The following is a 220,809-nucleotide window of genomic DNA, read 5'->3' on the forward strand; positions in this document are numbered from 1 at the left end:
TACTGCAGGGGGGACCCTGTGGGAGAGTAGGACGCCGCCGAACAATTATTCCGGGAAAGCCCCGTGCCCTTGTGGCACGGGGCTTTTCTGCGTTCTGAGCGTCTAGTGTCGAACCATGCGCTACGAACTGGTCATCTTCGACAACGACGGCGTGCTCGTCGACAGTGAGCCGATCTCCAACACCATCCTGGCCGGCTACCTCACGGAGCTCGGTCACCCCACCTCGTACGACGAGTCGCTCCGCGACTACATGGGGGCAGCCATCCACCGGGTCCACGACCTGGTGGAGGAGCGGACAGGCCAGAAGCTGCCCGCGGACTTCGACGAGGAGCTGCACAGGCGGACCCTCGGAGCGTTCCAGCAGGAGCAGCTGGCCGTCGTGGACGGGGTCGAGGAACTGCTCGGTGAGCTGGTCGCCGACGGGGTGGCGTACTGCGTCGCCTCGTCCGGAAGCCACCAGAAGATCGCGGCCGGACACCGCAACGCCGGCCTCGACCAGTGGTTCGAGGAGGAGTGGATCTTCAGCTCGGAGGACGTGGGGAGAGGGAAGCCGGCCCCGGACCTGTTCCTCCACGCCGCCGAACGGATGGGCGTCGCCCCCGAGCGGTGTGTCGTGATCGAGGACAGCCCGCTCGGCGTCGAAGCGGCCCGGGCCGCCGGGATGGACGTGTACGGCTTCACCTCGATGATGCCGGCGGACCGGCTCGTCGGGGTCACCGCGCACTTCTCCGACATGTCGCAGCTCCCCAAACTTCTCGCCTGACCGATCTACCCAGCGGTAGATCCGGGCTCTACGCTCGCGGCCATGACGGATGCGCGGCTGCGGTACGGCAGAGCTTCTCTCGCCCTCAGCTTCCTGGTGCAGGGGGTGACCTTCGCTCTGCTCGTGACGCGCATCCCGGCCATCCAGGACCGGTACGGGATATCCGACGGGCTGCTGCCCGTCTTCCTGGCCGCGGTGCCCGTCCTGGCAGGAGTCGCCAGTGTGGCCACCGAGAAGGTGGTCACGCGGGTACGGCCCGGTGTCGTGCTCCGGTGGGCGCAGCCCGTCGTGATGCTGGCCCTGCTCGCGGTGGGGGCCGGCAGCGAGGTGTGGCAGGTGGCTGTCGCGCTCGGTGCCTTCGGCCTGGCGGTAGGCGCACTGGACGCCTCGATGAACATGATGGGCGTCAGCCTGCAGCGCGCGTACGGGCGCAGCATCATGCTGGGCTTCCACGCCGCGTACAGCCTGGGTGGGATCGCCGGGGCGTCGATGGCCTGGGCCGGGGCGCACTGGGACCTTTCGCTGCTGGTGTCCTATCTGCCGGCGGTGGTCGTCCTGCTGCCCGCGGCGCTGGTCGGGAGCCGTTGGTACGCGGAGGGGAAGGCCGTCGGCGGGAGTCCGGTGGCCGAGCCGGGCCAGGGCGCGTCCGTGCCGTTCAGGATGCTGCTGCCGCTCTGCCTGGTGATGGCGTTCGCGTACATAGGGGACTCGACGGTCTCCAACTGGAGCGCGAAGTATCTGCAGGACGTGCTGGGCGGGTCCGAGCAGCTGGCGACCGTCCCGTACAACGTCTACATGGTGACCACGCTGCTCGGGCGGGCCGTCGGTGACCTCGGGGTGCGGCGGTTCGGGGCGGTGGCCGTGGTGCGGGGCGGGAGTGTGCTGGCGGCCGTGGGGTTCGCGGTGGTGGCGGTCGCGCCGGGGGCCTGGTGGGGGATGCTCGGTTTCACGCTGCTGGGGCTGGGGCTCTGTGTGATCGTGCCGCAGACCTTCGCGGCCGCGGGCCGGATGTTCCCCAGGGCGAGCGACGCGGCGGTGGCCCGGCTGAACGTCTTCAACTACGTGGGCTTCCTGGTGGGGTCCCCGCTCGTGGGGGCGCTCGGGGACGCGTGGAGTTACCGCGGAGCCATGCTCGTGCCCATGGTGCTGGTCCTCGCGACGCTCGTGTATGCCCGGTCGTTCGGTGCGGAGCCCGCCCGATACGGTGTCGGGCATGAGCGGGCGCGCGCGGCTGATGTGGGATGAGGCAGTAACGGGATACGACTTCGGGTCCAGCCATCCCATGGACCCGGTGAGACTCGCCCTGACGATGGGGCTGGTGCGGGCGTTCGGGCTGGACGGCGAGGTGGACGTCCGGTCGGCGAAGCCCGCCGGGGACTCCACGCTGAGGCTGGTGCACCGCGAGGACTACGTGGCCGCCGTGCGGGCCGCGTCCGCCGACCCCGGCTACGCCGATCAGGCGTACGGGCTCGGGACCGTCGACGACCCCGCCTTCGCCGGGATGCACGAGGCGTCCGCGCTCATCGCGGGACTCTCGGTGGGGGCCGCGGAGGCGGTGTGGCGCGGGGAGAGTGCGCACGCCGTGAACTTCACCGGTGGGCTGCACCACGCGATGCCCGGAGCCGCCTCGGGCTTCTGTGTGTACAACGACCCGGCGCTCGCCATCGCCCGGCTGCTGGAGCTGGGCGCGGAGCGGGTGGCGTACGTCGACGTGGACGTCCACCACGGGGACGGGGTCCAGGCGGCGTTCTGGGAGGATCCCCGGGTGCTGACGGTGTCGCTGCACGAGCACCCGCGCACCTTGTTCCCGCAGACCGGCTGGCCCGAGGAGACCGGTGCCGGTGCGGGCGAGGGCGGTGCGGTGAACGTGGCGCTGCCCGCGGGGACGGGGGACGCGGGCTGGCTGCGGGCGTTCCACGCGGTGGTGCCCGAGCTCCTGGCGGACTTCCGGCCGCAGGTGCTCGTGACCCAGCACGGTGCCGACACGCACTTCGAGGATCCGCTGGCCCATCTCGCGGTGTCGCTGGACGCGCAGCGCGCGGTGATGACGGCCTGTCACGAGCTGGCCCACTCCTGTACGGAGGAGGGGCGCTGGGTGGCGCTCGGTGGGGGCGGCTACGCGGTGGTGGACGTCGTGCCGAGGTCCTGGACCCATCTCGTCGGGATCGCCGCGCACGCCCCCGTGGACCCGGAGTCGGTGATCCCGTCGTCGTGGCGGGACGAGGTCTACGCCCGTACGCGGCAGTTGGGGCCGGCGCGGATGACGGACGGCCGTACACCGTCGTGGAAGCCGTGGGAGGACGGCTACGACCCGGCCGACCGGCTGGACCAGGCCGTGCTGGCGACGAGGCGGTCCGCGTTCCCGCTGCGGGGACTGCTCACCTGAGTTGGTTTACGCCAACGGTGGTGCCCTCGCCGGTTTCCCGCCCGGGGAAGTCCCCGGTACGGGAGCATCGGGAGGGTGTTGAGCACCGGAGCGCTGCGCGCTCATCTGCTGGCGGCCCGTCTGGCCGGGCCCGTGGCCACGCCCCGCGAGACCAGTCTGCGGAGTTATCGGCTCTTCGCGGCGAGAGACCCCCGGGTCCTGCTCGGACTCGATCCGGAACGGGCGTGGGGGGAGCGTGACCTGCTGCGGTTGATGGCCGACAAGTGCGGGGTCTCGGCCGATCCTGAGCATGTGTCAGGCCCGGACGTGATCGATCCCGAGCGGACGCTGGCGGCGCTCGACGCGTTCGCCCGGCGCCTCGCGTGGGCTGCGGAGAGGCGCGCTCCTGTGCTGTTGGGGACCGGGCACCCGCACAGGCTGCTGGGGTTCTACGCCGGGCTGGCAGACGCTTTGTCGGCGGCCGGGTGCGCGGTGCTCACCCCTGCGCAGGGGCGATGTGTCGACATAACGACCCGGTTCGGCGTACGCACGTACAACCTCGACTACGTACAGGGCGTCGCGCTGGTGCGCGAACCGGGCGTGCGGGTCCCCGGTGGTGCCACCGGCGCACACACCCATTCGCCGCTGCCGGTTCGGGCCGTGCTGGAGGGTGTCGTGGAGAGCGGCGGAGTGCTGCCGGAGCTCGTGGTGGGGGACCACGGCTGGGTCTGCGGGGCAGGTCAGCTGGGCATCGAGGCCATCGGGCTGGCGGACACGGATGACCCCGCGCTGTTCGTGGGGGAGGCGGAGGGACGGGTGTCCGTGGCCGTTCCGCTTGATGACGCCGTGCGGTCCGACCACTACCGCCCTCTTGCTCGGTATGTACTCAATCGGGCGCGTCTGTCACAGTAGGCGCCCGATCGGCTCACCTCTTCCCCACTCGCACCACCCGCCCCTAATCTGGGGAGTGAGCGCACAGCGACGAAGAGTCACCGGAGGGGAAGCCGGTGCGCGTCTCGTGCGGAAGGTACAGGTGGGTCATGGCTGCTGGCAGCGAGAGGCCTCTCAACGAGGTCAAGTTTCTGACCGTGGCGGAAGTCGCCTCGGTCATGAGGGTGTCGAAGATGACGGTGTACCGCCTGGTACACAGCGGTCATCTGCCGGCGATCAGGGTGGGAAGGTCCTTCCGGGTCCCGGAGCAAGCGGTTCACGAGTATCTCCGAGAGTCCTTCGTGGGGGTGGAGTCAGCCTGAGGTTGCCCTCGGATTACGTCCCTCACGCGGTGGCGGGTAGGCTAGGCCGACGTAGGTCGTGTGGGCCCAGACGCCCCGCACCAGTGAAGAAGAAGTGAGCGAGGGTAGTCGTGGGCTCTGTTATCAAGAAGCGGCGCAAGCGGATGGCCAAGAAGAAGCACCGCAAGCTGCTCAAGCGCACGCGCGTTCAGCGTCGCAACAAGAAGTAAGCGAACGCAGTTCGTGAGTCCGAGGCCTTCCCGCCGTTCCGGTGGGAGGGCCTCGGTGCGTTTCCGGGGCCGGTTCTCCGGGCCCGTGCCAAGAGGTCATGAGGTGTGCGTTCGGTGGTATTCCCGCCATCGGTTCGGTAAAGCCCGCCTGGGGTCATCACAGGGCAACATCCACCGACTACCGTGACGGCAGGGGAAGACCCCGTTCGGTGATCGATCGACGGAAGGCGCTGATCTTGGGGAAGATCGTGCTCGTCACAGGCGCGGCCCGGCAGCTCGGAGGCCGCTTCGTGCGGCGTGTCCAGCGCGATCCCGCGGTGGAACGGGTGATCGCCGTGGACGCGGTGGCGCCCGGTCATCAGCTGGGTGACGCCGAATTCGTCCTGGCGGACATCCGGCAGTCGGCGATCACCAGGGTCCTCGCCGAGCACTCCGTGGACACGGTCGTCCATCTGGACGTCTCGGCGAAGCCGAGCGGCGCGGGCGGCCGGACGACGGTCAAGGAGACCAACGTCATCGGCACGATGCAGCTGCTCGGTGCCTGCCAGAAGTCCCCGACGGTGCAGCGGCTCGTGGTCAAGTCCAGCACGAACGTGTACGGCTCGGCCCCTCGTGACCCCGCGGTCTTCACCGAGACGACGACGCCGAAGGCCCTGCCCAGCGGCGGTTTCGCCAAGGACGCGGTCGAGGTCGAGGGGTACGTACGCGGATTCGCGCGCCGCAGGCCGGACGTGGCCGTGTGCGTGCTGAGGTTCGCCAACATCCTGGGCCCGTCACCGGACTCGCCGCTGGCCGACTACCTGGCGCTGCCGGTCCTGCCGACGGTCCTGGGCTACGACCCCCGGCTGCAGTTCGTCCACGAGGACGACGTCGTCGACGTACTGGAGATCGCCGCCCGCGAGCCCCGGCGTGGCACGCTGAACAGCGGCACGTTCAACATCGCCGGCGACGGGGTGCTGCTGCTCTCCCAATGTGCGCGGAGGCTGGGGCGGCCGACCGTGCCGGTGCTGCTGCCGGCCGTCACCTGGGTGGGTTCGGCGCTCCGCACGATCGGCATGACCGACTTCTCGCCGGAGCAGATCCGGCTGCTCACCCACGGCCGGGTGGTCTCGACGGTGCAGATGCGCGAGACCCTGGGGTTCCGGCCGAAGTTCACCACCGCCCAGACGTTCGCGGAGTTCGCGCGGAGCCGGGGTCCGGGGCTGCTGCCTCCCGAGCGGGTGAGCAGGGCGGTCGGCAGACTGGCCGAGCTGCCGCTCGGCGTGGAGCGGACCGGTACGACACATTCGACGCACGGCGCCAGGTAGAGGAGCGCGACCGACGATGGCGGACGCCAAGGTCATTCCCTTCGACGACGACCGTTCGCGCGCAGGCGCGGGGCGGCGCAGAGGTGTGCTGCCCGGCGCCGGCCGGGTCCAGACGCCCTCGGGAGCCGGCCCGGCGCCCGTGAGCGCCCTGCCGGGCGGTCAGGTGCCGGACGGGACGGCCGAGGACCCCTCACCCGGGCTCCAGGGCGGCCAGGAGGGCCAGGAGGGCCAGGAGGCCGCGAGGAGCAGCTGGGACCGGCGCGTCGCGGGCGGGCTCGCGTTCCTGCGGCGGCGGCTCACGGGCGACTACGAGGTCGACGAGTTCGGCTACGACGAGGAGCTGACCGACCAGGTCCTCATGTCGGTGCTGAGGCCGCTCGCCGACAAGTACTTCCGGGTCGAGGTGAAGGGCATCGAGAACATCCCGTCCGACGGCGGGGCCCTCGTCGTGGCCAACCACTCCGGGACGCTTCCGCTGGACGGGCTGATGCTCCAGGTCGCGGTGCACGACAACCACCCGGCGGACCGGCATCTGCGGCTGCTCGCGGCCGATCTGGTGTTCATGCTCCCGGTGGTCAACGAGCTGGCCAGGAAGGCCGGTCACACGCTGGCGTGCGCCGAGGACGCGGAGCGCCTGCTGCTGGCCGGTGAGGTCGTGGGAGTGATGCCGGAGGGCTTCAAGGGCCTCGGGAAGCCGTTCGGCGAGAGGTACAAGCTGCAGCGCTTCGGGCGGGGCGGCTTCGTGTCGACGGCGTTGCGGGCGGGGGTGCCGATCGTGCCGTGCTCGATCGTGGGCGCCGAGGAGATCTACCCGATGATCGGCAACTCCAGGACGCTGGCGCGGATCCTGGGGGTGCCGTACTTCCCGGTCACGCCGACGTTCCCCTGGCTCGGGCCGCTGGGTGTGCTGCCGCTGCCGACGAAGTGGACCATCCAGTTCGGGGAGCCGATCCCCACGGACGGTTATCCGCCGGAGGCGGCCGAGGACCCGATGCTCATGTTCAACCTGACGGACCAGGTGCGGGAGCAGATCCAGCACACGCTCTACAAGCTGCTGGTGCAGCGCCGGTCGGTCTTCTTCTGACGGCGTGGGCGAGGACGCGGCGGCACGGGTGAGGGGCGGCCCCGCACCGGGCCGCCCCTCGCGTACGCGCGTACTTACTCCTCGATGTCCTCGCCCTCGATGCCCAGGCCGGGCAGCAGGCCCGGGAGCAGCGGCGGCAGGGTGACGTCGGGTGCCGGGGACGAGCCCGACGTGCCACTCGGGGACGACGGGGTGGTGCCGTCCGTCGGGATGTCGTCCAGCAGACCGTCCGAACCGCCGAGCAGGCCGTCGGGGGAACTGCTGCCGGAGGCGGAGGGCTTGGGCGCGGAGCTGGTGGACGCGCTGCCCTCGGGGGCCGTGGAGGCCGACGGCGTGGTGCGGCCGGGGGCCGAGAAGCCGTCTTCGTCCTGCGGGGAGCGGGACGTGGGTGTGTCCCGCCCGGTGCCCGGCGTGCGGGGCAGCAGGGACTTCAGGGGGGCGACTTCCTGGTCCATGGCGTCGAAGACGGAGCTGACCTTCTCGCCGACGTCGGCGAGCTGGACGGGCAGCCGGTCGCGGAGGCTGCTCCAGGTCGCGCGGTGGGAGCGCGAGAAGGAGTCCAGTGTCTGGATGGGGCCGAGGGAGCCGTCGCGCTGGTAGGCGCTGTGGAGCAGGCGGTGGCCCTCGGTGGCGTCGTGCGTCATGCCGTTCAGCGTGCGCCTGACCTCGCCGATCGACTCGTGGTCGAGCTCGCCCGAGCGGGCGCGCTCCATCAGCCGACGGGCCTCGCCGAGGCGGGTCGACGCGTGGTCGAGGTAGGCCTCGCCCCGGGCGGCGTCGCCGTCGGCCATGGTGAGGCTGATGTCCTCCATGCCGCGCTTGAGCGGGTAGAGGGAGTCACCCGGCAGGGCGTCGGAACTGGCGGCGGCCACACCGCCGAATGCTCCCGCGGCCACACCGACCGTGAGCCCGCCCGCGGTGAGGCCCTTCGCCCAGCGGGAGCGTGGGCGCAGCCTCCGGATCGGGGAGGCGCGGTGCGCTCCCCTGCTCCGCTGTTCGGGCACCGTAGGGCCCGTGGACGCACCGCCTTCGGCGAACATGGTCTCCATGGCCGCGAGGAGCTGAGCTCGCTGCACCACTTTGACCTCGGGATCGAATTCCGGCTCGGGTAGCGCACCGAGGCCGTTCGCCAGGGCCAACAGCTCTCCGTGGTCGGCCGGTTGGGCCGGTTCCTCGGGCTGTACGGCCGCCGCACCCTGGGGGGACTGCTCCTCCAGGGCCTGGGCGAAGGCGTTCGCCCGCCGGTGTGCCGAAACGTTTGCGATCACTGGCGGCACCTCCTCTCGTCATGACGGTCGACTCCCCTGAGGGTTCGGAAGGTTGCCCACCGGAGACGTTTCCACACGATCGAGCGAGTGGAAACGGTCAGGTGTGGCGACAGGGGGCCTGCATCCGGCACAACGAGTGGCGCGGCAGTTGGGTTACGGACGAAAGATGATCCGATCGGTGTGTCACGAACACGTCACGGATGGTGACGTCAGCGGGCGTCGTCGGGCAGAAGTCGTGCGAGTGTCCGCACGGCTCGGTACTGCAAGGTTTTGATCGCGCCCTCGTTCTTCCCCATGACGCGGGCGGTCTCGGCGACCGAGAGGCCCTGGAGGAACCGGAGGGTGACGCACTCCTGCTGTTGCGGGTTGAGGCGGCGTACGGCTTGCAGCAGAGCGGCGTTGGAGAGGGACTCCAGGACGGAGTCCTCCGGGCTCCGCGCGACCTCGTTGGCGTCGAGCATTTCGCCGGTGGTCACTTCCAGTCGGAACCGACTGGATTTGAAGTGGTCGGCGACCAGATTCCGAGCGATCGTGACCAGCCAGGCACCGAAGTCGCGGCCCTGCCAGGTGAAGGTGGAGATGCGGCGGAGTGCGCGCAGGAACGTCTCGCTGGTGAGGTCCTCCGCTGTCGCCTTGCCTCCCACGCGGTAGTAGATGTACCGGTACACGGTGTCGCTGTACTGGTCGTACAGGCGGCCGAAGGCCTCGGCCTCACCGGCCTGCGCGCGCTCGACGAGATCCATCATGCGCGCGCTGTCGCTGTCGGCCGTGGGCCGGCGGACGGGAGCCGACGACGCGGCGGTCGCGGCACCGCGGGCGCTGCGTCTTCCGACGGCCGCGCTGCGTTCGGCCAGCGCATAGCAAGGGCCGGCAGGTACAGGGGTGGCGAATTGGGGGACGGCGTACGCGGTGGGGACGAAGCCGCGCAAGTGGTCGAGGACCGTTGCGCGCAGCGTAGCCAGGCCCGAGGTGTCAACCCCGACGTGTGGGTACACGGGACTCCCAGAGGCAGAGCTTCCATCACGTGCAGTTCGAAAACCATCACTCGTGGTAGCGAGTGGCGGGCTCCTTGTGCGTCTGAGGAGAATAACGCTTCGTACAGGCCGGGCTACACCCAGTTGCTCAAATCATCGATTACGTCGCTTCCGTAACCTCTAAGTGACGGTTCGGGCGACACATCGTGACCGGTTATTGATCGAATCGCTTCGGGATCTGCCTGCGGCGACGACGGGTTGTGGTCGGCCGCACGCAACGCGACTGGCCGGAGCGATGGGGGTGCGCACTCGCCAACGGCTCCCGATTGGCCGTACGACTCCGGGCGCGCCGCGCGGCTCCTCGCCCCCCGGGGCCTTGGCCGACGGGTGCGGGGGCGCCAGGAAGCGCGGGAGGGCGCGCGGGAGGTGGGGTGGATTCAGCGGCGGCGGCGGTGGAGCGCCACGGCGGCGGCGGTGCCACCGGCCAGGGCGCCGACGCCCGCGGCGGCCGGGATGCCGACCTTCGCCGCCTTGCGGCCGGTGCGGTAGTCGCGCAGCCGCCAGTCCCGTGCGCGGGCGTACTTGCGCAGCTTGGTGTCCGGGTTGATCGCGTACGGGTGGCCGACCAGGGACAGCATCGGGATGTCGTTGTGCGAGTCGCTGTACGCGGCGCAGCGCTCCAGGTCGAGGCCCTCGGCCGACGCGAGCGCGCGGACCGCCTCGGCCTTCGCGGGCCCGTGCAGGGGCTCGCCGACCAGCCGGCCGGTGTAGACGCCGTCGACGGATTCGGCGACCGTGCCCAGGGCGCCGGTGAGTCCCAGGCGGCGCGCGATGATCGTGGCGGTCTCCACCGGGGCCGCGGTGACCAGCCAGACCTTCTGTCCCGCGTCGAGATGCGCCTGGGCGAGGGCGCGGGTGCCGGGCCAGATGCGGTCGGCCATGTACTCGTCGTAGATCTCCTCGCCGATGGACATCAGCTCGGAGACGCGGTGGCCCTTGACGATGGACAGGGCGCTGTCGCGGGCGTCCTGCATGTGTTCGGGGTCCTCGACGCCGGCCAGCCTGAACCAGGCCTGCTGCCAGGCGAACCGGGTGAGTTCGCGGCGCTGGAAGAACTTCCGCTTGTACAGGCCCCGGCCGAAGTGGAAGATCGCGGCGCCCTGCATGACGGTGTTGTCGAGGTCGAAGAAGGCGGCCGCCCGCTCGTCCCCGGCCACCGGGAAGGCGGGTTCCCGCTCCTCCTCGAGGGCGGCGGGAACATCCTCGGGCCCGGCGGCGAGTGCCGACTTCCGCGCTGCCTCGGCTGCGGCCTCGCCTGCGAGCACGCTGCGTGCCGTGGCGGGGCGCCTGCGGGGTGTGAGCCATCCAAGAGCGGCCATGTCGTGAGCATAGCCATTCTGTTCTGCAGTTCCCGACCCGGCGGGATGCGGCGGTGTGAACTCTCCGGGGCCGGGGTGTTAATCGGGTGAAGCGGCGTCCTCCCGGGGGCTCTGCGGAGGGGCGGCCGAGGCGCAGAATGAGGGTATGAGTCCTCTGCTGCGCCGAACGAAGAAGAAGCCCGCGGACCGGGTGGTGACCCTCGTGGGAAAGCCCGGGTGTCACCTCTGCGACGACGCGCGGCAGGTGGTGAGCGCGGTCTGCGAGGAGACCGGCGCGGCCTGGGTGGAGCGGGACATCACGCGGGACGAGGAGCTGTACAAGGAGTACTGGGAGCAGATCCCGGTGGTTCTGATCGACGGCGAACAGCACACCTTCTGGAAGGTCGACCCGGCGCGGCTGCGCACGGCGCTGGGAACGTGAGGGGGCTCGGTGGGTGAAAAGACGGATACCATCATGGGCGTTTTGAGTGGTCTCGGGGGCATGGACATGAGGAGTGTGTACCGTCTTGCCCCCTTCGGGCCTGCAACGGGCTGATGTCGTCCCTGGTTCCGGGATCGCGCGGGGAATATGCGTGACCCCGGTCACTTTGACCAGACAAAACGGACACAATCTTTGTGCACGCGTTCACAAAGACATAGCCTGCTGTCGACGGGGCGGTCATAGGACATACGGCCGCCTGCAGCCCCGCTCATCCCGCAGGAGCACCGTGGCAACTGGCCGAACTCACCGACCGGCGACCCGTAGCCGAGGAATTCCCGAGGCCACCGTCGCCCGGCTTCCGCTGTATCTCCGCGCACTGACGGCGCTCTCCGAGCGCTCGGTTCCCACGGTCTCGTCCGAGGAACTCGCCGCGGCGGCGGGGGTCAACTCCGCCAAGCTGCGCAAGGACTTCAGCTATCTGGGGTCCTACGGCACGCGTGGTGTCGGGTACGACGTCGAGTACCTCGTCTACCAGATCTCCCGTGAGCTCGGGCTCACCCAGGACTGGCCCGTCGCGATCGTCGGCATCGGTAACCTCGGCGCCGCGCTCGCCAACTACGGCGGGTTCGCCTCCCGTGGCTTCCGGGTCGCCGCGCTGATCGACGCCGACCCCTCCATGGCGGGTACGCCCGTGGCCGGGATCGCCGTCCAGCACACCGATGACCTGGACCGGATCATCAGCGAGAACGGTGTGTCCATCGGCGTCATCACCACCCCGCCCGGCGCGGCCCAGCAGGTCTGCGACCGGCTCGTCGCGGCCGGTGTGACCTCCATCCTGAACTTCGCGCCGACGGTGCTCTCCGTGCCCGACGGTGTCGACGTGCGCAAGGTCGATCTCTCGATCGAGCTGCAGATCCTCGCCTTCCACGAGCAGCGCAAGGCCGGCGAGGAGGCCGCCGCCGACGGCAGGGCCGTCGTCGAGGCCGACGAGGAAGAGGCGCCGCCGATGCGCGCCACCCCCGCCGGCCGGAAGGGACCTGACGGGGACATGCCCGCCGTGATGCCGGCATGAGCCTTCTCGTCGTAGGACTGAGCCACCGCAGCGCCCCCGTCTCCGTCCTGGAGCGGGCGTCGCTGGCTGCCGAGGCCCAGGTCAAGCTGCTCCAGGACACCCTCGCCGCGGAGCCCGCGACCGAGGCCGCCGTCCTGGCCACCTGCAACCGCATCGAGCTGTACGCGGACGTGGACAAGTTCCACGCGGGTGTCGCCGAGCTGTCCACCCTTCTCGCGCAGCACAGCGGCGTGGGTCTGGACGAGCTCACTCCTTATCTTTATGTGCACTACGAGGACCGCGCCGTCCACCACCTCTTCTCGGTGGCGTGCGGGCTGGACTCGATGGTCGTGGGCGAGGGCCAGATCCTCGGCCAGATCAAGGACGCGCTCGCGCGGGGCCAGGAGCTCCACACCGCGGGCCGCCTCCTGAACGACCTCTTCCAGCAGGCCCTGCGGGTCGGTAAGCGTGCCCACAGCGAGACGGGGATCGATCGCGCCGGGCAGTCGCTCGTCACGTTCGGTCTGGAGCAGCTCGCGGACGGCACCGAGGTCACCGAGTGGGCGGCCGGCAAGCGCGCCCTGGTGATAGGGGCGGGCTCGATGTCCTCGCTCGCCGCGGCCACCCTGGCCCGCGCGGGCGTCGAGGAGATCGTCGTCGCCAACCGGACCCGGGCCCGTGCCGACCGGCTCGTGGAGATCCTCGGCCAGGCCGGGGTTCCGGCCGCCCGTGCCGTGGAGATGGCCGAGGTCCCGGACGAACTGACACGTGCCGACGTGGTCGTCTCGTGTACCGGGGCGACGGGTCTCGTCCTGACGGCCGCGGCCGTCGCCGAAGCGCTCGGAGCCGCGTACGACAGCGCGGCCCAGGCCCCCGAGGCCCCGGCCGCGCCGGCCGCCGACGAGCTGGACCAGCACGCCGCCTGGGTGGAGAACGGTTCCGCCGCCGCGCAGGACCGGGCAGTGCGCCCGGTGCCGCCGCGCCCGGCCGCCGCAGGCCCCGTCCGGCTGTACCTGCTGGACCTCGCGATGCCGCGCGACATCGACGGAGCGGCCCACCGCGTCGCCGGTGTGCGCCTCGTCGACATCGAGTCGCTCGCCGAGGCGTCCGCGGACGCCCCGATGGCCGCCGATGTGGACCAGGTGCGCACCATGGTGGCCGAGGAGGTCGCGGCCTTCGGGGCCGCCCAGCGCGCCGCCCACATCACCCCGACCGTCGTCGCCCTGCGCACCATGGCCGCCGATGTGGTGGCCGGCGAGATCGCGCGGCTCGACGGGCGACTCCCCGACCTGGACGAGAAGCAGCGCGCCGAGATCACGCAGACCGTGCGCCGCGTCGTCGACAAGCTCCTGCACGCGCCCACCGTGCGGGTCAAGCAGCTCGCGAGCGAGCCCGGCGGCGCCGGGTACGCCGATGCGCTGCGTGAACTCTTCGACCTCGACCCGCAGACGGTGGCCGCCGTCTCACGGGCAGACCTGAACGACCCGAATAGAGGGCGGTCATGACCGACAACTCACCCCTGGGCGGGGAGACCACCACACCCCTCCGGCTAGGCACCCGGCGCAGCAAGCTCGCCATGGCGCAGTCCGGCATGGTCGCTGATGCGGTCCGTGAGGTGACCGGGCGTGCCGTCGAGCTCGTCGAGATCACCACGTACGGAGACATCTCCCGGGAGCACCTGGCGCAGATCGGCGGGACCGGCGTGTTCGTCGCGGCCCTGCGCGAGGCGCTGCTGAGCGGTGAGGTGGACTTCGCCGTCCACTCGCTCAAGGACCTGCCGACCACGCAGCCGGAGGGACTCGTCCTGGCCGCGGTGCCGGTGCGCGAGGATCCGCGCGACGCGCTGGTGGCGAGGGACGGGCTGACCTTCGAGCAGCTGCCGCCCGGTGCCCGCATCGGCACGGGTTCACCGCGCCGCATGGCGCAGCTCAACGCGTACGCCCGCTCGCACGGCCTCGAGATAGAGACCGTCGCCATCCGCGGCAACGTCGATACGCGTATCGGATTTGTACGAAGCGGGGAGCTGGACGCGGTGGTTCTCGCCGCCGCCGGGCTCAGCCGCCTCGGACGCACGGACGAGGTCACCGGCTTCCTGCCGGTCGACACCGTCCTGCCCGCTCCCGGCCAGGGAGCACTGGCGATCGAATGCGCTGAAAGCAGCGCGGACCTTGCCGCAGCTCTCGCCGAGCTCGACGACCCGTACACCCGGGTCGCCGTGACCGCCGAGCGCGCCCTGCTCAACGCCCTGGAGGCCGGCTGTTCCGCACCTGTGGGTGCGCTGGCCGATCTCCTGGCCGACGGGCAGATTGTCAACGAACTGCGCCTGCGCGGTGTCGTCGGTTCCACCGACGGCACTTCCCTGGTGCAGCTGTCCATCACCGGTCCCGTCCCCACGTCGCACGACGACGCGGCGGCCCTCGGTCGCGAGCTCGCGGCCGAGATGCTCGCCAAGGGTGCGGCCGGTCTTATGGGGGAGCGAGCACTTTGAGCCCCACCGGCCCTGTCGTATCCGACTTCCCTGTCCTGTCCTCAGGGCATGTCACCTTCCTCGGCGCCGGTCCCGGCGACCCGGGGCTGCTGACACTCCGCGCCGTCGAGGCGCTTGCGAGCGCGGACGTCCTTGTCGCGGAACCCGAGGTTCTCGACGTCGTCCGCTGCCATGCGCGGGCAGGGGTAAGCACGCCTGAGCTGGCGGTTGTTGACATGGCGTCAACGCCCGCCGGAGTACCCGTTCTCAGGGACGCCGCCAATCTTGTCATGGAGGCAGCGAAGGGCGGCAGGCGGGTCGTCCGTGCCGTCACCGGGGACCCCGGTCTGGACGGCAACACGGGCGCCGAGATGCTGGCCTGCGCCGCCGCGGGCGTGCCTTTCGAGGTCGTGCCCGGCATCGCGAACGCCGTCGGCGTGCCCGCGTACGCCGGTGTGCCGCTGCGCGACGCGCAGGGGGCGGACGTGCGGTTCGTCGACGCGCGCACCGCTTCGGACCGCTGCTGGTCCGAGGTCGGGGCGAGTGACGCGACGGCCGTGGTGTCGGCGTCGCTCGACTCGGTGGCCGCTGCGGCCGGCGAGCTGGTCTCGGCGGGCCGCAAGCCCGACACCCCGCTCACCGTCACGCTCGCGGGGACGACGACCCGCCAGCGCACCTGGACGGCGACGCTCGGGACGATCGCCCAGGTCCTGAAGCAGGCGAAGGTCCTCCCCTCGCCCGAGGGGCACCTGCCCGTCATAGCCGTGGTCGGGGAGCGCAGCTCCGCCGCCCAGCGCGACCAGCTCGCGTGGTTCGAGTCCAAGCCGCTGTTCGGCTGGAAGGTGCTCGTGCCGCGTACGAAGGAGCAGGCGGCGTCGCTCTCCGACCAACTGCGTTCCTACGGTGCCGTGCCGCACGAGGTCCCGACGATCGCCGTCGAGCCGCCGCGTACGCCCCAGCAGATGGAGCGGGCGGTCAAGGGCCTGGTCACCGGGCGGTACGAGTGGATCGCGTTCACCTCGGTGAACGCGGTGAAGGCCGTACGGGAGAAGTTCGAGGAGTACGGGCTGGACGCCCGTGCCTTCGCCGGGATCAAGGTCGCGGCCGTCGGCGAGCAGACCGCCGCCGCGCTCGTCGACTTCGGTGTGAAGCCGGACCTGGTGCCCTCGGGTGAGCAGTCGGCCGCGGGTCTGCTGGAGGACTGGCCGCCGTACGACCCGGTCTTCGACCCGATCGACCGGGTGTTCCTGCCGCGCGCCGACATCGCCACGGAGACGCTGGTGGCCGGGCTCATCGAGCTGGGCTGGGAGGTCGACGACGTCACCGCCTACCGCACGGTGCGCGCTTCGCCGCCGCCGGCGGACACCCGTGAGGCGATCAAGGGCGGCGGCTTCGACGCGGTGCTCTTCACGTCGTCCTCGACCGTCCGCAACCTGGTCGGTATCGCGGGCAAGCCGCACAACGTGACCGTGATCGCGTGCATCGGTCCCGCGACGGCGAAGACGGCGGAGGAGCACGGCCTGCGGGTCGACGTCCTCTCCCCGGAGCCGTCGGTCCACAAGCTGGCGCAGGCGTTGGCGGACTTCGGCGCGCAGCGCCGGGACGCGGCCAAGGAGGCCGGTGACCCGGTGACCCGGCCGAGCGAGCGGCGCCCGGGCGCGCGGCGTCGCAGGTCGACGACCTGATCCGGCGGGCAGCGGATTCGTGGGCCCGGTCGCTTCCTCGGGGGAAGCGGCCGGGCCCTTCGCGTACCCGCGCGCGGGCGGTCCCGGGGCTCTCCGGCCTCAGACCGGCTTGCGCCACACGGAGATGTGTCCGCCGGAGTCCTGCGTGAACGGTGTCCCCTCCCAGTCGGCGACCCGGCGTTCCAGCTGGAGCCCGGCGATCCTCGCCATGAGGTCGAGTTCCGCCGGCCAGGCGTACCGCTGGCGGCAGCTGCCACGGCGGTAGCGGCCGTCTTCCTCGCGGGTGAAGTGGTGCGAGACGAGGAGCTGGCCGACCAGGTCGAAGGTGTCGAAGCCGAGGTGCCGCTCGGATACGTCGAACGGAACCGCGGTCTGCGTCGGGGGCAGGAGCCGCAGCGGTGGCACACCGAGCTCGACGACGAACCGGCCGCCGGGTTCCAGGTGGCGCGCGGCGTTGCGGAAGCACTCGACCTGCTCGTCCTGGGTGAGCAGGTTCGAGATGGTGTTGTAGACGACGTAGACCAGCGAGAACGTGCCGGGGACGACGGTGGTGGCCATGTCCCCGACGGTGACCGGGAGCCGGTCCTCGTCGATCTTGCGTCGTAGTACGGCTGCCATGTGCTCGGAGAGTTCGATGCCGGTCACGGGTACGCCGCGTTCACGGAGCGGGATGCCGACGCGGCCGGTCCCGATGGCGAACTCCAGGGCCCGCCCGTCGCCGGCGAGTTCGGAGAGGAAGTCGAGTGTCGGTCCGAGAAAGGCGGCGGTGGATCTCGGCGCCTCTTCGGTGTCGTAGCGGTCGGCGGTCGCGTGGTCCCACAGTTCGCTGCTCGTCACGGGCGGGCACTCTGCCGGGTTCCCGGGGTTCTGTCGACGTGATTTCCGTCCGGTGCCGTGTCAGGGCGGTCGGGTCCGGCCTTGTTTTTCCGGCTGGGCTGTCGGTAAACCGGTGATGTGTGCGGGTCTAGGCTCGAAGGATGACCGACTACGGAAACTTCCCCGGCTCGCGGCCCCGCCGGCTGCGGACGACCCCCGTCATGCGGCGCATGGTCGCCGAGACCCGGCTCGACCCTGCGAACCTGATCCTGCCCGCGTTCGTGCGCGAGGGCATCGACGCCCCGGTCGCGATCTCGGCCATGCCGGGTGTCCAGCAGCACACCCTGGACACGCTGCGGAAGGCCGCCGTCGACGCCGTCGCGGCGGGTGTCTCGGGGATCATGCTCTTCGGCGTCCCGCTGGACGAGAAGAAGGACGCCCGGGGCACGGCGGGGACCGACCCGGACGGCATCCTCCAGGTCGGCCTGCGGGCGGTGCGGGAAGAGGTCGGCGACGACCTGGTGATCATGTCCGACCTCTGTCTGGACGAGTACACCGACCACGGCCACTGCGGGGTGCTGACCGAGGACGGCCGCGTCGACAACGACGCCACGCTGGAGCGGTACGCCGAGATGGCCCAGGTCCAGGCGGACGCGGGTGCGCACGTGGTGGGCCCCAGCGGCATGATGGACGGCCAGGTCGGAGTGATCCGCGACGCGCTGGACCAGACGGGCCACGAGGACGTGTCGATCCTCGCCTACACCGCGAAGTACTCCTCGGCCTTCTACGGTCCGTTCCGCGAGGCGGTCGGCTCCTCGCTCCAGGGCGACCGCAAGACCTACCAGCAGGACCCGGCGAACATCCGGGAGTCGCTGCGCGAGCTGGCGCTGGACCTGGAGGAGGGCGCCGACATGGTCATGGTCAAGCCCGCCGGGCCCTACCTGGACATCCTCGCCAAGGTCGCCGACGCCGTGGACGTGCCGGTCGCGGCGTACCAGATCAGCGGTGAGTACGCCATGATCGAGGCCGCCGCCGAGAAGGGCTGGATCGACCGGGACGCGGCGATCCTGGAGAGCCTGACGGGCATCCGGCGCGCGGGTGCGCGGATGATCCTGACGTACTGGGCGACGGAGGTCGCGCAGAAGCTCGGGCGCTGACGGCCCGGCACGGAGTCTCGGAGGCGGGTCACGACAGGTCGTGGCCCGCTTCCGGCTGTCACGGACGCGGCGGCGTGAACCCGGTGCTCGAAGCTCGGACTCCGAGCGCCGGGATTCGGGGGCCGAGCTTCGGGAGGGGTGTGTTCACCCTCCCGGGGGACGTTTCCGGTGGCGCGGGCCCGATGCTTGAGCTTCGGGACCCGGGCGGCGAGATGCGGGCTTCGGGATTCGAGCGCCTTCTTTACCCGGTAGGGAGAAGAAGGTTCGGGTAAACCTCCCCTACCTCCCCGCCCCGTCACGGCCAGCAAGTATGACTAATCGTGACCGACTTGCAGCGGAGCGTGGCGACTGCTTACGGTGCGGAAACAGAACGACCCCGACGCGGTGCTGACAACACCAGGCCGGGGTCTCACCGCAAGATCGAAAGAGCGATCCCGTGGCTATCCAGCACCTTAGCTCCGCCCCGAGCGCCCCCGCCTCCTCGCGCCCGTACCCGATGGCCAGTCCCGGCTACGGCAAGCGATCCGCGCCGGACCAACAGCCGCGCTGCGCCGATGACTTCATGCTGCTGCCGCTGCGGGAGCGGAACATCGCCGGGTTCATCGACCAGCTTCCCGAGGGCGCGGCGATGGACGTCAAGGGGCTGGCCAAGCAACTGCCGCTCTACGGGCAGCAGGCGGTCGGCTCGGCCCTCAAAGCCCTGTCCGTCGCCGGGTATCTGCGCCGTGTGCGCTGCCTGGTGACCGGTGAGGGCGGACAAGTGCGCTGGGTCTTCCGCACGTTCTGGTCCCGAACGGCCCGCGACAACGAGTGGTGGGGCGCGCTGATGGCTGCCGAGGTCCAGCGGGCGGCCGCGCCCGAGCCTGTGGCGGTCGTTGCCCCTGTTGCCCCTGCCGCAGCCCCGGTCGTGCCCGAGCAGAGGGCGCAGGAACCGGAGCCGGTCACAGAAGGGCACTCACCCGCTTACGCGGCCTTGGCGCAGCTCGGCCGCGTTGATGCCCGGCTGGCGCTCTCCGCCGCCGACTGCGCGGTCCTGGAGCCGCTGGCCGCCGAGTGGTTCACGCGCGGAGTGGACGCCGACTACCTCGTCCGGGCCCTCGTCGCCGGGCTCCCCGCCGGGGTCGACTCACCGGTCGGCCTCGTCCGCCGCCGCCTCACGGACAAGATCCCGCCCCAGGTGCCCACCGCGCCGGTGTCGCCCGCGCCCGGTACGCCGGTCCGACGGGTGATGATGGAGTGCACCAAGTGCGGTGTGCCCGGCCGCGCGGAGGCCCTTCCCGATGGCCTCTGCCGCGCCTGTCGGGAGCCGGACGAGGGGGCACCGGAGGTCCCCGTCGAACTGCCCGCCGAACGGGACGTGCGTACCTACGTCGCTGAGCTTCGCGGCCTGCTCAAGGCCCCCTGAACGCCTGCCCGTCCGGTCAGCTGCGGGCCGCGAACGCGGCGAAGGCCGACCAGGCGGTGGGAGCGACGGTGAAGGTGGGGCCCTCGGGGGCCTTGGAGTCGCGGACGTGGACGGCGGTGGGGTGCGTGGCGACTTCGAGGCACGCCCCGCCTTCGCTGCCGCTGTAGCTCGACTTGCGCCAGTCGTAGGCGACTTCCAAGCAAGCCCCGCCCTCGTCGCCGCTGTAGCTGGACTTGAACCACTCAAGTGCGGTGCTCATAGCTCTCCTAGCAGCCGGTCCAGCAGGCCTTTCGTGTCCTCGATGTTCAGAGCCTGCGTTCGCAGCATCGCATATTTCTGCGCCAGGATGCTGACCTCATCCGGGTCGGCCACGAGTTGGCTGCCACGCTGGGTTTCCGTGTAGCCGAGATGTTGGTAGTCCGGCGTCTCGAGCAGGATGAACGGGCCGTTCAGTCCGGCGTGTGTCCGTCGTCCGAGAGGCATGACTTGCAGCGTGATGCCAGGAAGGTCTGCGCATACGCGGAGGTGGTGGAGCGTTTCTGAGTACACATCGTCGCCGCCGAGGCGGTCTCGGAGGACGGCTTCCGAAACCACGAAACTTGTGGTGGGAGGTACAGGCCGACGCAAGATGACCTGGCGTGCCAGGCGCGCCGATACCTGCACGTCGATCTCTTCCGCGCTCAGTACCGGAACCTTGCTGCGGAACACGGCCCGCGCGTAGCTCTCCGTCTGGAGCAGCCCCGGCAGTACCTGGTTCTCGAACCAGGACAGCGCCAACGCTTCCCGCTCCAGATCCATGTACTGCTCCGCCCAAGCCGGGATCAGGTCCACCTCCGGCATGTTGTCCACGGCCGTCTCCAGCGCCCCCTTCGTGTCCAGCAGGGCGTCCAGGCGCCGGGCCAGGTCGGGGAGCAGCGCGCGGCGGCCCTGTTCGATGGAGGCGATCGTCTCCACCTGTACGGCTGCCCGGTCCGCGAGCTGGGCCTGGGTCAGCTCCGCCGTGACGCGGAACAGGCCGACCAGCTTGCCGACGAGCTTCATGGCGGACGCGTTCCTGCGCTGCCGGTTCCTGGGGTGCATACGGTGCGGCCTCCCCGCCCTGGTGCGTACTTCACACGTCGGCGACCCGTACAAGAGATCTGTACGTGCTCACCTACTGCTGAACAGTAGGCACAGAGAGTGACACTCGTCCCATGAACGAGACGATGCAACTCTCGCTGCTCCGTGAGTGCTTCTGCCGGCGTGAACGCCGCTCGGTCGCTGCGGTACGGGAGTTCACGCGCGAGGCCGTGACCGACTGGGGGTTCGGGGCGCGGCTCGACGACGTGCTGGTGTGCGTGAGTGAGCTGGCGACCAACGCGCTGCTGCACGGGGTGCCGCCGGGGCGCGGGTACCTGGTCCGGCTGAGGCTGGAGGCTGAGGGATGCGCGCTGTCCGTGGAGGTGCACGACAGCGGGGGCGGGGTGCCTGCGGTGCGGCGGCCGGACGGTGAGTCGGGGCGTGGGCTGCTGCTCGTCGACGCGCTCGCCGATCGGTGGGGCGTGGGAGAGCGGGACCCGGGGAAGCTCGTGTGGTGCGCGTTCACGAAGGCCTGACGGGGTCAGGACACCAGGCCGTGGCGGTAGGCGTAGACGACCGCTTGGACCCGGTCGCGCAGTCCGAGTTTGGTGAGGATGCGTGAGACGAAGGTCTTGACCGTCTCCCGGCTGATCACGAGGGACGCGGCGATCTCGTTGTTGGAGAGGCCGTCCGCGATGAGGCGCAGGACCTCCAGTTCGCGCGGTGTCAGGGGGATGTCGGGGCCCTTGCCGTCCGTGGGCCGGATCCGGGCGGCGTACCGGCCCACGAGCTGGCGTGTCACCTCGGGGTCCAGCAGCGCGGCGCCCGCTGCCACGGTCCGGATGCCGTGGAGCAGCCGGTCCGGCGGGGCGTCCTTGAGGAGGAATCCGCTCGCGCCGGCGCGCAGCGCCTCGTAGACGTACTCGTCCAGGTTGAACGTCGTCACCACGAGCACCTTGACGGGGTGGGGCACTCCGGCGCCGGCCAGCAGGCGGGTGGCCGCGATGCCGTCGAGCACCGGCATGCGGATGTCCATGACCACGACGTCCGGGCACAGTCTCTCCGCGAGGTCGACGGCGGTGCGCCCGTCCCCGCATTCTCCGGCGACCTCCAGGTCGGGCTGTGCGTCGATGATCGTCGCCAGCCCGGTGCGGATCAGTACCTGGTCGTCGCAGATCAGGACGCGGATCGGCTCGGTCACGAGGGGCTCCCGGCGGGTATGCGGGCCCGGACGAGGAAGCCGCCGTCCGGCTGCCGGCCCGCGCTGAAGTCGCCGCCCAGCACGCCGACGCGCTCGCGGAGACCGGCCAGGCCCCGCCCGCTTCCGCCGGTGGGCGCGGCCTTCGAGCTGGAGCCGTCCGTGCCGACCTCCACGGAGATCTCCTTCTCGCTGTGGCGCACCCTGACCGAAGTGGCGCTGCCATGAGCGTACTTGAGGGCGTTCGTCAGGGACTCCTGCACGACCCGGTAGGCGACCAGGTCGGCGCTGCCGGTCGACGCGGCGGGTGCGCCCTCCTCCGTGAACTGCACCGGCTGCCCCGCCCGCCGCGTCTGTTCGACGAGGCTGAGGAGCCCGCCGACGGGCGGCGGTGCGGCCTGGGTTCCGTGGTCGGGGTTGAGCAGGTCGAGCAGGTGCCGCAGGTCGGTGATGGCTCGCCGGCCAGTGTCGGTGACGGCCGTCAGGCTCTGGTCGAGGCGGTCGGGTGCGGCGGTGAGATAGCGCGCCGCCTCGGCCTGTACGACCATCGCCGTCACGTGGTGGGTCACGACGTCGTGGAGTTCGCGGGCGATGCGCGCCCGTTCGGCGGTGCGGGTGTCCTCGGCGACGCGGCGGCGGCGTTCGGCCTCCAGGGCCCGGGTGTTGCGCAGCCACACCCCGACGCCCCAGGCGAGTGCCACGGCCAGGTAGAACGTCACGAACTCGCTGGGCGGCTCCCCCGGGCCGAGCCGGTGGAGCGCGACCGCGAGCGGGACGTACGCGGCGGTGAAGACGATCGCGGCGGCCCGCCGGTGGTGTTCCACGAGTGACGCCACGCTGATCAGCGCGATGGGCAGCGCGGTGCCCGCGAGGGTGTGGTAGCCGCGGAGCTGGTCGAGGGCGAAGCCGAGCGACACCACGGCGAAGCAGATGACGGGCCATCGCCTGCGTCCGGCGAGCGGGAGGGACTGGAGGGCGATCGCCACGACGGCCAGGGTGTCGAAGGGGCGGTCCGGCAGACCGCCGAGCTCCGTACCGTTGTTGCGGAACCCCGGCAGGAACGACGCGGCGAGGAGCAGCAGTGCCAGCGGGGTGTACCAGAGTGCGGCGTCCGGCCGGCGCCACCGTTCCAGGATCCGCGGGAGTCCGGTCATCGGGGGAGTGTAGTGGCGGCGGCGGCCTTGTCGGCGCGGCTGCGGCGGGGCACCAGGTTGCCGCGCCGGTGGGCCAGCCACAGGAACGCGGCGGTGATCAGGGCTCCGAACACCACCGAGTACACGCTTCCTTCCGGGCCGAAGGCTCCGCCGGTGACCCATTCCGGGCCCGACGTGACGGTGTCCAGCAGTCCCTGCGGGGTGTCGTTTCCGGAGACCTCGGTGCTGAAGATGCCGGCCGCCGCGAAGTTCCAGCCGAAGTGCAGGCCGATCGGCAGCCACAGGGTGCGGGTCGCGGCGTAGGCGGCGGCGAGCATCCCGCCGGCCTCGATCGCGATGGCGACGGCGCCCCAGAGGTCGGCGTTCGGGTTCAGCAGGTGCGCGGCGCCGAACAGCACCGCGGTGAGGACCAGGGCTGTCCAGGTGCCGACGCGTTCCTCGATGATCCGGAACAGGACGCCACGGAACAGCACTTCCTCGGTCACGGCCGCGGCGGCCATGAAGCCGGCCAGCCCGACGGCGCCGGCGGGGGAGCCCAGTCCGTTGATCTCGTAGTGGGCGTTGACGTAGATGTTCGTGATGACGGCGCCGAACATGGCGAGGCCGATCAGCAGTCCCCGGCCGAACGCCGCTTCGGCACCCGTGCGGGCCACCTCGGTGGGCGGGCGGTGTTCCGTCCTGCGCACCACCCATCCGTAGACGAGCACGGCGGCCACGGAGGTCAGGAGGCCCAGGACGAGCTGGAGCCACGGGCTGTCCTCGACGGCGCCGACGGCCTGACCGCCGGTCATGGAGACGATCCCGACGGCCAGCAGTTGCCATACGAATCTCACGAGCACTCCTTCACCGGATCCGCGGCGGGGTGCCGCGGCGCCTCGAACGCTACGGATCCGGCGGTCCGCGATCGTCACCTCACGGTGGACACCTGCGCGTAGCTCGCGTGGGGGACAGGCATCCGGGAGTGATCAATTCGGTTGAGGGCGTTCCCGGCTGCGGGGAAGATCGGCCGCATGTTCTCGCGCAGGAATCGCCGCCCCACGTCCCCCGAACTGGTCGCTGCCCGGGAGTGCCTCGACCGAGGTGACGTCCCGGGCGCCTTGCGCGAGCTGAGGCAGGTTTCCTCGGCGCCGCTGGGGGAGGTCGCGGACGTGGTCGGACGGGCGGCCGGGGCGGCGGGGTTCGACGACCTGCGGAAGGCCGCGACGGCGCTGGCCGCACACCCCGACCGGGCGCGTCAGCTCTACGACTACGGATACGCGTGCGTGGAGCGCGGTGTCTCCTACCTGGCGATACCCGCGCTACGGGAGGCGCTGCGCCTGGCGCCGGGGTCCGCCGGCCTGCTGCGTGAACTGGCCTCGGCGTACGAGGACGAGGGCCGGCACCGGGACGCCGTCGACGCCCTGCTCGCACACGAGGACGGGCTCGCCGACTGGCCCGACCGCTATCTCCTGGTCTTCAACGCCGTCCTGGCCGGTGACCTGGAACTGGCCCGCCGTCAGCATGCCCGCCTGCCCGCTCCCGCCGACGACACCTGGCTCGGTGCGCGGGAGCGGCAGAACCGTGTGCTGGAGCGTTCCTCGGTCGTGGGGCGGGTGAGCCCGCTGGACCACTCCGATCTCCGCGGCTGGCAGTACGTCATGGGAGGCACCGTGCTCGGCACGCTGTCCCCGTTCGGCTTCGACGCGGGCATGGCGGGCCGGTACGCCTATCTCCAGGACTCCCACGAGCTCTGCCTGCACGGGCTGTTGCGGCTGAAGTCGGTGGTCGCCGCCGCCGGGGTGCGTCCTCGGTCGGTGTCCCTGCTGCCGGACCGTGGGAGCAGGATCCTGGGCCTTGCCGCCGCCGAGGTGCTGGGTCTTCCGGCGGAACCCTTCGAGGCCGGCCGGGAGAACACCGTCGTGATCGCCTACGACCTCGACGAGACGGCACGCGCCGACGGCGGGCCCGAGGCGATCGGGCAGCTCTTCGAACGCGCGCCGGGTCAGATCCTGCACGAGCACGCCTCCTGCTGGACCGACCCGCCCGCCGTCACCGCGGACAGCGTCACGCTGCTCCACCAGTCGGCCGTGGCGCCGTGGGGGGCCGGCCTTCGCCAGGGCGCCGACGGTGAGGTGGAGCGCGGGGAGCCGGACCGGCGGCCGGAGGCGGCGGTCGCCGCCGAGATCGTGGGAGCCGATCCGGCACCGGAGGCGGGGGACGGGGAAACGCCCGCCGACCCTGCCGAGAAGCTCACGGACTTCGTCTCCGCCGTGGCCGGTACCTGGCTCAGGGGTGACCGGGCCCGGCTGCGTTCCTCCGGACCGGTGACCAGCTCACGATTCCTCTGACGGACGCCGTGGGGGCCGGTCAGTCCCACCAGAACGTCCACACCTCCTGTCCCAGCAGGTGTGTCTCGGCGTAGACGCGCAGCCCGTGCGGCGGCTCACGGTCGATGTTGTCCGGGCAGAAGGCGAAGTGCTCGGCGGCCAGGGCGTAGGCCTCCGTCCCGGTGGTCGGCGGCCGTCCCACGGACACCTTCATGGTGTCGAAGCCGAGCGCGACGACCCTGATGTCGTACCGGTCCTCCCAGGAGCGCAGGACCGCGCAGAGCCGGGCCACGTCGTTCTCGTGGTTGAGCGGCCCCGACCAGCCGATCGACGCGGGGATGTTGGCGCTGCGCCGGGCGGGGACGAGCGCGGGCCGTGCGGTCTCCGCGATCATGTCGGCTATCGCGGCGGCCAGTTCGTCCGGGGTCTCGGAGGTGCTCCCGGCCGGGGCCGGGGCCAGTCCGGGCCACTCGGCGTGCTCGCTCCCCAACTCGTCGCAGGCGTAGGCCTCCCAGGCCTCGGCGAGTACGTCCTCGGCGTCGTGGTCACCTGGGTAGGTGGTGTCTGCGGGGCTGAGCTCCCAGTGCTGGGGGCCCTCGTCACGCGCGCCGCCTTCGAGCAGGACCGGGAGCAGGCCGAGCGGGCGGCCCGTGGCCCGCAGCCGGGACCAGTCGCCCGGCCGGGAGGGCTCGTCGGCGTACCAGAGGAGGGGTTCGTGCCACGGCCCGTCCGCCGTGGTGGTCAGGAGTGTGCCCGACGGGAGTTCGAGCCGGGGCAGCTGGTTCGGAAGGGAGGCCATGAAGACCAGCCTAGGATCCGGCACCGACAACGCGGGTCCGGCGGCGGTGCGTTGCCGCTCCCGCTCAAGGGGGCCGTTCCGCAGGTGCGGGCCCTCAGGCCTGCTCGGCGAGGCGCTTGAGGGTGACCAGGTCGGCTGCCACCGCGGCCTCGTCGCGCCGGAAGTCGTCGGCGCTCATGTCCGGCCGGCGGCGCAGGGTGAACACGACCTCGCACCCGTCTCCGTCGGCGATCACCCGCAGCGGGTTGTAGACGGTTTCGCCCGAAGGGAGGGTGACGTGGTGGTCGAGCACGCCGAGGTCGTTCCTGGGCGCGAAATCGACCACGACCCGCCCCATGGGCGAGTCGGCGATCCACCGTCCGTCGGTCTCCTCGATCGACTTCCCGAGACCCGCGGCCCATTCGGGCAGGTGGGACGGGTCCGAGGCGTAGGCGTAGACCTCCTCGGCGGGGCGCTCGATGTGGATGCTGATGTGGCGGGATTCGCCGGCGTAAGTGGTCATGGAGCTGACGCTACCGAGTCGCCGGTGCGCCGTCTTGGACGGATCGGACGCGGAGCCCGTGCGGCCCCTGTTCGTGGTCAGGGCCAGTCGACGAGTGCCATGAACGCGATGAACGAGACCACGACGACAGCGGGCGCGGCCACGGCCAGGAAGGCCCGTGTCGCGTTCTGCCGGCGTTGCCAGGGCACGGCCCAGCTCGCCACGAGGACGATCAGGGACAGCACGAGACCGGTGCTGAGCACGGTCCAGGCCGTGTTCCACGAGTCGGTGAAGCGGTCTGCCCGCGGACCGTTGCAGGAGTCACAGGCCATGGGGGACAGGCCCCCGTACAGCAGGGCGAGACCCGCCGCGGGCAGCGTGAGGAGGGTGGAGACCAGGGGCGCGACCCAGGCGTGCGGGGCGCGGGGGCTGAGCGGGGCGTTCGTCATGTGTACGAGTCAACTCGGGCGGACGGCGGCGCACATGAGCGGTCGTACTCAGTCCCGGCCCGGTTCCCCGCTGTCGTGGGGTGACCCGCCGCGTGTCCGGCAGACCGAAGGGCGGCGCACGGCCGGCTCGGTGCCGGTGTACGCCGCCCTGGGGGAGCGGGTGGGACGGTCGGGCGGGGGGTGGCCCGCGCGGTCATGCCGGTTACTTCGGATCGCTGTTGAACTGTGCCTTGGACCAGCGATGGCCGAGAAGGGTGAGGCCGAGGCACCAGACGAGGGCGATCCACCAGTTGTTGCCGATCTCCGTGCCGAGGAGCAGGCCGCGGAGGGTTTCGATGGCGGGGGTGAAGGGCTGGTACTCGGCGATCGGCTGGAACCAGCCCGGCATGGAGTCCAGCGGCACGAAGGCGCTGGAGATGAGGGGCAGCAGGATCAGCGGCATGGCGTTGTTGCTGGCGGCTTCGGCGTTGGGGCTGGCGAGGCCCATGCCGACCGCGATCCAGGTGAAGGCCAGCGCGAAGAGGGCGAGGAGGCCGAAGGCCGCCAGCCACTCCAGGACGCTGGCGTCGGTGGAGCGGAAGCCCATGGCGACACCGACGGCGCCGACGAGGACCACGCTGACGATCGTCTGCAGCACGCTGCCGACGACGTGTCCGAAGAGGATGGAGCTCCGGTGGATGGCCATGGTGCGGAAGCGGGCGATGATGCCTTCGCTCATGTCGGTGGAGACCGAGACGGCGGTGCCGATCGTCGTGGAGCCGATGGTCATCAGCAGGATGCCGGGGACGATGTAGGCGACGTACTCGTCGCGGCCCGCGCCGCCGCTCATGGTGTCGCCGAAGATGTAGACGAAGAGCAGCAGGAGCATGACGGGGGTGAGCAGCAGGTTCAGGGTGAGGGAGGGGTAGCGCCGGGCGTGCAGGAGGTTACGGCGCAGCATGGTGGTGGAGTCGCGGACGGCGAGGGTGAGGTTGCTCATCGGGCTGTCTCCTTGGACTGGGCGGGGACGGTGGTGGAGCCGGTGAGGGCGAAGAAGACGTCGTCGAGGTCGGGGGTGTGGACGGTGAGTTCGTCGGCCTCGATGGCGGCGGTGTCGAGGCGGTCGAGGATGGTGCGCAGGTCGCGCTGGCTTCCGTCGCTGAGGATCTGGAGCGAGAGGGCTTCGTCGTCCTGGGTGGCGTCGTGCAGGGCGTGTGCCGCGGTGCGGTAGGCGGTGGGGTCGGTGAAGCGCAGGCGTACGTGGCCGCCGGGGATGAGGCGCTTGAGTTCGTCGGCGGTGCCTTCGGCGGCGATCCTGCCGTCGTTGAGTACGGCGATGCGGTCGGCGAGTTCGTCGGCCTCTTCGAGGTACTGGGTGGTGAGGAAGACGGTGACGCCGCCGGCGACGAGTTCGCGGATGATCTTCCACATGGTGTGGCGCGAGCGGGGGTCGAGGCCGGTGGTGGGCTCGTCGAGGAAGATGATCCTCGGGTCGCCGACCAGGGTCATGGCGATGTCCAGGCGGCGCTTCATGCCGCCGGAGTAGGTGGAGGCGGGCTTCTTCGCGGCCTCGGTGAGGTCGAAGCGCTCCAGCAGCTCCGCGGTGACCCGACGGCCCTCCGTTTTGGAGAGGTGGTGCAGGTCGGCCATGAGGAGCATGTTCTCCTCACCGGTGATCAGCCCGTCCACGGCGGAGAACTGCCCGGTGACACCGATCGCGGCACGCACCGCCTGGGGTTCGGTGGCGAGGTCGTGGCCGGCGACACGGATGTCGCCGGAACCGGGGTCCGGGGTGATGAGGGTGGAGAGCAGTTTGACGGCGGTGGTCTTTCCGGCGCCGTTGGGGCCGAGCAGGGAGAAGACCGTTCCCTGCGGGACCGTCAGATCGATGCCGTCCAGGACGGTCCTGCCGTCGTAGGACTTGCGCAGCCCGTTCGCCGCGATGGCCGGGTTCGTCATGCCGGGTGCTCCTTCGGATGTCGTGGTCAGAGGCTGCGGGCGGTGATGTCGCCCTGGGAGGTGGTCGCCTTGATGGTCAGACCGGGTGCGCCGCCGGTGTTCTTCAGCGCGTTGTCGATCCGGCCGTAGGCGGTGCCGGCGTCCAGGGACGCGGAGACCTCGCGGGCGGCGCCGACGGTGATGTCGCCCTGCTGGGTGGTCAGGGTGAGGTGTCCGCGCACCGCCTCGACGACGTGCACGTCGCCTCGCTGGGTGCTGATCTCGCCGGGGCCGTTCAGCCGGCCGACGGTGATGTGGGCGTCGAGGCCGGTGAGGCGGGCGCTCGCGGCCTCGTCCACCTTGACCGAGCCGTGGCCGCCGTCGAAGTCGACGTCACCGAGGCGTCCCACACCACGGAACTCGGCGGCGTCTGCCTTCGCCTCGACCCGCGAGCCGGCGGGCAGCTGGACGGTGACCTCCACGGAGCCGGAGTTGCCGAGGATCCGGTTCTTCGCCGCCGGTGCCTGGATGCGCAGGACGCCGTCCCTGTAGGTGACTTCGGTCTGTTCGGCCGCCTTCACGTCGCGGCTCTTGGAGGGGTCGGCGGGGCGGACCTCGACGGTGGTGTCGGTGCGGTCCGCGGCGATGACCTGGAGTCGCCCTGCGGGGATGCCGAGGTGGGCGGAGACGGGGGCGGGGGTGTCGAACTTCTGCATCGTGCGCTCCTTGTTTCCTTGCTTCCTTGTTTCTGATGATGGAAACGCTACGTTGCGTTCGAGGAACCGGCAACAAGCTTGCTGTGTCAAATCCCTGTAATTGCAGGCAGTAGCCCGGTTTTCGTTGCAATGCTTGCGCGGTCAATGCAACGGGAGGCTCCGGGGTCGTTGCAATGAATGGTGAGTGAACGCTATGCGGCGGACATGACGGACCCCCGCACGGCACGTCGCCGCCCTCGACGTCGGTACGGATGACGTCGAGGGCGGCGAAGGCGGCTGCCGTCAGGGACGGGGGGCGGGGAGAACGCGACCGGGCCCGGCACCCGTCCAGGGGTGCCGGGCCCGGTACGCGGGCGGGGCTCAGTACATGAGCGCGTCGTCCATCTCGGTCTGCCAGTACGTGACGGCCAGGGTGCTGTCGACGTACACGGGCTTGCTGAGCGGCACGTTCGCCGAGCGGCCGACGGAGCCGGAGCCCGAGGCGCCCTGGAAGCTGACCGTCAGGTCCTTGGTGGAGTAGCCGCCGGTGCCGCTCCCGTCGGCGGAGGAGGTCCTGACGCCGGCGTAGGCGGACTCGCCGGGGCTGAGTGTGACCACGGCCTGCGGCTTGCTCTCCTCGAACGCCTGCGGGGCGGACTGGGCCTCACCGAACCGCAGGAACGGGTAGTAGTAGGCGTTGCAGGCCTTCGAGCCGGTGTTGGTGACCGTGAGCAGCATGTGGTTGACGGGCCGCGGCACGGCGGTGATGGTCACCTTGGAGTTCCGCCCGTCACACGCGAGGGTGACGGGGGCGGTGTCACCGTTGCCCTGCGGCTGCTTCGCGCCGGACTGCCCGCCGGTGGAACCGGAATCCTTGGCGGTACCCGAACCGGAATCGGCTGCGCCCGATCCTCCGGCCGTCGCCTTGCCCGTCCCCGTGGTCGTGCCCCGGTCCGTACCGGTGTCCGAGCCCTTGTCCGACACCGGGGCCGCGGAGGCGCCGTCGGCAGGCTGCTGGGACGACGTGCCGGCGGCGTCGTCGGCGGGGGCGGGGCTGTCGCTCTGGCAGGCGGTGAGGGACAGGGCGGCGACGAGGGCGGCGGCGCCCAGGACGGAGGTGCGGGCGGCGCGGCGGAAGCGGATGGTGCGCATGAGTGGTTCTCCCCGTTCGTTGGTGAGGTCTGCCCGGGGCGCCGTTTGGCGCCTTGAGGTGCGGGCGGGTGTACTGGGTGGTGACGCGTGATCAGAGGCGTTACAGGAGTGAGATGACGACCGCGATGCAGGCGATCAGGACTCCGGTGGCGACCGCGTCGGTCAGGCTGAGTTCAGGTCGAGTACGCACGGCGGCTCCCGGGACGGGTGAGGGTGGGATGTGCTGGTCGCGGGGAACGCCGCGGTGTGTCCACATCTTGTCCAGGCTCGGATTTCCGCCGCAACGGTTGGCGGGCCATGCGGGACGCTGGAACGTTCGCACACACTCTGACCTGCGCGAACAGCACTTCCCTGGGACGCCGTTCCGGGAAGGAACAGAAGGGGAACGGTCGGGGTGGACACAGAGATCCAGGACTTCGCGGCGCTCTTGAGGGGGTTGAAGGAGCGGTCGGGACTCAGCTACGGGGCCTTGGCCCAGAAGCTGCACATGAGTACGTCGACCGTGCACCGCTACTGCAACGGCGACGCCGTTCCCCACGAGTACGCGCCCGTCGAGCGGTTCGCGCGGGCGTGCCGGGCCTCGTCCGAGGAACTGGTCGCCCTGCACCGGAAGTGGATCCTGGCCGACGAGGCCAAGCGGCGGGGCGCGCGGAAGCCGGCGCCGGCTCCGGCCGCCGTTCCCGAGGCCGGAACCGGGGAGCCCGGCGCCGGGGAACCCAGGGTCGAGGACGCCGTCGCCGAGGGCGCCCCGGCCGGGGGATCCACGGCCGGGGAAGCGAAGCCCGAGGCCCGAACGGAAGCTGTTCCTCAGCCGGAAACGGAATCCCCCGCGCAGGACGTGACGCCCGAGGCTCCCCGCCCCGGCGACCGTACGCCCGAGCGGCGGCGGCCCACACGGCGGCTGCGTGTGCTGCTCACCGCGGTGGCCGTCGTGGCGCTCACCGTGCCCGCCGCTTTCGCCGTCCGCAGCCTCACGGGTGACGAGCCGTCCGACGACGGGCGTACGCAGGCGGAGCCCAGCCTCGCGCAGGTCGTGCCCTCCGGCCGTGTCAGCGGCAGCGCCAAGCCGGGCAAGGGGGCGGGCACGTCGGCGAAGCCCGGCGAGGACGCCACCCCGGCCGGCGGGCGCAGCTCGTCCGCGGCCCCTCCGGCGGCCTCCGGCGCCCCGGACGAGAGCGGCGGCGTACCCGTGAACGCCACGATCAGCTCGTACAACTGGGAGTCACCCTGCGGGCAGTACTACCTCCTCGACCAGGAGCCCGATGACGTGCCGCCGAACCCCCCGCCCCAGGACTCCCGCAGCTGGGCGCGGGCTCTCGGAGGTGTGGACGGCGGCGACATGAAGCTCGAACTCACGCTCCAGGGGACGTCGGGGGAGGCGGTCGTGCTGAACGCCCTGCACGTGCGGGTGCTGGGGCGCGAGGCGGCGCTCCCCTGGAACGCGTACTCCATGGGGAACGGCTGCGGGGGCGGCATCACACCACAGACGTTCGACATCGACCTGGACGACAGCCGGCCCCGGTCCGCCCCCGTCGCCGGGGAGGACGCGGGCAAGGTCGTCCCCGCGAAGGACTTCCCCTACCGGGTGAGTTCCACGGACGTCGAGGTGTTCCACCTCGACGCCCATGTGGAGGGGCACGACGTGACCTGGTACCTGGAGCTGGACTGGACCAGCGGCGGCCGGAGCGGGACCCTGCGGATCGACGACCGGGGCGAGCCGTTCCGTACGAGCGCCCTCGCGGCCCGGCCGCACTTCTCCTACCGCGCGGACACGGACCAGTGGGTCCCGGAGGAGGAGTACTGAGGGTGGTGCCGGGGCGGGCGTCGCGCGCCCCGGCACCCCTGCCTCCGCTCGTCCCGTCACGGGTCAGCGGCGCAGGGACGTCTCCTGCCGCATGTGGGAGAGCTTGTGGGGGTTGCGCACGGCGTAGAGCCCCGTGATGAGGCCGTCGTCGATGCGCACCGCCACGACGGTGTCGAGTTCGCCCCCGAGCCGGACGACCAGGGCCGGGGCGGCGTTGACGTGAGCGGGCCGCAACGTCGGTCCGGAGGTCCTTCCCAGTCCGGCGATCAGCAGCCTGGCGACCTTGTCGGCTCCCACGATCGGCCGCAGGACGGCCTGCTTGACCCCGCCCCCGTCACCCAGGAGGACGACGTCCGGCGCGAGGACGTCGAGCAGGGTCTGCAGATCGCCCGTCTCCACCGCGCCCCGGAACGCGTCGAGCGCCTCGCGGGTCTCGTCCGGGGAGACGCTCCCGCGCGGCCGTCGCGCCGCGACGTGGGCGCGTGCCCGGTGGGCGATCTGCCGGACCGCTGCCGGGCTCTTGTCGACGGCCTCGGCGATCTCCTCGTAGTCGAGGGCGAACACCTCGCGCAGCACGAACACCGCACGCTCACTGGGGGCGAGGGTCTCCATCACCAGCAGCATCGCCATCGAGACGCTGTCCGCCAGTTCGACGTCCTCGGCCACGTCGGGCGTGGTGAGCAGCGGCTCGGGGAGCCAGGTGCCGACGTAGGACTCCTTGCGGCGGCCGAGCGTGCGCAGCCGGGTCAGGGCCTGCCGCGTGGTGATCCGGACCAGGTAGGCGCGCCGGTCCCGTACCGCGTCGAGATCGACGTCCGCCCACCGCAGCCAGGTCTCCTGCAGGACGTCCTCCGCGTCCGCGGCCGAGCCGAGCATCTCGTAGGCGACGGTGAAGAGCAGGTTGCGATGGGTCACGAACGTCTCGGTGGCGGGATCGGCACGCCCGGCCTCGACAGGACGTCCGGACGGGTTCTCCGCGTGCGCTGGTCCGCTCTGCTCGCTCTTCACGCGCTGCTCCTGCCTGTTGGCTCCCGACGGTGTCACGCGCACAAGACGCCGGACCCCGCCTTTCTGTGACACCCGCCGACGGTGGCGTACGTCACGTCGGCGTCCTGTCACACGCGGCGGGTGGCCGGCATCTCGTGTTCGTCCGGTGCGACGGAGGCACCGATCCGGCAGAGGCACCACGAGTGAGGACGACATCATGAGTGACGCACGGTTCGACATCTTCGGGAACGACCTCGGCTCCAGGTTCGCCAAGCGGTTCGCGGGCGCCGGCCTGGTGATCCAGCAGTCGGCACTGCCGAAGTCCACACAGGAGCTGGTGTCGCTGCGCGCCAGCCAGATCAACGGCTGCGGGCACTGCATCGACATGCACGTCAAGGAGGCTGCGGCCGCGGGCGAGAGCGCGGTACGGCTCCACCTCGTGGCCGCCTGGCGGGAGTCCACCGTGTTCACCGAGGCCGAGCAGGCCGCGCTGGCACTCGCCGAGGAGGGCACCCGGCTCGCCGACGCCCACCAGGGGGTGTCCGACGAGACCTGGGCCCTGGTGCGCAAGCACTACGACGACGACCAGATCGCCGCGCTGGTCTCGCTGGTCGCCCTGATCAACGCCGCCAACCGGCTCGCCGTCATCCTGCACCAGCGGGGAGGCTCCTACGAGCCCGGCATGTTCGCCGCCGCCTTCGACTGAGCCACCGCCTGGGGGCGGGTACGAGATCGCCCGTGCGGGACCATGTCCCGCACGGGCGATCCGTGCTGTCCGGGGCCCGGCGCCGTGCGGCGCCGGACGCAGGGTCAGAGGCGCTCGGGCGTCCTGATGCCGAGCAGCTTCATGCCCTGGTGCAGGGTCCGGGCGGTGAGCTCGACGAGGAACAGCCGGTTCTCGACGACCTCGGGCGGGTTCTCCTCGCTCAGGACCTGGCACTGGTCGTAGAACGTGGTGAGGTGCGAGGCCAGCTGGTACAGATACGCGGCCAGCTTGTGCGGCTCGTAACCCTCGGCGACCTCCTCCAGGACGGCGCCGAACTGGTCCAGGTGCAGGCCGAGCGCGCGCTCGGCCCGGGCCAGCTCCAGCTCCGGGTGCGCGGCCGGCTTCGCGTCGCCCGCCTTGCGCAGGATGGAGCGGATCCGGGCGTAGGCGTACTGGAGGTACACCGAGGTGTCGCCGTTCAGCGACACCATCTGGTCCAGGTCGAACTTGTAGTCCCGTACGGCGGAGGTCGACAGGTCCGCGTACTTCACGGCGCCGACGCCGACGTACCGGCCGTTCTCGATGATCTCGTCCTCGGACAGGCCCACCTTCTCGGCCTTCTCCCGGACCACGGCGGTGGCCCGCTCGACGGCCTCGTCCAGCAGGTCCTCCAGCCGGACGGTCGTGCCCTCACGGGTCTTGAACGGCTTGCCGTCCTTGCCGAGGACGGTGCCGAAGGCCAGCTGGTGCGCCTTGACGTCCTCGTTCAGCCAGCCGGCGCGGCGGGCCGTCTCGAAGACCATCTTGAAGTGCAGGGACTGCCGGGCGTCGACGACGTAGACCAGGGAGTCTGCCTTGAGGTTCTGCACCCGGTCGCGGATCGCGGAGAGGTCGGTGGCGGCGTAGCCGTAGCCGCCGTTGGTCTTCTTGACGATCAGCGGGACCGGGTTGCCGTCCGGGCCCTTCACGTCGTCGAAGAACACGCACAGGGCGCCCTCGGAGCGGACGGCGACGCCCGTCTCCTCCAGGATCCGGCAGGTCTCCTCGAGCATGTCGTTGTAGCCGGACTCACCGACGATGTCGGGGTCGGCGATCTCCATGTCGAGCTTGTTGAAGACGGAGTAGAAGTAGATCTTCGACTCGTCGACGAAGCGCTGCCAGTGCGCCAGCGTCTCCGGGTCTCCGGCCTGGAGGGCCACCACCCGGTCGCGCGAGCGGGCCTTGAACTCCTCGTCGGAGTCGAAGAGGACCCTCGACGCCTTGTAGACACGGTTCAGCGAGGACATCGCCGCTTCGCCGTCGGCCTTGTCGTCCGCGTGCGTCAGCTCGTCCGGGTGCTCGAAGAGGTACTGGATGAGCATGCCGAACTGGGTGCCCCAGTCGCCGATGTGGTGGCGCCGGACGACGTTCTCGCCGGTGAACTCCAGGATCTGGACCATGGCGTCGCCGATGACCGCCGACCGCAGGTGGCCGACGTGCATCTCCTTGGCCACGTTCGGCTGTGCGTAGTCGATCACGGTCGTGCCGGGATCGGCCTTCGGCGGGACGCCGAGCCGGTCACCGTCGGCGGCGCGCGCGGCGAGCGTGCGGATGATCGCCCCGTCGGTGAGCGTGACGTTCAGGAAGCCGGGGCCGGACACCTCGATGTCCTTGATCAGCTCGCCCGCCGGAAGGGCCGCGGTGACCTCGGCGGCCAGCTCGCGCGGGTTGCCCTTGAGCTTCTTGGCGAGCGCCAGGATGCCGTTGGCCTGGAAGTCGGCCCGGTCGCTTCGGCGCAGCAGCGGGTCCGCGGTGCCGGCTTCCGGCAGTGCTGCCGTCAGGGCGTCCGCGAGCTGCTGCTGGAGCGTGGAAGCGAGGGAGGGGACCGAAGCCATGAGCCGGCTGCCGTTTCGGTAGAGGACAAGGGATCACCCCAGTATCCCACGGGGCGTAAAGCCGTTTTCGCGCTGCGGTCGGTACCTGGGAGAATGGGGGTGCCCTTCGTGGGCGTCCCCTACGAGTCCTACACGAGAGAAGGACGTGCCGACCGTGGCTTCGAGTCAGAGCAGCACCGAGACCGACTGGGTCTCCCGCTTCGCGGACGATGTCATCGCCGAATCGGAGCGACGTGCGCCTGGCAAACCGGTCGTCGTCGCCTCCGGCCTCTCCCCTTCGGGCCCGATCCACCTGGGCAACCTCCGCGAGGTCATGACCCCGCACCTGGTCGCCGACGAGATCCGCCGCCGCGGGCACACCGTGCGCCACCTGATCTCGTGGGACGACTACGACCGCTACCGCAAGGTGCCGAACGGCGTCGAGGGCGTCGACGACTCCTGGCAGGCCCACATCGGCAAGCCGCTGACGTCGGTGCCCGCCCCGGCCGGGTCGGCGTACCCGAACTGGGCCGAGCACTTCAAGGCCGCCATGACCGAGGCGCTGGACGAGCTGGGCGTCGAGTACGACGGGATCAGCCAGACCGAGCAGTACCTCGCGGGCACCTACCGCGAGCAGATCCTGCACGCGATGAGGCACCGCGCCGACATCGACGCGGTCCTGGACCGCTACCGGACCAAGAAGGACGGCGCGGCGGGCGGCAAGAAGCCGCAGCAGAAGAAGGTCGACGAGGCCGAGCTGGAGGCCGCCGAGGGCTCCGGCGCGGCGAGCGAGGACGACGGCAGCTCCAACGCGGCCGGCTACTTCCCGTACAAGCCGTACTGCGGCAACTGCGAGAAGGACCTCACCGTCGTCACCTCCTACGACGACGACACGACCGAGCTGAACTACACCTGCTCGGCCTGCGGCTTCGCCGAGACGGTCCGGCTGAACGAGTTCAACCGCGGCAAGCTGGTCTGGAAGGTCGACTGGCCGATGCGCTGGGCCTACGAGGGCGTGATCTTCGAGCCCAGCGGCGTGGACCACTCCTCGCCGGGCTCCTCGTTCGTCGTCGGCGGCCAGATCGTGCGCGAGGTCTTCGACGGCGTCCAGCCGATCGGCCCGATGTACGCGTTCGTCGGGATCTCCGGCATGGCGAAGATGTCCTCCAGCAAGGGCGGCGTGCCGACCCCGGCCGACGCGCTGAAGATCATGGAGGCGCCGCTGCTGCGCTGGCTGTACGCCCGCCGCAAGCCGAACCAGTCGTTCAAGATCGCGTTCGACCAGGAGATCCAGCGCCTGTACGACGAGTGGGACTCGCTGGCCCGCAAGGTGGCCGACGGCACGGTGCTCCCCGCCGACGCCGCCGCCTACTCCCGGGCCGTCGGCACGGCCGCGGGGGAGCTGCCCCGCACCGCCCGCCCGCTGCCGTACCGCACGCTGGCCTCGGTCGCCGACATCACGGCGGGCGCCGAGGACCAGACGCTGCGCATCCTCAGCGAGCTCGACCCGGAGAACCCGCTGACCTCGCTCGACGAGGCGAGGCCCCGGCTCGACCGTGCCGAGAACTGGATCACCACCCAGGTCCCGGCCGAGGCCCGCACCGTCGTCCGTGACGAGCCCGACAAGGAGCTCCTGGGCTCCCTGGACGAGCAGGGCCGTGAGTCGCTGCGGCTGCTGCTCGAAGGACTCGACTCGCACTGGTCGCTGGACGGGCTGACGACGCTCGTCTACGGCGTTCCGAAGGTGCTGGAGGGCCTGGAGCCCGACGCCAAGCCCACGCCCGAACTGAAGGTCGCCCAGCGCTCCTTCTTCGCGCTGCTGTACCGGCTGCTCGTCGGCCGGGACACCGGGCCGCGCCTGCCCACGCTGCTGCTCGCGGTCGGGGCGGACCGGGTGCGGACGCTGCTCGGGGCGTGACGACACCGCGGAGGTGAGAACGGGCGGGCCGCTCAGCGGCCCGCCCGTTCTCTTCTGCCCGCTTCCGCGGCTACGCGATGTGGTCCGCGGCCATCTCGTTGTCGAAGCGCTGCTTGAAGCCCGGCAGCAGCCTGCGGAGCAGGGCGGCGCTGCGCGGGTGGCGGACGTTGTGGCCGTCCGACAGGTGTATGTCGAGCACCTCGGCGCTCGGGTAGTCCTGGTGCTGGTGCGTGTACGCGGTGAACACCTCGTACGCGATCTCGCTGAACTCGACCTCGGCCTCGGCCCATTCGGCCGGGTCGTCCTGCTGGACCTGGTCCTGCTGCTCCGGGTCCTGCTCCTCGGGTGCCTGCCGCGCGAGCTGGTGGCCGGGCTCGGGTTCCGCGGCGCGGGGGTGCGGGAACGCGCCGATGGTGCCCACGTTGCCGAGCGGACGGGTCCGGCCGCCCGGACCGGAGGGGACCATCACCGGAGTGGGCTCCAGGCCCTCGACGTACGTCGGGTTGTACGCGCTCTCGTACGCGTCCTCCGGCACCTGCGGCGCCGCGAACCACGGGCTGTCGTGCGAGCCGGGGCCCTCCTGCGGGTACTGCTGCTGCGGCTGGGCCTGCTGGTGCGCCGGGTCCTCGTGCTGTGCCTCCCGCTGTTCCTTCCGGGGCCCCTGTGCCTGCGGTGCGTACGGGAGCTGGGGCTGCTGCTCGGCTTCCACCGCGACCGGGGCCGGGGGCAGCAGGGCCGGTTCGATGCCCGCGGCGGCGAGGCCCGCCGGGGCGGTCTCGGCGAGCGGGACGCCGTACTTCGCCAGGCGCAGCGGCATCATCGACTCGACGGGTGCCTTGCGGCGCCAGTTGCGGCCGAAGCGGGCCTGGAGGCGGGCCTGGTAGATCAGCCGGTCCTGTTCGAGCTTGATGACCTGTTCGTAGCTGCGCAGCTCCCACAGCTTCATCCGGCGCCACAGCTTGAAGGTGGGGACGGGGGAGAGCAGCCAGCGGGTGAGGCGGACGCCCTCCATGTGCTTGTCCGCCGTGATGTCCGCGATCCGGCCGACCGCGTGCCGCGCCGCTTCGACGGCGACGACGAACAGGATCGGGATCACCGCGTGCATGCCGGTGCCCAGCGGGTCCGGCCAGGCGGCGGCGCCGTTGAAGGCGATCGTCGCCGCGGTCAGGAGCCATGCCGTCTGGCGCAGCAGGGGGAACGGGATGCGCATCCACGTCAGCAGCAGGTCCAGTGCCAGCAGGACGCAGATGCCCGCGTCGATGCCGATCGGGAAGACGAGCGAGAACTGGCCGAAGCCCTTCTCCTCCGCGAGTTCACGGACGGCTGCGTACGAGCCCGCGAAACCGATCGCGGCGATGAGCACGGCGCCGGCGACGACGACCCCGATGAGTACGCGGTGCGTGCGTGTCAGCTGCATTGCGGCCACCCGCGATCCCCTCCCGACTTGAACGAACCGGGTCCGCTTTCGGTATCCGGCGCGGGCACAGCCTGGCACATGCCGGCCGGTCGTGTTGCGCGGGGAGGGGGCGAAGCCCGGTACTCACGGGAGCACCGGGCCACGTAAGGAGCCCTCTGGTCAGGGGAGTTCGTGCCCCTGCCGGGCGCCGGTCACGACTTGGCGGTCGCCTTCGACGTCGTCTTCGCGGGGGCCTTCGCGGTCGTCTTCGCGGTCGCCTTCGACGTCGCCTTCGCGGAGGACGAGGCCTTGGCGGAAGCGGAGGGCTTGGCGGAGGACGAGGCCTTGGCGGACGGGGAGGCCGCGGGCTTCTCGACCGCGGCGACGGCCTCGGTGGCGGCCTTCCGGGCGCCCTTGAGGATGTCGGCGGCGGTCGGCGTCTTGGCGCCCGCGAACCCGGCGCCGTTGTAGGTGACGCTGACGACGACGTTTCCGGTGCGGGCCACGACCGTCGCGTACTCGAAGTCTTCCTTCGACTTGGTCAGGCTGTACGTGACCGCGGTGGCCTGCTCACCGATGTCCTCGGCGGGCTTGGCCGAGGCCTTCTTCGCGCCCTCCGTCGCCTGCGCCTTGGAGACCTGCTTGGTGTACTCCTCCGTGGCGCGCTTCGCGCCGCTGCCCAGGGACTGGTCGGAGTCGAAGCGCGTGAAGCCGACGTCGAGCCAGCGGTACTGCGAGCCCTTGACGCCGTTGTCGTCCAGGCCGTTCCAGGAGCAGCCGCCGCGGGTGGCGGCGTCGCTGGACTTGCCCGGGGTGCCGCTCTTGGTCTTGGTCTTGGGGACCAGGTCCTCGATCGTCTTCTTGCCGATCGACGCGCAGGCGTCGGGCAGGGTCGAGAACTTGGCGGGCTCGACGGCCGGCTCCGTCTTCTTCGCGCTGGGCGAGGCCGAGGAGCTCGACTCCTTCGCGTCGCCGGAGTCCGACGAGCAGCCGGCGACGACGAGCATCACCGGAACGGCGGCGCAGGCGAGTATGCGGGACAGTCGCGGGGCTGATCGGTGCATGGTTCCTTCACTCGGACGGCACGGCGGTCACGGTCGTGCGGGCGGTCGGGCTGTACGGAGGCCGGTCTTCGCGGCGGTCGGTCGTCGGTCGCCACGGCGGGCGATTGTCCTGGCGGTCGGTCGTCCTGGCGGTCGGTCGGCATGGCGGTCGGGGGCCACGGTACGACGGACCGCGACCGGATGCCGCCCCCGCCCGGAGGTCACGGGGCGTGCGGGAGAGCACGGCGGGCGACCTCCGGAGGCAGGTCAGTCGCTGAGGGTCTCGTCCAGTTTCCGGGCCAGGGCCTGGGCCTTCTCCTGCAGTTCCCGGCTGTCGGGCACCCCGGTGACGTCGGCGGGCTGCTCGGTGTACTGGACGGTCACGATGACGTTCGATGTGCGGAACACCACGCTCACGGTGCGGTGCTGCGCGGTGGAACCCGCCCGGGTGAGCACATCGTCCAGGAACGCGGCGTCCCCGAGCTCGTCGAGCAGACGCGGCCGGAGATCCTCGTCGGGGTCCACCCCGGTGGTGCCGGGGGACGGTTCGCCGGAGGGGGACGTGGAGGACGAGCCGCCCGGGGAGCCGGAGGGAGTGGTGCCGGGGGAGCCCGAGGCCGATTTCGCGGGCTTCTCGCTGGGGGTGGCGCCGTTCGGCGCCGGAAGGGCCGCGGCGTCCTGCTTCTTCCCGTACACCTCGCGGGCGCGGTCGTCGTCGCTCACGGCCGGGTCGTACGACACGACGCGTTCGAAATCGATGGAGAGGTTCCGGGAGGCGTCGGGGGCGTCCGACTTCCAGCGGCAGCCGACCTTGCGGTCGGTGTCGTAGGTCACGGTGGCCGTGCCCTCGTACACCTTCTCCTGCTGCTGCTCCGAGAGGCCGGCGGCGCCCGGGAGCAGGTCCTGCAGGGTGGAACGCGGTACGGCACGGCAGGATTCGGGCAGCGTCCGGTACTTGCCGGGAGGCGCGGCCGTCACCGTCGGGCTGCCGGGCTTGCTGTCGGCGTCGGAATCGTCGGCGTCGGAGCCGGCGCTGCAGCCGGCGACGAGCGCTGCGAGGAGCGCGACGCCGGGTACGTACGCCATGTGTCGCACGGTCCCAGGCTCCCTTCGGTACGAAAACGGGTTGCCGCTCGTCGGCGGCCGATGGACACAATGTGTATCGCACGCGCCGCTGTGAATGCCGGTCGGCCAACCGCTATGCCGACCTTTGGCACCGGTTTTGCGCTATCAGTCTTTTTCGGGGGAATCGAGGGGTCATGTCGTATGTAGAGGTACCGGGTGCGAAGGTTCCCATCCGCATGTGGGCGGACCCGGCGTCGGTCGAGGACGTCGCGATGCAGCAGCTGCGGAACGTGTCCACGCTGCCCTGGATCAAGGGCCTCGCCGTCATGCCGGACGTCCACTTCGGCAAGGGGGCGACGGTCGGTTCCGTGATCGCGATGCACGGTGCGGTCTGTCCGGCCGCGGTCGGCGTGGACATCGGCTGCGGCATGTCCGCGGTGAAGACGTCGCTCACCGCCAACGACCTGCCGGGAGACCTTTCGCGGCTCCGGTCGAAGATCGAGCAGGCGATTCCCGTGGGCCGTGGGATGCACGACCACATGGTCGAGCCCGGCAAGCTGCACGGCTTCCCGACGGCGGGCTGGGACGACTTCTGGTCGCGTTTCGACGGGATCGCCGACTCCGTCAAATTCCGGCAGGACCGTGCCACGAAGCAGATGGGCACGCTCGGCTCGGGTAACCACATGATCGAGTTCTGTCTCGATGAGGCTGGAGTCGTCTGGTTGATGCTGCACTCCGGCTCCCGGAACATCGGCAAGGAGCTGGCCGAGCATCACATTGGTATTGCCCAAGGGCTGGCGCACAACCAGGGCCTGGTCGATCGGGATCTGGCGGTCTTCATTTCAGATACTCCGCAGATGACCGACTACCGAAACGACCTCTACTGGGCCCAGGAGTACGCCAAGTACAACCGCGCGATCATGATGGCGCTCTTCAAGGACGTGGTTCGCAAGGAGTTCAAGAAGGCGAAGCCGGTCTTCGAGCGCGAGATCTCCTGCCACCACAACTACGTCGCGGAAGAGCGGTACGAGGGCATGGACCTGCTTGTCACCCGCAAGGGCGCGATCCGCGCGGGCACGGGCGAGTACGGAATCATCCCCGGCTCCATGGGGACGAGCTCCTACATCGTGAAGGGCCTCGGCAACGAGAAGGCGTTCAACTCCGCTGCCCACGGAGCCGGGCGGAGGATGAGCCGGAACGCGGCCAAGCGCCGTTTCACGACGCGTGACCTGGAGGAGCAGACACGGGGAGTGGAGTGCCGCAAGGACTCCGGAGTCCTGGACGAGATCCCGGCCGCTTACAAGCCGATCGAGCAGGTCATCGACCAGCAGCGTGACCTCGTCGAGGTGGTCGCGAAGATCAAGCAGGTCGTGTGCGTGAAGGGCTGAGGAGGGCAGGGGGCCGGCCTACCGTGCGGCGCCACCTGCCCCGGCCGCTGGTTCAAAGGCTGTTCGGGTTGTGCGGAGAGAATTCGACCTGGCCGGTTTTCAGCCGCCAGAGACGTATCGAGCAACTGGCCTCGCTGCGGCCCAGTTCGATGGCTGAGGCGGAGACGTCGCCGAGACTCAGCAAAATGCGGTCCTCCCACGGCTTCCAGCGGCGGCTCGGTGGCCGCACACGCATTGCTGCGGGGCGCTCCCACGAGCGCAGGGTCTCGGCTGCAGCCTGTTTGCGTGCGAGAGAGAGGCAGCCCGGGTAATAGAGATGGCCAGCCAGATCCACAGCGGCTTCTTTCGTGTAGAGGACGTTGTAGATCTTGTCCCGCGCATTACGGCCGATCTCGCGGCGGGCCCCCGTGATCTTCTTGGCGAACCGGCACAAGTACGCTCCGACGGCAGCGCTGGCCGTGGTCAGCGAGATGAACGGCAGATCCTGACTCGTGCGGCCGATGGAGCCATCGGCGTCGATGACCCCGCGCAGATAGTCGCGGCGGGAGAACTCCACTCTTGGCGGAGCGATTCGCTTCGACTTCCTCCCGTAGGGGAGGCCCAGCTCGTTGATCTTGTTCCTGGCTTCCAGGGCGCAGAGGGACCAGGTTGCCGAGTGGTGGTTCTCCGAGAAATTCGTGGTTCGGACGCGTTCGGTGATGCTGCTGCTGTACGGGGTCAGGCGCTGGAACTCGTGGAGGATCGCGATGTCCCGCACGTTGATCTCAACGGTCAGGCGTCCCTTCCGCCCGGTTCCCGCAGCGAGATGGCCGTCGGCCTGCAGGAAGCCGAACATGTAGGCATAACGGGGATCCTCGAGGTCCATGAACGACGTACCGGCCGACAGGAGACCGTCGACTTCGGTAGGGCCGGGGGCAATAGGGTCGTGTTCAGCCACGGGGAGGCCCTACTTCCTTGGTGGTGAAGTCCTCGGTCAGGAGTGCAATCCGGGCCGAGGGCCGTTCTGTGTGCTGTTGTGAGCGACCATAGGCAGGGCTTCCGTCGTCTGGTGCGTGAGATGCCGCGATCACCCGTACGAGTTTCGGCAGCTCATGCGTGCGCTGTCCTCAGAGGGTGCGGTGGACCTTGGAGTTGGAGGCCTGGGCGCGGGGGCGGACCACCAGGAGGTCGATATTGACGTGGCTGGGGCGGGTGACGGCCCAGGTGATCGTGTCGGCCACGTCGTCCGCGGAGAGCGGGGCGTCGACGCCCGCGTAGACCTTGGCGGCCTTCTCGGTGTCGCCGCGGAAGCGGGTCGTGGCGAACTCCTCGGTCTTGACCATGCCGGGAGCGACCTCGATCACCCGGACCGGGGTGCCGACGATCTCCAGGCGCAGGGTCTCCGCGAGGACGTGCTCGCCGTGCTTGGCGGCGACGTAACCGCCACCGCCCTCGTAGGTGGAGAGACCCGCCGTCGAGGAGAGGATCACGATGGTGCCGTCCCCGCTCGCGGTGAGGGCGGGGAGCAGGGCCTGGGTGACGTTGAGCGTGCCGATGACGTTGGTCTCGTACATCTGGCGCCAGTCGGAGGGGTCACCGGTGGCGACCGGGTCGGCTCCCAGCGCGCCGCCGGCGTTGTTGACCAGGACGGCCAGCGAGCGGAACGCCGTGGCGAATTCATCAACCGCCGCGCGGTCCGTGACGTCGAGGGCGTACGCCGTCGCCTGGTGGCCGGCGTCGGTGAGCTCGGCGGCGAGCGTCTCGATGCGGTCCTTACGGCGCGCGGTGAGCACCACGCGGTATCCGGCGGCGGCCAGCTGCCGGGCGGTCGCGGCGCCGATGCCGCTGCTCGCACCGGTGATGACGGCGATGGGGGTGGCGGCCATGCGAACTCCTCGGACAGCTGATCGGTACGGGGCCAGGATAGGCGGGCCTTCCGAGGGCCTCCTCAGTGGTCGCGGGGGGCATACATGATCACGGCCATGCCGGCCAGGCAGATCAGCGCTCCCGTCACGTCCCAGCGGTCGGGGCGGTAGCCGTCCGCGACCATGCCCCAGGCGATCGACCCGGCGACGAACACCCCGCCGTAGGCGGCGAGGATGCGGCCGAAGTCGGCGTCCGGCTGGAGGGTCGCCACGAAGCCGTAGACGCCGAGGGCGGCGACGCCCGCGCCGATCCAGATCCAGCCGCGGTGCTCGCGCACGCCCTGCCAGACGAGCCAGGCGCCGCCGATCTCGAAGAGCGCCGCGACGGCGAAGAGCGCGATGGAGCGAGCGATGAGCATGGCCTCAGCGTGCCACGCGGGGCACGGGAGGCGGGGCGGCGGGAGTGCGGGAGGCGGGAGCGCGGGAGCGGTCAGGATCGACAGGGATCCGGTTCGCACCTGCTCGGCGTCGCGGTGGGCCGTGCGGGTGGGCGAGGTGCGGCGAACCACTCCTCGAACAGGGATGATTGAGGGCGATCGGTATGTTCGGCGCATGGGAGCGATGCGCAGAGCTGCGCTGAAGACATCCGTCGCCACCGCGCTGACGACGGCCATGCTGCTCGGCGGCCCGGGACTGTCCGCCGTCGCCGAGCCCGCGGCCGCCGCCGGACCGGCGGCCCGGGGGATCGCGCCGGAGGCGGATGTGGCCCACCATGGTCGCGTCTCGCTGTGGGGCGACCGCCTCGGGGTCCTGCTGCGGTCCGGGAACCGGGGGCCGTCCCGGGTCGAGGACGTGACCGTCCGGCTGCGCTTCTCCGTGCCGCTCGCAGCCGGACAGGAACTGCCCCAGAACTGTCTGCGCGGCGGCGCCCGCACGGTGCTGTGCGGTACGGGGCCGCTGAACGGGGCCGGGGAGGCACGGCGCACGGCGGTCGGCCTCCGCCTCGTGGGCCGCCCGGCCGAGGTGGTCGTGCGGGTGGACACGCTCTGGAACGGCGGCGCGAGCGACCGGAACAGGCGCAACGACACCCACCAGGTCCTGGCTCCCGCCACGGGCGACGCCTACGCCTTCTGACGCGCCTTCCGGTCTGCTGGGATCCGGTGGGTCCGAGGCCCGCCGGAGCGGCCATCGGGGCACCGGGCTCACCGGCCCAGGGTGAGTGCCTGAGCCAGCGCCTCGGGGTCGGGGCGCTCGCCCGCCCAGGCGACATGGCCGTCCGGGCGGACGAGCAGGGTGGTGGTGCGGTCGCTCGCCCAGTGCGCGTGGACGAAGGGCACCGGGCCGGCCGGGGCCGGGGCGCCAGGCGGTGTGACGAGCACGAACCTGCCGTCGCGAAGGAGCTCCAGCAGCCGCCCCTCGACGAGTTGCAGGTCGGGAGCGCGCCTGCCCACCAGGCGGTGGCTGCCCCTCGGCGCGGCGTAGGAGATGCCGACGCCGGAGATCCTTCCGACGGCCTTGTCCGCGGCCGGCCGCACCACCGACAACAGGCGCGTGACGGCTGCGCGCAGGGATCTCTGCAGTGGTGTCCTCGCCATGGCCAGGCGGATGATCGCGCCGCTGGCGCGCAGGACCTGGGAGCCGACGGGGTGCCTCTCGCCGTGGTAGCTGTCGAGCAGGGCCTCCGGGTCGGCGGCCTGCCCGCGCAGCACGGCCGCGAGCTTCCACGAGAGGTTCGCCGCGTCCTGGAGGCCGGTGTTCATGCCCTGCCCGCCCGCCGGTGAGTGGACGTGGGCGGCGTCACCGGCGAGGAAGACCCGGCCGGTGCGGTAGGCGGGCACCTGGCGTTCGTCGCTGTGGAAGCGGGAGAGCCAACGGGCGTCATGCATCCCGTAGTCGGTGCCGAAGGCGAGGCGGGCCGTCTCGCGCAGCTCGTCGAGCTCCACGGGTTCGCTGTCGTCGGCGTGCCGGGCGCGGTTCCAGCCCATGACGCGGTACCAGCCGTCACCGAAGGGGGCGATGAACGCGAAGGCGTCACCCCGGCCGCTGACCGTGAGCAGCCCCGGCGGGGTCTCGGTGAGCCGCACATCGGCCAGGACGATGGACCTGATCACGGATTCACCGGGGAAGGGCAGGCCGAGGGCCCGGCGGACGGAGCTGTGCACACCGTCGGTCCCCACCAGGTAGCGCGCCCCGACGGTGGAGCGGGTGCCCTCGGTGTCGCGTATCTCCGCGGTGACGGTGTCGCCGGTGTCGGACCGGCTCAGGCCGAGCAGTTCCGTGCCGTACCGGAAGTCCACGCCGGCCCCGAGCGCGCGGTTCCGCAGCAGGTGTTCCACCTCGTACTGCGGGGTGATGAGGAGGAAGGGGAAGCGGCTGCGCAGCCGCGACAGATCGAGTGAGAGCCGGCCGAAGAGCCGCATCCTGCTCAGGGCCGTGCCGGTGGCGATGAGCGGATCGGCGAGCCCGCGGGCGTCCAGGATCTCCAGGGTGCGTGCGTGTACGGCGAAGGCGCGCGTCAGATTGCCCGTCTCGCGGGGCCGGCGCTCGACGAGGGTGACCGACAGGCCCTGGGCGGCGAGATCACCGGCGAGGAGCATGCCGGTGGGGCCCGCACCCACGACGACGACGTCGGTGGTGGCGGTGGAGCTGGATTCCCTGCTGGACGTGCCGGTCATGGCGGCCTCCCGAGCAAATACCAACGAATGTTGGCCAACGGTCGTTGGTCAACGCTTGTTGGCAACGGTAGGGCGGGCAGGTGTGGCATGTCAACGCTTGTTGGCCTACGATCGTTGGCATGACAGCGAACGCCTCTTCCGCCGCCTCCCCGCGCCGCTCGGACGCCACGAAGGCGGCCATCCTCGAAGCGGCCCGCGAGCGGTTCGCGGCCGACGGGTACGAGCGCGCCACCATCCGGGCCATCGCCCGTGACGCCCGGATCGATCCGTCGATGGTGATGCGCTACTACGGCTCCAAGGAGGGCCTGTTCGCCGCCGCGTCGGAGATCGATCTGCGGATACCGGGCCTGGGCGCCCTGCCCGGAAAGCACGTCGGCGCTGTCCTCGTCGAACATTTCCTGGACCGCTGGGAGCAGGACGACGTGCTGACGGGACTGCTCAGGGTCGGCGTCACCAACGAAGCCGGCGCCGAGCGGATGCGGGCCGTGTTCGCCGAGCAGCTCGGGCCCACAGCCGCAGGAGTCTGCCCCGACCCCGCCGACGCTCCCCGCCGGGCGGCCCTCGTCGCCTCACAGATCCTGGGCATGGCGCTCGCGCGCTACGTCCTGCGCATCGAACCCGCCGTCGCGATGTCCCGGCAGGAGGTCGTCAGCTGGCTCGCGCCCACGGTCCAGCGTTATCTGACGGCCGAGCACCCGTAGAGGAGAACAGCGGGCCGGGCACCCGTAAAGGAGAGCAGCGGGCCGGGCACCCGTGGAGACCGGCGGGCACCTGAAGGAAGGGGAAGACGTCAGGCGGTCGGAGCCTCGCTGCCCGCGCCGCCGAACTCGCGCACGGCGTCCGCGACGATGGCCTCCAGATGGGAGTGGTGGGCCCCCCGCCAGTACACCCGGCCGCAGGCCGCGCACTGTGCGAACACGTCGTACGACGCCTGCGTGCCCTGCTCCAGGCGGCCAAGCACGGAGTCCTTGTCCGCCTCGGCGAGTTCTCCGTTGCACGCGGTGCAGCGGGTCCACGGCGCGAGGGCGGGAGCGAAGCGGCCCAGCACGTCGCGCAGCTGCTCCGCCGGGCTGTCGCTGTAGATGTAGGCCCCCGCCCAGATCTCCCTGCGCCGCAGCAGCCCCCGGTCGCGGGAGAGCAGGACGCGCTGCTCCTTGGCCGAGAGGGCGGCCAGCGCGGGATCGCCGATGTCCTCGCTCTCGTACGCCGCGTCCACGCCCAGCAGCCGCATCCGTCGCGCGAGCGTGCCCAGATGGACGTCGAGCAGGAAGCGCAGGGGCGCGCCGGGGACCGGCTGCGGGCGCCGTACGGCCCGGACCTCGACCAGTTCGCCGGCCCCAGGGATGTGGGACGCGGGCACGGGCCGCCCGTCGACGAGCAGCTGTCCGGCCTCGGTGAGCGGGACACCGAGCGACTCCACGACGTGCCCGAGGGTCGACGACCCGTCGGTGGTGACGGACGTGCGTCCGTGCCGGCGCTCGTGGGGGACGAAGAGCCGCAGCTCCGGGGCTACTTCGAGGGAGATCTCGGGTCCGTTCACCTGGTCAGGATGCCACCCGTGCGGCCGGGCGGCTAAGAGTTTCCGGCACGGGTCAGAGAGCGGTGAGGTCCAGCCGCCAGTCGTTCGCCACCATGGGGCGGCCGGGTGGGTATTCGAGGTCGCAGGTGCCGACGAGGACGAAGCCGCTCTTGCGGCACACCGCGTTCGACGCGCCGTTGCCGACGGACGGATAGGCGTGGAGCCAGCGGTGCCTGCCCGCGTCCCGTGCGTGTACGGCGACGGCGGCGGTGGCCGAGGAGGCGATGCCGAGGCCCTGGAAGCCGGGGAGGACCGCCCAGCCCGTCTCGTAGATCTTCTCGTCCTGCCGGGTCTGCTCCCAGTAACCGATCGTGCCCACCGGCTCGCCGGTCGCGGCCAGGGCGATCCGGAACATCCGGCCCCGGCCCGTGCGGTCCGCGCTCAGCGCGACGTAGCGGTCGTGGCGGACCGTCAGCTGTTCCTCGGTCTCCGGGCCGCCGAGGTGGTCCATGAGCTCCGGGGCGTTCGCCAGACGGAGCAGCCCGAGGTCGTCCGCCGACCAGGGCGTGATCCGCACGAGGGCCGGGGACGCCGGGCGAGGCGCGCTGGATTCCATGGGGCGACTGTAGGGCGCGGCACCGACAGCGGACGGGCCTCAGCGCGACGCGAAGGCCGTCGGGGGGACTCCCACCGTGGCGGTGAAGTCTCTGACCAGGTGTGCCTGGTCGCTGTAGCCGAGATCACCGGCGAGTCGCGCCCAGTCGGGCTCCGTGTCGCACTCGGCGCGTTGCAGCGCCTCGTGGATGCGGTGGCGGAGGATGACCCACTTGGGGCCGACTCCCACATAGCCGGAGAAGAGCCGCTGCAGAGTGCGCACCGACATGTTCCCCGCGCGGGCGAGGGCGTCGACCCGGAGCAGGGAGCGGTCCGTGCGCGCACGTTCGGCGAGCGCCCGCGCGAGTTCCGCCTGCGGATCCGGCGGGGGGAGGAGCGGCAGCAGGAACGCGTCGAGTGCCGCGACCCGCGCATCCTCGCCGGACGGGTCGAGTACGCCCCGTGCCGCCTCGGAGGGGAGGGGTCCGCTCTCCGGGGCAGCCATGGCCTCGTCGGCGGGGACACGGCGCCCGGTCCAGGCCGACACGGGCCGGTGCGGGGCGAACGGCCGGAAGGCCCCCGCCTTGAACTTCACGCCGCAGACCCGGCCACGGCCCTCCAGCCGCTGGGTGAACAGGCCCTCGACGACGCCGTAGACCTCGGCCGAGCCCGCGCGCTCGCTCTCGCCGCCGGTCTCGGTGCGCTGGAAGACCAGGTGGACGCAGGGGTGCGGCACCACCTGCGAGGTGTACGGCTCCGAGAGGTCCCAGTCGATCAGCCAGTAGTGCTCCACGTGGGGGCGCAGCTCCGGGGCGGGGTCGCGGAGGCGGAAGCGGACGCGGGTGAACAGGTCGGGGGCGTCGACGATGCCCCGTGTCTCGCGTCCAGGTCCGGCCATGGACGGATCTTAGGACGGCCCGAGCGCGTCGCTGTCGCGTTTCTTCAAGACGGACGGCCCCGCGAAGCGCACCGTGGGAGGCATGAAGACGATCAGCGAACTTCTGGAACGAGCCGCCGCGCAGGCCGGCCCCGTGGTGCGTGGGATCGGTGACGACCACCTGTCCGACGCCACGCCGTGCAGCGACTACGACGTACGGGCCCTGCTCAACCACCTCTTCGGCGTGATCGCGAACTTCCGTGTCCTGGCCGCGAAGGAGCCCGTGGACTTCAGCCGGACACCGGACGTGATCGAGGGGGACTGGCGAGGCCGCTTCGACGACGAGACGGCGCATCTGGTCAAGGCGTGGGCGCAGCCGGGCGCGGAGGACGGCGTGAGCGGAGGCATGGGGCTGCCCGCCAGGACGGTGGGCCTGATGGTGCTGGGTGACCTGACCGTGCACGCCTGGGACCTGGCCCGGGCGACGGGCCAGGACTACGTGCCGGACCCCGAAGCCGTGGAGGAGATGGAGCCCTGGCTGGCCGAGATGGCTCCGCAGGCCCGGAAGATGAAGGTGTTCGGCGAGCCCTTCCCGACCGGACCCGGGGCTACGGCCTTCGAGCGGGTGCTGGCCGGGACGGGGCGCGACCCTGGCTGGCGCCCGCCCCACCACTGACGGCGGGGCCCGCTTCGGCTGGGTACGGGGCGGCCGGATCGGCGTAGAGGCCGCCGAGGGCGGCGTACGCGCCGTCGACGACGGCCTCCGCCCGGTGCAGGGCGTCGTGCGCCGCCAGCTCGGCGGCCCGGCGGGTGTACGGCGAGGGCGGGCGCCGCCGCTGCCGCCTGCAGTCGCAGACCGCGTACACCCCGCCGGCCAGGACCACGGCCGGGACAGCCAGCGTCAGCAGCAGGTCATCCATGCGGGAGCCCTCCTCGGGAGTCGGTGCTCCTTGCATCGGCAGGGCGACCCGGATGGCTGAAGATCATTCTTCGGCCAATGAATGGCCGAAGAGCGACCTCAGGGCTGTGTTCCCACCCGAGGTCGCGCCTCCGGATGGCGGGGTCACGCCTCCGGCGGACCCGTGCGCACCCGAGGCCGCGCCTCCGGATGGCGGGGTCACGCCTCCGGCGGACCCGTGCGTTCCAGATCCGGCAGGGCGTCCCCGTCCGGGGCCGGTGGGCCGCTCCGCTCCAGCCGCGTGCGGAGGGTCAGCGCGAACTCCTCGGCGCGCGCGAGTTGCGTCCGCAGCTTCGTCACCTGCTCCGCCGCTGACCGCTCGTACGCGCGCACCCGCTCCAGCAGCGCCTCCCGCTCACCTGCGGCGAGCGGTTCTCCGGCACCGTGGGCTTCCCCTGCGCCAAGGGCTTCCCCGGGGTGGTGTAGGGCTACCCCTGCGTCGAGGGCGCCTCCGGCGTCGAGTGCTTCTGCGGCGTCGAGGCGGTCGACCGCGTCCAGGAGGTCCCGCATCTCGTCGAGGGTGAAGCCGAGCGGTTTCATCCGGCGGATGACCATCAGCCGGGCCACATCACCCTCGGTGTAGAGCCGGAATCCGCCCCGCGATCTGGCCGAGGGCACCACGAGCCCGGACTCCTCGTAGTGCCGGATCGTGCGCAGCGACAGCTCGGTGCGCCGGGCGACCTCGCCGATCTGCATGTGCTGGCTGTTCACGGTGCCCTTTCGACGTCCGCCGTGCCCATGAAGGCCGACGCTTCCATCCCTACTCTAACGTTAGGGTAGAGTTGGCCGGTGCCCGGATTCCGGGGCCGAAGACGCCTCCGGAGGAATCCGGTGCCCGGTGGGGCGCGTGTCCCGCGCGGCCGTTCACCACGTTCCCCGCGGTCCCGTGCCGTCCGCCTTCTCTGCCTGCGTCCGCCTTCGCGGATCCGCGGGACGGCGTCCGCCGCATCCGTACGTCCCGCATCCCCCCGGCCCTCCGGGTGTGCCCGAGCAACGACAGGTCACGCTTCCCTTGCCTTCCTCCGTTCCGTACCCGGCCGCCCGGCTGCGTCTCTCCCGGCCGCCCTGGCTGTCGCCGAAGGTCTTCCGCACGGAGGCCCTGGCCGGTCTCGTCGTGGGCCTGGCCCTCATCCCCGAGGCGATCTCGTTCTCGATCATCGCCGGTGTCGACCCGGCGGTCGGACTGTTCGCCGCGTTCACGATGGCCGTCGTCATCTCCTTCGTCGGTGGCCGGCCGGCGATGATCTCCGCGGCGACGGGGGCCGTCGCCCTCGTCATCGCACCGCTCAACCGGGAACACGGCTTCGGCTACCTGGTCGCGGGCGTCATCCTCGGCGGGGTGTTCCAGATCGTCCTCGGGGCGCTCGGTGTGGCCCGGCTGATGCGATTCGTGCCGCGCAGCGTGATGGTCGGCTTCGTGAACGCGCTGGCGATCCTGGTCTTCCTGGGCCAGGTCCCCGAGATGAGGGATGTCCCCTGGCCGGTGTACCCGCTGGTCGTCGGCGGTCTCCTGCTCATGGTGTTCTTCCCGCGGATCACCAGGGCCGTTCCGGCTCCGCTGGTCTCCATCGCCATCCTGACCGCGATCACCGTCGCCGCGGGCATCGCCGTACCGACCGTCGGCGACAAGGGGGAGCTGCCGTCGTCCCTGCCCGTGCCGGGTCTGCCGGACGTGCCCTTCACCCTGGACACGCTGACCACCATCGCGCCGTACGCGCTGGCCATGGCGCTGGTCGGCCTCATGGAGTCGCTGATGACGGCCAAGCTGGTCGACGAGATCACCGACACCCACTCCAGCAAGACCCGTGAGTCGATCGGGCAGGGCGTCGCCAACATCGTGACGGGCTTCTTCGGCGGTATGGGCGGCTGCGCGATGATCGGCCAGACGATGATCAACGTGAAGGTCTCCGGCGCCCGTACCCGGCTGTCCACGTTCCTGGCGGGCGTCTTCCTGATGGTGCTCTGCATCGCGTTCGGGCCGCTGGTCTCCCGAATCCCGATGGCGGCCCTCGTCGCGGTCATGGTCATGGTCTGCTTCGCGACCTTCGACTGGCACTCCGTCGCGCCCAGGACCCTGAAGCGGATGCCGGCCGGGGAGATCGCGGTCATGGTGATCACCGTGGTCTGTGTGGTCGCCACCGAGAACCTCGCCGTCGGTGTGGTCGTCGGCTCCGTGACGGCGATGGTCATCTTCGCCAGGCGCGTCGCGCACGTGGCCGACGTCACCACCGTGACCGACCAGGACGGCCGGCGGATCGTCTACTCGGTGACCGGCGAACTCTTCTTCGCCTCGTCCAACGATCTGGTCGGACGGTTCGACTACGCGGGCGACCCGGAGCGGGTCGTCATCGATCTGGGCGCCGCGCACATCTGGGACGCGTCGGCCGTCGCGAGCCTGGACGCGATCACCACGAAGTACGAGCAGCGCGGCAAGAGCGTGGAGATCATCGGTCTCAACGAGCGGAGCGCCCGTCTGCACAGCTCCCTCAGCGGTGAACTCACCAAGAGCGCCTGACCGGTGCGGCCCGCAGGGCGCCCGGAGGGGCCGCAAGAACCACCGGTCTCCTGCGACGGATCCCCGGGGTGCGCCGCCTACGCGGTACGCCGACGTTCGTCGGGGCGGCGGCTCGCCGCCCGGGGCGGTCCGCCGGCCGCCTCGCAGAACGCGGAGAGGCCGACGGCCAGCGCGTGGCGGGCGGCCGGGGGCATGTCGCCCATGGTCGTACGAAGGTACTGCTCGCGCCGGTGCCTGAGCGTGTGCAGGTGCGCCCGGCCGACGTCGGTGAGCCGCAGTTCCATCTCGCGGCGGTCCTCCACCCTGGGCGTCCTGCGGAGGAACCCTGTGGCCTGGAGCCGGTCGCACAGCCGGCTCACCGAGGGCGCCGCCATCGCGAGGTGGCGGCCCAGGTCGCGCATGTTGATGCCCGGCTCCCGCTCGACGACGTACATCACACGGGTCTGGGTGGGTGAGACCGGTGCCGTGTCGAAGGCGCCCCGGCCGCGCTCCCACGCGATCTCGAGGAGCTCCAGCAGGTGTCCGGCATCGAGGGAGCCGTCCGGTGCGTCCTGGGCGTCCGGGACGGAATCCTCGCGCATGTGACACTCCCGAGTGAGCTCTCTGTGGGCCGTGCCGGCTGGCCGGTGTGAGCAACTGTGCATCCGAAGATATGTCAAGGAAAGCGAGACCTGTACAAGTGGACAGACCCAGCGCGGTCGAACGCCTGATGCGTGAGGCCGCGCCCCACCGGATCGTCGAGGTGCTGCGCACCCAGATCGAGCTGCGACACCAGGCCCTGGGGGTGGAGTTGCTCCTTGCCGACTACGCGACATCCCGCCTCCGGCCCGTGAGTGACATGAATCACCCGGGCAGCTCCTTGCCCGTCCACGGCAGCGATGCCGGACGGGCCTTCGGTGCGCAGGAACCGCACTGCGTACACGTCCCGGAGTCGTCGACCACGACGGTGCACCTGCCGGTCACCGTGCGGGGCGACCGCCTGGGAGTGCTGAGTGTCACTCTGCCCGACGACGACGGCACGGGCCCTGGTGGCGACGCCCTGGACGACCTGCTGGGCTGCGCGCAGGCGCTGGCCCACGAGGTCGTCGTCGCCGAGCGGGACACCGACCTCTTCCTCCAGGCCCGCAGGACGGAGCGGCTGACCCTGGCCGCGGAGATGCAGTGGCAGCTCCTGCCGGGACGCTCCTGTACCCGCGACGAGTACAGCATCGGCGCCCAGCTCCAGCCCGCGTACGCCATTCACGGTGACAGCTTCGACTGGTCCGCGACGGCGGACGAACTCGTACTGACCGTCAACAACGGTATGGGCGAGGGCATCGAGGCCGCGCTGCTCACCAATCTGGCCGTCAACGCCCTGCGCAACGCCCGGCGAGCCGGTCTGGGGCTGGCCGATCAGGCGTACCTGGCCGACCAGGCCATCTACGGCCAGCATCACGGAAGCCGCCATCTGGCGACGCTGCTGCTCCGCTTCCATCTGCCCACCGGGAACGTGGAGATCATCGACGCGGGGTCACCGCGGATCTGGCGGCTGCGCGCGGGAGTCGTCGAAGCGGTCGAGCTGGAGGCCCAGATGCCGCTGGGCATGTTCCAGGACACGGTCTACACGGTGCAGCACTTCAAGGTGGAGCCCGGCGACCGGCTGTTCTTCGTGAGCGACGGGGTGTACGACGCCCTGTCTCCCGCAGGTGAGAGGTACAGCCTGCGCGCTCTGGCCAGGGCGATCGCCGAGACACGTCTCCTGCCCGCGTCCCAGGTGCCGGGCGCCGTGCTGGAGACCCTGCTCGGTCACCGGGGCAGCGCTCCGGCCCTGGACGACGCGCTGGTCCTGTGTCTCGACTGGCACGGCCGCCCCGGGGCAAGCTGACAGAAGGGCCCGCCCCGCGCGCGGTGCGCCGGGCGGGCCCGAACTGTGCGCTTGCCGTGAAGAAACCCGTCAGGGCTGATGAGCGGACCCGCCGTGAGGCCCCGCCGCGCAGGGGGCGGGTTGCCATCCGTACCGCTTGTGGGCAATGGTTGCCGAAGGGAAACTAATTTTCGTCCAGTTGGAAGGTGGTGCGACTCGCTCCTGGCGGGTCCCCCCTCATGGCTCCTCCGAAGGAACACATCGCCACGAAGACGCTCCCCCGGTCCGTGTCCGACGTCTGGGGCGCTGCCCCGTACCCGGTGATCGTCGCCGACAGCACAGGGGTCGTCGTCGAGGTCAACCCGATCGCCGCCTCCCTGCTGGGTGGCGCCGCGGCGGGCATCACGCTGTCACAGGCGGTGCCGTCCTGGCTGGCGCGTGCCCACGAGGAGACGGTGGATCCCGTCGGTCCTCCCGGCGGGGAACCTCACCGGCCCGTGTACCGGGGGGAGATCGGCGCGCAGAGCTTCGAGGCGCATCCGACCCCCGGGGCGGACGGGAACGTGGTGTGGTGGCTGGTCGACGACACGGACCGGCGGCTCGCCGAGGAGGCACTGGCCACGGAGCGGGAGCGCACCACCTTCCTGGCCGAGGCGTCGAACGTCCTGCTGGCGTCGCTGAACACCGACCGCTGCATGCGTGCCACCGCCCAGCTGGCCTCCCAGCACCTCGCCGACGCCGCCGTGGTCGTCGCTCCCGCCGCGGGCCGGAAGCTGCCCATGGCGTACGCGGTCGGTGGCGGGGCCGCGGTCCGCGGAACGGTGGTCGCCGATCCCTCCCAGGTGCCCGGCCTGAGCGAGGCCCTCCAGGGCTTCCCGCCGGTACCCTCCCGGTGGATCGACCCCGCGTCGCTGCCCGACTGGCTCATCCCGGACGACTTCACCGGCACCGTGGGCTCGGCCGCCGTCACCCCCCTCCCCGGCCACGGCGTCCCGGCCGGAGTCCTGGTGCTGCTGCGCAGCGCGGGCTCCGTCGAGTTCAACGCGAACGAGGAGGTGTTCGCCCGGCTGTTCGCCGCCAGGGCGGGCGCCGCCCTGTCCGCCGCGAGGCTGTACGCGGAGCAGAGCGACATAACCCGGACCCTCATGCGGGATCTGCTGCCTCCACAACTGCACCACGTGAACGGCGTGGAGTTCGCCGGCGCCTACCAGCCCGCCGCTGCGCGGGACAGGGTGGGCGGTGACTTCTACGACGTACACCCGGGCAGCACACCGGAGGACGCCTCGCTCGCGGTCCTCGGTGACGTCTGCGGCAAGGGCCTGGACGCTGCCGTACTCACGGGCAAGATCCGCAACACACTGCAGGCGCTGACGCCGATGGCGGGCGACCACGAACGCATGCTGCGGCTGCTCAACGGGGCACTCCTCAACTCGCACCACACCCGTTTCGCGACCCTGGTGCTGGCCTCGGTCCAGCGCGTGGAGAACCGCGTGCGGCTCCGCCTCACCTCCGCCGGCCACCCTTCCCCCCTGGTGGTCCGCAACGACGGGCGGGTCGACGAGATCGACACCCGCGGCACCCTGGTCGGGGCGCTGCCCCACATCGAGGCGCGCACGGTGGAGACCCACCTCGAACCCGGCGAGACCTGCCTGCTCTACACCGACGGCGTCACGGAGGCGCGCGGTGGCCCTCTGGGCGACGAACTGTTCGGTGAGGAAAGGCTGATGCGTGTCATGTCGGAATGTGCGGGCATGCCGGGCCAGGCCGTGGTCGAGCGGGTGCAGATGCTCGCGTCCCAGTGGCTGCAGGACGGCAGACACGACGACATGGCACTCGTCGCGATCACCGCTCCGCCGACCACCCACCTCAGTGCGGTGGACGGGCACACCCGGGGCAGGTACACGGCATGAACACGCACACCACTGCCGCGCCCCGGCTGCGCGGCCTCCAGGACGCGTTGTGGACCGCGGTGACCGGGCGGGACGAACGCGCCGCCGCCGAACTGCTCTTCGCGGCCCTCGACGACGGGGTCGACGCCGAGAGCGTGCTGCTGGACGTCATCGCCCCCGTACAGGCGCGGGTGGGTGCCGAGTGGGCGGCCAACCGCCTGAGCGTCGCCCAGGAACACGCCGCCAGCGCCATTGCCGAGCGGATCATCGCCGCGCTCGCCCACCGCCGCTCCGCCGCGCGTACCACGCCGCGGCTGGGGCGGGTCACCGTGGCCTGCGTGGACCAGGAGTGGCACGTCCTGCCGGCCCGGCTGCTGGCCGAGGTGCTGACACTGCGCGGGTGGCAGGTGGACTTCCTCGGCGCACAGGTGCCCACCCCGCACCTCATCGCGCATCTGCACACGTACGGTGCCGACGTCGTCGCGCTGTCCTCCTCGATCCCCACCCGGCTGCCCGCCGCGCACGCGGCGATCACCGCCTGCCAGGCCGTGGGCGTGCCGGTGCTGGCGGGCGGTGCGGCCTTCGGGCCGGCCGGCCGGTACGCGCGCCGGCTGGGCGCCGACGCCTGGGCCCCCGACGCACGCTCCGCGGCGCACCGCATCGCGGACGGCATAGAGGTCCCGGCCATCGCCGTCGGCAGGCAGCAGATAGACGATCTGCCGCACCTGGGCGACCAGGAGTACACCCTCGTGGTCCGCAGCAGGCCCCAGCTCGTCCGTGAGGTGCTGGCCCAGCTCGAGAGCCGTTTCCCCGAGTCGGCCGCGTACACGGAACAGCAGCGCGAGCACACGGCGCAGGACATCTCCCACATCGTCGAGTACCTGGGCGTGGCCCTCTACATGGACGACGACGACCTCTTCACCGGTTTCCTGACCTGGACCGGGGGAATCCTCGGCGCCCGTGGCGTCCCGGCCGGGTCCTTGCGGCCGGTCCTCGACGTCCTGGGGACGGAACTCAAGGACTTCCCCCGATCCACCCGGCTGATAGACCAGGCGCGCACGGCGCTGGACGCGCTCCTCGCACCGGCCGGCCATACCTCTTCCGGAGCCTCGGATGACAGACCTGACCAGCCCGCCCTTCTCTCTGACCACTGAAGCCGCGCCGGGAGCCGTCCGGCTGCGCCTGGCAGGTGATCTCGACCACGACACGAGCGAGCAGCTCGTGGAGCGCGCCCGTGCCTGCCTCGCGGCCGACCCGGGCGTGCGCGACCTGGTCCTGGACTGCGCGCAACTGCGGCTGTGCGACTCGATGGGCGTGTCGAGCTTTCTGATGATCCACCGCGCCACCACGTCCCAGGGCGTGGTGCTGCACCTGGTGGACCAGCCGGCGTTCCTCCGCAGGATCCTGGAGATCACCGGCATCCGCCAGATATTCGGCCCGCCCGGGCCCAGCCGGCTCGCGGGGCACGCTCACGTGGAGGACGGGCCGCCGTCCGCGCCCTCGGGCTGATGCCGCGTCACGCGGGCCGGGAGGAGGGTGGCTCGTCCAGGGCGGCGTCGAGGGTGGGGTATGTGCGGATCACCGTGTCGACGCCCGCGGTCCGCAGGAGCCGCGTCACGGCCGTGCCCGGGGCGGCGATCCGCAGCTGCGTCCTGTGGTGCGTCTCGATGAGGAGGCTGAGGAAGGAGGAGTCCGCGAACGTGACCGCTGAGGCCTCCAGCACGACGACGTCGTACCCGCCCACGGCCTGCCACAGGGCGATGAACAGCGGATCGACGCTGTCGGAGTCGATCGCGCCGCGCGCCCGGACGACCCAGCAGCCGTTGATCTCGCCTTCGGCCGCCACCACCGTCGGTGCGGGGGGCGTGGAGTTGTCGAGAGGCTCACGGACCATGTGGGAAATTATGCCAACTGCCTGTGCCCGCAAGCGCCGACATCCGTCTCAGACGAGGGCGATCAGGGCGACGACGTTCTTGCCGCCGAGGTGGTGCCGCACGGACACCCACTCCGTCAGGCGGCGCACCAGGGGCCATCCGTAACCGCCGATGGGAGCGGTGGCGGGGTCGCGTTCGGTGACCACCGGTGCCTCGGGGCTGGCGTCGGCGACGGTGAGGAGGAGGCCGTCCTCGGTGATCTCCGCCGTGAAGCCGGTGAGTCCGCCGCCGTGCCTGACGGCATTGGTGACCAGTTCCGAGGTCACGAGCAGGGCGTCCGCAAGGACGACCTCGGCCGGGCCTTCCCCGGACCGTCCGTGGGACCAGGCTTCCAGCAGCCGGGTGACGACGGCACGCGCGGCGGCGGCGTTCTGCGGTACCTCGGGCGCATCGTTCTCGTCCGACGGTCGCTGCGGACCGCCTCCACCCGCCGGGGACCCCGGGTCGTTCTCGTCCGACGGTCGCTGCGGACCGCTCTCGTCCGCCGGAGCCTGTGGCAGGTCCGTCCTCGTCACCGTCGGCTCCTCCGCTCCCTCGTCCGACGGGGCCGTCGGGGCAGGTGTGGCGGCGGCTTCCTCCGGCCCATCGGCCGGACTCACGCCGTCGTGCAGCACTTCTCGCTCCCCGTTCATGACACCCTGCGCCTGCCCGAAGAGGCCGGAGTCATTCGTCCGCAGTCCGGGCGGAGGGCGGACGGCGTGGCTCCGGAGAGGCCGGACGCGGGGCTCAGCATGTGAGCGCCGCGTCCACCGTGTCCGCGAAGCTGAAGGCGCCGAGGGTGCCCGAGACCTCGAAGAGCCGGCGCACTCCCGTGCCGAGGGGGCCCGCCAGCACCAGCCGCACTCCCGCCTCGGTGTGCCTGCGCTGGGCGTTCAGCAGGGCGTGCAGCCCCGTGGAGTCGGCGAACTCCAGCCGGGACAGATCGGCCACGGTCAGCCGCCCGCCGTCCTCGGCAGCCTTCTCCAGCGCCTCGACCAGGCCGGAGGGACCCGTCCATCCGTCGAGGCTTCCTCGCACACGTATCACGACGACACCGTCGTCCGTGGTCTCCACGACCACACGCAGTTCATCTGCCGACATGCGTCATATCTTGCTACATGGCGGGAGCGGTGGGGAGCGGACCGGGTGACAGGGCCCAGGAGGGCCGCCACACCGGGCCGGGGAGCGGTGCCAGGCTTGCGAGATGATCGACGACCGCACGCAGCCCCGGGTGCGGATTCGCCCGGGGGAGGATGAGCGAGAGCGGGTACGCGAGCGTCGGATTCACGATCGGGATGCGGCGCAGGTCGTGGCCGGTCGGCCAGAGGTACCGGTCACGCGAGCCCACGAGCGTCGCGACGTCTGGTGAGTCCGCGAGGATGTCGAGCAGCACCTCGTTGCCGAAGTTGGGGCCCGCGGCGTCGACGCGGAGGTCGAAGGCGCTGACGAGCTGATCGTAGAAGTCCGCCCACTCGCTCAGCGGAGCGATGCCCGGCACCCAGATCCGGTGCCGGCGCAGCTGGGACGGTGTCAGCCGCCGTGCGGAGGCGAGCGGGTGCTTCGGGCCGACGAGCAGTTCCAGCGGGGAGTCGAACGCGTGGATCATCCGCACGTCGCGCGGCAGCGTCGCCGGGTCGGTGACCGAGCGGAACGAGGCGTCGAGGTCGCCCGCCCGGACGGCCGAGACGGCGACGCGCGGATCGTCGGCCCGGAGGGTCACCACGTCGAGTTCGGTCCCGGGGCGCGACCGCCAGTAGTCGTGCAGGAGGACGGCCTGCGCGGATCGCAGGCCGAGTACGTCGATCCGGAGGGCCCGTGAGCCCGGCCTGATCGCGGTCACGGCGCGCTCGGCGGCCGTGACGATGCTCCGGGCGTGCGGGAGGAACGCCTGTCCGTCGAGGGTCGGCTCGACCCCCTTCGGGGTGCGGGTGAACAACCGGACGCCGAGTTCACGCTCGAGAGCCGCGATCCGTTTGGACACGGCCTGTTGCGTCACGCCGAGCTCGTCGGCCGCGTGCCGCAGCTGCCCGAGCTCGGCCGCGCGGACGAATGTACGCACCGCCTCGGTATCCATCGGACCAGCCTAGGGGTGCACAACCGATGGTTGTCATCACTCGTGAGCGGGTTGTTTGATTCCGGCTTGGCGCGGCCGGTGTGATGAGGGCGACGGACACCGCAGGGAATGAGGAGTCGCATGCGTGCGCGGTTGGGTCGCGATTTCGGTCTGCTGTGGTCGGCCTACGCCGTCAGTACGTACGGCACGTGGATCGCCTTCGGCGCGTTCCCGCTGATCGCCGTACGGGTGCTGCACGCTTCGGCCTTCGCGGTGGCGCTCCTGGAGGCGGCCGGGCTCGCCGTCGCGGCGGTCGTCGCCTTCTCCCTCGGGCCGTGGGTGGAGCACCGGGCCAAGCGGCCCGTGATGATCGCGACGGACCTCGTCCGGTTCGCCGCGATGGCGAGTCTCCCGCTCGCCCACGCCTTCGGTGTCCTGACCTATGCCCAACTGCTGGTTGTGTCGGTCGTCTCCGGAACCGCGGGCATCGCCTTCACCGCCGCGTCCGGCGCGCACCTGAAGCACCTCCTCCGTGGCGAGCACCTCCTGGTGGCGAACGGGAGGTTCGAGGGCACGAGCTGGGTGGCGACGGCGGCGGGCCCGCCTCTCGGCGGCGCGCTCATCGGACTGCTGGGCCCGGTCGTGACCGTCATGGCGGACGCTCTGAGCTATCTGCTGTCCGCGCTCGCGGTCCTCCGCGTCCGCGGCGGCGATGTCGCGGTACCGGGCGACCGGGCCGGCGATCCGCGCCGGTCAGGTGTTCTCGGCGGCTGGCGGTTCATCCTCCGCGACCGGGTTCTGCGGCGGCTGTTCCTCAACTCGGTCCTGGTCGGCGGCCTGATCATGGCCACCGCCCCGCTGCTGGCCGTCCTCCTGCTGGACCGGTACCACTACCCGGCCTGGCAGTACGGCCTCGCCTTCGGAGTCCCGGCACTCGGCGGCTTCGTGGGCGCCCGGCTCTCCCCGCGCCTGGTGAACCGCTACGGCCGGTACCGGGTCATGACCGTCTCGGGCCGGCTGCGAGCGCTCTTCCCGCTCGGCCTGGCCCTCGTCGGCCCCGGAGTCCCCGGGCTCCTCACCGTGATCGTCGTCGAGGGCCTGCTGATCACCTGCATGGGTGTCTTCAACCCGGTCCACGCGACGGAGCGTCTGCGCAGGACACCCGCTGATCACACGGCTCGCGTCCTCGCCACGTGGAGCGCCGTCGGCAAACTCGTCCAGGCCGGGCTGATGGTGGGGTGGGGCGTCCTCGCCACACTCACCGGCCCGCTCGCCGCGATCACCCTGTCCGGGGTGTTCCTGCTCGCGACCCCACTGCTGCTGCCCACGCGGGCAGACGTGTCCGCTCCCCGGCCGGCCGTGGCGCCAGGTGGTCTCCCGGCCCGGTGACGCCCCGTAGGGCCCGGCGGATTCCCGGCCCCGTGACGCACCGCGGCGCCCGGAGCGTCCCCGGTGCGAATGCCGCGCCACCCCGGTCGGAACCCCGCGTCACGGCCACACGAGGCAGTACGGCTGATGTCCCGCCTCGTGCAGCCGGTGGGAGAAGTCCTGCCACTCGTGGAGCAGCTGGTACACGTTGAACGCGTCGCGCGGGCCGCCGCGGTCCGGGACCGTGGACCAGATGAAGGCCGCCGCGCCGACCGACTCCTCGCCGACGTCCCGCAGCGGGTCGACCACGGTCATCGGCAGCTTGACCACCGCGTAGTCGGGATGGAGCACGACCAGCTCCAGCGGGGGGACCTTGTTCAGGGGTATGCCCTGTATGCCGGTGAGGACCATGGCCGCCACCGTCTCGGGCTTGATCTTGCTGAACATGCCGCCCATGCCCAGCTCGTCGCCGCCCAGTTCCTCGGGGCGCATGGAAATGGGCACACGTGCGGCGGTGGCCCCGTCAGGGGCCCCGAAGTACTTGTAGGTCACCCCCACCCGTCCACTGCTCCTGCTCCCCGAACCGTCGACGCCACCGGCCCGGGCGTCCCGTACGCGCTCGGCCTCGCGTTCGGCCTTACGCCGGTGCCTCCCTCGCCGGGCAGGCTCGGGCCCCAGGTCGTCGGTCCCTTCGCCCACTCCGCCACCGCGATGCATATCTCATCCACCCGACTACTTCTTAGGAGACACAGCCCCGCCGCGCAACCCGATCATCGTCAGTGACCTCCCCCACGGGCGTGCGGTGAAACACCTGTCCGCAAGACCGTCGATGCCTCTGACACCATGGCATGTGTGAGCTTTCCCTATGACGCCCCAGTTTCGCAGACGCGAGGAGACTGACGCCCTTTCGTTGTACGAGCCTCATACGGGCAGAGCGCGCTCCCTGCTCACCGGCTGCCGGGAATTCCCGGCAGACCCCCCTGAACCCCGAATCGCAGATCAGGACCAAAGTGGCGTATTCATACGAAGCCCCAGTTTCGCAGACGCTTTTCGACCGTGCGTCCCATGTGACGCCCGGTGGCGTGAACTCTCCCGTGCGCGCCTTCCGTGCCGTGGGCGGTACGCCCCGGTTCATGGTGTCCGGTACGGGTCCGTACCTCACCGACGCCGACGGCCGTGAGTACGTCGACCTCGTGTGTTCGTGGGGACCGATGATCCTGGGCCACGCGCACCCCGAGGTCACCGCCGCCGTCCAGGCCGCCGTGGCCCGCGGCACCTCCTTCGGTACGCCGGGTGAGGGGGAGGTCGCGCTCGCCGAGGAGATCGTGGCCCGGATCGAGCCCGTCGAGCAGGTGCGTCTGGTGTCGTCCGGCACCGAGGCGACCATGTCGGCGATCCGGCTGGCCCGTGGATTCACCGGGCGCGCCAAGGTCGTGAAGTTCGCCGGGTGCTACCACGGCCACGTCGACGCGCTGCTCGCCGCCGCCGGCTCCGGGGTCGCCACCTTCGGCCTCCCCGACACGCCCGGGGTGACCGGGGCGCAGGCGGGCGACACGATCGTGCTGCCGTACAACGACCTGGAGGCCGTGCGCGCCGCGTTCGCCGCGCAGCCGGGCGAGATCGCGTGTGTGATCACGGAGGCCTCGCCGGGCAACATGGGCGTCGTCCCGCCGCTGGACGGCTTCAACGCCGGACTGAAGGAGATCTGCGCGGCCAACGGCGCGCTGTACATCTCCGACGAGGTCATGACCGGCTTCCGCACGTCGAAGGCCGGCTGGTACGGCATCGACGGGGTGCGGCCCGACCTGATGACCTTCGGCAAGGTCATGGGCGGCGGCTTCCCCGCCGCGGCCTTCGGCGGCCGTGCCGACGTGATGGCGCACCTCGCCCCCGCCGGTCCCGTCTACCAGGCGGGCACCCTCTCCGGGAACCCCGTCGCCACCGCCGCGGGCCTCGCCCAGCTCCGGCTGCTCGACGACGCGGCGTACGCGAAGGTCGACGCGGTCTCCGCGGAGCTGCGCTCCCTGGTGGGCGAGGCGTTCACCAAGGCCGGTGTCGCGCACACGGTGTCGGCGGCGAGCAACATGTTCTCCGTGTTCTTCACCGACGAGCCGGTCCGTGACTACGAGGACGCGAAGAAGCAGGAAGCTTTCCGCTTCACGGCCTTCTTCCACTCGATGCTGGAGCAGGGCGTGTATCTGCCCCCGTCCGCGTTCGAGTCCTGGTTCGTCTCCACCGCCCACGACGAGCGGGCGCTGGAGCGGATCGCCGCGGCGCTTCCCGCCGCCGCCCGCGCCGCATCGGAGGCCACCGCATGAGTGAGAACAGCGCGAAGGACATCACCGTCGTCCATCTGATGCGCCACGGTGAGGTGCACAACCCGGACGGAGTGCTCTACGGGCGCCGCGCCGGCTACAGCCTGTCCGAGCTCGGTCGCCGGATGGCCGACCGGGTGGCCGAGCACCTGGAGAAGCGCGACATCACGTACGTCGTGGCCTCTCCGCTGGAGCGCGCCCAGGAGACGGCCACACCGGTCGCGAAGTCGCACGACCTGGAGCTGGCCACCGACGAGCGCCTCATCGAGGCGGGCAACGTCTTCGAGGGCAAGACCTTCGGCGTCGGCGACGGCGCGCTGCGCAGGCCCGAGAACTGGAAGCACCTCACCAACCCCTTCAAGCCGTCATGGGGCGAGCCGTACATCGAGCAGGTCGTACGGATGATGGGTGCCCTGGACGCGGCGCGTGACGCCGCGCGTGGGCACGAGGCCGTCTGCGTCAGCCACCAGCTGCCGATCTGGATCGTGCGGAGCTTCGTGGAGCGGCGCAGGCTCTGGCACGACCCGCGGAAGCGGCAGTGCACCCTCGCCTCGCTGACGAGCTTCACCTACCAGGGCGACAAGATCGTGTCCGTCGGCTACACCGAGCCGGCCCGGGACCTGGTCCCGGCGCACCTGCTCGCGGGTGCGAAGCCGGTCAAGGGGAAGTCGAAGGCGTTCGGGGCGTAGCCCCTCGCCGCCCGCGTCCGGCGTAGCCCCTCGCCGCGTCCCGGACGCTCGCGGGTGCGCTGTTCTGGCTGTCATGTGCAGCACCTGTAAGGGTCTGTTCACGTGACAACTCTTATGATTATCAGCGGAACCGTCGTGTTGTTTTCCTCATCTAAGCCATCGCCAGTTTGTATGGCATTGAGGTAATACGACCGCAGATGGGGACGCTATGCGTGAAATCAACCGAAGGGGCCTGCTCGGGGCCGGACTCGGAGCCGCAGCCGCACTGTCGATGACCGGCTGCGGCTCCCTCGGTTCCCCGGAGGACGGCGGGCCGGAACCGGGGAAGGGTCCCAAGGGCGGCAAAGGGACGCACGGGAATGGCGGAGGTTCCCCCGAGAAACGCGTCCGGCTCATCGGGGACGGTTCCACGGCCGATACCGGAAAGCAGCCGAACCAGCCCACCGCCCCCGTCCCGCTCGAACCCGGTCAGACGCCCCCGCAGTTCGTGATCTTTTCCTGGGACGGTGCGGGTGAGGTCGGCAACGGACTCTTCCCGCGCTTTCTCGAACTCGCCCGGGAACACGACGCGGCGATGACCTTCTTCCTCTCCGGCCTGTATGTGCTGCCCGAGTCGAAGAAGTCCCTCTACCAGCCGCCCAACAACCCGCGGGGCGCGTCCGACATCGGCTATCTCACCGACGACCACGTCAAGCAGACCCTGAAGTACGTCCGGCAGGCGTGGCTGGACGGGCACGAGATCGGGACGCACTTCAACGGGCATTTCTGCGGCGGTTCCGGATCCGTGGGCAACTGGACGCCGGAACAATGGCGGAGCGAGATCGACCAGGCGGTCTCGTTCGTCACCGAATGGCGGACGAACACCGGCTGGCAGGATCTCGAACCCCTGCCGTTCGACTACCGCAAGGAACTGGTGGGGGGCCGCACCCCGTGCCTGCTCGGCCAGGACAATCTGCTGCCCACCGCGAAGCAGCTGGGCTGGCGCTACGACGCGAGTTCGCCCGGCGGACTCCAGATGTGGCCCGAGAAGCGCCAGGGAGTATGGGATCTTCCGCTCCAGGGCATTCCGTTCCCCGGGCACGGCTTCGAAGTCCTCTCCATGGACTACAACATCCTCGCCAACCAGTCGAAGAATTCGACCAACGGCATGCCGTCGCGCTATCCGGGCTGGCGTACCCAGGCCACCGGGGCCTATGTCGCGGGATTCGAGCGCGCCTACGAGACGAATCGCGCGCCTTTCTACGTCGGCAACCACTTCGAGGAGTGGAACGGCGGCATCTATATGGACGCCGTGGAAGAGGTCCTCAAGCAGATCGCGGGCAAGCCCGACGTGCGCCTCGTCTCCTTCCGGCAGTTCGTCGACTGGCTCGACGTACAGGATCCGGCGGTGCTCGCGAAGCTTCGTACCCTTCAGGTCGGACAGGCGCCCGAGGGTGGCTGGAACACCTTCTTTAAACAGGCCTGACAAGGGGCTTTACGGGCACCGAGGGGGGTGCGGAAGATCCCCGGAACTGCCATGCGAAACTTTTCACATGAGCTCTGGCCGCGCACCCCGACGCCGCTCCACCCTGCTCGCCGCCACCGTCGTGGCCGGTGCCCTGACCCTGTCCGCGTGCGGCGGGGAGGGCAGTCGGGCGGGCGGGGGCGGCAACACGAACTTCGTCACCGGCAGTGGCGGGATCTCCACCGTCGCCAAGGGGGAACGCACCGACGCGCCGAAGCTCGCGGGCCCCGCCCTGGACGGCACCACCCTGGACATCTCCGACTACAAGGGCAAGGTCGTCGTCCTGAACTTCTGGGGATCGTGGTGCGGTCCCTGCCGCGCGGAGGCCAAGCACTTCGTGAAGGTCTCCGAGGAGATGAAGGACCAGGGCGTCCAGTTCGTCGGCGTCAACACCCGCGACCCCCAGAAGTCCCTCGCGGTCAGCTTCGAGGAGGACTTCGGTGTCACCTACCCGAGCCTCTACGACCCGACGGGCAAGCAGCTCCTGCGCTTCCCCAAGGGCACGCTGAACCCGAAGGCCATCCCGTCGACCGTGGTCGTCGACCGCGAGGGGAAGCTCGCCGCCCGGTCGCTCGCGGCGCTCGACGCCACGAAGCTGCACGAGATGATCGACCCGCTGGTCGCCGAGAAGTGAACCCCGCACTCCAGCTGGCCGCGACCACCGGCGGAAACGAGACGGTGGTCAGCGGGGCCCTCATAGTGGCGCTGCCCATCGCTCTGCTCGGCGGGCTCGTCTCGTTCTTCTCACCGTGCGTCCTGCCGCTCGTGCCCGGCTACCTCAGCTACGTCACCGGTGTCAGCGGCGCCGATCTCGCCGAGAGCCGGCGGGGCAGGACCGTCGCCGGCGCCTCGCTCTTCGTCCTGGGCTTCACCGCCGTGTTCGTGTCGGGCGGCGCGCTCTTCGGCTTCTTCGGCCAGACGCTCCAGGAGTACAGCGGGACCCTCTCCAAGATCCTCGGCGCGCTGATGATCCTCATGGGGATCTTCTTCATGGGGCTCCTGCCCTGGATGACGCAACGCGAGTTCCGCATCCACAAACGGCCGGTGACCGGGCTGGCCGGAGCGCCGCTCCTCGGCGCCCTCTTCGGGATCGGCTGGACACCGTGCCTCGGCCCGACGCTCGCCTCCGTCAACGCGCTCGCCTTCGACCAGGCGACCGCCGGGCGCGGGGCGATCCTGTCGGTGGCGTACTGCCTCGGGCTCGGCGTCCCCTTCGTCCTGGCGGCGATCGCCTTCCGCCGGGCGCTCGGCGCGTTCGGCTGGGTCAAGCGCCACTACGCATGGGTCATGCGGATCGGCGGCGGCATGATGATCGTGACCGGAATTCTCCTGCTGACGGGTGCGTGGGACGTGCTCATCCAGGAGATGCAGGTCTGGTCCAACGGCTTCACTGTGGGGATCTGAGTCCATGAGCAACACGAACACCACGGACGAGCGCGACCTCGGCCAGGCCGGGGAGCAGCTCTCCACCGCCCCGCGCGAGGAGTCCGCCGCCTCCGTCCCCTCGATGGGCGTCATCGGCTGGGCCCGGTGGTTCTGGCGGCAGCTCACCTCGATGCGGGTCGCGCTGATCCTGCTGTTCCTGCTGTCACTCGGCGCCATCCCAGGCTCGCTCATCCCGCAGAACAGCGTGGACGAACTGAAGGTGCAGACCTTCAAAGAGGCCCACACCTCGCTCACCCCGGTCTACGAGAAGCTGCAGCTGTTCGACGTCTACAGCTCCGTGTGGTTCTCCGCGATCTACATCCTGCTGTTCGTCTCGCTGATCGGCTGCATCGTCCCCCGCACCTGGCAGTTCGTCGGACAGCTGCGCGGCCGCCCGCCGGGCGCGCCGAGGAAGCTGACCCGGCTGCCGGCCTACACCACGTGGCGCACCGACGCCTCGCCCGAGCAGGTCCGCGAGGCCGCGCTCTCCATCCTGCGCAAGCGGCGCTTCCGCTCGCACGCCGTCGGTGACGCGGTGGCCGCCGAGAAGGGCTATCTGCGCGAGACCGGGAACCTGCTGTTCCACATCGCGCTGATCGTCATGCTCGTGGCGTTCGCCTGTGGACAGCTCTTCAAGTCCGAGGGCGGCAAGCTCGTCGTCGAGGGTGACGGGTTCGCCAACACCATCACCCAGTACGACGACTTCAAGTCCGGTTCGCTCTTCGACGACGACGACCTCACCCCCTTCAGCTTCGACCTCCAGGACTTCGTCGGCACGTACGAGCGCAGCGGTCCCCAGCGCGGTACGCCCCGGACCTACGAGGCCCGGGTGACGTACGCCGAGGGCGCGGACGGGGAGGCGAAGAAGAAGGTCATCGAGGTCAACAAGCCGCTCGTCGTCGACGGTACGAAGGTCTACCTCAACGCGCACGGCTACGCCCCGGTCCTCTCGGTCAAGGACGGCAGGGGCAAGGAGGTCTACCGGAGCGCGGTTCCGCTGCTGCCCATCGACAACAACGTCACCTCCACCGGCGCCATCAAGGTGATGGACGGCTACAAGGACAAGAACGGCAAGAAGTCGCAGCTGGGCTTCCAGGCGTTCTTCGTGCCGACCTTCGCCGGTGACGGCCAGGGCACGATGTTCTCGCAGTACCCCGGCCTCGACTACCCGGTCCTCGCGCTCAACGGCTACCACGGCAGCCTGGGCGTGGACTCGGGACTGCCGCAGAACGTCTACCAGCTCGACACGTCCAAGATGAAGGAATTCAAGGACAGCAACGGGGACCAGCTCAAGAAGCGGCTCCGCCCCGGCGAGACCATGCAGCTGCCCGACGGCGCCGGCTCGATCACCTTCGAGGGTGTCGAGGAGTGGGCCAGCTTCCAGATCTCACGTCAGCCCGCCAGCGGCTGGGCCCTCACCGGCGCCGTCGCGGCCATCGCCGGACTCGCCGGCTCGCTCTTCATCCAGCGCCGCCGGGTGTGGGTGCGGGCGGTGGCGGGACCGGACGGGGCTACCGTCGTCGAGATGGCCGGACTGGGCCGCAGCGAGTCCGCGAAGCTTCCCGAGGAGCTGGCGGACCTCGCCGTCGCGCTCAACACCGTGGCACCGACCGCGCCCGACCCCGGACCCGAGTCCGGACAACCTTCCGAAGAGCCTGCCGAAGGGGCTGAGAAGTGAATCTCGCCGCCGCAACCAACGAGAACCTGGCGAATGTCAGCAACACGCTGATCTATTCGTCGATGGCCGTCTACACCCTGGCCTTCTTCGCGCACATCGCGGAGTGGGTGTTCGGCAGCCGCAGCAAGGTCGGCCGCACGGCCGCGGCGCTGAAGAAGGACTCGGCCGCCGGCGCCGGCGGCGCCACGGTGCGGGTCGCGCAGCAGGGCGGCACCGCCGTGCTGGAACGGCCCAGGATCATCACCCGTTCTGCCGCGGGTGACCGCGACGTACCGGACGGTCCCGGCGCTGCGGGCGGCACCCTCAAGGGCGACCTGTGGGGCCGGATCGCGGTCTCGCTGACCGTGCTCGCCTTCGCCGTCCAGGCGGGCGGGGTCGTCGCGCGCGCCCTGTCGGTGCAGCGTGCCCCCTGGGGCAACATGTACGAGTTCTCGATCACCTTCTCCACGGTGGCCGTCGGCGCCTACCTGCTCCTGCTGGCGCTGCGGAAGAACGTCCGCTGGATCGGCCTGATGCTGGTCACCACGGTGCTGCTCGACCTCGGCATCGCGACCACCACGCTCTACACCGACAGCGACCAGCTGGTCCCGGCGCTGCACTCCTACTGGCTGTGGATCCACGTCTCGACGGCCATCATCTGCGGCGCCGTGTTCTACCTCGGAGCCGTCGGCACGCTGCTGTACCTCTTCCGCGAGAGCTACGAGAACAAGATCGCGAGCGGCGGGACCCCCGGCAAGTTCGCCACCTCGGTCCTGGAGCGGCTGCCCGCCGCGAAGTCGCTGGACACCTTCGCGTACCGCATCAACGCCGCGGTCTTCCCGCTGTGGACGTTCACGATCATCGCGGGCGCGATCTGGGCGGGCGACGCCTGGGGCCGCTACTGGGGCTGGGACCCCAAGGAGGTCTGGTCCTTCATCACCTGGGTCGCGTACGCCGCCTACCTGCACGCCCGCGCGACGGCCGGCTGGAAGGGCCGCAAGGCCGCCTACCTGGCGCTCGTCGCCTTCGGCTGCTGGCTCTTCAACTACTACGGCGTGAACATCTTCGTCACCGGCAAGCACTCCTACGCCGGCGTCTGACCCGTACGGCCACGAGGGCGCGACCGCACCGAAGCGGTCGCGCCCTCGTGGCGTGCACGGCCGTCAGCCGAGCGGGGTGTCCAGGACCGCCTTGCGGTGGCTGAAGGTGTCCAGGGAGTACCGGCCGTGGTAGCTGCCCATGCCGCTCTCGCCGACCCCGCCGAACGGCAGGTCCGACACGGTCAGATGGGCCAGCGGGAGCCCGAGGCCCACCCCGCCGGACGAGGTCTCGGTCAGCAGCCGTTCCCGGACCGCCGGGTCCTCGGTGAACGCGTACAGCGCCAGCGGCTTGTCCCGGTCGTTGACGAAGGCGATGGCCTCGTCGAGTCCCTCCACGGTGAGGACCGGCAGGACCGGGCCGAAGATCTCCTCGCGCATCACGGGCGCGTCCGGTGACACGTCGGCCAGCACGGTCGGCGCGATGTACTTCTCGTCCCGGTCGTGGGCTCCGCCCGTGACCGTGCGTCCGGAGTCCAGGAGGGCCACCAGCCGGTCGAAGTGGCGCTCGTTCACGATCCGTCCGTACTCCGGGCTGGTGGAGGCGTCCTGCCCGAACAGCCCCTCGACCGCCGCCGCGAGGGCCTCCTCCAGTGCGGGGGCGGTCTCCGGGTCGGTCAGGACGTAGTCCGGGGCCACGCACGTCTGGCCGGCGTTGAGGAACTTGCCCGAGGCCAGCCGGGCGGCCACCGTCCTGAGGTCCGTGCCGCGGTCGACGAACACGGGCGACTTGCCGCCCAGTTCCAGGGTGACCGGGGTGAGGTGGCGGGCAGCCGCCGCCATCACGATCCGGCCGACCGTGCCGTTGCCCGTGTAGAAGATGTGGTCGAAGCGCTCGGCGAGCAGCGCGGTGGTCTCCGGCACCCCGCCCTCCACCACGGTGACCGTGTCGCGGTCCAGATACTCCGGCAGCAGCCTCGCTATGGCGGCCGAGGTGGCGGGCGCCAGCTCGCTGGGCTTCGCCACCACGGTGTTGCCCGCGGCCAGGGCGCCGGCGACGGGGGCGAGCAGCAGCTGCACCGGGTAGTTCCAGGGCGCGATGACGAGGACGACCCCGAGCGGGTCCCGCACGGTGCTCGCGGTGGCCCCGGCGAGCACCGCCGGTACGGGGGCGGGCTCAGGGCGCAGCCACTGCGCCAGGTGTTCGAGGGTGTGATCGATCTCGCGGACCGTGAAGTCGATCTCGGTCCGGTAGGCCTCCTTGCGGCTCTTGCCGAGATCGGCGCGGAGCGCCTCGGCCAGTTCGTCACCGCGCTCGGTCAGGAGCGCGCGCAGCCGGGACAGCCGGTCCTCACGCCAGGCGAGGTCCCTGGTGTGTCCGGTACGGAAGGCGGCGCGGAGCCGTGCGACGACATCGGCGGGGGACTCGGTGGTACGGGCGCCGGCGGGGCTCACAGGGCCGCCACGATCTCGCGCGCCAGCTGTTCGGAGGAGGCGGGGTTCTGGCCGGTGTGCAGATTGCGGTCGTGCACGGTGTGCACCGCCCACGGGTCCGCGGCGGAGTACTGGGCGCCGAGTTCGACGAGCCGGTTCTCCAGCAGCCAGGGAGCCTTGGCGGCGAATCCGGCCTGGGTCTCCTCGGCGTTGCTGAAGCCGGTCAGGCGGTAGCCGGCGAAGGGCCAGCTGCCGTCCTCACGACGGGCGGGCAGCAGGGCGGCGGGGGCGTGGCACAGGACGGCCACGTGCGTGCCGTTGTCCAGGGCCGCGGTGAGCAGCCGGCCGGACACCGCGTTGACGGCCAGGTCCTCCATGGGGCCGTGGCCGCCGGGGTAGAAGACGACGTCGTACGAGGTGGGGACGACGTCCTCGAGCCGCGCGGGGATGCGGAGCGTCTCGTCGATCGAGGCGAGGTACGAGGCCACGGCGTCGGCCTGCTCCTGGCCCCCGTTGGCCTCGGCGGCCAGGCTGGCCTGGTCCACGGTGGGGGCGACGCCGCCCGGGGTGGCGACGGTGATGTCGTACCCCTCCTGGGTGAAGACGCGGTGCGGTGCGGCGAGTTCCTCGGCCCAGAAGCCGGTGGGGTGGGTGGTGCCGTCGTTCAGGGTCCAGTGGTCGGCACCGGTGAGGACGAAGAGTACGGAGGGCATGGGGGGCTCCCTACGAGACGCGAGGCGCATGAGGCATGAAGCTTGATATGCTCAAGCAATACCGTTCATGTAACGGCCTAAAGTTGAGCATGTCAAATGAATGCGGGTGCGTGGCGGACAGAGGCCCGGGCCTCCGGAGCACGTACCGATCGAAGGATGACCGACCATGACGACGGAACCGGCACCCCGCGCCGTCCCTACTCCGGACGAACTGCTGGAACCCCTCGCGGTCGTCGTCCGCGGCCACCACGACGACCTCACCGCCGTGGCAGGCCGGCACGGCCTCAGCACCTCGCAGGCGAGGGCGCTGATCGCCCTCAACGAACCCATGCCCATGAGCGCCCTGGCCAGTCATCTGGTGTGCGACGCGTCCAACGCGACCGGCCTGATCGGCCGCATGGAGGCCCGCGGACTGGTCACGCGCACCCCGGCGCCGGGCGACCGCCGCTCCAAGGTGGCCTCCCGCACCGCGGAGGGCACCGAGCTGGCGCACCGCATCCGCGCCGAGATGCGCGTGGTGCACGGCGCGCTGGAGGCGCTCACCCCCGAGGAGCGCACGGCTCTGCTGCCCCTGCTCGACCGGCTGGGGCGACTGCTGTCCACATGAGGACGCCCGCACTCCCCGGTCGGGAGGGCGGGCGCGTCATGAGCAGGACGTCATGAGCCTGCCGGCGGGGTCGGGCCCTCGGGGCCGGCGCCGTTCTCCCGGCGCTTGATCTCCTCCTCGCGGCGGCGCAGGTCCGCCTCCCAGTCCTTGAGGAGCGACTCGTCCTTCTTGTTCTCTTCCTTCAGCGACTTCAGGAAGTCCGGGTTGTCGTCCGGTGCCACCCAGGTGGTGCGGTGGGAGCGGTGCCACTCCGAAGGCGTACGGCCCCCGGTGGGCGGCGTGCGCATCTTGCCCGCGGCCAGCCAGACGATCGGGCCGACGATCCAGAACAGCAGGATGATGAAGACCCAGGCCACCTTCGGCAGGTGCTTGGCCTCGTCCTCGGGGGTGTTCAGGCAGTCGATGAACGCGTAGATCGTCAGCGCCAGCGGCAGAAGGTAGATCAAGGCCCTGAGCATGGTGGAGGTCCCCCGCGATGAGATGGGGAGGCGCTGTCCCGCCCCCGGTGACGGGCCCAGGGTAGCCGGTGGCAGATACTGGACGTTATGGCTTACGACGATCTTCGATCCCTGCTCCGGGCTCTGGAGCGCGAGGGCGATCTCAAGCGCATCAAGGCCGAGGTCGACCCGTACCTGGAGGTCGGCGAGATCGTCGACCGGGTGAACAAGGCGGGCGGGCCCGCGCTCCTCTTCGAGAACGTCAAGGGGGCGTCCATGCCCCTCGCCATGAACGTCTTCGGGACGGACAGGCGGCTTCTCAAGGCGCTGGGGCTGAAGTCCTACTCCGACATCAGCGACAAGATCGGCGGCCTCCTCAAGCCGGAGCTGCCGCAGGGCTTCGTCGGGATCCGGGAGGCGTTCGGGAAGCTCGGCGCGATGAGCCACCTGCCGCCGAAGAAGGTGAAGTCCGACAGCGCCCCGGTCCAGGAGGTCGTCCTGACCGGGGACGACGTGGACCTCGACCAGCTGCCCGCGCTCTTCACCTGGCCCGGGGACGGCGGCTCCTTCTTCAACCTGGGGCTCACCCACACCAAGGACCCGGAGACGGGCATCCGCAACCTCGGGCTCTACCGCCTCCAGCGCCACGACAAGCGCACCATCGGGATGCACTGGCAGATCCACAAGGACAGCCGCAACCACTACCAGGTCGCGGCCCGCCGCGGTGAGAAGCTGCCCGTGGCCATCGCCTTCGGGGCGCCGCCCGCGGTCACGTACGCCTCCACGGCTCCGCTGCCCGGGGACATCGACGAGTACCTCTTCGCCGGCTTCGTGCAGGGCAAGCGCATCGAGATGGTCGACTGCAAGACCGTGCCGCTCCAGGTCCCGGCGCAGGCGGAGGTCGTCATCGAGGGCTGGCTGGAACCGGGCGAGATGCTGCCCGAGGGCCCCTTCGGCGACCACACCGGCTTCTACACCCCGCAGGAGCCGTTCCCCGCGCTGAAGATCGACTGTGTGACGATGCGCAGGCGCCCGCTGCTCCAGTCGATCGTCGTGGGCCGGCCGCCCACCGAGGACGGTCCGCTGGGACGGGCGACCGAGCGTTTCTTCCTGCCCCTGCTGAAGATCATCGTTCCGGACATCGTGGACTACCACCTGCCGGAGGCCGGCGGTTTCCACAACTGCGCGATCGTCTCGATCGACAAGAAGTACCCGAAGCACGCCCAGAAGGTCATGAGCGCCATCTGGGGGGCGCACATGATGTCGCTGACCAAGCTGATCGTGGTCGTGGACTCCGACTGTGACGTGCACGACCTGCACGAGGTCGCCTGGCGGGCGCTCGGGAACACCGACTACGCACGCGACCTGACGGTCACCGAAGGCCCGGTCGACCATCTCGACCACGCCTCCTACCAGCAGTTCTGGGGTGGCAAGGCGGGCATCGACGCGACGCGCAAGCTGCCCGAGGAGGGGTACACGCGGGACGGGGGCTGGCCGGAGATGGTCGAGTCCGACCCGGAGACGGCGGCGAAGGTCGACCGCCGGTGGAAGGAGTACGGCCTGTGAGCGCATCGGCCTCGGCGGCGGCTGTCCCGCATCCGCGCGGCAAGTCCCGCGCGTTCCTGCGGCTGGTGATGATCGAGCACTCGGTCTTCGCGCTGCCCTTCGCCTACATCGCCGCGCTGACCGCGATGTTCCAGCTGGACGAGAACATCCACTGGGGCACGCTGCTGCTCGTGACCGTCGCGATGGTCGGGCTGCGTACGTTCGCCATGGCCGCCAACCGGATCATCGACCGGGAGATCGACGCCCGTAATCCGCGTACGGAGGGCCGGGAACTCGTGACCGGCGCCGTCACGGTGAGGTCCGCGTGGACCGGTGCGATCGTGGCCCTCGCGTTCTTCCTCGGCGCCGCCGCCCTGCTCAACCCCCTCTGTCTGGCGCTGGCGCCGGTCGCCGTCGTGCCGATGATCGTCTATCCGTACGGCAAGCGGTTCACGAACTTCCCCCACGCGATCCTGGGTCTGGCCCAGGCCATCGGCCCGATCGGCGCCTGGCTGGCGGTGACCGGGAGCTGGTCGTGGGACGCGGTGATCCTGGGGCTGGCCGTCGGCATCTGGATCGGTGGCTTCGACCTGATCTTCGCCTGCCAGGACGTGCGGGCCGACCGGGCCCACGGCGTGCTCTCCTTCCCCGCGCGCTTCGGGATCCCCGCCGCGCTGTGGGGCGCGAGGGTCTGCCACGTGGTGACGACCGGGCTGCTGGTGTGGTTCGGCCTCGCGACGGACGCGGAGATCTTCTACTGGATCGGCATGGCGATCGTCGCCGTCGCCTTCGTCTACGAGCACCGGGTCGTGCGGCCCCATGACCTGTCGCGGCTGAACCGGGCCTTCTTCTCCGTCAACGGCTTCATCGGGATCGCGCTGTTCGCCTGCGCGCTCCTCGACCTGCTGGTGCGGGGCCTCACACCGTGACGTAGTCCGGCCCCTGGGGGCGGCGGGGGCGGCGGAAGGCGAACGCCGCCACCACCCCGCCTATGAGGCCGAAGAGATGACCCTGCCAGCTGATGCCGGAGTCGGTCGGCAGCACGCCCCAGAGCAGCGAGCCGTAGACCGCGGCGACGACCACGCCGAGGACGATGTCCAGGGGGCGCCGGTCGACGAAGCCGCGGACCAGCAGATAGCCGAAGAGGCCGAAGACCACGCCGGACGCGCCCAGCGTGACGGTGTTCGCGGGCGCGGTGAGCCAGACGCCGAGACCGGACGTCAGGACCACCACGAGGACCACGGCGGCGAACCTGCCCGCGCCGCCCAGCGCCGCGATGAAGCCGAGGACGAGCAGGGGCACGGTGTTGGATGCCACGTGTTCCCAGCCGCTGTGCAGGAACGCGGACGGCACGATGTCGGCCAGCTCGGCCGGCTCGCGCGGGCTGATGCCGTAGGAGTCCAGGGAGTGGCCCGTCGCCGTGTCGATGCCCTCCAGCACCCACAGCAGCGCGACCCAGGCCGCCATGACCGCACCGGCCGTGACGGCCCGCGCGGTGGCGCTCGTGCGTGTGACCCTCATGGTCACCCCCTGTCCATCGCCGTTCCCTCATCCGTTGCAACGTCCGAAGGGCCTCGCCCGGTTCCTGTGAAGGGGTGCCGGATAGGCTCGGTGGTGTGAGAGCCGGGACTTCGATGAGTCAGCAGCAGCGCAGGCCTTGGATTGTCGGGGTGTCGGGCGCATCGGGCACGCCCTTCGCGGCCTCGGTGCTGCGCGGACTGCTCGCCGCGGGCGAGAGCGTCGATCTGGTCGTCAGCCGGGCCTCGCGGCTCACGCTCCTGGACGAGACGGGCATCGCCTTCCGTGACGCCCACTGGCGGGAGGACCTCCGCGACTGGCTGGCACGGGGCGCCGACGGGAAGCCGGACACCTTCCGGCCGGACGTCGGCGCGGTGCGCCACTGGGCGGCGGGTGACCTGGCGGCCGGACCGTCGTCCGGGTCGTACCCGGCCAAGGGGATGCTGATCGTCCCGGCGTCGACGGCATGTGTGGCCGGCGTGGCGCTGGGGCTCTCGAAGGATCTGCTCCAGCGGGCCGCGAGCGTGACGCTCAAGGAGCGGCGGAAGCTGGTCGTCGCCGTACGCGAGACTCCGCTCAGCGGCTCGACGCTGAAGCAGATGGTCGCGCTCGACGAGGCGGGCGCCGTGGTGCTGCCCGCCTCTCCGGCGTTCTACGCGGGGGCGACGCACATCCAGGACCTGGTGGACTTCGTCGCCGGGCGGGTGCTGGACGCGGCGGGAGTGCCGCACCAGCTGTACCGCCGGTGGGAAGGAGAGCTCGGTGGAGCCTCCCGGGGCTGATCCCGAGGGGTCAGCGCTTCTTCCTGAACGCGCGCGGGGCGCGGGTGCGGTCGACGCGCTGGGCGGCGGCGGGCTGGTGGGCACGCGAGCGGTTGGCCAGGTCCTGCAGCTCGCGCATCCGGGCGTAGGCCATCTCGATCGAGTACACGGTGTCGTTCACTCCTGAAGATTCGAAAGTGTTTCTAGGGCGATGAGAAAGATTTGCAAGGCGTAACCCCTGTTGTGCCTTAAATTCTACACGTAAACTCGCGGTACTGCTGAACAATGGAAGGTTTCAGTCATATGGACGCGGTGGACAGGCAGCTCATCCAGGCCCTCAGGGAGAACGGCAGGGCCTCGTACGCCGAGCTGGGACGGCTCGTCGGGCTCTCCGGGCCCAGCGTCACCGACCGCATCAACCGGCTGGAGACCGCCGGGGTCATCACCGGTTACCGCGCGACCGTCGACGCCGCGTCGCTGGGTCTCGGCGTCACCGCCCTGATCGGGATCTCACTCTCGGACGCCGCCGACCACGAGGACGTCGCGCACCGGCTGAAGGAGCTCGCCGAGATCGAGGACTGCTGGTTCATCGCGGGCGACGACTCGTTCATGCTCAAGGTGCGCGTCGGTGACGTGGACGGCCTGGAGAAGACCATCCGCAGGCTGAGCGGCACCAAGGGCGTGTCCCGGACCCGCACGACGGTGGTGCTCTCCACCAAGTGGGAGAACCGGGTCGGGGAGCTCCCCGAGGAGGCTTAGGCCCGCCGGCCCGGCTCGCGCGGGACCCCCGGCCCGGTCCGGACGAAGGGGCCCGGCTCCGGTCCGGATCGCGCGGGGCTCCGCCCGGTCCGGACGCGAAGGGCCTGGCCACGGCCGGGCGGACGGGGGTGCCTGCGCCCGGAGGGCGGGGGAGTACGGTTGGCTGCCGGAGTCTGTTACGTAGATATGGAGGCGCCCTGGTGGACGCGGGACTCAAGCGCGAGCTGGAGGAGAAGGTCCGGGCCGGCGAGCGGCTGACCCGCGAGGACGGGATCGCGCTCTACGAGTCCGACGACCTGGCCTGGCTCGGCGGACTGGCCCACGAGGTCCGGACGAGGAAGAACGGCGACGTCGTCCACTTCAACGTCAACCGGCACCTCAACATGACCAACGTGTGCACCGCGTCCTGCGCGTACTGCTCGTTCCAGCGGAAGCCGGGCGAGAAGGACGCGTACACGATGCGCATCGAGGAGGCCGTCCGCCTCGCGAAGGCGATGCAGGGCGAGAACCTCACCGAGCTGCACATCGTCAACGGGCTGCACCCCACCCTGCCGTGGCGTTACTACCCGCGCTCGCTCAGCGCGCTCAAGGAAGCCCTGCCCGAGGTGGCGCTCAAGGCGTTCACCGCCACGGAGATCCACCACTTCGAGACGATCTCCGGGCTCTCGGCCTCCGAAATCCTCGACGAGCTGATCGACGCCGGGCTCGAGTCGCTGACCGGCGGGGGCGCGGAGATCTTCGACTGGGAGGTCCGCCAGCACATCGTCGACCACAACACCCACTGGGAGGACTGGTCGCGCATCCACCGGCTCGCGCACGAGAAGGGGCTCAAGACCCCGGCGACGATGCTGTACGGGCACATCGAGGAGCCCCGTCACCGCGTCGACCACGTGCTGCGGCTGCGGGAGATGCAGGACGAGACCGGCGGCTTCCAGGTCTTCATCCCGCTGCGCTACCAGCACGACTTCGTGGACATGAAGGACGGCAAGGTCCGCAACACCCTCCAGGCGCGGACGTCGATGGCGACCGGCGCGGAGGCCCTGAAGACCTTCGCGGTCTCGCGGCTGCTCTTCGACAACGTCCCGCACGTCAAGGTCTTCTGGGTGATGCACGGCGTGCAGACCGCGCAGCTCGCGCTCCAGCACGGCGCGGACGACATGGACGGCTCCGTCGTCGAGTACAAGATCACGCACGACGCCGACGACTACGGCACCCCGAACAAGCTCGGCCGTGAGGACCTGCTCGACCTCATCCGGGACGCGGGATTCCGGCCCGTCGAGCGCAACACCCGCTACGAGATCCTGCGCGAGTACCCGGGGCCGGACGCCGGGCGGCGCGAGACGCCCCAGCCCATGCGGGTCTGACGCCGAACCCGCCCCGGAGCCCGCACCCGTCGAGGGCGCCGAGGGGTCCCGCTGTCCGAAAGCCCCGGCCATCCGTCCCCAGGCCGGGGCTTTCTCGCGTGCTGGACGCCATTTGAAGCACGTCGGATGTAATAGTTAATCTGCCAGCATGGCACTTACGTTTGAGGTGGACCCGGCCTTCGACCGGGCACTGCGGGACCAGATCACCGCGCTCTGGGCCGATGTCAGCAACGCCGGCGGGGCCGTCGGTTTCGTGCCGCCCGTCACCGCCGACGAGGTACGGCCGGAGCTGGTCAAGCACCTCGCCGGGATGGTCGAGGGCCGCACCCGCCTGGTCGTCGGCCGGGACGAGGGCGGCGTGGTGGCGGCCACCGCCTTCCTCACCCACAACACCCACCGGCTGATGCGGCACTGGATCGGCGCCTACACGGTGATGGTCCACCCCCGCCACCAGGGCAAGGGCTACGGGCGCGAACTGATGGCGGCCACCGCCGACGCCGCCCGCGCCATCGAGGGCATCGGCGCCATCCGGCTCACCTGCCGCGGCGGTACGGGGGCGGACCGTTTCTACGCCTCCTGCGGCTACAAGGAGGTGGGCCGGGTTCCCGACGCCATCCGCGTCGCCGAGGACGACTACCGCGACGACGTCATCATGCTGCTCCCGCTCCCGCGGTAGAAGCGCGGACGGGCGCGGCCGGAAGCGCCCCGCCGAAGACCTCGGGACAACCCTGCGAACTGATCGAATTCGGGGCATGCTTCACTGGTCGGGCAGGATTCCAGACTGCACGACCGCAGGAACGTCGGACGTAGAGAGAAGGCCAGCCGTGTCCGCTGCCAAGCCGAGCGCAACGATCCGGTACACCGCGATGCGCCTGCTGATTTTCGTCGGCTGCTTCTTCGTCGCCGGTGTGGCGGTCCACTTCGGTGTGCTGCCCTCGGGCGTCGGCGGCTCCAACGCCGTATGGGTCATCCTCCTCGGCCTGCTGCTCTCCGCGCCGCTCAGCTTCGTCCTGCTGCGCAAGCAGCGCGACGAGATGTCCGAGCAGCTGATCTCCACGGTCGACCGGACCAAGGCCCGGCTCGATTCGAACCGCACCCGCGAGGACAGTGTCACCAGGTGAGCGCCGCGTAAGCTTCCTCACACCCGCGACCTGTGCGCGGTGAACCCCGGTACCGGAGCAACCGCTCCCGCACCGGGGTTTCGGCGTTCACGGACCCTTTGCCGCGCCCGTCGGCCCGGGGGCGGGGTCAGGCGATCGAAAAGCGGACCTTTGAGGTTCTCAAAGTTTCAGTGTTAACGTGTTCGACATGATTGCAGCAGTGCGCACCCACCACACGCCGGGCATCCCGCTCGTGGCGCGCCTGCACGTCGATCTCTGCCGCTGTATGTCCGCGGTCTGTTGCCGCAACGTCTGAACCGGCATCATGCAGCGGCGCCGCCTCTGACGCGGGCGCCGCACCCCCGTCCCCCTTGTTCGACCGCACGACCGTACGTCTGTCCTCGTACGTCCCGATGCGTCCCGTCTGGAGTGTGTCCGTGTCCGCGAATTCCGCGCCCCCCGCCGAGACCGAGGCGGGCAAGCCGTCCGGTTCCGGCTTCCGCATACCGAGCATCCCGTTCTGGATCCAGATCGTCGCCGGTCTGGTCGCCGGTGTGCTGCTCGGCTGGCTCACCCGCAGCTACGACATCGACTGGCTGTACACCACGCTCGACCAGGTCGGCCACATCTTCGTCCAGCTGCTGAAGCTGGCCGTCGCGCCGCTCGTCTTCTTCGCGATCCTGGTGTCGATCACCAACCTGCGCAAGGTCAACAACGCCGCCAGGCTGGCCACCCGCACGCTGCTCTGGTTCATGATCACGTCGCTGATCGCGGTCGCCATCGGCCTCGCGATCGGTCTGGTCACCAACCCGGGCGCCGGCACCGGCCTCACCCCGAAGGACGGCGCCAAGCCGGAGCACGCAGGCTCCTGGCTCGACTTCCTCACCGGCATCATCCCCACGGACGTCATCACGCCCTTCACCGAGCTGAACGTCCTGCAGATCGTCTTCATGGCCGCCGTCGCCGGCATCGCCGCGCTCCAGCTCGGCGACAAGGCCAAGCCGATCCTCGCCCTCAGCGAGTCGATCCTGGAGCTTCTCCAGAAGGCCCTGTGGTGGGTCATCCGCCTCGCCCCGCTCGGCACCGTCGGCCTCATCGGTTACGCGATCGCCGACTACGGCTGGGACCTGATCGGCAAGTACGCCACGTTCACCGCCGACGTCTACATCGGCTGCGCACTGGTGATGTTCGGCGTCTACCCGCTGCTGCTCGCGACGGTCGCCAAGGTCAGCCCGCTCCAGTTCTTCAAGGGCGCCTGGCCCGCGATCCAGCTGGCCTTCGTCTCCCGCTCCTCGGTCGGCACCATGCCGGTCACCCAGAAGGTCACCGAGCGCCTCGGCGTCCCGAAGGAGTACGCCTCCTTCGCCGTGCCGTTCGGTGCCACGACCAAGATGGACGGCTGCGCCGCCATCTACCCGGCGCTGGCGGCGATCTTCATCGCGCAGATCTTCGACGTCCAGCTGGGCATCGGTGACTACATCCTGATCGCGTTCGTCTCGGTCATCGGCTCGGCGGCCACCGCCGGCCTCACCGGCGCCACGGTCATGCTGACCCTCACCCTGTCGACCCTGGGCCTCCCGCTGGAGGGCGTGGGTCTGCTGCTCGCCATCGACCCGATCCTGGACATGATGCGGACGGCCACGAACGTGGCGGGTCAGGCGCTGGTCCCGGTCATCGTCGCGGCTCGCGAGAAGATCCTCGACCACGACGCGTACAACTCGGCGTCGGCCTCCCCGGTCGACGAGCCCGAGGTGGAGGACGCGCGCCCGTCGGGCGTGCCCGTCACCGCGTAGCGACGCCCGCACGGTCGTGCCTGCGGAGAGCGCCCCCGGACCTCGGTCCGGGGGCGCTCTCCGTATGTGCCGCGCCGGTCAGGGGTTCTGGAAGACGACCTCGGGGTTCCGCGCCGTGGGCCCGTCCAGGAGCGGCTGTTCCCGCCCCCGCAGGGACAGGTCGAGGAAGGCTGCCATGTAGTCCCGGGTGATCTCCGTCGACCGGTCGGCGGACAGTGGCGCCGCGGGGTCCGGCGGGAGCCCCAGCTCGCCCGCGAGGGCGGGCAGGTCGGTGAAGGTGAAGTGTCCCGACTCCTTGACGGTGAGCCACCGCTTCCAGCCGTCCAGATGCTGCCAGCCCTCGTCCCAGGACGTGTCGGCGCTGCCGGGGCGGTGGTCGGCCTCGGTGCCGAGCATGAGGAACGGGCGGCCGTCCAGGCCCGAGGCGGGGACCGGCTCGAAGAACGTGCCGTCCATGTCGGCCCCGGCGTCGACGCGGGGATCCGCGAGCATCGTGGAGGCCGCGGCGCTGCCGCCGACGGAGTGGCCGACAGCGGCGATCCAGCGCCGGTCGATCATGCGGGAGTGGTCCCAGGCCGGGTGGGGGCCGGTCAGCCGGTCGAGTACGAAGGAGAGGTCGGCGGCCCGTCCGGTGGAGACGGTCCGCAGCACCTCCCGCTCTCCCTCGTCGTCCGGCGCCGCCTCGACCACGTCGCAGGCCGCGCAGGTGAGCATCCGCCCGCCGGGGAAGGCGGTGCCGGTGGACTCGTAGGCGTGGTCGACGCTCGCCACGACGTAGCCCCGGCTCGCCAGTTCCCCGGCGAGGGAGGTGAGCGTGGCCCGGGGCGTGTTGAAGCCGGGGGAGAGCAGGACCAGCGGGAACCGGCCCCGGGCGGGGCGGGCGTCCGTGCGGGCATGGGTGACGATGGAGCTGACGGCGGTGGCGGACACGATGCCGTCCAGTCCGCGCTCCGCCAGCAGCAGCCTCGCCTCCTCGGCGCTCATGTAGGGGGCGCGAGCGCCCCCGCCGCCGGGGCGGGCGGGGTAGTGCACCGACACCATCAGTTCACGGGGCCCCGCCTGCGGCACCCATGGATCGGCCCGGCCGGAGTCGGTGAGGTGCAGGACCTCGGTTCCGACGGCGTACGGTCCGGTCGGGCGGGGTAACGCGAGTGCGGAGTCGGACGCGGCGGAGGCGTTCGCGGTCCGCGCCCCGGCGTGCGCGGCGGTGGCGGGCGTGGCGAGCAGGACCATGGCGGCGAGGGCGGCGAGCCCCGTCCGTCTGCGGAGTCTCATCGTCATGCGAAGGACACTAGGCAGTGTGACGGCACGCGGCATCGGCCTGAGGCGTGACCTCGGGGGGGACCTGAGACGTACGCGGGGCGTCGGACCCGGTGGACGACTACCGGCCATCGTGTCCGGTGCGTTTCGTCCGTCCGGCGGGAGATCCGCCCGCGCCGTACTCTTACCGAGGAGTAGCGCAGTGGGGGCGGGAGGACGTCTGACGTGAGTGCAGTGAAGAGCAAACGGATGCCGCGCGCGGTGCGTGAGCAGCAGATGATGGACGCGGCCGTGCGGACCTTCGCCCGGCGCGGGTACCGGGCCGCCTCGATGGACGAGATCGCGGAACTGGCCGGTGTCTCCAAGCCCTTGGTCTATCTGTATCTGAACTCCAAGGAGGAGCTCTTCTCCGCCTGCATCCGCCGGGAGTCAAAAGCGCTGGTGGAAGCCGTGCAGTCGGGTGTGGAGCCAGGGTTGCCCGCCGACCGGCAACTCTGGTCGGGGCTGCGGGCCTTCTTCACCCACACCGCGGAGAACCCGGACGGCTGGTCGGTGCTGCACCAGCAGGCGAGCTCGCACGGGGAGCCGTTCGTCAGCGAGGTGGGGGTGCTGCGGGAGGAGATCGTTGCGTTCGTGACGGGTCTGATCGGGGCGGCGGCGCGGGAGGCGCACCACGATCCCGCGCTGCCCGACCGGGATGTGGCGGGGCTCGCGCAGGCGCTGGTGGGGGCCGCGGAGGCGCTCGCGGGGTGGGCGAACGTCACTCCGGGCGTCTCGGCCAAGGAGGCCGCCGCCACGCTGATGAACTTCTCCTGGGCGGGCCTGGAGAACCTCATGCACGGACGCGGCTGGCAGCCCCGGGAGGACTGAGCCTCAGTCCTCCCTGACCGTCCGCCCGGTGAGGTGCGTACGGCTGCCGCCGCGCAGCTGGAAGGCGTCGCCGTCGGTGGCGTAGGTGACGGTGGAGGGCAGCAGGACGGGCGCCTTGAAGTCGGCCCGTACGCTCCGGATCCGTCCCCGGGCCCCCGGGCCGCCTCGCCGCTCCGCCTCCGCCAGGCAGCGTGCGAGGGTCCACATGCCGTGCGCGATGTGCCGGGGGAAGCCGAACAGCTTCGCCGTCACCGGGTGGAGGTGGATGGGATTGCGGTCGCCCGACGCGGCGCCGTAGCGCCTGCCGAGGCCGGCCGGCAGGCGCCACTCGGCCACGGCGGGCAGCTCCTGAGGGGGCGAGGAGGGCGCCGCCGGGGAGTCCGCGGTGGTGGCGTGCCGGGACAGATAGCCGCTGCGGGACTCCCAGACGAGCTCGTCCGCGAGCCGCGCCTCGGTCACCACGGTGACCTCGGTACCTCGCCGATGGGGCGTCAGCCCGGCCGCGTACACGGTGAGTTCGGGCTCGTCCGCCGGGTGCAGCGGCCGGTGCGAGGTGATCTCGATCCAGGTGTGGACCAGACCCAGCACCGGCAGCGGGAAGTCGCGGGCCGTCATCAGCCGCATGGCGAGCGGGAAGCCCAGCACGTGCGGGTAGGTGAGCGGGAGTACGTCCGACGCGGCGAAGCCGCAGATCCCGCTGTACGCGGCGAGCGGGCCGGGTGCGACGCGGGCGGGCGGCAGGACCTCGCGGCGGGTGGGCAGCGTGGCGCCGGTGCGCCCGGCCCGCTTGAACGGCGAGGTGAGGGCTCCGCGGACGAGGGTCATGCCGAGGCCGGTCATGGCTCAGGCCCCCAGCAGGCTCTGGCCGCAGACGCGTACGACCTGGCCGTTGACGGCGCCGGACGCGGGCTGGGCGAACCAGGCGGTCGTCTCGGCCACGTCGACCGGGAGGCCGCCCTGCGAGAGGGAGTTCATCCGGCGGCCGGCCTCCCGGATGAAGAGCGGCACGGCGGCCGTCATCTTCGTCTCGATGAAGCCGGGCGCGACCGCGTTGACGGTGACGCCGTGCTCCGCGGCGGCGCGCGGGGCCAGGGACCGGACCAGTCCGATGATGCCCGCCTTGCTGGCCGCGTAGTTGGTCTGGCCGTTGTTGCCCGCGATCCCGGCGATGGACGCGGTGGCGACGATCCGGCCGCCCCGGTTCACCGTGCCCGTCTTCAGCAGGGCGTCCGTGGTGCGCAGGACGCTGTCCAGGTTGACCTCGATGACCGAGGCCCAGCGGTCGGCCGGCATGTTGGCCAGCCGGCGGTCGCGGGTGATGCCCGCGTTGTGGACGAGGACGTCCAGGCCGTCCGGGGCGGCCGCGGCGATCAGGTCGGCCGCGTCGGGCGCGGTGATGTCCAGGGGGAGCGCGGTCGCGCCCAGGCGGTCGGCCGTGCGCACGAGTTCGTCATGGGCCTGCGGGACGTCCAGGCAGATCACCTGGGCGCCGTCCCGGGCGAGCACGGAGGCGACGGACGCCCCGATGCCGCGAGCCGCGCCGGTGACCAGCGCGGTGCGCCCGGACAGCGGCGCCGCCCAGTCGGCGACCTCGCCGGGGGCGTCGGCGGTGAGCTCGATGACCTGGCCGCTGATGTACGCGGAGCGGGGGGACAGCAGGAAGCGGAGGGTGGATTCGGCCGAGGCGGCGTCGGCCCCCGGGGCGAGCCGCAGCAGCTGCGCGGTGGAGCCCCGGCCGATCTCCTTGCCCAGGGAGCGTACGAATCCTTCGAGCGCCTGCTGGGCAGCCGCCTGATGGTGGTCGTCGGGCGACGGCGTGGTGCCGAGCACGACGACGCGGCCCCCGGCCGCGAGGGAACGTACGACGGGGTGCAGCGCGCCGTGTACGCCGGCGAGCCCGGCGGCCGTGGTGACCCCGGTCGCGTCCAGGACGACGGCCGCCGGGCGGTCGGCCTGGCCGGTGACCTTCAGGCCGGTCGCGGCGAGCACCGGGCCGAGCGCGCCGGGGAGGGCCGAGGCCCCTGCGGTGAGGTGCAGCAACGGTCCTGTGAGGGAGGGCGTTTCCAGCGTCCAGCGGCGCAGCGGCGACGGCTGCGGCAGGCCGAGCCTGCGGGTCAGGAAACGGCCGGGCGCCGTGCCGGTGAAGTGCAGATAGCGGTCGGCCATTGTCTGGACTCCTGCTCGGTCGTAGATTTACTCCTGAGTAAGGTTACTCAAGGGTCAGGACTTGTCGAGATGAGTTGGTCGAGTTGATTCCCCTCGCACTTCCCCAGCCGCGCCGTGTCGCGGTCGTCGGCGGCAGTCGCATCCCGTTCGCCCGCTCCGACGGCCCCTACGCACAGGCCTCCAACCAGCAGATGCTGACCGCGGCGCTCGACGGCCTCGTCGAGCGCTTCGGACTCCAGGGCCGGCAGGTCGGCGAGTTCGTCGCGGGCGCGGTCCTCAAGCACAGCCGTGACTTCAACCTGGCGCGCGAGACGGTCCTGGGCTCGGCCCTGGACCCGCGTACCCCCGCCTACGACATCCAGCAGGCGTGCGGCACCGGGCTGCAGGCCGTCGTCGCCGCGGCCAACAAGATCGCGCTCGGCGCCGTGGACTCGGCGATCGCGGGCGGCGCCGACACCACGAGCGACGCGCCCCTAGGGGTGAACGACCGGCTGCGCAGAATCCTGCTGGAGGCGCGCCGCGCCAGGTCGGCGGGCGCCCGGATCAAGGCGCTGGCCGCCGTCCGGCCCAGCCACCTCGTCCCGGACATCCCGCGCAACGCCGAGCCCCGCACCGGACTCTCGATGGGGGAGCACGCGGCGGTCACCGCCCGGAAGTGGGGCGTGACCCGCGAGGAGCAGGACCTGCTGGCCGCCACGAGCCACCAGCGGCTCGCCGCCGCGTACGACCGGGGCTTCCTGGACGACCTCGTCGTCCCCTACCTCGGCCTGGAACGTGACCAGAATCTGCGCCCCGGCTCCACGGTGGAGAAACTCGCCACGCTGAAGCCGGTGTTCGGGGCCGGGCACCCCGACGCGACGATGACCGCGGGCAATTCGACCCCGCTCACCGACGGCGCGGCCACCGTGCTGCTGGCGAGCGAGGAGTGGGCCGAGGAGCGCGGGCTGGAGCCGCTGGCCTATCTGTCGCTCTACGAGACGGCCGCCGTGGACTACGTCGACGGGGAGGAGGGACTGCTGATGGCCCCGGCGTACGCCGTACCGCGCATGCTGGAGCGGGCCGGGCTGGGCATCGAGGACTTCGACCTCTTCGAGATCCACGAGGCCTTCGCCTCCCAGGTGCTCGCCACTCTCGCCGCCTGGGAGAAGCAGGGGCTCGCCGCCGTCGACAGGGACAAGCTGAACGTGGTGGGATCGTCGCTCGCCACCGGGCACCCCTTCGCCGCGACGGGCGCCCGGATCGTGGCGACGCTGGCCAAGCTCCTGGCGGAGCGGGACGCGCCCGGCCGGGGCCTGATCTCGGTCTGCGCCGCCGGCGGCCAGGGCGTCACCGCGATCCTGGAACGCCCCTGACCCTTCGTGACGTCACGGCGGTCCCCGGTCACCCCCTGACCTCCGTATCGTCACCGGTCCTGGAACGCCCCTGACCCTCCCGGACGACTCCGGCAGGACCCGCCCACCCGTACGTGAACGACCCCACGCATCCAGCAGCCGCACCGGTGCCGGCCCCAGGGACGGGACCGCCGCCGGACCCCATGCCGAGGAGCCGCTCGTGTCCACGCCCGCCCCCGCCGCCGTAACCGCCGCGCCCGCCGTTCCCGTCCTCGTCGAGCCGACCAAGGTCAGAGCGGCGGACGGCACCGTACGGGAGGTCGCCGTGCCGCCGCTCGCGCCGGTCGTGCGGCGCGGTTCGCTCGCCGAGATCCCCTTCGACAACGCCCGGGAGGCCCCCGCCGAGGCGGTCCTCAGCCGTAAGCAGGCGGACGGAGGCTGGGAGGACGTGTCGGCGGCGGAGTTCGCCGCCGAGGTCCAGGCCGTCGCGAAGGGGCTGATGGCGGAGGGCCTCCAGGCCGGTGACCGGATCGCGATCATGGCCCGCACCACCTACGAGTGGACGCTGCTCGACTTCGCCGCGTGGGCGGCCGGGCTCGTCACCGTGCCGATCTACCCCACCTCGTCGGCCTTCCAGACGCGCTGGATACTCCAGGACTCCGGAGCCGTCGCGTGCGCCGTGGAGTCGAAGGAGCAGGGCCGGCTGGTCAGCCAGGAGCGCCAGCAGCTCGGGGATCTCGCGCATCTGTGGCAGTTCGACACGGGCGCGACGGGACGGCTGAAGGCGCTCGGCAAGGACGTCCCCGACGAGGCCGTCGCCGCCCGGCGCGCCGCCCTGGAACCGGACAGCCCCGCCACCCTCATCTACACCTCAGGCACCACGGGGCGTCCCAAGGGCTGCGTCCTGACCCACGGGAACTTCTTCGCGGAGGTCGACAACGCCATCGAGCTGCTGCACCCGGTCTTCAAGTCGGTCTCGAAGTACCCGGCGTCCACCCTCCTGTTCCTTCCCCTGTCCCACGTCTTCGGCCGGATGGTCGCGATCGGCTGCCTGCGGGCCCGGGTGCGGCTCGGGCACGCGCCGTCCATCCAGACCGAGGACCTGCTGGCGGACCTGGCCGGCTTCCGGCCGTCGTTCCTGCTGGCCATCCCGTACGTCCTGGAGAAGGTCTACAACACCGGCCGGGCCACCGCCGAGAAGATGGGCCGGGCCTCGTCCTTCGACCGCGCGGCCCGCATCGCGCAGCGGTACGGCGAGGCGGTCGAGGCCGCCGAACACGGCACAGGCCCCGGCCCCGGCATCGGCCTGCGGGCCGCCCGCGCCCTCTACGACCCGCTGGTCTACCGCCGCATCCGCGCCGCGCTGGGCGGTCACGTCCGTTACGCGATCTGCGGCGGCTCCCCGCTGGGGCGACGGCTCGCCGCGTTCTACGCCGGGGCGGGCATCCAGATCTTCGAGGGCTACGGACTGACGGAGACCACGGCCGCCGCCACGGTCACCCCGCCGCTCAAACCGCGCCTGGGCACGGTGGGCTGGCCGCTGCCCGGCACCGCCGTGCGGATCGCCGACGACGGGGAGGTCCTGCTCAGCGGCGGCCAGGTCTTCCGGGGGTACTGGGACACCGAGCGCGGCGAGGCCACCCCGTACATGGACGGCGACTGGTTCCCCACGGGCGATCTGGGCGCCCTCGACGAGGACGGCTACCTCACGATCACCGGCCGCAAGAAGGACATCATCATCACCTCCGGCGGCAAGAACGTCACCCCGGCCCCGCTGGAGGACTGGCTGCGCGCCCATCCCCTGGTGAGCCAGTGCATGGTGGTCGGCGACAACCGCTCCTTCATCAGCGCCCTGATCACCCTGGAGCCGGACGGACTGGCCCACTGGCGCCGGATGCGGAAGAAGGAGGGCATCCCGCTGCGCGAGCTCGTCCACGACGAGGAGCTCCGCTCGGCACTCCAGCGTGCGGTCGACGAGGCCAACCGGCTGGTCTCGCGGGCGGAGTCCATCCGCAAGTTCACGGTCCTGCCGCAGGACTTCACCGAGCAGAGCGGGCATCTCACGCCGTCGCTGAAGCTCAAACGGGACGCCATCGCGCGGGACTTCGACGCGGAGATCGAGGAGCTGTACCGCAAGTAGGCCGTCCGTCAGGCCCGGGGGAGACCCCGCTCCGTACGTTCCGGGCCCGGCGCCCCGTACGTACGGAGCGACGGGGCGCGTGGACGCGCGCGGGCCACGGAACGACGCGGCGGGAAATTTTTGAACCGCCACAAAGTGGACAGGGGTGCGATTCCCGTACGCCTCCATGCCTCCTATGGAGGCGTTGATCGTAAGGTCCAGTTCATCTTCGGCCTTTGATTTCCTGGCCCAGGCGTCGCTCTGGTGCGTGCAGTCAAGGGTGAGACGTCGGAGTCTCATCCTCCGGATGTGGAAATCGCAGCGCATAGCGTCCTGCCCATGACTCAGCTGGACGCGCGGCCACAGGCCGGAGACACGGTACGGGGAAGCGCCCCGGCCGACGGTGGCGTACGCGAGAAGGGGCTCGGCGGGAACTCCGTCGGGCTGATGGGCAGCGCCGTCCTCGGCATCTCGACGGTCGCTCCCGTGTACTGCCTGACCTCCACGCTCGGCTCCACCGCCGGCGAGGTCGGTATCCAGATGCCCGCCGTGTTCCTGGCCGGGTTCCTGCCGATGCTGCTGGTCGCCTTCGCCTACCGCGAGCTCAACAAGGCGGTGCCGGACTGCGGTACGTCCTTCACCTGGACGGTGAAGGCCTTCGGGCCGCGCCTGGGGTGGATGTGCGGCTGGGGCCTGGTCATCGCGACGATCATCGTCCTGTCCAACCTCGCGGGCGTCGCCACCTCGTACTTCTGGCTGCTGGCCGGCGAGATCTCCGGCAGCGGATCGGTCGCGGCGCTGGACGACAGCAAACCGGTCCACATCCTCACCTGCCTCCTCCTGATCGCGGTGGCCACGGCCATCAGCTACCGGGGCATGACGGCCACCAAGGGCATCCAGTACACCCTCGTGGCGCTCCAGCTCGTCGTCCTCGCCGTCTTCGTGGTCATGGCCGTACAGAAGGCGGGCAGCGGTGACTTCGCCGCGACCTCGACGGACTTCTCCTGGTCCTGGCTGAACCCGTTCGCCGTCCAGTCCTTCGCCGCCTTCACGGCGGGACTGTCGCTCTCGATCTTCATGTTCTGGGGCTGGGACACCTGCCTGACCGCCAACGAGGAGACCACCGGAGCCGAGAAGACGCCCGGCCGGGCCGCTCTCATCGCGATGGTCGTCCTCGTCGGCTCCTACCTCGCCACCGGCATCGCGGCCCAGATGGCCGTCGGCGCCGGGGACTCCGGGCTCGGTCTCGCCAACCCGGACACCTCCGACAACGTCTTCGCCGCCCTGGCGGGTCCGGTCATGGGCCCCGGTCTGGGCGTCCTGCTCTTCCTCGCGGTGCTGGCCTCGGCCGCCGCGAGCCTGCAGACCACGTTCATCCCGGTGGCGCGCACGGTGCTGGCGATGGCGGCGTACGAGGCGCTGCCCGCCTCCTACGCCCGCGTCCACCCCCGCTTCCGCACCCCCGGGAGGGCCACCGTCGTCGCGGGTGTCGCGACCGGCGTGTTCTACACGGTGATGACCCTCGTCAGCGAGCACGTCCTGGTGGACACCATCTACGCGCTGGGCCTGATGATCTGCTTCTACTACGCCCTGACGGCCTTCGCCTGCGCCTGGTACTTCCGCGGCGCACTGACCCGCTCCGTCCGGGACCTCGTCTTCAAGGGCCTCTTCCCCGTGGCCGGCGGCATCCTGCTCACGGCGGTCTTCGGCAAGACGCTGTACGACATGTGGGACCCGGCGTACGGCTCCGGCTCCTCGGTACTCGGCGTCGGCTCCGTCTTCGTCATCGGCGTCGGGCTGCTGCTGCTCGGCGTGGTGCTGATGGAGGTCATGCGGCGCCGCCGTCCGGCGTTCTTCCGCGGTGAGGTGCTGACGAAGGAGACGCCGGCCCTCGTGGTGAGCGACTGAGCCGCTCAGCCGGCGCGCCGGTGACCCGGCGCGTCGACCCTGTCCCCGGGAACCGCCGGCTCCGTGCGGGCGGAACGAGGCCAGGGCCCGGGCCGTCGCCGTGCCGCGGGCGGTCCGGACGTACGCGTGCGACGGGTCCGTGCCGATCGGCCCGGGCAGAGCCGCCTTCACCCCGGAGACCAGGTGCGCCCCGGCCTCACGGTGCGGGTGCGGGCGGAGGGGGTCCGCCGGCGGAGGTGAGCGCATACCGTGGAGCCGTACCGGACGACGACGGAGGTGCCTCGCATGCGGATCGCCACAACGATCTTCCTCACCGACGAGACGATCACGCCTGTACGGCTCGCGCGCGAGCTGGAGCAGCGGGGGTTCGCCGGGCTGTACCTGCCCGAGCACACCCACATCCCGGTGAGCCGCGAGACGCCCTACCCCGCGGGTGGCGAGCTGCCCCCCGAATACGGCCGTACCCTCGACCCCTTCGTCGCTCTGGGGCAGGCCGCGGCCGTCACCGAGCGGCTCGCGCTGGGCACCGGGATCACGCTGATCGCCCAGCACGACCCCATCGACCTGGCCAAGCAGGCCGCCACGCTCGATCACCTCTCCGGCGGCCGTCTCACGCTCGGCATCGGTTTCGGCTGGAACGTCGAGGAGGCCGCGGACCACGGGGTGGAGTGGTCGACCCGGCGCGCGCTCGGCAGCGAACGGCTCGCTCTCATGCGGGCGCTGTGGGCGGACGAACCGACGGCGTACGAGGGTGAGTTCGGCTCTGTGCGAGCCAGCCACGCCTACCCCAAGCCGGTGCGGAAGCCGCGCGGCCAGGTGAGCGGCCCCCGCACCCTGATCGGCGGGGCGGCGGGGCCGAAACTCTTCGCGCAGATCGCCCGGGAGGCGGACGGCTGGCTGCCGATCGGCGGGCGCGGCCTGTCCGAGTCCGTGCCGAAGCTGCGTGCGGCCTGGGAGGAGGCGGGACGCGACCCGGAGCAGCTCCAGGTGGTGCCGTACGCCGTCCTGCCTTCCCCGGGCAAGCTGGCGTACTTCGCGGACCTGGGCGTCGAGGAGGTCGTCCTCCAGCTGCCCCCGGCGGGGGACACCGAGGTGCTGCGGGCGCTGGACGCCTATGCGGCGCACCTGTGAGAAACCCGTGAACGAGAACTCGCCCGGGTGATCTTCCGGTGGAACCGGCGACGCTAAAATCGCATCTATCACCTCCGGACATCGATGGTGCGGCCCGTGTGCGTGTGTGCCCGGCTGCCTGGGAGCGGGAGCACGATGAACAGGCCGTTGCGGCACATAGCCATCTTCTGCGGGCTCTTGATGCTGGCTCTGCTGATCAGGACGAACTGGCTCCAGTTCGCCCAGAGCGAGGAGCTGGCCACCCACGAGCACAACCGCCGGGTCAAGATCACCCAGTTCGCGACGCCGCGCGGCGACATCATCGTGGACGGCAAGGCGATCACGGGGTCGAAGGAGGTCGAGGGGACCGACTTCAAGTACCAGCGCACCTTCAAGCAGGGCGCGATGTACGCCCCCGTCACCGGCTACGCCTCGCAGGCCCAGGGCATGTCCCTCCTGGAGAAGACGTACGACACCATCCTCAGCGGCCAGGACGAGCGCTTCGCCTTCCGGCACGCCAAGGACATCCTCACCGGTGAGGAGCGGCGCGGGGGCGATGTGATCACCACCATCGACTCGAAGGCGCAGGAGGCGGCCTACAAGGGCCTGACCGACCTCGACGCGCGCGGCGCGGTCGTCGCCCTCGACCCGGCGACCGGCAAGGTCCTCGCCCTGGTCTCGACTCCCTCGTACGACCCCACGGTCTTCGCCGGCAACTCCTTCAAGGAGGGCGACAAGTTCCAGAGCCTGGTGGACGCGAAGAGCAAGCCGCTGGCCAACCGGCCGCTGCGGGAGACCTTCCCGCCCGGCTCCACCTTCAAGATCCTGACGGCCGCCGCCGCCCTGGAGCACGGCGTCGTCACGGACGTCGACGCGCCGAGCAAGGCGACCTCCCCGTACAAGCTGCCGCTGTCGTCGAGCACGATCAGCAGCGAGGCGGGCGACGCGACGTGCAGCAAGGCGTCGATGAAGACGGCCATGCAGTATTCCTGCAACAACGTCTTCCTGGACGCCGCGCTGGAGGTGGGGGACGAGGGGATGCGGGAGACGGCCGAGAAGTTCGGCTTCAACGAGGACGTCTACTCCGAGTCCTTCGGTGACATGCTCGCCACGAAGAGCCTCTACCCGGCCGAGCTGGACAAGCCGGGTACCGCCCTCACCGGCATGGGCCAGGGCAGCCTCACGAGCACCCCGATGCAGATGGCGATGGTCACGGCGGCCCTCGCCAACGACGGCAAGCTCATGCAGCCGTACATCGTCGACGAACTGCGCGGCCCGGACCTGTCCACCCTGGAGAAGCACGAGCCGGAGCTGAAGAGCCAGGCCGTCTCCACGGAGACGGCGAAGAAGGTCCAGGAGATGATGGAGTTCACCGCCAAGGAGGGCAGTGCGCAGCGCGCCCTGATCGACGGCGTGACGGTGGGCGGCAAGACGGGTACGGCGCAGCGCGGGAACGACGTCAGCAAGGAAGTCCCGTACGGCTGGTTCGTCTCGTACGGCAAGAAGTCCGACGGGCAGTCGGTGGCGGTCGCCGTGTTCATCGACCCGACGGCGATGGACATCTCGCGCTCGGACATCTCGGGCGGCGGGCTGGGCGGCCCGATCGCGAAGAAGGTCATGGAGGCGGTACTGCTCCGCAAGTAGGCGCGCCCCCGCCCCTGGCAGCCCCCGTCCGGTGACGTACCGGCCGGGGGCTGACGTCATCCTGCGGGCCCCCTCGCCCCCCGGAGCAGGGTCGTTGGGAGGTGCCGGACCGAATCGCGGGCGTCATGTCCGATTCCGGTGTCCGCCGCTTCCCGATGACGGTTCAGGGGCAGGGAGGGCCCAGGCCACGTGGCCGTCGGGGCGGATGAGGGCGGTGCCGACCGTGGACCATTCGGGGCGTGAGGTGGGGGTGGGGGCGGTGCGGGTGACTGCGCCAGGGGGTGGGGCCGGTGCCGCGGGCCGGGGCGGGGTGGCGGTGAAGTGGAGGAGGACGTGGCGGGCCGGGTGGAGGGCGGTGAACAGGCCGGTGCCGTCCGCGAGCCCCAGGTTCGGGGCGCGTCGACCCGTCAGAGGGTGGCCGGGGCGGTCGAGGGGCGGCGGGTAGGCGACTCCGAGCCCGGACAGGCGTTCGGCCAGGTCCCGGGAGAACTCGGGGACGGTGGCGATGATTTCGCTGAGCAGGGCGCGCAGGTCGTGGCCCTCGGCCGAGTGGGCGTTCAGCAGTGCCGTCTGCGCGCGGGTGCTGATCAGCAGGTCGGCGCCCACTGGGTGGCGTTCGGCGTGGTAGCTGTCCAGGAGGCCGTCGGGGGCCGAGCCCGCCGGCGTCGCGGCCAGCTTCCAGCCGAGGTTCGTCGCGTCCTGGAGGCCGACGTTCAGGCCGACGCCTCCGGCCGGGTAGTGCATGTGCGCGGCGTCGCCCGCGAGCAGGACGCGGCCCTTGCGGTAGGCAGCGGCCTGGCGGGTCGCGTTGCCGAACCGGGAGAGCCAGCGCGGGTGGCGCATCCCGAAGTCGGTGCCGGCGATCCGGGTCACTTTGGCGCGGAGGGCGTCCAGGGTCAGTTCGCCGGGGTGGTCCGGTCCGTCGCTGTCCGGGTCGCCGCCGACGATCCGGTGGACGCCCCCCGGCATCGGGACGACCATGACGCCGCCGGCCGGCCCCGACGCGGCGTACACCGCGCCCTCGGGCGGGGCGTCGAGGACGACGTCGCCGAGCCAGCCCCACGTCGTGGCGTCGGTGCCGGGGAAAGCGATCCCGGCGGCCTCGCGCACGGTGCTCCGGGTGCCGTCGCAGCCGACGGCGTACGCGGCGCGCAGGGTGTACGGGCCCTGGGGGCCGGTCGCCCGCACGGTCACCTCCCCCTCGTCCTGCGTGAGGCCGGTCACCCGGTGTCCGCGCCGGATGTCGGCGCCCGCCGCCAGGGCGCGTTCCTCCAGCAGCTCCTCGGTGCGCGCCTGCGGCAGGGCGAGTGTGAAGGGGTACGGGGTGTCCAGGGCGTTGAAGTCCAACCGGTCGTCCAGGCCGCCGAAGTGGCCGCTGGGGATGCGCCGCCCCTCGGCCAGGAACGGCTCGACGGCGCCCCGGAAGGCCAGGATCTCCAGCGTGCGGGGGTGGAGGGTGAGTGCCTTCGAGTGGGGGTCGCGCTCGTGCCGGGCTTCCAGGACGGTGACGGAGGTCCCGGCCAGGCGCAGTTCGGAGGCCAGCCACAGGCCGGTGGGCCCGCCTCCCGCGATGACGACGTGTTCCATGCTGTGGCTCCCCTGTTTCTTGGTCAGTGACCAACTGGATGCGCCCAGTAGACTAGGTCGGTGACCAAGAAGCAAGCGGAGCATCCCGCGTCCACCCGGCTCGGCCCTGACGCGGTGGTGCGGGCGGGTCTGGAGCTGCTGGACGAGAAGGGCGCGGACGGGCTCTCGATCCGGGGCATCGCGGACCGGCTCGGCGTACGGATGAACACCGTGCTCTGGCATGCCAAGACCAAGGCACGGCTGCTGGAGCTGGTGGCGGACGCGATCCTGGCCGAGGTGCCGGTGGAAGGGCTGCCCGGCCCCTGGGAACCCCGCGTCCGCGAGCTGTTCCATCGCTACCGCCGGGCCCTGCTCGCCCACCGGGACGGGGCCAGGATCGTGGCCGGCACGTACGCCGCCGAGCCCGCCACACTGCGCTTCGCCGAGCTGGTGGTCGAGGCGCTGCTGGCCGGCGGACTGCCGGAGCGTGAGGCGGTCTGGACGACCTGGACCCTGGTCTACTTCACCCTCGGACTGGCCCAGGAGGAGCAGGCGCTGCCGGACGCGAGGGGCCCGGCGTTCGCCGGACGGCTGGGCGCGGGGGAGTACCCGGCACTGTCCCGGGCCGCCGAATACTTCGAGGACGCCTCCTTCGGCGAGCGCTTCGACTACGGGGTCTCCCGCATCCTCGGCGTGTGAGGGCACGCGAAGGCCGGGCCCTCCACCCCTGATGGAGAGCCCGGCCGGCCGAGCGGTGAACCGGTGGTCAGGACCGGGTCAGCGCTTGATCTCCTTGATCTTGAGCATCCGCGTGATGACCTTGTCGAGCTCGTCGTCCTGGAAGACGTTCTTCCAGTCGTCGCGGACGATCGACTCGCGGCCGTAGTCCATGGCGATCAGGCACGCGTCGGAGAACGGGTTGGAGCCCTTGAGGGTGTTGGCCAGCGCGACCTGCGTGTGGCCGAGCAGCATGGCGCGGGCCGCCTTCTCCGGGACGCCCACCGTGTGGACGGTCTCGTGGAGCGCCTCGGTCAGCAGGGCGCCGACCATGCAGGCGATCGTCTCGACGAGGGTCGGCTCCAGGACGGCGAGCTGCTTGACGGTCACCCAGTGCACCTCGACGACCGGGGCGTACATGGTGGAGATGACTGCCTCCGCCAGCTCCTGGGCCGCCAGGTCCGCCGCCTCGGCCGCGGGCTCGAAGGAGGCGACGACCTCCTGCGGGGCGGCGATGCCGCCGAAGGTGTCCGCCCACTCCTCCTTCGTCGTGCGCTCCAGGAACACCGACGGGTGGCAGGGGTGCGCGACCGCGTTGTGCACGTCGGCGCGGCGGGTCAGCAGACCGGCGTACGCGGCGGCCGGGTCCAGGGTCAGCAGGATCGCGCCGGGCTTCATGACCGGGACGAGCTGCTCGGAGACCGTGCCGAGGACGACGTCCGGGACGGCGAGGATCACGACGTCCGCCTGTGCGGCGGCGTCGGCGCTGTCCGTCAGCTCGCGGCCGCGCTCGCGGATCAGCTCCTGGCCCTTGGGGGAGTTCTCGGCGAAGAGGGTGGTGAAGTCGCTCTTGACCAGGTTGTCGGAGACGCGCCGGCCCATCTTGCCTGCGGCCCCGATGACGGCGACGGTCTTGGATCCGGTGGCCATTACTTGCTCCTCAAAAGGGTGTTGATGCTGTGCCGGGTCCACCGGTCCTCCAGGCGGGCGGTCTCTTCGAAATCGCCCTGCCAGGGGAGCCAGTGCTCCACGATCTGGTTGATGCCCCGCTCGTCCGGCCCGACCGTGTCGATCATGTGGTCGTAGTCGAGAAGGCCCTCGCCGAGGAGGCAGCCGGCGAAGGTGAAGCCGACCCAGCCGTCACGGCGGGAGAACGAGAAGTCCTTGACGTGGATGTTCACCACGCAGGGGGCGGTGGCCGCGACGACGTCCACCGGGCGTTCCAGCCGGGCGACGCTGTTGCCCGGGTCGAGGACGACGCCGAGGTGCGGGTTGTCCACGCCGCGCACGACGGCGAGCAGGTCGTCGGTGGAGACCTGCTCGTAGGTCTCCAGGCCGAGGGTGACGCCCGCCGCGGCGTAGGCGGGGACGGCCTCGTGCAGGAGGGCGGTGGCCTCCGCGACGTCCGGCCGGTGGTCCGCGGTGTTCAGCATGGAGCGCACCAGGGTGACCCCCAGGCGCCGCGCGATGCGGAGGTAGGCGGCGAGGTGCTCGGTGCCCACGCCCCGGGTGCCGAGCTCCAGCGTGATGCCGTGCCCGGCCGCCGTGGCGCGCAGGGCGTCGAGCCGCTCGTCGTCGTACGTCTCGATCAGCGGGTAGTCGCAGATCTGGAAGACCTCGCCGCCCAGTTCCCGGGTCTGCGCGAGCATCTCGTCGAGGGTGAGCGGGCGGGGGGCCCGGTCCGAGATGCGCCAGAAGTAGGCGTAGGTGCTCAGGCCGTAGGACATGCGAGAGCTCCTTCCTGTGCCTCGTCGAGGATGCTTTCCACCGCTGCCGGGTCGTGGGCGAAGCGGCCGAGGAACAGCCCGTCGACGCGGGAGCCGAGCTCGGTCAGCAGACCGGGACCCGCGCTGCCGCCGTAGATCACGCGGCTGCCGGCCAGCGATGGCTGGGTGGCGAGCCATGCGGTGAGGGCCTCGCAGACGGTGCGGATGTGCTCCGGGGAGGCGGGCCGGGGGGCGCCGATGGCCCACTGCGGTTCGTAGGCGAGGACGACCGGGGCGAGCGGGCTCTCGTGGGCGGCGGTCGCCAGGACGCGCTCGGCCTCGGCGACCGTACGGGCGGCGGCCTCCGCCGGGGCGACCTGGTCGAGTTCGCCGACGCAGAGCACCGGGGTCAGCCCGTTGCGCAGGGCGGCTGCCGTCTTGGCGGCGACGACCGTGTCGCCCTCGCCGAAGAGCCGGCGGCGCTCGGCGTGACCCACCTCGGCGTAGCGGGCGCCGATCTCGTGCAGGTGGGCGCCGCTGACCTCGCCGGTGTACGGGCCCGAGTCCTCGCTCGCCAGGTCCTGCGCCCCGGTCCGTACGTCGGTGCCGGCCAGGATCCCGGTGACCGGGACGAGCGCGGGGAAGGCGGGCAGCACGAACAGCTCGGCCGTGCCGCTGGTGAGGGCCGGGTGCCGGGCGGCCAGGGAGGCCATGCTGCGGGCCCAGTTGAGGGTCTGGTGGTGGCCGAAGTACATCTTCAGGCTCACCCCGATCGTGACCCGGGGGCTCTGCGGGGCGGACATCAGGCTGCGGCTTCCTGCTGGTTCTCGTACTCGTCCATGAGCGCGACCTTGGCGGCGGACGCGGACGCCTCGTCGAAGCGGTACGTCAGCCACTCGGAGGCCAGCCGGCGGGCCAGCTCCAGGCCGACGACGCGCTGGCCGAAGGTGAGGACCTGGGCGTTGTTGGAGAGGACGGCGCGCTCGACGGAGAAGGAGTCGTGCGCGGTGACGGCCCGGACGCCCTTGACCTTGTTGGCGGCGATGGCCACCCCGAGACCCGTGCCGCAGACCAGCAGCGCGCGGTCGGCCTCGCCGCGGGCGACCATCTCGGCGGCGGCGATGGCGACCTTGGGGTAGGCGGTGTGCCCGTCCGCGTCGACCCCGACGTCGGTGACGGCGGCGACGAGGCCGCTGGCCTCCAGGTCCTGCCTGAGGGCTTCCTTGTACGCGTAGCCGGCGTCGTCGGAGCCGACGACGATGCGGAGCTTTTCGGACATCAGTGGTTCTCCAGAGTGGGTGCGAACACGCCGTGCACGGCGCGGACGATCAGGGCGAGCGAGTGGGCTCCGGCGTCCGGAGTGCCGAGGCTCTTCTCGGCGTGCGGGCGGGCGCGGCCCATCCGGGGGAGCAGGTCCGCGGTGGCCTCGGCGGCGGCGGACGCGGAGTGCGCGGCCGTGTCCCAGGCGGTGGCCAGGGGCCGGCCCGCCTCGGTGGCGGCCGTGAGCGCGTAGGAGAAGGGGACGAGGACGTCGACCATCGTCTTGTCACCGACCTCCGCCTTTCCGAGGCGCATCACCCCTGCCGCGGCCTCCGAGACGCCTGCGGCGACCACGGGTGCCGTGGGCCGGTCGGTGTCGCCGAGCGCGGAGCCGAGCGCCCGGAGGATGACACCCCACAGGGCGCCGGACGTCCCGCCGGCCCGGTCCGCCCAGGCGTCGGCGGCCCGGTGCAGGAGCGTTTCTGCGCCCGCGCCGAGCGCTTCGGCGCGGGCGGCGGCCTCGTACGCCCCGGTGGAGCCGCGCTGCATGCCGATGCCGTGGTCGCCGTCGCCCGCGACCGCGTCGACCCGGCCGAGCTCGTCGGCGTGGTCGTCGACGGTGTCCTTGAGGACGCGCAGGGCGGCGAGGGCCGTACGGGCCGCCTCGCGGGAGGCGTCGGTGGCGGGAGGGACGGCTTCGTCGCAGGTGCCGGTGGCGGGAGCGACGGCTTCGTCGGCGGTGCCGGCCGCCGTGTCGCCCGTGATCAGGTCCGCCGCGTCCACGGTGCCCTTGCGGTAGGCGGGGGCGTCGGCCGGAGCCGTCCACAGGGGTTCCAGCTCGTCGGTCAGCCAGCACAGGGTGAGCGAGACGCCCGCCATGTCGAAGCTGGTGACCAGTTCGCCGACCTCCGGGTCCACGGCCTGGACACCGGCCTCGTCCAGGAGCTGCGCGACCCGGCGGTAGACGACGAACAGCTCCTCGTACTTCACCGAGCCGAGGCCGTTGAGGATCACCGCGGCCCGCTGCCCGCCCGGCGAGGTGACGCCCTGGGGGAGTTCGCCGAGCACGGTGGAGACCAGGAGCTCGGCCGCCTCGTCGGCGCTCGGCACGGGCCGCTCGCCCATGCCGGGTTCGCCGTGGATGCCGAGCCCGACGGCCATCCGGCCCTCCGGCACGGTGAACAGCGGGTGGTCCGCGCCCGGCAGGGTGCAGCCGGAGAAGGCGACACCGAAGGAGCGGGTACGGGAGTTGGCCAGCTCGGCGATCCTGGTCACCTCGTCGAGCGGGTGCCCGGCCTCGGCCGCCGCCGCGGCCGTCTTGAAGACGACCAGGTCACCGGCGACACCGCGGCGCTTGTGTGCCTCGTCGGGCGAGGCACTGGACATGTCGTCCGTGACGCCGAGCGTGCGGGCGGGTATGCCCTCGGCAGTCAGCTGCTCGGCCGCCTGGCCGAAGTGCAGGACGTCGCCGGCGTAGTTCCCGTAGGCGAGGAGGACGCCGCCGCCGGTCTCGGCGGCCCGCGCGACCCGGCGCACCTGGTGGGCCGAGGGCGAGGCGAAGACGTTGCCGACCGCCGCGCCGTGGGCGAGGCCCTGGCCGACCAGGCCGGAGAAGGCCGGGTAGTGCCCGGAGCCGCCGCCGACGACCACAGCGACCTGGCCGGGGGCGGTGCGGGTGGCCCGGACCACCCCGCCGGGGACCTGGCGGACCCGGCGGGGGTGGGCGGCGACGAAGCCTTCGAGCGCTTCGTCGGCGAAGGCGGCGGGGTCGTTGGACAGGCGGGTCATCAGCGAACCTCTGCGAGAGGCCGGCCGTGGTTCGCGCCCTGGCCCTTGGACCGGTTGGCGAGCCACAGCATCAGCGCGGCGGACATGAGCATGAAGGCCCCGACGAGGAACAGCGGCAGGTAGTACGCGCCGCTGAAGTCCTTCAGCCAGCCGGTGACGTAACCGGCGGCGAAGCCGGCCACGTTGCCCGCGGTGTTGATCAGGGCGATACCGGCGGCGGCTGCCGCGCCGGTCAGGAACTGGGAGGGGACGGACCAGAAGACCGGCAGCGCGGCGAAGATCGCACAGGCGGTGACGGTGATGACGGCGACCGTGGCGGCCGGCGAGCCCATGTAGAGGGCGAGGGGGATGGAGATCCCGCCGACGACGGCCGGTCCCGCGATGTGCCAGGTGTGGACGCCGTGCCTGGTGGCGTGGCGGGACCAGAAGTAGAGGACGATCGCGGCCGGGAGATAGGGGATGGCCGTGATCAGGGCCTTGTCCATGACGCTGAACGTCGTGCCGAACTGCTCCTGGAAGCCGTTGATGATCGTCGGCAGGAAGAAGGCGAGGGCGTACAGGCCGTAGATGAAGCCGAAGTAGATGAGCGCGAGGATCCAGACGCGGCCGTTGGTGAAGGCGGCCTTCAGGGCCTGCTTGCCGTGGTCGCTCTTCTCGTCGGCGCCGGTCTTGCCGGCGTTCTCGGCGGCGAGCTCCCGCGTCAGCCAGTTCTTCTCGTCGGTGGTCAGCCACTTCGCGTCGGCCGGCTTGTCGATCAGGTAGAACCAGGCGACGACGCCCAGCAGGATCGCCGGGATCGAGACACCGAGGAACATCACGCGCCAGCCCTCGAGCCCGAACAGCCCGTGCTGGTTGATGAACCAGCCGGCCAGCGGGGCGCCGATGACGGTGGTCAGGGGCTGCGCCAGGTAGAAGAGGCCGAGCACCTTCGTGCGGTGCCGGGAGGGCACCCACTGGCTGAGGAAGAGGATCGCGCCGGGGAAGAACCCGGCCTCCGCGACCCCGAGCAGGAAGCGGAGCGTGTACAGCTGCTCGCTGTTCTGCACCCAGGTGAAGAGGAGGGCGACGACGCCCCAGCTCACCATGATCCTGGCCAGCCAGCGCCGGGCGCCGAACTTGTGCAGGGCCATGTTGCTGGGCACTTCGAGAATGATGTAGCCGATGAAGAAGACGCCCGAGGCGAAGCCGAACTGCGCCGCGGTGAGCGCGAGGTCCTGTCCCATGCCGTTCGGCTCGGCGAACGAGACGGCCGTGCGGTCCAGGTAGTTCACGAAGAACATCAGGGCCACGAAGGGGACGAGCCGGATCGAGACTTTCCTGATCGCTGATCTCTCGATGGCTGAATGCGCAGTGGCGCCCATGGGAAGACTCCTCGCTTGCGGACCGCTTTGTCCGGTTCTGTGTCTACTCCGGCAGGCGAAGTCGAAGCGTTGAAGCTCGTGTTTCCAGCCGGTGACAACTCCAAGCTAGCCCGGGATCCTAAATTGGTCACCAATTTACCAAAGTGACGTAGGTCGCTCCCCTGAGCTCTTCTCCTGGACCGATGAGCGCGTTATCGTCCGCCCGCTCCGGGCTTCCGCCGCCCGGTCTGATGTACTGGTCAGCGTGTCCACGCAGCCCGAAGAGCCCGATTTCACGTCACTTCTGCGCCCCGTCGTCCGGGAGTCCTCGGTCAGTGAGGTGGCCAGGCGACTCCTTGATCATCTGTCCGAGGGCAACCTGAAGCCGGGTACGCGGCTGCCCGCCGAGCGCCAGCTCGCCGACGCGCTCGGCGTCGCGCGCTCCAGCGTGCGCGGGGCGCTGTCGGCGCTGGACGTGTTGGGCATCATCGAGATCAGGCCGGGCTCGGGGTCGTACGTCCGCGAGGGGACCTCGGAGTTCCTGCCGCGGGCCATCAACTGGGGCCTGATGCTCGGTCAGCGCCGTACGCAGGACCTCGTCGAGGTGCGCACGTTCATGGAGGGCATGTCGGCGAGGCTGGCCGCGGACCGGGCGTCCGAGGAGGACGTGGTGCGCCTGGAGGAGCACCTGGAGCGGATGCGGGAGGCGGGGACGGACGTGAAGGCGTTCATCGACGCCGATATCGCCTTCCATCTGGAGACCGCGAACATCGCCCGCAACACGGTGCTCAGCGACATCCTGCACTCCATCCGGGCGTTGCTCCAGGTGTGGATGGAGCGGGCGGGAGACATCGAGGGGACGGTCAGCGGGACGCTGCACGAGCACGGCGCCGTGCTCGACGCGATCCGGGCGGGTGACCCGGAGGCGGCGGACGCCGCGATGGCCGAACACATGAGGCTCGCGAGCGACCGGCTGAGGCTCTCGCTGAGCGGGGACGACGAGTAGGCGCGCCGACGCTGCTCAGACCCGTGACTGTCCGGGCGGTGCGGGTTCCTCCGCCGCCTCCCCCGGGCGAGGGTCCGGCTCCTCTCCTGGAGGCGCGGCCTCCGCTGCCGGTGCCGGCCGTGCGGACGGGGTGGCGAACGCCTTCCGCCGCCCGGTTCCACCCACCAGCCCCGGCAGTTCGGTCAGGGCGTCCACGCGCCAGTCCGCCGTCTCCACGACGTCGGGGTGGTCCGCCCACCAATGGCCGTACGGGCCGCGGCGGATGTGCGCCGTGCGCAGCCCCGAGGACTTCGCGGGGAAGAGGTCGTCCGCCGGGTGGTCGCCCACGTAGAGCGTCGCTTCCGGAGCCGCGCCCGACACCTCCAGCACGCGGGCGAAGAACTCCGCGTCCGGTTTGGCCACCCCCCACTCCTGCGAGGTGACGACCAGGTCCGCCGGCAGGTCCAGCGCCCGCAGCAGTTCCCCCGCCCGCGCCGAGCGGTCGCCCGCGACGACGACCCGCAGTCCGAGCGCGCGCAGTTCGGCCAGGGCGGGCCGGACGTCGGGATAGAGGTCCGTCTCGTCCAGGTGCTCGCCCCGGCCCGCCGCCGCACGGGCGTGGTACGCCTCCGTGACGTCCATGTCCGGCCGCAGGACGCGCAACGCGTCGGTGCCGTCGCGGCCCTGGACGGCACAGGCGCCTACGAGGGCACTGACGGTGTGCGGCGGGACCCCGAGCCAGTCGGCCCAGGAGGCCCAGAGGCGGTCGTCGCGGACGAGGGTCTCTCCGATGTCGAAGACGATCGTTTCCATCACCTCTCCGAGCCTACGGGGCAAGGGGGACATAACGGCCAAGGCGCCAGGGGTGAACGCCGGGTTACGCCGGACAGAGGCCCTGGTCCGGACGGAGTGCCGCGCTCGTATGCTCGGATCATGACCGTTCCTCAGCGCCCCACGACCAACGCCATGCGGCGTGCCCTGCGGCGGGCTCGCGACGGTGTCGCCCTCGACGTGGCCGAGGCCGCCGTCCTGCTCCAGGCGCGCGGGGAGGATCTCACCGATCTCGCCGCGTCCGCCGCCCGGGTCAGGGACGCGGGCCTGGAAGCCGCCGGCCGGCCGGGTGTGATCACGTACTCCCGGAAGGTCTTCATCCCGCTGACCCGGCTCTGCCGCGACACCTGTCACTACTGCACCTTCGTCACCGTTCCCGGGAAGCTCCGCCGGGAGGGCCACGGGATGTTCCTCTCGCCGGACGAGGTGCTCGACATCGCCCGTAAGGGTGCGGAAATGGGCTGCAAGGAGGCGCTGTTCACGCTCGGGGACCGCCCCGAGGACCGGTGGCCCGAGGCGCGGGAGTGGCTGGAGGCCGAGGGGTACGACGACACCTTGGCGTACGTACGCGCCATGGCGGTCAGGGTGCTGGAGGAGACCGGGCTGCTGCCGCACCTCAACCCCGGGGTGATGACGTGGACGGATCTGCAGCGGCTCAAGCCCGTCGCCCCGTCCATGGGCATGATGCTGGAGACGACGGCGACCCGGCTGTGGTCCGAGAAGGGCGGCCCGCACCACGGGTCCCCGGACAAGGAACCGGCCGTCCGGCTGCGGGTGCTGGAGGACGCGGGCCGGTCCAACGTGCCGTTCACCACCGGCATCCTGATCGGCATCGGTGAGTCGTACGAGGAGCGGGCCGACTCCCTATTCGAGCTGCGCAAGACGGCCCGTGCCTACCACGGCATCCAGGAAGTGATCGTCCAGAACTTCCGCGCCAAGCCGGACACCGCGATGCGCGGGATGCCGGACGCCGAACTGGAGGAACTGGCCGCCGCGATCGCCGTCGCCCGCCACATCCTCGGCCCGTCGGCCCGCATCCAGGCCCCGCCGAACCTCGTCGACGCCGAGTACGCCCTGCTGATCGGCGCGGGCATCGACGACTGGGGCGGTGTCTCACCCCTCACCCCGGACCATGTGAACCCCGAGCGGCCGTGGCCGCACATCGAGGAACTCGCCGCAAGGACCGCCGAGTCCGGCTTCCAGCTGCGCGAACGCCTGACCATCTACCCGGAGTTCATCCAGCGCGGCGAACCCTGGCTCGACCCCCGCCTCCTCCCGCACGTGCGGGCCCTCGCCGACCCGGAGACGGGCCTCGCGAAGGAGGGCGCGATCCCGTCCGGGCTGCCCTGGCAGGAGCCCGACGAGGGCTTCAACGCCTCCGGCCGCACCGACCTGCACCGCACCATCGACACCGAGGGCCGCACGGGCGACCGGCGCGACGACTTCGACGAGGTGTACGGCGACTGGGAGGCCCTGCGCGAGGCCGCCGCCCCCGGCATGGTGCCGTCCAGGATCGACGCCGACGTGCGCCAGGCCCTGAGCCAGGCGGCCGACGACCCCACTAAGCTCACCGACGACCAGGCCCTCGCCCTGCTGCACGCCGACGGGCCGGCCCTGGACGAGCTCTGCCGGATCGCGGACACCCTGCGCCGTGACGTGGTCGGTGACGACGTCACCTACATCGTCACCAGGAACATCAACTTCACCAACGTCTGCTACACCGGCTGCCGCTTCTGCGCCTTCGCCCAGCGGCGTACGGACGCGGACGCCTACACCCTCTCCCTGGACCAGGTCGCCGACCGGGCGGCGCAGGCGTGGGACGTCGGCGCGGTCGAGGTCTGCATGCAGGGCGGCATCCACCCCGACCTGCCGGGCACCGCCTACTTCGACATCGCCCGGGCGGTGAAGGAGCGGGTCCCCGGCATGCACGTCCACGCCTTCTCGCCGATGGAGGTCGTCAACGGCGCCACCCGCACCGGCATGTCCATCCGCGACTGGCTGACCGCCGCCAAGGAGGCCGGGCTCGACTCGATCCCCGGCACGGCAGCGGAGATCCTCGACGACGAGGTGCGCTGGGTCCTCACGAAGGGCAAGCTGCCGACTGCCGACTGGCTGAACGTCATCCGGACGGCGCACGAGACGGGTCTGCGCTCCTCCTCCACGATGATGTACGGCCATGTCGACCAGCCCCGCCACTGGCTCGGGCACTTCAGGACGCTGGCCCGCCTCCAGCAGGAGACCGGCGGCTTCACGGAGTTCGTCACCCTCCCCTTCATCCACACCAACGCCCCGGTCTACCTGGCCGGAATCGCCCGCCCCGGACCCACCGACCGGGACAACCGGGCCGTCACCGCGATGGCCCGCCTCTTGCTCCACCCGCACATCACCAACATCCAGACCAGCTGGGTCAAGCTCGGGACCGAAGGCGCGGCCGAGATGCTGCGCTCAGGCGCGAACGACCTCGGCGGCACGCTGATGGAGGAGACCATCTCCCGTATGGCGGGATCGAGTTACGGCTCGTACCGCTCGATCCAGGACCTCGTCGCCATCGCCGACCTGGCCGGCCGTCCGGCGAAGCCGCGTACGACGCTGTACGGCGAGGTGCCCGAGGAGCGCGTCACCGCCGCCGCGGCGTCCGACGGGCACCTGCCGGAGCTGCTGCCGGTGCTGGAGGGCTGAGGGCGGCCCCCGCGTTCTCCGCCGGCGGCGGGGAGCGCGGGGGAGGGTGCAGCGCGCCGCCATGTGACCGTTTTTTGCGGTGTGTTGATCATTTCGGCTACGTTCCCGGGGTCCCGTGATCTGCACGGCCTCACGTAAGGGTCCTAGATGCGCACCAAGCAGGCTGTCGCGGCCTTCGCCGTCCTCCTGGCCCTCGCGGCCACCTCATGCGACGACGGCGACGGGCAGGCCGCCTCCGGGAACAGCCAGGCGTCCGCCGCCGGGAACGGGGGACAGGGCGCCCTGGGCTCGGACGGTGACGGCACGGACGGTGACGGCACGGTGGCCGGTGGCGGAGAGGCGCAGCTCGCCTCGGTCGCCGGTGCTGATGAACTGATCCGGCTGATCAGCAACGTCACGACGTGCGAGAGCCCGTCGACGGACCCCGAGGACACCACCTTCACCGGCGTCGACGACACCTCGTCGGAGACCGCGGTGGCACAGGAGTCCGCGACGAACGCGGAGTGGGGCATCGAGGAACGCGCCACGTGCGACGGGGAGGACGGCAGCGCCAACGGCCATCAACTGATCGTCGTCAGCGACATGGCCCGGTTCGAGGCCGCGTTCAAGGCCCGCCAGGAGGAGGAGATCGCCGCAGGCGAGGGGGACACCCGTACGCGGTGGTTCGTCGGCAAGAACTTCGCCGCGCGGATCTACGCCACCGACAGCGAGGAGCGGGACATGCTCTCCCTCGGCACCCTCGGTCTGAACTGCGCGCCCGGCTACACGGCCCCGCCGAACTCCACGACGCAGGACGCCCTCGTCGACGGCTGTGTCCTGACCGACTTCGTCGACGCCTGACGCCTGACGCGAGGGCGCGGTGCCCGGCCGCTCAGTCCTCGTCCGCGCTCCTGCCCGCCGCCGTGGCGATCACGTCGTCCAGTACCTCCCGGGAGCGGCGAAGTTCGGCGATCTTCCGGTCGATGCGGTCGCGCTCCGTGGTCAGGTCACCGACCAGGCGAGGGGTGGCGATCGCGGAGGGGCCGCCGTCCGTGTCCCGTACGCAGGGCAGCAGCTCGGCGATCTTGGAGCTGCACAGCCCGGCGGCGTAGAACTCCTGGATGCGGATCACCCGGTCGACCGCGCCCTCCGGATAGTCGCGGTGGCCGCCGGGGGTACGGTCGGCCTTCAGGATGCCCTGGGTCTCGTAGTAGCGCAGGGAGCGTTCGCTCACGCCCGTACGCCGGGCCAGCTCGCCGATCCGCATGAATGCCTCGCTTCCGGGACTTGAACCTGACACCGGTGTCAATTCTTACCGTTCCGGCATGACGAACGCAGCCCCTTCCCCCGCGAAGCTCTTCGAGACCGTCGAACTGGGACCCCTCACCCTTCCCCACCGCATCGTGATGGCGCCGCTGACCCGGAACCGCGCCACCGCCGACGGTGTCCCGACCCCGCTCATGGCTACGTACTACGCGCAGCGCGCCTCGGCGGGGCTGATCATCGCGGAGGCGTCCACGCCGAATCCGGTGGGGCAGACCTACCCGAACATCACCGCCATCCACAGCCCCGCCCACGTCGCCGGCTGGCGCCGGGTCACCGACGCGGTCCGTGCGGAGGGCGGGCGGATGTTCCTCCAGATCCAGCACGGCGGGCGCGCCGGACACCCCGACACCAGCGGCCTCACGCCCGTCGCCCCCTCGCCGATCGCACTGCCGGAGACGATCCACACTCCGGCCGGGCGCGTGCCGTCGGTGGTGCCCCGCGAGATGACGGCGGAGGACATCCGCACCACCGTCGCGGACTTCGCCTCCGCTGCCCGCAACGCGATCGAGGCGGGCTTCGAGGGCGTCGAGGTCCACAGCGCCAACGGCCATCTGCTCCACCAGTTCCTGGGCCAGGGGACCAACCGGCGGACCGACGCCTACGGCGGGTCCGTGGCCCACCGCATCCGCTTCGTCGTGGAGGTGACCGAAGCGGTGGCGGAGGCGATCGGCCCCGAGCGGGTGGGTCTGCGCGTCTCGCCGTGGAGCACGGTCAACGGCATGGAGGAGGGCGACACCGAGAAGATCTACCCGGCGCTCGTGGCAGCCCTGGCCGACCGGAGTCTGGCCTATCTGCACGTGGGGTACGCCGACCCCGAGGACCCCGTCTTCCAGCGCATCCGGAAGGACTGGCCCGGGACCCTGATCGCCAACCCGGTGCTGCCCGGGGACCGCATCCCGGAGGACGGCGGCCTCGCCCACGGCGAGCGGCTGCTGGCCGCCGGAGCCGACGTCATCGCGCTCGGCCGACCCTTCCTCGCCAACCCGGACCTGATCCGCCGGATGCGCACGGGCGCCCCGGTCAACCAGGTCCGGGACGCCTACATGATGTACGTCGGCGGGGAGACGGGCTACACGGACTACCCGGCCCTGCCCGCCGAGGCGTGAACGGCGCCGCGCGGCCGCGCGGGCAGACCCTGGAAATCCCCGGGCAATGCTGACCAAAGGGGGTTCTGGAGAGGTACTGCGTACATACCGCTGCACCCCTGAGACGGCCCTTACCGTTCGATTACAGTGCTTGCGCGGTCGCACACCAGGGCGGACGGAAGGGGCACGGTGAGCACAGGGACCACAGCTGTCTGGGGCCGTGCCCAGCAGCAGGACTTCCGCAGCCGGGTACGCGGCTCCCTGCTCGGGGGTGCCATCGGTGACGCGCTCGGGGCGGGGATCTCGGGGCTCACGCTGGAGGCGGTGCGTGAGGCCCACGGCACGGACGGGGTGGCCGACTTCGTCGCCGTGCACGGCAGGCGGGGCGCCGTCACCGCCGTCACCCAGCTCACCCTCTTCACCGTCGACGGCCTCATCCGGGCCCAGGTCCGGCGCGACACCGGCGCCTGGCACCCGCCCACCGACGTGTACCGGGCCCATCTGCGCTGGGCCGCCACCCAGAGCGCCTGGGGGCCAGACGAACGCCGTAAGGACAACGGCTGGCTCGCCAGGGAGGAGTGGCTGTACACCCGCCGCGCCCCCACCAGGGAGTGCCTCGTCGGGTTCGGTGACGCCACCATGGGCACCCTCGCCGTACCCAAGAACCCCGCCGCGCGGGACTCGGCCGCGCTCACCCGCTCCGGGCCCTTCGGGCTGCTCGTCGGCTGGGAGCCCCAGCTCGTCCTCCAGCTGGCCGTCGAGTGCGCCGCCCAGACCCACGGCCACGCCACGGCCCAGTTCGCCGCGGGCGCCTTCGCCGTGATGGTGCACGGACTCGCCCGCGGCGAGACCCTGGACGGCTCGGTGCAGCACGCGCTGGCGCTGCTCGCCGAACGGCCGGGCAGCGAGCAGGTCACCGAGGCGCTGCGGCAGGCCCTCGGCTCCGTACGCCAGGGGATACCCGGGCCCGCCCTCATCGAGGCACTCGGGGACACCGACTCCGCCGACGAGGTCCTCGCCGTGGGCCTGTACTGCGCGCTGGTCGGCGAGGACGTACGGCACGGGCTGCGGCTGGCCGTGAACCACTCCGGGCCGTCCGCCGCCACGGGGGCCGTCTGCGGTGCTCTCCTCGGGGCGCTGCACGGCGAGACGTCCCTGCCGCCGGCCTGGCTGGCCGAGCTGGAGGGCCGCTCGACGCTGCTTGAACTCGCCGACGACTTCGCCATGGAGATGACCCAGGGCCCGGCCCTGCACAGCCCGACCGCGGTGGCGCCGGGCTGGCTCGCCCGTTACCCGAGGGACTGAGCCCGGCCGGAGACGGGGCACTGGGCCGGGGGCGGGGACGCCGGGGCTGGGGACAAGGCAGGAGACGGTACCCCGGCCGGAGACGGCCGGAGACGGAGATGGGCGGACGCCGCCGCGCCCGCCCACCGTCCCCGTGCCCCGCGTGCGGGGCAGGTCAGTCCTTCACGCTCTCGGGGACACCGGTGCCCTCGGGCCCCTTCTGGAGGGGGATGCCGGCCGCCGTGGCTCCGCCGCCCACGGGGCCAGGACCGTCTGAGTTGATCTGCTCGATCAACGCGTCACGTTCCGGGGTGTCCTCGGGCTTGATGAAGCCGATGGCGATGTACAGCACCAGCGAGATCGCGAGCGGCAGCGCCACCTGGTACTGCAGCGCGACGTCCGTCTTCACCGAACCGTCGAAGTTGTAGTTGGTGAAGTAGAAGGCCAGCAGACCCGCCGCCCAGCTGGTGAGCGCCGCTGTCGGACCCGACCTGCGGAACCTGCGCAGCAGGCCCAGCATGAACGGGATCGCGATCGGCCCCATGAGGCCGGCCACCCACTTGATGACGACCGAGATGATGTCCTTGAACGTGGGCGAGTTGATCTGGGTCGCCAGCGCCATCGACAGCCCGAGGAAGGCCAGCGTCGACAGCCGCGCGGCCAGGAGGCCGCTGCGGTTGCTCCAGGTGCGGGCCGCCTTGGAGAAGACCGGCGCGATGTCCCGGGTGAAGACCGCCGAGATGGCGTTGGCGTCGGAGGAGCACATGGCCATCGTGTGCGAGAAGAAGCCGACGACGACCAGCCCGAGCAGGCCGTGCGGCAGCAGCTGCTCGGTCATCAGCGCGTAACTGTCCGAGGCGTCGGGCTTCTTGGCCTCGACGAGCAGCGGGGCCACCCACATCGGGAAGAAGAGCACCACGGGCCAGATCAGCCACAGAGCGGCGGACAGGTACGCGGAACGGGTCGCCGAGCGCGCGGAGTCCGTGGCCATGTAGCGCTGGGCCTGGTTCCACATGCCGCCGTTGTACTCGAAGGTCTTGATGAAGAGGTACGCCAGGAGGAAGGTCACGGTGTACGGGCCGGCCGTCGGCTCCGTGTGGCCCTCGGGCAGCTTGTCCCAGACCGTCCACAGCGAGCTGAAGCCGCCGAGCTTGCTCATGACGATCACCAGCATGGCCAGACCGGCGAAGAGCTGGATGATGAACTGCCCGAGCTCGGTGAGCGCGTCGGCCCACAGGCCGCCGACCGTGCAGTAGACGGCCGTGATGATGCCGGTGATGAAGATGCCCTGGGTGAGGGTGATACCCGTGAAGACGGACAGCAGCGTGGCGATGGCGGCCCACTTGGCGCCGACGTCCACGATCTTCAGCAGCAGACCGGACCACGCCAGCGCCTGCTGGGTGGGGACGTTGTAACGGTTCTTGAGGTACTCGAGCGGCGAGGCGACGTGCAGCCGCGAGCGCAGCCGGTTGAGCCGGGGCGCGAAGAGCTTCGCGCCGATGCCGATGCCGATCGCGATCGGCAGCGACCAGGTCACGAAGGACGTGACGCCGTACTGATACGCGATACCGGCGTAACCGGTGAACATCACCGCGCTGTAGCCGGACATGTGGTGCGAGATGCCCGACAGCCACCACGGCATCTTGCCGCCGGCCGTGAAGAAGTCGCTGACATTGTCCACGCGCTTGTGCGACCAGAGTCCGATCGCGACCATCACACCGAAGTAGCCGATGAGCACGGCCCAGTCGAGACTGTTCATGTGCCCCCTCCAGGGGTCCGCCTTGTGAACGGGAACGCACTTCGTCAGTACGGCCGTTCAGCGGGGCCCCGTGCGGGAACGGGGGCTTCGGGGATTGAACCGCCTGCCCGGGTCCCCGGTCAAGGTTTTCTCGATCAGGGATGTGAACGCGGATCAGCAAGGCGAACGATTTTACTAGTTCTTGACCTTGCGGGGCGTTGTCGTGAACGTGACCACGGCCACACGATGAGCGGGCACTTCGTCAGGCTGTGCAGAGACCGAAGCAACAGACCACGAACGCCGAGAAACGCAGAACGACCGCACGGGATGCGGGTCCCGTGCGGCCGGAGAAGGGGAGAAGCTGACCACGTGAAGCTTGTGTACGGTGTGCGCCGACCGCGCAGTCCGTGAGGACCGCGCTGTCCGCGCCCGCACTGCCGAGGCAGTGCTGTGCGGGGTGCGCCGAACGGCGGGCGCTGTGTCCGGGTGACGGCCGAGCCCCCTCGGCCAGGACGGCGGGCCGGGCGAGAGGGCTCCTGGCGGTCGTGAGACGACCGGACGCAGCGCGGCACACGGTTCGGCGTGCCGGCCGGTCGTACGGGTCAGGCGTTGATCGAGCCCGACGCGACGTCCCGCACGAAGGTGTTCCACGCTCCCGGCACGAAGGTGAGCGAAGGGCCCTCGGGGGCCTTCGAGTCGCGCACGGCGATGGCCTGCGTGACGGGCGACTTCACTTCGACGCACGCCCCGTTGCCACCGGAGTACGACGACTTCGTCCAGTTTTCCGTGGCGCCCTGAAGAATAGCCATGTTCACTCCGGTTCAGAGAGTTGATGTGAGTGGCACCAACTTCGTTCCTGTTGGCGTGATCGACGCTACTCGCCAACATCGCTTGGTGGTGCAGCCGTTCACTCGACCGGATGGCATATTCCATGCGGGTCTTCCGTGGTGCGGTGGTGACGGTGTATCTTCCCGCCCCCACCCCACTCACAGGGATTTCACCGGGTGTACTCCTTGACGATGTCGCCGATGAACTGACGGGTCTGGTCCACGTTCAGCGCCTGGGCCCGGAGGTGCTCGTACATGACGCTGTAGCGCTGTACGTCGTTCGCCTTCTCCAGGTAGAGATCGCTGGTGACCCCTTCGATGTAGACGACGCTGGAGTCCGCGGCGTCGGGGAACTCCAGGATGGCGTACTGCCCGTTGATCCCGGGGTGCGCCCCCATCTCGAACGGCAGCACCTGCACGGTCACGTGCGGCAGCTGGGACTGCTCGATGAGGTGCTCCAGCTGCTCGATCATGACCTGCTTGCCGCCGACGAGCCGGCGCAGGGCGGACTCGTCGATCACTGCCCAGAGCCGCAGCGGGTGCTCTGGGGCGTTGACCCGGTCCTGGCGGCGGGCCCGGACGTTCACCCGCTTCTCGATGTCGGACGGCGGAGCCTCCGGCAGCGCGCCGTTGATCAGTGCCTCGGCGTAACTCCGGGTCTGCAGCAGCCCCGGGACGACCTGGGGCTCGTACACCCGGAGGGACTCGGCGTCGGTCTCCAGCCCGATGTAGACGCTGTAGGGGATGTCGCCGAACGCGTGCCACCAGCCCTGCTGGCGGGAGTCCTTCGCCATCTGCATCAGCGAGTCGACGACGCGGTGGTCCTCGACCTCGTACACCCCGCAGAGATCGCGTACGTCGCGCTGGCTGATGGAGCGGCGGCCGTTCTCCAGGCGGCTGATCTTCGACTGCGAGACCAGCAGCCGCTCCGCCACCTCCTCGGCCGTCATGCCCTTGATCTCGCGCAGGCGGCGCAACTCCTGACCCAACCGGCGTCGCCTGACGGTGGGATTGACGTTGGTCGGCACGGAAACGGCACCTCCGGCTATGCAGCTCTTGTAGCTGTGCGTGTCTACTGCTCAGCAGATTGCCACCCGCGCACCCGGCCGCGCTGGGAAACGGCCACACGGGACGAGCGCACGCAAAAGCGCGGGGCAGCCGGTGGATCCGGCTGCCCCGCGCCTGGTGCGGCTCCCGAACCGGGTCATGGGGACGTCGGTGCGGCGATATGGCGGCATTCAGTACTCCGCGCAAGTGTCCGCGCGGTCGTGCGGTCAGTGGACGGAGGTGTGCGCCATGCTTCCGCGACGCGCTTGCGGCTGCAACGGCACGCCTGCCGCCTGCTGATTGCGGCGTGGCTGGACGGCCACACCGTTCTGGACGTCCATCACGGCATGCGCCACGAGACCGCCCATCGGGTCGTGTCTGATCAGATCCCGGAGCCGGGAGCGCGATGAGCGCCCCTCGTTCCCGGGGTACAGGTGCTTGCCGAGACCGACCGCGTGGGCCAGTGCGGCGAGCGCCGCGGTCCGCGGGTCCGGCGGTACGCCGGTGCGGATCGCACTGTCCAGCCTGGACCTGATGTCCCGGCTGATCGCCGTGTCCGTCGCCTGGTAGCGAGTCGTCGGCAGCACTCCGCACATCTGGCCCGCCACGGCATGCACCATGCCGCACCGCTCCAGATGAGCGAGGTAGATCTGGCGAAGTCCCAGTCGGGGTCCGCCGATCCAGTGGACCGCCCGAACCGGACTGCCACGACGGCGCAGCAGTTCCAGTGCGGAGTCCAGAGTCGGATCTCCTGTCGGCCGTGGCATCACCACGGCGATACGATCCCCGTCAGGGGCTATCCGTCCTGCCAGAGCCAGCTCCACTAGCTGTGCCCCGGCCAGGCCGAGGTCGAGCGACTGCGGCTGCGCTGTGGTACCCGTTGTCGGGTCCAGAGCGAGCAGCAGAAGCTCCTCCGGAATTGTTCTGCGGCTCCTGCCCATCCATGCCTCCCCGCGTGGATGTCTGACAGGGTGACCCCTCTCACATTGGTCTGTCGAGGGTGCCTGGGTGCTTTGTGAGGGAACCGTTAGGTATGTCGTTCTCGTCTAGCGGCTCGGCCAAGGGTTCACACAGGACACTGGTAGATGGTTCGGACAGTGCGGGCATGACCCCGCGGCGCATCAAGGAGGCATCGGTGGCGGGCGAGTCCCCCGGCAAGTCGGAGCAGCGGAAGTCGTCGGGGACGACGGAGGAACGCGATCCGCGTCTCGCCGTGTTCCGTGAACCGGGCGCTGAGGCGGACGGGAGTGCGGCGGAGGCCGGTACGGACAGCGCGACGGCGGTCTTCCGCCTGCCGCGCTCCTCGGAGGAGGCCGCCTCCGAGGGCTCCTCGGGGTCCCTGGAGGGCGCGGAGGCGGCCGAGGGGGCCGAGGACGGCTCCAGGACCCGTGGAGGGGCTGGGGAGGCCGCGGAGGTCGAAGAGGGCGAGACGACGGACGTGGCCGCGACGGCGACGGGCCCGGCGGGTTCCAGGGATTCCGCTTCCGGGGACGCGAAGGGGGCCCAGGACGCGAAGGGGCCCGAGGACGCCGAGGAGGCCGATACCTCCGAAGGGTCCGAGGACGCCGAGAACTCCGGGGCTTCCGAGAGCTCCGAAGAAGACGCCGAGAACTCCGGGGCCTCCGAGAGCCCCGAGGACGCCGAGCCGTCCGACGCGCGGCTGCGGGCCGTCGTGGCGGCCTGGGTCGCGGGCGACGACGAGGAAGAGTCAGGCCGAGCCGGTACCACCGCGGACGAGGGCAAGCCCGCCGAGGACGACGTCACCGGCCCTGCCACCGACGCCTCCGTCCCGGCCGAGGCCGACGCCTCGGCCGAGGACAAGGCTGCTGCGGCCGAGGTCAAGACCGCTGAGGTCGAGGACAAGGTCCCGGCCCCTGCCGAGGTCAAGACCGCTGAGGTCGAGGACAAGGTCCCGGCCCCTGCCGAGGTCAAGAGCGCTGAGGTCGAGGACAAGGTCCCGTCCACTCCCGAGGACAAGACCGCTCAGGTCGAGGACAAGGTTCCGGCCCCTGCCGAGGACGACGACGCTGCCGTCGCCGTCGAGGACGCCGTACCCGTCACCGACGAGGACGCGGAGGACGCTGCCCCCGCCGAGGACAACACACCGGCCGACAAGGCGCCGGCCGACGCTCCGCGCATCCCGAAGACCCGCGAGGAGCCCTCAGCGGCGGGGTCCGCCCCTGAGGCCGCGGACGAGGACGCCGACGAGCCCGCCGACGAGGACGACAAGGCCGAAGCCTCCGCCGTCGCCGCGGCCAAGGGCGAGCAGCGAGGAATCGATCACCCGACCACCGCCTTCAAGGCGCCGCGTGCCCCGCAGGTCGACCAGCCGACGACCGCGCTGAAGCTCCCCCCGAGGGAGGAGACCCGGAAGCCCGCCTCCTGGGGCGCGAAGCCCTCCGGTACTTCCGGGACCTCCGGCACCCCTGAGACCCCCGAGGCTCCCGCCGAGCGGACCAGCAAGTTCGTCCCGCTGCGCTCGGACGACGTGCGCCCCGCACCTCCGGTGATCGGCCCCACGGTCACCCCCGACGTCTCGATCGCCGCCGGCGCCCCAGGAGCGCCGGGGGCAGGGCTCACGGAGGCCGAGCGGACCCGGCAGCAGCCCATGCCGCCCAAGCCGCCGCTCGACCTGCTCGCCGAGCTCACCAACACCCCGCCGCCTCCGGAGACGCCGGTCCGCACCGCGGTCCGCCGGGTCAAGATCTGGACGCCGCTGCTGCTGCTCCTGGTGATCGTCTTTGCGATCGCGCAGGCGGTGCGACCGCTGCCGGAGCCCGCGCTGACCCTGACCGCCTCGCCGACGTACACCTTCGGCGGCGAGAAGCTGGACATGCCGTGGCCCGCGGAGGGACAGGGCGCGGTCGAGGTGGAGGGCGTCGGCACCCTCGGCTCGTACGGCGCGGACAAGCCCGCGCCGATCGCGAGCATGGCGAAGGTCATGACCGCCTACGTGATCCTCCAGGGGCACCCGATCACCGGTGAGCAGACCGGTGACCAGATCACGGTCGACAAGCAGGCGGCCGAGGAGGCCGCCAACACGGACGAGTCGATGGCGGGCATCAAGGAGGGCGACAAGTACACCGAGCGCCAGATGCTCCAGATGCTGATGATCCCCTCGGGGAACAACGTCGCCCGTCTGCTGGCCCGCTGGGACGCCACGACCGAGAAGGCGTTCGTCGAGAAGATGAACGCCGCTGCCGAGGACCTCGGCATGACCGACTCGACCTACACGGACCCGAGCGGCCTCAAGTCCTCCACCGTGTCGACGCCGGCCGACCAGATCGCCCTGGGCAAAGCGGTCATGCAGAACGACATCTTCCGCGAGATCGTGAACATGCCGCAGGCCGACATCCCGGGCGTCGGCAAGATCTACAACAACAACACCATCCTCCTGGAGGACGGGGTCAACGGCATCAAGACGGGCTCGTCGACCCCCGCCGGCGGCAACCTGCTCTGGACCGCCGACACCGTCGTCGACGGCAAGACCCGCCGGATCATCGGTGCGGTCATGGGCGCCGACACCGACGGCACCCTGTACGCCAAGCTGGAGCGCGCCATCCAGAACAGCCTCACGCTGATCCGGGCCGCCCAGAAGGGTGTCGACTCCGCGACCGTGGTCAAGAAGGGCCAGGTCGTCGGTTACGTCGACAACGGCTTCGGCACGCAGACTCCCGTGGTCGCCACCAAGGACCTGAAGGCGGTCGGCTGGGGCGGGCTGAAGGTGGAGCTCGATCTCGGCGCCGGCGACGAGCCCCTCCAGCAGACGGCGAAGGCGGGCACCGTCGTCGGAGAGGTCACGATCGGCACCGGCACGGGCAAGGTCTCGGCCCCCGTCGCCCTGCAGAGCGAGATGACGGAGCCGGGCTTCGGGGACAAGTTCACCCGCATCACCTGAGCCGCCCCCCGTCCGAGCTGCTCGTACGGCCCCCTGCCCCACAGCTGTGGGGCAGGGGGCCGCCCTATGGGGCAGCGCGGACAAAATGCCGCGTGCTAGCGTCCCGAAAGCAACGGACGGGCGTCGGGACGCGTCCTTCCGGACGGATGAGGCCGCAGTACACCGACGGTTCGGCAGGCCCGGGCGAGGACGGGGAGAGTCGCAGTGACCACCGCTGAGCCGACGCGGGCGAAGGACGGTCCGTCCGCCGCGAGCGTGTCCGTACGCATTCCGGCCCAGGCCACCGGGGACGAAGGACGCCCGGACGGCTCGGTACGCAGCCGCATACGGCGCCACCCCGTGCTGCTGACGGCCGCCGTCGCCGGGGTCGCGCATCTGCTCTGGTTCTTCTTCTTCGCGAACAGCGGAGGCGACATCGCGGCCCAGGACGCCTGGGCCGAGTTCGTCGGCCGCCACCCGGGCACCGCGTACAACCTCGCCTGGTACGGCGGGATGCACCCGGTCTCGTACAGCGTGGTGTCCCCGTACCTGATGTCGGTGCTCGGCGTCCGTACGACGATGATGGTCGCAGGCACGGTGTCGTCCGCGCTCACGGCGCTGATCCTGGTCAGGGTGCCCGCGGTCCGTAACCCGCTCGCGTGTGCGCTCGCCGGGGTGTTCGCGTACCTGTGCAACGCCCTGTCGGGCCGCGTGACGTTCGGGCTCGGCATGATGTTCGCGGTCGGTGCGGTCGCCGCCGTCTTCTGCTGGCCCCACCGCTGGCGGTACAAGCGGTGGGCGAAGGCCGTCGTCGCCGCGCCGCTCGCCGCGCTGGCCACGGCGGGCAGTCCGGTCGCCGGGCTCTTCCTCGGCGTGGTCGCCGCGGCGCTCTTCCTGAACAAGAGACGCCCCGGGGCGTACGCGATCGGGCTGCCCCCGGTCGTGGTCGTCGTCCTGTCGGCGTGGATGTTCCCCTTCTCGGGTACGCAGCCGATGTCGCTCGGGACCCTGTCCCTGCCCTTCATCTTCTCCGTCCTGGTGTTCTTCCTCGTGCCCCGGACCTGGTACACCGTGCGCACGGCGGCCGCGGTGTACGGCGTCGGGACGCTGCTCACCTATGTGGTCGACTCGCAGATCGGCTCGAACGTCTCGCGCATGGCGATGCTGGTCGCCGGTGTGGTGCTGCTCGCCGCGCTCCCGTACACCGCGCCGCGCACCCGCCGCTGGTACGCCCTGGTCATCGCCTTCGCCGGGCTGAACTTCTGGATCGGTTTCAAGGGCGTCGACGACATCGTCCGTACGGCGCCCACCGCGTCCTGGAACCGCGAGCTCGCCCCCCTGATCAACCAGCTCCAGCGGGTGGGGGCGGAGCGGGGCCGGGTCGAGGTGGTCCCGGCGAGCAGCCACCGGGAGGCGTCGGCGCTCGACTCGTACGTGAATCTGGCCCGTGGCTGGAACCGCCAGGCCGACATGAAGCGCAACCCGCTCTTCTACGACGACACCCTCGACGCCGAGAACTACCGCGAGTGGCTGGACCGCTGGGCGGTGCACTTCGTGGTGCTGCCCACCGGCAAGCCGGACTCCAGCGGGGCGGAGCAGGAGGCGGGGCTCGTCGAGAAGGGGCAGCCGTATCTGAAGGCGGTCTGGAGCGACGCCAACTGGAAGCTGTTCCGGGTCCTGGACCCGGTGCCGCTCGCCGACCCGCCGGCCACGGTGGAACGGGCGGGCGCCGACGAGCTGACGATCCGGGTGCGGTCCGCGGGCCGGGTCCTGATCCGCATCCCGTACTCCCGGTGGCTCGCCGTCGTGGACGGCGAGGGCAAGGGGGTGGAGCGCCCGCAGGAGACGGAGGAGTCCAAGCGGCGTTCGGCGAAGGACGAGAACGCGCCCAAGGACTTCACCAACGCCCACGGCTGCCTGATCAAGGTGGACGAGGACGGGGACGGCGACGAGTGGACCGAACTGCTCGCCCCGCGCCCCGGTGTCTACCGGCTCGCGGCCCCCTACCAGTTCCAGCCGGGCACGCCGTGCCCGGAGGAGCTGCGCTGATCCTGCCGGATCCCTCCCTCCTGGCGGGCCGCACTGGCAAGGTGTCCTGTCATGAGGTGCCAACGGTGCGGCGGCGAACACATCGGCGGGCTGCCGGGCATGAGCTGCCCCCGGTGCGGTTCCGTGGTGCGTTCTCCGGTGGGGAACGACTCCTGGATCGCGCGGGAGACTCTGGCGGGCAGGCTCTCCACGCTGTCCCGGCGGCGGAAGGCCCTGCTGGCGGCGGGCGTCGTGGTGGCCGCCGGGAGCCTGGCCACCGCCGTGTCCCTGCTCGCCGCGGGTGAGGGGGGAGGCCGCCCCGAGGCGGCGGGCCGCGCGGGCGCCGTACCTGCCCCGGTCGGCGGCGGAGCCCCCACCCGGATCGTCCCGGCGGACCCGGACCTCCCCGGTGAGGCCACACCGGGCGCGCCGCCGAGCGCGTCGGCGGCTACCACGGCGGACCCCGGCCGCTACCGCTATTCCGTGTGGGCGGGGCCCGGCTGCACCACCGGCGTCTACGAGGAGTTCGGGCGCTTCGAGAGCGGCGACGCGGGCTGGTACACCGTCGATTCGGGCGGTTTCGAGGGGAGCGCGTGCGACGGCCGGTTCGTCGCCGTCCCGATGTCGGGCAGTCCGGTGGAGGAAGGACGGAGCAGCGCCGTCTGGTCCTGGCACCTCGGAGGCGGCTACCGCGAGTGCGCGCTCACGGTCTTCGTACCCCGGAGCATCCGCGACAGGGACGTGGCGGGCGACCCCTCCGAGTACCGGGTCCGCTCCGACCCGCGCGACCCCGACTCCGCCTACACGGGCTTCTCGGTGCGCCAGCCCGCCCACCGGGGGACCGCCGTGGCCGTGGGGACCTATCCGGTGAAGGGCGACACCTTTGCCGTGCAGCTGACCGACCGGGGCCGCGACTGGGGCGACACGTCACTGGTCGGAGCGCACCACGCGGCGGCCCAGATGAAGGCCTCCTGCCGCTGACCCGCCGCCGCCCCGGCCCTCCCGCCTGCTGACCCGCGCCCGCTGCCCTGCCGCCCCGGCCCGCTGCCCTGCCGCCCCGGTCCGCTGACCCGGGGCCCCGCCGGCACTTGCGTGAGCCCCGGGCCCCCGGGCCCCCGGGCCCCCGGGTCACCGGACGAACGCGGCGTCCCGTTCCGCCAGGTGCGGCGCCGGGCCGGCGGCCCTGAGCACCACCTCCAGCGCGCGGTCCGGGTCCGATGCGTAACAGCCGCTGGCCCAGGCGGCGTTGGCCTCCACGACCGCCCACTGCCCCGCATCGGTGACCCCCACGTCGACCACGATGGCGGACGGCAGGGTGTGTCCCGCGGCGGAGAGCAGCTCGTTGCCGAACGCGACCGCCTCGGCGGAGAGCGGTGCCGGCCGCAGCTGCCCCGAGACCCCGTACCTGCTTCCGGTGTGGACCTGCCCGTCGAGCAGATACAGCCGGTGCTCCTCGTCGAACACGACGACATCGCTCATCAGCACGACCGTCTCCGGATCGACCGCGTCCGGGCCCGGCAGCCGGGATCCGTCCGCGTAGACGAGCGCCCGGATGCTCTTGTCGTTCGGTGACTTGACGAAGACCGGGCGGCGCAGCCCGTACGCCTCGCGGATGGGCACGGCGCGGATCTCACGCCGGACGAACACGGCGGGCAGCCGGGCCAGCCAGTCGGCGGGAGCTTCGAGTGGTGCGACGCCCAGCGCCGGGGCCACGGCGTCCGCGAAGGAGGGGCCCGCGTGCAGATACGCGTCCCCCTCGCGCAGAGCGTCGGGCACGTCGTGGTCCGGCAGTTGCACGGTCCGCATGCCCCGCCGTCGCGCGGCCTCGCGCAGAGCCCGGGCGGAAGCGGTGAGGCGGGGCGGGAGTATGAGGGCCATGGGCCCAGATCCTGCCTCAGCGGGCAGGCACGGCCCACGGGATTTCGCTCGACAGCGGCTGCCGGATCGGTTTGCATGGGCCGGATGCACGCCGAAGAGACGAAGACCGACGCGGCACTCGTACGACGCCTCCTGGCCGCACAGTTCCCCGCCTGGGCGCGCCTTCCCGTCGAGCCGGCAGCCTCGCACGGCACGGTGAACACGATCTACCGGCTGGGCGCGGACATGGCCGTGCGGCTCCCCCGGGGCGAAGCCGGCTCGAACGACGTGGCGGCCGAGCACCGCTGGCTGCCCCGCCTCGCCTCCCAGCTCCCCTTCGCCGTACCCGTGCCCCTCGCCGAGGGGGCGCCGGGCGAGGGCTACCCCTGGTCCTGGTCGGTGCACAGCTGGCTCGAAGGGGAGAACCCGGCCGCGGGCTCGGGCCGGGCGGAACTGGCCGCCGACCTGGCGGAGTTCGTCCTCGCGCTGCGCCGCGTCGACACCGCCGGAGGCCCGCCCGCCTACCGCTGCGAGCCGCTGGCCGCGCGCGACACGGCCGCCCGTGCCGCCTTGGACGCGCTGCACGGTGTCATCGACACGGGTACGGCGGCCACCGCCTGGTCGGAGGCTCTGAACGCTCCTGAGCCGCACGGTCCCGCCGTATGGGTCCACGGAGACCTCCAGCCGGGCAACGTCCTGGTCGCGGACGGCAGGCTGAGCGCGGTCATCGACTTCGGCTGCATGGGTCTGGCCGACCCCGCCGTGGACCTGATCCCCGGCTGGTACCTGCTGTCGGCCGGGGCCAGGGAGGTCTTCCGTACGGCGGTAGGCGCGGACCCGGCGACCTGGGCGCGGGCGCGGGGCTGGGCCCTGTCGGTGGCGCTCATGGAACTCTCGCACTACCAAACCTCGAACCCGGTGATGGCGGGGACCGCACACCACGTGATCACCGAGATCCTGGCGGAGGCGGAGACGGAGGCGGAGGCGGAGGCGGGTGCGGAGGCGGGACCGGGCGGCGGTGCGGGATGACAGGGCACCGTTTCGGGAGCCTCACCACGATCACGGCGTGGTCATCCCGTGACGACCCCCAGCCCGTCCTCCGCCTGCGCGAGCTCCTTGGGGTACCGGTCCGCCCCGGGTAGCGCGAGCGCGGTCCGGAACTGTTCCCGTGCCTCGGACTCCTTCCCGCACGAGCGGTAGGCCCGGCCCAGTCGGCAGAGCAGGTCCATCTCCAGCCGGGTGCTGTCGGGTTCGCCGGGAGGGGACAGCGTCCGGTGCTGGCCGAGGGCCCGGAGGTGGATGGCCGCGGCGGCGCCCGGATCCCCCTCGTCGTGCGCGGCCGTGCCCAGCCGGGCGAGGGTGAGGGTGTGCAGGAGGACGTCCCCCGCGTGCTGCGTCAGGTCGGCCACCTGCCGGAGCAGCGTCCAGGCTTCACGAGGGCTGAGGGCGAGGTGGAGGTCGACGACGGTGGTCAGGGCCCGGCGGATCACCTGCGGACGGCCGCTCGCCCTGCCGTGCGCCTGGGCGGTACGGACGCAGTCGAGTGCCTCCTCGCTCCGCCCCTGGTGGTGGCGTACGAAGCCGAGCGCGCCGAGCGCCATCGCGACGATCCAGTCGTCGTCGAACTCCCGGGCCAGTTCCAGGGACCGGGTGAGACGGGCGGCGGCACGGTCGAGGTCGACCGGACCGACGCCCGGTACGAGCGATCCGAGCCCGTCCAGCGCTCCCAGCCCGATCAGGGCCCGGGCCTCCTCGTGCCGGTCGTCGCGGGCGCGGCTGAGCTCGAGTGCTTCGCCGAACCAGGCGTAGGCCTGCGGGTAGCGGCCCCGGTACGTGCAGATGAGACCGATGCAGTTCCGCAGCGCGGCGGGCATGCGCCGGTCGGTGCACTCCTCGACGTGCGCGAGCGCGATTCCGAGGGCGGTGTGGCACTCGTGGTAGCGGCCACGCCCGATGAAGTAGTCGATCAGTGACTCGGCGATCCAGCAGGCGTGATCGGCATCGCCGAGCGCCGCAGCGTGACCGACGACGTCCGCGAGTTCGCCCCCGGCCGCGTCCAGCCAGAGCGTCGCCTCCCGCCATCCGGTGAACGGCGTACCTGTGGGCTGCGGGCCCGAGGGGAAACCGCCTGTGCCCCAGTCGCTCGCGATCCGGCCGGCGGCCAGATGGAGGCGGAGCGCGGCGGCCCGTGCCGCGTCGGCTTCGGCGGGTGCGGCTTCGGCGAGCCGCCGCGCGTGGACCCTGACCAGGTCGTGCAGCCGGTAGCGGCCCGGCCGGTGCTGCTGGAGCAGACTGGTGTCGACCAGGCTCTCCAGGATCCGCCCGACAACGGCCTCGTCGTCACGGGCCCCGAAGGCTACCGGGCGGCGTACGACTGGGAGACGGCGAGCGTTCTGCAGAGCATCAGCACGATCAACGGCACGGCCGTGGCGGACGCCAGGTACACGCTGTTCGACCGGAGCGGGGCCGCCGTGGGCATCGGACGCGGCCTGGACATGGTCCTCCCGGGCCGGCGGGAGGAGCTCGGCATCACGTCACTGGTGAAGGGCGCGCCGTTCACCTTCGAGGGCGACTGGGGTCCGTACATCCAGGAGAGGATCGCCCGCGCACAGATGACCCGCGTGCTGGAACGCTTCGCGCGGGGCGAGACCGTGCGCTTCGGCGCGGTGGCGCTGAGCGGCGCGGGCGTATCGGTGAAGGCGCGCTCCGCCGCGTGGACCGACCTGACGCGGATCGGTCCCTCCAACGGCCACATCACCTTCCCGGGCGCGCACCGCCGTGGTCAGGCCCTGCCGTCGGTGCTCGTCCCCCACGTCGCCAACCTGCACCTGTTCTGCGCCATCTGCCGGCGCATGGGCTGCACATGAGACGGCCCTTCGGCTCCGCCCGGTCCCTTCAGCCGCCCCCTTCGGCGCTACCGGCTCCGTGCGACGAACCGCACCACGGCGAACACGGCGAGGCCGGCGACGGCGAGCACCGTGACGGCTGCGGCGATCAGGGTGCCGGCGCCCAGGGTTGAGAGCATGTTCGTCTCCTCGGATGGCTGACGTCAGCACGCTGACATCGGTGGCCCACGGCACGTGATCGTGTGCCGTGGGGAGACGAACATGGCACCCGGCGGTCGTCGGCGGAACCCGTAACGGAAAGTCCTGAGGATCTTCTGAGCTCGGACTCCCGGGTTCCGTCGGTACCGACCCGCCTGAAGGGTCCTGCGCGGCGGTCAGCGGGCGAGCCCCGACTCCCAGGTCCAGGCCGCGATCTCGACCCGGTTGCGGACGCCGAGTTTGCTCTGGATGTTGGTGAGATGCGTCTTCACCGTCCCCGCGCTGATGTGCAGAGCGGCGGCGATCTCCATGTTCGTGTGCCCCCGGGAGACCAGCGCGGCGACCTCGGTCTCGCGCTGGGACAGGGGTGACGGCCGCGCCGGGACGGGGGCCGAGCCGGGGCGGGCGAACTGCTGGAGCAGGCGGACGGTGATGGAGGGGCTGATCAGGGCCTCGCCGGAGGCCGCGGAGCGGACCGCCTCGGCCAGCAGACGAGGACCGGCGTCCTTGAGGAGGAAGCCACAGGCTCCGGCGTGCAGAGCCTGGTGGACGTACTCGTCGTCGTCGAACGTCGTCACCATGACGACCTTCGGCGTGTGCGCGGCCCCGGGCCGGTGCAGGTGCCTCAGCGCCTCGATGCCGTTCAGCCGTGGCATGCGGATGTCCATGAGAACCACGTCGGGGCGGTGCTGGTCCGACTGCTGGATCGCGGCGACCCCGTCGGCGGCCTGGGCGACGACCTCGATGTCGTCCTCGGCCGCCAGGATCATGGCCATGCCGGTGCGGACGATCGTCTGGTCGTCCGCGAGAAGGACACGGATGGTCATCAGGACACCTGCCGGAGAGGGAGGGGGAGTTCGAGCTCGACGTGCCACCCGGCCTCGGGACCGGGTCCCGCGGTCAACGTGCCCCCGGCGGCGTCGGTGACCTCGCGCAGGCCGCGCAGTCCGTAGCCGGAGCCGTCGGACGGGCCGTGAGTACCGTCGTCGGTTATCCGCGCGGTGACCCGGCGGCGGGAGACGTCGAGGTGCACCTGCGCGTCGGTGCAGTCGCGGGCGTGCTTGCGGACGTTGGTCAGCGCCTCCATGACCACGCGTTCCACGAGGTGGGCGGCGTTCGCGGGGAGGCTGCCGGCCGGGCCGGTCTCGGTGAAGCCCACCGTGGCTCCGGGCAGCCGGCACTCGGCGACGAGAGCTCGGACGGCGTCCGTGCCCGGTGCCTGTGCGTGCGGCAGGGTGTCGTCCCGCAAGGCGCCGACCATCTTGCGCATGGCGGTCAGGGCTTCGGCTCCGGTGGTCTCGATCAGTTCGAGGGCGCCGCCCACCGCCTGCGGTTTCTTCGCCGCCACGGCACGGGCACCCTGCGCCTGGACCACGATGCCGGATATGTGGTGAGCCACGAAGTCGTGCAGGTCGCGGGCGAAGCCCAGTCGCTGTTCGAGCCTGATCTGCGCTTCGCGCTGCCGGCGGGAGACGGCGACCAGCCTGCTGGTGAGGCCGGAGGCCAGCGCTCCGCTGGCCAGCAGGGTCAGGATGAGCGCGAGGATGCTGCTGGACTCGTCCACCTCGATCACCAGCGGACGCAGGATCAGGGCGGTCATGAGGAGCGGCAGGGCGACGGCCGTGCCGGCCGGGGAGCCACGCCGTGCCGTCACGTGCAGCAGCACCATGAGGGCGGCCGGCTCGAACAGGGTGTAGGCGTCGGATGCGTCGTCCAGGTTCGTCCCGCCGCGCGCCATCGCACCCAGCCCGGCCGAGCAGGCCAGCGACACCACGGCCACACCGCACGCCGCCCACGCCAGCGGCGCGGGGGGCAGCTTGATGCCCACGGCGGGGAAGGCCCCCGCGCCCGCCGCGGCCGTCGACACGAACAACACGACGCCGGTGCCCTGATGTTCGAGGGTCCCGACGCTCAGGTCGATCAGCAGGGCCACGCCGAGGACGCAGAACAACAGGGCGCTGCCTACGAACCGGCCGACGGCCGCGGCGCGCGGTGATCTGAACATGGTCAGACCTTAAGGGCTGTCCCGCGATCCCTGGCGGGCGCACGACGACAGCTACGGCACCTCGCAGCGTTGTCGGAACGTCCGAATACATCCAGTATGCGGACGTCCCTCGGCCTTGCGATGCACCGCATCTGACGCCGCGCGCTGATCCACCACGGATTACGGGACAGCCCTCAGCCGCGCTCGCCGAGGGGGACGCTCTGCCGAAAGTCGTAGCCGTCCGCCGGGGAATGGGCCTTTCGGAAGATCCGCGGGGCCTGGTCCCGGAAGGAGAGTGGAGCACGTCAGCGCAGCTCGCCCCGACCGAAGGATCGCCCCTCATGGACATTCGCTTCCAGGTGGACTCCGCACCCGTTCTCGGCCCCCTGCTCGTCCTGTTCGCAGCCGGCACCGCCGTCCAGGTGTGGCGCGGAGCGTGGAACAAGCGCCGCGCCCTGCTGCAGCTCGCCGCAGCTGTCTACGTGACCGCCGTACTGTCCCTGACGGTCTTTCCGCTGAACGTGACGTGGGGCGAGTACGCCAACCAGGCCTCCTGGGTCGGGCAGATCAACCCCATCCCGCTGCTCACCGCCGACGTCACCATGATCCCCAACGTCATCATGATGGTGCCGGCCGGCTTCCTGCTGCCCCTGTTGTTCCGGCACGCGACCTCGTGGTCGCGGGCGGCTCTGATGACGGCGGCGGCCAGCCTGTTCCTGGAAGCCACGCAACTGCTGTCCTACATCGTCCTGAACAACGGCCGCTCCGTGGACATCAACGACGTCCTGGCCAACACGCTCGGCGGCATCGCGGGCTACGCCCTGGTGACGCTCGCCCTGCGCGCACCGGCCCTCAGTGGGCCGCTCCTGGCGGCCTCGCTGCCCCGCTCCGCCGCGCTCCAGGACGACCGGGGCCGGACAGCACCCGCCGGCGCACCCGGACAGGCCCCGATCGCGGCCCCCGTCGTCCGCCCCTGACCTCACGCTTCCGCTGCCTCCGCTTCTGTTTCCACCTCCACCTCTGCCTCTCCTCTGCTTTTTGCGCCGCACCCGGGACGTACGGCTCGTGCGCCCGCTCCTGAACACCTTTTGATCATTCCGGGAAGGAAACCCACCACCATGAACCGCCGTCTGCGCAACGCCTTCGTCGTCACCGTCGCTGTCACCGCCGGATTTCTGACGACCGCCTGCGAGGAAGGCGCGACCGGAGCCTCGGCTGTCGCCGAGTCCGACGCCGGCACCCCTGAGGCCGTCGCTTCGGCTTCGCCCGAGAAGTCCCAGGGCTCCCAGAAGTCCCAGGACAAGGCCGCGGACTCCGGTTCCGGCCAGGCCGCGGGCGGCGCGGACGACACCTCCGCGGACTCCTCCGCCAACTCCTCATCGGGCTCCTCGGAGGCGGGCGACAAGACCGGCTACGGCCAGTCCTGCGGCACGAACGATCTGGACTGGCACGGCGAGGAGAAGACCCAGGCAGGCGGCTACTACCAGATCAGCGTCAAGGCGAAGTCGGGCATCACCTGTGTCCTGCCCGGCGGTCTGCCCGTCATCGCCTTCGGCTCGGGCGGCACGGAGGCCGGCCCCGCCGAGCAGTCCGCCGGCGAGGAGATCACCCTGTCCGGCGGCAAGACGGTGTACGCCGGTGTGAGCCCGAAGAGCACCAGCAGCGACGGCGGCACCGAGTACACCACGGTCATCGTCTCCGTCACCGGCGACGACCCGAACCCCATCTCGCTCAAGGTCGGCAGCGTCCTCGTCGACAAGCCGGTCGTCACGAACTGGCACACCGACCCGCAGGCCGCCGTCCCTTTCACCTCCTGAGACCCGGCCCCGCCCCGGCGACGGGGCGAGCGAGCGCGCGGTGTGCGTCCTCACACCGCGCGCTCGGTGCGTGCCGCAGGGGCGCCGCGAACGCGGGACGTGCCGCCTGCCCCACCGGGCGCAGGCGCTCGCCCTCCCTCCCGGCCAGGCGTCACCGGACGTGCCGATTCACCCGTCCGGATCTCCCGGACTGTGCAGAGGGTGCGATCGGCAGGACGCTGGAGGACGAGCCCGTGGGAGGGCCGGAGAAGTGACCCCATGCGCAGGGCTCACCTACCGGCTCGTGAAGCGGCCGGGACCCGCGGCCGCGTCGCACGGCACCGCACCGCCCAGCTGCTGAGCGCCGACCGGGCCGGACGTCCTCGTCCCGGGGGCGCCATGACGAACTGCCCGCCGTGCTGTCCTCCAGGAGCGTGATCATGGCCCGGAATCGCCGGCTGATCCTGAGCTCGCCGCCCGAGATCTGGCGCCTGCTGTCGGACGGCCGCCGCTACGGGGAGTGGGTGACCGGGACCCAGCAGGTCCTCGCCGTGGACCCGCACTGGCCGGACGTCGGCGCCCGGCTGAAAGTCCGCGTCGGGGCCGGCCCTGTCACCCTCGACGACACCTGTGTGGTCCGCATCTCCGAACCAGGACACCGCCTGCAACTGGAAGCGAAGGCAGGTGCCTTCGGTGCAGCACGCATCGCCATGACGTTGACCCCCTGGGCCGAGCACACCCTCTTCACGCTCGACTGGCATCCACTCCGTGGCCCGGGCACGCGGATGCACGGCCTCCCCGTGGACTACCTCGTGGCGGTTCGCAACGGCATGATGCTGACGAAGCTGGCCCGGATCGCGGTGCGTGAACATGTCGCGAGCGACCGGCACCGGTGAGTGGACCTACGCCGTCGTCGCGGTCAGCTCCGGATGTCAGACAGCACGAGGCACGATGCTCACCGCGCGATAGTCGTACCCGTCCTGCTTGAAGCCGGGGGCTTCCCAGGTGAGGTCGACCTGCTGCCCGGCCGACAGCGTGTGGAACCCGGCCGCCTGGATGTCGGAATAGTGGCCGAAGCAGCCACCGGGGGTCTCGGGCGAGTCGAGAACACCCCACCCCTCTTCGTCGCTCCACTCTCGGACAGTCGCGGTCACCATGACCGGAAGTCTATGGCTTCACTGTGCCGACGCGGCTGGCGCCGGAGCTTGGTCCGTGCAGAGGCGGGCCCCGTCGACATCCTCGTGAACAACGCTGGGGCCTACCCACGTGTCCCGTGCCTGTGCCTCACCCGATCCCTCACCCGTGAACTGGGCCAGTACGGAGTCTGCGTCAACATTTGGTCCTGCCCGGCGCCATCCAGGTCGAGGCCGAGACCGCGATCCCCGCCCGCCATCGCGCCGGCCCGGAGGACCAGATCAAGCGCCAGTGTGTTCCCCGCCGGGAGCGGCCTGAAGATGCCGCGGCGCTCGTGGCGTTGCTCGTCGGGCCCTCCGCATCGTTCATCACTGGCCGATCAGTCCACGTTGATGGCGGCTGGCTGCTGCACTGAGACCGTCAACAAGCAAGGAGACAGAGCCGAATGATTGAACGAGTCCGCGCCGTCCTCGTCACCGAGCACGACACGATGCTGGTCATCCGCCGTACCAAGCCAGGAGTTCCCGTGTACTGGGTGCTTCCCGGGGGAGGGGTCGAAGCCGAAGACGAGTCCCGGGAGGCCGCCCTTCACCGGGAGATCCACGAGGAGATCGCGGGGAAGGCGGACATCGTCCGGCTCCTGCACACGATGGAGTCCGAAGACGAGCTTCAGCTGTTCTACCTCACCCGCATTGCGACCTGGTCCTTCGATGACCGCACCGGGCCGGAGTTCAGTGCCCAGGGCCGGGGCGAGTACGCACTGGAGGAGATTCCGCTGACCGTGGAGGGGATCGACGGCATCGATCTCAGGCCCGAGGAGATCGCCCACGTCCTCCGAGGCGCCCTCGGTGACGGAACTCTCTCAGGTGTCGCTACGGCCTGAGAGACGAACGTGAGAATGCCGACGGGGCCGGAGGCCGGGCGCCGGCCCCGTCGGGGCGTGCATGGGGAAGCCGGAACGATCTCCACCCGCGATAACGGAGAACTGCTCTGCCCGCCGCCATCGCACCGCCGCTCACCGGCTGTACGAGGAGGAGCCTCTCCCGCCTATCCGGCTTCGCTGACGCTGGAACACTCCGCACAAAGCCGTCACGCCCCCACCGTCCACACGTTGTGTATGGGGAGAAGCGCTCCGTATCGACACGCCAGGGGATGCCATGACCAACCCGTATCAGCCGCAGTCGAGCCCATTCGTCACCGCGACGATCCCTGCTGCTCGGCCACGCATGTTCAACTCCACCCTGGCCAAGGTGATCTGGATCCTGGTGCCGATCGTCACGATCAGCATCGGCGCAGCGGTGCCGTTCGTCGTTGCGGCGGTGAAGGGCGTCATCAAGCCGTGGCTGGCAGCCGTCTACGTCGCTGCCGAGGTACTCGTCCTGGGCGTCAGCACCGCAGTGAACGGCGAAAGCCCGTTCGTCGGCATGCTGCTGATCTTCCTCATCGTGGCTTCCGCGACGCACACTTCGCTGCTTGACAACGACCGTGTGAGCATCGGGAAGTAGCTCCCTGCCCGCTTATGCCCCGTCGCCGTCAGTACGGGGCATCTCCGAGAGAGGGGCCCTTGGGGACGCGATCGAAGTGCGCTGCACCACCACCATGGGTCCGGCGGGCTGCTGCAGACCATTCGGCACTCTGCGTAGGCCTGCGGTGGGCAACCTGTTCCAGGGCTTCCTGCCCAGGTGCGGGCGGGTCGCCGAGGGTGGGGATGGGGGCGAAGTGGCACGCGCGGGGCGCGGCTCCTGAAACGACGAAGGGCCAGCCTGGAAGGAAACCCCTCCTGAGCTGGCCCTTCTGTTTGTGCCCCCGGCAGGATTCGAACCTGCGACACCCGCTTTAGGAGTCCGTTGTAGGGCTTGGTTGGACCAGTGGGGATGCCCTCGAACCCCTTTTGACCTGCACTTTTGACGTATGCGAGTCTCCCGGGGTATCCGAGACTATCCCGTACTGATGTGTACGGCTTGCGTACTGGAGTGTCTCGGACTCCATATCCATCTTCTTGCAAGAGGTATTCACTTTGGATACTTCCTGTGTATGGTGGACTCACGACCTTCCGCAGAACGCGGAACGGCCCAACCCGGTGTGCAACCACCGAGAAGGGCCTAGGTCCGAACCCCTCGTACAAGGGAGTCGAACCATGCAGAACACCGTACCCGCACAGGTCAAGCCGTCCGGCGGCCTGGTTGCCCCCGCGTCGCAGCCGCAGCAGAAGCCGGCCGACGTCTGGAAGTCCATGACGCTCGGCCAGGTCGCCACCATCCCCGTGAGCGAGCTCTTGTCCGTCCTCGGCGTCCGCATCATCGAGGTACCGCAGGGCGAGCTCGCCGCCGAGGGGCTCGTCGGTTGGTTCGTCGGCCGCGTCGGGTCCGCCGAGATCCAGATCGAGCGGACGCTGCCGCAGGCCGACCGTGAGCCGGTCGTCCGGGACCTGCTCGCCCGCATCACGCCGACCCAGCAGAGCTACGGCAAGCGCGCCACGTCCGCCCCGCGGCTGCGTCCGGCGACGGTGGGCGGCAGTCTCGTCCACATCGAGTGCCCGGCCTGGTGCAACTCCGACCACGTCGAGGGCTTCCTGGTCGACGTCTACCACGCGGGCGAGTCGGTGGACCTGCTGGTCCCGCGGATGGACGGAGTGCCGGAACCCCTGCTGCACGCCCGCCTGAACGCGGACACGTTCGGCACCGTCGTGCCCTTCCAGGCGCCGCACATCGTCCTCGACGACGAGAGCGACACGTTCGCCATGACGCCCGCGCAGGCCCTCGAGTTCGCCGACGACCTGGTGGCGTTCGCCGCTCAGATCCGCGCGCTGGCCGAGCAGGCCGGCCGATGAGCGCCGACCGCCCGGTCGTGGCCCGCCCGCCCGTCCGGAACGCTGACGGCACGTTCACGGTGCCGACGTCGGACGCCGGTCCCGTCCGGATCCTGTGTCCGTCGTGGTGCATCTCCGAGCACGGCTACCGGCACCCCCCGGCGAAGGCGGAGATCACGCACCGCGGCAACCCGGTGTGGGCCCTGGTGGACCTCCCGGAGCACGGCCCGACGGGCCTCGTCGAGGTGGGCCTGGTGCAGTGGCCGTACAGCGACCGCGCGCAAGTGTTCCTGGCCGTCGAGACGGATGACGGGCACCAGGAGACCGGCCCGACCGGCGCCCGCCGTATCGCCGCCGCCCTCCGCGCTCATGCCGACCACATCGCGGCGATGGCCGGCCAGCTCGAAGCGATCCGGGCGGAGGGCCTGTGAGCCTCGCCCTGGTCCGCCGGCCGACCGAGGAGGCCGCGGTTCGCGCGGCCTCCCGGGAGGTCCGGCCCCTTCCCCCGGTTTCTGTCCTGCTCGCCGATCTGATCTCCGCGAACCGCTGCGGTGACCGGCACGGCGTGAACCTCCTCGCGCACCGTGCGGTGCGCTCTGCTCTCGGAAAGGTGGGCGAGTGATGAACGACAACGAGCAGATGCCCACGCTCACCAAGGGGCAGGCCGCTGTCCTGGTCGCCGCCGTCATTCCGATGGTGGCGGTCGGTGTGGCCGGCGGCGTCGGCACGTTCCACAACATCTCCGGGAAGTACGGCAGCGACACGGCGGTCGGCGCCCTGGCGGCCGGTGAGGGTGCAACCGCCGTCGCGGCCTTGGTGCTTCTGGTGACAACCATGCTGGGACAGTCCTCGCCGACCATCGTCCGTGTTGCCCTGTGGGCGCTCCCGGCGTCCGCCGCGGCCATGGGTGCCACCGCCGCAAAGGGCGCCGGTGAGGCGATCGTCTACAGCCTCACCCCGATGGCGATCACGGCCGCCGCGGAGGGCATCGCCTTCCTGTCGCGCCGTGTCGTCGTCTACCGAACGGGCGTCGATATGGAGGTGCGGCGCCGCAACGCAGAGACGGTGCAGCAGCTGGCCTACCACCGGGCGCGCGCGGCGAACCATCCCAGCGACCGGGCCCGGAAGAGTTCCGAGCGCAAGTCGTGGCGCCTGGCGAAGCGGGTGGGTGTCGGCGACACCGAGCTCGGTGGCCAGTTGGTGCAGGTGCAGCGTGACCGGCTCACCGAAGGGGCGGACGCGGCGCTGCTCGACATGCTCTCGGTGGACACCCCGCAGCCTGCCGCGCAGGTCGTCGTCGAGCGCGTCGAGGTGTCCACGGACACCCCGGACGAGGTGACCGGCACCCAGCCCGCAGCGATCGAGCAGGCCAAGCCCGCCCCGGCGGCAAAGCCGCTGGTCATCTGCGGTGACCGCAAGGTGTGGCCCCTGGTGACACCCGAACCTGACCCGGACGACGGGGTGCCCGTCGACGCCGACGACAGGTTGCCGACCGAAGCCGCTGCCAACGTGATTCGGGCGGGGTGGGTGCTAGGTACCTCGGCCACCGAAACGGCCCGCCAGGCCACCCGTAGCCCGTCCTACGTGAAGAAGGTGTTCGCCCGCCTCGACGAGGAGCGCGACCGCCTTGCCGCCGAGAAGGCCGCCCCCAGGATCGCCCTCGTGAAGGAGCAGGGCGCATGAGCGACCTCGAGAACGCCGCGCGTGAAGCGGTCGACGCCGCGCACAACTCCGAGCAACTGGCCCTCATCACGGCTCTGCTGCAGGCGCAGCAGCTCACCCAGCAGCACACGTGCCAGCACCCGCCGGCCGCCCGGTCCTCCGGGTCCGCGGCGAAGTGGGTGGGCATCGGGGTCGGCGGGTCCGTCTTCCTCCTCGCCGTCGCCGTGTCCGCGATCGCCGTCGCTATCAGCGCGGTCGCCCTCACTATCTGCGTCCTCGTCCTCCGGTCCGTCTGGCAGGACATCTGCAAGGGCTGACGGCTGCCCGCGGCGCCCGGAGTGTGACCGGGCGCCAAGGGGAGCCGGGACAGCCCCGAGCTCACCCCCGAAAGGACCCGCCATGTTCGGCAAGAAGCGCCCGACCGCGACCACTCCCACCACGCAGCCCAGCACCCAGTACCGCCTCAAGCGCACCGGCCAGCAGGTCACCCTCCTGGAGCACCTCGGCAACGGCGAAGTCCGTATCGCCATGGACACCGACCGCATCTGCCGGGACGACATCGTCAGCGCCCGCGACATCACCCCCGCCTGACCAGCTCACCAACCAGGAAGGACACCTCATGTACAGCTACACCCGATCCGAGTCCCGTGAACGCCGCCGCCTGTTTCTCAGGGGCGCCCACCAGGCCCTCGGCAACAACCTTGATCCCGCGGTGACCCGCCGCATGCACGAGATCGACGCCAAGGCCGCCGAGCGCGGCGCCCGGGAGCTCGCCGCCCTGCAGTCCAAGACGGACGCCGACCGGCAGGCCGTCGCCGACGCCAAGGCCCAGGTCAAGACCAGCAAATGGGGTGCCGACCGGGCCGTCGCCCGCGACGCCCTGAAGGCCGCCGAGAAGCAGCTGCGGCGCTCCGAGAACGTCCTGCACCGCGCCGAACAGTCCTAGCCACGCCACGGGGCGGCCGTCATCCGCCAAGACAGCCGGCCGCCCCGTGCCACCCGCCACTCAGCAGAGAGCAGGAGACCCCATCATGACCGACGCCCTGGTCCGCCCCCTGAACGGGCACACCATCGAGAAGCTGCACCCCATCCCCCCGGAAGCCCTCGACAAGCCGGCGGCCGGACCGGTCGCGCCGGAGACGGCCCCGGCCGAGGAAACCCCGGAAGTCCTCGAGGCCGTCGACCGCCCGGACAACCCGCTTGCCGACTGGCTGACCGTGCCCGACGCCCCGGTCCTTCCGGCGTGGGCCCGCTCGACTGCCTCTATCAAGGCCAACGTCGCCGCTTTCGTGCGCCTCACCTGGTGGCAGGCCCGGTACCACGGGGTCCGCACCCCCAAGTACCTGGTGAAGACGCTGCTGCTGGCCGCCCGCGGCTTCTACCGGGCGACCGTAGGGCTGTGGCCGACGCTGTCCGCGCAGGACCACAGTGCCGCCGTGAAGGCGCTCCGCGCGCAGAGCAAGGCCAAGCCCGAAGACGTCGAGTTGGCGATGCGGCTGCAGATGGCGCACGCCAAGCGCACCCAGACCCGGAGGTGGCGCTTCGGTACGGCGGCCGTCGCCGTCGCCGCGGCGACGATCGGTATCGCGCTCGCCGACCCGATGCTGCAGACGGGCATGGCGGGGGCGATCGTCACGCCGCTCGCCTACCTCGGCCGCGGGAAGGAGACTCACCTCCTGGACCAGGGCGCCCCGCCGCTGCGGGTGGACATGTCCGCGCAGCAGCTCAACGACGCGTTGCGGGCGGCAGGCCTCCTGAAAAGCGGCCGCGCCACTGACGACGAGAAGGACGCTCCGCGGGTGTCTTGCTCGATGGGTCCGGTCCGTGACGGCCGTGGCTGGGCGGTGATCTTCGACCTGCCCAGGGGTGGCGGCAAGACCGCCTCCGACGTGCTGGCCAAGCGGGAAGTCATCGCCCAGGAACTGGGGGTCGATGAGATCCAGGTCATCATGTCCCGCGTCCGCGCGGCCAAGGGCGGTAACGCCGGCCGGGTGTCCATGTGGGTGGCCGACGACGACCCGTACCTCGGCAAGCCGAACCCGTCCCCGTTCGCGACGGCGGAAAGGTTCTCGATCTGGGACCCGATCCCGTTTGGGCAGGACGCCCGCGGCAACCGCATCGAGGTGCCGGTCATGTGGCAGTCGATGTTCTTCGGGGGCCTGCCCCGGCGCGGGAAGACGTTCACGCAGCGCCTCATGACGGCGGCAGGGCTCCTCGACGCCTACGTGCGGCACTACGTCGCCGACGGCAAGGGCGGCGCCGACTGGATGCCCATGCGGGCCGTGGCGCACCGCTTGGTCATGGGCGCCGAGGACGATGCGATCGAAGCACTCAAGGCCATGCTCGCTGAACTGCTGGTGGAGATGGAACGCCGCTTCGCGATTCTGCGGGAACTGCCGACGCCCATCTGCCCGGAGGGGAAGCTGACGCCGGAGATCGTCCAGCGGTACAACCTGCCGGTCATCTTCGTGACGATCGACGAGCTGCAGGAGTACTTCACAGCGATGGAGAAGGAAGATCGCGAGCAGGTCATCAACGACCTGTGCCGCATCGCCCGACGCGGCCCGGCCGCCGGGTTCGTCTCGAACTTCGCCTCCCAGCGGCCCGACGCCGAGAGTGTGCCCACCAAGCTGCGGGAGATCATCACCCTGCGGTACTCGACGCAGGTCGTCGACCGGGCCAGCTCCGACATGGTGCTCGGCAAGGGCAAGGCCGCCCAGGGCGCCGACGCCTCCGTCCTGTCCGAAGACCACGTCGGCACCGGCGTGCTGGTCACCGGGCCCGCCTCCTACGTCACCGTGCGCGCCGACTACCTCGACGGGACCGGGTTCGCCCTGCTCTGCCAGAAGGGCCGCGCGCTGCGGCAGGCCGCCGGCCAGCTCACCGGGGACGCCGCCGGGGACGTCACCGCGGCCGCCGACGCCGCCGGGGTCAAGCTGGCGCCGATCCTCTCCGACGTCCTCGAGGTCATGCGCCACAGTCCGCGCATGTTCACCACGGACCTGCTCGCCGGTCTCGTCAACCTCGACGAGGACGTCTACGGCGACTTCAACGCCGAGCGCCTGGCCGCCGAGCTCGAGGCCGCTGGCGTGAAGCGCACCAGCAAGCAGGTGAAGATCAGCGGCGCGAACGCGGCCGGGTACCAGCGGCGCGACATCGAGGGCGCCGTGCCCCCGGAAATCCTCCTCGGGTAGAGGGGGCTCCCCTTACCCGACCCCGCAACGGGCCCCCGCTACCGACGCCCTCAGCGCCCCGCTGAGGGCCCCGGAAGTAGCGGGGGCCCATTACCCCGGTCATGGGGCAGGTAAGGACTCCTGACCTGCAAGGTAAGGCCGGTAGAGGGGGTTCGAAGCACCCCCCGGAAACCCACCAGGAGAGACGTTGAAGACCACCGACCCCGCATCCCTCGACGAGCACCTGCAGCGCCTGCTCGTCATCGAGGCCGCGGCCGACACCATCACCGGATGGCATCCCACCCTCATGCCCGGGATGCTCCAGACCGCCGACTACGCGCGGGCCGCCATCGGCGCATCAGCGCCCGCCATGGCCGCCGACGACGTCGACGAGCGGGCCGCCGGCCGGACGGGCCGCATCGACACGCTGGGACGTGCCGCAGGCCGGAGAGCCCGCTTCGTGATCGGCGAGGACGTCCTGGCGCAGCGTGTCGGCGGTCCGGCCACCCTCGCCGCACAGCTCGACCACCTTATGAACTTGATCGCCCTGCGCCCGTCGCTCGAAGTGCGGGTCCTGCAGCGGGGTGAAGCGCACCCGGGGCTGGCGGGGGCGTTCACCGTCTACCGCGCCCGGCCCGGGCGCAGCGTTTTTGTCGAGAACCTGGCCGGGACCACCGTGCTCAACCGGCCCGAACACGTCGTGTCGTTCCTCCACGCGGGAGATCATGTGGAGCAGCGGGCCGCCAGTCCGGCGGACTCGCTTCGGATGATCGAGGCGGCGAGGAACCGAGTTGCATCCCATGCGTGACGACGAACTCAACTGGCAGCTGTCGAGCTACACGGACAGCGCGGCCTGCGTCGAGGTAGCGCGGCCGCCCGGGGCCGTGCTCGTCCGCGACTCGAAGCGGCGCACCGGACCACGCGTCAGCATGGAACCGGCCGCCTGGTCGTCGCTCGTCGACTGGGCCAAGACGCACCAGGTGTAGCCGCTCGGATCACTTTGGCGGCGCCGACAGAGTGATAAGCGTTTTCACTATCGAGGATCCTCGAAAGTGATCACCTTACGGACGTCCGTAGAGTGACAGCAGGAAGCCCCCGCCGCAGGAGAATTGCGGCGGGGGCTTCCGTATGTCCGGACCCGTCTTCAGGTCCGAAAGGCGGGTGCCTCATCGGCCGTGGCCAGGGCGTTCCGGTACGCCTCGTACAGGCTTGTCCCGTCGTCGCACCGTCCGGGCCGGCCGCAGTCGGCACAGACCGTGGTGTGCAGCAAGTAGGCGCGGTAGGCGACTTCCTGCGGCTGCTCGGCCAACGGCACCAGGCCACGCTGCTCCCGGCACGGGGCGCACGCGTACAGGCCCGCCCCGGGGCCGGAGGTCTGCTCGATGACGTCGACGAGGACGGCCGTTCCGGACGGACCTTTGTGCCAGTGGCACCAGTCGGCGGAGACGAAGGCTGCGGCGCTCGTGTATGTGGCCATGGCTGGACCGTAGGAGCGGCCACGACGCGCGGTCCTGGCGATTGCGCGGGATTGCAGCAGCCGGAGCGCAGGTTGACCCGGGTTGCTCAAGACTGGGCAATCACGTGCCGGGCTCGGGCGATGATGCGATGCGCCTGGGCGCCGTACACCGCGGCTTCGTTCAGGCCGTCCCACGCCCGCCCGTACAGGGCAAGGTCGTCGGCGGAGTCGAAGGACAGCTCGGTGTTGATGGTCTCGACGACGACGCGTTCTTCGTCGAAGATCCAGAAGCCGTGCTTCGGGGTGAGGGACATGGGTGCGCCGAGCGGGACGATGCCGAACTCCACTGTGCTCATGCCGATCAGCCCGACGAGTCGGTCGAGCTGGCCGGCCATCACGTCGCGCGGGCACACCAGGGCGTGCAAGGCGCCCTCCCAGACGAGCACGCGAAAGAGTCTGCCCGCCTCGTACAGCACCTCCTGGCGGCGCATGCGGGCGGCAACAGCCGTATCCGTGTCCCTGGGCGACCGCATCAGTTCGGCGTTCCCCACCAGAAGATGACGGGCATAGTCCGGCGTCTGGAACAGGCCCGGGATCACGGACGCCTCATACCCGCGCACCGTCGACGTGCGGCGGTACTCCACGACGAGCCGGTCCTGAACGGGGCCGTGACCCGCGGCCAGCTGTCGACGCCAGTGCCGTTGGTGGGACTCCAGCCCGCGCAGCCGGGCCTGCAGCTCCGCGGCGACGTCAGGAGAGCCGACGGCCGCCGCCCAGGCTTCGAGATCCTCGGGCGTGGCCGTCTGCCGGCCGTTCTGCAGCCGCGACACCTTCGACGGCTGCCAGCCGAGCCGCTCGGCGAAGTCCTTGCCGTTGAGCCCCGCCCCGGCCCGCAGTTCGTTCAGGCGCGCGCCAAGGGCCTCCCTGGCGCTCTGGAAGTCGGTGCTCACACCGAGGAACGTACCTGCGCCCACAGAGCGGCAGACGGGGCGGCAAGGGGCCAGGCGGCATCCCGAGCGCGGCAGGCGGCGAGCACGGCCGCCGGGTCCTCGAGGAGTTCGACGCCAAGCGTCGTGTCGGTGTCGTCGATGTGCATCCGGACGAGGGTGCGGGAGTCGAAGAGCCAGAAGTCGTAGCCGGGCAAGGCCAGGCGCTCGGCTTCTGCCCGGCCGAGCACGCGGATGTCCTCGCCGGCGGCCACGTTCCCGGCCGCGGTCGCCATCAGGAAGCGCTGCCCGTCCGTGGGCGGCTCGTCGACGATCCGGATCCGGGAGAACTGCGCGCCCCGGGCGGTCCTCTCGCGCACGTTGACGTTCCACGGGTGCTCCGGCTCCGGTAGCGGCTCGACGCCGTGCAGGAACGCCTGGAAACGGGAGCCTGCCCGGTCCGTGGCGTACCCGCGGCGGGTCTCGAGGCGGAACGCCGTGTGCTGGAACTCGGCGAACAGGTGGGCGATCTCCTCGAAGGGGATCAGCGGTGCCACGGTCACTCCTTGGGGGCGAAGCGGGTCAGGAGCTCGCGTGGGATCACGACGAACGTCTCGTGCTCGCCGACGTCGCGCAGCTGGCCGAGGTGCTCGGCATCCGTGAGCCGATCACCCTGGACGACGATGTCGCCGGTCTCGACGACCTCGTACAGGGTCGGGCAGTTCCCGTGCTCGGACGTGGTGCCGATGAACCTGAGCGTCACGATGGGCTCCGTTCTCGCAGGTGAGAGACCAGCATGCAGCGGACAGGGGCCGCCCGGGGCCGAGTTGCGCGAGATTGCGCACGACGCTCGAGCGGCCTTGCCGGCTCCGGGTTCAGTCCCAGATGTCGTCGTCGTCCTCGGCCTGCTGGGGGGCGGCGATGCGCTGCGCGGAAGCCGGCGTCAGGCCGAGCTCGCCGACGAGCGAACGGAAGTGCTGGCGCTGCTGGGACAGGACCGTGCACCAAGGGTTCCGGACCTGCCCGCGGTCGCCCGTGACGACGACGCCGTCCCGGGCCAAGGCGCGGTTGCCCATGACGATCCAGGACCAGGTGACGCACAGGTCCGTGACCGTCTCGCGCTGCGTGTCGACCAGGCCCACCGAATGCGTCAGCACCGGCACGATGCGGCCCCACAGCTCGGCCGCCGTCTTGCGGGCCCTGGCCACCTCCGGATCAGGCCCCGGCAGCAGGTCCGACCACCGCGGCTCGACCGGGTCGACCGGAGGGAACTTCACTCCCTCCTTCTGCCGGTCCGCGCGGAACGTGCCCTCACGCACAGCCTGGATGTGCGGCTTCGGCTTACGCCCGACTACAGCCATCTCTCACCTCCGTTGTCGCTCTCCGCCGACTTCCGCCGTTCAGCCACGCTGGGATTTCGCCTCCCCGGCGGTCTCCCGTGCGCGCAGGCGGGGGTGCGCCCCCACCCCCGCGGGCGGGCGTGAGGCTGAGCGGCTCGGTTCGGTTCCACTGGATCTCCTGGTTGGACCTGAGGGCCGCGCGTCGGCCGGATCGTGGGAGCTCCACGCGCGACCCTCAGGAGTTCGGGTCAGGCCGCTGTGTCGGCCGGATCGGCGGACAGCTGCTCGATGTCCTTGTCACTCAGCTCCCGGAGCTCTTCCGGCTTGCCGAGGGCGACGAGGTGCTGCTGGCCGAGGACACCGCTGGGCGTGCGCTGACGCTGATGGATGTCGCACATCTCGGCGTACACCTCGCGTGCCGTGGACCTGGTCGCGAGGTAGTCCTGCACCACGTCGTCCCAGTCCTGCTCGTTGGCACGCTGACCGATGGCGCGGGCGAGCACGTGGTCGCCGGCCTGCTCGGCCATGGCCAGGGCGCGGGCCGCGTCGCCCGGCTTCTTCAGCTGGGCCGCACGGTCCTGCGCGTCACGGATGGTGGCGTCGACGGTGGCCCTGTCCGCGGCTGTGGCACGCACGTCGTCGTAGCCCCAGAGTCGGCGTTCGAGCTTGGGCCATGCGGCCTGGTCGGCCTGGACCTGCTCGGCCTGCACCTTGCGCAGTGCGGCGCGAGTGGTGGCGTAGAGGCGGGCCGCTTCCACACGACGGGTGTCCGGGTGAAGACCCCGGTTGCCGCGCAGCTGTCGCAGCCCTTCCTTGTACAGGCCGCGGATCTCAGCGCCCTTGTCCTCGCTGCGTGTGGTCTGGGGCTCGGGCTGGCGGGTGGCTTCGGCGAGGTACTGGGCCATTCGGCTGGGCATGTCAGGTCTCCATTTCGATGACGAGGTTGGGGCACTGGCCGGCGTGGACGTCGGTGCAGTGCGGGACGTGGTTGGTACGGCAGAGGGGGGCGCCGCAGTCGCGGACGCAGAGCCGGTAGCGGCCCGCCTTGGTGCTGCGCCCGCAGGCTGCGCAGTGGATGCGCGGCCGTGCGCGGCGGGCCATCAGTCGCTCTCCTGGTTCCAGCGGCGCAGCTTGGCCGCATGCCGGGCCTGCAGCCCGTACTGCCGCCGCTCGTCCAGCTCGGCGCGGCGCCTCTTCTTCTGCTCGGCCTTTCGGCGCGCTGCGGCTATGCGGGCCTGCACGAGGGTCTCGACGTTCACCTGGGGACCACCACCGTCACGCCGCGCTCGGGTCCCTCTGCGCGATACCACTCGAAGGTGGTGTAGAGATCCCCCTCGACGACAAACACCGGTTGTAGAGAGTTCTCCACCTCGTCGCCGGCGACGTAGGTACAGACAACTGCCCAGGCGACGATGGGGAAGCCTTCGTCGGGGAGGTCGCTGATCCTGACGTGTGACCCGGGGAGCGCGGGGGCGACGGAGACGATAGATCCAAGCGTGGACTTCACGGTGACTCCTGGTCTGTGGTTGCTGCTACCGAAGGCTGGCTACGGCGGTAAGCGGCTCGGGCCTCTTCTTGCTGCCGCTTTTGTCTTGGTTCGCGAATGCGGCGCGAGGGTGGAGGGTGGAGGGTTGTGGAGGGTTTTCCGAAACTCCCCACGCGTGCACGCAGGGAGGGTTTTGGGATAACCCTCCACAACCCTCCACCCGTGCAGGTCAGGGGCTTTCGTCCTCCTCGGCGTTGACCATCAGGCCGAGCCAGACGCGGCCGATTTTCCGGTCGGTCTTCTCGTAGCCGCGGGACTGCATGGAGGCAGCGAAGGTGACCGTGCTGCCGACCTCCTCCTTGATGCCGTTCTTGTGGCACCAGTCGGACCAGGCGGAGAACAGTTCCGACGAGCGGGCATAGCCGTGAGGCGTCGGCAAGGTCCGCTCCTTGAGGAACCTGGCCAGCAGGTCGCTCTCCTCGCGGTACTCCTCGGTGCGCACCCGGACCGCGTCGGGGGGGTTCAGTCCCCGCTTCTGGTAGTCGAGCCAGCCCGCGTAGCACCAGGCAAGGACGGCGGGTGCCGCGCGCTTCAGCCGCTCGGGGAGTTCTCCGTCGCGCTCCTCAGGCGGAATGACGACATCGAACGGCACCACGAGGATGCGGCGCCAGACGGCCGGGTCGTCACCACTGACCGCGGGCAGGTGGTTGGTCAGCATGACCAGGGTGTGAGAGGGGTCGAACGTGATGGGGTTCTTGTGCATGTAGTTCGCCTCGATGGGGTCGCCACCGACGAGCCGCTTCATGGTGGCTTCGGCGAACTTGCGCCCCTTCTCCGTCTCGGAGCAGAAGGCCAGCCGGGCGCCGCGGAGTCGCATCTTGAATGCGCCGTGCTTCTCGTGCTTCGACTCCATGAGCAGCGAGGGGTCAACCTCGATGCAGTAGTCGCCGAATGCTCCGGCGATGGAGTCGCGGAGGGTGCCCTTGCCGTTGGCCCCGGTCCCCGTGAAGATCGGCATGACGTGCTCGGTCTGCTTGCCGAGCATCGCGTAGCCGAAGAGCCGCTGTACGAACGCGCGCACGTCGGGGTCGGGCAGAATCCGCTCGAGGAAGTCTTCCCACTCCTGGTCGACCTCGTCGCTGACGGGGCCTCCGGCAACCTTGGTGATCAGGTCGGCCTGGTCGTTGCCCTTGATGGTTCCTTCGGCCAGGTCGACAGTCCCGGCGGGCGTGTTGAACAGGTACGCGTCCGCATCCAGCGCACGCGACGGAGTGGAGATCGGCTTGAGGGCGCCGGCCAGCTTCAACATGCCCTCGATGCCAGACGCGCTCTCGGACTTCCGGACGTCCGCGTAGAGAGCGTCTCGCTCGTCGCCTTTGGCCATGTCGAGGACGTCTCGCAGTGCCCGCTTGGTGGTGGCGATGGCGGCCTCGATGTCGACGCGCTCGTCGTCAGCCTTCCAGCGGGCTCCGTCCCAGTGATGCCAGCCGATTCCGTGGACATGGCGCAGCTGGTCGGCGTGCTGCTCGACGAACCGTTCGGCCATGCCGAGGTGGCCACGGTGTGCCTTGCGTGGCACGGGAACGACGCGGAGCCGGGGTGGCTGCGGCGCGGGCCGCGGGCTGGGCTCGCTCATGCGGCCTCCAGGTGCTGTTCGTGCTGATAGGTGAGCCACCGTCCGGGCTTGCCAGGCACCGCGATGGGCGGCCATCCGGGCGTTGCCCTCAGCTGGTGGGATGGCTTCGGCTCGGCGGCCTTGTCGAGTTCGGCGCGGGTCCGCTGCTGCCAGATCGGCGGGCGGACCGCGAACGCGTCGTGAAGCCACGCGGTGACGTCGGTGCCGTACTTCCGCCAGGACTCGGCGGCGTCGAGCGCTCCGGCGAGGCGCCGCGGGTCGTCGGGGTGGAGCTCCCGCCAGGCCGGCGAGGCGTAGGGCGGGAAGTCCTTGGCGAAGAACAGGGACTTCGCTTCGGCCCAGAGGGCGACGATGTCGCCGGGTTCGATCTGCTCGGCCAGCTCGACGAGCTCCGGCGACGGGCCGTGCCCTTCGTCCCGGCAGTCCATCGGGTCACGGTGACCGCACTCGAGCGGCTCGCATCGGGAGGCCGCTTCACGGCGCCGCTGAAGCTGTGCCACCATGGGCCATGCGCCCCTGGCGCGACTTTCCTGAAACCCGCCCGTTAGCCCCGGGCGGGTTTCTGCTTTCTCGCTCATGCTGCGGCGCCCCCACTCACGGTGCGCTCGTCAAGCCATGCCTCGACGGCGCTCCGCTTGTACCGGATGCGCCCGCCCTTGCCGGGGCTCATCTTGATGTAGTCCGGCCCCAAGCCCGTCCAGCGCCAGTTGGCCAGGGTCTGCGCCTGGAATCCGTATAGCTCCTCCACCTGTCGCGGGCTGAGCAGTTCGTCGATGGGCACTCGATCCTTCACGTTTTCCTCCGTTGAGTATTCGCTTTGAATACCAATGTAGGTACAGTGGATACATGACCGAGACGACCGTACCACTGCAGGTAGCGAAATGGACACCCCCGCCTAGGCTGTGGGTCATGAGCGACGAGACACGCCGGGCAAGGCCCGCGACGCAGTACGGACCGACCGCCGAGCGGGTTGCCGCGAACGTTCAGCGGCTGCGTAAGAGCCGCGGGTTGTCGATCTATCAGCTGTCGGCGTTGCTCAAAGCTGCCGAACGGCCAATCACCCCCGCCGCAGTAGGAAAGATCGAGAGGCTGCAGCGGCAGGTGACCGTGGACGACCTTGCGGCGCTCGCTGTGATTCTCGGCGTCTCGCCGTCCGCGCTACTGCTGCCACTGACCCGTGAGGGGACGGCCGTAGTGACAGGCGCCGGCGAGGTCCCTGCCTCCACTGCATGGGAGTGGGCAGACGGCGAGCGTCCACTGGTCATCCCGCACGGCGACCAGGGGCAGGCTCAGCTTGAGTACCGACTCTGGGGGCGCCCCCCCTACCAGGAGGGCGAGCCCCTGGAGGCTTCCGCGCGCCACCTGTGGGACACGGTCGAGGGGCGCCGCTCATTCGCGGACAACTTGGAAGCGAGCGGCCAGGAGGTGCAGCGCTACCCGGATGGCACCGTCAAGTCATGGCGGAAGCCCGAGGGTGAATGGGTTGGAACCCTGCCGCACGTTAGCGAAGAGGGGGCCTGATGGCCCGAGTGTGGATTGAGGACCGCGAAACCCACCAGGACTATCAGGAGTCCATGGCGAAGTGGAAGACGGGCAGAAAGGCGGGCAGCAAGAGGAAGCCGCCCGGTCGTTGGCGTGTCCGCTGGTACGGCCCGGACGGCAAGGGCAAGGCGAAGACGTTCGCCACACTGCCCCGCGCGGAGGCTGAGCAGCAGGCCCTTACCGGTCGTCTCGACAAGGGCTCGTACCGGGATCCCCAGTCTTCGAAGGCTGCGGTCCGGGTGGTCGCCGAGGAGTGGCATAGCTCTCTCCGTAAGCAGGGGCGCCGCACGAAGGATGACTACCGGGAGCTGCTCGACCTGTACGTGATCCCCAAGTGGGGAGACTGGCAGGTCGGATCGGTTCAGTGGGCCGATGTCTCCCAGTGGGTCAACGAACTATGCAGTCAGCCGGGCAAGGCTGGTCGGCCGCTGAGTCCCTCCCGGATCGCGAAGACGTACTACGTCCTGAGCGGCGTCATGAAGCATGCGGTACGAACGCACCGCATCTCGGCCAGCCCGGTCAACAACCACGACCTACCCCGGAGCGACGACGACGGGGAGCACGTCTACTTGTCTCACGAGCAGCTGGAGCAGTTGGCCGAAGCCGCGGGGCGCTACCGGACGTTCGTGCTCGTCCTCGGTTACACCGGCATCCGGTGGGGCGAGGCGATCGCCATCAAGGTGGGCCGCCTGCAACTGGATGACCGGCGGATACGGATTGTTCAGGCGTTCTCCGACATCGATGGCCTGCTGGAGCTGGGCCCCGTGAAGAATCATGAGAAGCGTTCTGTCCCGCTCCCTCGCTCCTTCGCCGCCGAGCTGGCCCCGCTCGCTCACGGCCGAGGGAGGGAGGATCTGCTCTTCACTGCTCCCGAGGGTGGGCCTATGCGCTACCCGAACTTCCGGCGCCGCGACTTCGACAAAGCAGTGGCTGCCGCCGGGCTGGCCGACTTCGGGGTGACGCCGCACAAGCTTCGGCACACCGCGGCGTCGCTCGCCATCCGGGCCGGCGCGGACGTGAAGGTCGTGCAGACCATGCTCGGCCACAAGTCCGCAGCGATGACGCTGGACGTGTACGGGCACCTGTGGCCCGACCGTCTGGACGAGGTGGCCGACGCGCTGGACATCGGCCGAGCCGCCGCTCTAGAGACGCTGAGAGCGCCAGTCCTGCCCGATAGCTGATCGAAGTGACGTGTACAGAATGCGTACTGCCCCCCGCAGTGATCTTGCGGGGGGCAGTAACGCGCTTGCCGTCTGACCAGCATCTTTACCTCTGTGCCCCCGGCAGGATTCGAACCTGCGACACCCGCTTTAGGAGAGCGGTGCTCTATCCCCTGAGCTACGAAGGCGGGGAACCGCCGGTGACCGTGAGCTGGGCCCGGCCCCGGTGGGCGGTGGGCTTCGGACGGTTGCCGACAGGTTTGTGGTGATCCGGTCCCTGGGGATCGGGCCACCGCCGACAGTGTAGCGGGTGGGCCGAGGGTGCTCCCTCGGGTTTGTGCCGCGAGGCCCGTGCCCGGGGGCACCACCGTCCCTGGCCGGTGTGAAGGGCGCCGGAAAGGTGTCGGCAGCGTGGCCGGGGCGGTCCGGTCATGCCGCCGCCTGCCCCTCCGTATCGGTCCCCGCGCCCCCGGCCGGGTCGGTTGACGGGGGCCGGGTGCGGGCATAGCTTCGCCGGGTCGCTGAGCCAGTACGTGGAGAGGCCGCTCGTGCCGCATGCCGACCCCAGCCCCGCGCCCGACCCCAGTCCCGCGCCCGACCCCAGCCCCGCGCCCGACCCCAGCCCCGCGCCCGACCCCAGCCCCGCGCCCGACCCCAGCCCCGCGCCCGACCCCAGCCCCGCGCCCGACCCCAGTCCCGCGCCCGACCCCAGTCCCGCGCCCGACCCCCGCCGTTCCCCGGACCGCAACCCCGACCGGGCCCCCGACCCCGCCGCCCGTGCCCGCGCCCGTGCCGAGGACTCGCTGACCGCTCCCGGCGCTCCCTTCGTCGTCGTGCGGGACGAGCGCGGGGTCCTCGTCTACGCGAACGGGCCGCGCACGCTGCGGGAGTTCGTGGAGGCGACCTGGGCCTTCGGCGAGCAGCCCTTCCTGATCTCGGGTGGACGGACCTGTACGTACGGGGAGTTCTTCGCCGCCGCGTCCGCGCTGGCCCGGCGGTTCACCGAGACGTACGGGCTCCGGCGCGGCGACCGGGCCGTGGTGGCCATGCGTAATCATCCTGAGTGGCAGATCGCGTTCTGGGCGGTCCAGCTCGCCGGTCTCGTCGCCGTGCCGCTCAATGCCTGGTGGACCGAGGCGGAGTTCCGTCTTGCCCTGGACGACTGCGAGCCGCGGGTGCTGCTGGTCGACGGGGAGCAGTTGCCGAAGGTCGCGGCCTGGGGCGAGAAGGCGGGGGCGCGTGTCGTCGTCTTCCATGAAGCGCACGGCGTGGGGGAGAGCGTGGCCGGGGCCGAGCGGTACGTGGACTTCCCGGAGCCCGATCCGTGGGCGGCGCCTCCCGACGTGGAGATCCGGCCGGAGGACGACGCCACGATCATCTACACCTCCGGTACCACCGGCCGGCCCAAGGGCGCCGTGGCCACCCACCTCGCCCAGGCGGGCGCGGCCCTCAACCCGCGTTACCAGGCGGCGGTTTCGGCGCTCCGGCGCGGGGCCGTACCCGGGCAGGGGCCCGCGCCGGTCACGTTGATGACCTTCCCGTTCTTCCATGTCGCGGCGTTCACCAGCCTCTACGCGGCGATGGCTGCGGGCGGCACCCTCGTCCTGATGCCGAAGTGGGACGCCGCGGAGGCGCTGAGGCTGATCCGGCAGCACGAGGTCACGGTCTACGCGGGCGTGCCCGCCACCGCGCTCCAGCTGCTCGCCGCCGCCGACCGGGCCGGCGACGGGCTGGAGAGCCTGCGGATGCTGAACACCGGAGGTGCGGCGGCCCCGCCGGACATGGTCGGGCGGCTCACCGCCGGGTACGGCGAGCGGATCGAGCCGCGCAACGGATACGGGCTGACCGAGACCAGCGGCGGGGTGCTGGCCAACTTCGGTGCCGAGTACCGGGCGCACCCCGGCTGTGTCGGCACCCCGACTCCCGTCACCGAGGTACGGATCGCGGGCCCCGCGGGGGAGGCCGTCCCGGACGGTGAGCCCGGTGAGCTGTGGCTGCGCGGTCAGTCCCTGGTCCGTGGTTACTGGCGCGACGAGGCGGCCACGGCCGGGGCGTTCACCGGCGGCTGGTTCCGTACGGGGGATCTCGCCGTCGTCCGGGACGGGCGGGTGGCCGTCGTCGACCGGATCAAGGACATGGTGGTCAGGGGCGGCGAGAACGTCTACTGCGTCGAGGTCGAGGCCGTCCTGCACGATCACCCCGATGTCGACGACGCGGCGGTGCTCGGCGTTCCGCATCCGGTGCTGGGGGAGGAGGTGGCGGCGGTCGTCCGGTTGCGCCCCGGATCCGTGGTCACGCCGGACGCCCTGCGCGCGCACGTGGGGCGGAGCCTGGCCGGGTTCAAGGTCCCGGCCCATGTGCTGGTGGCGGAGGAGCCGCTGCCGCGGAACGCCACGGGGAAGGTCCTCAAGCGGGAGCTGCGCGACGCCGTTCAGGAGCACGTGCGCGAGGGGCAGGGCCAGGGGTGAGGGTTCAGGGCCGAGTGATCCGTATGCGGTAGTGGCCGTCGGCGTCTTTCTCCAGCACGGCTATGCGTATGCCGTTGGTGCGGTCGGTGAACGTCTCGCCGGGCTGGAAGGCGGCGTCCGAGAGTTCGGCATGGACGTTCGGCCGCCGGGTGCAGCCGCCGCTGTCCTGTGTGCTGTCCTCGACGGAGACCGGCCCCCGGCCGGTGTCCACGTCGGAGCTCACCTTGTAGATCAGGACGCCGGGCCGGCATACCGCCTCGTCGTTGCCCTCCGCGGTGCGTACCTCGACCGCGTAGCCGGACTGGCCGCTCAGCGGCACGAACGCGAGTTTCGGTCCGCCCGGTGCGGCCAGCGGCTCCAGGGTGTGGTCACTGGTGCCCGGCATCGCGGCGCAGCTGATCTGCTCGCTGCCCAGCCAGCCGAGCTTCCACTTGTGCCAGCCGAGAAGGTCGTTGTTGGCCCCCCAGTCCTCGGACATGATGTCCCAGTGCCCCACGGAGCCGCCGCCCTCCATCGTGTAGAGGTCGGGCAGCCCGAAGACGTGGCCGTTCTCGTGGGGGAGGACCCGGTAGCCGGTCTCGGCGTACGAGCCCGAGCCGTCGTCCTGGCGGCTGTAGACGAAGGACGTGTTGGCGAGCGGGACGCCGTCGGCGAACGGGGCGTCGTCGTTGCCGGAGAAGGTCACCGACAGGACGGTGTCCAGGGCGGAGGGCCCGGCGTTGGGGGTGACGAGCACGTTGACCAGGTCGTACTCGGAGAAGTCGACCTTCGGGTCGGCGACGCTCACGAGGTCCTTGACGAGGTCGCGGTAGCCCGGTTCGTACGGTGAGCCGCGCTCGATGCCGTACTCGGAGAACGGCAGCGGCATCCGGAGCCAGTCGTTCACTGGCGCTTCGGGGACGTAGGTCAGCCGGCCGTAGGAGCTGGTGCGGAACCATTCCGAGGTCTGCGGGAAGAACTCCGCGAGCCGGTCGGCGGCCGGTTCGGTCGCCTGCGCGTCGGGGAAGTCGATCATCAGGTTGAGGGCCCTGATCCGTCCGGTGGACCGGGCGTACCCGGAGGGCGTCGGCATCCCCTCGGACATCTGTACGCCCATGGTCGCGGGTATTCGGCAGGGCGCGAGACCGGTGCCCCGGGGGGTGGCCACCGGTCCCGCGGAGGCCCGGCTCGCGATGGGAAGCGTGGAGCTGGCCGACGCCATGGTCGCGATGACGAGGGCCGTCGCTCCCGCGAGGGCGAGGGGCCGGCGGTATCCGCGTATCCGGTGGCGGGGCTGCTGCATAGGGCTCGCCTTCGGTGCCACGGCAGCCGGCCGGCCCGAGCTGCGCTCTGGCGATCAGCCTCTGCGGGGTGACGGGGGCTCGCTCGCTGGGTGCGCCGGGCGGGTGAAGCCGTACCCGAAAATATGTGACTCAGGTCACACGCGAGTGGGGAAATAACCGGGGACGACTTCCCCGTTTGCACCTGTGTCCCCGTGAAACGGGGAAGCGGTCCCCGGTTGACGCCGAGGGCCGGCCACACACCGCAAGGGAAGGGCAGCAGTCGTGGAGACCGTCGCCGAAACCGCCACCTGTGCCGCGCGGCGCCGTACGCCCCGCCCGCGGGCCGACGCGCTGCGCAACCGGGAGCGGATCGTGACGGCCGCGCGCGAGATGTTCGTCGAGTTCGGGCCGGATGTGCCGCTCGACGAGGTCGCGCGGCGTGCCGGAGTCGGCAACGCCACGCTCTACCGCAACTTCCCCGACCGCGCCGCTCTGACCCATGAGGTCGTCCTGGCCGTCACCTCCCGCACGACCGAGCGTGCGGAGGAGGCCGTGGCGGCCGAGTCCGACCCGTTCGCCGCGCTCAGCCGCTTCGTGCACGCGGCGGCCGACGAACGGATCGGCGCCCTGTGCCCGATGCTCTCCGGCGGCTTCGACAAGGACCACCCCGAACTGCTCGCCGAGCGCCGTCGCCTCGAAGGGGCGGTCGAAGGGCTCGTGGAGCGCGCCATGTCCGCCGGGAGGCTGCGTACCGACATCGCCGTCGGTGACGTACTCGTCGCCCTTTCCCAGCTCACCCGGCCTCTGCCCGGCATCGCCTGCCTGGACATCGACCGGTTCACCCACCGTCATCTGCAGCTCTTCCTGGACGGACTGGAATCCCCGGCCCGCTCCGAACTGCCCGGATCGGCGGCGACCTTGGAGGACCTGCGCCGCGGGCACTGACGCCCGCGCACCGGAGACCCAGCAGACCCACGGGCCCACAGAGGCCGACCCCACGCCCATGACGCAGGCCGGGACCTGAGCACAGGTCCGGTCGTCAGCACAGCTCGCCCTTTTTCGGTTGCGGGCGCCGGTCCGTTCGCGGTCCGCCGCCGGCACCGCAACTCCTCGTGTCCTTAGGTGGCTACTCCCATGTCGAAAACAGCCGGCACCCTTCCGGATCCCAGTCGCTGGAAAGCGCTGGCGTTCATCGCCCTCGCCCAGCTGATGGTCGTGCTCGACGCGACCATCGTGAACATCGCCCTGCCCTCGGCCCAGACCGACCTGGGCATCTCCGACGGAAACAAGCAGTGGGTCATCACCGCCTACGCGCTCGCGTTCGGCGGGCTCCTGCTGTTCGGCGGACGCATCGCGGACCTCTGGGGCCGTAAGCGCACCTTCGTGGTCGGACTGCTCGGCTTCGCCGCGGCCTCCGCGCTGGGCGGTGCCGCCACGGGCGAGGCGATGATGTTCGGCTCCCGCGCCCTCCAGGGTGCCTTCGGCGCCCTGCTCGCACCGGCGGCCCTGTCACTGCTCGCGGTGATGTTCACCGACGCCAAGGAGCGGGCCAAGGCCTTCGGCATCTACGGAGCCATCGCGGGCGGTGGCGGAGCGGTCGGCCTGATCCTGGGCGGCTTCCTGACCGAGTACCTGAACTGGCGCTGGACGTTCTTCGTCAACATCCCCTTCGCGATCATCGCCGCCGCGGGTGCCTACTTCGTCATCCGTGAGCCGGCCGGCAGCCGCAACCGTTCGCCGCTCGACATCCCCGGTGTCGTCCTGTCCACCCTGGGACTCGTCGCCCTGGTCTACGGCTTCACCCGCGCCGAGTCGGCCGGCTGGTCGGACTCGCTGACCGTCGGCATGTTCGTCGCCGCCGGAGTGCTGCTCCTGGCCTTCGTCCTCACCGAGTCGCGCGTGAAGTCCCCGCTGCTGCCGCTGCGTGTCCTGACCGAACGCAACCGCGGAGGCGTCTACCTCTCGCTGGGCCTGGCCATCATCGCGATGTTCGGCCTCTTCCTCTTCCTCACGTACTACCTTCAGGTCGTCAAGGGGTACTCGCCGGTCAAGACCGGCTTCGCGTTCCTGCCCATGATCGCGGGCATGATCACCGGTTCCACCCAGATCGGTGCGCGGCTGATGACCCGCGTGCCGCCCAGGCTGCTGATGGGCCCGGGATTCCTGGTGGCGGCCGTCGGCATGCTGCTGCTGACCCAGCTGGACATCGGCACCTCCTACACGGCGGTCATCCTCCCGGGGCAGCTGCTGCTCGGCCTGGGTATGGGTACGGCGTTCATGCCCGCCATGTCGCTGGCCACGCACGGCATCGAGCCCCGTGACGCGGGTGTGGCCTCCGCGATGGTGAACACCTCGCAGCAGGTCGGCGGTGCCATCGGTACGGCGCTGCTCAACACGATCGCCGCGAGCGCCACCACCGCGTACATCGCCGATCACGCGGCGGGCGCCACGGACCCGAAGCTGCTCGAGCTCCAGGCCATGGTCAGCGGTTTCGCCAGTGCGATCTGGTGGGCGGTCGGCATCCTCGCCGCCGCCGCGGCGATCGCGGTGACGCTGATCAACACCGGCCGCCCGGGTGCCGGACCGGCCGGGCGGGCCGACGGCTCGGGCCGGGCCGACGGTGTCGAGGACGAGTTCAAGATCCCGGTCGTCGCGCACTGACCGGTCACCTGTCACCTCGGTGAGATCTGCCCTGGCTCCGCTCAGCGGAGCCAGGGCAGATCCGCGTCCGTGCCCTCCGGCTGCAGGCCTGTGGCGATGACCTGCATGATCTCGCCGAGGCTCTCCACCTGCTCGGGGCTGAGCCGGGCGAACATCGCCTGGCGTACCGCCTCGACGTGTCCCGGCGCGGAGCGTGCCAGCATCTCGTAACCCTCGTCGGTGAGGACCGCGTTCTGGCCGCGCTTGTCCGAGGGGCACTCCTCGCGTCGCACCCAGCCGTTCTTCTCCAGCCGGGCGATGGCGTGCGAGAGGCGGGAGCGGGTGATCTTGGCGTCCTTGGCCAGCTCGGTCATGCGCTTCTGCCGTCGGGGGGCCTGGGAGAGCTGGACGAGCAGGCCGTAGTAGATGTGCGGCATGCCGGCGTCGCGCTGCAACTGGCGGTCGAGGTGGTCCTCCATGAGCGTGGTGGCATGGAGGTACGCGCGCCACACGCTCTGCTCTTGGGCGGTGAGCCAACGGGGCCCGCCGGTGGTTGCGGTGGTCATGTACTCCACTGTACGACCTTTTCTTGAAAGTTGAACTAGATAGAGCTAAGGTCTCCGGAAGTGGGAACTTGAAGATTCAAGAGCCTGATTCGAAGAGTCGATCTGCCGAAATCCCGGTGCTTGCCGCAGATGCCCGTTCCCGGTGCCTGTAGAGAACACACATACCTTGATCGGCAGAGGAATGGGAGTGTCATGACAGCCACCGAGGAACGCATGCCCGCCCTCTACCTGTCGCACGGGGCCCCGCCGCTCGCCGACGACCCGGTCTGGCCCGGTGAACTGGCCGCCTGGTCGGCCGGGCTGCCGCGCCCCAAGGCGATCCTGATGGTCTCCGCGCACTGGGAGGAGGCCCCGTTGGCGCTCGGCGCCACCGAGACCGTGCCGCTGGTCTACGACTTCTGGGGATTCCCCGAGCACTACTACCAGGTGCGGTACGCCGCCCCGGGCGCCCCGCAGCTCGCCGAGGACGTCCGCAAGCTGCTGCGCGGCGCGGGGACCCCGGTCCAGGACATCCCCGACCGGGGGCTCGACCACGGGGCGTACGTGCCGCTCGTCGAGATGTTCCCGAACGCCGGCATCCCGGTCCTCCAGATCTCCTTGCCGACGCTCGACCCCCGCAAGTTGATGGACATCGGCCGCAAGCTGGCCCCGCTGCGCGACGAGGGCGTGCTGATCGTCGGCAGCGGCTTCTTCACGCACAACCTGGCCGCCCTGCGGCACGGCGGGGGCACCCCGGGCTGGTCGGCGGAGTTCGACGACTGGGGCCACCGTGCACTCCAGGCGCAGGACATCGACGCCCTGCTGGACTTCGAGCACAAGTCACCGGCGGGCCGGCTGGCCCATCCCCGTACGGAGCACTTCGCTCCGCTGTTCGTCACGCTCGGGGCCGCCGGGGACGAGCTCGGTCAGGGCCGCAGCGTCATCGACGGTTTCTGGATGGGTCTGGCGAAGAGGTCGGTGCAGTTCGGCTGAGCAGAGCCTTCTCGTACCAGGAGACGTCCCAGTAGCGGCCGAACTTCCGGCCCACCTCGGTGTACGTGCCGACGTGCCGGAAGCCGAACGCGTCGTGCAGCCGGACCGAGGGTTCGTTCGGCTGCGCGATCGCGGCGTAGGCGCGGTGGACGTCCTCCTGCGCGAGCGCCTCGAACAGCGCCTCGTAGAGCAGGGTCCCGATGCCGCGGCCCGTTGCGCCGGGGGTGAGGTACACGCTCACCTCGACCGAGGTGCCGTACGCGGCCTTGGGGCGGTACGGGCTGCTGGTGGCATAGCCGAGGACATGCGGCGCGTTGTCCCGGGTATCCGGGTCCAGAGCAACCAGGAGCCTGTGAGGGCCGTCCTCAGGGTGGGAGCGCAGCCATGGCAGGCGCTCCTCCGGAGTGAAGGTGGCCGTGTCGAATGTGAGCGCGGTCTCACGGACGTAATGGTTGTAGATGTCCGTGAGGGGCTGCAGATCGGCTTCAGCGCCCGGCCTGACCTGCACTTCTGTGCGTATCTGCGACATCTGTCCTCCGTTGGGGGGCGACAGGGTACTGCATGATCTCGAAAGTGAATGGGCGCCGTGGGAATTCTGTCCGGATTCCAGTCGTTGTTTCCATCGGATGCAGGGCACCCGAGAGGGTGTCGCGACCTACTCAGCAAGGGAGCACGCATGGCAACCCGTGCCGTCGCCCGACGTTCGTCCGCCAGCACCGGCGGGACCGACCGGGCAAGCAGTGTTCGCGCCTCTGGCGGGGAGATCGCCGATCGCGACCTGGTCGGCATGTACCTCGACGAGATCGCCCGCACGCCGTTGCTCGACGCCGCCAAGGAGGTCGAGCTCTCGCAGACGATCGAGGCCGGTGTCTATGCCCAGCAGATCCTCGACGGCGTGGTGGAGAGCGAAGCCGGCGGAGCGAAGCGTGAGGAGCTCGAGGCGCTGGTCGCCGAGAGCGAGCGCGCCAAGGACGTGTTCATCCGCTCCAACCTCCGGCTCGTCGTTGCCGTGGCCCGGCGCTACCCGAGGGCGGGCCTGCCGCTGCTCGACCTGATCCAGGAGGGGAACGCGGGCCTGGTGCGCGCGGTCGAGAAGTTCGACTACGCCAAGGGCTTCAAGTTCTCCACCTACGCCACATGGTGGATCAGGCAGGCCATCACCCGCTCCATCGCCGATCAGTCCCGCACCATCCGGCTCCCCGTGCACCTCGTCGAGGAACTCGGCCGGATCCGGCGGGTGCAGCGCGAGTTCAACCGCGAGCACGGGCGCGACCCCGAGCACGCGGAGATCGCGGCCGAGCTCGACTCCAACGCCGAGCGCGTGGGCAACGTCCTGGACTGGGCCCGTGATCCGGTCAGCCTGAACATGTCCGTGGACGACGACGGCGACACGCAGTTCGGTGACCTGCTGGAGGACACCTCCGCCGTGTCGCCCGAGCAGTCCGTGATGACCCTGCTGCGCAGTGAGGAGCTCGAGGACCTCATCGGCAAGCTCGACAACCGCACCGCCTCCATCATCAAGATGCGGTACGGGATCGAGGACGGCCGCGAGCGGACCCTCACCGAGGTGGGCAAGCAGCACGGTCTGACACGGGAGCGGATCCGCCAGATCGAGAAGCACGCATTGCTCGAATTGAAGCGAATGGCTCACGACACGGGCTTTGACGCTGCGGCGTGAGCCGGTAACCCGTAATCTCACAGTCAAGCCGGTTCGCACCGGCCCGACGACCGGTCTCCTTACCGGTCCCATGAGCTGAGTCCCGGCGCCCACCCCCCCCGGCGCCGGGGCTCATCCATGTCGGGCCCCGGGATGCGGGTCAGACCGGGAGCGTCCGTTCACCCGGCCGGCGGTGACGGCGCGGCGGCGCGGGTCAGGCGGGCGCCCAGACCGCGGAGGTGCTCCACCAGCTCCGGCGGGCCGTGTGCCTCGAATTCGCAGTCCGCCATCGCGAGCCGCAGGGCCACCCACTCCAGCGAGTCCGTGGACGTCGTGCGCAGGCGGCAGCTGTGCTCCCCGCTCGGTTCCACCGTGCCGAGTCCCGCGGGCAGTCTGGCCCGCACGGAATCCGCCGGACCGTGGAACGTCACGTCGAGGTGCAGCTCCGGCTGTGTACGGGACATCGACACGGCGAAAAACTCCGCGGCGCCCCCGTCCCCGGTGGGCAACTCGCGCGGGGTGAAGCGGGCGCCCGTGGGGAACGGCTCGCTCACCCGGTCCACCCGGAAGGTCCGCCAGTCCTCGCGGTCCAGGTCGTACGCCACGAGGTACCAGCGGCTGCCCGTGCTCACCAGCCGGTACGGCTCGGCCTGCCGTTTCGAAGGCGTCCCGTCCCCCGCGCGGTAGGCGAAGCGGAGCCGCTCCCGCCCGGTGACCGTCGAGGCGATCACGGTGAGCGTCCGGGGGTCGATGGTCGCACCGTCGCCCCGGGTGAAGGGCACCGTGGCGTTCTGCAGCGAGGAGACCCGATGCCGCAACCGTGACGGGAGGACCTGTTCCAGCTTCGCCAGCGCCCGTACGGACGCCTCGTCCACGCCTTCGATGGCGTGCCCCGCGCCGGCCCGCAGCCCCACCGCGATGGCCACGGCTTCCTCGTCGTCCAGCAGGAGCGGCGGCATGGCGGTGCCGGCGACCAGGCGGTAGCCGCCGATCGAACCGCGCGACGCCTCGACGGGATACCCGAGGTCGCGGAGCCGGTCGATGTCCCGGCGGATGGTGCGCGGACTCACCTCCAGGCGTTCGGCGAGCTCGCGGCCCGGCCACTCCCTCGGAGTCTGGAGCAGCGACAGCAGGGTCAGCAGCCGTGCCGGGGTATCCGTCATGGGCTCAGAATGCCTCCCCTTCAGGTCATGTTCTGACCTGAAGGGGAAAGATCTTGAAGCTCGATCGATGGAGGGGCGCGGCGGTCCCTTCGGCTCAGCAGATGTCGAGTCAGATGCCCGGCTCGTCCCTGAGGCTCAGCAGATCCGGCTGCGGTTCTCCATGGCCCGGCGTGCGGCGTGCTCGTCGGCATACACCTCGCACATGTGGCGGCCGTCGGGCGTGGCCGTGTGCTCGACCTCCCACAGGCTGGTCTCGCTGCCGTCCAGGAGCAGGAAGGCGTGCTCGTAGAGCGTGAAACCGGCGTCCTGGCCGTCGACCCGGCACTGGCGGCCGAAGATCTGGGTGATGTGGTGGGCGAAGGCGGCCCGGAGCAGCCTGGCCGTCGCGGAGCCCGGCCGGTCCGCGTTCTCCGCGCGGCGCAGGACGCGGCGGGCGTGGTCGGCGGAGTTGTCCGGGGCGTACATGCGGGGGAGCGGCACCGGAGGCACGCTCATCAGGAGCGTGAGAGCCTCCAGGTCCTCCCGCAGGGTGTCGTCACCGAAGGCGGGGGTGTCCCAGAAGCTGCCGGCGAGGCGCGCCGCGGCGATCTGCGCGTCACCCTCGTCGTCGTACAGCTCGTGCCGCAGAGGCTCACCGGTGTCCCTCGCGCCGCCGTGCACCAGCTCCCAGAGGGTGAGCGCGGTGCCGTCGGAGAGCAGGTAGGTGTGCCGGTAGGTCTCGCGGTGCAGGACGGCGCTGTGGTGGGACGAATGCAGGGCGCTGCTGTGCGCCAGAGCCGCCCCGAGCCGGTCGACCGTGGTGTCGGAGAGATCGAAGGAGTTGAGGGCGCATCGCAGGAGTCGCTCGAGGTGCTGCTCGGTTGTCTCGTACGGATCGCTCAAGGTGCTGTCTCCAGGCCGTTGCCGCGTGTTACCCGATGCGTGCATAACGTAGTCCCTGGGTCTGACATCGTGACCGGGGTTCGCAAAAAACGTACGGCTCGTGCAGAAAGTTCCCACCCCGGTCAGGGCGCGGCGTGCGGCCCGCCGGACGTGCTCGCGGAGTCCCCGGCTCGCGGGCCGCCGGAACGGCCGGCGGCCTCGCCGTAGAGCTCCCCGTACGAGGGGAACGTGCCACTTGGCCCGTCCACGCCCCGGGCCGCCCTGACCGCCCTCACCACGGCCCGGGCCAGGGTGTCGGCACCCGCCGCCAGGATGTCGTTGAGCACGGCGACGGGCTCCGCGGGCAGGGGAACCTCTCCGGTGGCGAGGGTGAAGACGGTGTCCCCGTCGGTGAGCAGGTGGACCGGCCGCACGGCGCGTGCCAGCCCGTCGTGCGCCGTGCCGGCGAGCTTCTGCGCCTGGGCGCGGTCGAGTGCCGCGTCGGTGGCGACGACGGCGATGGTGGTGTTGAAGGCGCCGTGCCCCGCCGTGCGCTCCTCCCGCGCCTCCCGGATCTCCTTCAGCCGCCGGCGCGCGGCCTCGTGCACCTCACGGGCCGGATGCGCGGGCGGCTCCCCTGCGCCGTACTCCCCGTACAGCACGCCGGTCCGCGGGTCGACGACGGACCCCGCCGCGTTGACCACGGCCAGCGCGGCGACCGTGGCCCCGCAGGACAGCCGCAGACTCGCCGTGCCGACACCGCCCTTGAGCCCACCGGCGACGGCGCCCGTGCCGGCGCCGACCGTGCCCTCGGCCACCGGTGAGCCGGGTTCGGAGGCGGCTGCCGCCTCCACGGCTGCCCGGCCGGTCGACGCGTCGGGGCGGGCCCGCGGGTCCTCGCCCCGGCCCAGATCGAAGAGGCATGCCGCCGGTACCACCGGCACCACCTGGGAGGGCCCGACCGGCACGCCGCGCCCCTGCTCCTCCAGCCAGGCCATCACACCGGACGCGGCGTCGAGCCCGAACGCGCTGCCGCCGGTCAGGACGACCGCGTCGACGCGCTGCACCAGATTGCGTGGATCGAGCGCGTCCGTCTCCCGGGTGCCGGGGCCGCCCCCGCGTACGTCGACGGCCGCCACCGCGCCGCCCTCGGGGGCGAGGACGACCGTGGTCCCGCTCAGCGCTCCGGCGCCCGGCACTTGGGCGTGCCCGACGCGGATTCCGGCTACATCCGTCAGCGCGTCCAGCGGGCCGGGTACGGGCTGGTCCTCGGCGTCCTCGGACATCACGGGCTCCTCGTGGCGTGCGGCACCACGCGGCCGGGTGGCGGCCGGGTGGCGGCGGGGCGGGGCGGTGTACACGCGAACGTACAGGCGTCCGGCCCGGATCGGGGCCCGGACGTACGACGTTCCCGGCGCGGGCCACCTGGGCGACGCGCTCACCCCATAGGGGCACAGAACCGGACCGAACGCCATTTCCGGACCTACGGTGGCCGGGTGACCGAGCCACCAGAACCGCCCGCCGCAGCCGAGCAGTCCGCTTCCGGTGCCCGCACCGCTCCGTCCGGCGGCCCCGAGGGCCGCCGGCCCGCCCAGGGCCCCTCGCTCGCCACGCGGGCAGCCGAGGCCCTTCCCCGCTCCGTCTCCGGGCGCGCGACCCTGGCCGGCGCCGTCGTCTCCGCCCTGCTGATCATCGCGATCGTGTTCGGCAGCCGCCTGCTGCACGACTTCGACTCGGCGCTCCTCCCGTACGCCGTGGCCACGGTCTTCCTCGCCTTCGGCGTCGCCTACCGCTACACGGTCTGGGTCTCGGCCCCCGGCGCCCGACGACTGTTCAAGAACGGCTGGCGCAGCCTGTTCTCGGCGGAGAACTTCCGCAGGGCCCCCACCGCACTGCCGAAGATGATCGCCACGTACCTCGGCTTCCAGAAGTTCCTGGGTGCCCGGTCGCACGCCCGCTGGGCCGCACATCAGCTGATCTTCTGGGGCTGCGTCCTCGCCTCGCTGATCACCTTCCCGCTGACCTGGGGCTGGTTCACCTTCACCTCCGGCAGCGGCTCGGGCCCCGGTTACGAGATGCGTATCTGGGGCTTCAAGATCCTCGGATTCGACTCGCTGAACTTCATCGGCTGGGTGATGTTCCACGGCCTGGACCTCGCCGCCGTGCTGGTCATCCCGGGCGCCGCCTACTTCCTGTGGCGCCGGATGAAGGACCGCGGTGCCATGACCGGCCAGCGGTTCGCCTACGACCTCGTCCCGCTGCTCGCCCTGATCATCATCTCGGTGACCGGCCTGCTGCTCACCTTCTCGTCGATCTTCCTGCACGGGGGCGGCTACGAGTTCCTGGCGATCCTCCACATGGTGTCGGTCGTCTTCACCCTCATCTACATCCCGTTCGGGAAGTTCTTCCACATCGTCCAGCGCCCGGCAGCGGTCGGCATGCAGCTCTTCAAGTACACGTCGCGCCAGGGCGACGAGGTCTTCGCCTGCCGCCGCTGCGAGGAGCCCATCGACACCGGGGCGTACGTCGAGAACCTCCGCGGCACGATGCGCGACCTCGAACTCGGCTTCGACGAGTGGGCCGAGTACTGCCCGCGCTGCAAGCGGGTGCTGCGCGGCAACGCTTATCTCTCCCAGGTGAAGAAGGGCTACAAGTGACCTCGGATCCACGCGCAGCCGACGGCCGTACCGTCCTCCCTCTCGATCCCTCCCTCGCCCCGCCCGGCTCCCAGGGCTTCCGGGACGCGGGCGGCATCCCGGCCGACAAGTGGCACGCCGACCAGAACGGCGAGACGCTCGTCCCCACCCACTGCTGCTTCTGCGGGGTGCAGTGCGGGATGTACCTGCGCGTGGACCGCGGGGGCAAGGTCTTCGGCGTGGAGCCCCGCAACCACGACATCAACCGCATGCGGCTCTGCCCCAAGGGCATCAACGCCTACCAGCAGGTCAACCACCCCGACCGGCTCACCGCCCCCCTCATGCGCCGCTCCCGCGACGAGGAACTGCGGGAGGTCTCCTGGGACGAGGCGCTCGACTTCACCGTCTCCGAGATCAAGCGCATCCAGGAGGCACACGGGAGGGACGCCTTCGGTGTGCTGGGCGGGGCGAGTCTCTTCTCCGAGAAGACGTATCTGGTCGGCAAGTTCGCCCGGGTCGCGCTCAGGACCAGGCACGTCGACTACAACGGCCGGCTCTGCATGGTCAGCGCGGCCGGCGCCAACAAGCTCGCCTTCAACATCGACCGGGCCGGCAACCCGTTCTCCGACATCCTGCTCACCGACTGCCTGCTGCTCGCCGGGGCCAACGTCGGCGAGTGCTTCCCCGTGCTGACCCAGTACGTCTGGGGAGCGCGGGACCGGGGCGCCACCCTGATCGTGATCGACCCGCGTGAGACCGCGGTCGCCCGCACGGCCGACATCCATGTCGCGCTGAAGTCGGGCACCGACTCCGCCTTCTTCAACTCCGTGCTGAACGTGGTGATCGAGGAGGGCCTCACCGACGAGAACTACCTGGCGGCCCACGCCGTCGGCTGGGAGGAGGTCAAGGCCAACGCCGCGCTGTACCCCCCGTCCCGCGCCGCCGAGATCTGCGGGATCCCCGCGGAACAGGTCGTCCAGGTCGCCCGCGCGTTCGCCCGCGCGCCCAAGGCCATGGCCTTCCACGCCCGGGGCATCGAACACCACACGCAGGGCGTGGAGAACTGCCTCAGCGTGATCAACCTCTGCACCGCCACCGGCCACATCGGCAGGCCCGGGGCCGGCTACGGCACCCTCACCGGCCAGGGGAACGGCCAGGGGGGCCGCGAACACGGCCAGAAGGCGGACCTCCTCCCCGGCGGGCGCTCGATCCTCAACGAGGAGCACCGCCGGCAGATCTGCGAGATCTGGGGCATCGAGGAGTCCGAACTCCCGGCCGCGGGGACGTCGATGATGGAGATGGTCTGGCAGATGCAGCGCCAGGAGATCCGCGGCCTGATCGGCATCTGCAACAACCCCTTCGTGTCCCTGCCCAACTACGCGGTGGTCAAGGACGGGTACGACAGGACCGAGTTCCACGCCCAGTTCGACTTCTTCCTCTCCGAGACCGCCGCCAACGCGCACGTGGTCTTCCCCGTCACCATCTGGGCCGAGGACGAGGGAGTGATGGCGAACGCAGAGGCGAGAGTCGTCAAGCACAACAAGGCACAGGAGCCGCCGGCTGGCGTGCGGACCGATACCTGGGTGATGTGCGAGATCGCCCGGCGTCTCGGCGCGGGGGACAAATTCGCCTTCGGCGGCTCCCGTGACGTCTTCGACGAACTGCGCAGGGCCTCCGCGGGCACGATCATCGACTACTCCGGCATCACCTACGAACGGCTCGAGGAGACCGGCGGGATCTCCTGGCCCTGCCCCTCCACCGACCACCCGGGAACCCCCCGGCTGTTCGAGGACGGGAAGACCTACCACGCCGACGGCAAGATCCACATGCAGGTCGTCGAGTGGCATCCACCGGCCGACCCGTACGACGACGAACACCCGATGACCCTGACCACCGGGCGCACCGTCGCGCACTTCCTCTCCGGCAACCAGACGCGCAGGCTGGGCGCCCTCGTCGAACAGACCCCCCGGCCCTGGGCGGAGGTCCACCCCTCCCACGGATTCCGCAACGGCGAACCCGTCCGGGTCGTGACCCGGCGCGGCAGCGAGGTCTTCCCCGCCCTGGTCACCGAGGCGATCCGGCCGGACACCGTGTTCATCCCCTACCACTGGCCCGTCCCCACCGCGGCCAACGCGCTCACCATCGATGCCCTCGACCCCCGCTCCAAGATCCCCGAGTACAAGGTCTGCGCGTGCCGCATCGAGCACGCGGCCGAGATCGACGTGGTCCCCGCGCCCCCGGTCGCACCGGGCCACGTCGCCTACCCCGAGACCCAGGTCTCCCGTACCGACCCGCTGCCGCCCACGGCCCCGCAGGGCCGTGGCACCTCGGAGAGGGGCTGATGCCCGCATGATGGGCCGAACGATCTTCATCGACCCGGGGCGCTGCATCGGCTGCCAGGCCTGTGTCTCCGCCTGCCGGGAATGCGACTCGCACCGCGGCAAGTCGATGATCCACCTCGACTACACCGACGAGGGTTCCTCCGTCGCCTCCCTCCCCACGGTCTGCATGCACTGCGAGGACCCGGTGGCCCCCTGCGCCGAGGTCTGCCCGGCAGACGCGATCCTGGTCACCGCCGACGGCGTCGTGCAGCAGGCCGACACCACCCGGTGCATCGGCTGCGCCAACTGCGTCAACGCCTGTCCCTTCGGCGTCCCGAAGATCGACCTCCAGGCCAAGCTGCAGATGAAGTGCAACCTCTGCTACGACCGCACGGCCTACGGTCTCGCCCCCATGTGCGCCACGGTCTGCCCGACCGGCGCCCTCTTCTACGGCACCGTCGAGGAACTCCAGGCGGAGCGCCCCGGAGTGCAGGTCGCCGACACCTTCGTCTTCGGCGAGAGCGAGGTCCGCACCGGCGTCGCCATGGTCGTGCCCGCGGAGCGGGTCCAGTGGCCCGTACCCGGCGGACTTCCCGTCGTCGAGATCAACGGGAAGGACGTCCGCCGATGAGCGTCACCGAACAGCCGCAGCCGGGCCACGACCACGACGCGGGCAGCGATCCCCGCGAGGCGTTGCACGACAGGATCGCCGCCGACTCGCTCACCACCCGCAGGGACTACCTCCGGATCGTGGCCACCGTCTCCGGCGGACTCGCCGTGGGCGGCCTGGCCGTGGCGGGCGGGATCCTGCACCGTCACGGCGAGACGGAGGACGGGAAGGCGCCCGCCCCGCAGCAGATCGCCGCGCAACTGCTGCCCGGTGAATCCCTCGCCTTCCGCTACCCCGGGGACGAGGACCGGGCGGTCGCCGTGCGGATGGACGACGGCACGCTCGTCGGTTACTCCGCCGTCTGCACCCACCTGGCCTGCGCGGTGCTGTGGCGCAAGGACCGCGGCACGGAGGGCGAGCTCTACTGCCCGTGCCACGAAGGGGTCTTCGACGCCCGCACCGGCGAGGTCACCGCCGGGCCGCCGCCTCGCGGACTGCCCAAGGTGGTGCTGACCGAGCTGGACGACGGCAGCGTGTGGGCCGTCGGCACCACCCGGTCCGGGGAGAGCGTCGAGGCGGGGCTGTGCCGTCAGCTCGGCGAGGACCGCCCGGATCTCGCCGCCCGGATCGGCTGCCCCGGCACCGGCGGCGGTGCGGAGGGGCCGTCGGCACCGGCACGTCCGGCCGTCCCCGCGCCCTCGGCGGCGGGTGAGCCACGCGGATCCGACGACGCCACGGCGACCGGGACACCGTCATGACCGAGCCCCTGGAACCGGTCGAGCCGCCCAGGCCCCCCGACCCCGCCGGGACGGTGTATCCCGGCTATCACCCGGGCAGCGCCCGTGCCGAGCTGAACCGCCCTGTCCACGAGCGCTATCCGCAGATCCGGCCCACCAGCGGGTACGCCGATCCGCGAGTACGGCACACGGGCCCGGGGCCCGGGGCCGGCTCGGAGCAGGAGCCGGAGCGCTCCGCGAAGCTGACGGCCCGGCTGGTGCTGGCCCTGAGCGTGGTCATCGGTCAGCTGTGGGCGCTCACCGAGGTCGTCAATGTGTGGATGGAGGGCGACACCGGCACGGCCTGGTGGGGCGCCGGTTTCCTGTGCCTGTCGTTCCTCGTCGTGCTGGGGCTGTGGCTGATCGATCCGAAGGACCGGTGAACGCGGCCGTACCCTGGAGGTATGAGTACCGCCCCCGCCCCCGGACCGCGAGAATCGAAGCCGCCGCAGCCGCAGGAGCAGCAGCCGCAGGAGCCCAGGCCCAAGCCGCCGGCTCTGATCTTCGACGATCCGCTGGACAGGCAGTCCGCGGACGACACGGACCAGGGGTGGGGTGAGCGGGCTCCCGCCGGCGGCGGCGCGGGCGATCTGGCGCGCTTCCTGGACGAGAAGCCGCCCCACCACATCTGACCCAGGCCGGTCTCGCGCCGGGTCGTTCAGGACGGGCGCCGCTGGGCGACCAGCTCGTCCTTGCCGCGCATCAGGAAGGCTTTGAAGCCCTCCAGCAGACCGACCTTCTTCTCGCTCACACGTGAGCCTTCCTCGGTTCATGCCGGACCGGGAGCCAACTGCCCCGCCGCACAAGGCGGCAGAGGCGTGCCCTGTCCACTCCCGTCCTTCCCGGGAGTGAGTTCCCATCCTTCCCGGGAGTGAGTTCCCAGGACGGCTGTGCTACTCGGCATGGGACACCGCCACCGCGAGCCGTCCCGAGGCGCCCGCGCCGGCCAGAGCCGTGGCGGTCTTCCGCTCGACGGACAGGACCACCAGCGCCCCGCTGCCGGTGACCGCCCCGCCGTCCGGCGCGGCGAACGCGCCCTCGGGGCGCCTCTGCCGCGGCACCTCCGCGACGCGCACGTCGCGCGCCACCACTCGGGCTTCCGAGTCCCCGTCCACCGCCGCGATCACATCGACGCGGTCTCCGGGCCGCAGCAGCCCGACCGTGGCCGCGTCGGCGATCCGCACCGGAGCGGACACCAGTCGCACGGTCCTGCGCTCCGGCCCCGGCGGCGCACCCCCGGCGACGGCCGTCGCCCCTCTGTCGCCGCCCACCCCCGACGCGGCGAGCACGGCCGAGGCCAACGCGAATCCCGCCGCCAGCGCGCGGCGCTGTCCCCGCAGTGCCCGCCGGAGCCGCTGCCCTCCGCCACCGCGGACTCTGAGCGGGTCGAAGAGCGGGACCCCGCAGGGTGGGGGAGGGGCGGGACGTGTATCGGACACCGGGGGGAACATGGCCAGCACCACCTGCCGTGGAGTAGTCGGCGAAGGACGTCGAGAGGACGTCGAGGGGCATCGAGGGACGTCGAAGGACGTCACCGGGACGTCAAGGTACGTCAAGGGACGTCGTGGGGACGTCGGTCGAGCGATGTGCGTCGAAGTGAGGGTGGATGTGGAAGAGGGGAGTTCCGCGGGATTCCCCGCCGAACTCCCCTCACGATGCATCACCCGCGCACATCCCGCCCGGCCCTGTGGACAACTCCCGCGGTGTGGAAAACCAGGCCACCCGTACGAGTCACTCGACCCAGGTGGTGCGGATGCCGAGCCCGGTCAGGGCAGCTCGATCCCCGTGTCGATTCCGTCCAGCGCGTGCCGGCACACGCACGCCCGGTCCTCGTTCGCGGGCAGCGCGGCCACCGCGTCGAACAGCACCGTCCGCAGCCGGTCCACGTTCTCCGCGAAGACCTCCAGCACCTCCGCGTGGTTGACGCCCTCCCCGGCCTCGGCCCCCGCGTCCAGGTCCGTCACCAGCGTCAGCGTCGTGTAGCAGAGCTCCAGTTCACGGGCGAGGACCGCCTCCGGGTGCCCTGTCATGCCGACGACCGACCAGCCCATGGCCGCGTGCCAGCGAGACTCCGCGCGGGTGGAGAAGCGAGGGCCCTCGACGACAACCAGGGTCCCGCCGTCCACGGGCTCCCAGTCACGTCCGCGTGCCGCGGCCAGGGCGGCCTTGCGCCCCTCGGGGCAGTACGGATCGGCGAAGCCGAGGTGCACGACGTTCGACTCGGCGCCGTCGGCGCGGGGCACACCGTCGTAGAACGTCTGGGTGCGGGCCTTGGTGCGGTCGACCATCTGGTCCGGTACGAGCAGCGTGCCCGGTCCGTACTCCGGACGCAGGCCGCCCACCGCGCACGGGCCCAGCACCTGGCGCGCACCGACGGACCGAAGGGCCCACAGATTGGCGCGGTAGTTGATGCGGTGCGGCGGGAGGTGGTGGCCGCGGCCATGGCGGGGGAGGAAGGCCACCCGGCGGCCCGCGAGTTCACCCAGGAAGACGGAGTCGCTCGGTGCCCCGTACGGGGTGTCCACCTCGACCTCGGTCACGTCCTCCAGAAAGGAGTAGAAGCCCGATCCGCCGATGACACCGATTTCCGCTGCGCCCGTTTCTGCGTTCACCATGCGATCACACTAACGGGCGCGCACGACCGGGACCCCGCCGATCCGATCGGCGGGGACCCGGTGAAGCGTGTGGGCGGCGCGGGCTGCCTCAGGCGGCCGACGTACCGCTCGACGACGTGGACGACGCCGAGGAAGAAGACGAGGACGAGGACGACGCCGAGGCGGCCGGCTTCGATTCCGTCTTCGACGCGGACGACGTGGAGGCGTCGGACGTCTTGGAGGACGACGTGGCCGGCGTGCTGCTCGACGAGGAGCCGCGGCTGTCGTTCCGGTAGAAACCGGATCCCTTGAAGACGATGCCGACGGCCGAGAACACCTTCTTCAGGCGTCCCTCGCAGTTCGGGCACACGGTCAGGGCATCATCGGTGAACTTCTGCACCGCTTCGAGGCCCTCGCCGCATTCGGTGCACTGGTACTGATAGGTCGGCACTTGCTCCTCCTGGCACTCTCACTCAATGAGTGCTAACGACGCTCCATACTGACGTATTCCGAGCGATCAGTCCACCGTGACCGGCTCGCGGTGACCGATCCCACGTGCCACCGTCCGCCCCGCGGACCACGGGGCCAGCCGCGAGCGCAGGGTGAGGAGGGTCGCCAGGGCCACTGCGGTACCGCCCAGCGGGACCAGGAAACCGGTGCTCGCGCCGTGGGCGTCCGCGAGCTGCCCCGCCACCGTGACGGCCGCCGCCTGGCCGAGCGCCACCGCGCCCGTCAGCCAGGTGAAGGCCTCGGTCCTGGCCGACGCCGGGACCAGCGCCTCGACCAGCGTGTAGCCGCTGATCAGGGCGGGCGCGATGCAGAGCCCGACCAGCAGGCCGAGCCCGGCCAGCAGGGGCACGGAATGCACGGCCCAGAGCCCGGACGCGGTCAGGGTCAGGGCCACGTATCCGACGATCAGCCGACGGCGCGGGCCGCTCTTCCAGGCGATGGCCCCGCAGGCGATGCCGGCCAGCATGTTGCCGGCCGCGAAGACCCCGTACAGCAGCCCGTTCACGCCGGGGTGGCCGATCTCCTCGGCGAACGCCGTCAAGGAGACCTGCATACCGCCGAAGACCGAGCCGATGCCCAGGAAGGCGATCGCCAGGACCCGGACCCCCGGAACGGACAGGGCCGAGCGGTGCGGCTGGGCCGCCGTGGACGCGTCGCGGGGAGCGGGCTGGGTGGAGCGCCGCGCGGCGAACAGGAGGCCGCCGACCAGGGTCAGAGTTCCCTCGGCGATCAGCCCCGCCGCCGGGTGCACGCCGGTGCAGAGCGCCGTCGCGAGCACGGGACCGACGACGAACGTGAATTCGTCCGTGACGGACTCGAAGGCGGCGGCCGTGGCCATCAGGGGGGAAGCGGGGCGCCCGGGTGCGGCCCCCAGCAGTGCGGCCCAGCGGGCCCGCACCATCGGCCCGATCTGCGGGATGGACGCCCCGGTGGGCACCGCGGCGAGGAACAGCGCCCACAAGGGGGCGTGCGCCAGCGCGAGTGCGGCGAGAACACCGACGGATGCGGCGTGCACCAGGACGCCGGGCAGCAGTACGGCACGCTGCCCGAACCGGTCCGCGAGCCGGCCGCTCTGCGGCGCGAACAAAGCCATCGAGACGCCGGAGACGGCCGCCACGGCGCCGGCGCTTCCGTAGGAACCGGTGGTGTGCTGAACCAGCAGGACGATGCCGATCGTCAGCATCGCGAAGGGCTGCCGGGCGGCGAAGCCCGGGAGGAGGAACGTCCACGCACCCGGGGTGCGCAGCAACTGCCCGTAACCGGGGCGGTCGGAGACCGTGGTCGCCACGGTCCTTGCCTTTCTGCCGCCTGGTGGCCGTGCCCCCCGGGCGTCCGCGCACCGGAGTGCGGGGCGTGCGGGGGCTGCCGAGAGCTGTCCTCTTCGCGCGGGCTGCGGTAGATGCCGGGCGCTCGCTCCAGAGGCGAAGGCGCCACGACCGCCATACGGTCGCGCCAGCTCTGCGTCAGGCAGAGTTGGTCGATCAGAATTGGTCGATCGGGTGGAAATCAAGCGGATCATGAGATCCGGCCTTCATGTTACAGGTTCCTGCACTTCCGGACCTGTGTTTGCTGCCCGACCGCCGGCCTCACCGAGCGCCGACGTACGCCCATCCGCAGGGGTCACCCGCAGGGCCCATCCGCGGGGTCCCCCCGCCAGGACCTGTCCCCAGGGCATCCGCCGGAACTGCCCCCGGGGCCCTCTCGCCAGGGCCCTGCCAGGACCTGTCCCCAGGGCCCCCGCCAGGACCTGCCCCCAGGGCCCCCGCCAGGACCTGCCCCCAGGGCCCCCGCCAGGACCTGCCCCCAGGGCCCCCGCCAGGACCGCCCCCAGGGCCGTCCCGCCACTCAGTGGTGCGCCCGTCTGTCGCGCGCCCTGTCCGCCGGCCGGTCGCCGCCCTTGCCCAGCCTCTTGGCGAGCCGCGCGATGTGGGGCGGCTCCGGCGTGCCGGGCTGCTCCTTGCCGTTCGCGCCGCCGGTCCCCAGCCAGCCGGCCAGCTTGCCGCCCTCGCCGACCGCCCGCAGCCGGGCTTCCGTCGCGTCGCGGACCGGGTCCGTGGCGACGACCAGCAGTTCGTCACCTCGGCGCAGCACGGTCGACGGCGCCGGGACGAAGCTCTTGGCGTCCCGAACGACGAGGGTGACCGCGGCTCCCGCGGGCAACCGCAGCTCCGCGACCTCAACGCCGTGCATCTTGGACCTGCCGGGCACCTCGACGGACAGCAGATGACCGCGCAGGCGCTCCAGGGGCGCCGACTCGATGCCGAGGTCCGCGGTCTCGGACGGGTCGTCGCCGATCTTCAGGGCCCTCGCGAGCCAGGGCAGTGTCGGCCCCTGGATCAGCGTGTAGACGATCACGAGCACGAAGACGATGTTGAAGACCCTGGTACTCCCCTCGATCCCGGACACCATCGGGATGGTCGCCAGGATGATGGGCACGGCGCCACGCAGCCCCGCCCAGGACATCAGCGCCTTCTCGCGGTGCGGCAGCCGGAACGGCGCCAGGCTGATGAAGACCGACAGCGGCCGGGCCACGGCGGTCAGCACCAGGCCGACGACCACGGCGGGCCAGAAGTCGTCGATCAGGTCGTGCGGGGTGACCAGCAGGCCGAGCAGGACGAACATGCCGATCTGTGCCAGCCAGCCGAGCCCGTCGGCGAAGCCCCGGGTGGCCGGCCAGTGCGGAAGCTTGGAGTTGCCCAGGACCATCGCGGCCAGGTAGACGGCCAGGAAGCCACTGCCGTGGGCCATGGCGCCCGTCGCGTACGCCGAGACCGCGATGGCCATGACGGCGATCGGGTAGAGCCCGGACGCGGGAAGTGCCACATGGCGCAGCCCGAAGGCGCCGAGCCAGCCCACCGCGAGGCCGATCGCCGCGCCGATGGCCAGCTCCAGGGCTATCTCACCCACCAGCACGTACCAGTGCTCCACGGGGCCGACGGCGGAGAACGCCACCACCAGGATCACCACGGGGGCGTCGTTGAAGCCGGATTCGGCCTCCAGGACACCGGTGATCCGGGAAGGGAGCGGAACCTTGCGCAGCACGGAGAAGACGGCCGCGGCGTCGGTCGACGAGACGACGGCGCCGATGATCAGTGCCTGACGCCAGTCCAGTCCGACCAGGTAGTGCGCCGCGCTCGCGGTGACGCCCACGCTGATGCCCACGCCCACGGTCGACAGGACCGCCGCCGCCGGCAGCGCGGGTCTGACTTCTTTCCACTTCGTGCCCAGCCCGCCCTCGGCCAGGATGACGACCAGGGCGGCGTAGCCGATCACCTGGGTCAGCTCGGCGTTGTCGAACTTGACGTCGAAGATGCCGTCCTGCCCTATGGCGATGCCGATGCCGAGGTACAGGAGCAGGCTGGGGAGCCCGCTGCGGGACGAGATGCGTACGGCCGCCACGGCGACCAGCAGGACGAGAGAGCAGACGAGCAGAAGTTCGTTGAGCGCGTGGACAGTCAGGGTCCGTTCCTTCCCTGCGTACGCCTTCCGGATCGTTCTCCGGCGGCCGGTACTTCGTTACCTTACCTAATCTTTAACGTTTTCTTGACGCCTTCGAGTGTTCGTGCGAACCGGTGCGCAAATGGATGCATCCCCATACCGCGTCCGAGTGGCTTCGGCGGGGCGCCTATGGTTGCTCCTGCACTCCCAGGACCACCCTGCCCCTCGAAGGACAGCGATGCCCGCCAACACAACCGCCCCTTCCGGGTCTTCCGATGCGAAGAAGACCGGCAGGAAGAAGGGGCGACGCGCCCGCCTGTTCGTGCTCGTCCTGGTGCTGGCGCTTGTCGCGGGTGTCGGGTACGGCGCGTTCTGGTCCGTATCCACCGTCCGGGCCTCGTACCCGCAGACCACCGGGTCGATCGACCTGAAGGGTCTGACCGGCGACGTCGACGTCAGACGCGACGAGTACGGAATCCCGCAGATCTACGCCGACACCGACGGCGACCTCTTCCGCGCCCAGGGCTTCGTCCAGGCCCAGGACCGCTTCTGGGAGATGGACGTACGCCGTCACATGACGTCCGGCCGGCTCTCCGAGATGTTCGGCTCGGGCCAGGTCGAGACCGACGCCTTCCTGCGCACCCTCGGGTGGCGCAAGGTCGCACAGGAGGAGTACGACACCGTCCTGGACGAGGACACCAAGAAGAACCTCCAGGCGTACGCGGACGGGGTGAACGCGTATCTGGACGGCAAGGACGGCAAGGACATCTCCGTCGAGTACGCGGCGCTCGGCCTCACCAACGACTACAAGCCCGCCGAGTGGACCCCCGTCGACTCGGTCGCCTGGCTGAAGGCGATGGCCTGGGACCTGCGCGGCAACATGCAGGACGAGATCGACCGCTCGCTGATGACCAGCAGGCTCAGTGAGGACCAGATCGAGGACCTCTACCCGGGCTATCCGTTCGACAAGCACGAGACGATCGTCGAGCAGGGCGGGATCTCCCCGGCCACCGGCAAGTACGACCCCGATGCCGAGCCGTCCGAGAGCGTCGGTTCCCAGACCGTCGAGGGCGCCACCGAGGGCCTGAACACCCAGCTCTCCGCGCTCTCCGACACGCTCGACGAGATCCCGGCGCTGCTCGGCCCCAACGGCAACGGGATCGGGTCCAACTCCTGGGTCGTCTCGGGCGAGCACACGACGACCGGTGATCCGCTGCTGGCCAACGACCCGCACCTCGCGCCGCAGCTCCCGTCGCTCTGGTACCAGATGGGGCTGCACTGCCGGCAGCTCTCGGCGACCTGTCAGTACGACACCGCCGGGTACACGTTCTCGGGGATGCCGGGTGTGGTCATCGGTCACAACCAGGACATCGCCTGGGGCTTCACCAACCTCGGCGCCGACGTGACGGACCTCTTCCTGGAGAAGGTCTCCGGCGTCGGCTACCAGTACGACGGCAAGACCGAGCCCTTCGTCACCCGCGAGGAGACGATCAAGGTCGCCGGCGGCAAGAGCCGGAAGATCACGGTCCGCGAGACCAACAACGGCCCGCTCGTCTCCGACCGCAGCGGTGAGCTGGAGAAGGTCGGCAAGAAGGCCCCCGTCACCAACTCCGCGCCCGACCGGGGCGACGGATACGCGGTCGCCCTGAAGTGGACCGCGCTGGAGCCCGGCAGGACCATGGACGCGGTCTTCGAGCTCAACCGTGCGAAGGACTTCACGAGCTTCCGCAAGGCCGCCGCCGACTTCGCTGTGCCGTCGCAGAACCTCATCTACGCCGACACCGAGGGCCACATCGGCTACCAGGCGCCCGGCACGATCCCGGTCCGTCTGGAGGGCGACGGCACGATGCCCAGCCCCGGCTGGAGCTCCAAGTACGGCTGGGAGAAGAAGCCCATCCCGTTCGACGAACTGCCGTACGAGTACAACCCTGAGCGCGGCTACATCGTCACCGCCAACCAGGCCGTCGTCGACGACAGCTACGAGCACATGCTGACCAAGGACTGGGGATACGGCGCCCGCAGCCAGCGGATCAACGACCTCATCAAGACGAAGATCGAAGGCGGGGAGAAGATCTCCACCGACGACATGCAGACGATGCAGATGGACAACCAGAGCGCCATCGCGGCGAAGCTGGTGCCGGAGCTGAAGAAGATCGCCATCTCCGACCCGAGCGTCCGTGAGGCCCAGAAGCTCCTCGAAGGCTGGGAATTCAGTCAGGAGTCGGATTCCGCCGCCGCCGCGTACTTCAACGGCGTCTGGCGCAACATCCTCAAGCTGGCCTTCGGGAACAAGCTCCCCAAGGAGATGCGGGCCAAGGGCGACTGCATCTACGTGGAGCCGGCCACCGGCACCGGACCGGTGGACGAACAGGACAAGCTCGTACGGGAATGCGGTCAGCGCGCCCCGGACGCGGCGCAGCCCGACGGTGGCGACCGCTGGTACGAGGTGGTCAAGAGCATCCTGGACGACCAGGACAACGAGTGGTGGAAGGTCCCGGCCAAGGGCCGCGAGGAGGCCATCGACAGCCGGGACGAGCTCTTCGCCCGCGCCATGGAGGACGCGCGCTGGGAGCTGACTGCCGAGCTCGGCAAGGACATCACCACCTGGAGCTGGGGCCGGCTGCACCAGCTGACCCTGCGCAACCAGACGCTCGGTACCGAGGGCCCCGACCTGCTCCAGCGGGCGCTGAACCGCGGCCCCTGGGACCTCGGCGGCGGTGAGGCGGCCGTCAACGCCACCGGCTGGAACGCGGCGGGCGGCTACGAGGTGATCTGGGTGCCGTCGATGCGGATGGTCGTCAACGTGGGGGACTGGGACAAGTCCCGCTGGATCAACCTCAGCGGCGCCTCCGGGCACGCGTTCAGCGCCCACTACACCGATCAGACCGAGAAGTGGGTCGAGGGTGAACTGCTCGACTGGTCCTTCGGTGACGAAGCGGTGAAGGAGTCGACCGTCGACACCCTCACGCTCAAGAAGCCCTAGAGGGGAAGCGCCGCGCTCCGGCCGGCGTGACCACGGCGTCCACGGGGTGGTCGTGCGGTTCCTCCGGAACCCGCGCGACCACCTCGTCGTCGTAGAGAAGGACGATCAGGGCGGGGTGGGCCCCGGCGTCCGAGAGCCGTGCCAGTACCCGGTCGTAGCTGCCGCCGCCACGTCCCAGCCGCATCCCGCGCCCGTCCACGGCCAGTCCCGGCAGCAGGACGGCGTCCGCGTCCAGGACGGCCCGGGGCCCGAGTCGGGCGCCGCCGGGTTCAAGGAGCCCGCGGCCCGCGGGCAGGAGATGCTCCGCACCCTCGAACACGGCCCAGTCCAGGTCGTTGTCCTCCATCAGCACCGGCAGCAGGACGCGTACGCCCCGTGCGCGCAGAGCGTCCAGGAGCACGTGGGTCCCCGGCTCGCGCCCGACGGACACGTAGGCCGCCACGGTCCGGGCGCCCGTCAGCTCGGGGAGATCCAGCGCGGCCGAGGCGAGTACCGTGGCCGCCTGCCGCACGTCCTGCGAGGTGAGGAGCCTTCGCGCGGCGAGCAGTTCACGCCGCAGCCTCGGCTTTTGGGACATGTCGTGGTTCAACGGGTGCTCGCAAAGCTCGTATATGTGGATGAATGAGAACGAAGTTAACCGGACGCTCATCTTCCGCCCATAGGCACCGGTTAGAGTTCTGCGCATGACTCAGTCGCGCCCCAGGATCAGCAAAGCTGTCATCCCAGCTGCAGGTCTCGGCACCCGGTTCCTGCCGGCCACCAAGGCCACTCCCAAAGAGATGCTGCCTGTCGTCGACAAGCCCGCCATCCAGTATGTCGTCGAAGAGGCGGTCGCGGCCGGTCTTTCCGACGTGCTGATGATCACCGGCCGGAACAAGCGTCCCCTGGAGGACCACTTCGACCGGAACTACGAGCTGGAGTCCGCGCTGACCCGCAAGGGAGACGCCGAACGGCTCTCCAAGGTCCAGGAGTCCAGCGACCTGGCCACCATGCACTACGTACGCCAGGGAGACCCGCGCGGTCTGGGTCACGCCGTTCTGTGCGCCGCGCCGCACGTCGGCGACCAGCCGTTCGCCGTCCTCCTCGGTGACGACCTCATCGACCCGCGCGACCCGTTGCTGGCCCGGATGGTCGAGGTGCAGGAGCGCGAGGGCGGCAGCGTCGTCGCCCTGATGGAGGTCGACCCCGCGCAGATCCACCTCTACGGCTGCGCGGCGACCGAGAGCACGGCCGACGGCGATGTCGTGCGGGTCACCGGACTGGTGGAGAAGCCCGACCCCGCCGACGCGCCCAGCAACCTCGCCGTCATCGGCCGCTACGTCCTCGGCCCCGCGATCTTCGACATACTGCGCCGGACCGAGCCCGGCCGCGGTGGCGAGATCCAGCTCACCGACGCCCTCCAGCTGCTGGCCGAGGACGAGAAGATCGGCGGCCCGGTGCACGGCGTCGTCTTCAAGGGCCGCCGCTATGACACCGGTGACCGAGGCGACTATCTGCGTGCCATTGTCAGACTCGCGTGCGAACGTGAGGATCTGGGGCCGGACTTCCGTTCCTGGCTGCGCAGTTACGTCACCGAGGAGTTGTAACAGCTTGAGCGGCACGATCTGGTCGGTGGACGAGCACCTGGACGACATCCTCGCCGCGGTGAGGCCGCTGGAGCCCATCGAGCTGCAGCTGCCCGACGCCCAGGGCTGCGTCCTGGTCGAGGACGTCGTGGTGGGGGTCGCCCTGCCGCCCTTCGACAACAGCTCGATGGACGGGTACGCCGTGCGGGTCTCCGATGTCGAGGGCGCCACCGAGGAGTTCCCCGCCGTCCTCACCGTGATCGGTGACGTCGCGGCGGGTGACGGCGGGCTGCCCGAGGGCCGGTCCGTCGGCCCCGGGGAGGCCGCTCGCATCATGACCGGAGCCCCGCTGCCCGCGGGCGCCGAGGCCGTCGTCCCGGTCGAGTGGACCGACGGCGGTACGGGCGGTGGCCCCGCCTCCGCGATGCGGGCGCACAGCGAGTCCCCGGAGGGGGCGAGTGGCGAGGTCCGCGTACACCGTCCCGTGAAGCCGCGTGCCCACGTCCGGGCCAAGGGCAGCGACGTGCGGCCGGGGGACCTGGCGCTCCGGGCGGGTTCCGTCGTCGGACCGCCGCAGATCGGGCTGCTCGCCGCGATCGGCCGGTCGACGGTGAAGGTGCGGCCCCGTCCGCGTGTCGTCGTGCTCTCGACCGGGAGCGAGCTGGCGCAGCCGGGCGAGGAGCTGACCGGTGGCCAGATCTACGACTCGAACAGCTTCGCGCTGACGGCCGCGGCCCGGGACGCGGGCGCGATCGCCTACCGCGTTCCCGCCGTCGCCGACGACGCGGAGACGCTCCGGGCCACGATCGAGGACCAGCTGATCCGTGCGGACATCGTCGTCACCACCGGCGGGGTGAGTGTCGGGGCGTACGACGTGGTCAAGGAGGCGCTGTCCTCCGTGGGGGACGATTTCGCCGGTGACGGGCCCGCCGATGACGAGGGTGGCGTCGGTGCGAGCCGCACCGGCGGGGGTGTCGACTTCCGCAAGCTCGCCATGCAGCCGGGCAAGCCGCAGGGCTTCGGCTCGATCGGCCCCGACCACACGCCGCTGATGGCGCTGCCCGGGAATCCGGTTTCCTCGTACGTCTCCTTCGAGCTGTTCGTCCGCCCGGCGATCCTGACGCTGATGGGCCTGCCCGACGTCCACCGCCCCCGGGTCCGGGCCACGCTCACGGCGGACGCCGCGCTCTCCTCGCCGCCCGGCAAGCGTCAGTTCCTGCGCGGGACGTACGACGCCGAGGCGGGGACGGTGACTCCGGTCGGGGGAGCGGGATCGCATCTGATCGCCGCGCTCGCCCAGGCCGACGCGCTGATCGTGCTGCCCGAGGACGTCACCTCCGCCGAGCCCGGCACGCGGACCGAGGTGATCCTCCTCCGCTGACTGCCACGCCGTGGCGGTACGGTATCTGGCGCTGTGCCTTACCGGGGGAAGCCCCCCGGGCCCCACGGACCGCGCTCTCACGCGGGACGTGCGGGCAACCGGCGCCCTACCGCTAGGCGGAGTGAGTTGAGTACGCAGAACAGGCTGACGCACATCGACGAGGCGGGCGCGGCCCGCATGGTCGACGTGTCGGAGAAGGACGTCACGGCGCGCGTTGCCCGGGCGAGCGGCCGGGTCCTCGTGTCCCCGCGTGTCGTCGAACTCCTCAGAGGCGAGGGCGTCCCCAAGGGCGACGCGCTCGCCACCGCGCGGATCGCCGGGATCATGGGTGCCAAGCGCACCCCCGACCTGATCCCGCTCTGCCACCCCCTCGCCGTCTCCGGCGTGAAGGTGGACCTGAGTGTCGCCGACGACGCCGTGGAGATCCTGGCCACGGTGAAGACGACCGACCGTACGGGGGTCGAGATGGAGGCCTTGACCGCCGTGTCGGTCGCCGCGCTCACGGTGATCGACATGGTGAAGGCGGTCGACAAGAGCGCGGTCATCACGGACGTACGCGTCGAGGCGAAGTCCGGCGGCAAGTCCGGCGACTACCGGCGTCCCGCGCAGGAGGGGACGCACGCATGAGCGCCCCCGGCAGTACCCCGACGCCGGAGGCCTACCGGGCCCTGGTCGTGACCGCGTCCAACCGTGCGTCGGCCGGTGTGTACGCCGACAAGGGCGGCCCGGTCATCGCCGAGGCGCTCAGCGGCCTGGGATTCACCGTCGAGGGCCCCCAGGTCGTCCCGGACGGCGACCCGGTCGAGGCCGCTCTGCGGGCCGGTACGGCGGCCGGATACGACGTGATCGTCACCACGGGAGGTACGGGCATCTCGCCCACCGACCGCACGCCCGAGGCCACCCGCCGGGTCCTGGACCGCGAGATCCCGGGCATTGCCGAGGCGATCCGCGCCGAGGGCCGGGACAAGGTCCCCACCGCCGCGCTCTCCCGGGGCCTCGCGGGTGTCGCGGACCGCACCCTCATCGTGAACCTCCCCGGTTCGACGGGTGGCGTGCGCGACGGCCTCGCCGTCCTGAGCAGACTTCTGGTGCACGCCGTCGACCAGTTGCGCGGTGGCGACCACCCCCGACCGGGGAGCCCGAGCTGAACGTCCGGACCTGGCCGGTGATCCTGACCGACGGCGCCGTCACCCTCCGGCCGATAAAGCTGCGCGACCAGAGCGTGTGGCGCGAGGTCAACCGGCGTAACCGGGACTGGCTGCGCCCCTGGGAGGCGACCGTCCCGCCGCCCGCCCCCGGCGGCCCCGTGGCCCGGCGTCCCACCTACCGTCAGATGATCCGTCACCTGCGTGCCGAGGCGAACGCGGGCCGGATGCTGCCCTTCGCGATCGAGTACGAAGGGCGTCTGGTGGGGCAGTTGACGGTGGCCGGCATCACCTGGGGCTCGATGTGCTCAGGCCACGTCGGTTACTGGGTCGACCGGAGCGTGGCGGGACGCGGGGTCATGCCGACCGCCGTGGCGCTCGCCGTCGACCACTGCTTCCGTACCGTGGGGCTGCACCGGATCGAGGTCTGCATTCGACCCGAGAACGCCCCCAGCCGGAGGGTCGTGGAGAAACTCGGATTCCGCTCGGAAGGGCTGCGTCCGCGCTATCTGCACATCGACGGCGCCTGGCGTGACCACCTGATCTACGCCCTCACCGCCGAGGAGGTGCCCGACGGGCTCCTGCGGCGTTGGCGCAGGGTGCGGCCGGGTACACCGGATACGCCACGTGCACCCGGGGAAATAAAATAAGTGTTCGAATTTGATAGCTCTACGACGGTAATCGATCCCACTTCCGTCGACAGTTGACCCGAACAATCGCAAAAAAAGTCCGTCATATCAGCTGGATCGTGCGACACACCGGGCCAATTGGCGGATGCTGCCGTGCAAACCCCTCTACGGTGTGAGCGTGAGCAGCAGCGGCCTGATCTACGCAGTCATCGTCGGGGCCTGGGCCGCCTACTTGGTGCCGATGTGGCTCCGCAGGCAGGACGAGCTCAATGAAGCCCGTCCGACGGAACGCTTCAGCACCGCCATCCGGCTGCTGTCCGGACGGGCGGCCATGGAGCGCCGTTACGCCAAGGAGCTGCGGGAGCGGGATGCCGAGCAGGCGCCTGGCGACGTGGACCCGGATGCCGTCACGGACCGAATGGAGTCCGTCGACGTCCGGGCCTTTTCCGCGCCTCCGGCACATACGGAAGCCCGGTTGCGCGACCCGGCGCTCGAACGGTCGGACCAGCAGCGGGCGCACGACCGGCCTGCCCGGCCGGCGCCCGCCCGGCGGCCCTCCGGCGCCGAGTCCGAACGGGAGCGGCGACAGCGGTCGCAGGTCCTGGCGCGCCGCCGGCGTACGACCACCGTCCTGTTCATGGCGTTCACGCTGGGCGCGGTCGTCGCGGCGGTCGGCGGTCTCCGCTTCCTGTGGGCGCCCGCCGTTCCCGCGGTGCTGCTGAGCACGTACATCGTGCATCTGCGGTCCCAGGAGCGCCGCCGGTTCGTCTTCACGATGGACCGGCGCCGTGCCGAGGTCGCCGCGCAGAGGCTGCGCGAGAACCGCCCGCGCAGGAACCAGCCCGCGGCGTCGGCTCCCGCCGAGCCCGACGAGGAGCCCGAAGCGCCCGCGCCCGCTCCCACGGTCTCCCCGCAGGAGGCCGGCCGTCGCGCCCTGGTCGAGCAGACGGACCACGCCGAGTGGGTGGACCAGCAGCGCGAACGCGGCCCGGCGCAGGGCGACAGCTGGGAGCCGGTCCCGGTCCCGCTCCCGACGTACGTCACCGCCCCGGTCGCCCCGCGCGCCACGGGCGGGGTGGAGGTCGGCGACCCGGAGACCTGGAGCGCGGCCCGCTCCAGCCCGGCCGAGCCCACCCGCACCGGTTCCACGGACTCCGCGGAGCCCGACGCCGACCCGGCCCCGCGCCGCCGCGTGACCCCTCCCAGGCGTACCCGCGACCGCGGCCGGACGCCCCTCTTCGACCAGTACGACGACGAGGACCGGCCGCGCGCGGCCAACGAGTGAGACCGTCGGCGAACCCGGCTCGGTGACCTGCCGGGATACGGATTTCCGAGCACCCCGATGAGGGTGCTAGAGTTTCACTCGTTGCAAGGGCCTGTGGCGCAGTCTGGTAGCGCACCTCGTTCGCATCGAGGGGGTCTGGGGTTCAAATCCCCACAGGTCCACCGCACACATGAGATCCCGTCCGATCGTCTCGATCGGGCGGGATCTCTGCTTTTTGGAGCGGGCGGAGGCAGGGGCGTGACCGCCCCGGTGATCAGCCGAAAACCGTCTGCGTTCCCGCCGGTCACGCAGGTTAGGGTGCGCGGCATGACTGCCTTGGCCCTGCGTGGCGCCACGATCGAGTACGACGACCTCGGGCCCGCGGCCGGGGTGCCGGTCCTCCTGATCCACGGCCATCCCTTCGACCGCACGATGTGGGCGCCCCAGGCCGATGCCCTGACGGGAGCCGGGTACCGGGTCGTCACCCCCGACCTGCGCGGGTACGGCCGCAGCGGAGTCACTCCGGGCAAGGTCTTCCTCGCCGACTTCGCCGACGACCTGGCCGCGCTCCTGGACCACGTGGGCATCGAGCGGGCGGTGGTCGGCGGTGTCTCCATGGGCGGGCAGATCGCGATGGAGCTGCAGCTCCGTCACCCGGGGCGGGTACGCGCTCTCGTCCTGTCCGACACCTCCGCCCGGGCCGAGACCGACGAGGGCAAGGCGTTTCGCAACCAAGTGGCGGACGAACTGCTCGCCGAGGGCATGGACGGCTATGCGACGGGAGCGATCCACAAGATGCTCGCGGCGTACAACGTGGAGGCCATGCCGGACGTCGCCGCGCGTGTCCTGGCCATGATGCGGGCCACCGACCCCCGCGGCGCCGCCGCCGCACTGCGGGGAAGGGCCGAACGGCCGGACTACCGGGACACGTTGGCCGGCGTCCGGGTGCCGGTGTGGATCGTCGTGGGGGCGGACGACGCCTACACGCCCGTCGCGGACGCGGAGGCGATGCTCCGGCTGGTGCCGGCGGCGTCCCTGACCGTGATCGAGAAGGCGGGGCATCTGCCCGGCGTCGAACAGCCCGAGCTCTTCAACGCCGCGCTGCTGGACTTCCTGGCCACCCGGGTGACCGCCGGCGGCTGAACCGCGCCCGCTCCTCGCCGTCACCGGGGCGCACCCGCCGGCCTTGCCGGTGGCGCCGGACAGCTTGCCCTCGAAGAGCTCGGAGTCGGGCGGCTCCGCGTGGGCGACCGTCCGGACGCCTGGCCGGTGATCGTGTGGGAACGGCACGGTTCGCCGCACTGGAGGGTCTACGGCTGCGGGATGGCGGAGTTCCCGCGGCGGCTGTTCGCCGATGAGTTCGAGGAGTGCCCCCTGAGCGATCTGTCCCTCTGGGGGTGACGGGTCCGCACTTCGTCCACCGGCACGAGCAGCAGCGCTGCTGGGACGCAGGGGTGGATTCCTACACGGGCGAGCCCGACCCGTACGCGGACATGAGCTTCGGCTGACGGGCTGACGGCCTGGGCCTGAGGGGCTGACGGCCTGACGGCCTGACGGCCTGACGACCTGACGGCCTGACGGGCTGACCCGCCGCCCCCAGCCGGGGCGGGCACCGGGCCGCCTGGGCCCGGCGGGTCCGGCCGGGCACCCGGTAGCCTGGTCCGTCCTCGCGCATCGGCCGCCGTGATGACCGTGGTTGACAGTGATCGGGCGTGCCTCAGGCGCGCGGGACCGCCTGTTCGCGAATTCGCCTGGAGGGCGCCCTGTGACAGCCGGAACACCCAGCTCCCGGATCGACACCGGCAAGCCGCACCCCGCGCGTGTCTACGACTGGCTGCTCGGCGGCAAGGACAACTATCCGGTGGACCAGGCGGTCGGCGAGAAGCTGCCCGCCGAGGCGCGGGCCAACGCGGCGCGGAACAGGGCGTTCATGCACCGGGCCGCGGCCTGGCTGGCCCGCCGGGGCGTCGACCAGTTCCTGGACATCGGTACGGGCATCCCCACCGCGCCGAATCTCCACCAGATCGTCCAGGCCGTCACCCCGCACGCCCGGATCGTGTACGCCGACAACGACCCCATCGTCCTGCGCCACGCGGAAGCACTCCTGGTGAGCAGCCCCGAGGGTGCGACCGGCTACATCCACGCGGATGTGCGGCAGCCCGAGGCGATCCTCGAACGCGCGGCGGAACTCCTGGACTTCACCAGGCCGGTCGCGCTGTCCCTCATCGCGCTGATGCACTTCCTGCCGGACGACCAGGATCCGTACGGCATCACCCGCAGGCTGGTCGCGGCGCTGTCGTCGGGGAGTCACCTCGTCCTGTCCCACGGGACGGCGGATCAGCACCCCGAGCTGAAGCAGGAGACCGAGTCCGCGTACAGCAAGGGCGCCATCGCGCTGCGGATGCGGACCCGCGAGGAGGTCGAGCCGTTCTTCGACGGACTGGAGCTCGTCCCGCCCGGGCTGGTCACGGCACCCGAGTGGTATCAGGAGGAGCCCGCGCCGGTGTACGAGCGGAGCGGGTTCCACGTGGGCGTGGCGCGCGTGCCGTAGGCGGCCGTCACAGCGGCTTGGCCATGCAGATGCTGCTGTCGTACGTGCGGTAGTGGCCGAACTTGGGGCAGGGCGCGTAGCCGCTCGACGTGTACAGCGCGATCGCCTCGGGCTGCTGGTCGCCGGTCTCCAGGACCATGCGGGTGCGGCCCGCAGCGCGGGCGTCGGCCTCCAGCGTGGCGAGGATGCGGCGCGCCAGGCCTCGGCCACGGCCCTCCGGGACCACGAACATCCGCTTGATCTCGGCGTCGCCGTCCGAGTAGCCCTCGTCGTTCCGCTCCTGGCTGCGCCAGCCACCCGTGGCCACCGGGCGGTCCTGTTCGTCGTAGGCGAGCAGGTACAGTCCGCGAGGCGGGTCGAACATGGTGGCGTCGAGCGGTGTGATGTCGCCCTCGTCCCCGTAGCGCTCGGCATATTCGAGCTGCACCTGGTCGTTGAGTTTGACGGCGTCGGGGTGGTCGAAAGGCCGAGGCTGGATAGTCATGCGAGTCATGGTACAAGTATGCACGCCTGCATGTAGGTACTGTACCGGGATGCTGACCGTTACCTCCATCAATGTGAACGGGCTCCGTGCCGCCGCGAAGAAGGGCTTCGTCGAGTGGCTGGGGCAGACCGAGGCCGATGTGATCTGCCTCCAGGAAGTCCGCGCCGAAGTGCAGCAGCTCCCCGAAGAGGTGCGTGAGCCCGCGGGTTGGCACGTCGTGTACGCCCCCGCCGCCGCCAAGGGGCGTGCGGGAGTCGCCCTCTTCACACGGCACGCGCCGGAGCGTGTGCAGATCGGGTTCGGCGGGTTCGAGGTCCCGGGCTGTGAGGAGTTCGACACGGCCGGCCGTTACGTCGAGGTGGATCTCCCGGGCGTGACGGTCGCCAGCCTGTACCTGCCCTCGGGTGAGGTCGGCACCGAGCGGCAGGAGGAGAAGGAGCGCTTCATGGCGGCCTTCCTTCCCTATCTCCAGGGGCTGAAGGTGCGGGCCGCCGCCGAGGGGCGCGAAGTCGTCGTCTGCGGTGACTGGAACATCGCGCACCGTGAGGCCGACCTCAAGAACTGGAAGTCCAACAGGAAGAGCTCCGGCTTCCTCCCCGAGGAGCGGGAGTGGCTGACCCGGGTGTTCGACGAGGCGGAGTACGTGGACGTGGTCCGCGCGCTGCACCCGGACCAGGAGGGGCCGTACTCCTGGTGGTCCTACCGCGGCCGGGCCTTCGACAACGACGCGGGCTGGCGGATCGACTACCAGGTGGCGACCCCCGGTCTCGCCGGCCGGGCGGTCAAGGCCTGGGTGGAGCGCGCCGCCACGCACGGCGAGCGGTGGAGCGACCACGCGCCGGTGACGGTCACGTACGAGCGCTGAGGGGCCCGCGCCCGCCTGGGTGACGCGGCGGTCAGGGCTCCTCGCGCAGCCGGCGGTCCAGGGCCATGGACAGCTCCGCGTCCACCACCGCCTGGGCCAGCGTGCGCAACTGGTCCGGCTCGGACTGCGCGGTGTGGGTGCGCAGGACGCGCACGAAGAGGTCGGCGAGGGCGTCGGCGTGCTCGCGGACCTGGCGGCCCGACGCGAGTACGGCGTCGAGCGGAACGCCGGCCCGTACGAGTTCGGACGAGGCCTCCAGCAGGCGGCGGCTGATGTGGACGATCTCCTCGCCGTCGGTGCCGAGGTAGCCGAGCTCCATGGCCGCGGCGAGGTTCTCCGCCGTGGCCTGGTCCTGGAAGTAGTCGGCCAGTTGCTCGGGTGTGAGCCGGACCGGGGTCTCCTCGGTGGGTTCACCCAGGCCGAGCACCTCGGCGACGTCCCGGCCGCTCTCGAAGGTGCTGGCGAGGTCGGCGATGCCGTTGAGGGTGTGGCCGCGGTCCAGCAGCCCGGTGATCGTGCGCAGCCGGGCCAGGTGGTGGTCGTCGTACCAGGCGATACGGCCCTCGCGGCGGGGCGGCTGGATCAGTCCGCGCTCCCGGTAGAAGCGCAGGGTGCGCACGGTGATGCCGGCCTCCTCGGCCAGCTCCTCCATGCGGTACTCGCGGTGCTCGCGTCCTTCAGCCACACCCGCACCCTATGTTGTACCGCCGGTAACTTTCCTTGCCCCGCCCCCTACCCATCAGTACGGAGCTGCTCTACCCTCCCAACAATGCCAGTGATTGCTGGCAGAGTCGCGTGACGTACCGCGGGGAGGCGGCAGCATGGCCCAGCACGAGCACGTACGAGTGGCGGTGATCGGATCCGGATTCGGCGGCCTCGGAGCCGCTGTCCGGCTCCGCCGCGAAGGGATCACCGACTTCCTGGTCCTCGAACGGGCCGGAGCCGTCGGAGGCACCTGGCGGGACAACAGCTACCCGGGCTGCGCCTGCGACGTACCCTCCCACCTGTACTCCTTCTCCTTCGCGCCCAATCCCGAGTGGCCGCGCACCTTCTCCGGGCAGCAGCACATCCGCGCCTATCTGGAGCACGTCGCCGACACCTTCGGGCTGCGGCCGCACATCAGGCTGAACCACGAAGTCACCGTCATGCGCTGGGACAACGACGAACTGCACTGGGTGATCGAGACGGCCGACGGCTCCACGGTCACCGCCGACGCGGTCGTGTCCGCCACCGGTCCGCTCTCCGATCCGAAGCTCCCGGACATCCCGGGGCTGGCCGATTTCCCGGGCAAGGTCTTCCACTCCGCGCAGTGGGACCACGACTACGACCTGAGCGGCAAGCGCGTCGCGATGATCGGCACCGGCGCCTCCGCGATCCAGATCGTCCCGGAGATCCAGCCGAAGGCCGGCCGGCTCACCCTCTTCCAGCGGACCCCGCCGTGGGTGATGCCGCGTATGGACCGCGCCATCAGCAAGGCCGAGAAGTGGCTGCACCGCACGCTGCCCGTCACGGCCACCGCCCGTCGCGGACTCCTCTGGGGCATCCGTGAGTTGCAGGTCGGCGCCTTCACCAAGCACCCCGACCAGCTCGGTCTCGTCGAGTCGATAGCCAAGGCGAACATGGCGCGGGCGATCAAGGACCCCGCGCTGCGGGCCAAGCTCACTCCCTCGTACCGCATCGGCTGCAAGCGCATCCTGCTCTCCAACGCCTACTACCCGGCGCTCGCCCGGCCGAATGTGGACGTGGTCGCCGCCGGCCTGTCCGAGGTACGCGGCTCCACCCTTGTCGGGTCGGACGGCACGGAGACCGAGGCCGACGTGATCATCCTCGGCACCGGCTTCCACGTGACGGACATGCCGATCGCCGACCGGGTCGTCGGCGCCGACGGCATCACGCTCGCCGAGTCCTGGAAGGACGAGATGCAGGCGCTGCGCGGTGCGACCGCCGCCGGCTTCCCCAACTGGATGACGATCATCGGCCCCAACACCGGGCTCGGCAACTCCTCCATGATCCTCATGATCGAGTCCCAGCTGAACTACATGGCCGACTACCTGCGCCAGCTGGACGTCCTGGGCGGGCGCGCCGCACTCGACGCGCGGCCCTCCGCCGTCGGCGCGTGGAACCGCCGAGTCCAGGACAGGATGAAGCGGACCGTCTGGAACACCGGCGGCTGCACCAGCTGGTACCTCGACGCCAACGGGCGCAACACCACCGTCTGGCCGGGTACGACGGCCGAGTTCCGCCGCGCCACCCGCTCGGTCGACCTGGGCGAGTACGAGGTCGTCCGGGCCCCCTCCACCCACTCCGCCACGCGGGCCGTGCCCGAGGAGGCCGCACGATGAGCCGGCTGACACAGCTCCGGGACATCCCGCCGGTGCCCGTACGCGAACTGAGCGTCGTCTCCGCGGACGGCTCGCGCGTCCACGTCGAACTGCACGGCCCAGAGGGTGCGCCCGCCGTGGTCCTGGCCCACGGCTGGACCTGCAACACCCGCTTCTGGGACGCCCAGGTGCGTGACCTGGCGGTGGATCACCGCGTCGTCGTCTACGACCAGCGAGGGCACGGCCGTTCGCCCGAGGCCGGGCCCGGCGGCTACAGCACGCGCGCGCTGGCCGACGACCTGGAGGCGGTACTGAAGGCCACGCTCGAACCCGGGCAGAAGGCCGTCCTCGGCGGGCACTCCATGGGCGGGATGACGCTGATGGCGGCTGCCGGCCGGGCGGCCGTGCGGGAACACGGGGCGGCCGTGCTGCTGTGCAGCACGGGCAGCTCGCGGCTGACCGCCGAGTCGCTGGTGCTGCCGATCAGGGCGGGCGCCCTGCGCACCCGGATGACGGCCGCGGTCCTCGCGGCGCGCGCACCGCTCGGACCGGTCACGGCGGTCTCCAAGGTCATCCTCAAGTACGCGACGATGGGGCGTGGTTCGGCCCCGGATCGTGTCGACGTCTGTGCCAGGATCGTGCATGCGTGTCCGCGCAGCGCACGCGTCGCCTGGGGGCACGTGCTCGGGGAGCTCGACCTCGAGGCACGGGTACGGGAGCTGCGGCTGCCGACCGCGGTGATCGCGGGCACGCAGGACCGGCTGACGCCGCCCGTGCACGCGAGGGCCATCGCAGCGGCGCTGCCGCAGAGCCTCGGGCTCACCGAACTGGCGGGCATGGGCCACATGACGCCGGTCGAGGCACCCGAGGTGGTCACGGCGAAGCTCCGCGAGCTCGTGGCCTCGTACGTCACTGTTGAAGGCGCGGGCAGCACGGCGGAAGCCGTGAGCGAGGAGGAGGTCGCATGAGCGGCAGGCGGAGTCTCGAAGGCCAGGTCGTCGTCGTCACCGGTGCGGCGAGGGGAGTGGGTGAACTGCTGGCCCGCAAACTCTCGGCGCGGGGCGCCACGCTGGCGCTCGTCGGCCTGGAACCGGACGAGCTGAAGAAGGTCTCGGAGCGGCTGCACTCCGAGAGCGACCACTGGCACGCGGACGTCACCGACCAGGTGGCGATGAGCCGGGTCGCCGAAGAGGTCAAGGCGCGTTTCGGGAAGGTCGACGTCGTCGTCGCCAACGCCGGTGTCGCCACCGGTGGTCCGCTCGTGGACTCGGACCCGGAGGCGTGGCGGCGGGTCATCGAGGTGAACCTGATAGGCGGCGCGGTGACCGCGCGTGCGTTCCTGCCGGTGCTGATGGAGAGCCGCGGCTACTTCCTCCAGATAGCGTCGCTGGCCGCGATCACCCCGGCGCCGATGATGAGCGCGTACTGCGCGTCCAAGTCCGGCGTGGAGGCGTTCGCCCACTGTCTGCGCGGGGAGGTCGGCTACAAGGGCGTGAAGGTGGGGGTCGGCTACCTGTCCTGGACCGACACCGACATGGTGCGCGGCGCCGACGAGGACGACGTCATGCGGGAGTTGCGGCAGCGGCTGCCGTGGCCGACGAACCGTACATACCCCCTGGGTCCGGCGGTCGACAGGATCGTGGCCGGGATCGAACGGCGCTCCGCGCACGTGTACGCCCAGTGGTGGCTGCGCGGGATGCAGTCGATCCGGGGGTACCTGCCGACGGTGATAGGGACCGTGGGGCAGCGCGAGATGAAGCGGTTCGGGCCCCGGCTCGACGGCGTCGGCAAGGGGCTCGTGGGGGCCGGAGGACGGGCCGACCAGGCGGAGCGCGTCCAGGGCGGATGATCGAAATGCGGTGAATGTCCGGGTGTGTAAGTCTGAGCGAGGCCCCACCGGGGCCGACCCCACGCACCCACATAGGAGTGAACAGCATGGGTATCGCAGACCAGTTCAAGGACAAGGCGCAGGAGCTCGCCGACCAGGCCAAGCAGCAGAAGGCCGGCGGCAAGCGGCCCGAGGCGCGCGAGCGCTCCGCCGGCCGCCCGGACCGTGCCCAGGACCAGGCGCAGGGCCGTCGGCCCGAGGCGCGGGACCGGGCGCGCGATGCCGGTGAGCAGGCCCGTGAGCGCTCCGAGCGCTGACGGCCGACGCGCCTAGCTTCGCGGTCTGTTGGGGCGTACCCGGTTGCCGGGTACGCCCCTTCCGCGTGTGCGGAGCCCGCCCCGACTTCCGTGTGTGCGGAGCCCGCCCCGGAGCCGGATCAGCGCGCGGTCACCTCGGCGGCAGCGGGGGGCGGCGCAGGTTCGGAGCCGTGTCGTACGTGGGAGGCGTGGCCGCCGGGTGCGCGCCCAGCAGGTCCAGCGCCACCCTGACCGCGTCGTCCAGCACCGCGTGACGCCCCTCCGCCCAGTCGAGCGGTGTGCGCAGGGCCTCCAGGTCGGGCTCCACGCCGTGGTTCTCGACGGACCAGCCGTACGTGTCGAACCAGGCCGCGTTCATCGGCACCGTGATCACCGTGCCGTCGCCGAGCCGGTGCCGCCCGGTCATGCCGACCACCCCTCCCCAGGTGCGCTGGCCGACCACCGGCCCCAGCTTCAGGAGCCTGAAGGCGGCGGTGATCATGTCGCCGTCGGAGGACGTCGCCTCGTCGGCGAGGGCCACGACCGGTCCTCTCGGCGCGTTGGACGCGTAACTGACCGCCTGCGCGTTGCGGGTCAGGTCCCAGCCGAGGATCGTGCGGGTGAGCTTCTCGACGACCAGCTCGCTGATGTGGCCGCCCGCGTTGCCGCGCACGTCGACGATGAGGGCGGGGCGGGCCACTTCGAGCCGCAGGTCGCGGTTGAACTGCGCCCAGCCGGATCCGCCCATGTCGGGGATGTGCAGGTACCCGCACTTGCCGTGGCTCAACTCCCGTACGACCTCGCGCCGTTTGGCCACCCAGTCCTGGTAACGCAGCGGCCGTTCGTCGACCAGGGGGACGATCGCGATGCGGCGGGACCGGCCGCCGCCCTCGCCTCCGGCGGGGCGGAACGTCAGCTCGACCGTGGTGCCTCCGGCCGCCGTCAGCAGCGGGTACGGCCCGGCCACCGGGTCGACCGGCCGACCGTCGACGTGGGTGAGGACGGCGCCCTCCCGGATGCCCGTACCGGAGAGCGGTGAACGCGCCTTGGAGTCGGAGGAGTCGCCGGGCAGGATGCGCTGCACCGTCCAGTCCCCGTCCCGGCAGACGAGGTTGGCGCCCAGCAGCCCGATCGCCCGCTGGTAGTGCGGCGGGCCCTCGTTGCGGCGGGCGGGGGAGACGTACGCGTGCGAGGTGCCCAGCTCTCCCAGGACCTCGCGCAGCAGATCGGCGAACTCGTCGGGAGAGGCGACGCGTCGGACCAGCGGACGGTACTGGTCCAGCACGGCGTCCCAGTCGATGCCGCACATGTCCGGTTCCCAGAAGTAGGACCGGATGATGCGGCCGGCCTCCCCGTACGCCTGGCGCCATTCCGCCGCCGGGTCGACGTCGTGCAGGATCCGGCGCAGGTCGATGTAGACCGTGGAGTCGTTGTCGCCGGGCTCGTTGGACGGTACGGCGCGCAGCTCGCCGTCGTCCATGACGACCAGCCGGCTGGCGTCACCGCTGACCGCGAACCAGTCCAGGTGGCCGACCAGTTCGGTCTTGCGGGCCTTGGCGATGTTGAAGTGTTCCAGGGTCGGCCGGCCCGACATGTCCGCCGGGTTCGCGAACGTCTCGCCCAGCGCCCCGGAGATCGGCCAGCGGAGCCAGACCAGGCCGCCGCCGCTGACCGGCTGGAGCGCCGAGTACTTCGACGCGGAGACGGGGAACGGCGTCACCCTGTTCTCCAGGCCCTCGAACTCCACGGTGACCGTCGGCCCCTCGACCGTCCCCTCGGGGATGTCCACGGGGTCCAGGCCGCCCGCCGCGGGCCTCCCGTCGGGGAGCAGCGCGAACGGGGAGGGGGTGGCCGAGGAGAGGGGGACCAGATACGGCCGGCAGCCCAGCGGGAAGGAGAGGTCGCCGGTGTGGACGTCGTACACCGGGTCGAAGCCGCGCCAGGAGAGGAAGGCGAGGTAACGGCCGTCGCCGGTGAAGACGGGGTTCTCGTCCTCGAAGCGGCCGTTGGTGACATCCACTATCACCGGCGCGTCGGGGCCGGAGATCCGTGCCAGCTTGATCTGCCGCAGGGAGCGTCCGACGCCGGGGTGCGACCAGGTCAGCCAGTGCCCGTCCGGCGAGAACGCGAGATCGCGGACCGGGCCGTTGACGGAGCGGATCAGCTCGGTGACCTGGGGCGCGGGCGCCTCCGCCTCCGGGTCCGGCTCCGGTGGGGCGGTCCCAGCTCCCGGCTCCGGCTCCGGTGGGGCCGTCCCAGTTTCCGGCTCCGGCGGCGCGGTGCCCGGCTCTGTTCCGTCCAGGTCCAGGGGTTCCGCCTCCTCCGTGGTGTCCAGGAGCAGCAGCCGGCCGTCGTTCGACGCGATGGCCAGCCGCTCGCCCTCCGGGTCGGAGATCAGCTCGTGGACCCGGCCCAGCTGCCCGGCGGCCAGCCGGCGCGGCGGACGGTCGCCGCTGGCGCGGGGGAGGTAGGCGATCTCGACGGCGTCCTCGCCCTCCGCGTCGGTGACGTAGGCCACCTGTCCGCCGCTGCCCAGCATCTCGGGCAGCCGGACGCGCACCCCCGGGGTGTCGGCGATGGTGCGCGCGGGGCCGTCGCGGTGGGTGAGCCAGTAGAGGCTGCCGCGCACGGAGACGGCACTCGCCCGGCCCGTCTCGTCCACGGACAGCGCGTCGACGTGGCTGGCCGCCGGTACCTGGTACGTACGCCGTCCGGTCCGTGGCCCGCCGAGCCGTACCTCCAGTTTCCGGGGTTGCGCGTCCGGCGACTCCAGGTCCTCGACCAGCCACAGATCGCCCGCGCACTGGTAGACGACCCGTGTGCCGTCGCTGGAGGCGTGCCGGGCGTAGAACGCGTCGTGGTCCGTGTGCCGGCGCAGGTCGCCGCCGTCCATCAGGCAGCTGTACAGATTGCCGACGCCCTCGTGGTCGGAGAGGAAGGCGATGCGCCGCCCGACGAACATCGGGGCGTCCAGATGGCCGCCGATGTCCGGCAGCAGGCGCTTGCCGTGCAGCCACAGGCGGCCCGTCGCCCCGCCCCGGTAGCGCTTCCACGCCGCCGGTTCGTGCGGCGGCTTTCCCGTGAGCAGCAGGGTGCGCCGCTCACCGTCGATGTCGGCGACCGCGATGTCGGAGACGGGCCCCCAGGGGAGTTTTCCGCCGGGGCTGCCGTCCGTGGGGACGCTGTAGGCCCACGAGAAGTACGAGAACGGCTGGTTGTGCGAGGACACGGCGAGGATCTGGGAGGAGTCCCCGGGATCGGGGCTCCAGCCGCAGACCCGGGCGTCGGTCGACCCCCAGTAGGTGAGCCTGCGGGCGGGGCCGCCGTCCACGGGGGCGATGTGGATCTCTGGATCGAGCGTGCGCCAGGTCGTGTAGGCGATGCGGCTGCCGTCGGGCGAGAAGCGCGGATGGCTGACCCTCGTCCGGTCGACGGTCAGCCGCCACGCCCGGCCTGGCCGCTGCCCCGCCGGGGCGAGAGGGGAGACCCAGAGGTCGTCCTCCGCCGCGAAGCAGAGCAAGTCCTTGTGGAGGTGCGGGAAACGGAGATACGCGACGTCGTCACTCACCCTCCAATGCTTTCCGCGCCAAGGGCCTGCGGCAACTTGTGGTGCACGACACAAGCGAAACTATCTCGTTTCGCTTGGGGAGGGGGTACCTTCGAAGTGTACGAAACGGTTTCGTTCCGTTAGTTGATCTTCGACTGGCGTACCATCCAGCAGGCGCAACTCAGGAGGAGGTCGACCCATGGCACGCAGTCGGCTCACGCCCGAACGCGAGAGCGAGCTGTACACCGCGGTGCTCGATCTGCTCGGCGAGGTCGGCTATGAAGCCCTGACCATGGACGCCGTTGCCGCCCGAACCCGATCCAGCAAGGCCACCCTCTACCGCCAGTGGGGGAGCAAACCCGAACTCGTCGTCAAGGCGCTCCGGCACAACAAGCCGGTGCGGCTCGGCGAGATCGACACCGGTTCGCTGCGTGGCGACTTCCAGGCCGCGCTCCTGCGGACCGACGACTGCCAGATGGAGAAGAGCTCCGCGCTGATGCGGGGACTCGGCCAGGCGGTCCACGGGAACCCCGATCTGCTCCAGGCGCTGCGTGAGCTGATGATCGAGCCGGAACTCACCGGTCTCGGGCTGATGCTCAGGCGGGCCGTCGACCGGGGTGAAGTGCGTCCGGACAACCCGGCGCTCTCCTATGTCCCGCACATGATGATCGGTGCCTTCGCCGCTCGTGAGCTGATCGAGGGCCGTGCCGTCGACCAGGCGTTCCTCACCGACTACGCGGAAGCCGTGGTGTTCCCCGCCCTCGGCGTCTGACGTCCCCCGCATTCCCTTCATCCGTACGACCTGACTCCCCGACGCTCCACCTGACACGCCGCTCTCGTCGTCGGGCTGGTTCCACACGCCCTCTTCCGCACCACGACTTGACCGGGAGTACATCCTCCGTGGCCACATTCCTGTACAAAATCGGACGGCTCGCCTTCCGGCGCCGCCGTTACGTCGCTCTGATCTGGGTGGCGCTGCTGGCACTGGCCGGCTTCGGCGCCGCCTCCGCGTCCACCGCCACATCGAGCTCCTTCTCGATCCCCGGCACCGAGGCCCAGCGCGCCTTCGATCTGCTGGAGGAACGCTTCCCCGGCGGCAGCGCCGACGGGGCGACCGCCCGGGTCGTCTTCAAGGCGCCCGAGGGCGAGAAGGTGACCGAGGCGGCCGGCAAAGCCGAGATCAAGGGGATCGTCGGCGAGCTGAAGTCCGGCTCGGACCAGATCGCCTCCGTCGCCGACCCGTACACGGCCGGCGCCGTCAGCAAGGACGGCTCGACCGCGTACATCTCCGTCTCCTACGAGGTGAGCTCCATGGAGCTCACCGACGGGACACGGGAAGCGCTCGAGCGCGCCGGGGAGGACGCGCGGGAGGGCGGGATGACCGTGGAGATCGGCGGTGACGCGCTCCAGGTGATGCCGGAGACCGGCGCCACCGAGATCATCGGGGTCGCCGTCGCCGCCGTGGTGCTGGTCATCACCTTCGGGTCGCTGATCGCGGCGGGTCTGCCGCTGCTCACCGCGCTGATCGGCGTGGGGATCGGTGTCTCGCTGATCACCGCTCTGGCGAACGTGCTCGACCTGGGCTCCACCACCTCCACGCTCGCGATGATGATCGGGCTCGCGGTCGGCATCGACTACGCGCTCTTCATCGTCTCCCGCTACCGCGCCGAACTGGCCGAGGGGCGGGAACGCGAGGAAGCCGCCGGCAGGGCCGTCGGCACGGCGGGATCCGCGGTCGTCTTCGCGGGCCTGACCGTCGTCATCGCCCTCGTGGGCCTCGCGGTCGTCAACATCCCGATGCTGTCGAAGATGGGCTTCGCCGCCGCGGGCACCGTGGCGATCGCCGTGCTCATCGCGCTCACCCTCGTCCCGGCGATGCTGGGCTTCGCGGGCAAGCGGATCATGGGGCGCAGGGCGCGCAAGGCCGCCGAGGCGGAGAACAGCCCCGAGGCGAAGCCGAACATGGGCACCCGCTGGGCGCGGTTCGTGCTGCGCAAGCCGGTGTGGGTGCTGCTGGCCGGTGTCATCGGTCTCGGTGCCGTCGCCGTACCGGCCGCCTCGCTGGAGATGGGCCTGCCGGACGACGGCTCGCAGCCGAGGAGCACCACCCAGCGCCAGGCCTACGACCTGCTCTCCGACGGCTTCGGCCCCGGATTCAACGGCCCGCTGCTCGTCGTCGTGGACACGAAGAACAGTGCCGACGGCAGGACCGCGGTGGACCGCGTCTCCCAGGAGATCGAGGGCATCGACCACGTCACCGCCGTCACCCCGGCCGTCTTCAACAAGGCCGGCGACGCCGCGACCATCACGGTCGTCCCGCAGGACCGGCCGAGCTCCAAGGAGACGGAGGACGTCGTCCACGCCATCCGTGACGCGGGCGCGGACGTCAAGGGCGAGACCGGCGCGGAGGTGCTGGTCACCGGCGCCACGGCGATGAACATCGACTTCTCGGAGAAGATGAACGACGCGCTGCTGCCGTACCTGGCACTCGTGGTCGGGCTGGCCTTCCTCCTGCTGATGGTGGTCTTCCGCTCGCTGCTGGTGCCCCTGAAGGCGGCCCTCGGCTTCCTGCTCTCGGTCGTCGCGGCCCTGGGCGCGGTCGTCGCGGTCTTCCAGTGGGGCTGGCTGGCCTCGCTCTTCGGGGTCGAGCAGACCGGCCCGATCATGAGCATGATGCCGATCTTCATGGTCGGTGTGGTCTTCGGCCTCGCGATGGACTACGAGGTCTTCCTGGTCACCCGGATGCGTGAGGCGTACGTCCACGGGGAGAGCCCCGGTCAGGCCGTCGTCACGGGCTTCCGGCACGGGGCGCGGGTCGTCACGGCGGCCGCGGTGATCATGATGGCCGTCTTCGCCGGCTTCATCGGCTCCAGCGAGTCGATGGTGAAGATGATCGGCTTCTCGCTCGCGATCGCCGTCTTCTTCGACGCCTTCGTCGTGCGCATGGCCATCGTGCCGGCGGTGCTCGCCCTGCTCGGCAAGCGGGCCTGGTGGCTGCCGCGCTGGCTGGACCGGGTGCTGCCCAACGTGGACGTGGAGGGCGAGGGCCTGCGCAAGGACCTCGCCGACGGGCCCGCCGACGGCAGCGGGGAGCGCGAGCTCGTCCGCGTCTGACACCTCAGGACCCCGGGGCCCGCTCCCTGAGCGGATGGGCGAGCGTGGCCCCGGAGCGCCGGCCGGTCACCTGTGGGGACGGGGGGCCGGGGCGGCGATGAGCCCCCGTGCGCGCGGCACGGGGGCTCCTGCCCTGTTCAGGTGCGGGTGGCCGTGGCCGGTGCGGCGGGGGTGGCGGCGGCAGGGGGCGTGGTCGCCGGGGCGGCCGGCGGGCGTGCCGGTGCCGACGCACGCGTACGCGCCAGGAAGCGGATCAGCGGGGCGTTGTCGAACTGGAGGACGGCCACGCCGTCCGCCGCGTGCAGCTCCAGGACCAGCTGGGCCCGGCCGCACGGCCAGACGCGTATGTCCCCACGGCTGACGGGGGTGCGCATTCCGCGCTCCAGGAGGTCGAGACCGAAGGCCCAGTCGACGCCTCCGGGGAGGCCCACGTGGACGGTCCGTGGCTCCTCGGGGTCGTAGTGGAGTTCGACGGGGACCAGGCGCGGGTCCGGGCCGTCCGTGATGAGCCGGGCTCGTGCGTCTTCTTTGATCATGAGGGACATGGCCGGCTCCTCCTGTATGGCTATCGCTTCCCCTAATGTCCCATATCTTCCCATTTGGGCACTTTGAGGGGCGTACCTAGTTGTCACCTCTGCGCTCTTGCGAACTCTTTGCAACAGGGCCCTATCATTGAGCGGTTCTCGACCCCGCCCGCAGCAACGCCCGAAAGCGGAGCCACTCCATGCATGTACCCGACGGATTCATCAACGCACCCGTCTCCGCCGTCGCGGGCGTCGTCGCCGCAGGCGCGGTCGCCGTCAGTCTCCGTGGCGCCCGGCGCGAACTGGACCAGAGGACCGCACCGCTCGCCGGACTCGTCGCCGCGTTCATCTTCGCCGTGCAGATGCTGAACTTCCCGGTGGCGGCCGGTACCAGCGGACATCTCCTGGGCGGGGCGCTGGCGGCGATCCTCGTCGGGCCGTACACAGGGGTGCTCTGCATAGCGGTCGTCCTCCTGATGCAGGGAGTCCTCTTCGCCGACGGCGGCCTGACCGCGCTCGGCGTGAACATCACGGTGATGGGCGTCGTCACCACCGTCGTCGCCCACGTGCTCTTCCGCGGCCTGACCCGTGTGCTGCCCCGCACCCGCCGCTCCGCGACCGTCGCGGCCTTCGTGGCCGCACTGGTCTCCGTACCGGCGGCGGCCGTCGCCTTCACCGCCGTCTACGCGGTCGGCGGGACGACCGACGTCCCCATCGGCAAGGTCCTCACCGCGATGGCCGGCGTCCACGTCCTGATCGGCATCGGGGAGGCCGCCATCACCGCGCTGACCGTCGGCGCCGTGATCGCCGTACGCCCCGACCTGGTGCACGGTGCCCGAGGACTCGCCGCCCCGCTCAAGCTCCGCGTCGACGGTGAACTCGTCGACGCCCCGGCCGCCACCCCGGCGCCCGCCCCTGCCGCCGCACGCTCCACCCGCAAGGTCTGGGCCACCGGCCTGGCCACCGCGCTCGTCCTCGCGGGCTTCGTCTCCTTCTACGCCTCCGCGAACCCCGACGGCCTGGAGAAGGTCGCGGCGGACAAGGGCATCGACGAGAAGGTCCAGGAACACGACACCGCCGATTCCCCCCTCGCCGACTACGGCGTCAAGGACATCAGCGACCCCCGGGTCTCCGGCGGCATCGCCGGAGTGATCGGCGTCGGGGCGACCGTCGCCGTCGGCAGCGGGGTGTTCTGGGCCGTACGCCGCCGCCGTACGCCCGAGGAGTCCGGCACGCGCACCACCGAGACCGTCTGACATGGGCACCGGTCACGCGCACAAGCTCTACCGGCACGGGCACTCGCCGGTCCACGAGCTGCCCCCGCACTGCAAACTCGCCGCCGTCCTCTGCTTCGTCGTGGTCGTCGTGTCCACCCCGCGCGAGGCCGTCTGGGCCTTCGCGCTGTACGCCGCGCTGCTCGCCGCCGTCGCCGCGGTGGCCCGCATCCCGGCCGGGTTCCTGCTGAAGCGGCTGGTCATCGAGGTGCCGTTCGTCGCGTTCGCGCTGCTCATGCCGTTCGTGGTGCCGGGCGAGCAGACCGAGCTGCTCGGGGTCTCCGTCAGCGTCCCCGGCCTCTGGGGCGCCTGGAACGTCCTCGCCAAGGGCACGCTCGGCGTGGCCGCCTCGGTGCTCCTCGCCTCCACGACCGAGCTGCGCTCCCTGCTGCTCGGCCTCCAGCGGCTCAGGCTGCCCCCGCTGCTCGTCGAGATCGCGTCCTTCATGATCCGGTACGGCGACGTCATCACGGACGAGCTGCGCCGGATGTCCGTCGCCCGCCGCTCCCGGGGCTTCGAGGCGAGCGGCGTACGGCACTGGGGTGTCCTCGCCAAGACGGCCGGCGCCCTGTTCATCCGGTCCTACGAGCGCGGCGAGCGCGTCCACCTCGCGATGGTCAGCCGCGGCTACACCGGCACCATGCCGGTGATCGACGAGGTGACCGCCTCCCGCACCCAGTGGGCGCACGCCGCGGCCCTCCCCGTGCTCGCCCTCGTCGTCTGTCTGCTGGGATGGACCGTATGAGCCTGCCCACCGCCCCCGTGCCCTCCCTCGAGGTCAGCGGCCTCGCGTACGCCTACCCCGACGGCCACCAGGCCCTCTTCGGCGTCGACCTGACCGTGGCCCGCGGCGAACGCGTCGCGCTCCTCGGCCCCAACGGCGCGGGCAAGACCACCCTCGTCCTGCACCTCAACGGCATCCTGGAGGCCGGAGCGGGCACCGTCCGGGTCGCCGGACTGTCCGTCGCGAAGAAGAACCTCGCCGAGATCCGCCGCCGGGTCGGCATCGTCTTCCAGGACCCCGACGACCAGCTCTTCATGCCGACCGTCCGCGAGGACGTCGCCTTCGGCCCGGCCTCGGCCGGCCTGCGCGGCCCCGAGCTGGAGGAGCGGGTCACGGGCGCGCTGAAGCGGGTCGGCATGGAGGAGTACGCCACGCGGCCCCCGCACCACCTCTCCTTCGGCCAGCGCCGCCGGGTCGCCGTGGCCACCGTCCTCGCGATGGAGCCGGAGATCCTCGTCCTGGACGAGCCCTCCTCCAACCTGGACCCGGCCTCCCGGCGCGAACTCGCCGACATCCTGCGGTCCCTGGACGTCACCGTGCTGATGGTCACCCACGACCTGCCGTACGCCCTCGAACTCTGCCCGCGCGCCGTCATCCTGAGCGACGGGGTGATCGCCGCCGACGACCGCACGCAGGACCTGCTGTGCGACGACGCCCTCATGCGCCGCCACCGGCTGGAGCTGCCCTTCGGCTTCGACCCGCGTTCCGTGTCCGTTCCGCGTCCGTGAACAGATGGTGACCCGCCCCCCGTTCCACCTGCGGCGGGATGCACCATGGGGGGATGAGCGGGAGCACGGGAGCAGGCGTGGACGTACGAGGCACGGTGGCACCGGGATTCGAGGCGGTACGGGACGCTTTCGTCCGTAACTTCGAACAACGCGGGGAACGGGGCGCGGCGGTCGCCCTCTACCACCACGGCCGCAAGGTCGTCGACCTGTGGGCCGGCACGAGAGACGTCGACGGCGCCGAACCCTGGGCCGTGGACACCGTGCAGATCGTCCGCTCGGCCGGAAAGGGAGTGGCCGCCGCCGTACCGCTGCTGCTGCACCAGCGCGGACAGGTGGACCTGGACGCCCCCGTCGGCACGTACTGGCCGGAGTTCAAGGCGAACGGCAAGGAGCGCGTCCTCGTACGCCACCTCCTCGCCCACCGCGCGGGGCTCGCCGCCCTCGACACGGCGCTGACACCCGAGCAGGCCGCGGACCAGGTCTCCGGGCCGCAGGCCGTCGCCGCGCAACGGCCCCAGTGGGAGCCCGGCACCGACCACGGCTACCACGCCCAGACCTACAGCTGGCTGATCGGCGAACTGGTGCGCAGGGTCACGGGGCGGACCATCGGCCGCTGGATCGCCGAGGAGATCGCGCGCCCGCTCGGTCTGGACTTCTGGTTCGGTCTCCCCGAGGACGAGGCGCACCGCATCGGCAGGATCGGCCCCGTCGAGCCGCCGCCCACCGAAGGCGGCGGCGCGCTCCGCGTGCGCCCCAAACGTTCCGTCGTCGAGGCCTACGGCGACCCGGCCTCGCTCACCCGCCGCGCCTTCGGGGCGATCGACCCCTTCCCCGACGAGAACGCCCCGGCCTACCGCGCCGCCGAACTCCCCGCGTCCAACGGCGTCGCCACCGCGCGGGGCCTGGCCCGCTGCTACGCCGCGATGATCGGCGAGGTCGACGGACAGCGGCTGTTCGCCCCCGCCACCCTCACCCTGGCCCGCACCGAGGAGTCCGCGGGCCCGGACCGGGTGCTCGTCGTCAGCACCCGCTTCGGCCTCGGCTACATGCTGCACGGCCCCGCCGCCCCGCTCCTCGGCCCCGGGTCCTTCGGCCACCCAGGCCGCGGCGGCTCGCTCGGCTTCGCCGACCCCGAATCGGGCATCGCGCTCGGCTATGTGACGAACGGTCTGCAGAAGGGAGTCACCGCCGATCCCCGTGCCCAGGCCCTGGTCAGGGCAGTACGGTCGGCGCTATGACTCCTCCTCGCTTCGACGGGTACGCCGCGCTCCTCACGGGCGCGGGACAGGGCATCGGGGCGGCCACCGCCCGACGGCTGGCCTCCGAGGGCGCGGCCGTCCTCGTCACCGACCTGGACGCCGAGCGCGCCGAGCGCACGGCGGCGGCGATACGCGCCACCGGCGGCACCGCCGAATCCCTCGCCTGCGACGTGGGCGACCGGGCGGCGGTCGAGGCGGCCGTCGCCCACGCCGCCGCCTCCTTCGGCCGGCTCGACGTCCTGGTCAACAACGCCTACGGCAACCACGACGACGCCGCCCTCTTCGAGGACGAGGCCGACGAACCCTGGGCCCGTACCCTCGACATCACCCTGAGCGGGCCCTACCGCTGCTCCCGCGCCGCACTGCCGCACCTGGTCGCCTCGGGCCGGGGCGCCGTGGTCAACATCGGTTCCGTCAACGGTGAACAGAGCTTCGGCGGCCACGCCTACAGCGCCGCGAAGGCGGGTCTGGCCAGCCTGACCCGCACCCTCGCCGGCCACGCCGGACCGCGCGGCGTCCGCGTCAACCTCGTCGCCCCCGGCACGGTCCGTACGGACGCCTGGGCGGGCCGCGACGCCGAACTGGGGCGGGCCGCCGCCCTCTACCCGCTCGGCCGGATCGGCGAACCGGAGGACATCGCCTCCGCCGTCGCCTTCCTCGCCTCACGTGACGCGGCCTGGATCACCGGTACGACGCTGCGGGTCGACGGCGGCCTGCTCGCCGTCAACACCGGTTTCCGCAGGGCGATGACGGGCGAGGAGGAAACCGGGTAGCGGGACCGGCGGGCCGCGCTCTACCCTCCACCGATGATCGACCACGGCTTCACCGACAGGACCGGCCGGCGCGTCACGCTGCGCGAGGTGACCGACGCCAACTGGCGCGCGGTCGCAGACGTCGCGCCGCTCGACGGCCAGCGCGCCTACGTCCCCGCCCTCGCTGCCCGCTACCTCGTCCTGACGATGCGCGAGGACACCTGGCACTCGCTCGCCGTCCACGCGGACGAACTCCCGCTGGGGCACGTGATGTGGGGACGGGACGAGGACGGCTCGTACTGGATCGGCGGGATGCTGATCGACGGACCCGAGCAGGGCAGAGGTGTCGGACGGGCAGCCGTCCGTACGCTCACGGCGTGGCTGGCCGGCCGGGAGGGCTGCGAGGTGATCCGGCTGTCGTACGACCCCGCCAACACGGGAGCCGCGGCGCTGTACACCTCGCTCGGCTTCCGCCCGACCGGCGCCTTCGAGGACGACGAGGTGGTCGTGGAGCTGGACGCCTCCGCTGTCGGTGCCGCGTGACAGGGTGACGAGCCCGGTACGACGCGGACTCCGGCAAGGGAACACGGGTGGCACCGATGGGTGATTTCTTCGAGCGCGTCGTCGATCTGGAAGTGACGGCCGAGGAGGCCGGCCCGCTCGCCGGGAGGATGGTCGACTGGATGGTCGCCGAGGGCATCCTCACGCGTGAGATGACCAAGGACGCCATGTACAGCCTGTACGTCGACCTCGGTCACGAGCCGGGCCCCGACTGGGCGCGGGCGGTGGCCGACGCCTCCGACCGGACGTGGCACCCCGGCCCGGTCGCGGTCGTCGTCGGCCGCCACCACCACGTCGGCGGCCAGGGCCAGGACGTGGCGGACTCGGCGACCTGTCCCCGGTGCGGAACGCGCACGGCCGTCATCGACCATCCGCAGAGCTTCGAGCCGGACGACGAGGTCTGGCAGCCGTTCAGGGACGGCATCGAGACGTGGCGGGCGACGGGGCGGGGTGACGCGGCCTGCCCCGCCTGCGCCGTTCTTGTGCCGGTCACCGAGTGGGAGTTCGGCCCCGGATTCGACCTCGGGGCGCTCGCCTTCGACTTCTGGGGATGGCCGCCGCTCTCCGTGCGCTTCCTCGCGGAGTTCCGCGCCCGGCTGGGACACCGCACCGAGGAGCAGTCGGGCAAGTTCTGACGCCCGGGGGCGCCCCGCGGGAGCGCCGACCCCGCGCCCGGAGGAGCGTGGCGCCCGCGCCCGGAGGAGCGTGGCACCCCCGCCTGGAGGAGCGTGGCGCCCGCACGCCCGGAGCAGCGCCGGCCGCGTCAACTCGTGTGCAGCATCAGCCCGATTCCGACCAGCATCAGCCCGGCCGCCGCGATCCTCGGACCGCCGAACCTCTCCTTGAAGAACAGCGTGCCTATCGCCGCGCCCACGATGATCGAGGACTCGCGCAACGCCGCGATCGGCGCGAGCGGAGCCTTCGTCTGCGCCCACAGGACGAGACCGTAGGCGGCGATCGACAGGGCCGCGCCGACGAGGCCCCGCGCCGCGAACGGCCGTACCTGGGCCAGTAGTTCGCCGCGCCTGCGCCAGCACGCGTACGGCAGGAGGGTCGCGCCCTGCAATGCCATCAGCCAGCCGATGTAGCCGACCGGCGTACCGGAGGCACGCACCCCGACACCGTCGACCGTCGTGTAGGCGGCGATGGCCAGACCTGTCGCCAGGGCCGCCAGGATCGCGGCCCGGTCCGGGCGGCTGCCGTGGCCGCGCAAGCCCCAGAGCGCGAGCCCGACGAGCCCCGCCGAGGCCACCGCCACACCCGCCGTCGCCCACCCGTCGGGCCGCTCACCGACGAAGACGGCGGCGAGCACCGTCACGACCAGCGGGGCCGTGCCCCGGGCGATCGGATACATCTGGCCGAAGTCCCCGAGGGCGAACGAGCGCATCAGCAGCAGCATGTACGCCACGTGCAGGCCCACGGAGGCCACCAGGTACGGCCAGGCACCGGCCGCCGGGAGCGGGGCGGCACACGCCAGCACGGCCCCGATCAGTGCCCCGCCGCCGGCGATCAGGGTCATGGACAGCAGCTGGTCCCGTATGGCGTGCGCGATCGCGTTCCAGCTCGCGTGCGTGATCGCGGCGGCCAGGACCGCCGCGACCACCAGAGGGGTCACGCGGTCCGCTCGCGCACGTCCACGAGAGTGCCGCCCGCGAGCTCGATCAGGGTGGCCGGATCGAGCCGGAACACGGCGTGCGGATGACCCGCGGCCGCCCACACCACCGGGTGACCCAGCAGCCCCCGGTCGGCCAGCACCCGCGTCTTCGTACGGTGGCCGAAGGGCGGTACGCCGCCGATCGCGTATCCGGTGGTCTCCCGGACCACGTCCGCCCGCGCGCGGCCGACCTCGCCCGCTCCCAACGCGCTCCGTACGAGCTCCAGGTCCACCCGCGAGGAGCCGTCCATCAGGACCAGGACCGGTACGCCGTCCGCCTCGAAGATCAGGGACTTCACGATCTGGCTGAGCTCGCAGCCGATCGCGGCGGCGGCCTCGGCGGCGGTGCGCGTGGCATCGGGGAAGCGGCGTACCTCGACCTGGAGGCCGAGCTCCCGCAGGGCCTCGGCGAAACGGGGGTGCGCCTCGGACGAGGCCGGGACCGGGGTGGTGTCGGAAGTGCTCATGCGCCGCACGCTACTGAATCGGGCCCCGAGCGGGCCACCACGATGCCGCCGCCTGTGCCGAGCCCCGCCCACGGCCTCGGCTCCGGGTCAGCCGCTGAGTTCGATCCTCGTACCCACGTGCCGCGCCTGGGCGGCGTCGATCAGAAGCCTGGCCACCGCCAGGTCCTGGAGGCCGACGCCCACCGAGTCGAAGAGCGTCAGCTCGGCGTCCGAGGTCCGGCCGGGCTTCGTCCCCGCCAGGACCTCGCCCAGCTCGCAGCGGAAGTCGTCCTCGCGCAGCGCGCCTTCGGCGAGCGGTATCAGCACCTCGCCGGACTTCGCGCGGGCCGTGGAGTACGCGTCGACGACGATCCGGCAGCGCACGACGCCTTCCGTGTCGATCTCCCGGTGGTCGGGTCGCGGCGGGGCGCCCACGGCGTTGATGTGCTGGCCCGGGGACAGCCACGCCCCGCGGACCAGCGGCTCCCGCGACGGCGTCAGCGTGCACAGGACGTCCGAGGACTCCGCCACGGCCTGCGGCCCCTCCAGCACGCTCGCCTCCACGCCGAGCTCCCCGGTGACCCAGTCCGCCATCTCCCCGCTCCGGCCGGGGTCGCGCCCCCACAGCACGATCCGCTCGTAGGGACGGCCCGGGAGCAGGGCGCGGGCGTGGGCGCGGGCGAGCGGCCCGGTGCCGACGAGCCCGAGGACCCGGGAGTCCTGCCGGGACAGCGCCCGGGTGGCGACGGCGGTCGCGGCGGCGGTTCTCGCCCGGGTGACCTCGGCCCCGTCGAGGAGCGCCTCGCACGCCCCCGTCTCGGCGGACACCGCGAGGACGGCCGAGCGCTGCACCGGCAGCCCCCGTGCACGGTTGGCGGGGAGGTCGGCCAGCAGCTTCACGGCGGCGAGACCGGCCGGGGCGGAGGCGGAGGCCATCGCCAGGAAGGTGCCGTCCGAGCCGGGCAACGGCATGGCCGGCGGGGGCGGCAGGACGGCCCTGCCCAGGGCGAGGTCCCGGTGGCACTCCTCCACGGTCGCCTCGATGTCGTCGCGCAGGTCCGCGAGCAGGGCGCGGATGTCGGACCGGGTCAGGATCAACGTCATTCGTCTGTCCTCAAGGGAAGGTGTGCGGGCGGCGGCGGTCGGTCAACTGCCGCGCAGGAAGGGGACGGTCAGCCCCGAAGGCGCACGGCTGCGGCCCACGAGCCCGCTCACGGCCAGCAGCGCGATCACGTACGGGAGCGTCGTCAGCAGCGGTGCCGACAGATGCAGTCCCAGCGCGGGCGCGGCGAACTGGAGGGACTGCGCCACTCCGAAGAAGAGACAGGCCACGATCGTGGGCCAGGCCCGCCAGCGGCCCGCGATCACCGCGACGACCGCGAGATAGCCGATGCCGCCGGTCATGTTGTCGCTGAAGGCGTGCACCTCCGACAGAGCCAACTGCGCGCCGGCCAGGCCCGACACGGCGCCGGTGAGCAGCACGGCCGCGAAGCGGACGGTCCGCACCGGAAGCCCGCAGCGGTCCGCGGTGGTCGCGTCCTCGCCGATCGCGTCGACGGCGAGGCCCCAGCCGGTGCGCCTGCTGAAGCCGAAGGCCAGGGCTGCGGCGATGACGAAGGCGGCGTACCCCAGGGCGGTCTGCTCGAACAGGGCGGGCCCGAGGACGGGGACGGAGTGCAGCCCCGGGATCGCGATCGGGTCGAAGCCCGGCACCGAGTCCGCGGCCCCGTCCCCGAACAGCACCCGTGAGCCGTAGGTGGTCGCGCCGAGTGCGAGGGCGTTCGCCGTGATGCCGGTGACGATCTGATCGGCGTGCAGGACGACGCTGAGCAGCGCCTGCAGGGCCGCGAAGAGCAGTCCCGCGGTCAGCGCGGCGAGCACGCCGACGCCCGCGCTGCCCGAGGCCAGGGCCCCGGCGGCCCCCGCGAAGGCGCCGGTCAGCATCATGCCCTCGACGGAGAGGTTGAGCACGCCGGCGCGCTCGCTCAGCAGCTCGCCCGACGAGGCCAGCAGGAGGGGTACCGCCAGACGCACCCCTCCGGAGGCCAGCTCCTCCACGACCGCACTCATGAACCGCTCCTGTCACGTGTGGTGGTGAACATGGCCGCGGCGACGAACAGCACGAGCAGGCTCTGCACGATCTGTACGGAGGAGGCGGGGACCTCGGCCGCGAGCTGGAGGTTGATGCCGCCGTTGGTGAGGAAACCGAAGAGGAGCGACACGGCCGCCACGGCGGTCAGCGATCCCCGGGCGAGCAGCCCCACCACCAGGCCGGAGAAGCCGTAGCCCGAGGAGAAGTGCTCGGCCAGCACATAGGGGGCGATGGCGACGAGGGCCGCGCCCGCCAGCCCCGCGGCGGCGCCGGCGAACGCCAGGCTGCCCGCTTCGAGACGGCCCACGGGCAGTCCCAGCCGGGCAGAGGCGGCGGGGGAGTGCCCGACGGACCGCAGCCGCAACCCCACGGCCGTGTGACGCAGCACCAGTCCGGTGAGCACGGCGGCGACGGCCGCGACCACCACGATCGCCGTGGCGGGGGACTCGACGCCGCCGATCAGAGGCAGCCGTGCGCCTTCCGGCAGCGGGGCCGACTGCGGCAGCGTCTCGGACGACGTGACGGGCTGCCGCAGCAGCGCCTCCTCGTGGACCGCGACCGACACGAGCCCCACGCCGATGAAGTTCAGCAGCAGGGTGGTGATGACCTCGCTGGTGCCACGCGCGGACCGCAGCCAGGCGGCGACACCGGCCCAGGCGCCGCCCGCGAGGCATCCGGCGGCGAGGACGAGCGGGACCCCGAGCGCGGCGGGGACCCCGGAGGGCAGGGCGGTCCCCACGGCGGCGGCCGCCAGCCCGCCCGCGCAGAGCTGGCCCTCGCCGCCCACGTTCACCAGTCCCGCGCGGTGGGCGACGGTGAAGCCGGTGGCGATCAGAGCCAGTACGGCAGCCGAGTTGAGGGAGCTGCCGACGGCGTACGGCGATCCGAACATGCCCTCGACGAGGGCGTCCCAGGCGACGGCCGGCTGTGTCCCGGCGCCCATGACGAGCCCGAGACCGGCCAGCCCCGCGAGCAGGACCGCGAGCACTCCGACGGCGACGGGATGCCTCAGCGCGGTCACGAGACGCACCCGCGCCGCAGGCGGAGAGGATGCGGGCGCCGGGGCTGGGGCGGGGGTGGACAGGTGAAGCGGTGGGGGCGACATGGCGGCTCCTTGCTCCGTACGGGTGTCGAGGCGCGGGACCGGGCCGGGGGAGCGCCGGTGCGCGGGTGCTGCGGGGGTCGGGCGGGCGCGCCTTCGGGGGATGGTCCGGCGGCGCGCACGCTGCGGGGGCCGGGCGGGCGCGCCTGCTGCGGGGGCTCGGCGGTGTGCGCCTGCGGGGTCCGGTGGGCGACGGTTCAGCGCCCGGCCGGCCCCCCACCGGAGACGGGCCGGGCCGCGGCCCCGGAGGGCCCGGGGACGGGCACGGTCCCGGAGGCCGGGCCTTCCTCCCGGGTGCCTGGTTCCGACGGGTGCGCGCCGAGCATCAGGGCGCCGATCCGCTCCCGGGCGTCCGGCTCCGACGGGTCCACGGGGCCCAGCAGCTTCCCCCGGTAGGCCACGGCGATCCGGTCGCACAGCGCGAGGAGTTCGGGCAGTTCGCTGGAGACCACCAGCACCCCCGTCCCCCCGGCGGACGCCTGACGGATGCGGGCGTGCACGGCGCCCACCGCCCCGACGTCCAGTCCGCGCGTCGGCTGCGACGCGGCCAGGCAGACCAGCGGGTCGAGCGCCAGCTCCCGTGCCAGCACCACCTTCTGCTGGTTGCCGCCGGACAGCGACGACATGAGGGCCCCCGGGCCGTCCGCACGGATGCCGTGCTCCGTGAGCACCGCCTCCGCGGCCCGGGTCATGGACCGCCGGTCGAGGAATGCCCCGTACCGGCGGAAACGGCCGAGCCGGCCGAGGAACAGGTTCTCGGACACCCGGAGGCGGGGCACGCAGCCCTCGTGGAGCCGGTCCTCGGGCACCACGCCCAGGCCCGCCCGGCTCCGTTCGCGCGGCGCGACGCGTGTGACGTCCCGTCCGCCCAGCTCCACCTGGCCCGAGCCGGGGGTGAGTGAGCCGCCGAGCAGAGCCATGAGTTCGCTCTGCCCGTTGCCCTCCACCCCGGCGATCCCGACGATCTCCCCGTAGCCGACGTCCAGGGACACCGCGTCGAGGGCGTACGTCCCGTCGGGGCGCCGCACGCTGACGTCATGGAGGCGCAGCGCCTTCCCCGTACGGTCCGGGGCGGCGGGCGCGCCCTCTTTGCCGGGGGCCCCGGTCGACGGTGACGCCTGCGGGCCGCCGTCGACCGCCAGGCCGATCGTCCCCGCCGTCCCCGCGCCCAGCGACTCCGCGGGCCGGCCGATCATCAGCGGTACCAGCCGCTCCGGCGGGAGTCCGGCCAGCGGCCCGCCGCCGGAGACCCGGCCGCCGCGCAGCACCGTCGCCGCGTCACCGGCCCGCGCGGCCTCGCCCAGCTTGTGCGTCACCAGCACCACGGCGTGACCCGCGTCGGCGATCCTGCGGCAGGTCGCGAGCAGCGCGTCCGTCTCGGCGGGCCCGAGGACGCCCGTGGGCTCGTCCAGCACGAGGAGCCGGGGCTCCCGCAGCAGCGCCTTGACGATCTCGGCCCGCTGGCGCACCCCGACGGGCAGATCGGCGACCCGGGCGTCCAGGTCCAGCTCCAGCCCGTACTCCTCACGCACCCGGGCCACCCGCCGGGGCAGGTCGCGCAGCCGCAGCAGGCGCAGGTTCTCGCCGACGGTCAGCGTCGGTACGAGGCTGAAGTGCTGGTGCACCATGGCGATTCCGGCGGCGAGGGCGTCGGCCGGCCTGCGGGGGGAGTAGGGCGCGCCGTACAGCCGGAGGCCACCCTCGTCGGGGACCAGGGAACCGCCGACCATGTGGCACAGGGTCGACTTGCCGGCGCCGTTCTCCCCGAGCACACAGTGCACGGTGCCGGCCTCGACGACGAGGTCCACGGCGTCCAGGGCGCGTACCGCGCCGAAGGACTTGGTGAGTCCGGTGATCTCCAGAGCGGGAGCGAGCGCGTTCATCGGGTCGTGATCTCGCCGGCCGTGATCTTCCGCTTCAGCTCGTCGAGCTTCTCGCCGACCGCCGGGTCGGCGGTGTCGCAGAGCACGATGTCGTTGTGCGGCTCCGCGAAGGTCAGCCCGAAGTGGACGGCCTCGGCCTTCCAGTCCCCGGCGACCAGGTGGTCCACCGCGTACTCGATCTCCGCGCCGATGTCCGTCTCCACGTACCCCGCGTACGCCGGGTCGCTTCCGCACTCGTGGGCTATCGGGCCGCCGATGAGCGCCCCGTCGCGCTGGCCCGCGGCCTGGGCGACCCCCTTGTGGCCGAGGTTGAGGACCTGCCCCAGGACGTCCGCGCCGGCGCCGAAGTCGGCCAGCGCCGACTGCTTGGCCTTGGCGACGTCGTTGAAGTCGCCGACGTACTGCGGGGCCAGGACCTTCACGCCCGGGTCGGCCGCCTCGGCTCCCCGGCTGAACTCCTCGGCCGCGTTGACGATGGCGGGCAGTTCCGCGCCACCGATGAACCCGACCGTGCCGCTCTCGGAGAGCAGGGCGGAGGCGGCACCGGAGAGGAAGGCGGCCTCGGCCTGCTGCGGGTCGTACGGCGAGAGGTTCGCGAGCGGCTTCCCGTCGGCCGGGCCGCCGATCTCCGCGAACTTCACCTGCGGGAAGCGCGCCGCCACGTTGCGCACATCGGCGTCGGTCTGCCCGCCGATCGAGATCACCAGATCGGAGGTGGTGGCGAAGCGCACCAGCGCCTTCTCGTAGTCGGCGGTGGCCACCTGCTCCACCTTGCTGAACTCCACGGCGCCGTCGTGCTTCTTCGCCGCGCGCTGGTAACCGAGGTACGCCGATCCCATGAAGCCGTCGTCGGAGAGCGAACCGGGGAAGAGGACACCGACCTTGAGCTTGCCGGAGTCTTCCCCGCCCTCTGCCGCGGACGAACCGCCGCAACCGGTCAGCAGGAGCAGCCCCGAGACGACGGAGGCGGCGACGGCGACGGTGGAGAGGGGAGTTCGGGATGGTGCCACTGGGATGCCTCCAGGAGACGGGGCCCGCGAGCCGGTTAGTGGTATACCGCTATGGCGCCCCAGTTTCCGGGTCGTATGTTGCCGCCGTGTCACCGAACGGTTAGCAGTAGCCGCCCTGCCGCGTGGTCCGCTTACGGTGGGACCGGCCCGACAGCGGAGGAAGAGCCTTGGTGACAGCAGCCCGACCGTCCGACGAGGGGCGCCCCTCGCTGCGCGACCATGCGTACGAGACCCTGCGGCGGCGCATCATCGAGGTCGAACTCCAGCCGGGGGAAAGGCTCGTCGAGCGCGACCTTGCCGCGGAGCTGGAGGTCTCGCGCATCCCGCTGCGGGAGGCTCTGCGCCTCCTGGCGGCCGACGGACTGGTGGTGCTGGTGCCGCACCGGGGGGCCCTGGTCGCGCCCTTCACCCCGGGCGACGTCCGTGATCTCTTCGACGTCCGCGAGTCGCTGGAGTCCCTGGCGGCCCGGCTGGCGGCGGAGCGGGCGGACGCGGACGGACTGGCGCGGCTGGCGGACGGCCTCGACGCGGCCCGCGCCGCGACCCGGGCGCACGACCGGGCCGCCATCGCCGCGGCCAACGCGGCCTTCCACAGCGACATCGTCGAACTCGCGGCCAACGCGCTGCTCAGCGGGGTGATGCGCCCTCTGGAGGCGCGCATGCACTGGCTCTTCCGCCTGACGGCCCGGCGGGACCCGGACCGGCAGTGCGCGGAGCACGAGCGGATGTACGAGGCCATCGCCGCGCGTGACGCGGACCGTGCGGCGCGGCTGGCGCACGAACACGTCGCGGACGGACGGGCCGCCAGCCTCGCCCTCGCGGCGCAGTGGTCGCGGCCGGACATCGACCCGGAGGCGATCGCCGCGCGCAGGCGGCGTGGCCGTGGCGACGCAGGGAAGCAGGCCGGGCCGGCGGCGTGATCCGCCACCGGCCCGGAAGGGATCCGCGTCCGCTATGACCCGGCGCGCAGCACCGCCGCCACCACGGGGCCCGCGGCGTCGCCGCCGTGGCCGCCGGACTGGACGACCGCCGCCGCGGCGAGGTCGTTGCTGAAGCCGGTGAACCAGCTGTTGGACGTGCCCTGCCCGTCGACCTCGGCGGAGCCCGTCTTGGCGCCCTTGTCGCCGCCGACCGTGGCCATGGCCGCCTTTCCGGTGCCCCAGGAGGCGGTGGCCCGCATCATGTCGTTCAGCTGCCGGGTGACGTTCTGCGGCAGCGAGCGTGACGCGGTGGCGAGCTGACGGCCGTCCAGGGACTGCGGGACGATCACCGGCTGGCGGAACGTGCCGGTGCGGGCGGTCGCGGTGACGGACGCGATGTTGAGCGCGTTCATCTGGACGGTGCCCTGGCCGATGTACTGGGCCGCCGCCTCGCCGCCGGTCTCGTCGGGCACGCTGCCGTCGAAGGAGGTGATGCCGGACTTCCAGTCGAGCCCGATCCCGAAGACGTCCCGGGCCTCCTTCGGCAGCGCGGAGTCGTCCTTCGTGTCGTCGATCAGCTTGATGAAGGCGGTGTTGCACGAGCGCGCGAAGCTGGTCGTGAAACTGCTGGAGCCGGGCAGCTCGAAGTGGTCCAGGTTGTGGAACGTACGCCCTTGGTACAGCACTTCCCTGGGGCACTCCGTGGCGCCGTTCGCCGTGACGAGGCCCTTCTCCAGGAGCATCGCGGCGGTCACGATCTTCAGCGTGGAGCCGGGCGCCTGCTTGCCCTGCATCGCGGCGTTGAAGCCGGTCGCCGGGTTGTTGGCGACGGCGCGGATCGCACCTGTGGACGGCTTCACGGCCACCACCGACGCCCCGCCGAACTGCTTGACCGCCTTCTCGGCCGCCGCCTGGGCACCGGCGTCGAGCGTCGTCTGCAGCCTGCCCGGCTTCCCCTTGGCCAGCGTCAGCAGCGTGGTGTCCGCCGCGGCCTCGTCCTCGGGCTCGATCCAGGTCTCGACCCCCGGGGAACCGCCCGCCTTGTCGCCGTACTTCTCGCGCAGGCTGTCCAGGATCGGCCCGAGCGAGGGGTAGGTCTCCTTGTCGAGCACCTTGCCGTCGTGGCCGACGGCCTCGATCGCCGCCGTCGAGGCCTCGCCGGTCCTGAGCGAGGCACCCTCGGTGAGCTGCGGGTGGATCACCGTGGGCTGCCAGTCGACCAGCGCCTTCCCGGTGGTCAGGCCCCGCACCACGGTCAGCTCGGAGGCGTACGACCAGGGCTTGGTCTTCCCGTCGTAGGAGACGGTCGCCTTCACCGTGTACGGCACCTTCGTCCCGACGGCGGGGCCCGGTGTGATCACCGCCTTCGTGACGTGGGCCTCCTCGGCGTACCCCGTGAGCAGTGGCTCGGCCACCGACTCGTTGTTCGTGAGCTGAGCCGCGGCGGTCGCGTCACCGGACGCCCAGGCCTTGAGGAAGCCCTCGGCGGTCTCCTCGATCTCGTCCTTGCCGGGCGGTCCGGTCCGCACCTCCGAGGACGCGGACGCGCTTTCCGTCCCCCCGGCGTCCCCGCCTCCCAGCACCACGTCGTACACGCCGTAACCGAGTCCTCCGGCCACGAGTACGAACACTCCGCCGACTATGGCGACCTTCGCCCCACCGCGCATCTGTGCGGCCCCCTCCCCATGGACCCTTCCTTGAACGTGTTCAAGAAAGGGCGTTCCTTCGGCACCATACGGGACGGCAGTGGGCTTCGAGGCGGTTGTTACCGGACCGCGACGCTATCCGAGAGAGCGCTTTCAGTCATGTTCCGACACAGGCCGGGCAGTTCCGGCGCGGCACCCGGCCCCGGCCCTGACGGCCCGCCACGCGGGAGGAGCGGCGAGCTGAGCGGGTCGGCTCAGCCCTGCAGCGGTGGTCTCCGGGCAGCCTGCGGCGGCCAGCCGGCGCAGGCCACCAGTGCGCTGCCGTCCTCGGTGAGGAAGAGCAGGGTGGTCCATGACCGGTCGGCGGCATCGATGAGCCCCGTGCGCACGGGGCGGCCCTGTTCGCGGACGAGCCGAACCGCTCGTTCCAGGCCGAGAGGTTCGACTCCGCGCCTGCGCATGCGCCGGAGCCGGAGCCCGAAGACTCCGGCATGCACGCCCGCGGGCTGCGCCGTGTCTCCCACCCAGTACCTGGCGCCGGCGCGGAGGGTGGCCAGAGCTCTTGACGACGCCTCGTCGTCACCGGCCAGCAGCGATTCCAGTACGTGCCGTTCCATGCCCACCCCCACGCGGATCGTGGGGCACGGCAGCCGGGTACCGCAACCCTGCGACCGCCCCGCACGCTGCCCTCCGGACCCGCCCGCGGCCGGGTACGACCGTGACGGGCCCCGCCGCCGCTACACCCAGGTGTCCAGCCACATCCGGTCGCGCCAGGACGTGTCCGGGATCGACGTGCCCGTGTAGATCGGCCAGAAGTAGACGAAGTTCCAGACGATCAGCAGCACCAGCACACCCGCCGCGATCGCCCCCAGGGTGCGTCTGCGTTCACCCGCGGCGTCGTCCTTCTCCGGGCCCGGACCGGGACCGGTGCCGGACCCCGGGCCCAGCAGGGCGCCGATCATCATCGTGACCGCCAGGCACAGGAACGGGACGAACACGACCGCGTAGAAGAGGAAGATCGTGCGCTCCTGGTAGAAGAACCAGGGCACCCAGCCCGCCGCCACACCGCACGCGATCGCCCCCGCCCGCCAGTCGCGCCGGAAGAACCAGCGCCACAGCACGTACAGCAGGGCCACGCACGCCGCCCACCAGAGCAGCGGGGTACCGAGCGCCAGGACCTCGCGGGCGCACTTGCCGGTCGGGGAGTCGGCGCAGCCCGTCTGCTCCTCGTAGAAGTAGGAGACCGGGCGGCCCAGGACGATCCAGCTCCACGGGTTGGACTGGTAGGTGTGGCCGGAGGTCAGGCCGACGTGGAACTCGTAGACCTGGTTCTCGTAGTGCCACAGGCTGCGCAGCCAGTCCGGCAGCCAGGTCCAGCTGCCGCCCTTGCCGTCGGTGGTGGCCCAGTTGCGGTAGTAACCCTTGTCCGTGACGATCCAGCCGGTCCACGAGACGACGTACGTGCCGATCGCGACCGGCACCGTGGAGACGAACGCGGGCAGCAGGTCCCGCAGGACCACCGCCCGGTAGGGCTGTACGGCGCCGGCGGTGCGGCGCGCGCCGACGTCCCAGAGCACCGCCATCACACCGAACGCGGCCAGGATGTAGAGGCCGTTCCACTTCGTGGCGAAGGCCAGGCCGAGCATCAGGCCCGCCGCGATCCGCCAGGGCCGCCAGCCGAGGCGGAGCGTTTCCGCGATGTGGGCGTCCGGCCGCAGGAGACCCTCCTCGTCGACCGGCAGGGCCCCGGCCAGCTTGCGGCGGGACCGGTCACGGTCGACGAGGAGGCAGCCGAAGGCCGCGAGCACGAAGAACATCAGCACCAGGTCGAGCAGCGCCGTCCGGCTCATCACGAAGTGCAGCCCGTCGACGGCCAGCAAGGTGCCCGCCAGACAGCCCAGGAAGGTCGAGCGGAACAGCCTGCGGCCGATCCGGCACAGCATCAGGACCGACACGGTGCCGAGCAGCGCCACCATGAAGCGCCAGCCGAACGGCGTGAAGCCGAAGAGCTGCTCACCGATCCCGATGACCCACTTGCCGACCGGCGGATGGACGACGTAACCCGGGTCCACCGGGACGTCCACCGACGACCAGTCCTTGAGGATCTGCTTGTCGATGTCCTTGGGCCAGGAGCCCTCGTACCCCTGGTTGACCAGCGCCCAGGCGTCCTTGGCGTAGTACGTCTCGTCGAATATCACCGCCTTCGGGCTGCCCAGGTTCCAGAACCGCAGCACCCCGGCGACCAGGGCCACCAGCAGCGGGCCGCCCCAGGCCGCCCAGCGCTCCAGGCGGCCGGCGAGCACCGGCGGCACGGCGAGTACGTTCCAGAACTGGCGGCCCGGCCGGGTGTACGGCGGGATCAGGCGCTCGCGCAGTCCCGCCTCGGGCCGTGGGGAATGGCCGAAGCGGCGCAGTCGCAGCTGCCAGGAATGCGGCTGGTCGCCGGTGTGATCCCCGGCGTCGGTGCCCTGCTGGGCCTCGGGCGCAGTACTCGTCACCGCGCCATCGTAGGGAACGCATCTGTGCGAGGGGTGCCGTCCGTGCTGGGAGGATGGCCGATGTGACTGGAACGACTGGAACGCTCGTACTCGCAGGGACCCCCATCGGCGACGTGGCGGACGCCCCGCCACGGCTCGCCGCCGAGCTGGAGACGGCCGATGTGGTGGCCGCCGAGGACACCCGGCGGCTGCGCAGGCTCACCCAGGCGCTGGGCATCCATACGACGGGACGTGTCGTCTCCTACTTCGAGGGGAACGAGTCCGCGCGCACGCCCGAGCTGGTCGAGGCGCTGGCCGGCGGCGCACGCGTCCTGCTCGTCACCGACGCGGGGATGCCGTCCGTGTCCGACCCCGGCTACCGGCTCGTCGCCGCAGCCGTGGAGCGGGACATCAAGGTCACCGCGGTGCCGGGACCCTCCGCCGTGCTGACCGCGCTGGCCCTGTCCGCGCTGCCCGTGGACCGCTTCTGCTTCGAGGGCTTCCTGCCGCGCAAGGCGGGGGAGCGCCTCGGGAAGCTGCGCGAGGTCGCCGACGAGCGCCGCACGATGGTGTTCTTCGAGGCGCCCCACCGGCTGGACGACACCCTCGCCGCGATGGCCGAGGTGTTCGGCGCGGACCGCAGGGCCGCCGTGTGCCGGGAGCTGACCAAGACGTACGAGGAAGTGAAGCGCGGCCCGCTGGGCGACCTCGCCCTCTGGGCGGCCGAGGGCGTGCGCGGCGAGATCACCGTCGTGGTGGAAGGCGCCACGGACACCGGGAACGAGGGACTGGACGCCGCCGAGCTGGTGCGCAGGGTGCAGGTGCGCGAGGAGGCGGGGGAGAGGCGCAAGGAGGCCATCGCGGCGGTGGCCGCCGAGGCGGGGCTGCCCAAGCGCGAGGTCTTCGATGCGGTGGTCGCGGCAAAGAACGCGGCTCGGACCGGCCAGGAACAGGGCAAAGGACTAGCCTGAAATGTAAAGCCCGAGCCGCGAACCGGGCCCTTCGGCCACGGATCGGCCAAAAGCGTTCCAACACTCGGCAGACCCGGTGCTTCGCCGCCGGCGAGGGCGTCCACTTGAGGGTGGAACGCACCATCCGGAGTGCTCGTCCGGAGTGCTTGTCCATCGGACAAGAGGAGCAGGCATGAGTGAGATCGCAGCGACCACCGTGCACGAGGCGTACGCCTTCGCGTGCATGCGGTGCGGGTACGGCTGGGAGCAGGCCTACGAGATAGAACACCATGTCGACCACGCGGGCCACGCCTTCGTGGTCTACAAGGCGGACGGGCGGCGTGTGCCCTCACCGCTGTCCACCCCCACCTGCGCGAAGTGCGGCAGCCATGTGGTCCGGATCATGCGGGCGGGCCGGGTCTCCATGGTCCAGCAGCTGCTCCGGGCCCAGCAGACCGTACGTCCGAAGAAGGCGGGCGAGCAGACGGCGGCCGAGGAGATGGCCGTCGCGGCGGTGCGCGCCCCCGGGCCCGAGGGACACCACTGGCACCTGTCCGACCTGCTCCGTCCCTTCCACCGGCGGTGAGCGCGGGGCTCACGCCCTCGTAGAGTCGGGGTATGAGCCGTACCGACGCCCCGCCGCTCCCCGAACCCCTCAGGGTTCCGGTCGCCGATTCGCACACCCACCTGGACATGCAGGACGGAACCGTCGAGGAAGGCCTGGCCCGGGCCGCAGCGGTCAACGTGACCGCCGTCGTCCAGGTGGGCTGCGACGTGAAGGGCTCGCGCTGGGCCGCCGAGACCGCCGCGGCGCACCCCTCCGTCCACGCCTCCGTCGCCCTGCACCCCAACGAGGCGCCCCGCATCGTGCACGGGGACCCGGAGGGCACAGCCCGGCAGGGGGCACGCGAGCCGGGCGGCAAGGCGGCCCTCGACGAGGCGCTCGCCGAGATCGACGCCCTGGCCGCCCTCGCGCACGTACGCGCCGTGGGGGAGACCGGACTCGACTTCTTCCGTACCGGCCCCGAGGGCGTCGCCGCCCAGGAGGAGTCCTTCCGGGCGCACATCGAGATCGCCAAGCGGCACGGCAAGGCCCTGGTCATCCACGACCGGGACGCCCACGCGGACGTGCTGCGCGTCCTCGCCGACGCGGGGGCGCCGGAGCGGACCGTCTTCCACTGCTACTCCGGGGACGCCGAGATGGCGCGGATCTGCGCGGCGGCCGGTTACTTCATGTCCTTCGCCGGCAACGTCACCTTCAAGAACGCGCAGCCGCTGCGCGACGCGCTGGCCGTCGTCCCGGCGGAGCTGGTGCTCGTCGAGACGGACGCCCCCTTCCTCACACCGGCCCCCTACCGCGGACGGCCCAACGCGCCCTATCTCATCCCGGTCACCCTGCGGGCGATGGCCGGGGTCAGGGGGACCGACGAGGACAGCCTCGCGGCGGCCGTGTACGACAACACCGCGCGGGCGTTCGACTTCTGAGCGCCGCCGCCGTCACCTCGCGACACGTCGGGTAATCGTACGACTTTGGAGGGTGACGGGACCTCGGTTATCGTGCCCGCGCAAACGGGTCGGCAGCCGGAGTCTCTGGAGCGTCGTGGGCCATTCGCAGGGCAGTCACCGTGCACCGCGCGGCGGTCCGCGTACGAGGCAGGCCCCCGCGCGGGTCCCCGCACCGGCGCCGCCGCGCTCCCTCCACGAGGAGCGGACGATCGTCGCCGCGCTCCGGCCCGGCCCCCTGCCCGTCCACGACCCGACCGTGCTGGACACCACCCTGGTGCCGCCACGGGAACCCGTACGGAGGCGGCCCGCCGGACACCGGGCGGCCCGGCGGCACCGCAGCGGCCCGGAGAGCCTGCGGCGGCTCGTCCCCCGCGCCCTGGTCCTCGCCGTCCTGGCCGGCGGCACCGCCGCCTTCCTCGCGCAGGACAAGGCCGTCAGCGTCAGCGTCGACGGCAGCTCACGCACCCTGCACACCTTCGCGGACGACGTCGGGGAACTCCTCGACGCCGAGGGCGTCAGGCTCGGCACCCGCGACACCGTCGCACCCGCCCCGGGCACCGGGCTCGACGACGGCGACGAGATCGTCGTCCTCCGGGAGCCGCCCGGTCCGGGGCCCACGCCGGGCGGCGGAGGAAGGGGCCCGCGACGGCCGTAGGCTTGACGGGTGAGCACCACAGAGCCCGACGCCCTCCTGGGCCCCGCAGACATCCGCGAGCTGGCCGCAGCGCTGGGCGTACGCCCCACGAAGCAGCGCGGCCAGAACTTCGTCATCGACGCCAACACGGTCCGCAGGATCGTACGCACCGCCGAGGTGCGGCCCGACGACGTCGTGGTCGAGGTCGGGCCCGGCCTGGGCTCACTCACCCTGGCCCTGCTGGAGGCGGCCGACCGGGTCGTCGCCGTGGAGATCGACGACGTGCTCGCCGGCGCCCTGCCCGCCACGGTCGCCGCCCGGCTGCCGGAGCGCGCGGACCGCTTCGGCCTCGTCCACTCCGACGCGATGCTCGTGACAGAACTGCCCGGCCCCGCGCCGACCGCGCTCGTCGCCAACCTGCCGTACAACGTCGCCGTACCGGTCCTGCTCACCATGCTGGAGCGCTTCCCCAGCATCGAACGCACGCTCGTGATGGTCCAGGCGGAGGTGGCCGACCGGCTGGCCGCCCGCCCCGGCAACAAGGTCTACGGGGTGCCCTCCGTCAAGGCCAACTGGTACGCCGACGTCAAGCGCGCCGGATCCATCGGCCGCACGGTCTTCTGGCCCGCGCCCAACGTCGACTCCGGCCTGGTGTCCCTGGTGCGGCGCACCGAGCCGATCCGGACCACCGCGAGCCGGGCCGAGGTCTTCGCCGTCGTGGACGCCGCCTTCGCCCAGCGCCGCAAGACGCTGCGCGCGGCCCTGGCCGGCTGGGCCGGCTCGGCGCCCGCCGCCGAGGCCGCCCTGACCGCGGCCGGCATCTCGCCGCAGGCCCGCGGCGAGGCGCTGACCGTCGAGGAGTTCGCCGCCATCGCCGAGAACAAGCCGGAGCCCTCCGCATGACCCACAGCGTCACCGTCCGCGTACCCGCCAAGGTCAACGCCCAGCTCGCCGTCGGCGCCCCGCGCCCCGACGGCTTCCACGACCTGGCCAACGTCTTCCTC

At 71.2% G+C, this 220,809-nt stretch carries 223 protein-coding genes and 2 tRNA genes (1 of these 225 only partly in view); 124 read left to right on the forward strand and 101 right to left on the reverse strand.

What is annotated here, in order from left to right; translation table 11 throughout:
* The first annotated feature begins 115 nt into the window (after positions 1–115).
* The 8 genes from ACFYQ6_RS26315 (at position 116) to ACFYQ6_RS26350 (ending at position 6,981) form a co-directional block, all read left to right on the forward strand.
* Entirely contained in the window at positions 116–763 is a 648-nt protein-coding gene (locus ACFYQ6_RS26315; protein WP_361586499.1) for an HAD family hydrolase, read from the forward strand.
* Positions 764–805: 42 nt separating this feature from the next.
* Entirely contained in the window at positions 806–2,008 is a 1,203-nt protein-coding gene (locus ACFYQ6_RS26320; protein WP_361586496.1) for an MFS transporter, read from the forward strand.
* Complete coding sequence (locus ACFYQ6_RS26325) at positions 1,977–3,149, forward strand: acetoin utilization protein AcuC (RefSeq protein WP_361586493.1); 1,173 nt, start codon at positions 1,977–1,979, stop codon at positions 3,147–3,149. The genes ACFYQ6_RS26320 and ACFYQ6_RS26325 overlap by 32 nt, the downstream gene beginning before the upstream one ends.
* A gap of 75 nt (positions 3,150–3,224) precedes the next feature.
* Positions 3,225–4,040, forward strand: coding sequence for a phosphatase (locus ACFYQ6_RS26330; RefSeq protein ID WP_388765211.1), 816 nt, complete (start codon positions 3,225–3,227; stop codon positions 4,038–4,040).
* A gap of 128 nt (positions 4,041–4,168) precedes the next feature.
* Positions 4,169–4,381, forward strand: a complete 213-nt coding sequence (locus ACFYQ6_RS26335; RefSeq protein ID WP_014046653.1) for a helix-turn-helix domain-containing protein — start codon at positions 4,169–4,171, stop codon at positions 4,379–4,381.
* 110 nt (positions 4,382–4,491) lie between these two features.
* Positions 4,492–4,590, forward strand: coding sequence for a 30S ribosomal protein bS22 (locus ACFYQ6_RS26340; RefSeq protein ID WP_003948845.1), 99 nt, complete (start codon positions 4,492–4,494; stop codon positions 4,588–4,590).
* 236 nt (positions 4,591–4,826) lie between these two features.
* Positions 4,827–5,897 (forward strand): NAD-dependent epimerase/dehydratase family protein, encoded by a 1,071-nt coding sequence (locus ACFYQ6_RS26345; RefSeq protein WP_361586502.1) that lies wholly within the window; start codon positions 4,827–4,829, stop codon positions 5,895–5,897.
* A 16-nt stretch (positions 5,898–5,913) separates the two neighbouring features.
* On the forward strand, positions 5,914–6,981 hold the full coding sequence (locus ACFYQ6_RS26350; RefSeq protein WP_361586489.1) for a lysophospholipid acyltransferase family protein: 1,068 nt from the start codon (positions 5,914–5,916) through the stop codon (positions 6,979–6,981).
* Between the two features lie 74 nt (positions 6,982–7,055).
* Here the strand turns inward: ACFYQ6_RS26350 and ACFYQ6_RS26355 are convergent, their stop codons facing one another.
* From ACFYQ6_RS26355 to ACFYQ6_RS26365, 3 genes are all read right to left on the reverse strand, one after another.
* The gene (locus ACFYQ6_RS26355; RefSeq protein ID WP_361586486.1) at positions 7,056–8,249 is read right to left on the reverse strand and encodes a DUF5667 domain-containing protein; all 1,194 of its coding nucleotides are present in this window, start codon (positions 8,247–8,249) and stop codon (positions 7,056–7,058) included.
* Positions 8,250–8,458: 209 nt separating this feature from the next.
* Positions 8,459–9,244, reverse strand: coding sequence for an ECF subfamily RNA polymerase sigma factor, BldN family (locus ACFYQ6_RS26360; protein ID WP_361586484.1), 786 nt, complete (start codon positions 9,242–9,244; stop codon positions 8,459–8,461).
* 416 nt (positions 9,245–9,660) lie between these two features.
* On the reverse strand, positions 9,661–10,602 hold the full coding sequence (locus tag ACFYQ6_RS26365; protein ID WP_356746247.1) for an HAD-IB family hydrolase: 942 nt from the start codon (positions 10,600–10,602) through the stop codon (positions 9,661–9,663).
* 145 nt (positions 10,603–10,747) lie between these two features.
* On the opposite strand from ACFYQ6_RS26365, the gene ACFYQ6_RS26370 reads away from it, so the two are divergent.
* The 5 genes from ACFYQ6_RS26370 (at position 10,748) to ACFYQ6_RS26390 (ending at position 16,226) form a co-directional block, all read left to right on the forward strand.
* The gene (locus ACFYQ6_RS26370) at positions 10,748–11,023 is read left to right on the forward strand and encodes a glutaredoxin family protein (RefSeq protein ID WP_361586481.1); all 276 of its coding nucleotides are present in this window, start codon (positions 10,748–10,750) and stop codon (positions 11,021–11,023) included.
* 286 nt (positions 11,024–11,309) lie between these two features.
* Positions 11,310–12,095 carry a redox-sensing transcriptional repressor Rex gene (locus ACFYQ6_RS26375; RefSeq protein WP_361586478.1) on the forward strand — a complete coding sequence of 262 codons (786 nt, stop codon included), beginning with the start codon at positions 11,310–11,312 and terminating at the stop codon, positions 12,093–12,095.
* The gene (locus ACFYQ6_RS26380) at positions 12,092–13,579 is read left to right on the forward strand and encodes a glutamyl-tRNA reductase (RefSeq protein ID WP_361586476.1); all 1,488 of its coding nucleotides are present in this window, start codon (positions 12,092–12,094) and stop codon (positions 13,577–13,579) included. The genes ACFYQ6_RS26375 and ACFYQ6_RS26380 overlap by 4 nt, the downstream gene beginning before the upstream one ends.
* Positions 13,576–14,562: a hydroxymethylbilane synthase gene (hemC, locus tag ACFYQ6_RS26385; protein WP_361586473.1), complete on the forward strand. Its 987-nt coding sequence runs from the start codon at positions 13,576–13,578 to the stop codon at positions 14,560–14,562. Before ACFYQ6_RS26380 ends, hemC begins: the two co-directional genes overlap by 4 nt.
* Positions 14,559–16,226, forward strand: a complete 1,668-nt coding sequence (locus tag ACFYQ6_RS26390; RefSeq protein ID WP_361586470.1) for a bifunctional uroporphyrinogen-III C-methyltransferase/uroporphyrinogen-III synthase — start codon at positions 14,559–14,561, stop codon at positions 16,224–16,226. The genes hemC and ACFYQ6_RS26390 overlap by 4 nt, the downstream gene beginning before the upstream one ends.
* Before the next feature lie 99 nt (positions 16,227–16,325).
* On the opposite strand, the gene ACFYQ6_RS26395 is transcribed toward ACFYQ6_RS26390, so the two are convergent.
* Positions 16,326–17,063: a class I SAM-dependent methyltransferase gene (locus tag ACFYQ6_RS26395; protein WP_361586468.1), complete on the reverse strand. Its 738-nt coding sequence runs from the start codon at positions 17,061–17,063 to the stop codon at positions 16,326–16,328.
* A gap of 140 nt (positions 17,064–17,203) precedes the next feature.
* Between ACFYQ6_RS26395 and hemB the strand changes: the two genes are divergently transcribed.
* Both hemB and ACFYQ6_RS26405 read left to right on the forward strand, forming a co-directional pair.
* The gene (gene hemB / locus ACFYQ6_RS26400; RefSeq protein ID WP_388765217.1) at positions 17,204–18,199 is read left to right on the forward strand and encodes a porphobilinogen synthase; all 996 of its coding nucleotides are present in this window, start codon (positions 17,204–17,206) and stop codon (positions 18,197–18,199) included.
* A 436-nt stretch (positions 18,200–18,635) separates the two neighbouring features.
* Entirely contained in the window at positions 18,636–19,604 is a 969-nt protein-coding gene (locus ACFYQ6_RS26405) for a MarR family transcriptional regulator (RefSeq protein WP_388765219.1), read from the forward strand.
* A gap of 16 nt (positions 19,605–19,620) precedes the next feature.
* Here ACFYQ6_RS26405 and ACFYQ6_RS26410 read toward each other — a convergent pair whose 3' ends face one another.
* Complete coding sequence (locus ACFYQ6_RS26410) at positions 19,621–19,863, reverse strand: DUF397 domain-containing protein (RefSeq protein WP_388765221.1); 243 nt, start codon at positions 19,861–19,863, stop codon at positions 19,621–19,623.
* Positions 19,860–20,684 carry a helix-turn-helix transcriptional regulator gene (locus ACFYQ6_RS26415; RefSeq protein WP_361586457.1) on the reverse strand — a complete coding sequence of 275 codons (825 nt, stop codon included), beginning with the start codon at positions 20,682–20,684 and terminating at the stop codon, positions 19,860–19,862. The genes ACFYQ6_RS26410 and ACFYQ6_RS26415 overlap by 4 nt, the downstream gene beginning before the upstream one ends.
* A gap of 113 nt (positions 20,685–20,797) precedes the next feature.
* Between ACFYQ6_RS26415 and ACFYQ6_RS26420 the strand changes: the two genes are divergently transcribed.
* Complete coding sequence (locus ACFYQ6_RS26420; RefSeq protein ID WP_388765223.1) at positions 20,798–21,199, forward strand: ATP-binding protein; 402 nt, start codon at positions 20,798–20,800, stop codon at positions 21,197–21,199.
* Positions 21,200–21,204: 5 nt separating this feature from the next.
* Here ACFYQ6_RS26420 and ACFYQ6_RS26425 read toward each other — a convergent pair whose 3' ends face one another.
* Genes ACFYQ6_RS26425 through ACFYQ6_RS26435 form a run of 3 tightly spaced genes read right to left on the reverse strand, consistent with a single transcriptional unit; the run spans position 21,205 to position 23,848 of the window.
* Complete coding sequence (locus ACFYQ6_RS26425) at positions 21,205–21,864, reverse strand: response regulator (RefSeq protein ID WP_388765226.1); 660 nt, start codon at positions 21,862–21,864, stop codon at positions 21,205–21,207.
* Positions 21,861–23,015, reverse strand: a complete 1,155-nt coding sequence (locus tag ACFYQ6_RS26430) for a sensor histidine kinase (RefSeq protein ID WP_388765228.1) — start codon at positions 23,013–23,015, stop codon at positions 21,861–21,863. The genes ACFYQ6_RS26425 and ACFYQ6_RS26430 overlap by 4 nt, the downstream gene beginning before the upstream one ends.
* The gene (locus ACFYQ6_RS26435) at positions 23,012–23,848 is read right to left on the reverse strand and encodes a CPBP family intramembrane glutamic endopeptidase (protein ID WP_388765230.1); all 837 of its coding nucleotides are present in this window, start codon (positions 23,846–23,848) and stop codon (positions 23,012–23,014) included. The genes ACFYQ6_RS26430 and ACFYQ6_RS26435 overlap by 4 nt, the downstream gene beginning before the upstream one ends.
* Before the next feature lie 177 nt (positions 23,849–24,025).
* Here ACFYQ6_RS26435 and ACFYQ6_RS26440 point away from each other — a divergent pair, with 177 nt between their 5' ends.
* Positions 24,026–25,342 carry a hypothetical protein gene (locus ACFYQ6_RS26440; RefSeq protein ID WP_388765232.1) on the forward strand — a complete coding sequence of 439 codons (1,317 nt, stop codon included), beginning with the start codon at positions 24,026–24,028 and terminating at the stop codon, positions 25,340–25,342.
* A gap of 19 nt (positions 25,343–25,361) precedes the next feature.
* On the opposite strand, the gene ACFYQ6_RS26445 is transcribed toward ACFYQ6_RS26440, so the two are convergent.
* The 7 genes from ACFYQ6_RS26445 to ACFYQ6_RS26475 form a co-directional block, all read right to left on the reverse strand.
* On the reverse strand, positions 25,362–26,120 hold the full coding sequence (locus ACFYQ6_RS26445) for a DUF4253 domain-containing protein (protein ID WP_388765234.1): 759 nt from the start codon (positions 26,118–26,120) through the stop codon (positions 25,362–25,364).
* Between the two features lie 94 nt (positions 26,121–26,214).
* Positions 26,215–26,622: an SRPBCC family protein gene (locus ACFYQ6_RS26450; RefSeq protein WP_388765236.1), complete on the reverse strand. Its 408-nt coding sequence runs from the start codon at positions 26,620–26,622 to the stop codon at positions 26,215–26,217.
* 77 nt (positions 26,623–26,699) lie between these two features.
* Positions 26,700–27,050, reverse strand: coding sequence for a hypothetical protein (locus ACFYQ6_RS26455; RefSeq protein WP_388765238.1), 351 nt, complete (start codon positions 27,048–27,050; stop codon positions 26,700–26,702).
* A gap of 202 nt (positions 27,051–27,252) precedes the next feature.
* Positions 27,253–28,029, reverse strand: a complete 777-nt coding sequence (locus tag ACFYQ6_RS26460; protein ID WP_388765240.1) for an ABC transporter permease — start codon at positions 28,027–28,029, stop codon at positions 27,253–27,255.
* Positions 28,026–28,988 (reverse strand): ATP-binding cassette domain-containing protein, encoded by a 963-nt coding sequence (locus ACFYQ6_RS26465; protein WP_388765242.1) that lies wholly within the window; start codon positions 28,986–28,988, stop codon positions 28,026–28,028. Before ACFYQ6_RS26465 ends, ACFYQ6_RS26460 begins: the two co-directional genes overlap by 4 nt.
* Before the next feature lie 26 nt (positions 28,989–29,014).
* On the reverse strand, positions 29,015–29,683 hold the full coding sequence (locus ACFYQ6_RS26470; RefSeq protein ID WP_361575753.1) for a DUF4097 family beta strand repeat-containing protein: 669 nt from the start codon (positions 29,681–29,683) through the stop codon (positions 29,015–29,017).
* A gap of 360 nt (positions 29,684–30,043) precedes the next feature.
* Positions 30,044–30,814, reverse strand: a complete 771-nt coding sequence (locus ACFYQ6_RS26475; RefSeq protein ID WP_361575750.1) for a DUF4232 domain-containing protein — start codon at positions 30,812–30,814, stop codon at positions 30,044–30,046.
* Positions 30,815–31,208: 394 nt separating this feature from the next.
* Here ACFYQ6_RS26475 and ACFYQ6_RS26480 point away from each other — a divergent pair, with 394 nt between their 5' ends.
* A complete protein-coding gene (locus tag ACFYQ6_RS26480) occupies positions 31,209–32,618 on the forward strand; it encodes a helix-turn-helix domain-containing protein (protein WP_361575747.1) in 1,410 nt (469 codons plus the stop codon).
* 63 nt (positions 32,619–32,681) lie between these two features.
* Here ACFYQ6_RS26480 and ACFYQ6_RS26485 read toward each other — a convergent pair whose 3' ends face one another.
* Positions 32,682–33,626, reverse strand: a complete 945-nt coding sequence (locus tag ACFYQ6_RS26485; protein ID WP_361575744.1) for an RNA polymerase sigma-70 factor — start codon at positions 33,624–33,626, stop codon at positions 32,682–32,684.
* A gap of 196 nt (positions 33,627–33,822) precedes the next feature.
* Between ACFYQ6_RS26485 and ACFYQ6_RS26490 the strand changes: the two genes are divergently transcribed.
* Entirely contained in the window at positions 33,823–34,311 is a 489-nt protein-coding gene (locus tag ACFYQ6_RS26490) for a carboxymuconolactone decarboxylase family protein (protein ID WP_361575741.1), read from the forward strand.
* Positions 34,312–34,415: 104 nt separating this feature from the next.
* Here the strand turns inward: ACFYQ6_RS26490 and argS are convergent, their stop codons facing one another.
* On the reverse strand, positions 34,416–36,185 hold the full coding sequence (gene argS / locus ACFYQ6_RS26495) for an arginine--tRNA ligase (RefSeq protein ID WP_388765246.1): 1,770 nt from the start codon (positions 36,183–36,185) through the stop codon (positions 34,416–34,418).
* A 145-nt stretch (positions 36,186–36,330) separates the two neighbouring features.
* On the opposite strand from argS, the gene lysS reads away from it, so the two are divergent.
* Entirely contained in the window at positions 36,331–38,082 is a 1,752-nt protein-coding gene (gene lysS, locus ACFYQ6_RS26500; protein ID WP_388765248.1) for a lysine--tRNA ligase, read from the forward strand.
* A 70-nt stretch (positions 38,083–38,152) separates the two neighbouring features.
* Here the strand turns inward: lysS and ACFYQ6_RS26505 are convergent, their stop codons facing one another.
* From ACFYQ6_RS26505 to ACFYQ6_RS26515, 3 genes are all read right to left on the reverse strand, one after another.
* Complete coding sequence (locus ACFYQ6_RS26505; RefSeq protein WP_361575733.1) at positions 38,153–39,508, reverse strand: DUF2637 domain-containing protein; 1,356 nt, start codon at positions 39,506–39,508, stop codon at positions 38,153–38,155.
* A gap of 182 nt (positions 39,509–39,690) precedes the next feature.
* Entirely contained in the window at positions 39,691–40,542 is an 852-nt protein-coding gene (locus ACFYQ6_RS26510) for a DUF3558 domain-containing protein (RefSeq protein ID WP_361575730.1), read from the reverse strand.
* A gap of 246 nt (positions 40,543–40,788) precedes the next feature.
* A complete protein-coding gene (locus ACFYQ6_RS26515; protein ID WP_361575727.1) occupies positions 40,789–41,607 on the reverse strand; it encodes a DUF3558 domain-containing protein in 819 nt (272 codons plus the stop codon).
* Between the two features lie 173 nt (positions 41,608–41,780).
* Here ACFYQ6_RS26515 and ACFYQ6_RS26520 point away from each other — a divergent pair, with 173 nt between their 5' ends.
* Complete coding sequence (locus ACFYQ6_RS26520; RefSeq protein ID WP_361575724.1) at positions 41,781–42,974, forward strand: RtcB family protein; 1,194 nt, start codon at positions 41,781–41,783, stop codon at positions 42,972–42,974.
* Between the two features lie 52 nt (positions 42,975–43,026).
* Here ACFYQ6_RS26520 and ACFYQ6_RS26525 read toward each other — a convergent pair whose 3' ends face one another.
* The 3 genes from ACFYQ6_RS26525 to ACFYQ6_RS26535 form a co-directional block, all read right to left on the reverse strand.
* The gene (locus ACFYQ6_RS26525; RefSeq protein ID WP_361575721.1) at positions 43,027–43,911 is read right to left on the reverse strand and encodes a hypothetical protein; all 885 of its coding nucleotides are present in this window, start codon (positions 43,909–43,911) and stop codon (positions 43,027–43,029) included.
* 169 nt (positions 43,912–44,080) lie between these two features.
* A complete protein-coding gene (locus ACFYQ6_RS26530; protein WP_361575718.1) occupies positions 44,081–44,839 on the reverse strand; it encodes an SDR family NAD(P)-dependent oxidoreductase in 759 nt (252 codons plus the stop codon).
* A 62-nt stretch (positions 44,840–44,901) separates the two neighbouring features.
* Entirely contained in the window at positions 44,902–45,237 is a 336-nt protein-coding gene (locus tag ACFYQ6_RS26535) for a YnfA family protein (protein ID WP_361575715.1), read from the reverse strand.
* 193 nt (positions 45,238–45,430) lie between these two features.
* Between ACFYQ6_RS26535 and ACFYQ6_RS26540 the strand changes: the two genes are divergently transcribed.
* Positions 45,431–45,952 (forward strand): hypothetical protein, encoded by a 522-nt coding sequence (locus ACFYQ6_RS26540; protein WP_388765252.1) that lies wholly within the window; start codon positions 45,431–45,433, stop codon positions 45,950–45,952.
* 68 nt (positions 45,953–46,020) lie between these two features.
* Here the strand turns inward: ACFYQ6_RS26540 and ACFYQ6_RS26545 are convergent, their stop codons facing one another.
* Entirely contained in the window at positions 46,021–47,493 is a 1,473-nt protein-coding gene (locus ACFYQ6_RS26545; RefSeq protein WP_388765254.1) for an FAD-dependent monooxygenase, read from the reverse strand.
* Between the two features lie 119 nt (positions 47,494–47,612).
* Here ACFYQ6_RS26545 and ACFYQ6_RS26550 point away from each other — a divergent pair, with 119 nt between their 5' ends.
* Entirely contained in the window at positions 47,613–48,194 is a 582-nt protein-coding gene (locus tag ACFYQ6_RS26550) for a TetR family transcriptional regulator (protein ID WP_361575706.1), read from the forward strand.
* Positions 48,195–48,283: 89 nt separating this feature from the next.
* Here the strand turns inward: ACFYQ6_RS26550 and ACFYQ6_RS26555 are convergent, their stop codons facing one another.
* From ACFYQ6_RS26555 to ACFYQ6_RS26565, 3 genes are read right to left on the reverse strand one after another with little or no spacing between them, the layout of a single operon-like run.
* Positions 48,284–49,033 carry a Mut7-C RNAse domain-containing protein gene (locus tag ACFYQ6_RS26555; protein WP_388765256.1) on the reverse strand — a complete coding sequence of 250 codons (750 nt, stop codon included), beginning with the start codon at positions 49,031–49,033 and terminating at the stop codon, positions 48,284–48,286.
* 52 nt (positions 49,034–49,085) lie between these two features.
* On the reverse strand, positions 49,086–49,628 hold the full coding sequence (locus ACFYQ6_RS26560) for a GNAT family N-acetyltransferase (RefSeq protein WP_361575700.1): 543 nt from the start codon (positions 49,626–49,628) through the stop codon (positions 49,086–49,088).
* Between the two features lie 39 nt (positions 49,629–49,667).
* Entirely contained in the window at positions 49,668–50,504 is an 837-nt protein-coding gene (locus tag ACFYQ6_RS26565; protein ID WP_388765259.1) for a DUF6597 domain-containing transcriptional factor, read from the reverse strand.
* Between the two features lie 82 nt (positions 50,505–50,586).
* Between ACFYQ6_RS26565 and ACFYQ6_RS26570 the strand changes: the two genes are divergently transcribed.
* Entirely contained in the window at positions 50,587–51,159 is a 573-nt protein-coding gene (locus ACFYQ6_RS26570) for a TIGR03086 family metal-binding protein (RefSeq protein WP_361575694.1), read from the forward strand.
* Here the strand turns inward: ACFYQ6_RS26570 and ACFYQ6_RS26575 are convergent.
* Both ACFYQ6_RS26575 and ACFYQ6_RS26580 read right to left on the reverse strand, forming a co-directional pair.
* Complete coding sequence (locus tag ACFYQ6_RS26575) at positions 51,092–51,403, reverse strand: hypothetical protein (protein WP_361575691.1); 312 nt, start codon at positions 51,401–51,403, stop codon at positions 51,092–51,094. The genes ACFYQ6_RS26570 and ACFYQ6_RS26575 overlap by 68 nt on opposite strands.
* Positions 51,404–51,600: 197 nt before the next feature.
* The gene (locus ACFYQ6_RS26580; protein ID WP_388765261.1) at positions 51,601–52,152 is read right to left on the reverse strand and encodes a MerR family transcriptional regulator; all 552 of its coding nucleotides are present in this window, start codon (positions 52,150–52,152) and stop codon (positions 51,601–51,603) included.
* 301 nt (positions 52,153–52,453) lie between these two features.
* Here ACFYQ6_RS26580 and ACFYQ6_RS26585 point away from each other — a divergent pair, with 301 nt between their 5' ends.
* A complete protein-coding gene (locus ACFYQ6_RS26585; RefSeq protein ID WP_361575685.1) occupies positions 52,454–53,956 on the forward strand; it encodes a SulP family inorganic anion transporter in 1,503 nt (500 codons plus the stop codon).
* Positions 53,957–54,033: 77 nt separating this feature from the next.
* Here the strand turns inward: ACFYQ6_RS26585 and ACFYQ6_RS26590 are convergent, their stop codons facing one another.
* Entirely contained in the window at positions 54,034–54,537 is a 504-nt protein-coding gene (locus tag ACFYQ6_RS26590) for a MarR family transcriptional regulator (RefSeq protein ID WP_361575682.1), read from the reverse strand.
* Positions 54,538–54,635: 98 nt separating this feature from the next.
* On the opposite strand from ACFYQ6_RS26590, the gene ACFYQ6_RS26595 reads away from it, so the two are divergent.
* The 4 genes from ACFYQ6_RS26595 (at position 54,636) to ACFYQ6_RS26610 (ending at position 59,197) form a co-directional block, all read left to right on the forward strand.
* Positions 54,636–55,820 carry a PP2C family protein-serine/threonine phosphatase gene (locus tag ACFYQ6_RS26595; protein ID WP_361575679.1) on the forward strand — a complete coding sequence of 395 codons (1,185 nt, stop codon included), beginning with the start codon at positions 54,636–54,638 and terminating at the stop codon, positions 55,818–55,820.
* Between the two features lie 218 nt (positions 55,821–56,038).
* Complete coding sequence (locus ACFYQ6_RS26600; protein ID WP_388765265.1) at positions 56,039–57,709, forward strand: PP2C family protein-serine/threonine phosphatase; 1,671 nt, start codon at positions 56,039–56,041, stop codon at positions 57,707–57,709.
* Positions 57,706–58,842, forward strand: coding sequence for a cobalamin-dependent protein (locus tag ACFYQ6_RS26605; protein ID WP_361575673.1), 1,137 nt, complete (start codon positions 57,706–57,708; stop codon positions 58,840–58,842). The genes ACFYQ6_RS26600 and ACFYQ6_RS26605 overlap by 4 nt, the downstream gene beginning before the upstream one ends.
* A complete protein-coding gene (locus ACFYQ6_RS26610; protein WP_361575670.1) occupies positions 58,802–59,197 on the forward strand; it encodes an STAS domain-containing protein in 396 nt (131 codons plus the stop codon). The genes ACFYQ6_RS26605 and ACFYQ6_RS26610 overlap by 41 nt, the downstream gene beginning before the upstream one ends.
* Before the next feature lie 7 nt (positions 59,198–59,204).
* On the opposite strand, the gene ACFYQ6_RS26615 is transcribed toward ACFYQ6_RS26610, so the two are convergent.
* The 4 genes from ACFYQ6_RS26615 to ACFYQ6_RS26630 form a co-directional block, all read right to left on the reverse strand.
* The gene (locus tag ACFYQ6_RS26615; protein ID WP_361575668.1) at positions 59,205–59,582 is read right to left on the reverse strand and encodes an STAS domain-containing protein; all 378 of its coding nucleotides are present in this window, start codon (positions 59,580–59,582) and stop codon (positions 59,205–59,207) included.
* A gap of 48 nt (positions 59,583–59,630) precedes the next feature.
* The gene (locus ACFYQ6_RS26620; RefSeq protein ID WP_388765268.1) at positions 59,631–60,137 is read right to left on the reverse strand and encodes an ATP-binding protein; all 507 of its coding nucleotides are present in this window, start codon (positions 60,135–60,137) and stop codon (positions 59,631–59,633) included.
* 211 nt (positions 60,138–60,348) lie between these two features.
* Complete coding sequence (locus ACFYQ6_RS26625) at positions 60,349–60,702, reverse strand: STAS domain-containing protein (RefSeq protein WP_361575662.1); 354 nt, start codon at positions 60,700–60,702, stop codon at positions 60,349–60,351.
* A gap of 13 nt (positions 60,703–60,715) precedes the next feature.
* Complete coding sequence (locus ACFYQ6_RS26630) at positions 60,716–61,675, reverse strand: LysR family transcriptional regulator (RefSeq protein WP_388765270.1); 960 nt, start codon at positions 61,673–61,675, stop codon at positions 60,716–60,718.
* Between the two features lie 120 nt (positions 61,676–61,795).
* On the opposite strand from ACFYQ6_RS26630, the gene ACFYQ6_RS26635 reads away from it, so the two are divergent.
* On the forward strand, positions 61,796–63,043 hold the full coding sequence (locus ACFYQ6_RS26635; protein WP_388765272.1) for an MFS transporter: 1,248 nt from the start codon (positions 61,796–61,798) through the stop codon (positions 63,041–63,043).
* A gap of 99 nt (positions 63,044–63,142) precedes the next feature.
* Here the strand turns inward: ACFYQ6_RS26635 and ACFYQ6_RS26640 are convergent, their stop codons facing one another.
* Entirely contained in the window at positions 63,143–63,739 is a 597-nt protein-coding gene (locus ACFYQ6_RS26640) for a hypothetical protein (protein ID WP_361575653.1), read from the reverse strand.
* Positions 63,740–64,032: 293 nt separating this feature from the next.
* Between ACFYQ6_RS26640 and hemL the strand changes: the two genes are divergently transcribed.
* The 7 genes from hemL to ccsB all read left to right on the forward strand — a co-directional run bounded on the left by hemL (position 64,033) and on the right by ccsB (position 71,712).
* A complete protein-coding gene (gene hemL, locus ACFYQ6_RS26645) occupies positions 64,033–65,340 on the forward strand; it encodes a glutamate-1-semialdehyde 2,1-aminomutase (RefSeq protein WP_361575650.1) in 1,308 nt (435 codons plus the stop codon).
* A complete protein-coding gene (locus tag ACFYQ6_RS26650) occupies positions 65,337–66,026 on the forward strand; it encodes a histidine phosphatase family protein (RefSeq protein ID WP_388765275.1) in 690 nt (229 codons plus the stop codon). The genes hemL and ACFYQ6_RS26650 overlap by 4 nt, the downstream gene beginning before the upstream one ends.
* A 208-nt stretch (positions 66,027–66,234) precedes the next feature.
* Positions 66,235–67,491 carry a hypothetical protein gene (locus ACFYQ6_RS26655; RefSeq protein ID WP_388765277.1) on the forward strand — a complete coding sequence of 419 codons (1,257 nt, stop codon included), beginning with the start codon at positions 66,235–66,237 and terminating at the stop codon, positions 67,489–67,491.
* Positions 67,492–67,558: 67 nt separating this feature from the next.
* A complete protein-coding gene (locus tag ACFYQ6_RS26660) occupies positions 67,559–68,164 on the forward strand; it encodes a TlpA disulfide reductase family protein (RefSeq protein WP_356742149.1) in 606 nt (201 codons plus the stop codon).
* Positions 68,161–68,934, forward strand: coding sequence for a cytochrome c biogenesis protein CcdA (locus tag ACFYQ6_RS26665; protein ID WP_361575641.1), 774 nt, complete (start codon positions 68,161–68,163; stop codon positions 68,932–68,934). The genes ACFYQ6_RS26660 and ACFYQ6_RS26665 overlap by 4 nt, the downstream gene beginning before the upstream one ends.
* Before the next feature lie 4 nt (positions 68,935–68,938).
* Positions 68,939–70,633: a cytochrome c biogenesis protein ResB gene (locus ACFYQ6_RS26670; protein WP_388765279.1), complete on the forward strand. Its 1,695-nt coding sequence runs from the start codon at positions 68,939–68,941 to the stop codon at positions 70,631–70,633.
* Positions 70,630–71,712 carry a c-type cytochrome biogenesis protein CcsB gene (gene ccsB / locus ACFYQ6_RS26675; protein WP_361575635.1) on the forward strand — a complete coding sequence of 361 codons (1,083 nt, stop codon included), beginning with the start codon at positions 70,630–70,632 and terminating at the stop codon, positions 71,710–71,712. The genes ACFYQ6_RS26670 and ccsB overlap by 4 nt, the downstream gene beginning before the upstream one ends.
* A 63-nt stretch (positions 71,713–71,775) precedes the next feature.
* Here the strand turns inward: ccsB and ACFYQ6_RS26680 are convergent, their stop codons facing one another.
* Entirely contained in the window at positions 71,776–73,104 is a 1,329-nt protein-coding gene (locus ACFYQ6_RS26680) for an aldehyde dehydrogenase family protein (protein ID WP_388765282.1), read from the reverse strand.
* The gene (locus ACFYQ6_RS26685; RefSeq protein WP_388765284.1) at positions 73,101–73,796 is read right to left on the reverse strand and encodes a type 1 glutamine amidotransferase domain-containing protein; all 696 of its coding nucleotides are present in this window, start codon (positions 73,794–73,796) and stop codon (positions 73,101–73,103) included. Before ACFYQ6_RS26685 ends, ACFYQ6_RS26680 begins: the two co-directional genes overlap by 4 nt.
* A 166-nt stretch (positions 73,797–73,962) precedes the next feature.
* Here ACFYQ6_RS26685 and ACFYQ6_RS26690 point away from each other — a divergent pair, with 166 nt between their 5' ends.
* Complete coding sequence (locus ACFYQ6_RS26690) at positions 73,963–74,403, forward strand: MarR family transcriptional regulator (protein WP_361575626.1); 441 nt, start codon at positions 73,963–73,965, stop codon at positions 74,401–74,403.
* Between the two features lie 50 nt (positions 74,404–74,453).
* On the opposite strand, the gene ACFYQ6_RS26695 is transcribed toward ACFYQ6_RS26690, so the two are convergent.
* Positions 74,454–74,861 carry a PLD nuclease N-terminal domain-containing protein gene (locus ACFYQ6_RS26695; RefSeq protein WP_361575623.1) on the reverse strand — a complete coding sequence of 136 codons (408 nt, stop codon included), beginning with the start codon at positions 74,859–74,861 and terminating at the stop codon, positions 74,454–74,456.
* Positions 74,862–74,948: 87 nt separating this feature from the next.
* Between ACFYQ6_RS26695 and ACFYQ6_RS26700 the strand changes: the two genes are divergently transcribed.
* Entirely contained in the window at positions 74,949–76,406 is a 1,458-nt protein-coding gene (locus tag ACFYQ6_RS26700) for a menaquinone biosynthesis decarboxylase (RefSeq protein WP_388765286.1), read from the forward strand.
* Positions 76,403–77,314: a menaquinone biosynthesis prenyltransferase MqnP gene (gene mqnP / locus ACFYQ6_RS26705; RefSeq protein WP_356742162.1), complete on the forward strand. Its 912-nt coding sequence runs from the start codon at positions 76,403–76,405 to the stop codon at positions 77,312–77,314. The genes ACFYQ6_RS26700 and mqnP overlap by 4 nt, the downstream gene beginning before the upstream one ends.
* On the opposite strand, the gene ACFYQ6_RS26710 is transcribed toward mqnP, so the two are convergent.
* Positions 77,304–77,906, reverse strand: coding sequence for a rhomboid family intramembrane serine protease (locus ACFYQ6_RS26710; protein WP_361575618.1), 603 nt, complete (start codon positions 77,904–77,906; stop codon positions 77,304–77,306). The genes mqnP and ACFYQ6_RS26710 overlap by 11 nt on opposite strands.
* A 113-nt stretch (positions 77,907–78,019) precedes the next feature.
* On the opposite strand from ACFYQ6_RS26710, the gene ACFYQ6_RS26715 reads away from it, so the two are divergent.
* Complete coding sequence (locus ACFYQ6_RS26715; protein WP_361575799.1) at positions 78,020–78,685, forward strand: UbiX family flavin prenyltransferase; 666 nt, start codon at positions 78,020–78,022, stop codon at positions 78,683–78,685.
* 10 nt (positions 78,686–78,695) lie between these two features.
* On the opposite strand, the gene ACFYQ6_RS26720 is transcribed toward ACFYQ6_RS26715, so the two are convergent.
* Positions 78,696–78,845: a hypothetical protein gene (locus ACFYQ6_RS26720; RefSeq protein ID WP_356742166.1), complete on the reverse strand. Its 150-nt coding sequence runs from the start codon at positions 78,843–78,845 to the stop codon at positions 78,696–78,698.
* A gap of 122 nt (positions 78,846–78,967) precedes the next feature.
* Between ACFYQ6_RS26720 and ACFYQ6_RS26725 the strand changes: the two genes are divergently transcribed.
* The 5 genes from ACFYQ6_RS26725 to ACFYQ6_RS26745 all read left to right on the forward strand — a co-directional run bounded on the left by ACFYQ6_RS26725 (position 78,968) and on the right by ACFYQ6_RS26745 (position 83,680).
* Positions 78,968–79,423, forward strand: a complete 456-nt coding sequence (locus tag ACFYQ6_RS26725; protein WP_356742167.1) for an Lrp/AsnC family transcriptional regulator — start codon at positions 78,968–78,970, stop codon at positions 79,421–79,423.
* Between the two features lie 200 nt (positions 79,424–79,623).
* A complete protein-coding gene (gene mqnE / locus ACFYQ6_RS26730; protein ID WP_203186852.1) occupies positions 79,624–80,787 on the forward strand; it encodes an aminofutalosine synthase MqnE in 1,164 nt (387 codons plus the stop codon).
* Between the two features lie 148 nt (positions 80,788–80,935).
* Positions 80,936–81,463 carry a GNAT family N-acetyltransferase gene (locus ACFYQ6_RS26735; RefSeq protein WP_388765291.1) on the forward strand — a complete coding sequence of 176 codons (528 nt, stop codon included), beginning with the start codon at positions 80,936–80,938 and terminating at the stop codon, positions 81,461–81,463.
* Between the two features lie 148 nt (positions 81,464–81,611).
* Positions 81,612–81,908, forward strand: a complete 297-nt coding sequence (locus tag ACFYQ6_RS26740) for a DUF4229 domain-containing protein (protein ID WP_361575607.1) — start codon at positions 81,612–81,614, stop codon at positions 81,906–81,908.
* Positions 81,909–82,324: 416 nt separating this feature from the next.
* On the forward strand, positions 82,325–83,680 hold the full coding sequence (locus ACFYQ6_RS26745) for a dicarboxylate/amino acid:cation symporter (protein ID WP_361575604.1): 1,356 nt from the start codon (positions 82,325–82,327) through the stop codon (positions 83,678–83,680).
* Positions 83,681–83,758: 78 nt separating this feature from the next.
* Here the strand turns inward: ACFYQ6_RS26745 and ACFYQ6_RS26750 are convergent, their stop codons facing one another.
* On the reverse strand, positions 83,759–84,955 hold the full coding sequence (locus ACFYQ6_RS26750) for an alpha/beta hydrolase family protein (protein WP_388765550.1): 1,197 nt from the start codon (positions 84,953–84,955) through the stop codon (positions 83,759–83,761).
* Positions 84,956–85,189: 234 nt separating this feature from the next.
* Between ACFYQ6_RS26750 and ACFYQ6_RS26755 the strand changes: the two genes are divergently transcribed.
* The gene (locus tag ACFYQ6_RS26755) at positions 85,190–85,810 is read left to right on the forward strand and encodes a TetR/AcrR family transcriptional regulator (protein WP_361575797.1); all 621 of its coding nucleotides are present in this window, start codon (positions 85,190–85,192) and stop codon (positions 85,808–85,810) included.
* A 3-nt stretch (positions 85,811–85,813) separates the two neighbouring features.
* Here the strand turns inward: ACFYQ6_RS26755 and ACFYQ6_RS26760 are convergent, their stop codons facing one another.
* Together ACFYQ6_RS26760 and ACFYQ6_RS26765 are read right to left on the reverse strand one after the other, a co-directional pair.
* Complete coding sequence (locus tag ACFYQ6_RS26760; protein ID WP_361575598.1) at positions 85,814–86,650, reverse strand: MaoC family dehydratase; 837 nt, start codon at positions 86,648–86,650, stop codon at positions 85,814–85,816.
* Between the two features lie 3 nt (positions 86,651–86,653).
* The gene (locus ACFYQ6_RS26765) at positions 86,654–87,976 is read right to left on the reverse strand and encodes a 3-oxoacyl-ACP reductase (RefSeq protein WP_361575595.1); all 1,323 of its coding nucleotides are present in this window, start codon (positions 87,974–87,976) and stop codon (positions 86,654–86,656) included.
* Positions 87,977–88,050: 74 nt separating this feature from the next.
* Between ACFYQ6_RS26765 and ACFYQ6_RS26770 the strand changes: the two genes are divergently transcribed.
* The 5 genes from ACFYQ6_RS26770 (at position 88,051) to ACFYQ6_RS26790 (ending at position 96,088) form a co-directional block, all read left to right on the forward strand.
* Positions 88,051–89,328: an acetyl-CoA C-acetyltransferase gene (locus ACFYQ6_RS26770; protein ID WP_388765294.1), complete on the forward strand. Its 1,278-nt coding sequence runs from the start codon at positions 88,051–88,053 to the stop codon at positions 89,326–89,328.
* 199 nt (positions 89,329–89,527) lie between these two features.
* Entirely contained in the window at positions 89,528–91,447 is a 1,920-nt protein-coding gene (locus ACFYQ6_RS26775) for an AMP-binding protein (RefSeq protein ID WP_361575589.1), read from the forward strand.
* A 318-nt stretch (positions 91,448–91,765) separates the two neighbouring features.
* Entirely contained in the window at positions 91,766–93,334 is a 1,569-nt protein-coding gene (locus ACFYQ6_RS26780; RefSeq protein ID WP_388765296.1) for an APC family permease, read from the forward strand.
* 285 nt (positions 93,335–93,619) lie between these two features.
* Positions 93,620–94,465, forward strand: a complete 846-nt coding sequence (locus tag ACFYQ6_RS26785) for an LLM class F420-dependent oxidoreductase (RefSeq protein ID WP_361575583.1) — start codon at positions 93,620–93,622, stop codon at positions 94,463–94,465.
* Positions 94,466–94,600: 135 nt separating this feature from the next.
* Positions 94,601–96,088, forward strand: a complete 1,488-nt coding sequence (locus ACFYQ6_RS26790; protein ID WP_361575580.1) for a penicillin-binding protein 2 — start codon at positions 94,601–94,603, stop codon at positions 96,086–96,088.
* A 123-nt stretch (positions 96,089–96,211) separates the two neighbouring features.
* On the opposite strand, the gene ACFYQ6_RS26795 is transcribed toward ACFYQ6_RS26790, so the two are convergent.
* Positions 96,212–97,675: an FAD-dependent monooxygenase gene (locus tag ACFYQ6_RS26795; protein ID WP_388765299.1), complete on the reverse strand. Its 1,464-nt coding sequence runs from the start codon at positions 97,673–97,675 to the stop codon at positions 96,212–96,214.
* A 60-nt stretch (positions 97,676–97,735) separates the two neighbouring features.
* Here ACFYQ6_RS26795 and ACFYQ6_RS26800 point away from each other — a divergent pair, with 60 nt between their 5' ends.
* Complete coding sequence (locus ACFYQ6_RS26800; RefSeq protein ID WP_388765301.1) at positions 97,736–98,353, forward strand: TetR/AcrR family transcriptional regulator C-terminal domain-containing protein; 618 nt, start codon at positions 97,736–97,738, stop codon at positions 98,351–98,353.
* Between the two features lie 78 nt (positions 98,354–98,431).
* On the opposite strand, the gene ACFYQ6_RS26805 is transcribed toward ACFYQ6_RS26800, so the two are convergent.
* Genes ACFYQ6_RS26805 through ACFYQ6_RS26830 form a run of 6 tightly spaced genes read right to left on the reverse strand, consistent with a single transcriptional unit; the run spans position 98,432 to position 104,486 of the window.
* Positions 98,432–99,301, reverse strand: coding sequence for a phosphogluconate dehydrogenase C-terminal domain-containing protein (locus ACFYQ6_RS26805; RefSeq protein WP_388765303.1), 870 nt, complete (start codon positions 99,299–99,301; stop codon positions 98,432–98,434).
* Entirely contained in the window at positions 99,301–100,098 is a 798-nt protein-coding gene (locus ACFYQ6_RS26810) for a sugar phosphate isomerase/epimerase family protein (protein ID WP_388765305.1), read from the reverse strand. The genes ACFYQ6_RS26805 and ACFYQ6_RS26810 overlap by 1 nt, the downstream gene beginning before the upstream one ends.
* Complete coding sequence (locus ACFYQ6_RS26815) at positions 100,083–100,880, reverse strand: triose-phosphate isomerase family protein (protein ID WP_388765307.1); 798 nt, start codon at positions 100,878–100,880, stop codon at positions 100,083–100,085. The genes ACFYQ6_RS26810 and ACFYQ6_RS26815 overlap by 16 nt, the downstream gene beginning before the upstream one ends.
* Positions 100,880–101,356, reverse strand: coding sequence for a ribose-5-phosphate isomerase (locus ACFYQ6_RS26820; RefSeq protein WP_361575561.1), 477 nt, complete (start codon positions 101,354–101,356; stop codon positions 100,880–100,882). Before ACFYQ6_RS26820 ends, ACFYQ6_RS26815 begins: the two co-directional genes overlap by 1 nt.
* Complete coding sequence (locus tag ACFYQ6_RS26825; protein WP_388765309.1) at positions 101,356–103,125, reverse strand: dihydroxyacetone kinase family protein; 1,770 nt, start codon at positions 103,123–103,125, stop codon at positions 101,356–101,358. Before ACFYQ6_RS26825 ends, ACFYQ6_RS26820 begins: the two co-directional genes overlap by 1 nt.
* Positions 103,125–104,486, reverse strand: a complete 1,362-nt coding sequence (locus ACFYQ6_RS26830) for an MFS transporter (protein WP_361575555.1) — start codon at positions 104,484–104,486, stop codon at positions 103,125–103,127. The genes ACFYQ6_RS26825 and ACFYQ6_RS26830 overlap by 1 nt, the downstream gene beginning before the upstream one ends.
* A 244-nt stretch (positions 104,487–104,730) precedes the next feature.
* On the opposite strand from ACFYQ6_RS26830, the gene ACFYQ6_RS26835 reads away from it, so the two are divergent.
* The gene (locus ACFYQ6_RS26835) at positions 104,731–105,471 is read left to right on the forward strand and encodes a FadR/GntR family transcriptional regulator (protein WP_361575552.1); all 741 of its coding nucleotides are present in this window, start codon (positions 104,731–104,733) and stop codon (positions 105,469–105,471) included.
* Positions 105,472–105,486: 15 nt separating this feature from the next.
* Here ACFYQ6_RS26835 and ACFYQ6_RS26840 read toward each other — a convergent pair whose 3' ends face one another.
* On the reverse strand, positions 105,487–106,263 hold the full coding sequence (locus tag ACFYQ6_RS26840; protein ID WP_361575795.1) for an HAD family hydrolase: 777 nt from the start codon (positions 106,261–106,263) through the stop codon (positions 105,487–105,489).
* 120 nt (positions 106,264–106,383) lie between these two features.
* On the opposite strand from ACFYQ6_RS26840, the gene ACFYQ6_RS26845 reads away from it, so the two are divergent.
* Both ACFYQ6_RS26845 and ACFYQ6_RS26850 read left to right on the forward strand, forming a co-directional pair.
* A complete protein-coding gene (locus tag ACFYQ6_RS26845) occupies positions 106,384–108,960 on the forward strand; it encodes a bifunctional FO biosynthesis protein CofGH (RefSeq protein ID WP_361575549.1) in 2,577 nt (858 codons plus the stop codon).
* 147 nt (positions 108,961–109,107) lie between these two features.
* Positions 109,108–109,800 (forward strand): hypothetical protein, encoded by a 693-nt coding sequence (locus ACFYQ6_RS26850; protein WP_388765312.1) that lies wholly within the window; start codon positions 109,108–109,110, stop codon positions 109,798–109,800.
* A 31-nt stretch (positions 109,801–109,831) separates the two neighbouring features.
* Here ACFYQ6_RS26850 and ACFYQ6_RS26855 read toward each other — a convergent pair whose 3' ends face one another.
* Positions 109,832–110,206, reverse strand: coding sequence for a MerR family transcriptional regulator (locus tag ACFYQ6_RS26855; RefSeq protein ID WP_361575792.1), 375 nt, complete (start codon positions 110,204–110,206; stop codon positions 109,832–109,834).
* A gap of 58 nt (positions 110,207–110,264) precedes the next feature.
* Here ACFYQ6_RS26855 and ACFYQ6_RS26860 point away from each other — a divergent pair, with 58 nt between their 5' ends.
* Positions 110,265–111,371 (forward strand): alkene reductase, encoded by a 1,107-nt coding sequence (locus ACFYQ6_RS26860; protein ID WP_361575543.1) that lies wholly within the window; start codon positions 110,265–110,267, stop codon positions 111,369–111,371.
* Positions 111,372–111,539: 168 nt separating this feature from the next.
* Positions 111,540–112,655, forward strand: coding sequence for an ADP-ribosylglycohydrolase family protein (locus ACFYQ6_RS26865; RefSeq protein WP_361575540.1), 1,116 nt, complete (start codon positions 111,540–111,542; stop codon positions 112,653–112,655).
* Positions 112,656–112,809: 154 nt separating this feature from the next.
* Here the strand turns inward: ACFYQ6_RS26865 and ACFYQ6_RS26870 are convergent, their stop codons facing one another.
* The 4 genes from ACFYQ6_RS26870 to ACFYQ6_RS26885 all read right to left on the reverse strand — a co-directional run bounded on the left by ACFYQ6_RS26870 (position 112,810) and on the right by ACFYQ6_RS26885 (position 117,187).
* On the reverse strand, positions 112,810–114,393 hold the full coding sequence (locus tag ACFYQ6_RS26870) for a sodium:solute symporter family protein (protein WP_361575537.1): 1,584 nt from the start codon (positions 114,391–114,393) through the stop codon (positions 112,810–112,812).
* A 581-nt stretch (positions 114,394–114,974) separates the two neighbouring features.
* A complete protein-coding gene (locus tag ACFYQ6_RS26875) occupies positions 114,975–115,181 on the reverse strand; it encodes a DUF397 domain-containing protein (protein WP_145809235.1) in 207 nt (68 codons plus the stop codon).
* 188 nt (positions 115,182–115,369) lie between these two features.
* Positions 115,370–116,227 carry a helix-turn-helix transcriptional regulator gene (locus tag ACFYQ6_RS26880; RefSeq protein ID WP_361575533.1) on the reverse strand — a complete coding sequence of 286 codons (858 nt, stop codon included), beginning with the start codon at positions 116,225–116,227 and terminating at the stop codon, positions 115,370–115,372.
* 246 nt (positions 116,228–116,473) lie between these two features.
* Positions 116,474–117,187 carry a GPP34 family phosphoprotein gene (locus ACFYQ6_RS26885; RefSeq protein WP_361575530.1) on the reverse strand — a complete coding sequence of 238 codons (714 nt, stop codon included), beginning with the start codon at positions 117,185–117,187 and terminating at the stop codon, positions 116,474–116,476.
* Positions 117,188–117,351: 164 nt separating this feature from the next.
* On the opposite strand from ACFYQ6_RS26885, the gene ACFYQ6_RS26890 reads away from it, so the two are divergent.
* From ACFYQ6_RS26890 to ACFYQ6_RS26900, 3 genes are all read left to right on the forward strand, one after another.
* Entirely contained in the window at positions 117,352–120,144 is a 2,793-nt protein-coding gene (locus ACFYQ6_RS26890) for a serine hydrolase (RefSeq protein ID WP_388765315.1), read from the forward strand.
* Between the two features lie 204 nt (positions 120,145–120,348).
* Positions 120,349–122,172 (forward strand): MFS transporter, encoded by a 1,824-nt coding sequence (locus ACFYQ6_RS26895; RefSeq protein WP_388765317.1) that lies wholly within the window; start codon positions 120,349–120,351, stop codon positions 122,170–122,172.
* A 51-nt stretch (positions 122,173–122,223) separates the two neighbouring features.
* Positions 122,224–123,132 carry an adhesin gene (locus ACFYQ6_RS26900; RefSeq protein WP_388765319.1) on the forward strand — a complete coding sequence of 303 codons (909 nt, stop codon included), beginning with the start codon at positions 122,224–122,226 and terminating at the stop codon, positions 123,130–123,132.
* Positions 123,133–123,279: 147 nt separating this feature from the next.
* Here ACFYQ6_RS26900 and ACFYQ6_RS26905 read toward each other — a convergent pair whose 3' ends face one another.
* A complete protein-coding gene (locus ACFYQ6_RS26905) occupies positions 123,280–124,029 on the reverse strand; it encodes an ATP-grasp domain-containing protein (RefSeq protein ID WP_388765321.1) in 750 nt (249 codons plus the stop codon).
* 84 nt (positions 124,030–124,113) lie between these two features.
* Between ACFYQ6_RS26905 and ACFYQ6_RS26910 the strand changes: the two genes are divergently transcribed.
* On the forward strand, positions 124,114–125,037 hold the full coding sequence (locus tag ACFYQ6_RS26910; protein WP_388765324.1) for an aminoglycoside phosphotransferase family protein: 924 nt from the start codon (positions 124,114–124,116) through the stop codon (positions 125,035–125,037).
* 41 nt (positions 125,038–125,078) lie between these two features.
* Here the strand turns inward: ACFYQ6_RS26910 and ACFYQ6_RS26915 are convergent, their stop codons facing one another.
* Positions 125,079–125,882, reverse strand: coding sequence for a hypothetical protein (locus ACFYQ6_RS26915; RefSeq protein ID WP_388765326.1), 804 nt, complete (start codon positions 125,880–125,882; stop codon positions 125,079–125,081).
* A 378-nt stretch (positions 125,883–126,260) separates the two neighbouring features.
* Between ACFYQ6_RS26915 and ACFYQ6_RS26920 the strand changes: the two genes are divergently transcribed.
* Positions 126,261–126,875 carry a DUF6585 family protein gene (locus ACFYQ6_RS26920; RefSeq protein WP_388765328.1) on the forward strand — a complete coding sequence of 205 codons (615 nt, stop codon included), beginning with the start codon at positions 126,261–126,263 and terminating at the stop codon, positions 126,873–126,875.
* 353 nt (positions 126,876–127,228) lie between these two features.
* Here the strand turns inward: ACFYQ6_RS26920 and ACFYQ6_RS26925 are convergent, their stop codons facing one another.
* Entirely contained in the window at positions 127,229–127,879 is a 651-nt protein-coding gene (locus tag ACFYQ6_RS26925) for a response regulator transcription factor (protein ID WP_361575507.1), read from the reverse strand.
* The gene (locus ACFYQ6_RS26930) at positions 127,879–129,057 is read right to left on the reverse strand and encodes a sensor histidine kinase (RefSeq protein WP_388765330.1); all 1,179 of its coding nucleotides are present in this window, start codon (positions 129,055–129,057) and stop codon (positions 127,879–127,881) included. The genes ACFYQ6_RS26925 and ACFYQ6_RS26930 overlap by 1 nt, the downstream gene beginning before the upstream one ends.
* A 320-nt stretch (positions 129,058–129,377) precedes the next feature.
* On the opposite strand from ACFYQ6_RS26930, the gene ACFYQ6_RS26935 reads away from it, so the two are divergent.
* The 3 genes from ACFYQ6_RS26935 to ACFYQ6_RS26945 all read left to right on the forward strand — a co-directional run bounded on the left by ACFYQ6_RS26935 (position 129,378) and on the right by ACFYQ6_RS26945 (position 131,728).
* Positions 129,378–130,013, forward strand: coding sequence for a VanZ family protein (locus ACFYQ6_RS26935; RefSeq protein WP_361575501.1), 636 nt, complete (start codon positions 129,378–129,380; stop codon positions 130,011–130,013).
* 141 nt (positions 130,014–130,154) lie between these two features.
* Positions 130,155–130,853: a DUF4232 domain-containing protein gene (locus ACFYQ6_RS26940; protein ID WP_361575498.1), complete on the forward strand. Its 699-nt coding sequence runs from the start codon at positions 130,155–130,157 to the stop codon at positions 130,851–130,853.
* Positions 130,854–131,272: 419 nt separating this feature from the next.
* The gene (locus tag ACFYQ6_RS26945; RefSeq protein ID WP_361575495.1) at positions 131,273–131,728 is read left to right on the forward strand and encodes an SRPBCC family protein; all 456 of its coding nucleotides are present in this window, start codon (positions 131,273–131,275) and stop codon (positions 131,726–131,728) included.
* A gap of 36 nt (positions 131,729–131,764) precedes the next feature.
* Here ACFYQ6_RS26945 and ACFYQ6_RS26950 read toward each other — a convergent pair whose 3' ends face one another.
* Positions 131,765–131,989 (reverse strand): cold shock domain-containing protein, encoded by a 225-nt coding sequence (locus tag ACFYQ6_RS26950; protein ID WP_361575492.1) that lies wholly within the window; start codon positions 131,987–131,989, stop codon positions 131,765–131,767.
* Between the two features lie 179 nt (positions 131,990–132,168).
* On the opposite strand from ACFYQ6_RS26950, the gene ACFYQ6_RS26955 reads away from it, so the two are divergent.
* The 13 genes from ACFYQ6_RS26955 to ACFYQ6_RS27015 all read left to right on the forward strand — a co-directional run bounded on the left by ACFYQ6_RS26955 (position 132,169) and on the right by ACFYQ6_RS27015 (position 140,596).
* Positions 132,169–132,381 (forward strand): SDR family oxidoreductase, encoded by a 213-nt coding sequence (locus tag ACFYQ6_RS26955; protein ID WP_361575489.1) that lies wholly within the window; start codon positions 132,169–132,171, stop codon positions 132,379–132,381.
* Positions 132,382–132,411: 30 nt separating this feature from the next.
* Positions 132,412–132,849: an NUDIX domain-containing protein gene (locus tag ACFYQ6_RS26960; RefSeq protein WP_361575486.1), complete on the forward strand. Its 438-nt coding sequence runs from the start codon at positions 132,412–132,414 to the stop codon at positions 132,847–132,849.
* Positions 132,850–133,123: 274 nt separating this feature from the next.
* Positions 133,124–133,471: a hypothetical protein gene (locus ACFYQ6_RS26965; protein WP_361575483.1), complete on the forward strand. Its 348-nt coding sequence runs from the start codon at positions 133,124–133,126 to the stop codon at positions 133,469–133,471.
* A gap of 632 nt (positions 133,472–134,103) precedes the next feature.
* Complete coding sequence (locus ACFYQ6_RS26970) at positions 134,104–134,796, forward strand: DUF6907 domain-containing protein (RefSeq protein ID WP_388765334.1); 693 nt, start codon at positions 134,104–134,106, stop codon at positions 134,794–134,796.
* Positions 134,793–135,206: a DUF6907 domain-containing protein gene (locus ACFYQ6_RS26975; protein ID WP_030637116.1), complete on the forward strand. Its 414-nt coding sequence runs from the start codon at positions 134,793–134,795 to the stop codon at positions 135,204–135,206. The genes ACFYQ6_RS26970 and ACFYQ6_RS26975 overlap by 4 nt, the downstream gene beginning before the upstream one ends.
* The gene (locus tag ACFYQ6_RS26980; protein WP_030637114.1) at positions 135,203–135,397 is read left to right on the forward strand and encodes a hypothetical protein; all 195 of its coding nucleotides are present in this window, start codon (positions 135,203–135,205) and stop codon (positions 135,395–135,397) included. The genes ACFYQ6_RS26975 and ACFYQ6_RS26980 overlap by 4 nt, the downstream gene beginning before the upstream one ends.
* Entirely contained in the window at positions 135,397–136,458 is a 1,062-nt protein-coding gene (locus ACFYQ6_RS26985) for a conjugal transfer protein (protein ID WP_388765336.1), read from the forward strand. Before ACFYQ6_RS26980 ends, ACFYQ6_RS26985 begins: the two co-directional genes overlap by 1 nt.
* Entirely contained in the window at positions 136,455–136,754 is a 300-nt protein-coding gene (locus ACFYQ6_RS26990; protein ID WP_388765339.1) for a hypothetical protein, read from the forward strand. Before ACFYQ6_RS26985 ends, ACFYQ6_RS26990 begins: the two co-directional genes overlap by 4 nt.
* 82 nt (positions 136,755–136,836) lie before the next feature.
* Positions 136,837–137,028: a hypothetical protein gene (locus tag ACFYQ6_RS26995; RefSeq protein WP_360285893.1), complete on the forward strand. Its 192-nt coding sequence runs from the start codon at positions 136,837–136,839 to the stop codon at positions 137,026–137,028.
* 28 nt (positions 137,029–137,056) lie between these two features.
* A complete protein-coding gene (locus ACFYQ6_RS27000) occupies positions 137,057–137,383 on the forward strand; it encodes a hypothetical protein (protein ID WP_388765342.1) in 327 nt (108 codons plus the stop codon).
* Between the two features lie 85 nt (positions 137,384–137,468).
* On the forward strand, positions 137,469–139,631 hold the full coding sequence (locus ACFYQ6_RS27005) for a cell division protein FtsK (protein ID WP_388765344.1): 2,163 nt from the start codon (positions 137,469–137,471) through the stop codon (positions 139,629–139,631).
* A 187-nt stretch (positions 139,632–139,818) separates the two neighbouring features.
* A complete protein-coding gene (locus ACFYQ6_RS27010; protein WP_030637105.1) occupies positions 139,819–140,418 on the forward strand; it encodes a DUF5753 domain-containing protein in 600 nt (199 codons plus the stop codon).
* Positions 140,411–140,596 (forward strand): DUF397 domain-containing protein, encoded by a 186-nt coding sequence (locus tag ACFYQ6_RS27015; RefSeq protein ID WP_030637103.1) that lies wholly within the window; start codon positions 140,411–140,413, stop codon positions 140,594–140,596. Before ACFYQ6_RS27010 ends, ACFYQ6_RS27015 begins: the two co-directional genes overlap by 8 nt.
* A gap of 158 nt (positions 140,597–140,754) precedes the next feature.
* On the opposite strand, the gene ACFYQ6_RS27020 is transcribed toward ACFYQ6_RS27015, so the two are convergent.
* The 12 genes from ACFYQ6_RS27020 to ACFYQ6_RS27075 form a co-directional block, all read right to left on the reverse strand.
* Positions 140,755–141,087 carry a hypothetical protein gene (locus tag ACFYQ6_RS27020; RefSeq protein ID WP_051748620.1) on the reverse strand — a complete coding sequence of 111 codons (333 nt, stop codon included), beginning with the start codon at positions 141,085–141,087 and terminating at the stop codon, positions 140,755–140,757.
* A gap of 86 nt (positions 141,088–141,173) precedes the next feature.
* Positions 141,174–142,016 (reverse strand): helix-turn-helix transcriptional regulator, encoded by an 843-nt coding sequence (locus tag ACFYQ6_RS27025; protein WP_030637099.1) that lies wholly within the window; start codon positions 142,014–142,016, stop codon positions 141,174–141,176.
* A complete protein-coding gene (locus ACFYQ6_RS27030; protein WP_388765349.1) occupies positions 142,013–142,549 on the reverse strand; it encodes a DUF6879 family protein in 537 nt (178 codons plus the stop codon). Before ACFYQ6_RS27030 ends, ACFYQ6_RS27025 begins: the two co-directional genes overlap by 4 nt.
* A 2-nt stretch (positions 142,550–142,551) precedes the next feature.
* Positions 142,552–142,755 (reverse strand): hypothetical protein, encoded by a 204-nt coding sequence (locus tag ACFYQ6_RS27035; protein WP_030637096.1) that lies wholly within the window; start codon positions 142,753–142,755, stop codon positions 142,552–142,554.
* Between the two features lie 112 nt (positions 142,756–142,867).
* Positions 142,868–143,353, reverse strand: a complete 486-nt coding sequence (locus ACFYQ6_RS27040) for a phage terminase small subunit P27 family (protein ID WP_030637094.1) — start codon at positions 143,351–143,353, stop codon at positions 142,868–142,870.
* Positions 143,354–143,580: 227 nt separating this feature from the next.
* A complete protein-coding gene (locus ACFYQ6_RS27045) occupies positions 143,581–144,249 on the reverse strand; it encodes a hypothetical protein (RefSeq protein ID WP_158712962.1) in 669 nt (222 codons plus the stop codon).
* 1 nt (position 144,250) lies between these two features.
* The gene (locus ACFYQ6_RS27050; RefSeq protein WP_388765353.1) at positions 144,251–144,433 is read right to left on the reverse strand and encodes a hypothetical protein; all 183 of its coding nucleotides are present in this window, start codon (positions 144,431–144,433) and stop codon (positions 144,251–144,253) included.
* On the reverse strand, positions 144,433–144,591 hold the full coding sequence (locus tag ACFYQ6_RS27055) for a hypothetical protein (protein WP_388765356.1): 159 nt from the start codon (positions 144,589–144,591) through the stop codon (positions 144,433–144,435). The genes ACFYQ6_RS27050 and ACFYQ6_RS27055 overlap by 1 nt, the downstream gene beginning before the upstream one ends.
* A complete protein-coding gene (locus ACFYQ6_RS27060; protein WP_388765359.1) occupies positions 144,588–144,839 on the reverse strand; it encodes a hypothetical protein in 252 nt (83 codons plus the stop codon). Before ACFYQ6_RS27060 ends, ACFYQ6_RS27055 begins: the two co-directional genes overlap by 4 nt.
* 208 nt (positions 144,840–145,047) lie before the next feature.
* The gene (locus ACFYQ6_RS27065) at positions 145,048–146,454 is read right to left on the reverse strand and encodes a phage/plasmid primase, P4 family (protein ID WP_388765361.1); all 1,407 of its coding nucleotides are present in this window, start codon (positions 146,452–146,454) and stop codon (positions 145,048–145,050) included.
* Entirely contained in the window at positions 146,451–146,882 is a 432-nt protein-coding gene (locus ACFYQ6_RS27070) for a hypothetical protein (protein WP_388765363.1), read from the reverse strand. The genes ACFYQ6_RS27065 and ACFYQ6_RS27070 overlap by 4 nt, the downstream gene beginning before the upstream one ends.
* A gap of 146 nt (positions 146,883–147,028) precedes the next feature.
* Positions 147,029–147,247, reverse strand: a complete 219-nt coding sequence (locus ACFYQ6_RS27075; protein ID WP_388765365.1) for a helix-turn-helix transcriptional regulator — start codon at positions 147,245–147,247, stop codon at positions 147,029–147,031.
* 116 nt (positions 147,248–147,363) lie between these two features.
* Between ACFYQ6_RS27075 and ACFYQ6_RS27080 the strand changes: the two genes are divergently transcribed.
* Positions 147,364–147,975: a helix-turn-helix domain-containing protein gene (locus ACFYQ6_RS27080; RefSeq protein ID WP_388765367.1), complete on the forward strand. Its 612-nt coding sequence runs from the start codon at positions 147,364–147,366 to the stop codon at positions 147,973–147,975.
* 53 nt (positions 147,976–148,028) lie between these two features.
* Positions 148,029–149,177: a tyrosine-type recombinase/integrase gene (locus ACFYQ6_RS27085; RefSeq protein WP_388765369.1), complete on the forward strand. Its 1,149-nt coding sequence runs from the start codon at positions 148,029–148,031 to the stop codon at positions 149,175–149,177.
* A gap of 94 nt (positions 149,178–149,271) precedes the next feature.
* Here ACFYQ6_RS27085 and ACFYQ6_RS27090 read toward each other — a convergent pair.
* A tRNA-Arg gene (locus tag ACFYQ6_RS27090) sits at positions 149,272–149,344 on the reverse strand.
* Positions 149,345–149,959: 615 nt separating this feature from the next.
* Between ACFYQ6_RS27090 and ACFYQ6_RS27095 the strand changes: the two genes are divergently transcribed.
* Positions 149,960–151,624 (forward strand): class I adenylate-forming enzyme family protein, encoded by a 1,665-nt coding sequence (locus ACFYQ6_RS27095; protein WP_388765552.1) that lies wholly within the window; start codon positions 149,960–149,962, stop codon positions 151,622–151,624.
* Positions 151,625–151,628: 4 nt separating this feature from the next.
* On the opposite strand, the gene ACFYQ6_RS27100 is transcribed toward ACFYQ6_RS27095, so the two are convergent.
* Positions 151,629–152,906, reverse strand: coding sequence for a M6 family metalloprotease domain-containing protein (locus ACFYQ6_RS27100; RefSeq protein WP_388765371.1), 1,278 nt, complete (start codon positions 152,904–152,906; stop codon positions 151,629–151,631).
* Positions 152,907–153,168: 262 nt separating this feature from the next.
* On the opposite strand from ACFYQ6_RS27100, the gene ACFYQ6_RS27105 reads away from it, so the two are divergent.
* The gene (locus tag ACFYQ6_RS27105) at positions 153,169–153,831 is read left to right on the forward strand and encodes a TetR/AcrR family transcriptional regulator (protein ID WP_361575477.1); all 663 of its coding nucleotides are present in this window, start codon (positions 153,169–153,171) and stop codon (positions 153,829–153,831) included.
* Positions 153,832–154,020: 189 nt separating this feature from the next.
* Positions 154,021–155,547 (forward strand): MFS transporter, encoded by a 1,527-nt coding sequence (locus tag ACFYQ6_RS27110; protein ID WP_361575474.1) that lies wholly within the window; start codon positions 154,021–154,023, stop codon positions 155,545–155,547.
* Between the two features lie 41 nt (positions 155,548–155,588).
* Here the strand turns inward: ACFYQ6_RS27110 and ACFYQ6_RS27115 are convergent, their stop codons facing one another.
* Positions 155,589–156,101 (reverse strand): MarR family transcriptional regulator, encoded by a 513-nt coding sequence (locus tag ACFYQ6_RS27115; RefSeq protein WP_361575471.1) that lies wholly within the window; start codon positions 156,099–156,101, stop codon positions 155,589–155,591.
* 183 nt (positions 156,102–156,284) lie between these two features.
* On the opposite strand from ACFYQ6_RS27115, the gene ACFYQ6_RS27120 reads away from it, so the two are divergent.
* Positions 156,285–157,064 (forward strand): class III extradiol ring-cleavage dioxygenase, encoded by a 780-nt coding sequence (locus tag ACFYQ6_RS27120; RefSeq protein WP_361575468.1) that lies wholly within the window; start codon positions 156,285–156,287, stop codon positions 157,062–157,064.
* On the opposite strand, the gene ACFYQ6_RS27125 is transcribed toward ACFYQ6_RS27120, so the two are convergent.
* The gene (locus ACFYQ6_RS27125) at positions 157,012–157,593 is read right to left on the reverse strand and encodes an N-acetyltransferase family protein (protein WP_361575465.1); all 582 of its coding nucleotides are present in this window, start codon (positions 157,591–157,593) and stop codon (positions 157,012–157,014) included. The genes ACFYQ6_RS27120 and ACFYQ6_RS27125 overlap by 53 nt on opposite strands.
* A gap of 147 nt (positions 157,594–157,740) precedes the next feature.
* On the opposite strand from ACFYQ6_RS27125, the gene ACFYQ6_RS27130 reads away from it, so the two are divergent.
* Positions 157,741–158,742, forward strand: a complete 1,002-nt coding sequence (locus tag ACFYQ6_RS27130; RefSeq protein ID WP_073753306.1) for an RNA polymerase sigma factor RpoD/SigA — start codon at positions 157,741–157,743, stop codon at positions 158,740–158,742.
* Between the two features lie 158 nt (positions 158,743–158,900).
* On the opposite strand, the gene ACFYQ6_RS27135 is transcribed toward ACFYQ6_RS27130, so the two are convergent.
* The 3 genes from ACFYQ6_RS27135 to ACFYQ6_RS27145 form a co-directional block, all read right to left on the reverse strand.
* Positions 158,901–159,884 carry a helix-turn-helix transcriptional regulator gene (locus ACFYQ6_RS27135; protein ID WP_388765375.1) on the reverse strand — a complete coding sequence of 328 codons (984 nt, stop codon included), beginning with the start codon at positions 159,882–159,884 and terminating at the stop codon, positions 158,901–158,903.
* Positions 159,885–160,019: 135 nt separating this feature from the next.
* On the reverse strand, positions 160,020–160,766 hold the full coding sequence (locus ACFYQ6_RS27140; protein ID WP_388765377.1) for a DUF6227 family protein: 747 nt from the start codon (positions 160,764–160,766) through the stop codon (positions 160,020–160,022).
* Between the two features lie 122 nt (positions 160,767–160,888).
* Positions 160,889–162,031, reverse strand: a complete 1,143-nt coding sequence (locus tag ACFYQ6_RS27145) for a P1 family peptidase (protein WP_388765379.1) — start codon at positions 162,029–162,031, stop codon at positions 160,889–160,891.
* Positions 162,032–162,241: 210 nt separating this feature from the next.
* On the opposite strand from ACFYQ6_RS27145, the gene ACFYQ6_RS27150 reads away from it, so the two are divergent.
* From ACFYQ6_RS27150 to ACFYQ6_RS27175, 6 genes are read left to right on the forward strand one after another with little or no spacing between them, the layout of a single operon-like run.
* Complete coding sequence (locus ACFYQ6_RS27150) at positions 162,242–163,402, forward strand: MFS transporter (RefSeq protein ID WP_361575452.1); 1,161 nt, start codon at positions 162,242–162,244, stop codon at positions 163,400–163,402.
* On the forward strand, positions 163,399–165,723 hold the full coding sequence (locus ACFYQ6_RS27155; RefSeq protein WP_388765382.1) for a molybdopterin oxidoreductase family protein: 2,325 nt from the start codon (positions 163,399–163,401) through the stop codon (positions 165,721–165,723). Before ACFYQ6_RS27150 ends, ACFYQ6_RS27155 begins: the two co-directional genes overlap by 4 nt.
* Before the next feature lie 7 nt (positions 165,724–165,730).
* Positions 165,731–166,333 carry a 4Fe-4S dicluster domain-containing protein gene (locus tag ACFYQ6_RS27160; RefSeq protein WP_145809174.1) on the forward strand — a complete coding sequence of 201 codons (603 nt, stop codon included), beginning with the start codon at positions 165,731–165,733 and terminating at the stop codon, positions 166,331–166,333.
* On the forward strand, positions 166,330–167,070 hold the full coding sequence (locus ACFYQ6_RS27165) for a ubiquinol-cytochrome c reductase iron-sulfur subunit (protein ID WP_388765384.1): 741 nt from the start codon (positions 166,330–166,332) through the stop codon (positions 167,068–167,070). Before ACFYQ6_RS27160 ends, ACFYQ6_RS27165 begins: the two co-directional genes overlap by 4 nt.
* Positions 167,067–167,471 (forward strand): hypothetical protein, encoded by a 405-nt coding sequence (locus tag ACFYQ6_RS27170; protein ID WP_361575443.1) that lies wholly within the window; start codon positions 167,067–167,069, stop codon positions 167,469–167,471. The genes ACFYQ6_RS27165 and ACFYQ6_RS27170 overlap by 4 nt, the downstream gene beginning before the upstream one ends.
* 21 nt (positions 167,472–167,492) lie before the next feature.
* A complete protein-coding gene (locus ACFYQ6_RS27175; RefSeq protein WP_388765386.1) occupies positions 167,493–167,720 on the forward strand; it encodes a hypothetical protein in 228 nt (75 codons plus the stop codon).
* Positions 167,721–167,981: 261 nt separating this feature from the next.
* On the opposite strand, the gene ACFYQ6_RS27180 is transcribed toward ACFYQ6_RS27175, so the two are convergent.
* The 5 genes from ACFYQ6_RS27180 to ACFYQ6_RS27200 form a co-directional block, all read right to left on the reverse strand.
* A complete protein-coding gene (locus ACFYQ6_RS27180) occupies positions 167,982–168,539 on the reverse strand; it encodes an RcpC/CpaB family pilus assembly protein (protein WP_361575437.1) in 558 nt (185 codons plus the stop codon).
* A 315-nt stretch (positions 168,540–168,854) separates the two neighbouring features.
* Positions 168,855–169,703 carry an S-methyl-5'-thioadenosine phosphorylase gene (locus ACFYQ6_RS27185; RefSeq protein WP_361575434.1) on the reverse strand — a complete coding sequence of 283 codons (849 nt, stop codon included), beginning with the start codon at positions 169,701–169,703 and terminating at the stop codon, positions 168,855–168,857.
* 88 nt (positions 169,704–169,791) lie between these two features.
* A complete protein-coding gene (locus ACFYQ6_RS27190; RefSeq protein ID WP_361575431.1) occupies positions 169,792–170,133 on the reverse strand; it encodes an FmdB family zinc ribbon protein in 342 nt (113 codons plus the stop codon).
* A 66-nt stretch (positions 170,134–170,199) separates the two neighbouring features.
* The gene (locus ACFYQ6_RS27195) at positions 170,200–171,480 is read right to left on the reverse strand and encodes an MFS transporter (protein ID WP_361575428.1); all 1,281 of its coding nucleotides are present in this window, start codon (positions 171,478–171,480) and stop codon (positions 170,200–170,202) included.
* A 557-nt stretch (positions 171,481–172,037) separates the two neighbouring features.
* Entirely contained in the window at positions 172,038–173,591 is a 1,554-nt protein-coding gene (locus tag ACFYQ6_RS27200; protein WP_361575425.1) for a potassium/proton antiporter, read from the reverse strand.
* A 277-nt stretch (positions 173,592–173,868) separates the two neighbouring features.
* Here ACFYQ6_RS27200 and ACFYQ6_RS27205 point away from each other — a divergent pair, with 277 nt between their 5' ends.
* Entirely contained in the window at positions 173,869–176,613 is a 2,745-nt protein-coding gene (locus ACFYQ6_RS27205; RefSeq protein WP_388765389.1) for a penicillin acylase family protein, read from the forward strand.
* Here ACFYQ6_RS27205 and ACFYQ6_RS27210 read toward each other — a convergent pair.
* Positions 176,600–177,190: a 5-formyltetrahydrofolate cyclo-ligase gene (locus tag ACFYQ6_RS27210; RefSeq protein WP_361575419.1), complete on the reverse strand. Its 591-nt coding sequence runs from the start codon at positions 177,188–177,190 to the stop codon at positions 176,600–176,602. The two genes, ACFYQ6_RS27205 and ACFYQ6_RS27210, sit on opposite strands and share 14 nt — an antisense overlap.
* A 106-nt stretch (positions 177,191–177,296) precedes the next feature.
* Here ACFYQ6_RS27210 and galU point away from each other — a divergent pair, with 106 nt between their 5' ends.
* The 10 genes from galU to ACFYQ6_RS27260 all read left to right on the forward strand — a co-directional run bounded on the left by galU (position 177,297) and on the right by ACFYQ6_RS27260 (position 185,148).
* Entirely contained in the window at positions 177,297–178,199 is a 903-nt protein-coding gene (galU, locus tag ACFYQ6_RS27215) for a UTP--glucose-1-phosphate uridylyltransferase GalU (RefSeq protein ID WP_361575417.1), read from the forward strand.
* A 4-nt stretch (positions 178,200–178,203) separates the two neighbouring features.
* Positions 178,204–179,559, forward strand: a complete 1,356-nt coding sequence (glp, locus tag ACFYQ6_RS27220; protein WP_361575414.1) for a gephyrin-like molybdotransferase Glp — start codon at positions 178,204–178,206, stop codon at positions 179,557–179,559.
* Positions 179,560–179,685: 126 nt separating this feature from the next.
* Entirely contained in the window at positions 179,686–180,186 is a 501-nt protein-coding gene (gene moaC, locus ACFYQ6_RS27225; protein WP_356742268.1) for a cyclic pyranopterin monophosphate synthase MoaC, read from the forward strand.
* Positions 180,183–180,707 (forward strand): MogA/MoaB family molybdenum cofactor biosynthesis protein, encoded by a 525-nt coding sequence (locus ACFYQ6_RS27230; protein WP_361575409.1) that lies wholly within the window; start codon positions 180,183–180,185, stop codon positions 180,705–180,707. The genes moaC and ACFYQ6_RS27230 overlap by 4 nt, the downstream gene beginning before the upstream one ends.
* A 17-nt stretch (positions 180,708–180,724) precedes the next feature.
* Positions 180,725–181,354 (forward strand): GNAT family protein, encoded by a 630-nt coding sequence (locus ACFYQ6_RS27235; RefSeq protein ID WP_361575406.1) that lies wholly within the window; start codon positions 180,725–180,727, stop codon positions 181,352–181,354.
* 124 nt (positions 181,355–181,478) lie between these two features.
* Positions 181,479–182,618, forward strand: coding sequence for a gephyrin-like molybdotransferase receptor GlpR (gene glpR, locus ACFYQ6_RS27240; protein WP_361575403.1), 1,140 nt, complete (start codon positions 181,479–181,481; stop codon positions 182,616–182,618).
* Between the two features lie 87 nt (positions 182,619–182,705).
* A tRNA-Ala gene (locus tag ACFYQ6_RS27245) sits at positions 182,706–182,779 on the forward strand.
* Between the two features lie 145 nt (positions 182,780–182,924).
* Positions 182,925–183,740: an alpha/beta fold hydrolase gene (locus ACFYQ6_RS27250; RefSeq protein WP_388765393.1), complete on the forward strand. Its 816-nt coding sequence runs from the start codon at positions 182,925–182,927 to the stop codon at positions 183,738–183,740.
* Between the two features lie 99 nt (positions 183,741–183,839).
* A complete protein-coding gene (locus tag ACFYQ6_RS27255; RefSeq protein ID WP_388765395.1) occupies positions 183,840–183,998 on the forward strand; it encodes a hypothetical protein in 159 nt (52 codons plus the stop codon).
* A gap of 364 nt (positions 183,999–184,362) precedes the next feature.
* Positions 184,363–185,148 carry an SAM-dependent methyltransferase gene (locus ACFYQ6_RS27260; RefSeq protein WP_388765397.1) on the forward strand — a complete coding sequence of 262 codons (786 nt, stop codon included), beginning with the start codon at positions 184,363–184,365 and terminating at the stop codon, positions 185,146–185,148.
* 7 nt (positions 185,149–185,155) lie between these two features.
* Here ACFYQ6_RS27260 and ACFYQ6_RS27265 read toward each other — a convergent pair whose 3' ends face one another.
* On the reverse strand, positions 185,156–185,632 hold the full coding sequence (locus tag ACFYQ6_RS27265) for a GNAT family N-acetyltransferase (protein WP_361575391.1): 477 nt from the start codon (positions 185,630–185,632) through the stop codon (positions 185,156–185,158).
* 49 nt (positions 185,633–185,681) lie between these two features.
* Between ACFYQ6_RS27265 and ACFYQ6_RS27270 the strand changes: the two genes are divergently transcribed.
* Entirely contained in the window at positions 185,682–186,497 is an 816-nt protein-coding gene (locus ACFYQ6_RS27270) for an exodeoxyribonuclease III (protein WP_388765399.1), read from the forward strand.
* A gap of 31 nt (positions 186,498–186,528) precedes the next feature.
* Here ACFYQ6_RS27270 and ACFYQ6_RS27275 read toward each other — a convergent pair whose 3' ends face one another.
* Positions 186,529–187,149 (reverse strand): MerR family transcriptional regulator, encoded by a 621-nt coding sequence (locus tag ACFYQ6_RS27275; protein ID WP_361575786.1) that lies wholly within the window; start codon positions 187,147–187,149, stop codon positions 186,529–186,531.
* Between the two features lie 169 nt (positions 187,150–187,318).
* Here ACFYQ6_RS27275 and ACFYQ6_RS27280 point away from each other — a divergent pair, with 169 nt between their 5' ends.
* The 4 genes from ACFYQ6_RS27280 to ACFYQ6_RS27295 all read left to right on the forward strand — a co-directional run bounded on the left by ACFYQ6_RS27280 (position 187,319) and on the right by ACFYQ6_RS27295 (position 190,963).
* On the forward strand, positions 187,319–188,839 hold the full coding sequence (locus ACFYQ6_RS27280; protein WP_361575385.1) for an NAD(P)/FAD-dependent oxidoreductase: 1,521 nt from the start codon (positions 187,319–187,321) through the stop codon (positions 188,837–188,839).
* Entirely contained in the window at positions 188,836–189,786 is a 951-nt protein-coding gene (locus tag ACFYQ6_RS27285; RefSeq protein ID WP_388765402.1) for an alpha/beta fold hydrolase, read from the forward strand. Before ACFYQ6_RS27280 ends, ACFYQ6_RS27285 begins: the two co-directional genes overlap by 4 nt.
* A complete protein-coding gene (locus ACFYQ6_RS27290) occupies positions 189,783–190,667 on the forward strand; it encodes an SDR family oxidoreductase (protein WP_388765404.1) in 885 nt (294 codons plus the stop codon). The genes ACFYQ6_RS27285 and ACFYQ6_RS27290 overlap by 4 nt, the downstream gene beginning before the upstream one ends.
* Before the next feature lie 86 nt (positions 190,668–190,753).
* Positions 190,754–190,963 carry a hypothetical protein gene (locus ACFYQ6_RS27295; RefSeq protein WP_277333412.1) on the forward strand — a complete coding sequence of 70 codons (210 nt, stop codon included), beginning with the start codon at positions 190,754–190,756 and terminating at the stop codon, positions 190,961–190,963.
* A 130-nt stretch (positions 190,964–191,093) separates the two neighbouring features.
* Here the strand turns inward: ACFYQ6_RS27295 and ACFYQ6_RS27300 are convergent, their stop codons facing one another.
* Entirely contained in the window at positions 191,094–194,510 is a 3,417-nt protein-coding gene (locus ACFYQ6_RS27300; RefSeq protein ID WP_361575376.1) for a S41 family peptidase, read from the reverse strand.
* Positions 194,511–194,688: 178 nt separating this feature from the next.
* On the opposite strand from ACFYQ6_RS27300, the gene ACFYQ6_RS27305 reads away from it, so the two are divergent.
* Entirely contained in the window at positions 194,689–195,261 is a 573-nt protein-coding gene (locus ACFYQ6_RS27305) for a TetR/AcrR family transcriptional regulator (protein ID WP_388765406.1), read from the forward strand.
* A gap of 128 nt (positions 195,262–195,389) precedes the next feature.
* Complete coding sequence (locus tag ACFYQ6_RS27310; protein WP_361575370.1) at positions 195,390–197,603, forward strand: MMPL family transporter; 2,214 nt, start codon at positions 195,390–195,392, stop codon at positions 197,601–197,603.
* A 137-nt stretch (positions 197,604–197,740) separates the two neighbouring features.
* Here ACFYQ6_RS27310 and ACFYQ6_RS27315 read toward each other — a convergent pair whose 3' ends face one another.
* Positions 197,741–198,148 carry an SsgA family sporulation/cell division regulator gene (locus ACFYQ6_RS27315; protein WP_361575367.1) on the reverse strand — a complete coding sequence of 136 codons (408 nt, stop codon included), beginning with the start codon at positions 198,146–198,148 and terminating at the stop codon, positions 197,741–197,743.
* Between the two features lie 179 nt (positions 198,149–198,327).
* Between ACFYQ6_RS27315 and ACFYQ6_RS27320 the strand changes: the two genes are divergently transcribed.
* The 7 genes from ACFYQ6_RS27320 (at position 198,328) to ACFYQ6_RS27350 (ending at position 204,120) form a co-directional block, all read left to right on the forward strand.
* Positions 198,328–199,383, forward strand: coding sequence for an energy-coupling factor ABC transporter permease (locus tag ACFYQ6_RS27320; RefSeq protein ID WP_388765408.1), 1,056 nt, complete (start codon positions 198,328–198,330; stop codon positions 199,381–199,383).
* A 1-nt stretch (position 199,384) separates the two neighbouring features.
* Positions 199,385–200,146, forward strand: a complete 762-nt coding sequence (gene cbiQ / locus ACFYQ6_RS27325) for a cobalt ECF transporter T component CbiQ (protein WP_388765410.1) — start codon at positions 199,385–199,387, stop codon at positions 200,144–200,146.
* On the forward strand, positions 200,143–200,913 hold the full coding sequence (locus ACFYQ6_RS27330) for an ABC transporter ATP-binding protein (protein ID WP_361575357.1): 771 nt from the start codon (positions 200,143–200,145) through the stop codon (positions 200,911–200,913). Before cbiQ ends, ACFYQ6_RS27330 begins: the two co-directional genes overlap by 4 nt.
* 77 nt (positions 200,914–200,990) lie before the next feature.
* Positions 200,991–202,151 carry a serine hydrolase domain-containing protein gene (locus tag ACFYQ6_RS27335; RefSeq protein WP_361575783.1) on the forward strand — a complete coding sequence of 387 codons (1,161 nt, stop codon included), beginning with the start codon at positions 200,991–200,993 and terminating at the stop codon, positions 202,149–202,151.
* The gene (locus ACFYQ6_RS27340) at positions 202,148–202,945 is read left to right on the forward strand and encodes an SDR family NAD(P)-dependent oxidoreductase (protein ID WP_361575354.1); all 798 of its coding nucleotides are present in this window, start codon (positions 202,148–202,150) and stop codon (positions 202,943–202,945) included. The genes ACFYQ6_RS27335 and ACFYQ6_RS27340 overlap by 4 nt, the downstream gene beginning before the upstream one ends.
* A 33-nt stretch (positions 202,946–202,978) precedes the next feature.
* Positions 202,979–203,467, forward strand: coding sequence for a GNAT family N-acetyltransferase (locus ACFYQ6_RS27345; RefSeq protein WP_361575352.1), 489 nt, complete (start codon positions 202,979–202,981; stop codon positions 203,465–203,467).
* A 56-nt stretch (positions 203,468–203,523) separates the two neighbouring features.
* On the forward strand, positions 203,524–204,120 hold the full coding sequence (locus ACFYQ6_RS27350) for a hypothetical protein (RefSeq protein WP_361575349.1): 597 nt from the start codon (positions 203,524–203,526) through the stop codon (positions 204,118–204,120).
* A 128-nt stretch (positions 204,121–204,248) separates the two neighbouring features.
* Here the strand turns inward: ACFYQ6_RS27350 and ACFYQ6_RS27355 are convergent, their stop codons facing one another.
* From ACFYQ6_RS27355 to ACFYQ6_RS27385, 7 genes are all read right to left on the reverse strand, one after another.
* Positions 204,249–205,100 carry a DMT family transporter gene (locus tag ACFYQ6_RS27355; RefSeq protein ID WP_361575346.1) on the reverse strand — a complete coding sequence of 284 codons (852 nt, stop codon included), beginning with the start codon at positions 205,098–205,100 and terminating at the stop codon, positions 204,249–204,251.
* Positions 205,097–205,606, reverse strand: coding sequence for a YbaK/EbsC family protein (locus tag ACFYQ6_RS27360; protein ID WP_361575343.1), 510 nt, complete (start codon positions 205,604–205,606; stop codon positions 205,097–205,099). The genes ACFYQ6_RS27355 and ACFYQ6_RS27360 overlap by 4 nt, the downstream gene beginning before the upstream one ends.
* An 87-nt stretch (positions 205,607–205,693) precedes the next feature.
* Positions 205,694–206,689, reverse strand: coding sequence for an ornithine cyclodeaminase family protein (locus ACFYQ6_RS27365; RefSeq protein WP_388765413.1), 996 nt, complete (start codon positions 206,687–206,689; stop codon positions 205,694–205,696).
* A gap of 42 nt (positions 206,690–206,731) precedes the next feature.
* Positions 206,732–207,655 (reverse strand): ABC transporter permease, encoded by a 924-nt coding sequence (locus tag ACFYQ6_RS27370; RefSeq protein ID WP_361575337.1) that lies wholly within the window; start codon positions 207,653–207,655, stop codon positions 206,732–206,734.
* Positions 207,652–208,698, reverse strand: coding sequence for an ABC transporter permease (locus tag ACFYQ6_RS27375; protein ID WP_388765415.1), 1,047 nt, complete (start codon positions 208,696–208,698; stop codon positions 207,652–207,654). The genes ACFYQ6_RS27370 and ACFYQ6_RS27375 overlap by 4 nt, the downstream gene beginning before the upstream one ends.
* 278 nt (positions 208,699–208,976) lie before the next feature.
* Positions 208,977–210,662 (reverse strand): ABC transporter ATP-binding protein, encoded by a 1,686-nt coding sequence (locus tag ACFYQ6_RS27380; protein WP_388765417.1) that lies wholly within the window; start codon positions 210,660–210,662, stop codon positions 208,977–208,979.
* Positions 210,659–211,672 (reverse strand): BMP family protein, encoded by a 1,014-nt coding sequence (locus tag ACFYQ6_RS27385; protein WP_388765419.1) that lies wholly within the window; start codon positions 211,670–211,672, stop codon positions 210,659–210,661. The genes ACFYQ6_RS27380 and ACFYQ6_RS27385 overlap by 4 nt, the downstream gene beginning before the upstream one ends.
* A 170-nt stretch (positions 211,673–211,842) precedes the next feature.
* On the opposite strand from ACFYQ6_RS27385, the gene ACFYQ6_RS27390 reads away from it, so the two are divergent.
* The gene (locus ACFYQ6_RS27390; protein WP_361575326.1) at positions 211,843–212,592 is read left to right on the forward strand and encodes a GntR family transcriptional regulator; all 750 of its coding nucleotides are present in this window, start codon (positions 211,843–211,845) and stop codon (positions 212,590–212,592) included.
* A gap of 32 nt (positions 212,593–212,624) precedes the next feature.
* Here the strand turns inward: ACFYQ6_RS27390 and ACFYQ6_RS27395 are convergent, their stop codons facing one another.
* From ACFYQ6_RS27395 to ACFYQ6_RS27405, 3 genes are all read right to left on the reverse strand, one after another.
* Positions 212,625–214,259, reverse strand: a complete 1,635-nt coding sequence (locus tag ACFYQ6_RS27395) for a penicillin-binding transpeptidase domain-containing protein (RefSeq protein ID WP_361575323.1) — start codon at positions 214,257–214,259, stop codon at positions 212,625–212,627.
* A 233-nt stretch (positions 214,260–214,492) separates the two neighbouring features.
* Positions 214,493–214,855, reverse strand: coding sequence for a hypothetical protein (locus ACFYQ6_RS27400; protein ID WP_388765421.1), 363 nt, complete (start codon positions 214,853–214,855; stop codon positions 214,493–214,495).
* A 120-nt stretch (positions 214,856–214,975) separates the two neighbouring features.
* Complete coding sequence (locus tag ACFYQ6_RS27405) at positions 214,976–216,736, reverse strand: phospholipid carrier-dependent glycosyltransferase (protein WP_361575317.1); 1,761 nt, start codon at positions 216,734–216,736, stop codon at positions 214,976–214,978.
* 53 nt (positions 216,737–216,789) lie between these two features.
* Here ACFYQ6_RS27405 and rsmI point away from each other — a divergent pair, with 53 nt between their 5' ends.
* The 6 genes from rsmI to ACFYQ6_RS27435 all read left to right on the forward strand — a co-directional run.
* Positions 216,790–217,686 (forward strand): 16S rRNA (cytidine(1402)-2'-O)-methyltransferase, encoded by an 897-nt coding sequence (gene rsmI, locus ACFYQ6_RS27410; protein WP_356742317.1) that lies wholly within the window; start codon positions 216,790–216,792, stop codon positions 217,684–217,686.
* Between the two features lie 172 nt (positions 217,687–217,858).
* Entirely contained in the window at positions 217,859–218,251 is a 393-nt protein-coding gene (locus ACFYQ6_RS27415; protein ID WP_388765423.1) for a hypothetical protein, read from the forward strand.
* A 32-nt stretch (positions 218,252–218,283) separates the two neighbouring features.
* A complete protein-coding gene (locus ACFYQ6_RS27420) occupies positions 218,284–219,150 on the forward strand; it encodes a TatD family hydrolase (protein WP_388765425.1) in 867 nt (288 codons plus the stop codon).
* A gap of 115 nt (positions 219,151–219,265) precedes the next feature.
* Entirely contained in the window at positions 219,266–219,826 is a 561-nt protein-coding gene (locus ACFYQ6_RS27425; RefSeq protein ID WP_388765427.1) for a ubiquitin-like domain-containing protein, read from the forward strand.
* A gap of 9 nt (positions 219,827–219,835) precedes the next feature.
* Positions 219,836–220,708, forward strand: a complete 873-nt coding sequence (gene rsmA / locus ACFYQ6_RS27430) for a 16S rRNA (adenine(1518)-N(6)/adenine(1519)-N(6))-dimethyltransferase RsmA (RefSeq protein WP_361575307.1) — start codon at positions 219,836–219,838, stop codon at positions 220,706–220,708.
* On the forward strand, positions 220,705–220,809 hold the beginning of the coding sequence (locus ACFYQ6_RS27435) for a 4-(cytidine 5'-diphospho)-2-C-methyl-D-erythritol kinase (protein WP_361575304.1). The gene runs 795 nt beyond the window's last position; only the first 105 of its 900 coding nucleotides appear in the window; the start codon lies at positions 220,705–220,707; its stop codon lies off the right edge, out of view. The genes rsmA and ACFYQ6_RS27435 overlap by 4 nt, the downstream gene beginning before the upstream one ends.

Source organism: Streptomyces sp. NPDC005494 (genome assembly GCF_042872025.1).
GTDB lineage: Bacteria > Actinomycetota > Actinomycetes > Streptomycetales > Streptomycetaceae > Streptomyces.

Bases quoted from the DNA above. Each gene is read 5' to 3' on its own strand.
- ACFYQ6_RS26475 (WP_361575750.1), bottom strand. From the start codon at position 30,814: ATGCGCACCATCCGCTTCCGCCGCGCCGCCCGCACCTCCGTCCTGGGC.
- ACFYQ6_RS26445 (WP_388765234.1), bottom strand. From the start codon at position 26,120: ATGGCCTCCCTTCCGAACCAGCTGCCCCGGCTCGAACTCCCGTCGGGC.
- ACFYQ6_RS26625 (WP_361575662.1), bottom strand. From the start codon at position 60,702: ATGTCGGCAGATGAACTGCGTGTGGTCGTGGAGACCACGGACGACGGT.
- ACFYQ6_RS27000 (WP_388765342.1), top strand. From the start codon at position 137,057: ATGTACAGCTACACCCGATCCGAGTCCCGTGAACGCCGCCGCCTGTTT.
- ACFYQ6_RS26565 (WP_388765259.1), bottom strand. From the start codon at position 50,504: ATGGCCGGACCTGGACGCGAGACACGGGGCATCGTCGACGCCCCCGAC.
- ACFYQ6_RS27135 (WP_388765375.1), bottom strand. From the start codon at position 159,884: ATGACGGATACCCCGGCACGGCTGCTGACCCTGCTGTCGCTGCTCCAG.
- ACFYQ6_RS26970 (WP_388765334.1), top strand. From the start codon at position 134,104: ATGCAGAACACCGTACCCGCACAGGTCAAGCCGTCCGGCGGCCTGGTT.
- ACFYQ6_RS27270 (WP_388765399.1), top strand. From the start codon at position 185,682: ATGCTGACCGTTACCTCCATCAATGTGAACGGGCTCCGTGCCGCCGCG.
- ACFYQ6_RS26810 (WP_388765305.1), bottom strand. From the start codon at position 100,098: ATGTCCTACGGCCTGAGCACCTACGCCTACTTCTGGCGCATCTCGGAC.
- ACFYQ6_RS26610 (WP_361575670.1), top strand. From the start codon at position 58,802: ATGACAGACCTGACCAGCCCGCCCTTCTCTCTGACCACTGAAGCCGCG.
- hemB (WP_388765217.1), top strand. From the start codon at position 17,204: ATGACCGACTACGGAAACTTCCCCGGCTCGCGGCCCCGCCGGCTGCGG.
- ACFYQ6_RS26635 (WP_388765272.1), top strand. From the start codon at position 61,796: ATGCGTGCGCGGTTGGGTCGCGATTTCGGTCTGCTGTGGTCGGCCTAC.
- ACFYQ6_RS27210 (WP_361575419.1), bottom strand. From the start codon at position 177,190: ATGTCCCAAAAGCCGAGGCTGCGGCGTGAACTGCTCGCCGCGCGAAGG.
- ACFYQ6_RS26615 (WP_361575668.1), bottom strand. From the start codon at position 59,582: ATGGTCCGTGAGCCTCTCGACAACTCCACGCCCCCCGCACCGACGGTG.
- ACFYQ6_RS26575 (WP_361575691.1), bottom strand. From the start codon at position 51,403: ATGGATGACCTGCTGCTGACGCTGGCTGTCCCGGCCGTGGTCCTGGCC.
- ACFYQ6_RS26725 (WP_356742167.1), top strand. From the start codon at position 78,968: ATGGACGCGGTGGACAGGCAGCTCATCCAGGCCCTCAGGGAGAACGGC.
- ACFYQ6_RS26860 (WP_361575543.1), top strand. From the start codon at position 110,265: ATGACGAACGCAGCCCCTTCCCCCGCGAAGCTCTTCGAGACCGTCGAA.
- ACFYQ6_RS26670 (WP_388765279.1), top strand. From the start codon at position 68,939: ATGAGCAACACGAACACCACGGACGAGCGCGACCTCGGCCAGGCCGGG.
- ACFYQ6_RS26470 (WP_361575753.1), bottom strand. From the start codon at position 29,683: ATGCAGAAGTTCGACACCCCCGCCCCCGTCTCCGCCCACCTCGGCATC.
- ACFYQ6_RS26440 (WP_388765232.1), top strand. From the start codon at position 24,026: ATGTTCTCGCGCAGGAATCGCCGCCCCACGTCCCCCGAACTGGTCGCT.
- ACFYQ6_RS26410 (WP_388765221.1), bottom strand. From the start codon at position 19,863: ATGAGCACCGCACTTGAGTGGTTCAAGTCCAGCTACAGCGGCGACGAG.
- ACFYQ6_RS26510 (WP_361575730.1), bottom strand. From the start codon at position 40,542: ATGCACCGATCAGCCCCGCGACTGTCCCGCATACTCGCCTGCGCCGCC.
- ACFYQ6_RS26875 (WP_145809235.1), bottom strand. From the start codon at position 115,181: ATGGCTATTCTTCAGGGCGCCACGGAAAACTGGACGAAGTCGTCGTAC.
- ACFYQ6_RS26685 (WP_388765284.1), bottom strand. From the start codon at position 73,796: ATGCCCTCCGTACTCTTCGTCCTCACCGGTGCCGACCACTGGACCCTG.
- ACFYQ6_RS27205 (WP_388765389.1), top strand. From the start codon at position 173,869: ATGCCCGCCAACACAACCGCCCCTTCCGGGTCTTCCGATGCGAAGAAG.
- ACFYQ6_RS27280 (WP_361575385.1), top strand. From the start codon at position 187,319: ATGGCCCAGCACGAGCACGTACGAGTGGCGGTGATCGGATCCGGATTC.
- ACFYQ6_RS26325 (WP_361586493.1), top strand. From the start codon at position 1,977: ATGAGCGGGCGCGCGCGGCTGATGTGGGATGAGGCAGTAACGGGATAC.
- ACFYQ6_RS27085 (WP_388765369.1), top strand. From the start codon at position 148,029: ATGGCGAAGTGGAAGACGGGCAGAAAGGCGGGCAGCAAGAGGAAGCCG.
- ACFYQ6_RS27015 (WP_030637103.1), top strand. From the start codon at position 140,411: ATGCGTGACGACGAACTCAACTGGCAGCTGTCGAGCTACACGGACAGC.
- ACFYQ6_RS27275 (WP_361575786.1), bottom strand. From the start codon at position 187,149: ATGGAGGAGCTGGCCGAGGAGGCCGGCATCACCGTGCGCACCCTGCGC.
- ACFYQ6_RS27330 (WP_361575357.1), top strand. From the start codon at position 200,143: ATGAGCCTGCCCACCGCCCCCGTGCCCTCCCTCGAGGTCAGCGGCCTC.
- ACFYQ6_RS26415 (WP_361586457.1), bottom strand. From the start codon at position 20,684: ATGCACCCCAGGAACCGGCAGCGCAGGAACGCGTCCGCCATGAAGCTC.
- ACFYQ6_RS27175 (WP_388765386.1), top strand. From the start codon at position 167,493: ATGAGTACCGCCCCCGCCCCCGGACCGCGAGAATCGAAGCCGCCGCAG.
- ACFYQ6_RS26315 (WP_361586499.1), top strand. From the start codon at position 116: ATGCGCTACGAACTGGTCATCTTCGACAACGACGGCGTGCTCGTCGAC.
- ACFYQ6_RS26660 (WP_356742149.1), top strand. From the start codon at position 67,559: ATGAGCTCTGGCCGCGCACCCCGACGCCGCTCCACCCTGCTCGCCGCC.
- ACFYQ6_RS26365 (WP_356746247.1), bottom strand. From the start codon at position 10,602: ATGGCCGCTCTTGGATGGCTCACACCCCGCAGGCGCCCCGCCACGGCA.
- ACFYQ6_RS26370 (WP_361586481.1), top strand. From the start codon at position 10,748: ATGAGTCCTCTGCTGCGCCGAACGAAGAAGAAGCCCGCGGACCGGGTG.
- ACFYQ6_RS27170 (WP_361575443.1), top strand. From the start codon at position 167,067: ATGACCGAGCCCCTGGAACCGGTCGAGCCGCCCAGGCCCCCCGACCCC.
- ACFYQ6_RS27165 (WP_388765384.1), top strand. From the start codon at position 166,330: ATGAGCGTCACCGAACAGCCGCAGCCGGGCCACGACCACGACGCGGGC.
- ACFYQ6_RS26450 (WP_388765236.1), bottom strand. From the start codon at position 26,622: ATGACCACTTACGCCGGCGAATCCCGCCACATCAGCATCCACATCGAG.
- ACFYQ6_RS26850 (WP_388765312.1), top strand. From the start codon at position 109,108: ATGCGCACCAAGCAGGCTGTCGCGGCCTTCGCCGTCCTCCTGGCCCTC.
- ACFYQ6_RS27400 (WP_388765421.1), bottom strand. From the start codon at position 214,855: ATGGAACGGCACGTACTGGAATCGCTGCTGGCCGGTGACGACGAGGCG.
- ACFYQ6_RS26655 (WP_388765277.1), top strand. From the start codon at position 66,235: ATGCGTGAAATCAACCGAAGGGGCCTGCTCGGGGCCGGACTCGGAGCC.
- ACFYQ6_RS26650 (WP_388765275.1), top strand. From the start codon at position 65,337: ATGAGTGAGAACAGCGCGAAGGACATCACCGTCGTCCATCTGATGCGC.
- ACFYQ6_RS27360 (WP_361575343.1), bottom strand. From the start codon at position 205,606: ATGAGCACTTCCGACACCACCCCGGTCCCGGCCTCGTCCGAGGCGCAC.
- rsmI (WP_356742317.1), top strand. From the start codon at position 216,790: ATGGCCGATGTGACTGGAACGACTGGAACGCTCGTACTCGCAGGGACC.
- ACFYQ6_RS27285 (WP_388765402.1), top strand. From the start codon at position 188,836: ATGAGCCGGCTGACACAGCTCCGGGACATCCCGCCGGTGCCCGTACGC.
- ACFYQ6_RS26950 (WP_361575492.1), bottom strand. From the start codon at position 131,989: ATGGTGACCGCGACTGTCCGAGAGTGGAGCGACGAAGAGGGGTGGGGT.
- ACFYQ6_RS27265 (WP_361575391.1), bottom strand. From the start codon at position 185,632: ATGACTATCCAGCCTCGGCCTTTCGACCACCCCGACGCCGTCAAACTC.
- ACFYQ6_RS26320 (WP_361586496.1), top strand. From the start codon at position 806: ATGACGGATGCGCGGCTGCGGTACGGCAGAGCTTCTCTCGCCCTCAGC.
- ACFYQ6_RS27380 (WP_388765417.1), bottom strand. From the start codon at position 210,662: ATGAACGCGCTCGCTCCCGCTCTGGAGATCACCGGACTCACCAAGTCC.
- ACFYQ6_RS26605 (WP_361575673.1), top strand. From the start codon at position 57,706: ATGAACACGCACACCACTGCCGCGCCCCGGCTGCGCGGCCTCCAGGAC.
- ACFYQ6_RS26530 (WP_361575718.1), bottom strand. From the start codon at position 44,839: ATGGCCGCCACCCCCATCGCCGTCATCACCGGTGCGAGCAGCGGCATC.
- ACFYQ6_RS26840 (WP_361575795.1), bottom strand. From the start codon at position 106,263: ATGGAAACGATCGTCTTCGACATCGGAGAGACCCTCGTCCGCGACGAC.
- ACFYQ6_RS26825 (WP_388765309.1), bottom strand. From the start codon at position 103,125: ATGACCCGCCTGTCCAACGACCCCGCCGCCTTCGCCGACGAAGCGCTC.
- ACFYQ6_RS26490 (WP_361575741.1), top strand. From the start codon at position 33,823: ATGAGTGACGCACGGTTCGACATCTTCGGGAACGACCTCGGCTCCAGG.
- ACFYQ6_RS26765 (WP_361575595.1), bottom strand. From the start codon at position 87,976: ATGGCCGACCGCTATCTGCACTTCACCGGCACGGCGCCCGGCCGTTTC.
- ACFYQ6_RS26600 (WP_388765265.1), top strand. From the start codon at position 56,039: ATGGCTCCTCCGAAGGAACACATCGCCACGAAGACGCTCCCCCGGTCC.
- ACFYQ6_RS26460 (WP_388765240.1), bottom strand. From the start codon at position 28,029: ATGAGCAACCTCACCCTCGCCGTCCGCGACTCCACCACCATGCTGCGC.
- ACFYQ6_RS26820 (WP_361575561.1), bottom strand. From the start codon at position 101,356: ATGTCCGAAAAGCTCCGCATCGTCGTCGGCTCCGACGACGCCGGCTAC.
- hemC (WP_361586473.1), top strand. From the start codon at position 13,576: ATGACCGACAACTCACCCCTGGGCGGGGAGACCACCACACCCCTCCGG.
- ACFYQ6_RS27145 (WP_388765379.1), bottom strand. From the start codon at position 162,031: ATGTCCGAGGACGCCGAGGACCAGCCCGTACCCGGCCCGCTGGACGCG.
- ACFYQ6_RS26380 (WP_361586476.1), top strand. From the start codon at position 12,092: ATGAGCCTTCTCGTCGTAGGACTGAGCCACCGCAGCGCCCCCGTCTCC.
- ACFYQ6_RS26760 (WP_361575598.1), bottom strand. From the start codon at position 86,650: ATGACCGGCCTCGGCATGACCCTCGTCCGCGGAGCCCTCACCTCGCCG.
- ACFYQ6_RS26785 (WP_361575583.1), top strand. From the start codon at position 93,620: ATGCGGATCGCCACAACGATCTTCCTCACCGACGAGACGATCACGCCT.
- ACFYQ6_RS26700 (WP_388765286.1), top strand. From the start codon at position 74,949: ATGGCTTACGACGATCTTCGATCCCTGCTCCGGGCTCTGGAGCGCGAG.
- ACFYQ6_RS27005 (WP_388765344.1), top strand. From the start codon at position 137,469: ATGACCGACGCCCTGGTCCGCCCCCTGAACGGGCACACCATCGAGAAG.
- ACFYQ6_RS26640 (WP_361575653.1), bottom strand. From the start codon at position 63,739: ATGCATCGCGGTGGCGGAGTGGGCGAAGGGACCGACGACCTGGGGCCC.
- ACFYQ6_RS26560 (WP_361575700.1), bottom strand. From the start codon at position 49,628: ATGGAATCCAGCGCGCCTCGCCCGGCGTCCCCGGCCCTCGTGCGGATC.
- ACFYQ6_RS26995 (WP_360285893.1), top strand. From the start codon at position 136,837: ATGTTCGGCAAGAAGCGCCCGACCGCGACCACTCCCACCACGCAGCCC.
- ACFYQ6_RS26845 (WP_361575549.1), top strand. From the start codon at position 106,384: ATGACCGTTCCTCAGCGCCCCACGACCAACGCCATGCGGCGTGCCCTG.
- ACFYQ6_RS27340 (WP_361575354.1), top strand. From the start codon at position 202,148: ATGACTCCTCCTCGCTTCGACGGGTACGCCGCGCTCCTCACGGGCGCG.
- ACFYQ6_RS26975 (WP_030637116.1), top strand. From the start codon at position 134,793: ATGAGCGCCGACCGCCCGGTCGTGGCCCGCCCGCCCGTCCGGAACGCT.
- ACFYQ6_RS27320 (WP_388765408.1), top strand. From the start codon at position 198,328: ATGCATGTACCCGACGGATTCATCAACGCACCCGTCTCCGCCGTCGCG.
- ACFYQ6_RS26550 (WP_361575706.1), top strand. From the start codon at position 47,613: ATGACAGCGAACGCCTCTTCCGCCGCCTCCCCGCGCCGCTCGGACGCC.
- ACFYQ6_RS26520 (WP_361575724.1), top strand. From the start codon at position 41,781: ATGTCGTATGTAGAGGTACCGGGTGCGAAGGTTCCCATCCGCATGTGG.
- ACFYQ6_RS27295 (WP_277333412.1), top strand. From the start codon at position 190,754: ATGGGTATCGCAGACCAGTTCAAGGACAAGGCGCAGGAGCTCGCCGAC.
- ACFYQ6_RS26985 (WP_388765336.1), top strand. From the start codon at position 135,397: ATGAACGACAACGAGCAGATGCCCACGCTCACCAAGGGGCAGGCCGCT.
- ACFYQ6_RS27350 (WP_361575349.1), top strand. From the start codon at position 203,524: ATGGGTGATTTCTTCGAGCGCGTCGTCGATCTGGAAGTGACGGCCGAG.
- ACFYQ6_RS27065 (WP_388765361.1), bottom strand. From the start codon at position 146,454: ATGAGCGAGCCCAGCCCGCGGCCCGCGCCGCAGCCACCCCGGCTCCGC.
- ACFYQ6_RS26570 (WP_361575694.1), top strand. From the start codon at position 50,587: ATGAAGACGATCAGCGAACTTCTGGAACGAGCCGCCGCGCAGGCCGGC.
- ACFYQ6_RS26515 (WP_361575727.1), bottom strand. From the start codon at position 41,607: ATGGCGTACGTACCCGGCGTCGCGCTCCTCGCAGCGCTCGTCGCCGGC.
- ACFYQ6_RS26805 (WP_388765303.1), bottom strand. From the start codon at position 99,301: ATGGCCACCGGATCCAAGACCGTCGCCGTCATCGGGGCCGCAGGCAAG.
- ACFYQ6_RS26830 (WP_361575555.1), bottom strand. From the start codon at position 104,486: ATGGGCGCCACTGCGCATTCAGCCATCGAGAGATCAGCGATCAGGAAA.
- ACFYQ6_RS26890 (WP_388765315.1), top strand. From the start codon at position 117,352: ATGACCCCGCGGCGCATCAAGGAGGCATCGGTGGCGGGCGAGTCCCCC.
- ACFYQ6_RS26545 (WP_388765254.1), bottom strand. From the start codon at position 47,493: ATGACCGGCACGTCCAGCAGGGAATCCAGCTCCACCGCCACCACCGAC.
- ACFYQ6_RS27070 (WP_388765363.1), bottom strand. From the start codon at position 146,882: ATGGACTGCCGGGACGAAGGGCACGGCCCGTCGCCGGAGCTCGTCGAG.
- ACFYQ6_RS26940 (WP_361575498.1), top strand. From the start codon at position 130,155: ATGAACCGCCGTCTGCGCAACGCCTTCGTCGTCACCGTCGCTGTCACC.
- ACFYQ6_RS26590 (WP_361575682.1), bottom strand. From the start codon at position 54,537: ATGCGCGAGGATTCCGTCCCGGACGCCCAGGACGCACCGGACGGCTCC.
- ACFYQ6_RS27305 (WP_388765406.1), top strand. From the start codon at position 194,689: ATGGCACGCAGTCGGCTCACGCCCGAACGCGAGAGCGAGCTGTACACC.
- ACFYQ6_RS27130 (WP_073753306.1), top strand. From the start codon at position 157,741: ATGGCAACCCGTGCCGTCGCCCGACGTTCGTCCGCCAGCACCGGCGGG.
- ACFYQ6_RS27415 (WP_388765423.1), top strand. From the start codon at position 217,859: ATGAGTGAGATCGCAGCGACCACCGTGCACGAGGCGTACGCCTTCGCG.
- ACFYQ6_RS26930 (WP_388765330.1), bottom strand. From the start codon at position 129,057: ATGTTCAGATCACCGCGCGCCGCGGCCGTCGGCCGGTTCGTAGGCAGC.
- ACFYQ6_RS27110 (WP_361575474.1), top strand. From the start codon at position 154,021: ATGTCGAAAACAGCCGGCACCCTTCCGGATCCCAGTCGCTGGAAAGCG.
- ACFYQ6_RS27420 (WP_388765425.1), top strand. From the start codon at position 218,284: ATGAGCCGTACCGACGCCCCGCCGCTCCCCGAACCCCTCAGGGTTCCG.
- ACFYQ6_RS26990 (WP_388765339.1), top strand. From the start codon at position 136,455: ATGAGCGACCTCGAGAACGCCGCGCGTGAAGCGGTCGACGCCGCGCAC.
- ACFYQ6_RS26960 (WP_361575486.1), top strand. From the start codon at position 132,412: ATGATTGAACGAGTCCGCGCCGTCCTCGTCACCGAGCACGACACGATG.
- ACFYQ6_RS27315 (WP_361575367.1), bottom strand. From the start codon at position 198,148: ATGTCCCTCATGATCAAAGAAGACGCACGAGCCCGGCTCATCACGGAC.
- ACFYQ6_RS26715 (WP_361575799.1), top strand. From the start codon at position 78,020: ATGAGTCAGCAGCAGCGCAGGCCTTGGATTGTCGGGGTGTCGGGCGCA.
- ACFYQ6_RS26795 (WP_388765299.1), bottom strand. From the start codon at position 97,675: ATGGAACACGTCGTCATCGCGGGAGGCGGGCCCACCGGCCTGTGGCTG.
- ACFYQ6_RS26915 (WP_388765326.1), bottom strand. From the start codon at position 125,882: ATGCCCGCCGCGCTGCGGAACTGCATCGGTCTCATCTGCACGTACCGG.
- galU (WP_361575417.1), top strand. From the start codon at position 177,297: ATGACTCAGTCGCGCCCCAGGATCAGCAAAGCTGTCATCCCAGCTGCA.
- ACFYQ6_RS26335 (WP_014046653.1), top strand. From the start codon at position 4,169: ATGGCTGCTGGCAGCGAGAGGCCTCTCAACGAGGTCAAGTTTCTGACC.
- ACFYQ6_RS26790 (WP_361575580.1), top strand. From the start codon at position 94,601: ATGAACAGGCCGTTGCGGCACATAGCCATCTTCTGCGGGCTCTTGATG.
- ACFYQ6_RS26350 (WP_361586489.1), top strand. From the start codon at position 5,914: ATGGCGGACGCCAAGGTCATTCCCTTCGACGACGACCGTTCGCGCGCA.
- ACFYQ6_RS26885 (WP_361575530.1), bottom strand. From the start codon at position 117,187: ATGGGCAGGAGCCGCAGAACAATTCCGGAGGAGCTTCTGCTGCTCGCT.
- ACFYQ6_RS27125 (WP_361575465.1), bottom strand. From the start codon at position 157,593: ATGTCGCAGATACGCACAGAAGTGCAGGTCAGGCCGGGCGCTGAAGCC.
- ACFYQ6_RS26695 (WP_361575623.1), bottom strand. From the start codon at position 74,861: ATGCTCAGGGCCTTGATCTACCTTCTGCCGCTGGCGCTGACGATCTAC.
- ACFYQ6_RS26780 (WP_388765296.1), top strand. From the start codon at position 91,766: ATGACTCAGCTGGACGCGCGGCCACAGGCCGGAGACACGGTACGGGGA.
- ACFYQ6_RS26535 (WP_361575715.1), bottom strand. From the start codon at position 45,237: ATGCTCATCGCTCGCTCCATCGCGCTCTTCGCCGTCGCGGCGCTCTTC.
- ACFYQ6_RS27020 (WP_051748620.1), bottom strand. From the start codon at position 141,087: ATGGCCACATACACGAGCGCCGCAGCCTTCGTCTCCGCCGACTGGTGC.
- ACFYQ6_RS26925 (WP_361575507.1), bottom strand. From the start codon at position 127,879: ATGACCATCCGTGTCCTTCTCGCGGACGACCAGACGATCGTCCGCACC.
- ACFYQ6_RS26870 (WP_361575537.1), bottom strand. From the start codon at position 114,393: ATGAACAGTCTCGACTGGGCCGTGCTCATCGGCTACTTCGGTGTGATG.
- ACFYQ6_RS26455 (WP_388765238.1), bottom strand. From the start codon at position 27,050: ATGACGAACGCCCCGCTCAGCCCCCGCGCCCCGCACGCCTGGGTCGCG.
- ACFYQ6_RS27040 (WP_030637094.1), bottom strand. From the start codon at position 143,353: ATGGCTGTAGTCGGGCGTAAGCCGAAGCCGCACATCCAGGCTGTGCGT.
- ACFYQ6_RS26735 (WP_388765291.1), top strand. From the start codon at position 80,936: ATGGCACTTACGTTTGAGGTGGACCCGGCCTTCGACCGGGCACTGCGG.
- ACFYQ6_RS26540 (WP_388765252.1), top strand. From the start codon at position 45,431: ATGGGAGCGATGCGCAGAGCTGCGCTGAAGACATCCGTCGCCACCGCG.
- ACFYQ6_RS26755 (WP_361575797.1), top strand. From the start codon at position 85,190: ATGCCGCGCGCGGTGCGTGAGCAGCAGATGATGGACGCGGCCGTGCGG.
- ACFYQ6_RS26935 (WP_361575501.1), top strand. From the start codon at position 129,378: ATGGACATTCGCTTCCAGGTGGACTCCGCACCCGTTCTCGGCCCCCTG.
- ACFYQ6_RS26815 (WP_388765307.1), bottom strand. From the start codon at position 100,880: ATGTCCGCCCCGCAGAGCCCCCGGGTCACGATCGGGGTGAGCCTGAAG.
- ACFYQ6_RS27290 (WP_388765404.1), top strand. From the start codon at position 189,783: ATGAGCGGCAGGCGGAGTCTCGAAGGCCAGGTCGTCGTCGTCACCGGT.
- ACFYQ6_RS27365 (WP_388765413.1), bottom strand. From the start codon at position 206,689: ATGACGTTGATCCTGACCCGGTCCGACATCCGCGCCCTGCTCGCGGAC.
- ACFYQ6_RS26965 (WP_361575483.1), top strand. From the start codon at position 133,124: ATGACCAACCCGTATCAGCCGCAGTCGAGCCCATTCGTCACCGCGACG.
- ACFYQ6_RS27370 (WP_361575337.1), bottom strand. From the start codon at position 207,655: ATGAGTGCGGTCGTGGAGGAGCTGGCCTCCGGAGGGGTGCGTCTGGCG.
- ACFYQ6_RS27180 (WP_361575437.1), bottom strand. From the start codon at position 168,539: ATGTTCCCCCCGGTGTCCGATACACGTCCCGCCCCTCCCCCACCCTGC.
- ACFYQ6_RS26750 (WP_388765550.1), bottom strand. From the start codon at position 84,955: ATGAGACTCCGCAGACGGACGGGGCTCGCCGCCCTCGCCGCCATGGTC.
- ACFYQ6_RS27080 (WP_388765367.1), top strand. From the start codon at position 147,364: ATGAGCGACGAGACACGCCGGGCAAGGCCCGCGACGCAGTACGGACCG.
- ACFYQ6_RS26465 (WP_388765242.1), bottom strand. From the start codon at position 28,988: ATGACGAACCCGGCCATCGCGGCGAACGGGCTGCGCAAGTCCTACGAC.
- ACFYQ6_RS26905 (WP_388765321.1), bottom strand. From the start codon at position 124,029: ATGGCCCTCATACTCCCGCCCCGCCTCACCGCTTCCGCCCGGGCTCTG.
- ACFYQ6_RS27185 (WP_361575434.1), bottom strand. From the start codon at position 169,703: ATGGTGAACGCAGAAACGGGCGCAGCGGAAATCGGTGTCATCGGCGGA.
- ACFYQ6_RS27045 (WP_158712962.1), bottom strand. From the start codon at position 144,249: ATGCCCAGCCGAATGGCCCAGTACCTCGCCGAAGCCACCCGCCAGCCC.
- ACFYQ6_RS27395 (WP_361575323.1), bottom strand. From the start codon at position 214,259: ATGCGCGGTGGGGCGAAGGTCGCCATAGTCGGCGGAGTGTTCGTACTC.
- ACFYQ6_RS26855 (WP_361575792.1), bottom strand. From the start codon at position 110,206: ATGCGGATCGGCGAGCTGGCCCGGCGTACGGGCGTGAGCGAACGCTCC.
- ACFYQ6_RS27345 (WP_361575352.1), top strand. From the start codon at position 202,979: ATGATCGACCACGGCTTCACCGACAGGACCGGCCGGCGCGTCACGCTG.
- ACFYQ6_RS27100 (WP_388765371.1), bottom strand. From the start codon at position 152,906: ATGCAGCAGCCCCGCCACCGGATACGCGGATACCGCCGGCCCCTCGCC.
- argS (WP_388765246.1), bottom strand. From the start codon at position 36,185: ATGGCTTCGGTCCCCTCCCTCGCTTCCACGCTCCAGCAGCAGCTCGCG.
- ACFYQ6_RS26900 (WP_388765319.1), top strand. From the start codon at position 122,224: ATGAGGTGCCAACGGTGCGGCGGCGAACACATCGGCGGGCTGCCGGGC.
- ACFYQ6_RS26430 (WP_388765228.1), bottom strand. From the start codon at position 23,015: ATGACCGGACTCCCGCGGATCCTGGAACGGTGGCGCCGGCCGGACGCC.
- ACFYQ6_RS27230 (WP_361575409.1), top strand. From the start codon at position 180,183: ATGAGCGCCCCCGGCAGTACCCCGACGCCGGAGGCCTACCGGGCCCTG.
- ACFYQ6_RS26910 (WP_388765324.1), top strand. From the start codon at position 124,114: ATGCACGCCGAAGAGACGAAGACCGACGCGGCACTCGTACGACGCCTC.
- glpR (WP_361575403.1), top strand. From the start codon at position 181,479: ATGCTGCCGTGCAAACCCCTCTACGGTGTGAGCGTGAGCAGCAGCGGC.
- ACFYQ6_RS26710 (WP_361575618.1), bottom strand. From the start codon at position 77,906: ATGAGGGTCACACGCACGAGCGCCACCGCGCGGGCCGTCACGGCCGGT.
- ACFYQ6_RS27250 (WP_388765393.1), top strand. From the start codon at position 182,925: ATGACTGCCTTGGCCCTGCGTGGCGCCACGATCGAGTACGACGACCTC.
- ACFYQ6_RS26945 (WP_361575495.1), top strand. From the start codon at position 131,273: ATGGCCCGGAATCGCCGGCTGATCCTGAGCTCGCCGCCCGAGATCTGG.
- ACFYQ6_RS27050 (WP_388765353.1), bottom strand. From the start codon at position 144,433: ATGGCCCGCCGCGCACGGCCGCGCATCCACTGCGCAGCCTGCGGGCGC.
- cbiQ (WP_388765410.1), top strand. From the start codon at position 199,385: ATGGGCACCGGTCACGCGCACAAGCTCTACCGGCACGGGCACTCGCCG.
- ACFYQ6_RS26690 (WP_361575626.1), top strand. From the start codon at position 73,963: ATGACGACGGAACCGGCACCCCGCGCCGTCCCTACTCCGGACGAACTG.
- ACFYQ6_RS26630 (WP_388765270.1), bottom strand. From the start codon at position 61,675: ATGGATACCGAGGCGGTGCGTACATTCGTCCGCGCGGCCGAGCTCGGG.
- ACFYQ6_RS27120 (WP_361575468.1), top strand. From the start codon at position 156,285: ATGACAGCCACCGAGGAACGCATGCCCGCCCTCTACCTGTCGCACGGG.
- ACFYQ6_RS26420 (WP_388765223.1), top strand. From the start codon at position 20,798: ATGAACGAGACGATGCAACTCTCGCTGCTCCGTGAGTGCTTCTGCCGG.
- ACFYQ6_RS27160 (WP_145809174.1), top strand. From the start codon at position 165,731: ATGATGGGCCGAACGATCTTCATCGACCCGGGGCGCTGCATCGGCTGC.